At 71.7% G+C, this 226102-nt stretch carries 205 protein-coding genes, 1 tRNA gene and 5 pseudogenes (1 of these 211 cut by a window edge); 84 read left to right on the top strand and 127 right to left on the bottom strand.

The genetic code is table 11. The annotated features are described in order from the left end of the window. The 3 genes from AB0P41_RS10960 to AB0P41_RS10950 all read right to left on the bottom strand — a co-directional run. Window positions 1-600: the beginning of an OPT/YSL family transporter gene (locus AB0P41_RS10960; RefSeq protein ID WP_365931393.1), read on the bottom strand. Its footprint begins 1080 nt before the window's first position; the window shows 600 of its 1680 coding nt (coding positions 1-600); the start codon lies at window positions 598-600; its stop codon lies beyond the left edge, outside the window. A 124-nt stretch (window positions 601-724) separates the two neighbouring features. Next, entirely contained in the window at window positions 725-1522 is a 798-nt protein-coding gene (locus AB0P41_RS10955) for an IclR family transcriptional regulator (RefSeq protein WP_365931392.1), read from the bottom strand. Window positions 1523-1917: 395 nt separating this feature from the next. Continuing rightward, a complete protein-coding gene (locus AB0P41_RS10950) occupies window positions 1918-2163 on the bottom strand; it encodes a hypothetical protein (RefSeq protein ID WP_356712402.1) in 246 nt (81 codons plus the stop codon). Between the two features lie 205 nt (window positions 2164-2368). On the opposite strand from AB0P41_RS10950, the gene AB0P41_RS10945 reads away from it, so the two are divergent. Next, a complete protein-coding gene (locus tag AB0P41_RS10945) occupies window positions 2369-3736 on the top strand; it encodes a serine/threonine-protein kinase (RefSeq protein WP_365931390.1) in 1368 nt (455 codons plus the stop codon). Here the strand turns inward: AB0P41_RS10945 and AB0P41_RS10940 are convergent. The 8 genes from AB0P41_RS10940 to AB0P41_RS10905 form a co-directional block, all read right to left on the bottom strand. Then, entirely contained in the window at window positions 3709-4533 is an 825-nt protein-coding gene (locus tag AB0P41_RS10940; protein ID WP_365931388.1) for an RNA methyltransferase, read from the bottom strand. The genes AB0P41_RS10945 and AB0P41_RS10940 overlap by 28 nt on opposite strands. A 4-nt stretch (window positions 4534-4537) precedes the next feature. Continuing rightward, the gene (gene cobA, locus AB0P41_RS10935; protein ID WP_356712396.1) at window positions 4538-5785 is read right to left on the bottom strand and encodes a uroporphyrinogen-III C-methyltransferase; all 1248 of its coding nucleotides are present in this window, start codon (window positions 5783-5785) and stop codon (window positions 4538-4540) included. A 252-nt stretch (window positions 5786-6037) separates the two neighbouring features. Beyond that, on the bottom strand, window positions 6038-9274 hold the full coding sequence (gene cobT / locus AB0P41_RS10930; RefSeq protein ID WP_365931385.1) for a nicotinate-nucleotide--dimethylbenzimidazole phosphoribosyltransferase: 3237 nt from the start codon (window positions 9272-9274) through the stop codon (window positions 6038-6040). A gap of 332 nt (window positions 9275-9606) precedes the next feature. Further along, the gene (gene cbiE / locus AB0P41_RS10925; protein ID WP_356712392.1) at window positions 9607-10821 is read right to left on the bottom strand and encodes a precorrin-6y C5,15-methyltransferase (decarboxylating) subunit CbiE; all 1215 of its coding nucleotides are present in this window, start codon (window positions 10819-10821) and stop codon (window positions 9607-9609) included. Between the two features lie 117 nt (window positions 10822-10938). Continuing rightward, window positions 10939-11577, bottom strand: coding sequence for a GNAT family N-acetyltransferase (locus AB0P41_RS10920; protein WP_356712390.1), 639 nt, complete (start codon window positions 11575-11577; stop codon window positions 10939-10941). A 142-nt stretch (window positions 11578-11719) separates the two neighbouring features. After that, window positions 11720-12586, bottom strand: coding sequence for a MetQ/NlpA family ABC transporter substrate-binding protein (locus AB0P41_RS10915; protein WP_356712726.1), 867 nt, complete (start codon window positions 12584-12586; stop codon window positions 11720-11722). Between the two features lie 66 nt (window positions 12587-12652). Next, window positions 12653-13324: a methionine ABC transporter permease gene (locus AB0P41_RS10910; RefSeq protein ID WP_356712388.1), complete on the bottom strand. Its 672-nt coding sequence runs from the start codon at window positions 13322-13324 to the stop codon at window positions 12653-12655. Then, window positions 13321-14391: an ATP-binding cassette domain-containing protein gene (locus AB0P41_RS10905; protein WP_365931384.1), complete on the bottom strand. Its 1071-nt coding sequence runs from the start codon at window positions 14389-14391 to the stop codon at window positions 13321-13323. The genes AB0P41_RS10910 and AB0P41_RS10905 overlap by 4 nt, the downstream gene beginning before the upstream one ends. 575 nt (window positions 14392-14966) lie before the next feature. On the opposite strand from AB0P41_RS10905, the gene AB0P41_RS10900 reads away from it, so the two are divergent. Both AB0P41_RS10900 and AB0P41_RS10895 read left to right on the top strand, forming a co-directional pair. Continuing rightward, entirely contained in the window at window positions 14967-15326 is a 360-nt protein-coding gene (locus AB0P41_RS10900; protein WP_103516013.1) for a hypothetical protein, read from the top strand. A gap of 2 nt (window positions 15327-15328) precedes the next feature. Continuing rightward, on the top strand, window positions 15329-15805 hold the full coding sequence (locus AB0P41_RS10895; RefSeq protein WP_356712384.1) for a hypothetical protein: 477 nt from the start codon (window positions 15329-15331) through the stop codon (window positions 15803-15805). A 32-nt stretch (window positions 15806-15837) separates the two neighbouring features. Here AB0P41_RS10895 and AB0P41_RS10890 read toward each other — a convergent pair whose 3' ends face one another. The 3 genes from AB0P41_RS10890 to AB0P41_RS10880 all read right to left on the bottom strand — a co-directional run bounded on the left by AB0P41_RS10890 (window position 15838) and on the right by AB0P41_RS10880 (window position 18213). Further along, a complete protein-coding gene (locus tag AB0P41_RS10890) occupies window positions 15838-16341 on the bottom strand; it encodes a GNAT family N-acetyltransferase (RefSeq protein ID WP_356712383.1) in 504 nt (167 codons plus the stop codon). A 36-nt stretch (window positions 16342-16377) separates the two neighbouring features. Beyond that, window positions 16378-16947 carry a sigma-70 family RNA polymerase sigma factor gene (locus AB0P41_RS10885; RefSeq protein WP_356712381.1) on the bottom strand — a complete coding sequence of 190 codons (570 nt, stop codon included), beginning with the start codon at window positions 16945-16947 and terminating at the stop codon, window positions 16378-16380. Window positions 16948-17049: 102 nt separating this feature from the next. Continuing rightward, window positions 17050-18213, bottom strand: a complete 1164-nt coding sequence (locus AB0P41_RS10880; RefSeq protein WP_365931380.1) for a glycerophosphodiester phosphodiesterase — start codon at window positions 18211-18213, stop codon at window positions 17050-17052. A 234-nt stretch (window positions 18214-18447) separates the two neighbouring features. On the opposite strand from AB0P41_RS10880, the gene AB0P41_RS10875 reads away from it, so the two are divergent. Further along, window positions 18448-19119: a lysophospholipid acyltransferase family protein gene (locus AB0P41_RS10875; protein ID WP_356712377.1), complete on the top strand. Its 672-nt coding sequence runs from the start codon at window positions 18448-18450 to the stop codon at window positions 19117-19119. Between the two features lie 47 nt (window positions 19120-19166). Here AB0P41_RS10875 and AB0P41_RS10870 read toward each other — a convergent pair whose 3' ends face one another. Together AB0P41_RS10870 and AB0P41_RS10865 are read right to left on the bottom strand one after the other, a co-directional pair. Continuing rightward, window positions 19167-20714: an MFS transporter gene (locus tag AB0P41_RS10870; RefSeq protein WP_365931378.1), complete on the bottom strand. Its 1548-nt coding sequence runs from the start codon at window positions 20712-20714 to the stop codon at window positions 19167-19169. Beyond that, window positions 20711-21262 (bottom strand): TetR/AcrR family transcriptional regulator, encoded by a 552-nt coding sequence (locus tag AB0P41_RS10865; protein ID WP_356712373.1) that lies wholly within the window; start codon window positions 21260-21262, stop codon window positions 20711-20713. The genes AB0P41_RS10870 and AB0P41_RS10865 overlap by 4 nt, the downstream gene beginning before the upstream one ends. A gap of 109 nt (window positions 21263-21371) precedes the next feature. Here AB0P41_RS10865 and AB0P41_RS10860 point away from each other — a divergent pair, with 109 nt between their 5' ends. After that, window positions 21372-21872, top strand: coding sequence for a hypothetical protein (locus tag AB0P41_RS10860; protein WP_365931376.1), 501 nt, complete (start codon window positions 21372-21374; stop codon window positions 21870-21872). Window positions 21873-21934: 62 nt separating this feature from the next. Here AB0P41_RS10860 and AB0P41_RS10855 read toward each other — a convergent pair whose 3' ends face one another. Both AB0P41_RS10855 and argH read right to left on the bottom strand, forming a co-directional pair. Further along, window positions 21935-22906, bottom strand: coding sequence for an aldo/keto reductase (locus tag AB0P41_RS10855; RefSeq protein WP_365931374.1), 972 nt, complete (start codon window positions 22904-22906; stop codon window positions 21935-21937). 63 nt (window positions 22907-22969) lie between these two features. Continuing rightward, window positions 22970-24403 (bottom strand): argininosuccinate lyase, encoded by a 1434-nt coding sequence (argH, locus tag AB0P41_RS10850; protein ID WP_365931372.1) that lies wholly within the window; start codon window positions 24401-24403, stop codon window positions 22970-22972. A gap of 252 nt (window positions 24404-24655) precedes the next feature. Here argH and AB0P41_RS10845 point away from each other — a divergent pair, with 252 nt between their 5' ends. Next, window positions 24656-25357, top strand: a complete 702-nt coding sequence (locus tag AB0P41_RS10845) for a L,D-transpeptidase family protein (RefSeq protein ID WP_365931371.1) — start codon at window positions 24656-24658, stop codon at window positions 25355-25357. Window positions 25358-25361: 4 nt separating this feature from the next. On the opposite strand, the gene AB0P41_RS10840 is transcribed toward AB0P41_RS10845, so the two are convergent. Genes AB0P41_RS10840 through argC form a run of 5 tightly spaced genes read right to left on the bottom strand, consistent with a single transcriptional unit; the run spans window position 25362 to window position 30231 of the window. Then, on the bottom strand, window positions 25362-25907 hold the full coding sequence (locus tag AB0P41_RS10840) for an arginine repressor (protein ID WP_356712363.1): 546 nt from the start codon (window positions 25905-25907) through the stop codon (window positions 25362-25364). Between the two features lie 25 nt (window positions 25908-25932). Beyond that, window positions 25933-27132: an acetylornithine transaminase gene (locus AB0P41_RS10835; RefSeq protein WP_365931370.1), complete on the bottom strand. Its 1200-nt coding sequence runs from the start codon at window positions 27130-27132 to the stop codon at window positions 25933-25935. Next, window positions 27129-28055, bottom strand: a complete 927-nt coding sequence (argB, locus tag AB0P41_RS10830) for an acetylglutamate kinase (protein ID WP_365931369.1) — start codon at window positions 28053-28055, stop codon at window positions 27129-27131. Before argB ends, AB0P41_RS10835 begins: the two co-directional genes overlap by 4 nt. Then, on the bottom strand, window positions 28052-29206 hold the full coding sequence (gene argJ, locus AB0P41_RS10825; protein ID WP_356716394.1) for a bifunctional glutamate N-acetyltransferase/amino-acid acetyltransferase ArgJ: 1155 nt from the start codon (window positions 29204-29206) through the stop codon (window positions 28052-28054). The genes argB and argJ overlap by 4 nt, the downstream gene beginning before the upstream one ends. Next, window positions 29203-30231: an N-acetyl-gamma-glutamyl-phosphate reductase gene (gene argC, locus AB0P41_RS10820; protein ID WP_365931366.1), complete on the bottom strand. Its 1029-nt coding sequence runs from the start codon at window positions 30229-30231 to the stop codon at window positions 29203-29205. The genes argJ and argC overlap by 4 nt, the downstream gene beginning before the upstream one ends. A 149-nt stretch (window positions 30232-30380) precedes the next feature. Between argC and AB0P41_RS10815 the strand changes: the two genes are divergently transcribed. Further along, complete coding sequence (locus AB0P41_RS10815) at window positions 30381-31013, top strand: SRPBCC family protein (RefSeq protein ID WP_365931364.1); 633 nt, start codon at window positions 30381-30383, stop codon at window positions 31011-31013. Window positions 31014-31021: 8 nt separating this feature from the next. Here the strand turns inward: AB0P41_RS10815 and AB0P41_RS10810 are convergent, their stop codons facing one another. Both AB0P41_RS10810 and AB0P41_RS10805 read right to left on the bottom strand, forming a co-directional pair. After that, window positions 31022-32269 (bottom strand): HEAT repeat domain-containing protein, encoded by a 1248-nt coding sequence (locus AB0P41_RS10810; protein ID WP_365931362.1) that lies wholly within the window; start codon window positions 32267-32269, stop codon window positions 31022-31024. A 1-nt stretch (window position 32270) separates the two neighbouring features. After that, on the bottom strand, window positions 32271-32669 hold the full coding sequence (locus AB0P41_RS10805) for a DUF5997 family protein (protein ID WP_356716387.1): 399 nt from the start codon (window positions 32667-32669) through the stop codon (window positions 32271-32273). Between the two features lie 58 nt (window positions 32670-32727). Between AB0P41_RS10805 and AB0P41_RS10800 the strand changes: the two genes are divergently transcribed. The 5 genes from AB0P41_RS10800 (at window position 32728) to AB0P41_RS10780 (ending at window position 37718) form a co-directional block, all read left to right on the top strand. Further along, the gene (locus tag AB0P41_RS10800) at window positions 32728-33516 is read left to right on the top strand and encodes a LysR family substrate-binding domain-containing protein (protein WP_365931361.1); all 789 of its coding nucleotides are present in this window, start codon (window positions 32728-32730) and stop codon (window positions 33514-33516) included. 133 nt (window positions 33517-33649) lie between these two features. Beyond that, entirely contained in the window at window positions 33650-34609 is a 960-nt protein-coding gene (locus AB0P41_RS10795; protein ID WP_365931359.1) for an alpha/beta hydrolase, read from the top strand. Next, the gene (locus AB0P41_RS10790; protein WP_365931358.1) at window positions 34602-35762 is read left to right on the top strand and encodes an acyltransferase; all 1161 of its coding nucleotides are present in this window, start codon (window positions 34602-34604) and stop codon (window positions 35760-35762) included. The genes AB0P41_RS10795 and AB0P41_RS10790 overlap by 8 nt, the downstream gene beginning before the upstream one ends. Next, window positions 35755-37053 (top strand): sensor histidine kinase, encoded by a 1299-nt coding sequence (locus tag AB0P41_RS10785; RefSeq protein ID WP_365931356.1) that lies wholly within the window; start codon window positions 35755-35757, stop codon window positions 37051-37053. Before AB0P41_RS10790 ends, AB0P41_RS10785 begins: the two co-directional genes overlap by 8 nt. Then, entirely contained in the window at window positions 37050-37718 is a 669-nt protein-coding gene (locus AB0P41_RS10780; RefSeq protein WP_356716378.1) for a response regulator transcription factor, read from the top strand. The genes AB0P41_RS10785 and AB0P41_RS10780 overlap by 4 nt, the downstream gene beginning before the upstream one ends. 7 nt (window positions 37719-37725) lie before the next feature. Here the strand turns inward: AB0P41_RS10780 and AB0P41_RS10775 are convergent, their stop codons facing one another. The 4 genes from AB0P41_RS10775 to AB0P41_RS10760 all read right to left on the bottom strand — a co-directional run bounded on the left by AB0P41_RS10775 (window position 37726) and on the right by AB0P41_RS10760 (window position 41516). Beyond that, window positions 37726-38877, bottom strand: a complete 1152-nt coding sequence (locus AB0P41_RS10775; protein ID WP_365931354.1) for a serine hydrolase domain-containing protein — start codon at window positions 38875-38877, stop codon at window positions 37726-37728. Between the two features lie 101 nt (window positions 38878-38978). Next, window positions 38979-39554, bottom strand: coding sequence for a histidine phosphatase family protein (locus AB0P41_RS10770; RefSeq protein ID WP_365931352.1), 576 nt, complete (start codon window positions 39552-39554; stop codon window positions 38979-38981). A gap of 70 nt (window positions 39555-39624) precedes the next feature. After that, window positions 39625-40059, bottom strand: a complete 435-nt coding sequence (locus tag AB0P41_RS10765; RefSeq protein ID WP_356716372.1) for a GNAT family N-acetyltransferase — start codon at window positions 40057-40059, stop codon at window positions 39625-39627. Next, on the bottom strand, window positions 40056-41516 hold the full coding sequence (locus AB0P41_RS10760) for a PLP-dependent aminotransferase family protein (protein ID WP_365931350.1): 1461 nt from the start codon (window positions 41514-41516) through the stop codon (window positions 40056-40058). Before AB0P41_RS10760 ends, AB0P41_RS10765 begins: the two co-directional genes overlap by 4 nt. Between AB0P41_RS10760 and AB0P41_RS10755 the strand changes: the two genes are divergently transcribed. After that, a complete protein-coding gene (locus AB0P41_RS10755) occupies window positions 41515-42486 on the top strand; it encodes a DMT family transporter (protein ID WP_365931348.1) in 972 nt (323 codons plus the stop codon). The genes AB0P41_RS10760 and AB0P41_RS10755 overlap by 2 nt on opposite strands. Before the next feature lie 42 nt (window positions 42487-42528). Beyond that, window positions 42529-42732 (top strand): DUF1918 domain-containing protein, encoded by a 204-nt coding sequence (locus tag AB0P41_RS10750; RefSeq protein WP_356716366.1) that lies wholly within the window; start codon window positions 42529-42531, stop codon window positions 42730-42732. A 195-nt stretch (window positions 42733-42927) separates the two neighbouring features. Here AB0P41_RS10750 and AB0P41_RS10745 read toward each other — a convergent pair whose 3' ends face one another. After that, complete coding sequence (locus AB0P41_RS10745) at window positions 42928-44196, bottom strand: family 10 glycosylhydrolase (protein ID WP_356716364.1); 1269 nt, start codon at window positions 44194-44196, stop codon at window positions 42928-42930. Between the two features lie 190 nt (window positions 44197-44386). On the opposite strand from AB0P41_RS10745, the gene AB0P41_RS10740 reads away from it, so the two are divergent. Next, on the top strand, window positions 44387-45247 hold the full coding sequence (locus tag AB0P41_RS10740) for a 3-hydroxybutyryl-CoA dehydrogenase (RefSeq protein WP_356716362.1): 861 nt from the start codon (window positions 44387-44389) through the stop codon (window positions 45245-45247). A 418-nt stretch (window positions 45248-45665) separates the two neighbouring features. On the opposite strand, the gene AB0P41_RS10735 is transcribed toward AB0P41_RS10740, so the two are convergent. After that, complete coding sequence (locus AB0P41_RS10735) at window positions 45666-46523, bottom strand: AraC family transcriptional regulator (RefSeq protein ID WP_365931344.1); 858 nt, start codon at window positions 46521-46523, stop codon at window positions 45666-45668. Window positions 46524-46584: 61 nt separating this feature from the next. Between AB0P41_RS10735 and AB0P41_RS10730 the strand changes: the two genes are divergently transcribed. Then, on the top strand, window positions 46585-47559 hold the full coding sequence (locus AB0P41_RS10730) for a DMT family transporter (protein ID WP_356716358.1): 975 nt from the start codon (window positions 46585-46587) through the stop codon (window positions 47557-47559). A gap of 564 nt (window positions 47560-48123) precedes the next feature. After that, entirely contained in the window at window positions 48124-48948 is an 825-nt protein-coding gene (locus AB0P41_RS10725) for a DUF1963 domain-containing protein (RefSeq protein WP_356716356.1), read from the top strand. 445 nt (window positions 48949-49393) lie between these two features. Here the strand turns inward: AB0P41_RS10725 and AB0P41_RS10720 are convergent, their stop codons facing one another. The 9 genes from AB0P41_RS10720 to infC all read right to left on the bottom strand — a co-directional run bounded on the left by AB0P41_RS10720 (window position 49394) and on the right by infC (window position 59342). After that, window positions 49394-49924 carry an NUDIX domain-containing protein gene (locus tag AB0P41_RS10720; RefSeq protein ID WP_356716354.1) on the bottom strand — a complete coding sequence of 177 codons (531 nt, stop codon included), beginning with the start codon at window positions 49922-49924 and terminating at the stop codon, window positions 49394-49396. 87 nt (window positions 49925-50011) lie between these two features. Next, entirely contained in the window at window positions 50012-51352 is a 1341-nt protein-coding gene (locus tag AB0P41_RS10715) for a transcriptional regulator (RefSeq protein WP_365931342.1), read from the bottom strand. Window positions 51353-51711: 359 nt separating this feature from the next. Beyond that, window positions 51712-54222, bottom strand: a complete 2511-nt coding sequence (pheT, locus tag AB0P41_RS10710) for a phenylalanine--tRNA ligase subunit beta (protein ID WP_365931341.1) — start codon at window positions 54220-54222, stop codon at window positions 51712-51714. Further along, complete coding sequence (pheS, locus tag AB0P41_RS10705) at window positions 54222-55349, bottom strand: phenylalanine--tRNA ligase subunit alpha (RefSeq protein WP_033304472.1); 1128 nt, start codon at window positions 55347-55349, stop codon at window positions 54222-54224. Before pheS ends, pheT begins: the two co-directional genes overlap by 1 nt. Window positions 55350-55516: 167 nt before the next feature. Further along, window positions 55517-56671 carry an ATP-binding protein gene (locus AB0P41_RS10700; RefSeq protein WP_365931339.1) on the bottom strand — a complete coding sequence of 385 codons (1155 nt, stop codon included), beginning with the start codon at window positions 56669-56671 and terminating at the stop codon, window positions 55517-55519. Window positions 56672-56810: 139 nt separating this feature from the next. Beyond that, window positions 56811-57647, bottom strand: coding sequence for an RNA methyltransferase (locus tag AB0P41_RS10695; protein WP_365931337.1), 837 nt, complete (start codon window positions 57645-57647; stop codon window positions 56811-56813). Between the two features lie 162 nt (window positions 57648-57809). After that, a complete protein-coding gene (gene rplT / locus AB0P41_RS10690; protein ID WP_003970214.1) occupies window positions 57810-58193 on the bottom strand; it encodes a 50S ribosomal protein L20 in 384 nt (127 codons plus the stop codon). A gap of 114 nt (window positions 58194-58307) precedes the next feature. Beyond that, window positions 58308-58502 carry a 50S ribosomal protein L35 gene (gene rpmI / locus AB0P41_RS10685; RefSeq protein ID WP_099176763.1) on the bottom strand — a complete coding sequence of 65 codons (195 nt, stop codon included), beginning with the start codon at window positions 58500-58502 and terminating at the stop codon, window positions 58308-58310. A gap of 120 nt (window positions 58503-58622) precedes the next feature. Then, window positions 58623-59342 (bottom strand): translation initiation factor IF-3, encoded by a 720-nt coding sequence (infC, locus tag AB0P41_RS10680; protein ID WP_329238475.1) that lies wholly within the window; start codon window positions 59340-59342, stop codon window positions 58623-58625. A 328-nt stretch (window positions 59343-59670) separates the two neighbouring features. Here infC and AB0P41_RS10675 point away from each other — a divergent pair, with 328 nt between their 5' ends. After that, window positions 59671-60036 (top strand): DUF1844 domain-containing protein, encoded by a 366-nt coding sequence (locus AB0P41_RS10675; RefSeq protein ID WP_031097477.1) that lies wholly within the window; start codon window positions 59671-59673, stop codon window positions 60034-60036. Between the two features lie 55 nt (window positions 60037-60091). Here AB0P41_RS10675 and AB0P41_RS10670 read toward each other — a convergent pair whose 3' ends face one another. Continuing rightward, complete coding sequence (locus AB0P41_RS10670) at window positions 60092-60820, bottom strand: SseB family protein (protein WP_365931335.1); 729 nt, start codon at window positions 60818-60820, stop codon at window positions 60092-60094. Between the two features lie 86 nt (window positions 60821-60906). Between AB0P41_RS10670 and AB0P41_RS10665 the strand changes: the two genes are divergently transcribed. Next, complete coding sequence (locus tag AB0P41_RS10665) at window positions 60907-61812, top strand: serine hydrolase (RefSeq protein ID WP_365931334.1); 906 nt, start codon at window positions 60907-60909, stop codon at window positions 61810-61812. Window positions 61813-61830: 18 nt separating this feature from the next. Here AB0P41_RS10665 and mycP read toward each other — a convergent pair whose 3' ends face one another. Together mycP and AB0P41_RS10655 are read right to left on the bottom strand one after the other, a co-directional pair. Further along, window positions 61831-63057: a type VII secretion-associated serine protease mycosin gene (mycP, locus tag AB0P41_RS10660; protein ID WP_365931332.1), complete on the bottom strand. Its 1227-nt coding sequence runs from the start codon at window positions 63055-63057 to the stop codon at window positions 61831-61833. Continuing rightward, window positions 63054-63917 carry a hypothetical protein gene (locus AB0P41_RS10655; RefSeq protein ID WP_356716402.1) on the bottom strand — a complete coding sequence of 288 codons (864 nt, stop codon included), beginning with the start codon at window positions 63915-63917 and terminating at the stop codon, window positions 63054-63056. The genes mycP and AB0P41_RS10655 overlap by 4 nt, the downstream gene beginning before the upstream one ends. Window positions 63918-64413: 496 nt before the next feature. Between AB0P41_RS10655 and AB0P41_RS10650 the strand changes: the two genes are divergently transcribed. Further along, window positions 64414-65616 carry an amino acid deaminase/aldolase gene (locus AB0P41_RS10650; protein ID WP_365931330.1) on the top strand — a complete coding sequence of 401 codons (1203 nt, stop codon included), beginning with the start codon at window positions 64414-64416 and terminating at the stop codon, window positions 65614-65616. Window positions 65617-65734: 118 nt separating this feature from the next. Here the strand turns inward: AB0P41_RS10650 and AB0P41_RS10645 are convergent, their stop codons facing one another. The 3 genes from AB0P41_RS10645 to AB0P41_RS10635 are packed head-to-tail and all read right to left on the bottom strand — an operon-like array spanning window position 65735 to window position 69273. Further along, entirely contained in the window at window positions 65735-66526 is a 792-nt protein-coding gene (locus AB0P41_RS10645) for a 3-oxoacyl-ACP reductase (protein ID WP_356716335.1), read from the bottom strand. A gap of 6 nt (window positions 66527-66532) precedes the next feature. Next, window positions 66533-67903 (bottom strand): aldehyde dehydrogenase family protein, encoded by a 1371-nt coding sequence (locus AB0P41_RS10640; RefSeq protein ID WP_365931328.1) that lies wholly within the window; start codon window positions 67901-67903, stop codon window positions 66533-66535. Between the two features lie 8 nt (window positions 67904-67911). After that, complete coding sequence (locus AB0P41_RS10635) at window positions 67912-69273, bottom strand: glutamine synthetase family protein (RefSeq protein WP_365931327.1); 1362 nt, start codon at window positions 69271-69273, stop codon at window positions 67912-67914. A 74-nt stretch (window positions 69274-69347) separates the two neighbouring features. On the opposite strand from AB0P41_RS10635, the gene AB0P41_RS10630 reads away from it, so the two are divergent. Continuing rightward, window positions 69348-70085, top strand: a complete 738-nt coding sequence (locus tag AB0P41_RS10630; RefSeq protein ID WP_365931325.1) for an FCD domain-containing protein — start codon at window positions 69348-69350, stop codon at window positions 70083-70085. Between the two features lie 112 nt (window positions 70086-70197). Beyond that, window positions 70198-70911 carry a gamma-glutamyl-gamma-aminobutyrate hydrolase family protein gene (locus AB0P41_RS10625; RefSeq protein ID WP_356716327.1) on the top strand — a complete coding sequence of 238 codons (714 nt, stop codon included), beginning with the start codon at window positions 70198-70200 and terminating at the stop codon, window positions 70909-70911. 40 nt (window positions 70912-70951) lie between these two features. On the opposite strand, the gene AB0P41_RS10620 is transcribed toward AB0P41_RS10625, so the two are convergent. After that, the gene (locus AB0P41_RS10620; protein ID WP_356716325.1) at window positions 70952-71887 is read right to left on the bottom strand and encodes a LysR family transcriptional regulator; all 936 of its coding nucleotides are present in this window, start codon (window positions 71885-71887) and stop codon (window positions 70952-70954) included. Window positions 71888-71957: 70 nt separating this feature from the next. Here AB0P41_RS10620 and AB0P41_RS10615 point away from each other — a divergent pair, with 70 nt between their 5' ends. After that, the gene (locus AB0P41_RS10615) at window positions 71958-73103 is read left to right on the top strand and encodes a TDT family transporter (protein ID WP_365931323.1); all 1146 of its coding nucleotides are present in this window, start codon (window positions 71958-71960) and stop codon (window positions 73101-73103) included. Between the two features lie 112 nt (window positions 73104-73215). Here the strand turns inward: AB0P41_RS10615 and AB0P41_RS10610 are convergent, their stop codons facing one another. The 3 genes from AB0P41_RS10610 to AB0P41_RS10600 form a co-directional block, all read right to left on the bottom strand. Then, window positions 73216-73761, bottom strand: coding sequence for an XRE family transcriptional regulator (locus AB0P41_RS10610; protein ID WP_356716321.1), 546 nt, complete (start codon window positions 73759-73761; stop codon window positions 73216-73218). Between the two features lie 186 nt (window positions 73762-73947). Beyond that, window positions 73948-76572 carry an ABC transporter permease/substrate binding protein gene (locus AB0P41_RS10605; RefSeq protein WP_365931321.1) on the bottom strand — a complete coding sequence of 875 codons (2625 nt, stop codon included), beginning with the start codon at window positions 76570-76572 and terminating at the stop codon, window positions 73948-73950. Further along, window positions 76565-77668 (bottom strand): glycine betaine/L-proline ABC transporter ATP-binding protein, encoded by a 1104-nt coding sequence (locus tag AB0P41_RS10600; RefSeq protein ID WP_356716318.1) that lies wholly within the window; start codon window positions 77666-77668, stop codon window positions 76565-76567. Before AB0P41_RS10600 ends, AB0P41_RS10605 begins: the two co-directional genes overlap by 8 nt. A gap of 264 nt (window positions 77669-77932) precedes the next feature. Between AB0P41_RS10600 and AB0P41_RS10595 the strand changes: the two genes are divergently transcribed. Then, window positions 77933-78841 (top strand): 5'-3' exonuclease, encoded by a 909-nt coding sequence (locus AB0P41_RS10595; protein WP_365931582.1) that lies wholly within the window; start codon window positions 77933-77935, stop codon window positions 78839-78841. Window positions 78842-78906: 65 nt separating this feature from the next. Then, window positions 78907-79749, top strand: coding sequence for a siderophore-interacting protein (locus AB0P41_RS10590; RefSeq protein WP_365931320.1), 843 nt, complete (start codon window positions 78907-78909; stop codon window positions 79747-79749). A gap of 62 nt (window positions 79750-79811) precedes the next feature. Here AB0P41_RS10590 and AB0P41_RS10585 read toward each other — a convergent pair whose 3' ends face one another. Next, the gene (locus AB0P41_RS10585; RefSeq protein WP_356716314.1) at window positions 79812-80489 is read right to left on the bottom strand and encodes a MerR family transcriptional regulator; all 678 of its coding nucleotides are present in this window, start codon (window positions 80487-80489) and stop codon (window positions 79812-79814) included. Between the two features lie 288 nt (window positions 80490-80777). On the opposite strand from AB0P41_RS10585, the gene AB0P41_RS10580 reads away from it, so the two are divergent. Together AB0P41_RS10580 and AB0P41_RS10575 are read left to right on the top strand one after the other, a co-directional pair. Next, window positions 80778-81362: a sigma-70 family RNA polymerase sigma factor gene (locus AB0P41_RS10580; protein ID WP_365931318.1), complete on the top strand. Its 585-nt coding sequence runs from the start codon at window positions 80778-80780 to the stop codon at window positions 81360-81362. Next, window positions 81359-82114, top strand: coding sequence for an anti-sigma factor (locus AB0P41_RS10575; RefSeq protein ID WP_365931316.1), 756 nt, complete (start codon window positions 81359-81361; stop codon window positions 82112-82114). The genes AB0P41_RS10580 and AB0P41_RS10575 overlap by 4 nt, the downstream gene beginning before the upstream one ends. Before the next feature lie 165 nt (window positions 82115-82279). On the opposite strand, the pseudogene AB0P41_RS10570 reads toward AB0P41_RS10575, so the two are convergent. Continuing rightward, window positions 82280-82516 (bottom strand): annotated as a pseudogene (locus AB0P41_RS10570) (FAD-dependent oxidoreductase); the annotation flags it as partial. A gap of 251 nt (window positions 82517-82767) precedes the next feature. Between AB0P41_RS10570 and AB0P41_RS10565 the strand changes: the two are divergent. The 4 genes from AB0P41_RS10565 to AB0P41_RS10550 all read left to right on the top strand — a co-directional run bounded on the left by AB0P41_RS10565 (window position 82768) and on the right by AB0P41_RS10550 (window position 86617). Continuing rightward, a complete protein-coding gene (locus AB0P41_RS10565; RefSeq protein ID WP_365931580.1) occupies window positions 82768-84306 on the top strand; it encodes a molybdopterin-dependent oxidoreductase in 1539 nt (512 codons plus the stop codon). 57 nt (window positions 84307-84363) lie between these two features. Continuing rightward, complete coding sequence (locus AB0P41_RS10560) at window positions 84364-84999, top strand: fasciclin domain-containing protein (RefSeq protein WP_356716309.1); 636 nt, start codon at window positions 84364-84366, stop codon at window positions 84997-84999. Window positions 85000-85027: 28 nt separating this feature from the next. Beyond that, the gene (locus tag AB0P41_RS10555; protein ID WP_365931314.1) at window positions 85028-86032 is read left to right on the top strand and encodes an ADP-ribosylglycohydrolase family protein; all 1005 of its coding nucleotides are present in this window, start codon (window positions 85028-85030) and stop codon (window positions 86030-86032) included. 192 nt (window positions 86033-86224) lie between these two features. Further along, window positions 86225-86617 carry an SPW repeat protein gene (locus AB0P41_RS10550; protein WP_356716968.1) on the top strand — a complete coding sequence of 131 codons (393 nt, stop codon included), beginning with the start codon at window positions 86225-86227 and terminating at the stop codon, window positions 86615-86617. Between the two features lie 73 nt (window positions 86618-86690). On the opposite strand, the gene AB0P41_RS10545 is transcribed toward AB0P41_RS10550, so the two are convergent. The 12 genes from AB0P41_RS10545 to AB0P41_RS10490 form a co-directional block, all read right to left on the bottom strand. Beyond that, window positions 86691-89519: a DEAD/DEAH box helicase gene (locus tag AB0P41_RS10545; RefSeq protein ID WP_356716967.1), complete on the bottom strand. Its 2829-nt coding sequence runs from the start codon at window positions 89517-89519 to the stop codon at window positions 86691-86693. A gap of 50 nt (window positions 89520-89569) precedes the next feature. Beyond that, a complete protein-coding gene (locus AB0P41_RS10540) occupies window positions 89570-90460 on the bottom strand; it encodes a diacylglycerol kinase (RefSeq protein ID WP_356716965.1) in 891 nt (296 codons plus the stop codon). An 18-nt stretch (window positions 90461-90478) separates the two neighbouring features. Beyond that, entirely contained in the window at window positions 90479-91441 is a 963-nt protein-coding gene (gene tatC, locus AB0P41_RS10535; RefSeq protein ID WP_356716963.1) for a twin-arginine translocase subunit TatC, read from the bottom strand. A 49-nt stretch (window positions 91442-91490) separates the two neighbouring features. Beyond that, on the bottom strand, window positions 91491-91784 hold the full coding sequence (gene tatA, locus AB0P41_RS10530; protein ID WP_356716962.1) for a Sec-independent protein translocase subunit TatA: 294 nt from the start codon (window positions 91782-91784) through the stop codon (window positions 91491-91493). A 216-nt stretch (window positions 91785-92000) separates the two neighbouring features. Continuing rightward, a complete protein-coding gene (locus tag AB0P41_RS10525; protein ID WP_145806520.1) occupies window positions 92001-92198 on the bottom strand; it encodes a hypothetical protein in 198 nt (65 codons plus the stop codon). Window positions 92199-92221: 23 nt separating this feature from the next. Next, a complete protein-coding gene (locus AB0P41_RS10520) occupies window positions 92222-92497 on the bottom strand; it encodes a hypothetical protein (RefSeq protein ID WP_356716960.1) in 276 nt (91 codons plus the stop codon). Window positions 92498-92534: 37 nt separating this feature from the next. Then, on the bottom strand, window positions 92535-93491 hold the full coding sequence (locus AB0P41_RS10515) for a WYL domain-containing protein (protein WP_356716958.1): 957 nt from the start codon (window positions 93489-93491) through the stop codon (window positions 92535-92537). A 15-nt stretch (window positions 93492-93506) separates the two neighbouring features. Next, entirely contained in the window at window positions 93507-94460 is a 954-nt protein-coding gene (locus AB0P41_RS10510) for a WYL domain-containing protein (protein ID WP_356716957.1), read from the bottom strand. Window positions 94461-94575: 115 nt separating this feature from the next. Further along, window positions 94576-94950 (bottom strand): FKBP-type peptidyl-prolyl cis-trans isomerase, encoded by a 375-nt coding sequence (locus AB0P41_RS10505; protein WP_014157205.1) that lies wholly within the window; start codon window positions 94948-94950, stop codon window positions 94576-94578. A gap of 43 nt (window positions 94951-94993) precedes the next feature. Then, entirely contained in the window at window positions 94994-95929 is a 936-nt protein-coding gene (locus AB0P41_RS10500) for an FKBP-type peptidyl-prolyl cis-trans isomerase (protein WP_356716955.1), read from the bottom strand. 121 nt (window positions 95930-96050) lie between these two features. Then, window positions 96051-97412: a Pup--protein ligase gene (gene pafA, locus AB0P41_RS10495; RefSeq protein WP_356716953.1), complete on the bottom strand. Its 1362-nt coding sequence runs from the start codon at window positions 97410-97412 to the stop codon at window positions 96051-96053. Window positions 97413-97421: 9 nt separating this feature from the next. After that, on the bottom strand, window positions 97422-98681 hold the full coding sequence (locus AB0P41_RS10490) for an MFS transporter (protein ID WP_356716951.1): 1260 nt from the start codon (window positions 98679-98681) through the stop codon (window positions 97422-97424). Window positions 98682-98812: 131 nt separating this feature from the next. Between AB0P41_RS10490 and AB0P41_RS10485 the strand changes: the two genes are divergently transcribed. Further along, window positions 98813-99841, top strand: coding sequence for a LacI family DNA-binding transcriptional regulator (locus tag AB0P41_RS10485; protein WP_365931309.1), 1029 nt, complete (start codon window positions 98813-98815; stop codon window positions 99839-99841). Window positions 99842-99903: 62 nt separating this feature from the next. Here the strand turns inward: AB0P41_RS10485 and prcA are convergent, their stop codons facing one another. The 6 genes from prcA to arc form a co-directional block, all read right to left on the bottom strand. Next, window positions 99904-100743 (bottom strand): proteasome subunit alpha, encoded by an 840-nt coding sequence (gene prcA / locus AB0P41_RS10480; RefSeq protein WP_356716947.1) that lies wholly within the window; start codon window positions 100741-100743, stop codon window positions 99904-99906. A 55-nt stretch (window positions 100744-100798) separates the two neighbouring features. After that, entirely contained in the window at window positions 100799-101644 is an 846-nt protein-coding gene (gene prcB / locus AB0P41_RS10475; RefSeq protein ID WP_329226989.1) for a proteasome subunit beta, read from the bottom strand. Continuing rightward, window positions 101596-101934, bottom strand: a complete 339-nt coding sequence (locus AB0P41_RS10470; RefSeq protein WP_356716945.1) for an endonuclease domain-containing protein — start codon at window positions 101932-101934, stop codon at window positions 101596-101598. The genes prcB and AB0P41_RS10470 overlap by 49 nt, the downstream gene beginning before the upstream one ends. Next, on the bottom strand, window positions 101888-102106 hold the full coding sequence (locus AB0P41_RS10465) for a ubiquitin-like protein Pup (RefSeq protein ID WP_356716943.1): 219 nt from the start codon (window positions 102104-102106) through the stop codon (window positions 101888-101890). Before AB0P41_RS10465 ends, AB0P41_RS10470 begins: the two co-directional genes overlap by 47 nt. A 120-nt stretch (window positions 102107-102226) precedes the next feature. Next, window positions 102227-103738, bottom strand: coding sequence for a depupylase/deamidase Dop (gene dop, locus AB0P41_RS10460; protein ID WP_356716941.1), 1512 nt, complete (start codon window positions 103736-103738; stop codon window positions 102227-102229). Window positions 103739-103965: 227 nt separating this feature from the next. After that, a complete protein-coding gene (arc, locus tag AB0P41_RS10455; RefSeq protein WP_365931306.1) occupies window positions 103966-105732 on the bottom strand; it encodes a proteasome ATPase in 1767 nt (588 codons plus the stop codon). Window positions 105733-105973: 241 nt separating this feature from the next. Here arc and AB0P41_RS10450 point away from each other — a divergent pair, with 241 nt between their 5' ends. Continuing rightward, window positions 105974-106285, top strand: coding sequence for a ferredoxin (locus tag AB0P41_RS10450; protein WP_104790263.1), 312 nt, complete (start codon window positions 105974-105976; stop codon window positions 106283-106285). A 4-nt stretch (window positions 106286-106289) separates the two neighbouring features. On the opposite strand, the gene AB0P41_RS10445 is transcribed toward AB0P41_RS10450, so the two are convergent. The 3 genes from AB0P41_RS10445 to AB0P41_RS10435 form a co-directional block, all read right to left on the bottom strand. Next, window positions 106290-106886: a hypothetical protein gene (locus tag AB0P41_RS10445; protein WP_365931304.1), complete on the bottom strand. Its 597-nt coding sequence runs from the start codon at window positions 106884-106886 to the stop codon at window positions 106290-106292. Between the two features lie 197 nt (window positions 106887-107083). Further along, window positions 107084-107995, bottom strand: coding sequence for a tRNA (adenine-N1)-methyltransferase (locus AB0P41_RS10440; RefSeq protein WP_356716936.1), 912 nt, complete (start codon window positions 107993-107995; stop codon window positions 107084-107086). Between the two features lie 42 nt (window positions 107996-108037). Beyond that, on the bottom strand, window positions 108038-109288 hold the full coding sequence (locus AB0P41_RS10435; RefSeq protein WP_365931578.1) for a site-2 protease family protein: 1251 nt from the start codon (window positions 109286-109288) through the stop codon (window positions 108038-108040). A gap of 170 nt (window positions 109289-109458) precedes the next feature. Here AB0P41_RS10435 and AB0P41_RS10430 point away from each other — a divergent pair, with 170 nt between their 5' ends. Beyond that, window positions 109459-110304 carry a PD-(D/E)XK nuclease family protein gene (locus tag AB0P41_RS10430; protein WP_356716972.1) on the top strand — a complete coding sequence of 282 codons (846 nt, stop codon included), beginning with the start codon at window positions 109459-109461 and terminating at the stop codon, window positions 110302-110304. A gap of 9 nt (window positions 110305-110313) precedes the next feature. Then, complete coding sequence (locus AB0P41_RS10425) at window positions 110314-110985, top strand: response regulator transcription factor (protein ID WP_356716934.1); 672 nt, start codon at window positions 110314-110316, stop codon at window positions 110983-110985. Window positions 110986-111062: 77 nt separating this feature from the next. Here the strand turns inward: AB0P41_RS10425 and AB0P41_RS10420 are convergent, their stop codons facing one another. The 3 genes from AB0P41_RS10420 to metH form a co-directional block, all read right to left on the bottom strand. Continuing rightward, window positions 111063-112655, bottom strand: a complete 1593-nt coding sequence (locus AB0P41_RS10420; protein WP_365931302.1) for an ABC transporter substrate-binding protein — start codon at window positions 112653-112655, stop codon at window positions 111063-111065. Window positions 112656-113021: 366 nt separating this feature from the next. Then, window positions 113022-113720: an HAD family phosphatase gene (locus tag AB0P41_RS10415; protein WP_356714619.1), complete on the bottom strand. Its 699-nt coding sequence runs from the start codon at window positions 113718-113720 to the stop codon at window positions 113022-113024. Window positions 113721-113860: 140 nt separating this feature from the next. Further along, entirely contained in the window at window positions 113861-117373 is a 3513-nt protein-coding gene (gene metH, locus AB0P41_RS10410; protein ID WP_365931300.1) for a methionine synthase, read from the bottom strand. A gap of 238 nt (window positions 117374-117611) precedes the next feature. On the opposite strand from metH, the gene AB0P41_RS10405 reads away from it, so the two are divergent. The 5 genes from AB0P41_RS10405 to AB0P41_RS10385 all read left to right on the top strand — a co-directional run bounded on the left by AB0P41_RS10405 (window position 117612) and on the right by AB0P41_RS10385 (window position 123442). Continuing rightward, window positions 117612-118376 carry an IclR family transcriptional regulator gene (locus tag AB0P41_RS10405; RefSeq protein ID WP_356714621.1) on the top strand — a complete coding sequence of 255 codons (765 nt, stop codon included), beginning with the start codon at window positions 117612-117614 and terminating at the stop codon, window positions 118374-118376. Between the two features lie 263 nt (window positions 118377-118639). Continuing rightward, window positions 118640-119431: an MIP/aquaporin family protein gene (locus tag AB0P41_RS10400; protein ID WP_356714622.1), complete on the top strand. Its 792-nt coding sequence runs from the start codon at window positions 118640-118642 to the stop codon at window positions 119429-119431. 40 nt (window positions 119432-119471) lie between these two features. Beyond that, window positions 119472-121001: a glycerol kinase GlpK gene (glpK, locus tag AB0P41_RS10395; RefSeq protein WP_356714623.1), complete on the top strand. Its 1530-nt coding sequence runs from the start codon at window positions 119472-119474 to the stop codon at window positions 120999-121001. A 12-nt stretch (window positions 121002-121013) separates the two neighbouring features. Then, the gene (locus AB0P41_RS10390; protein ID WP_356714624.1) at window positions 121014-122624 is read left to right on the top strand and encodes a glycerol-3-phosphate dehydrogenase/oxidase; all 1611 of its coding nucleotides are present in this window, start codon (window positions 121014-121016) and stop codon (window positions 122622-122624) included. A 146-nt stretch (window positions 122625-122770) separates the two neighbouring features. After that, window positions 122771-123442, top strand: coding sequence for a FadR/GntR family transcriptional regulator (locus AB0P41_RS10385; RefSeq protein ID WP_365931297.1), 672 nt, complete (start codon window positions 122771-122773; stop codon window positions 123440-123442). On the opposite strand, the gene AB0P41_RS10380 is transcribed toward AB0P41_RS10385, so the two are convergent. Together AB0P41_RS10380 and AB0P41_RS10375 are read right to left on the bottom strand one after the other, a co-directional pair. Beyond that, a complete protein-coding gene (locus AB0P41_RS10380) occupies window positions 123431-124219 on the bottom strand; it encodes an SDR family oxidoreductase (RefSeq protein WP_356714626.1) in 789 nt (262 codons plus the stop codon). The genes AB0P41_RS10385 and AB0P41_RS10380 overlap by 12 nt on opposite strands. Further along, window positions 124216-125538: an L-fuconate dehydratase gene (locus AB0P41_RS10375; protein ID WP_365931577.1), complete on the bottom strand. Its 1323-nt coding sequence runs from the start codon at window positions 125536-125538 to the stop codon at window positions 124216-124218. Before AB0P41_RS10375 ends, AB0P41_RS10380 begins: the two co-directional genes overlap by 4 nt. A 229-nt stretch (window positions 125539-125767) precedes the next feature. On the opposite strand from AB0P41_RS10375, the gene AB0P41_RS10370 reads away from it, so the two are divergent. Beyond that, entirely contained in the window at window positions 125768-126838 is a 1071-nt protein-coding gene (locus AB0P41_RS10370) for a PAC2 family protein (RefSeq protein ID WP_365931295.1), read from the top strand. Between the two features lie 82 nt (window positions 126839-126920). Here the strand turns inward: AB0P41_RS10370 and mshC are convergent, their stop codons facing one another. From mshC to AB0P41_RS10350, 4 genes are all read right to left on the bottom strand, one after another. Further along, window positions 126921-128150, bottom strand: coding sequence for a cysteine--1-D-myo-inosityl 2-amino-2-deoxy-alpha-D-glucopyranoside ligase (gene mshC / locus AB0P41_RS10365; RefSeq protein ID WP_104790243.1), 1230 nt, complete (start codon window positions 128148-128150; stop codon window positions 126921-126923). A gap of 144 nt (window positions 128151-128294) precedes the next feature. Beyond that, entirely contained in the window at window positions 128295-129155 is an 861-nt protein-coding gene (locus tag AB0P41_RS10360; RefSeq protein WP_365931293.1) for an SCO1664 family protein, read from the bottom strand. Continuing rightward, window positions 129119-129709 carry a DUF3090 domain-containing protein gene (locus tag AB0P41_RS10355; RefSeq protein WP_104790241.1) on the bottom strand — a complete coding sequence of 197 codons (591 nt, stop codon included), beginning with the start codon at window positions 129707-129709 and terminating at the stop codon, window positions 129119-129121. The genes AB0P41_RS10360 and AB0P41_RS10355 overlap by 37 nt, the downstream gene beginning before the upstream one ends. Before the next feature lie 104 nt (window positions 129710-129813). Continuing rightward, window positions 129814-130524, bottom strand: coding sequence for a histidine phosphatase family protein (locus AB0P41_RS10350; protein WP_356714629.1), 711 nt, complete (start codon window positions 130522-130524; stop codon window positions 129814-129816). Between the two features lie 52 nt (window positions 130525-130576). Between AB0P41_RS10350 and corA the strand changes: the two genes are divergently transcribed. Beyond that, a complete protein-coding gene (corA, locus tag AB0P41_RS10345; RefSeq protein WP_365931290.1) occupies window positions 130577-131563 on the top strand; it encodes a magnesium/cobalt transporter CorA in 987 nt (328 codons plus the stop codon). 6 nt (window positions 131564-131569) lie between these two features. On the opposite strand, the gene AB0P41_RS10340 is transcribed toward corA, so the two are convergent. Both AB0P41_RS10340 and AB0P41_RS10335 read right to left on the bottom strand, forming a co-directional pair. After that, window positions 131570-132358 carry a ferritin-like domain-containing protein gene (locus AB0P41_RS10340; RefSeq protein WP_365931289.1) on the bottom strand — a complete coding sequence of 263 codons (789 nt, stop codon included), beginning with the start codon at window positions 132356-132358 and terminating at the stop codon, window positions 131570-131572. Window positions 132359-132598: 240 nt separating this feature from the next. Next, window positions 132599-133651 carry an LLM class F420-dependent oxidoreductase gene (locus AB0P41_RS10335; RefSeq protein WP_356714632.1) on the bottom strand — a complete coding sequence of 351 codons (1053 nt, stop codon included), beginning with the start codon at window positions 133649-133651 and terminating at the stop codon, window positions 132599-132601. Window positions 133652-133794: 143 nt separating this feature from the next. Between AB0P41_RS10335 and AB0P41_RS10330 the strand changes: the two genes are divergently transcribed. Both AB0P41_RS10330 and AB0P41_RS10325 read left to right on the top strand, forming a co-directional pair. Continuing rightward, window positions 133795-134778 carry an aldo/keto reductase gene (locus AB0P41_RS10330; protein ID WP_356714633.1) on the top strand — a complete coding sequence of 328 codons (984 nt, stop codon included), beginning with the start codon at window positions 133795-133797 and terminating at the stop codon, window positions 134776-134778. Further along, window positions 134775-137030 (top strand): helix-hairpin-helix domain-containing protein, encoded by a 2256-nt coding sequence (locus AB0P41_RS10325; RefSeq protein WP_365931287.1) that lies wholly within the window; start codon window positions 134775-134777, stop codon window positions 137028-137030. Before AB0P41_RS10330 ends, AB0P41_RS10325 begins: the two co-directional genes overlap by 4 nt. A 108-nt stretch (window positions 137031-137138) precedes the next feature. Here AB0P41_RS10325 and AB0P41_RS10320 read toward each other — a convergent pair whose 3' ends face one another. Then, the gene (locus AB0P41_RS10320; protein WP_356714635.1) at window positions 137139-137807 is read right to left on the bottom strand and encodes a hypothetical protein; all 669 of its coding nucleotides are present in this window, start codon (window positions 137805-137807) and stop codon (window positions 137139-137141) included. Window positions 137808-137854: 47 nt separating this feature from the next. Here AB0P41_RS10320 and AB0P41_RS10315 point away from each other — a divergent pair, with 47 nt between their 5' ends. Then, window positions 137855-138043, top strand: a complete 189-nt coding sequence (locus AB0P41_RS10315) for a DUF5703 family protein (protein WP_053930948.1) — start codon at window positions 137855-137857, stop codon at window positions 138041-138043. A 51-nt stretch (window positions 138044-138094) separates the two neighbouring features. Here AB0P41_RS10315 and AB0P41_RS10310 read toward each other — a convergent pair whose 3' ends face one another. The 3 genes from AB0P41_RS10310 to AB0P41_RS10300 form a co-directional block, all read right to left on the bottom strand. Then, window positions 138095-138847: a chaplin gene (locus AB0P41_RS10310; protein ID WP_356714636.1), complete on the bottom strand. Its 753-nt coding sequence runs from the start codon at window positions 138845-138847 to the stop codon at window positions 138095-138097. A gap of 138 nt (window positions 138848-138985) precedes the next feature. Continuing rightward, window positions 138986-139219, bottom strand: coding sequence for a chaplin ChpH (gene chpH / locus AB0P41_RS10305; RefSeq protein WP_356714637.1), 234 nt, complete (start codon window positions 139217-139219; stop codon window positions 138986-138988). Window positions 139220-139365: 146 nt separating this feature from the next. Further along, window positions 139366-140700 carry a M20/M25/M40 family metallo-hydrolase gene (locus AB0P41_RS10300; RefSeq protein ID WP_356714638.1) on the bottom strand — a complete coding sequence of 445 codons (1335 nt, stop codon included), beginning with the start codon at window positions 140698-140700 and terminating at the stop codon, window positions 139366-139368. Between the two features lie 184 nt (window positions 140701-140884). Here AB0P41_RS10300 and AB0P41_RS10295 point away from each other — a divergent pair. Beyond that, a tRNA-Leu gene (locus AB0P41_RS10295) sits at window positions 140885-140972 on the top strand. Window positions 140973-141017: 45 nt separating this feature from the next. Here the strand turns inward: AB0P41_RS10295 and AB0P41_RS10290 are convergent. The 3 genes from AB0P41_RS10290 to AB0P41_RS10280 all read right to left on the bottom strand — a co-directional run bounded on the left by AB0P41_RS10290 (window position 141018) and on the right by AB0P41_RS10280 (window position 145804). Next, window positions 141018-143570 carry an alpha-L-arabinofuranosidase C-terminal domain-containing protein gene (locus AB0P41_RS10290; protein ID WP_365931285.1) on the bottom strand — a complete coding sequence of 851 codons (2553 nt, stop codon included), beginning with the start codon at window positions 143568-143570 and terminating at the stop codon, window positions 141018-141020. 115 nt (window positions 143571-143685) lie between these two features. Further along, window positions 143686-144723: a glycoside hydrolase family 43 protein gene (locus tag AB0P41_RS10285; RefSeq protein WP_365931283.1), complete on the bottom strand. Its 1038-nt coding sequence runs from the start codon at window positions 144721-144723 to the stop codon at window positions 143686-143688. 28 nt (window positions 144724-144751) lie between these two features. Further along, a complete protein-coding gene (locus AB0P41_RS10280) occupies window positions 144752-145804 on the bottom strand; it encodes a rhamnogalacturonan acetylesterase (protein WP_365931282.1) in 1053 nt (350 codons plus the stop codon). A gap of 302 nt (window positions 145805-146106) precedes the next feature. Between AB0P41_RS10280 and AB0P41_RS10275 the strand changes: the two are divergent. Next, window positions 146107-147309, top strand: a pseudogene (locus AB0P41_RS10275) (glycoside hydrolase family 43 protein); the annotation flags it as partial. Window positions 147310-147383: 74 nt separating this feature from the next. Then, entirely contained in the window at window positions 147384-148322 is a 939-nt protein-coding gene (locus AB0P41_RS10270; protein ID WP_365931280.1) for a pseudouridine synthase, read from the top strand. A 12-nt stretch (window positions 148323-148334) separates the two neighbouring features. Here the strand turns inward: AB0P41_RS10270 and AB0P41_RS10265 are convergent, their stop codons facing one another. From AB0P41_RS10265 to AB0P41_RS10255, 3 genes are all read right to left on the bottom strand, one after another. Next, window positions 148335-148964: an MBL fold metallo-hydrolase gene (locus AB0P41_RS10265; RefSeq protein ID WP_365931278.1), complete on the bottom strand. Its 630-nt coding sequence runs from the start codon at window positions 148962-148964 to the stop codon at window positions 148335-148337. Beyond that, window positions 148964-150049: an S-(hydroxymethyl)mycothiol dehydrogenase gene (locus AB0P41_RS10260; RefSeq protein WP_365931277.1), complete on the bottom strand. Its 1086-nt coding sequence runs from the start codon at window positions 150047-150049 to the stop codon at window positions 148964-148966. The genes AB0P41_RS10265 and AB0P41_RS10260 overlap by 1 nt, the downstream gene beginning before the upstream one ends. Window positions 150050-150124: 75 nt before the next feature. Beyond that, window positions 150125-150826 (bottom strand): FCD domain-containing protein, encoded by a 702-nt coding sequence (locus AB0P41_RS10255; RefSeq protein ID WP_356714649.1) that lies wholly within the window; start codon window positions 150824-150826, stop codon window positions 150125-150127. A gap of 144 nt (window positions 150827-150970) precedes the next feature. On the opposite strand from AB0P41_RS10255, the gene AB0P41_RS10250 reads away from it, so the two are divergent. Beyond that, window positions 150971-151480 (top strand): gluconokinase, encoded by a 510-nt coding sequence (locus tag AB0P41_RS10250; RefSeq protein ID WP_356714650.1) that lies wholly within the window; start codon window positions 150971-150973, stop codon window positions 151478-151480. Between the two features lie 11 nt (window positions 151481-151491). Further along, window positions 151492-152889, top strand: a complete 1398-nt coding sequence (locus tag AB0P41_RS10245; RefSeq protein ID WP_356714651.1) for a gluconate:H+ symporter — start codon at window positions 151492-151494, stop codon at window positions 152887-152889. Window positions 152890-152895: 6 nt separating this feature from the next. Here the strand turns inward: AB0P41_RS10245 and AB0P41_RS10240 are convergent, their stop codons facing one another. The 4 genes from AB0P41_RS10240 to AB0P41_RS10225 form a co-directional block, all read right to left on the bottom strand. Then, window positions 152896-153561 (bottom strand): cytochrome b/b6 domain-containing protein, encoded by a 666-nt coding sequence (locus AB0P41_RS10240; protein WP_365931275.1) that lies wholly within the window; start codon window positions 153559-153561, stop codon window positions 152896-152898. Beyond that, window positions 153503-154231 (bottom strand): molybdopterin-dependent oxidoreductase, encoded by a 729-nt coding sequence (locus AB0P41_RS10235; protein WP_356714653.1) that lies wholly within the window; start codon window positions 154229-154231, stop codon window positions 153503-153505. Before AB0P41_RS10235 ends, AB0P41_RS10240 begins: the two co-directional genes overlap by 59 nt. Window positions 154232-154308: 77 nt before the next feature. Further along, window positions 154309-155877 (bottom strand): APC family permease, encoded by a 1569-nt coding sequence (locus AB0P41_RS10230; protein WP_356714654.1) that lies wholly within the window; start codon window positions 155875-155877, stop codon window positions 154309-154311. A gap of 49 nt (window positions 155878-155926) precedes the next feature. Next, window positions 155927-156889: a hypothetical protein gene (locus AB0P41_RS10225; RefSeq protein WP_365931273.1), complete on the bottom strand. Its 963-nt coding sequence runs from the start codon at window positions 156887-156889 to the stop codon at window positions 155927-155929. A 241-nt stretch (window positions 156890-157130) separates the two neighbouring features. Between AB0P41_RS10225 and AB0P41_RS10220 the strand changes: the two genes are divergently transcribed. Further along, window positions 157131-157556: an ASCH domain-containing protein gene (locus AB0P41_RS10220; protein ID WP_365931271.1), complete on the top strand. Its 426-nt coding sequence runs from the start codon at window positions 157131-157133 to the stop codon at window positions 157554-157556. A 37-nt stretch (window positions 157557-157593) separates the two neighbouring features. Here the strand turns inward: AB0P41_RS10220 and AB0P41_RS10215 are convergent, their stop codons facing one another. After that, window positions 157594-159249 (bottom strand): FAD-binding dehydrogenase, encoded by a 1656-nt coding sequence (locus AB0P41_RS10215; RefSeq protein WP_356714657.1) that lies wholly within the window; start codon window positions 159247-159249, stop codon window positions 157594-157596. 154 nt (window positions 159250-159403) lie between these two features. Here AB0P41_RS10215 and AB0P41_RS10210 point away from each other — a divergent pair, with 154 nt between their 5' ends. From AB0P41_RS10210 to AB0P41_RS10195, 4 genes are read left to right on the top strand one after another with little or no spacing between them, the layout of a single operon-like run. After that, window positions 159404-160321, top strand: a complete 918-nt coding sequence (locus tag AB0P41_RS10210; RefSeq protein WP_365931575.1) for a DMT family transporter — start codon at window positions 159404-159406, stop codon at window positions 160319-160321. Next, window positions 160308-160838, top strand: a complete 531-nt coding sequence (locus tag AB0P41_RS10205) for an NUDIX domain-containing protein (protein ID WP_356714659.1) — start codon at window positions 160308-160310, stop codon at window positions 160836-160838. The genes AB0P41_RS10210 and AB0P41_RS10205 overlap by 14 nt, the downstream gene beginning before the upstream one ends. Beyond that, entirely contained in the window at window positions 160835-161230 is a 396-nt protein-coding gene (locus tag AB0P41_RS10200) for a DUF202 domain-containing protein (protein ID WP_356714660.1), read from the top strand. The genes AB0P41_RS10205 and AB0P41_RS10200 overlap by 4 nt, the downstream gene beginning before the upstream one ends. Next, entirely contained in the window at window positions 161227-161541 is a 315-nt protein-coding gene (locus AB0P41_RS10195; RefSeq protein WP_365931269.1) for a DUF202 domain-containing protein, read from the top strand. The genes AB0P41_RS10200 and AB0P41_RS10195 overlap by 4 nt, the downstream gene beginning before the upstream one ends. Window positions 161542-161581: 40 nt before the next feature. Here the strand turns inward: AB0P41_RS10195 and AB0P41_RS10190 are convergent, their stop codons facing one another. After that, a complete protein-coding gene (locus tag AB0P41_RS10190; RefSeq protein ID WP_356714662.1) occupies window positions 161582-162517 on the bottom strand; it encodes an NADP-dependent oxidoreductase in 936 nt (311 codons plus the stop codon). A 193-nt stretch (window positions 162518-162710) separates the two neighbouring features. Here AB0P41_RS10190 and AB0P41_RS10185 point away from each other — a divergent pair. The 3 genes and pseudogenes from AB0P41_RS10185 to AB0P41_RS10175 all read left to right on the top strand — a co-directional run. Further along, a pseudogene (locus AB0P41_RS10185) lies at window positions 162711-163079 on the top strand (helix-turn-helix domain-containing protein); the annotation flags it as partial. Beyond that, entirely contained in the window at window positions 163076-164098 is a 1023-nt protein-coding gene (locus AB0P41_RS10180) for a phosphotransferase family protein (protein WP_365931268.1), read from the top strand. The pseudogene AB0P41_RS10185 and the gene AB0P41_RS10180, both read left to right, overlap by 4 nt. Window positions 164099-164105: 7 nt before the next feature. Beyond that, window positions 164106-165320, top strand: coding sequence for an acyl-CoA dehydrogenase family protein (locus tag AB0P41_RS10175; protein WP_356714665.1), 1215 nt, complete (start codon window positions 164106-164108; stop codon window positions 165318-165320). Between the two features lie 43 nt (window positions 165321-165363). On the opposite strand, the gene AB0P41_RS10170 is transcribed toward AB0P41_RS10175, so the two are convergent. Then, window positions 165364-166671, bottom strand: coding sequence for a M28 family metallopeptidase (locus AB0P41_RS10170; RefSeq protein ID WP_365931267.1), 1308 nt, complete (start codon window positions 166669-166671; stop codon window positions 165364-165366). A 423-nt stretch (window positions 166672-167094) separates the two neighbouring features. Here AB0P41_RS10170 and AB0P41_RS10165 point away from each other — a divergent pair, with 423 nt between their 5' ends. The 3 genes from AB0P41_RS10165 (at window position 167095) to AB0P41_RS10155 (ending at window position 169400) form a co-directional block, all read left to right on the top strand. After that, on the top strand, window positions 167095-167718 hold the full coding sequence (locus AB0P41_RS10165) for a DUF642 domain-containing protein (protein ID WP_365931266.1): 624 nt from the start codon (window positions 167095-167097) through the stop codon (window positions 167716-167718). Between the two features lie 106 nt (window positions 167719-167824). After that, window positions 167825-168241 (top strand): hypothetical protein, encoded by a 417-nt coding sequence (locus tag AB0P41_RS10160; RefSeq protein ID WP_365931264.1) that lies wholly within the window; start codon window positions 167825-167827, stop codon window positions 168239-168241. Window positions 168242-168461: 220 nt separating this feature from the next. Further along, window positions 168462-169400: a LysR substrate-binding domain-containing protein gene (locus AB0P41_RS10155; protein ID WP_356714669.1), complete on the top strand. Its 939-nt coding sequence runs from the start codon at window positions 168462-168464 to the stop codon at window positions 169398-169400. On the opposite strand, the gene AB0P41_RS10150 is transcribed toward AB0P41_RS10155, so the two are convergent. Genes AB0P41_RS10150 through AB0P41_RS10140 form a run of 3 tightly spaced genes read right to left on the bottom strand, consistent with a single transcriptional unit; the run spans window position 169339 to window position 172399 of the window. Next, entirely contained in the window at window positions 169339-169932 is a 594-nt protein-coding gene (locus tag AB0P41_RS10150) for a TetR/AcrR family transcriptional regulator (RefSeq protein WP_365931261.1), read from the bottom strand. The two genes, AB0P41_RS10155 and AB0P41_RS10150, sit on opposite strands and share 62 nt — an antisense overlap. 38 nt (window positions 169933-169970) lie before the next feature. After that, a complete protein-coding gene (locus AB0P41_RS10145) occupies window positions 169971-171638 on the bottom strand; it encodes an AMP-binding protein (RefSeq protein ID WP_365931259.1) in 1668 nt (555 codons plus the stop codon). Then, entirely contained in the window at window positions 171635-172399 is a 765-nt protein-coding gene (locus AB0P41_RS10140) for an SDR family oxidoreductase (protein WP_356714672.1), read from the bottom strand. Before AB0P41_RS10140 ends, AB0P41_RS10145 begins: the two co-directional genes overlap by 4 nt. A gap of 172 nt (window positions 172400-172571) precedes the next feature. On the opposite strand from AB0P41_RS10140, the gene AB0P41_RS10135 reads away from it, so the two are divergent. Beyond that, on the top strand, window positions 172572-173840 hold the full coding sequence (locus AB0P41_RS10135; protein WP_356714673.1) for a DUF1343 domain-containing protein: 1269 nt from the start codon (window positions 172572-172574) through the stop codon (window positions 173838-173840). Window positions 173841-173895: 55 nt separating this feature from the next. Here the strand turns inward: AB0P41_RS10135 and AB0P41_RS10130 are convergent, their stop codons facing one another. Both AB0P41_RS10130 and AB0P41_RS10125 read right to left on the bottom strand, forming a co-directional pair. Beyond that, window positions 173896-176532: a peptidoglycan recognition protein gene (locus tag AB0P41_RS10130; protein WP_356714674.1), complete on the bottom strand. Its 2637-nt coding sequence runs from the start codon at window positions 176530-176532 to the stop codon at window positions 173896-173898. A 186-nt stretch (window positions 176533-176718) separates the two neighbouring features. Next, window positions 176719-179547 carry a penicillin acylase family protein gene (locus AB0P41_RS10125; protein WP_365931256.1) on the bottom strand — a complete coding sequence of 943 codons (2829 nt, stop codon included), beginning with the start codon at window positions 179545-179547 and terminating at the stop codon, window positions 176719-176721. A gap of 221 nt (window positions 179548-179768) precedes the next feature. Here AB0P41_RS10125 and AB0P41_RS10120 point away from each other — a divergent pair, with 221 nt between their 5' ends. After that, entirely contained in the window at window positions 179769-180380 is a 612-nt protein-coding gene (locus AB0P41_RS10120; RefSeq protein ID WP_356714676.1) for a hypothetical protein, read from the top strand. Between the two features lie 30 nt (window positions 180381-180410). Here the strand turns inward: AB0P41_RS10120 and soxR are convergent, their stop codons facing one another. Further along, window positions 180411-180884 (bottom strand): redox-sensitive transcriptional activator SoxR, encoded by a 474-nt coding sequence (gene soxR, locus AB0P41_RS10115; RefSeq protein WP_356714677.1) that lies wholly within the window; start codon window positions 180882-180884, stop codon window positions 180411-180413. Window positions 180885-181039: 155 nt separating this feature from the next. On the opposite strand from soxR, the gene AB0P41_RS10110 reads away from it, so the two are divergent. Further along, entirely contained in the window at window positions 181040-181501 is a 462-nt protein-coding gene (locus tag AB0P41_RS10110) for a MaoC family dehydratase (RefSeq protein ID WP_356714678.1), read from the top strand. Window positions 181502-181580: 79 nt separating this feature from the next. Here AB0P41_RS10110 and AB0P41_RS10105 read toward each other — a convergent pair whose 3' ends face one another. The 4 genes from AB0P41_RS10105 to AB0P41_RS10090 all read right to left on the bottom strand — a co-directional run bounded on the left by AB0P41_RS10105 (window position 181581) and on the right by AB0P41_RS10090 (window position 184260). Further along, window positions 181581-182204, bottom strand: coding sequence for a TetR/AcrR family transcriptional regulator (locus AB0P41_RS10105; RefSeq protein WP_356714679.1), 624 nt, complete (start codon window positions 182202-182204; stop codon window positions 181581-181583). Window positions 182205-182289: 85 nt separating this feature from the next. Next, a complete protein-coding gene (locus tag AB0P41_RS10100) occupies window positions 182290-182580 on the bottom strand; it encodes a YiaA/YiaB family inner membrane protein (RefSeq protein WP_031099588.1) in 291 nt (96 codons plus the stop codon). Window positions 182581-182711: 131 nt separating this feature from the next. Further along, window positions 182712-183095 carry a VOC family protein gene (locus AB0P41_RS10095; RefSeq protein ID WP_365931254.1) on the bottom strand — a complete coding sequence of 128 codons (384 nt, stop codon included), beginning with the start codon at window positions 183093-183095 and terminating at the stop codon, window positions 182712-182714. A gap of 13 nt (window positions 183096-183108) precedes the next feature. After that, window positions 183109-184260: an acyl-CoA dehydrogenase family protein gene (locus AB0P41_RS10090; RefSeq protein ID WP_365931252.1), complete on the bottom strand. Its 1152-nt coding sequence runs from the start codon at window positions 184258-184260 to the stop codon at window positions 183109-183111. Between the two features lie 65 nt (window positions 184261-184325). Here AB0P41_RS10090 and AB0P41_RS10085 point away from each other — a divergent pair, with 65 nt between their 5' ends. The 4 genes from AB0P41_RS10085 to AB0P41_RS10070 all read left to right on the top strand — a co-directional run bounded on the left by AB0P41_RS10085 (window position 184326) and on the right by AB0P41_RS10070 (window position 187833). After that, entirely contained in the window at window positions 184326-185000 is a 675-nt protein-coding gene (locus tag AB0P41_RS10085; protein ID WP_365931250.1) for a TetR/AcrR family transcriptional regulator, read from the top strand. A 14-nt stretch (window positions 185001-185014) separates the two neighbouring features. Then, window positions 185015-185740 (top strand): winged helix-turn-helix domain-containing protein, encoded by a 726-nt coding sequence (locus AB0P41_RS10080; protein ID WP_365931248.1) that lies wholly within the window; start codon window positions 185015-185017, stop codon window positions 185738-185740. Window positions 185741-185784: 44 nt separating this feature from the next. Continuing rightward, complete coding sequence (locus AB0P41_RS10075) at window positions 185785-186735, top strand: DMT family transporter (protein ID WP_356714684.1); 951 nt, start codon at window positions 185785-185787, stop codon at window positions 186733-186735. A 108-nt stretch (window positions 186736-186843) separates the two neighbouring features. After that, the gene (locus AB0P41_RS10070) at window positions 186844-187833 is read left to right on the top strand and encodes a hypothetical protein (protein WP_356714685.1); all 990 of its coding nucleotides are present in this window, start codon (window positions 186844-186846) and stop codon (window positions 187831-187833) included. Between the two features lie 48 nt (window positions 187834-187881). Here AB0P41_RS10070 and AB0P41_RS10065 read toward each other — a convergent pair whose 3' ends face one another. From AB0P41_RS10065 to AB0P41_RS10040, 6 genes are all read right to left on the bottom strand, one after another. Next, window positions 187882-188961: a Zn-dependent alcohol dehydrogenase gene (locus tag AB0P41_RS10065; RefSeq protein WP_365931245.1), complete on the bottom strand. Its 1080-nt coding sequence runs from the start codon at window positions 188959-188961 to the stop codon at window positions 187882-187884. A gap of 29 nt (window positions 188962-188990) precedes the next feature. Further along, window positions 188991-190385 (bottom strand): aldehyde dehydrogenase family protein, encoded by a 1395-nt coding sequence (locus AB0P41_RS10060; protein WP_365931243.1) that lies wholly within the window; start codon window positions 190383-190385, stop codon window positions 188991-188993. Between the two features lie 207 nt (window positions 190386-190592). Beyond that, window positions 190593-191840 (bottom strand): MFS transporter, encoded by a 1248-nt coding sequence (locus AB0P41_RS10055; protein ID WP_365931241.1) that lies wholly within the window; start codon window positions 191838-191840, stop codon window positions 190593-190595. Continuing rightward, on the bottom strand, window positions 191840-193243 hold the full coding sequence (locus AB0P41_RS10050) for a citrate:proton symporter (RefSeq protein ID WP_365931238.1): 1404 nt from the start codon (window positions 193241-193243) through the stop codon (window positions 191840-191842). The genes AB0P41_RS10055 and AB0P41_RS10050 overlap by 1 nt, the downstream gene beginning before the upstream one ends. 121 nt (window positions 193244-193364) lie before the next feature. Then, a complete protein-coding gene (locus AB0P41_RS10045; protein ID WP_365931235.1) occupies window positions 193365-195545 on the bottom strand; it encodes a molybdopterin oxidoreductase family protein in 2181 nt (726 codons plus the stop codon). 155 nt (window positions 195546-195700) lie between these two features. Continuing rightward, entirely contained in the window at window positions 195701-196330 is a 630-nt protein-coding gene (locus AB0P41_RS10040; protein ID WP_365931234.1) for a TetR/AcrR family transcriptional regulator, read from the bottom strand. A gap of 111 nt (window positions 196331-196441) precedes the next feature. Between AB0P41_RS10040 and hmgA the strand changes: the two genes are divergently transcribed. The 3 genes from hmgA (at window position 196442) to AB0P41_RS10025 (ending at window position 199874) form a co-directional block, all read left to right on the top strand. After that, window positions 196442-197761: a homogentisate 1,2-dioxygenase gene (gene hmgA, locus AB0P41_RS10035; protein WP_365931232.1), complete on the top strand. Its 1320-nt coding sequence runs from the start codon at window positions 196442-196444 to the stop codon at window positions 197759-197761. A gap of 31 nt (window positions 197762-197792) precedes the next feature. After that, window positions 197793-198566, top strand: coding sequence for a GntR family transcriptional regulator (locus AB0P41_RS10030; protein WP_356714718.1), 774 nt, complete (start codon window positions 197793-197795; stop codon window positions 198564-198566). A gap of 84 nt (window positions 198567-198650) precedes the next feature. Then, a complete protein-coding gene (locus AB0P41_RS10025) occupies window positions 198651-199874 on the top strand; it encodes a type ISP restriction/modification enzyme (RefSeq protein WP_365931230.1) in 1224 nt (407 codons plus the stop codon). A 226-nt stretch (window positions 199875-200100) separates the two neighbouring features. Here the strand turns inward: AB0P41_RS10025 and AB0P41_RS10020 are convergent, their stop codons facing one another. Further along, entirely contained in the window at window positions 200101-200364 is a 264-nt protein-coding gene (locus tag AB0P41_RS10020) for a hypothetical protein (protein WP_356714695.1), read from the bottom strand. Window positions 200365-200572: 208 nt separating this feature from the next. Here AB0P41_RS10020 and AB0P41_RS10015 point away from each other — a divergent pair. After that, window positions 200573-201397, top strand: a pseudogene (locus AB0P41_RS10015) (serine/threonine-protein kinase); the annotation flags it as partial. Window positions 201398-201778: 381 nt separating this feature from the next. Here AB0P41_RS10015 and AB0P41_RS10010 read toward each other — a convergent pair. Beyond that, a complete protein-coding gene (locus AB0P41_RS10010) occupies window positions 201779-202588 on the bottom strand; it encodes an SGNH/GDSL hydrolase family protein (protein WP_365931228.1) in 810 nt (269 codons plus the stop codon). 795 nt (window positions 202589-203383) lie between these two features. On the opposite strand from AB0P41_RS10010, the gene AB0P41_RS10005 reads away from it, so the two are divergent. The 4 genes from AB0P41_RS10005 to AB0P41_RS09990 all read left to right on the top strand — a co-directional run bounded on the left by AB0P41_RS10005 (window position 203384) and on the right by AB0P41_RS09990 (window position 207176). Further along, window positions 203384-204154 (top strand): glycosyltransferase family 2 protein, encoded by a 771-nt coding sequence (locus AB0P41_RS10005; protein WP_356714719.1) that lies wholly within the window; start codon window positions 203384-203386, stop codon window positions 204152-204154. Further along, a complete protein-coding gene (locus tag AB0P41_RS10000) occupies window positions 204151-205155 on the top strand; it encodes a glycosyltransferase family 2 protein (RefSeq protein WP_365931226.1) in 1005 nt (334 codons plus the stop codon). Before AB0P41_RS10005 ends, AB0P41_RS10000 begins: the two co-directional genes overlap by 4 nt. A gap of 38 nt (window positions 205156-205193) precedes the next feature. After that, window positions 205194-205982 (top strand): polysaccharide deacetylase family protein, encoded by a 789-nt coding sequence (locus AB0P41_RS09995; RefSeq protein WP_365931571.1) that lies wholly within the window; start codon window positions 205194-205196, stop codon window positions 205980-205982. Between the two features lie 99 nt (window positions 205983-206081). Next, entirely contained in the window at window positions 206082-207176 is a 1095-nt protein-coding gene (locus AB0P41_RS09990; protein WP_365931224.1) for a DUF5925 domain-containing protein, read from the top strand. A gap of 7 nt (window positions 207177-207183) precedes the next feature. Here AB0P41_RS09990 and AB0P41_RS09985 read toward each other — a convergent pair whose 3' ends face one another. Then, complete coding sequence (locus AB0P41_RS09985; protein WP_362931778.1) at window positions 207184-207558, bottom strand: GntR family transcriptional regulator; 375 nt, start codon at window positions 207556-207558, stop codon at window positions 207184-207186. Between the two features lie 69 nt (window positions 207559-207627). Here AB0P41_RS09985 and AB0P41_RS09980 point away from each other — a divergent pair, with 69 nt between their 5' ends. The 3 genes and pseudogenes from AB0P41_RS09980 to AB0P41_RS09970 form a co-directional block, all read left to right on the top strand. After that, complete coding sequence (locus tag AB0P41_RS09980) at window positions 207628-208548, top strand: GNAT family N-acetyltransferase (RefSeq protein WP_365931222.1); 921 nt, start codon at window positions 207628-207630, stop codon at window positions 208546-208548. Further along, entirely contained in the window at window positions 208529-209023 is a 495-nt protein-coding gene (locus AB0P41_RS09975; RefSeq protein WP_356714703.1) for a DUF402 domain-containing protein, read from the top strand. Before AB0P41_RS09980 ends, AB0P41_RS09975 begins: the two co-directional genes overlap by 20 nt. Before the next feature lie 60 nt (window positions 209024-209083). Continuing rightward, a pseudogene (locus AB0P41_RS09970) lies at window positions 209084-209239 on the top strand (SDR family oxidoreductase); the annotation flags it as partial. A 17-nt stretch (window positions 209240-209256) separates the two neighbouring features. On the opposite strand, the gene AB0P41_RS09965 reads toward AB0P41_RS09970, so the two are convergent. Genes AB0P41_RS09965 through AB0P41_RS09950 form a run of 4 tightly spaced genes read right to left on the bottom strand, consistent with a single transcriptional unit; the run spans window position 209257 to window position 213771 of the window. Next, complete coding sequence (locus tag AB0P41_RS09965) at window positions 209257-210735, bottom strand: methyltransferase domain-containing protein (protein WP_365931220.1); 1479 nt, start codon at window positions 210733-210735, stop codon at window positions 209257-209259. Window positions 210736-210769: 34 nt separating this feature from the next. Then, window positions 210770-212257 (bottom strand): tripartite tricarboxylate transporter permease, encoded by a 1488-nt coding sequence (locus tag AB0P41_RS09960; RefSeq protein WP_356714705.1) that lies wholly within the window; start codon window positions 212255-212257, stop codon window positions 210770-210772. 3 nt (window positions 212258-212260) lie between these two features. Next, on the bottom strand, window positions 212261-212791 hold the full coding sequence (locus tag AB0P41_RS09955; protein ID WP_356714706.1) for a tripartite tricarboxylate transporter TctB family protein: 531 nt from the start codon (window positions 212789-212791) through the stop codon (window positions 212261-212263). After that, window positions 212788-213771, bottom strand: a complete 984-nt coding sequence (locus AB0P41_RS09950) for a tripartite tricarboxylate transporter substrate binding protein (protein ID WP_365931217.1) — start codon at window positions 213769-213771, stop codon at window positions 212788-212790. Before AB0P41_RS09950 ends, AB0P41_RS09955 begins: the two co-directional genes overlap by 4 nt. A 90-nt stretch (window positions 213772-213861) precedes the next feature. Between AB0P41_RS09950 and AB0P41_RS09945 the strand changes: the two genes are divergently transcribed. From AB0P41_RS09945 to AB0P41_RS09935, 3 genes are all read left to right on the top strand, one after another. Further along, entirely contained in the window at window positions 213862-214602 is a 741-nt protein-coding gene (locus AB0P41_RS09945; protein ID WP_356714708.1) for a response regulator, read from the top strand. Window positions 214603-214739: 137 nt separating this feature from the next. After that, a complete protein-coding gene (locus tag AB0P41_RS09940; protein WP_365931215.1) occupies window positions 214740-216314 on the top strand; it encodes an alkaline phosphatase D family protein in 1575 nt (524 codons plus the stop codon). A 199-nt stretch (window positions 216315-216513) separates the two neighbouring features. Next, window positions 216514-217569 carry a lytic polysaccharide monooxygenase gene (locus tag AB0P41_RS09935; RefSeq protein WP_365931214.1) on the top strand — a complete coding sequence of 352 codons (1056 nt, stop codon included), beginning with the start codon at window positions 216514-216516 and terminating at the stop codon, window positions 217567-217569. Between the two features lie 56 nt (window positions 217570-217625). Here AB0P41_RS09935 and AB0P41_RS09930 read toward each other — a convergent pair whose 3' ends face one another. The 3 genes from AB0P41_RS09930 to AB0P41_RS09920 form a co-directional block, all read right to left on the bottom strand. Then, complete coding sequence (locus tag AB0P41_RS09930) at window positions 217626-218510, bottom strand: alpha/beta fold hydrolase (RefSeq protein WP_356714711.1); 885 nt, start codon at window positions 218508-218510, stop codon at window positions 217626-217628. Window positions 218511-218669: 159 nt separating this feature from the next. Beyond that, on the bottom strand, window positions 218670-219668 hold the full coding sequence (locus AB0P41_RS09925) for a hypothetical protein (RefSeq protein WP_356714712.1): 999 nt from the start codon (window positions 219666-219668) through the stop codon (window positions 218670-218672). After that, the gene (locus AB0P41_RS09920) at window positions 219665-223123 is read right to left on the bottom strand and encodes a DNA polymerase III subunit alpha (RefSeq protein WP_365931212.1); all 3459 of its coding nucleotides are present in this window, start codon (window positions 223121-223123) and stop codon (window positions 219665-219667) included. The genes AB0P41_RS09925 and AB0P41_RS09920 overlap by 4 nt, the downstream gene beginning before the upstream one ends. A 156-nt stretch (window positions 223124-223279) precedes the next feature. On the opposite strand from AB0P41_RS09920, the gene AB0P41_RS09915 reads away from it, so the two are divergent. Together AB0P41_RS09915 and AB0P41_RS09910 are read left to right on the top strand one after the other, a co-directional pair. Next, complete coding sequence (locus tag AB0P41_RS09915; RefSeq protein ID WP_365931210.1) at window positions 223280-224323, top strand: DUF3533 domain-containing protein; 1044 nt, start codon at window positions 223280-223282, stop codon at window positions 224321-224323. Between the two features lie 353 nt (window positions 224324-224676). After that, complete coding sequence (locus AB0P41_RS09910; protein ID WP_365931208.1) at window positions 224677-226008, top strand: serine hydrolase domain-containing protein; 1332 nt, start codon at window positions 224677-224679, stop codon at window positions 226006-226008. Window positions 226009-226102 lie beyond the last annotated feature (94 nt).

Raw genomic sequence — 226102 nt, 5'->3', positions numbered from 1 at the left:
ACCGGCGGCGGACAGCGGCAGGCTGAGGAGTGTTCCGGCCAGGCCGACGGCGGTGCCGCCGGCGAGGATCAGCGCCCGGCGGCCTCCCCGGTCGCCGGCCTTGATGGTCTCGGCGGCGGCCGTTCCGGGCGGCCACGCGGCATCGGCGGGCAGCAGCCGGGACCCGAACGCCCGGTAGAGCACCCAGGCGTCCACGAGCAGACCGATGAACGATCCGGCGAGCATCGGCCAGACCAGGTCCTGGCGTCCGAAGACGTACGGGATGGCCACGGACGTCAGCAGCGCGTTGGCCGACGCGAAGGTGGCGGCGGAGATGGCACTCTGGGCGAGGTTCTGCCGGTGCACGGAGCGCATCCGGCGCAGGAAGCCGAGCGGGATGCGGCCGATCAGCATGGCGACCAGCGCGCCCACGACGGAGGTGTTGGCTGAGATGCCCAGCTTGGACACCAGGTCGATGCCGATCACGGCGCCGACTGCGGCGAGGACGACCAGGATGACGAGCAGTACGGGTTCGAAGACCCGGGGGTGGGCCCCGGTGTCGTCGGGGAGGGAGCGGGACGGCGGCGGTTCGCGGTGCGGGGCGGAGGCTTGGTGCGCCACGGGGCACCCCCTTCGGTGAGCAGGGCTGGGGAGACGCCGTCCCTCGCCGGTGCGCGCGGGCAGGGCGGGGCGCACCGGCGGCGCGGGGCGTCGCGGGGTCGGGCGGTATGCGGTTGAGGCCGGTTCAGCCGCCGAGCGCCGCGGAGATCTCCGCGGCTCCGGCACGCACCAGCGGTACGAGGGTGCCGACGGCCCGGTCCACACGGTGGGACGGGCCGATCACGGTGAGGGAGGCCGCGACGGCTCCGCCCTGGAACACGGGGGCGGAGACGGCGGTGACGGCCTCGTCGTACTCGCCGTAACTGACGCAGTGCCCGTTGGCACGGACCCGGGCGTAGCAGGTGAGCAACGCGTCCAGGTCGGTGATGGTGCGGTCGTTGAAGCGGACGAGTCCCGTGGGACCGAACATCTGCTGGATCTCGCGTTCGGGGTGGTACGCGAAGAGGGTGTGGCCGGACGCTCCGGCGTGGCCGGGCATGACCGCACCGATGATGGCCGTGTAGCGGACGGGCCCGGTGCCGTCGACGGCGGCGGCGCAGCGGTAGCTGGAGCCGTGCGGCACGTTGAGCACGACGCTCTCACCCGTCTCACGCAGGAGCCGGGCGAGTATCGGGCGGGCGAGCGACGGCAGCACACCGCTGTGTTCGCCGACCCGCGCGAGCCGGGACAGGGCCGGACCGGGACGGTAGCGGCGGCTGGTGTCGTCGCAGATCAGGAACGCGCGGGCGGTCAGGGTGGTCAGCAGCCGCTGGACCACGGCCTTGTCCCAGCCGTGATGGCGGGAGAGCTCGCTGACTCCCCACTCGGGACGCTGCTCGGTGAAGGTGAGCAGGACGGCCAGGGCCCGGTCCACGGTCTGCAGGACGCCGGGCGCCTGGGGTGCGGCTTCGACCGGGGTGGTGTCGGCGCCGTGGTCCGCCATGGGCCGGCCTCCTTCGTTCCGTGCGGGTGGTTCGTGCGCCGACCGTGTGGTCCTCCGGGGCGGCCCCGGGGATGTCGTCGGTGCGGAAATCGCAACGGCGTTGCGTTTTCTGGCGAAAGAATGCGGGTGCCCGGACCAGGTGTCAAGGGTGTCCCGGAGTTTCGTTCCGGCAGCACGAAGACCTCCGCCGGGCGGTGGTGTCCGGGGTCACCGCACGACGGAGGTCTTGGGGTCCCGCGGCGCCGCCCGGGTGGTGGGCAGCGCCGCGGTCGGTGCACAGAGGATCTTCGGTCCGGATCGGTCCGGACCGGTCAGGATCGGTCCGGGCCGGTCAGGATCGGTCCGGGCCGGTCCGGAGGGCGGGAGGCCGGCCGGAACGACGCGGAGGAGGCGCGCTAGGAGTCCGGGGTGCGCTCGGAGGCGTCCTCGCGCGGGACCGGCTGTTCGACCAGGGCGAGCACCCTGGTCGCCATGAAGCGGGCGGTACGGACAACTGATCCACTTCGGGTGACTTCACTCACTTCCACCACCCCCCGGCGGACCGCTGTCTCCACCCTCCGGCCTGCTCTGGAGGCCACCACTTCGTACGTCCTGGTCGTGTCACCCGCGTCCACGACTATTTCCACACGATCGCCCTTCATTGATCCAATCCCCCTTATGCGACGGTCCTTTGAGATCTCGCACGGGTCACGGAACCTGGATCCCCGGCTCCCTGACCACTCCTCAATTCTCCCACCGGGCACTGACAATCGATGGGCCGGTGAGGGCGCGGCCTCTGAGCGCGCCGCGCCACGGGTACGTAAGCTGTGCCTCGTCAGGCGGACCGGCAGCGGGGATGGGCAGACGATGGCGATGATGCGGCTCCGGCGCGAGGACCCGCGTGTCGTCGGCTCGTTCAGGCTGCACCGGCGGCTGGGCGCGGGCGGCATGGGCGTCGTCTATCTGGGTTCCGACCGCCGGGGCCAGCGGGTGGCGCTCAAGGTGATCCGGCCCGATCTGGCGGAGGACCAGGAGTTCCGCTCGCGTTTCGCGCGCGAGGTGTCCGCCGCCAGGAGGATCCGCGGCGGCTGTACGGCCCGGCTGGTGGCCGCCGATCTGGAGGCGGACCGTCCGTGGTTCGCGACGCAGTACGTACCGGGTCCCTCGCTGCACGACAAGGTCGTCGAGGAGGGCCCTCTGCCGGCGGCCGAGGTGGCCTCGATCGGGGCGGCGCTCTCGGAGGGCCTGGTGGCGGTGCACGAGGCGGGGGTCGTCCACCGTGACCTGAAGCCGTCCAACATCCTCCTCTCCCCCAAGGGCCCCCGGATCATCGACTTCGGCATCGCCTGGGCGACCGGGGCCAGCACGCTCACCCATGTGGGGACGGCCGTCGGTTCGCCGGGCTTCCTGGCGCCCGAGCAGGTGCGCGGTGCGGCGGTGACCCCCGCGACGGACGTGTTCTCGCTGGGCGCCACCCTCGCCTACGCGGCGATGGCGGACTCACCCTTCGGGCACGGGAGTTCCGAGGTGATGCTCTACCGCGTGGTGCACGAGGAACCGCATCTGTTCGATGTGCACGACGCGCTCGCCCCCCTCGTACGGGCCTGCCTGGCGAAGGACCCGGAGGAGCGGCCGAGCACCCTGCAGCTCTCCATGCGGCTCAAGGAGATCGCCGCGCGCGAGGCGCAGGGGCTGCAGGAGCGCCGTCCGCCCGCCCAGCGGAGCGCGCAGGAGCTGGACCGGCCCACCGGGCGCATGGAGGGCCCGTACACCGAACAGGCGACCCGGCGCACGGCCGGCGGGCCCGCCCAGGAGTCACGCGCGCCAGGAGGCCGGCGCCCCGCGTCGTCGCGTCAGGCGGCCCCCCGTACGGGCGGTTCGCAGTCGCGGACGACGCGGGGTGGCCCACGCTCCGGTCAGCAGCCTCACGGGCCCAAGGGTACGAACGGCAGGCAGGCGTCGAGGCCCGGCGTCCGGACGACCTCGGCGGGCAAGGGCGGGAAGCGGAGGCCGGCCAACCCGCGGCTGCTGCGTCAGCGGCTCGTCGTCTTCGTCGTGGTGACGTTGCTCGTCGCCCTGGGCATCGCGGCCGCCCAGGGCTGCCAGGGCCCTGCGCGCGGGCTGGGGGACCCGTCGTCACAGACGTACGACGGGGCCTCCGTCCGCCCCGCGCAGGGGCACGGGGCGGATCGGACTCAGGCTCAGGCTCAGGCGGACGGCACCCGGGTCGCGTAGAAGGCGACGGCGGAGGCCGCGGCGACGTTGAGCGAGTCGACTCCGGCGTCCATCGGGATGCGTACGTGCGCGTCGGCCGCGACGAGCGCCCCGGGCGTGAGGCCGTCACCCTCGGTGCCGAAGACGAGCGCCAGCTTCTCGTGGTGCTGTGCGACGAGTTCGTCCAGGGTGATCGACGTGTCGCTGAGGCAGAGCGCGGCGGTGGTGAATCCCGCCTCGCGCAGCAGGCCGACGTCCTCGGGCCACGACGTCAGACGGGTCCAGGGAACGTGGAAGACGGACCCCATGGAAACCTTGACCGCCCGCCGGTAGAACGGGTCGGCGCAGCGCGGGGTGAGCAGGACGGCGTCCACGCCGAGCGCGGCGGCGTTGCGGAAGGCCGCTCCGACATTGGCGTGGTCGACGATGTCCTCGAACACGGCGACCCGCCGTACGTCCCCCCGCTCCGGGGACAGCAGCGTGCGGACGTCCGGAAGCGGCTTGCGCTGCATGGAGGCGAGGGCCCCGCGGTGCACGTGGTAGCCGGTGACGCGTTCGGCGAGAGCCGGTGTGACCGCGTAGACCGGTGCCGTGGCCTCGTCGATCACATCGCGCATGACGTCGGTCCACTTGGCGGAGAGCATCATGGACCGCATCTCGTACCCGGCGTTCCCGGCACGCCGGATCACCTTCTCGCCCTCGGCGATGAAGAGGCCCTCGGCGGGTTCACGCCGTCGCCGGAGCTCGACGTCGGTCAGTCCTGTGTAGTCGGCCAGGCGCGGGTCGTCCGGGTCGTCGACGGTGATGAGTTCGGCCACGGGTCTACTGCTTCCGGTCCTGGTCCGTGCCGACGGCGACGACGTCACCGATGACGATGACGGCCGGAGGGCGGACCTCCTCCGCGACGGCCCTCTCCCCGACGTCCGCGAGGGTCGCGTCGACCCTGCGCTGGGCTGCCGTGGTGCCCTCCTGGACCAGGGCCACCGGTGTGCCGGGGGCCTTGCCGTGGGCGATGAGGGCCTGCGCGATGGCGCCGATCTTGTCGACGGCCATCAGGAGGACCAGGGTGCCACGCAGCTGCGCGAGCGCCTTCCAGTCGACCAGGGACCTCGGGTCGTCGGGCGCCACATGGCCGCTGACCACAGTGAACTCGTGCGCGACGCCCCGGTGGGTGACGGGGATGCCCGCCGCTCCCGGCACGGAGATCGAGCTGGAGATGCCGGGGACGACCGTGCAGGCGATCCCCTCGGCGGCCAGGGCCTGTGCCTCCTCCATGCCACGGCCGAAGACGAACGGGTCGCCGCCCTTGAGGCGGACCACGGACCGGCCGGCCTTGGCGTGGTCGATCAGCGCCTGGTTGATCGCCTCCTGCGCCATGTACCGGCCGTACGGGATCTTCGCGGCGTCGATCACCTCGACGTGCGGCGGGAGTTCGTCGAGCAGGTCGCGGGGGCCGAGGCGGTCGGCGATGACCACGTCGGCCTCGGCGAGGAGCCGGCGGCCGCGGACGGTGATCAGGTCGGGGTCGCCGGGGCCGCCGCCCACCAGCGAGACGCCGGGGGCGCGGGTGCGGTGGTGCGGGGCGGCGAGGGTGCCGTCGCGCAGGCCCTCCACGATCGCGTCGCGGACGGCGGCGGAGTGCCGGGGGTCGCGGCCCTGCGAGGTGGTCGTGAGGACGGCGACCGTGATGCCCTCGCTGCGGCCGGTGGCCGGGGTCCAGGCGGTGGCCGCCTCCGCGTCGTCGCTCCGGACGCACCAGGTGCGGGTGCGCTCGGCCTCGGCGGACGCGGCGTCGTTGGCGGCGGCGTCGGACGAGGCGACGAGGGCGTACCAGGTGTCGGCGAGGTCGCCGTCCTGATACCTGCGGCGCTCCCAGCGGATCTCGCCGGTGTCGGCCATCGCCTCGACGGACGCCGTCGCCGACGGGGACACCAGGGTGATGTCGGCCCCGGCCGCGATGAGGGCGGGCAGCCGGCGTTGCGCGACCTGGCCGCCGCCGACGACGACGACGCGGCGCCCGTTCAGGCGCAGTCCGACGGGGTAGGCAGGGTGATCGTCATGCTCGGCCATGGTCGTGCGGGCTCCTCGTGCAGGGTGCGGTGTGCTGCGGGCCGCTGCGGCGGTGGAGCGGCGGTGACGTGGGCTGGGTGAGGCGGTGACGCGTGGGACCACGATACGGGGTGGCGGGCACGGCACCAGGGCCGCACGACGGGCCGTCCCCGGGCCCGGAGGCCCGGGGACGGCCGGCCGCACCAGGGCGTGCCGGCACGGGGCCGCGTGGTGCCCGGACGGGCCGGTCGGGCGCGTCCGGGCACGTGGCGGCTACTTCTCCGTGACGCCCGCGGAGTCGAACGTCGCCACCTCGTGCATGGCGCGGGCGGCGCTCTGCACGATGGGGAGCGCGAGCAGCGCGCCCGTGCCCTCACCGAGGCGGAGGTCCAGGTCGACCAGCGGGCGCAGGCCCAGCTTGTTGAGCGCGGCGACATGGCCGGGTTCAGCGCTGCGGTGTCCCGCGATGCACGCGGCGAGCGCCTCGGGGGCGATCGCCCGGGCGACCAGCGCGGCGGCGCCGGCACTCACACCGTCCAGGATCACCGGCGTACGGAGCGATGCTCCGCCGAGCAGGAACCCCGCCATGGCGGCGTGCTCCAGGCCGCCGACCGCTGCCAGTACGCCGATGGGGTCCGTCGGGTCGGGCTGGTGGAGGTCCAGGGCGCGCCGCACCACATCGACCTTGCGGGCGTGCATCTCGTCGTTGATCCCGGTGCCGCGCCCGGTCACCTCCGACGGGTCCAGGCCGCTGTAGACGCAGATCAGCGCGGCCGACGCGGTGGTGTTGGCGATGCCCATCTCGCCGGTGAGCAGGCCCTTGTTCCCTGCTGCCACCAGGTCGCGGGCGGTCTCGATGCCCACCTCGATGGCCGCGAGGACCTCTTCGCGGGTGAGGGCCGGGCCCGTGGTGAAGTCGGCCGTGCCGGCGCGGACCTTCCTGGGCAGCAGGCCGGGTGTCGCGGGGAGTTCGGACGCCACACCGACGTCGACGACACAGACCTCGGCGCCGACCTGGGCGGCGAAGGCGTTGCAGACGGCTCCGCCACCGAGGAAGTTGGCGACCATCTGGCCGGTGACCTCCTGGGGCCACGCCGTGACGCCCTGGGCGTGCACCCCGTGGTCACCGGCGAAGATCGCGACGGCGGCGGGCTCCGGGATCGGCGGCGGGCAGAGCCGGGAGAGCCCGGAGAGCTGCGCGGAGATGATCTCCAGCATCCCCAGCGCGCCGGCGGGCTTCGTCATCCGCTTCTGGCGTTCCCACGCCTCACCGAGCGCCTTGGCGTCCAGCGGGCGGATGCCGGCGATGGTCTCCTGGAGGAGGTTGTGCGGCTCCTCGCCCGGCAGGGCGCGGCGGCCGTACGTCTCCTCGTGGACGACCCAGGAGAGCGGGCGGCGCTTGGCCCAGCCCGCCTGCATCAGTTCGGGCTCATCGGGGAATTCGTCGACGTATCCGACGCAGAGGTAGGCGACGACTTCGAGGTGTTCGGGCAGGCCGAGCGCCCGGACCATCTCCCGCTCGTCGAAGAAGCTGACCCAGCCGACACCGAGCCCTTCCGCGCGGGCGGCCAGCCACAGGTTCTCCACGGCGAGCGCCGAGGAGTAGGGGGCCATCTGCGGCTGGGTGTGCCGGCCCAGGGTGTGGCGGCCGCCGCGGGTGGGATCGGCGGTGACGACGATGTTCACGGGCGTGTCGAGGATGGCCTCGATCTTCAGTTCCTTGAACTGCTTGGCCCGGGCCTTGGGCAGCGACTTGGCGTACGCCTCACGCTGACGCTGGGCCAGTTCGTGCATGGAACGGCGCGTCTCCGCGGAGCGGATGACGACGAAGTCCCAGGGCTGCGAGTGTCCGACGCTCGGCGCGGTGTGCGCGGCCTCCAGGACGCGGAGGAGTACCTCGTGGGGGATGGGGTCGCTGCGGAAGCCGTTGCGGATGTCGCGGCGTTCACGCATGACCCGCAGGACGGCTTCGCGCTCGGCGTCGTCGTAGCCGGGGGCGGGGAGGGAGGGGGGAACCTCGGCCTCGGCGGCCTCGGTGGGAGCTGCTTCGGCCACGGCTTCGGCTGCTTCGGTCTCCTCCGGCGCCTCGGCGGGGGCAGGGGCCTCCTGGGGAGCTTCCTCGGCAGGGGCAGGTGCAGGGGCCTCGACCGCCGGGGCCTCAGCCACCAGCGGCTCGGCTTCTACTTCCGCGGTCTCCGGCTCCGGGGCCGCCTGGACCACGGCCTCGGGGGTCTCGATGATCTCGGGTCCTGTGCCGGGCTCCGGCTCCGGCAGGACCTGGGGTCCGGCCTGCGGTACGGCGATGGGCTCGGCAACCGGCTCGGGCTCCGCCACCGGCTCGGCGACGACGGCCGGCTCCGGGACCTCCACGGCCTCGGGCACGACCGGTGCGGGCTCCGTCGCAGGGGGCTCGACGACAGCGACAGGCTCGGGCTCGGCAACGGCGACGGGCTCGGCAACGGCCACCGGCTCGGGCTCGGCAACGGCCACCGGCTCGGCAACGGCCACCGGCTCGGCAATGGCCACCGGCTCGGGCTCGGCAACGGCGACAGGCTCGACGACAGCGACCGGCTCGGGCTCGGCAACGGCGGTTCCGCCGGCGGGGGTCGGGGCAAGGTGCGGGGCCGTCGGCACGGAGCCCTCCACGGGCACGAACTGCCCCACCGGCTCAGCCGGGGCGGCGGCCTCGACGGGCGGTTCGACGGGAGCGTCGACAGGCTCCTCGTCGGGAGCGTCGACCGGTACGGACGCCGGGACCTCGGCCGGGGCCTCGGCGGAACGCTCCTCCACCGGCTCGGCGGGCGCCTCCGGAAGTACGGCCGCGACCGGCTCCGGAGCGACCGTTTCTGCGGGAGCGACGGGAGCGACGGGCGGGGCGGGCGCGGCGGCCGCGACGGGCTCGACCGGCTCGGCGGGCGCGGCAGCCGTGACGGGCTCGACATGCTGCTCGGCGGGTGCCACAGGCTCCGCCGCAGGAGTCACCGCCCCGGGTGCCACGGCCGGCTCCGGCGCGCCCCACGCGGGCGCGCCCTGGGGCGGGATCTCGCCCAGCTGCGGGCCGGGCAGCGTCGACGCGTCGTCCGCCGGGACGTCGAAGTACTCGGGCCCCGTCGTCGGCGGTCCCGCGTGCCGCACGGGCACGGGGTGCTGCGGGCCGGCCGGTCCCCGGTCCGCGAGAGAGCGGACCACTCCGCCGGTCGGTGTCCCCCCGTAGGAGGGCGCCTCGGTGGACGTGGGACCGCGGTGCAGCGGGCGCCGGGCCGGCGCGGCCGCGACCGGGACCTGGACCGGTGCGTGCGCCGGGGTCTGCTCGGGCAGGCCCGCCGGTGCGGCCGGGGCGTCGCTCCAGGCCCCCTGGGAGGCGGGCATCAGAAGGAGGTCGTCGTCCTCTGGTGTGTGCTCGGAGGGTTCGAGGTAGGTGTAGGCGTCCGGGACGGGGACGCCCGGCTGCTCCACCATGCCTGCGTTCTCCGGCAGTCCCTCGCCCGGGATCTGGCCGGTGTCAGTCATGCGTACCCCTCGCCCATCGTCAGTGCTCCTTCGCCCTTCGCCCGGGATGCCCGAACCACGGCACGCCGGTGCTCGTCAACTAGAACGAGCGGGCTCCCCGCGCGGCACGAAACGCGCGCGGAGGTATACATTCTCGCGGCGGTTCGCCGCCGCGACAGACAGATCTGCCTCGGCTCGCTGTGGACTGCGCCACGTTGCGCGTCCCCCGGTTACGCCGTACCACATCGCGGACCAAAACGGTCCACGTTTCCGGACATTGACGAACGAACCGTCGAACAGCCGGGCGCGGTACAACAATCGGTCAGCCTACCTCGCGCTCCCCCGCGAACACTTCAGGGGGCGAGGTCGGAACGCACCGCGGAGAGCATGAACACCACGGACCGTTCACGTTCCGCCCAGACGGAGGTGTCCAGTTCGACGGACTGGAGCAGCGCGCACTCGACCGTGTATCCGTTCTCACCGAGCGCCGCGCCCAGCGCCTCCGCCTCGTCCCTGTTGGAGGCGTGGGTGACGATGCGTTCCGGCCTCCGGTCCGCGACCGCCGTGACCACGGGCACCCCGCCGCCGCCGATCCGTACGACATCGGGCTCGGGCAGGCTCTCCAGTACGTGCGGGGCGCTGCCCATGACGACCTGGACGCCGACCTGGAAGGCGCGGGCGGCGGCGGCCGTACGCGCGCAGGCGTCGGGATCGCTGTCCACGGCGAGCACCGCGGCGCCGAAACGGGCCGCCTCCACGGCGAGCGCGCCGCTGCCGGAGCCGATGTCCCAGACGAGATCGCCGGTGCGCGGTCCGAGACGGGCCAGCTGGGCCGCGCGCAGCCCCGGGAACTCCCCCTCGCCGGTCTCCCCCGCGCCGCCGTACACCGAGGGCGCGAGGGCCCAGCCGCGGGGGCCCTCGGGGCGGCGGCCGGCGATCCAGGCGCTGGTGGCGGTGGTCTCGGGACCACCGCCGATGGCGATGACGACGTTGGGGTCGCGCCAGGTGTGGTCGGCCGTCTTGTCGGAGGTGAGGACGGTGACCCGCTCGCGCGCCGTGCCGAGCTCCTCGCAGATCACGAAGGTGCGGTGGACGCCTTCGAGCAGCAGCGCGAGCTCGGCCGGGCCGGCGCCGGGGGACGTGAGTACGGCGACCTTGTGGTGGGCGCGGATGACGTTGACCGCGCGGCGCAGGGTGCGGGGGTGGGCGACGACCGTCTGCGCGTCGTCCCACGGCATTCCGGCGCGGGCGAAAGCGGTGGCGACGGACGAGACGGCGGGGACGACCTCGACCTCCAGCCCGTGTTCGGGCTTGCGCAGGGTGCGTACGACGCCGAAGAAGCCGGGGTCACCGTCGGCGAGGACCACGGCGCTCCCCCGGTGCCCGGCGATCCTGCGGGCGGCCAGGTCGACGCTGCCGAGGCGGATCCGTTCCGCGCGCCCGGGCACTTCGGGGAGCGCGAGGTGGTGCGCGGCGCCGGCGACGAGCGTGGCGGCCGACAGCGCGGCGGTGGCCGCGTCGGTCAGTGGCGAGCCGTCCCAGCCGATCACCGTGACCCGGTCGGCCATCGTCGTCAGTCTCCTGGAGTGTGAGCAGGCGGGGATGTCCCCGCGGGGTGCGCGGAGCAAGGGTGAGCGTAGCCGGTCCGTACCAACGCCCCGCCGGGGGCTCCCGGAGCCGGGAGGTCAGTTCCAGTCGTTGTACGTGCCGTAGCCGCCCGCGTCGGCCAGCTGCTCGGCGACGCCCTCCAGGTCCTCGGGCAGGAGTCCCCACACGATGAGGTCGGTCCTGATGTCGGCCCAGCCTCCGTCCTCGGTGGCGGTCCTGGCTATGCGGGCGTTCCGCAGGACTCCCTCGCTGATGCACCCCAGCTTCTGGGCGACCTGCTGGGAGGCCGTGTTCCCGGCGGGCGTGCGCAGTTCGATCCGTTCGAAGCCCTGGTCGCGGAAGAGCCATTCGGCGAGGGCCAGCACGGACTCGGTGGCGTAGCCCTCACCGCGCGCCCAGGGGGCGGTGATGTAGCGGACCTCGGTGGCCAGGGTGCGCCGGTCGGTGTTGAGGAGCCGCACGGAACCGACGAGGCGCTGGGTGAGGAACTCGGTGACGGCGAAGACGATGCCGTTGCCCTGGGAGCGTTCGGCCGGGGCGATCCTGCGGACCCAGCGTTCGGCGTCGACCTGGGTGTAGGGGTACGGGGCCTCGGTCCAGGCGGTGACGAGCTCGTCGTTCATCATCTCGATGTACGCCGGGACGTCGGCCATGTCGAAGGGGCGCAGCACCAACCTGTCCGTGCTGATGGAGATGGACGGGAAGGTGGTAGTCATGCGCAGCTCCATGCAGAAGACCGTGTAAAGCCACCAGCATGCAGCATCGGGGCGTGGATGCGCATGGCCGGGTCCGCACGGCGGAGCCCCGCACACCCTGGTGCGGGCGTGCGGGGCTCGTGGGGCAAGTGGAGCCCGGGTGTCAGGACTTGGCGGGCTCGCCGAAGGCGGGGACGATGGCGCCCTCGTAGGTGTCCTCGATGAACTTCTTGACCTCGTCGGAGTTCAGGAGCTTCACCAGCTTCTGGACCCGGGGGTCGTCCTCGTTGCCGTCCTTGACCGCGAGGAAGTTGGCGTACGGGTTGCCGTCGGCCTTCTCCAGCACCAGGGAGTCCTGACCCGGCTTCAGGTCGGCCTCGATGGCGTAGTTGCCGTTGATGACGGCGGCGTCGACGTCGTCCAGGGCACGGGGCACGGTCGCGGCCTCGATCTCCTTGAACTCCAGGCCCTTCTTGTCCGTGATGTCGCTGAGCTTGGCGTTGGTGCCCACGCCGTCCTTGAGGCTGATCAGCCCGTTCTCGGCGAGCAGCTGGAGCGCGCGGCCCTCGTTGGTGGTGTCGTTCGGGACGGCGACGGTCTGGCCGGCCTTGATGTCCTTCACGTCCTTGACCTTCTTGGAGTAGAGGCCGAGGGGCTCCAGGTGGACGTCGGCCACCGGGACGATGTGGGTCTTGTTCTTCTTGTTGAAGTCGTCCAGGTAGGGCTTGTGCTGGAAGAAGTTGGCGTCGACCTGGCCGTTCTCGGTGGCGGTGTTCGGCAGGACGTAGTCCGTGAACTCCTTCACCTCCAGCTTGAGACCGGCCTTGTCCGCCAGGTTCTTCTTGACGTAGTTCAGGATGTCGGCGTGCGGCGTCGGGGACGCGGCGACGACGAGGGCCTTGGAGGTGTCGGCGTTCGCACCGGTCTCGCCCTTGGCGGCCGGGTCGGAGTCCGTACCGCAGGCGCTGAGGCCGAGGGCGAGGGCGGCGGCCGCGGCGGCGGCAGCGGTGATCTTGATGTTCTTACGCACGAAGAGTGCCTCTTTCTGGTGGTGGTGCGCCCGGACAAGGAGTTCGGGCTTCATGGGGGAGAGAAGTCAGGAGGAGGTGCGGCCCCGGCGGGCCAGCAGGCGTACGGCTCCGTCGCCGATCAGCTGGACCACGGTCACGATGACGATCAGCAGCACGACGGTGATGAGCATGAACTGGTTGTCGAACCGCTGGAATCCGTAGGTGACGGCCTTGGAACCGAGTCCTTCGCCGCCCACCGCGCCCGCCATCGCGGAGTAGCCGATGAGCACGATCACGGTCGTGGTGACGCCCGAGACGAGCGAGGGCAGCGCCTGCGGCAGCAGGACCTTGCGGACGATCGTCGGGACGGACCCGCCCATGGACTGGACGGCCTCGACGAGTCCGTGGTCGACCTCGCGCACCGCCGTCTCGACGAGCCGCGCGAAGAAGGGGATGGCGCCGATGGCGAGCGGCACGATCATCGCGGACGGGCCGATGAAGGTACCGACGACCCAGGTGGTGAAGGGGATCAGGGCGATCAGCAGGATGATGAACGGCAGCGAGCGGCCGATGTTCACGATCACGCCGATGACCTTGTTCACCACCATGTTCTGCAGCAGTCCGCCCTTGTCGGTGAGGACCAGCAGGATGCCGAGCGGCAGTCCGCCGACGACGGTGACGAGCGTGGACCAGAGCACCATGTAGAGGGTGTCGATGGTTCCCTGCGAGAGCAGTGGCTGCATTTCGGACCAGGTCACTTCGCCACCTCCTTGGTGATCGCGGCGGGGGTCTGGGAGGGGATGTCGGTGGCGCCGGCGGGAGCGCCGTCCACGACCTCGGCCTGGAGGCCCTGCTCGCGCAGGAAGCCGATCGGTACGACGTTCTCCTCGAAGCGGCCGGGCAGCTCGATGCGCATGCGGCCGATCTGCTTGCCGCCGACGGTGTCCATCGCGGCACCGAGGATCGAGATGTCGATGTTGTACGTCCGGGAGAGCTGCGAGATCACCGGCTGGGCCGCGGCCTCGCCGTGGAAGGTGACGTCCACGACGGTGGAGCCGGGGCCGGAGGCGGTGCCCCCGACGGGGAACAGTTCGTGGGCCAGCTCGGAGCCGGGGGTGGACAGCAGCTCACCGACGGTGCCCGACTCGACGATGCGGCCCTTCCTCATCAGTGCGGCGGAGTCGCAGACGGTCTTGACGACGTCCATCTCGTGCGTGATGAGCAGGACGGTGAGGCCGAGCTCCTGGTTGAGGTCGCGCAGCAGCTGGAGGATGGAGCGGGTGGTCTCGGGGTCGAGCGCGGAGGTCGCCTCGTCGGAGAGGAGCACCTTCGGTTCGCCCGCGAGGGCGCGGGCGATGCCGACACGCTGCTTCTGGCCTCCGGACAGCTGACCGGGGTAGGTCTTCGCCTTGTCGGCGAGACCGACGAGGTCGAGGAGTTCGAGCGCCTTGCGGGTGCGTTCCTGTCCGGAGATCCCGAGGATCTCCAGGGGGAGCTCGACGTTGTCGCGGACGGTGCGCGAGTCCAGCAGGTTGAAGTGCTGGAAGACCATGCCGATGCGGCTGCGCGCCCGGCGGAGTTCCTTGCCGGCGCGGCGTCCACGGCCGGCGAGGGCGGTGAGGTCCTGTCCGGCGACCGTCACGGTGCCCGAGGTGGGGCGTTCGAGGAGGTTGACGCAGCGGATGAGGGAGGACTTGCCGGCGCCGCTCTGTCCGATGACGCCGTAGACCTCGCCCTCGCGGACGTGCAGGTCCACGCCGTCCAGGGCGGTGACCTCTCGGCCGCGTGACTGGTAGACCTTCGTGAGGCCCGAAGTGGTGATCACAGGGTTTCCGTCACTGTCGAGTGCACGGCGCGGTGTCCGCCGGGCACGGGGCATTCGTCTGATGAGACTGTTCTCAGTGGTCGACCGGTGGGAGTCTCCGCACGACCCGGCCGCGGCGGGGCCGCTGGGCGCGGGACATGGGCGGGCCGGCTCGGTCCGTCGGTTGCGGACAGCACGGACCCGGTCTCGCTTCGGGGCGCGAGGCTCAGGCGGGGGCCCTCAGAAGGCGCGCATTCGACACATACAACGAGCACCGGGCGTCGGGATCGCCTCGGTCGCAGGGCTGCGGTAGCTCGTCGTGGTCATGGGCCCAAGTAAAACAGACGTAACGTTCCGCAGACCCCCCGTGTCCGCATAGCGGACAGTGGTGGATACGCACCCCCTGCGGCAGGGATCTCCTCACACACCGGCCTGACCTGCAGAAACGCGAGCAGGCCCACCCGTCACACCACCGGCGGGCCGATCGCGCTGTGCGCACCCTGTGGCAAAGGCCACGCTTCCCGGGTACCGCCCGCGTCCGCCGGGGGTCCGGGCCCGCACGCGGTGGCTCCGCCCGGCCGTAATACCCTCGCTTCATGCTTGACGCCCTGACGGTCGCGGTCGCCGTGACCGCGCTCGCCCTCGCCGCCTGGTGCGGATTCGCCGCCTACCGGGACCAGCCCACGAAGGACTGGCACTTCATCGGCATGGCGGTCGTGTCCGTGCTGGCGCTGGCGCAGCTGCTCGTGGGGATCGTGCAACTGGCGCGCGGTGAGCGGCCCGACCAGGGCATGACGATCTTCATCGCCTATCTGATCGGCGCGTTCGCGGCCGTGCCCGCGGCGGGTTTCCTGTCGCTGTCGGAGCGGACCCGCTGGGGTTCGGTGACGGTGGCGGCCGGTGCCGTCGTGCTCGCCGTCCTCGAAGTACGGCTCTACGACATCTGGGGAAACTGACCTTGAGCGACACCGACCGCACGGGGAAGCCCGCGTCCCCGGCCCGACAGACCGACACCCCGCAGCAGAACACCCCGCAGCAGAAGCAGCAGTTCGACCTCGGCACCGGGCCGGGACGGGTGCTGGTCTGGTTCTACGGGGTGTTCACCGTGGCCGCCGCTTCCCGCTCGATCGTCGAGATGATCCTGGACTTCGGCAAGGCCCCGCTCGCCTACGTCCTCTCGGCCGTCGCCGCCGTCGTGTACGGCTTCATCACGTACTCGCTGGTGAGGGGCGGGGAGAAGGCGCGCAGGGCGGCGCTGGTGTGCTGCGCCGCCGAGCTCGCCGGCGTGCTGATCGTCGGGACCTGGACGCTCCTGGAGCCGTCCGCCTTCCCCGACAGCACGGTGTGGTCGGGATTCGGCATGGGCTACCTGCTCATCCCGGTGATCCTGCCGGTCACCGGGATGATCTGGCTGCGCCGCGCGCGTACCGCCTGACGCGGGGCGTACGGGAGCCGTCAGGCATCGGTTCAGGCGCTGGTCACATAGGCGGGGGCGGTGGCGTCCTTCTCCAGCAGGACCAGCCGGACGCCGTCACCTCCGGTGGCGTTGCCCACCCGGGCGTAGCCCGCCTTGCGGTAGAGCCGCAGATTGCCTTCGCTGCGCTCCCCCGTGTGCAGACGGAAGCGGGTGGCCGAACGCCCGTCGGCCAGGCCGGATTCCGCGGCCCGCAGGAGCCGGGTGCCGAGGCCGTGGTTACGGAGCCGGGGGTGGACGCAGAGCTTGCCGATCCGGCCCGCGCCGTCGGCGTCGGTGAAGCCGCGTACCGAGCCGACGACTTCGTCGCCGAGCCGGGCCACGAACACCAGGTCGGTGGCGACTTCGTCCCGCACCGATTCGAGGGTCTGGACGAGTGGATCGATCCGGTAGTTGCCGTAGAGCTCCGCCTCGCTCTGGAAGCAGAGGTACTGGAGTCTGAAGATCTGCTCGACGTCCTGTGCTGTCGCCGCCGAGATGGTCACGCTCATGCCCATGTGTGCATGCCTCCCGCTCACCTGTCCGCCGGTTGTCTACCGCTCCATTCCCCGCAGTTCAGGAGCTACAACCTCCGCCGCCAGCATTCTGCGCAGACATCCAAGGCATCGGGAACGCATCGGGCCCAAACTCCCCTGTGACATACCCAACTCCCCTGCGATTTCCCGGTACGTCGGATCGTGGGGGGCCAGCATCGCCTCGAGTAACCGGGGACACCTGCCGGGCAGCCGGCCCACCGCGGTGCGCAGCGCACGGCGTTCGTCGGCTCCCACCGCGATCCGTTCGGGGCAGCCCGTCCAGTCGTCCGGGGGTTCGCCGGCGGTGTAGGCGCGCTCGCGCCGGCTCCTGCGGCGGGCGACGCGCGCCTCGGCCCGCACGGCGGCGCGGACCCAGCGGGCGGGGTCGGCGGGCACGCCCGGGCCGGGCCGGCGTTCCAGCAGCTTCAGCCAGACCGACTGCTCCAGGTCCGCGGCCTCGACGCCGGCGGCCTGGGCCTCGGCTCCCGCCTCGGCGCGCACCAGGGCGTGCAGGGCGCGCACGAGGGCCCGTCCGCCGTCGCCGGGCGCCTCGGCCGGGACCGCCGGAGCATGATCAGGAAGTGTCATGCCCCGTCAACGCTCCCCGCGCGTAACGGTTGCCGCGCTCGGGGAGCTCCACCCGACCGGGGCACGAGGGCCGGGCGGCTGACGCGCCCCCGGCCCCGTGGCTCAGCCCTCGGCGAAGTCGGCTGCCGCGAGCAGGGCGGTGTCCGGGTTGTCGGAGAAGATCCCGTCGATCCCCGTCTCGAAGTACGCCCGGGCAGCGCCGAACACGTCGCCGTACGCGTTCGGGTCGGCGCCCCGCCGGAAGTCCGCCGGCAGGAAGGTGTTCTCGTTGCGCAGCGTGTACGGGTGCAGGACCAGGCCCCGCGCGTGCGCGTCCGCCACCAGGGAGGTGGGGGATGTCAGCCGTCCTTCGCCGTCCCTGGGGATGACGAGGTCAAGGGTGGGGCCGATGCCCTGGGCGAAGGAGGCGATCCACTTCAGTCCGGCGGGCTTCACCAGGTCGGCGACCGTACGGGGGTCGCCGGCTTCCACGAAGTCCCACGGCCTCTCCTTCGGGCCGGACAGCAGGACGACGCGCGGGGTGGCGACGAGTTCGGACAGCCGCCGCATCGAGCCGGGCTCGAAGGACTGGAGGATCAGCGCGGAGTCCGCCCGGTGCCGGCCGTGGCGGCGCAGCAGCTTGGCGAGGGGCTCCTCCAGGCTCAGGCCGAGGCCCCTGAAGTAAGAGGGGTGCTTGGTTTCCACGTAGAGCCAGACGGGCTCGCCCCGCCTGCGGCCCTCCTTGTCCGCCCAGCGCAGGACCTCTTCGAAGGTGGGGATCTCCCAGCGGCCGTCGTACAGGGTGTTCTCCTGGCGGTTGCCGGGGATGCGCTCCTTGGCCCGCAGGGTCTTCAGCTCGGCGAGGGTGAAGTCCTCGGTGAACCAGCCGGTGAGCGACACCCCGTCGACCCGCTTGGTGGCCTTGCGGCTCGCGAACTCGGGGTGCTCGGCGACGTCCGTGGTGCCGGTGATGTCGTTCTCGTGGCGGCAGACCAGATGGCCGTCCTTGGTCGGCACGAGGTCCTGCTCGACGATGTGCGCGCCCATGTCCAGGGCCAGCTGGTAGGAGCCGAGGGTGTGCTCGGGGCGGTAGCCGCTGGCGCCGCGGTGGCCCACGACGGTGGGCACGGGCAGGTTCCGGTAGCCGCCTCGGCCGCCGCCTCGACCGTCCGTGGCGCCACGCCCGGCGGCGTTCGCCGTTCCGGTGGCTCCGAGGGCCGTCGCGCCGAGGACCGCCGCCCCCAGGAGTGTCCGCCGGCCGGGCCCGTTCTGCGCGCGCTCTGTCATAAAATGCTCCTCGCATGTGATGTCCGGCACCTTCGGGGCGAGGCCTGATCGTAGGCAGCTACGCCATCGGCGGGGCGGACCGTGGACGAACATGGCGGAAACACACGTCAACACTGCGTATCCGCCGGGTGAACCCGATGTGCGCGGAGGCAGTACCCGCGAGTATCGTCCTCACCTGCACAGACCCTCGCGAATTCCCGCCCCGGCCGCCCGGCCACGACACCGGAGGATGCGTTGTCCCGACTCACGGTCATCAAGGCAGTGCTCGGACCGATCCTGCGGCTGCTCTTCCGGCCACAGGTGGAGGGCGTCGAGAACATCCCGGGTGACGGACCGGTGATCCTCGCGGGGAACCATCTGACGTTCATCGACTCGATGATCATGCCGATCTGCTGCGACCGGCCGGTTTTCTACATCGGCAAGGACGAGTACGTCACGGGCAAGGGCTTCAAGGGCCGGCTGATGGCCTGGTTCTTCACCGGCTGCGGCATGATCCCGGTGGACCGGGACGGCGGCCGCGGCGGTGTCGCGGCGCTGATGACGGGCCGCCGGGTGCTGGAGGAGGGTCATGCCTTCGCCATCTACCCCGAGGGCACCCGCTCCCCCGACGGCCGGCTGTACAGGGGCCGTACGGGTATCGCGCGGCTGACCCTGATGACCGGCGCGCCGGTCGTGCCGTTCGCCATGATCGGCACGGACAAGCTGCAGCCGGGCGGCGCGGGCCTGCCCCGCCCGGGCAAGGTCACGGTCCGCTTCGGTGAGCCGTTGGAGTTCTCGCGCTACGAGGGCATGGACCGCGACCGTTACGTCCTGCGGGCGGTGACGGACTCCGTCATGGCCGAGGTGATGCGTCTGTCCGGCCAGGAGTACGTCGACATGTACGCCACGAAGGCCAAGGCCGCCTGAGCCGGACGGGTGCTCCCAGGTGACCCGGCGCGACCGCGCCGGGTCACTCACTCGTCGGGGACGATCCCCTCTTCCAGCGCCTGGCCGCGCAGCAGGAACCACGCGGCGACCGCGGTCGCCAGCAGTACGACGGCACCGACCGCCGCCGACACCCGCAGCCCGTTGACGAAGGCCTCCTGAGCCGCCAGGACGAGCTCGCTCCCCTGCTGTGCGGGGAGGTGCTCCGCCGTCTCCACGGCTCCGCCCAGCGACTCGTGTGCCGCCGTCTCGGCGGCGGCCGGGACACCCTCGGGGGTCCCGAAGCCCTTGTAGACGCCCGTGACGATGGACCCGAGCAGCGCGATGCCGAGGGCCGCCCCGAGCTCGTACGCCGTCTCCGACACCGCGGACGCTGAGCCCGCCTGTTCCTTCGGGACGCTGGAGAGGATCACGTCGGAGGTGACGGTGAAGGCGAATCCCGCGCCGACGCCCACCACCAGGAGCAGGACCCCGATCAGGGGGTAGCCGGTCTCCTTGTGGATCACCGTGACCACGGCGAGCGACACGCCGATGGCGCCGAGCCCGACGGCGACCACGGAGCGCACGGAGTAGCGGCGCGCCACCCTCCCCGCCAGCAGGCCGGCGGTCACCGCGCCGACGGCCGCGGGCAGTTCGGCGAGGCCGGCCTCCAGCGGGCCCCGCCCCTGGACCAGCTGGAGGAACTGGGAGAGGAAGAAGACGATCCCGGACAGGCCGAGGATGGTCAGCAGGTCCGCGAGGACCGCTCCGGAGAACCCCCGGTGGTGGAAGAGCCGCATGTCCAGCAGCGGGGCGGGGAGCTTCAGCTGACGGCGCACGAACCAGGTGAGCGTCAGCACACCGGCCACGGCCGCCACGACGTTCTGCCCGCTCACTCCGTGCGCGGCGGCCTCCTTGATGGCGTACACGACGCCGATCATGCCGACCAGGGAGAGTCCCACACTGAGCAGGTCCCAGGGCCCCGGTGCCGGATTCTTCGACTCCGGGATCATCCTGATGCCCACGACGACGAGGACGGCCATCACGGGCAGGTTGATCAAGAAGACCGAGCCCCACCAGAAGTGCTCCAGCAGGAGTCCGCCCACGACGGGCCCGACGGCGGCGCCCGCCGAGGCCATCGCGCCCCAGATGCCGACGGCGAGGCTGCGTTCGCGCGGGTCGTGGAAGAGGTTGCGGATCAGGGCGAGCGTGGACGGCATCAGCGTGGCACCGGCGACACCGAGCAGTGCCCGGGCCAGGATCATCATCTCGGGGCTCGACGCGTAGGCGTTCAGGACGGAGACGGCGCCGAAGGCGGCGGCGCCGGTCAGCAGCAGCTTCTTCCGGCCGATGCGGTCGCCGAGGCTGCCCATGGAGACCAGGAGTCCGGCGATGACGAAGGAGTACACGTCGCCGATCCACAGCAGCTGGGTGCCGGTCGGTTCGAGGTCCTCGCTGAGGAACGGTGTCGCCAGCCCGAGGACGGTGGCGTCGACGGCGACGAGCAGCACGGCCAGGACGAGGACGGTGAGGGCGATCCACCGGCCCGGGTGGTGCGTGTCGCCCGTGACGCCCGCCTTCGCATGGGTGCTGCTCATTTCTCCACGCTCCGACGTGCTCCGCCCAGGAGCAACTCGACGATCATGTACGGGAAGTCCCGCGCGGCCACGCGGCCGGTCTGCACGGACCACGCGCAGCTCCCGATCAGGCCGTACAGTGCCTCGGTCAGCCAGGCGGGGGTGAGGTCGATCCTGAGTTCGCCGCGTTCCTGGCCGCGCCGGAAGAAGGCGGAGACCCGTGCGTCCAGACGGCTCCACCCCTCGTTGACGTCGTCGCCCTCGAAGAGCTGGTTCTCGGTGACGAGGAACGACAGCAGCCCGGCGCTCGGCTCGACGGCCGCGATCAGTCGCCGGAGTCCGTCCTCGGCGGTGCCCTCGTCGAGCGCGGCGGAGTCCAGGGCCGCCTCGAACTCCCGGATCCCGAGGTCCTCCAGCGCTCCGACCAGGGCGTCCCGCCCGGCGAAGTGCCGGTGCAGGGTGGCCCGGCCGATGCCCGCGGCCCGGGCGACCTCGTCCATGGTCGCGGTGGACTTACGGGTCAACAGGGCGGCAGCGCTCCGCAGAACCTGCTCGCGGTCGAGAGTCATGAGACAACGTTAACTCATATGAGACATCGCCGTCCCACCGCCTCGTCCCGGTCGGACGGAGCCGGAAACGGTCCTCCGGTGCCGGGCGGTCCGGGGGCACGATGGCGCCATGAAGCCGCTGCTGATGATCGACATCGACGGTCCGCTCAACCCCTACGCGGCGCTGTCCCGCCCCACCGTCCCGGAGGGCTATACCCTCCATCGGATGCGGCCGACGGGGTGGCGGACGGGAACACCGCTGCCCGTCCTGCTCGACCCCGGCCACGGCCACGAACTGCTGGCCCTCGCCGACCGGTACGAACTCGTCTGGGCGACCACCTGGAAGGACGAGGCGAACGAGTGGGTCGGCCCGCGCATCGGGCTGCCCCCGCTGCCGTACATCGACTGGCCGGCGATGCACACGGCCACGGCCGACGGGACGTACTGGAAGACGCGCCACGTCGTCGACTACGCGGACGGCAGGCCGTTCGCCTGGATCGACGACGAGATCTCCGTCCTCGACACGGACTGGGTCGCCGCGCACCACCCGGGGCGGGCCCTGCTGCGGCGGGTCGACCCCTGGGTGGGGCTGGTGCGGGCGGACTTCGAAGCGCTCGCCGACTGGGCGTGACCGGGCTCCGGCCGGTGCCGGCACGGACCGGCCGCCGGGGCCGCCCGCCGCGGAACGGCCGTTCAGCTCCAGGGCAGCGAGGCCCGGTGGCGCCAGTACGCCTCCGGCTCCTCCACCAGGGCGGCCAGCCGGTCCAGCCGGTCGGGGTCCAGGTCGAGAAGCGGCGCGTGCAGGTTCGCCGCCAGCTGGGTGACGGTGGCCGCGCCGGACAGCACGACTCCCGCCCACGGCTGGTGGAGCACCAGCGCCAGGGCGACGGCGTCCGCGCCGAGCCCGGCCTCGGTGCCGATCTCCTGGACGACGGCGGGCGCTCCGGCCCCGGCGAGCCGGCCGTTGGCCATGGCTTCCTTGACGATGACCGTGAGCCCCGCGTCGTGCGCGTCGGCGAGAGCGGGTCCGGCGGAGGTGTCGAGGGCGTTGTAGGTGGCCTGGACGGTACGGAAGAGGGGTTCGCCGTCCACGGTCACGGCTGCGGCGGCCCGGATGGCGTCGCTCTGACCGGGACCGCTCGTGGAGAAGCCGACCGTGGTCCCTCCGGCGGCCAGCTCGGCCAGACGCGCGTGCAGGTCCTTGTCACTCAGCGCGGGGCTGTCGGCGGTCACCGAGTGGATCTGGTAGAGGTCGAGCCGGTCACCGAGCAGCCCGGCCGTCTCGGCGCGCTGACGCTCGAAGGTGGCGAGTGAGTGATCCTTCACCTCGTGCGTCTCGGCGTCGACGCGCCAGTCACCGGTGTAGGTGTAGCCCCATTTGCTGCCGATGACCACGTCCGTCACGTCGGGGCGGGCGGTCAGCCACTCGGCGAGGAACTCCTCGGCGCGGCCGTAGGAGCGGGCGGCGTCGAAATAGCGCACGCCCTGGGCGTAGGCCGCGTCCAGAAGCTCGTGGGTGCGGGCGCGCAGCGCGTCCACACCGCGGCCGCCCGGCAGATCGCGGTCACGGTGCGGGGTGATGTAGCCGGGCCTGCCGACGGCGGCCAGGCCGAGCCCGATGTGTGAGGTCGGGGTGGTCGCTCGGTTCAGGCGGGCGAAGGGCATCGCGGGCTCCTCTGGGTCGGTTCCGAACGCCTTCCCGTCAAGGTAGCCCGCGATGCCTGCGAATCATCCGCGCGCGGTCGCCCAGGCGTGCTGCGTCACCAGGTCGGCCTTCACCTCGGCCAGCTGGACGGCGACGGCCGAGGGGGCGGTCCCGCCGCGGCCGTCGCGGGAGGCGAGCGCGCCGGGCACGTTCAGGACGGTGCGCACCTCCGGGGTGAGGTGCTCGGAGATCTTCGCGAACTGTTCGTCCGTCAGCTCGTCGAGCTCGATCCCCTGCTGCTCGCACACCTTCACGCACTCACCCGCGACCTCGTGCGCCACCCGGAACGGGACGCCCTGCTTGACCAGCCACTCGGCGATGTCCGTGGCGAGCGAGAAACCGGCCGGTGCCAGCTCCTCCATGCGCTCCCGGTTGACGGTGAGCGTGGCCATCATGCCGGTGAAGGCGGGGAGCAGGACCTCCAGCTGGTCGCAGGAGTCGAAGACCGGCTCCTTGTCCTCCTGGAGGTCACGGTTGTACGCGAGCGGGAGGGCCTTCAGGGTCGCCATCAGACCGGTCAGATTGCCGATGAGGCGGCCGGACTTGCCGCGTGCCAGCTCGGCGATGTCCGGGTTCTTCTTCTGCGGCATGATCGACGAGCCGGTGGAGAAGGCGTCGTGGAGGGTGACGAAGGAGAACTCCTTCGTGTTCCAGATGATGATCTCCTCGGCGATGCGGGAGAGGTTGACGCCGATCATCGCGGTGACGAAGGCGAACTCGGCGACGAAGTCCCGCGAGGCCGTGCCGTCGATGGAGTTGCCCACCGACCCGCGCTCGAAGCCGAGGTCCGCCGCGACCGCCTCCGGGTCGAGCCCGAGGGACGACCCGGCCAGCGCGCCGGAGCCGTACGGCGACACCGCGGTCCGCTCGTCCCACTGCCGCAGCCGCTCCGCGTCCCGCGACAGGGACTGCGCGTGCGCCAGGACGTGGTGGGCGAAGAGGACGGGCTGCGCGTGCTGGAGGTGCGTACGGCCGGGCATGGCCACGTCCGGGTGCGCCTCGGCCAGCCCGACCAGGGCGTCCTGGAGCTCGGCGACCAGTCCGCCGATGATCCGGGCGTGGTCACGCAGGTACATGCGGAAGAGCGTGGCCACCTGGTCGTTGCGGGACCGGCCGGCGCGCAGCTTCCCGCCGAGGTCCGGGCCGAGACGCTCCAGGAGTCCCCGCTCCAGCGCGGTGTGGACGTCCTCGTCGGCGATGGTGCCGGTGAACGACCCGTCGGCGACCGCGGCTTCGAGCGAGTCCAGACCCTCGGCCATGCGGGCCAGCTCGTCCTCGGTGAGCAGCCCGGCCTTGTTCAGGACGCGCGCGTGGGCGCGGGAGCCCGCGATGTCGTACGGCGCGAGCCGCCAGTCGAAGTGGACGGAGGCGGACAGCTTGGCCAGCGCCTCGGCGGGGCCGTCGGCGAAACGGCCGCCCCAGAGGCGTACGTCGCTGTTGCCGGTGCCGTTGCTCACTGCGTGCTCCTCGGAAGTGCAAGGGTGTGCGTCCGCCTCATGGCGCGCGATCACGAATGGCATAACTATGCAATGGCCCGTATGCTTTGTCAAAGCTGCTGGTCAGAGCCCTCCGACGTCGCCACCGGCACCGACGGGCTGCCGGGGCCCTGCCGCTGCCCGCGATGCCCGCACCCGTCACGGAGTGAGCCACTGGGCCGTACGGAGCAGGCGCGGTGGGGGCGGGAGGCCGCGCGCCGTACGGTCCGGAGCATGCGCAGATTCCTGGTGACCGCCTCGGTCCTGCTGGCCCTGGCCGGTTCACTCGCGGCGCGGCCCACCGGGCCGCCGCCCCTTCCCGAGCGGCTGGCCGACACGGGCGGCGGTACCCAGCTGATCACCGCCGAGGCCCCCGCCACGGACTCCGTCGCGGGCACGGTCACCTGGTGGGACCGGCGCGGGGACGGCTGGGTGGCGGCGGGTTCGGCGCCCGCGCGCTTCGGGGCGAACGGACTGGCCGACGGCGCCACCCGCACCCAGGGCACGAACACCACGCCCACCGGGCTGTACGGCCTGCCGTACGCCTTCGGGACCGAGGCCGCCCCGCCCGGGACCCGCTACCCGTACCGCAGGGCCGGCGAGAACGCGTGGTGGTGTCAGGACAACGCGTCCCGGGCCTACAACCGCTGGGTGGAGCCGCGGCCCGCCGACTGCCGTGCTGACGAGGCGGAACACCTCGTCAGCTATGCCGCCCAGTACGCCCGCGCGCTCGTCATCGGCTTCAACTACGACCGGCCGGTGCGCGGCAGGGGTGCCGGGATCTTCCTCCATGTGAACGGCAGGGGCGCGACCGCCGGCTGTGTGTCCGTGCCGGCGGCCGCCATGGACCTGATCCTCGCCTGGGCCGACCCGGCCCGCCGGCCGCACATCGCGGTCGGGACGGAGTCCGGCCCGACCGCGATCACCCGCTACTGAGGACCTACTGGGGCCCGCGGTCGTTCTGGGCCAGCCGCAGCAGATGGTCCGCCAGTGCCTGGCCGCCGTTCGGGTCACGGCTGATCAGCATCAGCGTGTCGTCCCCCGCGATCGTGCCGAGGATCGCCTGGAGTTCGGCCTGGTCGATGGCCGAGGCGAGGAACTGGGCGGCGCCCGGAGGCGTACGCAGCACCACCAGGTTGGCCGAGGCCTCCGCGGAGATGAGCAGCTCGGCGGAGAGCCTGCGCATCCGCTCCTCCTTGGCCGACCCGCCCAGCGGCGCCTGCGGGGTGCGGAAACCGCCCTCGCTCGGCACCGCGTAGATCAGCTCGCCGCCGGTGTTGCGGATCTTCACCGCGCCGAGCTCGTCCAGGTCGCGCGAGAGCGTCGCCTGGGTGACGCTCAGCCCGTCGTCGGAGAGCAGCCTGGCCAGCTGGCTCTGCGAGCGCACCGGCCGGCGGTTCAGGATGTCCACGATCCTGCGGTGGCGGGCCGTGCGGGTCTGTGGCACCGACGGCCCGCCGTGGTCGGGTTCCTGCGCCTCGGTCATCGTCGTCGCCTCATTCTCCGGATGGTCACTCTCCGGATCGTCCGTCCCCGTAAGCCGCGTCGAGAGCTCCCGGCAGAATCCGCAGGAACGCGTCCACCTCGGCGTCACCGATGATCAGCGGCGGCATGAGCCGTACGACGTCGGGGGCGGGCGCGTTCACCAGGAGTCCGGCTCCCTGAGCCGCCTGCTGCACCTTCGGTGCGAGGGGCCCGGTGAGCACGATACCCAGCAGCAGTCCGGAGCCGCGGACGTGGGAGACCAGCGGGTGCCCGAGGCCCTCGACACCGTCCCTGATCTTCTCGCCGAGCCGCTTCACCGTGTCCAGCGTTCCGTCGGCCGCGAGCGTGTCCAGCACGGCGAGACCGGCGGCGCAGGCGACGGGATTGCCGCCGAACGTCGTGCCGTGCTGACCGGGCTTCAGCAGGTCGGCTGCGGCGCCGAACGCCACGGTGGCGCCGATCGGCAGCCCGCCGCCCAGGCCCTTGGCCAGGGTGACCAGGTCGGGCTCGACGCCCTGGTGGGCCTGGTGCTCGAACCAGTGGCCGCAGCGGCCGATGCCGGTCTGCACCTCGTCCAGGACGAGCAGGGTGCCGGTGGACCGCGTGATCTCCCGGGCCGCCTCCAGGTAGCCCTTGGGCGGTACGACGACGCCGTTCTCGCCCTGCATGGGCTCGATGACCAGCAGCGCGGTGTCGGTCGTCACCACCTCGCGGAGCGCCTCGATGTCGCCGTACGGCACGTGCGTGACGTCGCCGGGCAGCGGCAGGAACGGGTCGCGCTTCGCGGGCTGTCCGGTCAGCGCGAGGCTGCCCATGGTCCGGCCGTGGAAGCCGCCGTCGGTGGCGACCATGTGCGTACGCCCGGTCAGCCGGCCGATCTTGAAGGCCGCCTCGTTGGCCTCCGCGCCGGAGTTGGAGAAGAAGACCCTGCCCTTCCGTCCGAAGAGCGTCAGGAGCCGCTCGGCGAGCGCGATGGGGGGCTCGGCGGTGTAGAGGTTGGAGACATGGCCGAGGGAGGCGATCTGCGTGGAGACGGCCTCGACCACGGCGGGGTGCGCGTGGCCGAGCGCGTTGACCGCGATGCCGCCGACGAAGTCGAGGTACTCGGCGCCCTCCGCGTCCCAGACACGGGCGCCCGCGCCGCGCACCAGCGGCAGCTGCGGAGTGCCGTAGTTGTCCATCAGCGCGCTCTGCCAGCGCTGTGCGAACTCCTCGTTGCCGGTCATGACTCCCCCTCTGCGTCGTGCCCCGTGACGGGTGTTGCGTCGGGAACGACCATCGTGCCGATTCCCTCGTCGGTGAAGATCTCCAGCAGGATCGAGTGCTGGACCCGGCCGTCGATGACACGGGCGGTCTCGACACCGTTGCGTACGGCGTGGAGGCACCCGCGCATCTTCGGCACCATGCCGCTGGAGAGGTCGGGCAGCAGCTTCTCCAGCTCGGTGGCCGTGAGCCGGCTGATGACGTCGTCGCTGTTCGGCCAGTCCTCGTAGAGGCCCTCGACGTCGGTGAGGACCATCAGCGTCTCGGCGTTCAGTGCGGCGGCCAGTGCGGCGGCCGCGGTGTCGGCGTTGACGTTGTAGACGTGGTTGTCCTCGGCGGAGCGGGCGATGGAGGAGATGACCGGGATACGGCCGTCGTCCAGCAGCGCCTGGATCGCTCCGGTGTCGATGGAGGTGATCTCACCGACCCGGCCGATGTCCACGGCCTCGCCGTCGATCATCGGGCGGTGCTGGGTGGCGGTGATCGTGTGGGCGTCCTCGCCGGTTATGCCGACGGCCAGCGGGCCGTGCTGGTTGAGCAGCCCGACGAGCTCTCGCTGGACCTGTCCGGCCAGCACCATCCGTACCACGTCCATCGCCTCGGGCGTGGTGACACGGAGACCGGCCTTGAACTCGCTGACCAGGCCCTGCTTGTCGAGCTGGGCGCTGATCTGCGGGCCGCCGCCGTGCACGACGACGGGCTTGAGGCCGGCGTGCCGCAGGAAGACGACGTCCTGGGCGAAGGCGGCCTTCAGCTCCTCGTCGATCATGGCGTTGCCGCCGAACTTGATGACGACGGTCCTGCCGTTGTGCCGGGTGAGCCAGGGCAGTGCCTCGATGAGGATCTGCGCCTTCGGCAGCGCGGTGTGCTTCCTCGCGGCGCTCATGAGCTGTACGCGCTGTTCTCGTGGACGTACTCGGCGGTCAGGTCGTTGGCCCAGATGACGGCGGACTCGTCCCCCGCCGCGAGGTCCGCGGTGATCCTGACCTCCCGGTAGCGCATGTCGACCAGGTCGCGGTCCGCGCCGACGCTGCCGTTCTTGCAGACCCAGACGTCGTTGATGGCGACGTTCAGCCGGTCGGGTTCGAAGGCGGCCTTCGTGGTGCCGATCGCGGAGAGGACCCGGCCCCAGTTGGGGTCCTCGCCGTGGATGGCGCACTTGAGGAGGTTGTTGCGGGCGATGGACCGGCCGACCTCGACGGCGTCGTCCTCGGTGGCCGCGTTGATCACCTCGATCCTGATGTCCTTGGAGGCTCCCTCGGCGTCACCGATCAGCTGCCGGGCGAGGTCGGCGCAGACGCTCTGCACGGCCTGCTCGAACTCGGCCTGGGCGGGGGCGATTCCGCTCGCCCCGGAGGCGAGCAGCAGCACGGTGTCGTTGGTCGACATGCAGCCGTCGGAGTCGACCCGGTCGAAGGTGGTGCGGGTGGCGGCGCGGAGCGCGGAGTCGAGCGCGGGCGCTTCGACGTCGGCGTCGGTGGTGAGGACGACCAGCATGGTGGCGAGGCCGGGGGCGAGCATGCCCGCGCCCTTGGCCATGCCGCCGACGGTCCAGCCCTCGCCGCCCGCGACGGCGGTCTTGTGGACCGTGTCCGTGGTCTTGATGGCGATGGCGGCCTTCTCGCCGCCGTGCTCGCTCAGGGCGGCGGCGGCCGACTCGATGCCGGGCAGCAGCTTGTCCATGGGCAGGAGCAGGCCGATCAGCCCGGTCGACGCGACCGCGATCTCCCCGGCGCTGTGGCCGCCGAGCACCTCGGCGGCCTTCTCCGCGGTGGCGTGGGTGTCCTGGAAGCCCTGAGGACCCGTACAGGCGTTGGCGCCACCGGAGTTGAGGACGACGGCGGTCACCTCGCCGCCCTTGAGGACCTGTTCCGACCAGAGGACGGGTGCGGCCTTGACGCGGTTGGAGGTGAAGACGCCCGCGGCGGCGCGGCGGGGCCCGTTGTTGACCACCAGGGCCAGGTCGGGACTACCGCTGTCCTTGATCCCGGCGGCGATGCCCGCCGCCGTGAACCCCTTGGCTGCCGTGACGCTCACGGTGCGACTCCGATCGTGGAAAGACCCGTGTCCTCGGGAAGTCCGAGGGCGATGTTCATGCTCTGCAGGGCACCTCCGGCGGTGCCCTTGGCGAGGTTGTCGATGGCGCTGATCACGATGATCCGTCCGGCTGCCTCGTCGTGGGCGACCTGGATCTGCACGGCGTTCGATCCGTACACGGCCGCGGTCGCGGGCCACTGCCCCTCGGGCAGCAGGTCGACGAAGGGCTCGTCGGCGAAGGCCTTCTCGTACGCCGCGCGGAGCGACTCGGCGCCGACCCCGGGCTTCGCCCTGGCGCTGCACGTGGCGAGGATGCCGCGGGGCATGGGCGCGAGGGTCGGCGTGAAGGAGACGGAGACGGGCTCACCGGCGGCGGCACCGAGGTTCTGGATCATCTCGGGGGTGTGCCGGTGGACCCCGCCGACGCCGTACGGGGACATGCTGCCCATGACTTCGGAGCCGAGCAGGTGCGGCTTGGCCGCCTTGCCCGCGCCGGAGGTGCCGGACGCGGCGACGACGACGACCTCGGGTTCGGCGAGGCCCGCCGCGTACGCCGGGAAGAGCGCGAGGGAGACGGCGGTCGGGTAGCAGCCGGGCACGGCGATACGCTTGGTGCCTTCCAGCGCCGCCCGGACCCCGGGCAGCTCGGGCAGGCCGTAGGGCCAGGTGCCGGCGTGCGGCGATCCGTAGAACTTCTCCCAGTCGGCGGCGTTCCGGAGCCGGAAGTCGGCGCCCATGTCCACCACGAGCACCTCGTCACCGAGCTGTTCGGCCACGGCGGCGGACTGCCCGTGGGGCAGGGCCAGGAAGACGACGTCGTGCCCGCCGAGGACCTCCGCGGTGGTCGGCCGGAGAACACGGTCCGCGAGTGGCCTCAGGTGCGGCTGGAGTGCGCCGAGCCGCTCGCCGGCGTTGGAGTGGCCGGTGAGGGCCCCGATCTCGACCTGTGGGTGGGTGAGGAGCAGACGGAGCAGTTCCCCGCCGGCGTATCCACTCGCCCCTGCCACTGCCGCACGTACCACCATCGGACATTCCTCCTCATCGATGGCATGACTATACGCAGCTATGCAGTTTTATGCAAAGAGTGGAGGGGTGCCCGCACGCGCGGTGACGGAGAATGCGGCAGATGATCGGTCAGGGAACCAGTGGCGAAGCGAGAAAGGGAGTGAGCGGCATGGGCGAGATCCTCGACGAGATCGGCCGCGTGCACCGGAAGGTCGGGACACGACGTGTGGGGTCGGAGGAGGCGGGCACGGTGCTGCTGCGGCGCACCTTCGACGCCGGCCGCGACGAGGTCTGGGACGCGGTGACCTCGCCGGAGCGGATCGCCCGGTGGTTCCTGCCGGTGACCGGGGACTTCCGCGTCGGCGGGGGTTACCAGCTGGAGGGGAACGCCGGCGGCGAGATCCTGGAATGCGCCCGCCCGGAGCGGCTGCGGGTGTCCTGGCTGTCCGGTCCCGACCCGGCCTTCAGCGAGGTCGAGGTACGCCTGGCACCGGAGGGCTCCGGCCGGACCGTGTTCGAGCTGGAGCACGTGTCCGTCGTTCCCGAGGAGTTCCGGAGCGAGTACGGGCCGGGCGCGGTCGGGATCGGCTGGGACCTGGCTCTTCTGGGGCTCGGCTGGCACCTCACGGGTGACGGGATCAGTCCGGAGGACGCCGTGGAGTGGGAGAACTCTCCCGAGGCGAAGCGCTTCGTGACCCGCTCCGGCGAGGAGTGGGGACGCGCGTTCGCCGCTTCGGGCGCGGACCCGGAGACCGTGACCGCGACGACGGTGGCGACGATCGCGTTCTACACGGGCGAATAGGACGGCCGTCACAGCTTCCGTGCGCTCCCGTCGCGCAGGCGCTCCTCGTACCGCCGGACGCCGTCCAGCATCCAGGTGTCCGGCCATTCCTCCCGCTCCAGGGGCCCCACCAGGCGCTCCCCCGCCACACACCGGGGGTCGTCGCGCTGGGCCAGCCCGTGCACGGCCCAGACGCGTGCCATCTGGTCCTCGTGGCCGAGCAGGCTCGCCAGGGCGTCAGCGATCTCCGGGGTGTTGTCCGGATACTCGGACAGCCAGGCGCCGGCCACCCTGCGCACATCGGCGTCCTCGTCCCGTACCAGCGTGAGCACCGCGTCCAGCGCCACGGGCGTGGTCAGGAGCCTGTCCGACAACATGAGGGTGTAGGGCACCATGCAGCGCACATCCGGGTCCGGGTGCGCGAGGAAGGAGAGGCCCACCGCTTCGGCCTCCGGGGTGTCGTGGTCGGTCAGGCCGTTCAGCACGGCGCAGAGGACCGCCGGGTCCTTCTCCTCGACCGCCCAGGGAAGGAAGATCTCCAGCGCCCGCCGCTCGTACGGCCCGGTCTCGGCGACGGCCTTGAGTAGCTGGGCGGCGAAGATCCGGCGCAGCGGATCCGGGTGGCTCCGAAGTGCCGCCGCTGACCCCCAGGTCTCGTCGTCCCCCCTGCGGCACAGGACGATGAACGATCCCCACCAGTCGGCGTGCTCGGGGCCGGGGGACGCCAGGGCGCGGCCGAGCAGCTCCTCGAACGGGGTACGTATACCGAACCGTGCCTCCAGCTCACCGAGGATCTCGGAGTGGCCCTCGCGGACCGTGACGCCCCCGAGCGTGAACTGCTCATAGTCGGTGAAGGCGTTCGCGTCCCGGACCCGGACCCGCACTACGGGTCCCGGCGCCCCGGTCCTGCGCCGGAGCTCCGCCAGGGTTCCCGTGGCGTGCCACTGCCGCGCACGGTCGAGGAGTTCCGCCCGTACGGCGGCCTCCGTGACGGGACCCGTTCCGTCGAGCAGCGCGGTGACCCCTGCGACAAGGCCGCAGTCGACGGCCCGCAGCAGGGGGGTGGAGCCGTCCGGCAGCCTGCGGTAAGGGTCGGCCCCCGCTGCCACAAGGACTTCGGCCACGGGTACGTCGTACGAGGCGACGGCCGCACAGAGCAACGGCAGGCCGTCCTCGCCGAGGGCGTCCGGGTCGGAGCCGGCGGCCAGGAGCTCCCCCACCGCTGCGGCGTCCCGCCCGCGCACGGCGGCGGCGAGCCGGGAGTCCGCGGCGGACACGTCAGTCGCGGTCGGTCTGCTCGGCCCTGGCCTCGTCGCGCTCCTTGATGCGGGCCGCTTCCTTGCGGACGTCGGCCTGGATGGCGCGCTCCTTCTGCAGCCACTCGGGGCTTTCCTGCTTCAGGGCGTCGATCTGCTCGGTGGTGAGGGGCTCGGTGACACCGCCGCGCGCCAGGCCCGCGATGGAGACGCCCAGCTTCGAGGCGACCACCGGCCGGGGGTGCGGGCCGGTGCGGCGCAGCTCCTGCAGCCACTGGGGCGGGTCGGTCTGCAGCGCGTTCAGCTCGGCGCGCGAGACGACGCCCTCCTGGAACTCGGCGGGGGTGGCTTCGAGGTACACACCCAGCTTCTTCGCCGCGGTGGCGGGCTTCATAGTCTGGGTGGTCTGGTGCGACGTCATGGTGTCCAGGGTATCGAGCATGTGCGCCGCCTCCGACCACGGCCGGTAACCTGGCGGGGTGACAGGCTCGGAAGTACCCCCTGCGTTCCGGCTCGCCTACGTCCCGGGCGTGACCCCGACCAAGTGGGTGCGGATCTGGAACGAGCGGCTGCCCGGCACCCCGCTGACCCTTGTCGGCGTGTCCGCCGCCGAGGCCGCCGCTCTGCTGCGCGACGGCGGCGCGGACGCCGGTTTCGTGCGGTTGCCCGTCGACCGTACGGACCTCAGCGCGATCCCCCTCTACACCGAGACGACCGTGGTCGTGATCCCGAAGGACCACGCCGCGGCGGCCGTCGAGGAGATGACGGCCGAGGATCTCGCCGAGGAGATCGTGCTGCACCCCCTCGACGACCCGCTCGACTGGGAGCGTCCGCCCGGCAGGCCCGCGTTCGAGCGGCCCGCCACGACCGAGGACGCGGTGGAGCTGGTGGCGGCGGGGGTGGGCCTGCTGGTCGTCCCCCAGTCGCTGGCCCGGCTGCACCACCGCAAGGACCTCACCTACCGGCCGCTGACGGGCGCCCCCGAGTCACGGATCGCCCTCTCGTGGCCTGAGGAGAAGACGACCGACCTGGTGGAGGAGTTCATCGGGATCGTGCGGGGGCGGACCGTCAACAGCACGCGGGGCCGGGCGCCGACGCCGCCGCAGCCCAAGGCCAAGCGGGCGGAGAAGAAGAGCGGCGCCGCGCGCAAGCCGGCGGCGGGCAGGACCTCCCGGGGCGGCTCCGGAGGCGGCTCCGGGGGCGGCTCCGGGGGCGCGAAGACCTCCAAGGGCGGCACCAAGCGCGGAAAACCCCGCCGCCGGCCGTAGGCGGCCCACCCCTTACCCGTAGTACTTCGGAGCTACGCGCCAGGTGCGCTCCCCAGCGGGACGCCGGCCACACCGGTCGGTCCATAACTTCGGTACCGGATTCAACGACCCACCCGGTACGGAAGGACTCCCCATGGCGCCCCGCCCACGGAACAGTCGCGCCCGGCGCGCCCTGCTCGCCGCACTCGTCACCGCGTCCGTGGCGCTGCCGGTGTCGGGCGCGGCCCGCCCCGCCGCCGTTCCGGCGCCCGCCCCGGCCGCCCTGGCCCCGCTGAGCACGGCGCGGCCCTCCGTGCTGGAGGCCAGGTACGCGGCCGTCCGGGAGGAGATCCGGGCGGCAAGGGACATGGCGGCGCGCCACGGCGACCGGCGGCGGTCCGCCGCGCTCGCCGCGATGGCGGGCCGGGGGCGCACCTTCCTGAGGTTCGACGGGCGCGACGGCGGCCGGAGCGCGGAGGTCCTCGGGGATCTGTCCCGGGCCCGGCGCATCGCCGTACTGGTACCGGGTGCGGGCGTCGACCTCGATCATTACGCGCGTTTCCGGCGTGGCGCCGGGGCGCTCCTGGACGAACTGGGCGGCGGGTCGGCCGTCGTCGCCTGGCTCGGCTACCGGACGCCCACCACACTGGGCCCCTCCTCCCTGACCCCCGCCCTGGCCGATGAGGCGGCCCCCGGACTGCGCTCCTTCGCGAGGGAGTTGGGTGCGGCCAGGCCTGCCGCCCGGATCTCCGTCCTCTGCCACTCCTACGGTTCCGTGGTCTGCGCCCGGACCGCGTCGGAGCTCGACGTCGCGGACATCGTGCTGTACGGGAGTCCCGGCACCGGTGCCGGGAGCGCCGCCGCCCTGCACACCCGGGCGACGGTGCGGGCGGGCCTCGGCGGGGACGACTGGATCGCTCGGGTCCCCCACGTCGAGATCCCGTTGCCGTTCGCCACCGTCGGGTTCGGGACGGACCCGGTGTCACCGGAGTTCGGCGCCGAGCTCTTCGACGCGGGCGACGCCGGCCACAGCGACTACCTGGAGCGCGGGTCCGTCTCCCTGCGCAGCATCGCCGGGATCGTCGCGGGCACGGCCGGGGGCCGTCATGCGTGACCTCGTGCGGCGGACCGACGCGGCGACGCCCCGCGATCGTGACCGAGCGGTCGACGCCCTGCGCGCGTTCGCCATCCTCGGCGTGGTGTGCGGCCACTGGCTGGTGACCGCACTGGTCCCGGACAGTGGCACCGTGCACGGCGCGAGCCCGCTCCAGCACATGCCGGAACTCGCCCCGGTCTCCTGGGTGTTCCAGACGCTCGCCGTCTTCTTCCTGGTGGGCGGGCAGGTCGCCGCGAAGGGATACGCGTCCGCACGCACCAGGGGCGAGTCGTACGGCGGGTGGCTGCGGGCCCGGCTGGCCCGTCTGTTCCGGCCGGTCGCCGTGGTGACCGGCGTGTGGGCGGTGGCGGCCGGCGTGATGCTGGCCTCAGGGGTGGACGACGGCACGGTACGCGCGCTCGGCAAGCTCGTCTGGTCTCCCCTGTGGTTCCTGCTGGTGTTCGCGGCCCTGACCGCGGCGACCCCGCTGGTGGCGCGCCTGCACCCGCTGTGGCCGCTCACCGTCGTCCTGTACGTCGACCTGTTCCGGCTGGGCTTCGACGGCCCCGCCGCCCTGGGCTGGATCAACGTGGCCGCGGGCTGGCTGGTCCCCTACTGCCTGGGGGCGGCGTGGGCACGGGGCGGGCTGAACGACCGCCGGACCGGATGGGTGCTGCTGGTGGGCGGTGCGGGGACCACGGCGGGGCTGGTGCTCTTCGCCGGGTACCCCGCCTCCATGGTCGGGGTGCCGGGCTCCGCCCTCTCCAACCTCGACCCGCCGACGCTCGCGGCCGTCACCTTCGGCCTCGCACAGTGCGGCGCGGCGCTGCTGCTGCTCGGGCGCCTGCGTCGGGCTCTGGCACGGCCGGCTCTGTGGGCGGTGGTGGCTCTGCTGAACCTGTCCGCGATGACCGTGTTCCTGTGGCACCAGACCGCGTTGATCGTGGTCACCTCGACCGCCCTGTTCCTGGCCGGCCCGCTGCCCGGTCTCCACACGGTCCCCGACGGGCCCGGCTGGGTGTTCGCCCGGCTGGGCTGGCTGCCGGTCTTCGCCTCGGTGCTGCTGGTGTGCCGGTCCGCGTTCGGGGCGTACGAGCAGCGGGGCGGCGGCGGTTCGACGGTCGTACGGTCCGGCTCCCCTGCCCGGGCCCAGGAGTCGCACCATGCCTAAGCTGAGCGCCATGACGGGGGTCGGGGCACGGATGCGGGGGGCGCTGCGCGGGCTGCCGCGGATGCTGCGCGAGGACCTGTGGACCACTCCCGTCGATCCCGTACCGCCCATGGGCACGCCCGGATCGCCGGTCTGGCGGCCGGTGTTCGGGATGCTGCTGACGCTCGGTTCTGCGGCCCTCGCGCTGGCGCACGTGTCCGACCTGATCCCGCACGGTGCGGCTGTCGCCGAATACGCGGTGCTGCTCGTGGTGCTCCAGTCGCTGGCACTGGTCGCCGGTATGTGGCGGCCCCTGTACGCCTGGTGGGCGTCGCTGGTACTCATGGTCGTCAGCGTGCGGATCGCGGAGCCCGTGATGACGCCGGGCGAGCTGTTTCCGTGGACCGGTCCTGAGATCGCTCTGCAGAGCGGGGCACTGTTCCTGCTGACGCTGCGGGTCCATCCGCGCCGGGCGGTCCTCGCGCTCGCGCTGACTCTTCTGACCGGGCTGGCGAGCAGTTCCTTCACCACCCAGGCCCACAACTACTCCCTGGACGTCGGCGCGCTGACCGTCGTCACGGCCGTGGTGATCGCCGCCGCGCTGCGCGCCCTGCGGGTGGCCCGCACGGAGCTGGTCGAGCAGTCCGAGCTGACGGAGGAGGAGCGGTCCCGGCGCACCCTCCTGGAGGAACGCAACAGGATCGCGCGAGAGTTGCACGACGTGGTCGCCCATCACATGTCCGTGATCTCCATCCAGGCACAGGTCGCCCCGCATCTGGTCGAGAACCCGTCGGACGAGCTCAGGGAGAACCTCGCCGGCATACGTGAGAACGCCGTCGAGGCGCTGGCCGAGCTGCGCCGGGTGCTCGGGGTGCTGCGCTCGGAGGACGCGGTGGCGGACGGGCTGCGGCACGCCCCGCAGCCCACCCTGGACCGCTTGGACGAACTGATCGGCAAGGTCCGGAGCGCGGGCGCCACCGTCGTGACGGAGACCAGCGGCAGGCGCCGGCCGCTCCCGCCGGGGGTCGAGCTGTCGGCCTTCCGCATCGTGCAGGAGGCGCTGAGCAACGTGCTGCGGCACGCTCCCGGGGCGCGGGCCCGGGTGGAGGTCGGCTACCATTCCGCCGCCGTCACGGTCCGGGTGACCAACACCGCCCCCGCATCCCCCGGCAGGCCGGCGGAAGGCGTCGGACACGGACTGCTCGGCATGCGCGAACGCGCCGCGATGCTGGGCGGCGAACTCACCCACGGCCGCGCCCCCGGCGGGGGTTACGAGGTACTGGCGACGCTTCCCCTGGAGGACCCCGCATGACCATCCGCGTGCTGATCGCCGACGACCAGATGATGGTCAGGCAGGGCTTCACGGTGCTGCTGAACGCCGAGCCCGGCATCGAGGTCGTCGGCCAGGCGGTGGACGGCCTGGACGCGGTGGAGAAGACGGCCGGGCTCACCCCCGACGTCGTGCTGATGGACATACGGATGCCCCGCCTCGGTGGCATCGACGCGACCCGCCGCATCACCGGGACGCCCGGCGCGACCCCCAAAGTCCTCGTCCTGACCACCTTCGATCTCGACGAGTACGTGTACGAGGCGCTGCGCGCCGGCGCCTCCGGGTTCCTCCTCAAGGACGCCTCGGCCGACGAACTCGCCCAGGCGGTGCGGGTGGTGGCGGCCGGTGACGCCCTGCTCGCGCCGAACATCACCAAGCGTCTGATCGCCGAGTTCTCCCGGGTGAGCGCCGGCCCGCGCCCTCCCGGCAGGGAGCGCGTCGGCGATCTCACGGAGCGCGAGACGGAGGTGCTGTCGCTCATCGCGCAGGGCCTGTCGAACGCGGAGATCGCGGTGCGCCTGGTGGTGGCGGAGCAGACCGTGAAGACCCATGTGAGCCGCATCCTGGTGAAGCTGGGCCTGCGCGACCGGACCCAGGCCGCGGTGTTCGCGTACGAGTCGGGGCTGGTGCGCCCGGCAGGCTACTGACCCCTGCTCACAGGGCCCCGTACACCGCCTCGATCAGCGCCGTCTTGCGCGGGTCGTCGGCGATGTGGGGGCCCATGCGGTTCATGACGTAACCGAGCGCGATCCCGGCCTCGGGGTCGGCGAGACCGCAGGAGCCGCCCGCCCCGTCGTGGCCGACGGCCCGCGGGTTGGGGCCGTACGACGCGTTCGGGCCGCTCAGCCAGAGGCCGAGGCCGAGCTCCGTCTCGTGGGCGAAGCCCGCTCCCAGCACCAGGTCCCGGCAGGCGCCCTGGCCCTCGCGGACCCGCTCGGCCGCCTCCTCGGAGAGGATCCGCCGGCCGTCGAGGCTTCCCCGCCCGGCGAGGATTCCGTAGAGGGAGGCGACGGCGCGGGCGGTGCCGTGGCCGTTGGCGGCGGGGATCTCGGCGGCGCGCCACTCGGGGGTGTTGGCGGCGACGATGCCCGTGCCGGGGTTGAGGAGGGAGGCGATGGCGAGCGGCTCCATCGTGGCGAACAGGGCGGCCTGTTCACGGGCGACGGTCTTCGGCTGGACGAGTTCCGCGACCCGGCCGGCGTCCTTCTCCGGGAGGCCGACGCCGAAGTCGATGGAGAGCGGGCCGGTGATCTCCTTCCGCAGGAACTCCCCGGGCAGCAGCCCGGTGATCCGGCGGACGACCTCGCCGACGAGGAATCCGTACGAGATCGCGTGGTAGCCGGAGCGGGTGCCCGGTTCCCACCAGGGCTCGGTGGCCGCGAGGCGGGCCGTCGTCAGCTCCCAGTCGTAGAGCTCGGCCAGGGTGTGCGGGTCGCGCAGTCCGGCGACCCCGGAGCGGTGCGAGAGGAGGTGGCGTACGCGCACGGACTCCTTGCCCGCGGCGGCGAATTCGGGCCAGTACCTGGCCACCGGGGCGTCCAGGTCCAGGAGACCGCGGTCGGCGAGGACATGGGCGCAGAGCGCGGTCGGGCCCTTCGTCGTGGACCAGACGTTGACCACGGTGTCCCGCTCCCACCGGCGGGTCCTTTCCCCGTCGGCCCAGCCGCCCCAGAGGTCCACCACCCGGTGGCCGTCGAGCAGGACGGTGACCGCCGCGCCCAGCTCGTCACGCTCGGAGAAGTTCGCCGCGAACGCGTCGCGCACCGCGGTGAACCGGTTGTCACAGTGGCCTTCGATCTGCGGCACGGGTCTCTCTCTCCTCGTCCGGTCCAGGACCCGCACCATACCGACCGGTCGGACCGGCGGGAAGGTGCTGTACGCGCCGTTCCTTCGACCGGGTGATCCGGTCAGCGTGAAAGGGCTTCGAAGCTGAGGCTCCAGCGGCCGGGCAGCCCCGTGATCGTGACGGTGGAGAGCGGCCGGACGTCGACGTTCCAGTACGTCGACGGCGGGGCCTTGAGGGCGTACACCAGGGCCGCGCGGATCACGGCGGGTTCGGCGACGGCGACGACGGCTCCTTCCTGGACCGGGCGGGTGTCGAGCCAGCTTCCCACCCTGGTGATGAAGCCCAGCAGGGATTCCCCGCCGTGCGGGGCGGAGCGCGGGTCGGCCAGCCAGGCATCGACGCCGGCCGGCTCCCGGGCCGCCACTTCGGGCAGGGTGAACCCCCGCCAGCGGCCCATGTCGCAGTCGCGCAGCGCGAGCTGGACGAGCGGGGCGAAGCCCAGTGCGTCGCCGGTGGCTCGGCTGCGCGGGGTGGGTGAGCAGTAGCGCAGCTCGGCGGCGCCGAGCCGTACCAGCGTGTGGGAGGCGAGCTGGACCTCGCGCCAGCCGGCGTGGTCGAGGGGCCGGTCGTCGTCGAAACGCTCGGCGAGGAGGGTGGAGCTGCGTGCTGCGGCGACCAGGGACACCCGAACACTCATGCGCGAGATCGTGGGGCCCGGCGCCGCGTCGGTCAAGAGGGCGGTGCGGCGCCGGGCGGACGTCCGTGCCTCAGCCCGTCTGGAGGCACATCCACATGTCCGGTTCGGCGAGCGGGGTGAAGCCGAGTTTCGCGTACACCCCGTGGGCGTCCTTGGTGGCGAGGAGGAACCTGCGCACACCCAGCGGCGCCAGCTCGTCCCGGACGGCGGTGACGAGCCGGGTGCCGAGACCGTGGCCGCGGGCCGCGGGGTCGACGTACACGTCGCAGAGCCACGCGAAGGAGGCGCGGTCGGTGACCACGCGCGCGTAGGCGATCTGTTCGCCCGTATCCGTGTCGTAGGCACCGAAGTTGAGTGAGCCCGCTATCGCCCGGTCCTGCTGTTCACGGGTACGCCCCAGGGCCCAGTAGGCGTCCGTGGACAGCCAGTGGTGGATGCGGGCCGCGTCCAGCCGCGTGGGGTCGTCGGAGATCTCGTGGCGCTCCGCGCCGTCCTGGTCATTCATGCCGGGAGGTTATCGCCCGCCGTCCGCAGCTCGTCGGCGGCCGTACGCAGCCTGCGCACCCCCTCGGTGATCTCGGCGGGTCCCGAGACGGCCGCGAAACTCAGCCTGATGTGGCCGGCGGGCGGTTCGGCGCAGTGGTAGGGGCGACCGGGCGCGACGGCGACGCCGGCCCGCAGCGCGGCGGAGACCAGGGCGGGCTCCTCGGCGCCCGGCCCGGGGAGCCGGAGCCAGATGCTGCCGCCGCCCGACGGCACGTGCGCCAGGGTGAGTTCGGGCAGCGTGCCGCGTACGGCGGCGGTCATCGCGGTGCGGCGGCTGCCGAGTTCGGCGGCCACGGTACGCAGATGGCGTTCCCAGGCCGGCGAGCCCACGAGTTCGAGCGCGGCCTCCTGGAGCGGGCGCGGCACGAAGAAGCTGTCGACGACCTGGATCGCGCGCAGCCGTTCCCGGACGGGGCCGCGTGCGGCGAGCGCCCCCACGCGGAGACTGGGCGACGTGATCTTGGTGAGGGAGCGCACATGGATCACGACGCCGTCCGGGTCGTCGGCGGCCAGCGGCTCGGGCAGCGGGCCCGCGTCGTGGTGGACGAGGCGGCGGGCGAAGTCGTCCTCGACGACGAAGGCGCCCGCCTGCCGGGCGGCGCGCACGACGCGCTCACGCCGCTCGGGGGCGAGGATCACGCCCGTCGGGTTGTGGAAGAGCGGCTGGCAGACGAAGACCTTGGACCCGGTGGCACGGAAGGCGGCTTCCAGCAGATCGGGCCGGACCCCGTCGGCGTCCATGGGCACGGGCACCGGTCGCAGACCGGTCGCGCGGGCGGCGGCCAGCATGCCCGGGTAGGTGGGCGATTCGACGAGGACGGGCGCGCCGGGCGGGGCGAGCGCCCGCAGCGCGGTGGCCAGGGCGCTCTGCCCTCCTGCCGTGATCAGGATGTCGGCTCCGGTGAGCGTGGAGCCGATCTCGCGGGCGAACCAGGCGCGCAGCTCGGGCAGTCCGCAGGTGGGCGGCCGGCCCCACGCGCCGGGCCGGCGGCCGGCCCGGGCCAGGGCGGCGGCGAGTGCCCGCTCGGGCTGGAGGCCGGGGTGGAGGTAGCCCCCGTTGAACTCGATGACGCCGGACGGGGGTTCGGCCAGCGTGACGAGGACGCCCGAGGCGTCCACGGTGCGCGGTACGACCTCGGGCCCGCCGCTTCCGCTGAGCGACACCTCCTGCCAGGAGGTGTCGCCCGGGGCGGGGGCGGGGGTCCGGACCTCGGCGCGGAAGGCTCCGGCCCCGGGGCGGGTGACGACCAGACCTTCGGCGGCCAGTTGCGCGACGGCCCGGGAGACGGTCACCGGACTGACCTTGAAGCGGTCGACGAGTGCACGACTGGACGGCAGCTTCCCACCTGGCGAGTAGCGGTTCAGCTCGCTTCTCAGGGAAGTCACCAGCTCAGTCACACTGCTACGCTCATACATGAGAGCAGAGAGTAGCACTACTGATCAGGCAGCGATAGCGGTCGAGGTCGCCCGGCCTGCGGTGCGACGCGGCCCGGGAGGCGGCGTCGCACTCGCCGGTCTCGGCGTCCTCGCCTTCTCGCTGACCTTCCCCTCCACGGTGTGGGGCCTGGAGAGTTTCGGCCCCTGGTCCCTGGTCGCGCTGCGCAGCGTGCTCGCGGCGCTGATCGCGGGATGCGCGCTGCTCGTCGGCCGGGTCCCGGTGCCCGCGCGACGCCACTGGCCGGGTCTCGCGGTCGTCGCGGGCGGCGTGGTGGTGGGTTTCCCCCTGCTGACCACGCTCGCCCTGCAGACATCGACGAGCTCGCACGCGGCCGTGGTGGTGGGGCTGCTGCCGCTGACGACGGCGCTCCTCTCGGCGGTGCGCACCGGCTCCCGACCGCCGCGCGCCTTCTGGGCCGCGGCGCTGGCCGGGGCGGCGGTGGTGATCGCCTTCACGGTCCAGCAGAGCGGCGGAAAGCTCTCCGTGAGCGATCTGTACCTGTTCGGCGCGCTGCTTGTCTGCGCGGCGGGGTACGCCGAGGGCGGCAGGCTGGCCGGGGCGATGGCGGGCTGGCAGGTGGTCGGCTGGGCCCTCGTCCTCGCACTGCCGCTCGCCGTGGCCGGAGCGGCCGTGGCGCTGCCCTTCGAACCGGTGCGGCTCACGGCGCACGGGGTGATCGGGCTTGTCTGGGTGGCCGCCGGGTCGACCTTCTTCGGGCTGTACGTCTGGTACCGGGGGATGGCTGAGATCGGGGTCCCGCGCGCCAGCCAGCTGCAACTGGCGCAGCCCCTGCTCACCTTGGTCTGGTCGTTCCTCGCCCTCGGCGAGCGGGTCTCCGCTGCCGCCCCGGTGGCGGCGGTGGCCGTCCTGGTCTGCATCGCCGTGACGCAGCGCGCGGGAAGTCGCCGCGGTGCCCGCCCGAGAGCCGACGCGCCCATGGAGACATAGACTTGTCGACATGGACCGCCACCCGTGAGGAGGTCACTCCCGATGGAGGCACACACGGGCGACCGGCTGCTGACGCACGGCAGGACCGTGGGACAGCACGACCGGGTCGCAGAGATCGTCGAGGTGCTCGGCGACGGGGGCAGTCCCCCGTACCGCCTGCGCTTCGAGGACGGGCACGAATCGATCAGGTCCCCGGGCCCCGACAGCGTCGTCCAGCACACCGCCCCGGAGGACCGGGACCGCTAGAGCCTCTCGTTCGGATCATGCTGGGCTCGCGGGGTCCGGCACCGCACCACGATGCGGCCTGACCCGGACGAAGGACCCTGGAGCGCGCGTGGGCCGGGGCACGAGTGGTCCGCGGCCCACGCGTCCGGGCCGTGCGGGGCGGGGGCCCGGCGGTTCCGGCCGGGCCCCCGGGGCATGCGGGTCGGGACGACCGGGTCAACGGGGCGTGCGGGCCCGTACCTGGTAGTGGTCGGCCACCACCCGGGCCATGGCCCCGATGGGGTCGGACTTCACCTGCCGGGCCGAGAAGTAGACATGGCCGCCCACCTCCGGATGGTCCGCGGCGAGGTCGAGGTGCCGGGAGAGTTCGGCGGGGTCCTGCCAGGCCGCGGGCTGGGCGGGGTCCCCGGCCTTGTAGAGCGCCTCCCCGACGTACAGGCCGACGCCGGTGCCGCGGACCGTCTCGGCCCACCACGGCAGCAGCTTCGCGTAGTCGGCGGCGGAGAAGCCGATGTTCCAGTAGATCTGCGGGCAGATGTAGTCGATCCAGCCCTCCTTCACCCACTTCCGGGTGTCGGCGTGAAGGTCGTCGTACGTCTGGACGCCGGCCGCGGTGTCGGAGCCGAGCGGGTCGGTCGCGGCGTTGCGCCACACGGCGAAGGGGCTGATCCCGAACCGGACGCCGCTCCTGACCTCCTTGATCCGCTCGGACGTCTCGCGCACCAGCCGGTCGGTGTTGTCGCGGCGCCAGGCCGCCTTGTCCGCGAAGTCCTCGCCGTACCGCTCGTACGCGGCGTCGTCGTCGAAGACCTGGCCGGCCACCGGGTAGGGGTAGAAGTAGTCGTCCCAGTGCACCGCGTCGACGGCGTAGCGACTCACCGCGTCGAGCATCGCGTCCTGGACGAACTTCCTGACCTCGGGCAGCCCCGGGTTGTAGTAGAGCTTCCCGCCGTACGGCAGGACCCAGTCCGGGTGCAGCCGCGCGGGGTGGGAGGCGACGAGGCGTGACGGGTCCGTGTGGTTCGCGACCCGGTACGGGTTGAACCACGCGTGCAGCTCCAGACCGCGGGCGTGCGCCTCACGCACCGCCGTGCCGAGCGGGTCCCAGCCGGGGTCCTTGCCCTGGACACCGGTGAGGCACTGGGCCCACGGCTCGTACGACGAGGGCCACAGGGCGTCGGCGCTCGGCCGGACCTGGAGGACGACGGCGTTCAGCCGCAGGGCGACCGCCCGGTCCAGGTGGGCGATCAGCTCCGCCTCCTGGGCCGCGGCGCTCAGGCCCGGCTTCGACGGCCAGTCCAGATTGGCCACCGTGGCGATCCACACACCCCGCAGCTCGCCCTGGCCCGCTCTGCGCCCCCGGCCTCCGTGCCGGGGCGATCCGGGTCCGCGCACGGCGGCGGCATCACCCGCCGTCGTCAGCGCGGCCACCGTGCCGATCGCTCCCATCACCAGTGACCTCCGGCCCATACCAGGCATCTGCATACCTTTCGTCTCTCTGTTCCCGTGCGTCACGTCGGCAGTCCGTGACACAGATCATGCCCGCTCACGGACCGCAGGACCCGCAGCTCGCCGGAGCCGGATCGCGGAGTAACGTCGTGGGGTCGAGGCGGGCACCGGTATCGGACGGGACTGCCGCACGGAGATCAGCGAAAGGCACGAGGTGACGGACTCTATGGCCGACATTGCACGCGTCGGAGTGGTGGGCTGTGGCCAGATGGGCGCGGGCATCGCGGAGGTGTGCGCTCGTAGCGGCCTCGAGGTCAAGGTGGCGGAGACCACCGGTGAGGCCCTGGAGATAGGGCGTACCCGGCTCCACAACTCCCTGTCCAAGGCCGCCGAACGCGGCAAGATCACCGCGGAGGAGCGCGACGAGACCCTCGCCCGCCTCAGCTTCACCACGGACCTCGGCGAATTCGCGGACCGCGATCTCGTGATCGAAGCAGTCGTGGAGAACGAGCAGGTCAAGACGGAGATCTTCCAGGTGCTCGACCAGGTGGTGACGCGGCCCGACGCGATCCTCGCCTCGAACACCTCCTCCATCCCGCTGGTGAAGCTGGCCGTGGCGACCTCCCGGCCCGACCAGGTCATCGGCATCCACTTCTTCAACCCGGCACCCGTGCAGCGGCTCGTCGAGCTGATCCCCGCGCTGACGACGTCCGACGAGACCATAAAGCGCGCGGAAGCCGTCGTGCAGACCGTGCTGGACAAGCACGCGATCCGCGCCCAGGACCGCTCGGGCTTCGTCGTCAACGCCCTGCTGATCCCGTATCTGCTCTCGGCGATCCGGATGTTCGAGTCGGGCATCGCCAGCCGCGAGGACATCGACAACGGCATGGAGATGGGCTGCGCCCACCCCATGGGCCCGCTCAAGCTCGCCGACCTGATCGGCCTGGACACCGTGGCCTCGGTCGCCGACTCGATGTACGCGGAGTACAAGGAGCCCCTGTACGCCGCTCCCCCGCTGCTCCAGCGGATGGTGGACGCGGGCCGGCTCGGCCGCAAGACGGGCTCGGGCTTCTACCCGTACGACTGACCGTCCTACCGGCGGGCCCGGCGCTCACGCCGCCGGGCCCGCCGGGGCACGTTCCCCGAGGCAGGACCGTGTGCGGCCCCGAACAGGCTCATCTGCTTCTGCCGACCCGACGCCGTGCCGGAGCGCGCACTCCGCGCGGATGACGCGGATCGGGCGAGCTGGTCGAAGACACGGCGGACGGGCGGGATGCAGAAGCGGGCAGGGCACCCCAAGATCACAGAGCGTGCAGAACTCCATGATCACGGGCACTCGTTTCCTGCCTCGTACCCGGCCCCCACCAACCCGGCGTTCCCTCACCAGCCGGACGCCCAACGCACTACGCCGAAGCCCGGGGCAAGACCTGCTGCGCGTTTCTCGCATGCCAGGACTCCGGGGGGTGGCGCAAACCGGATGAACAACAGCCCTGTATCAGAACGGGTTACAGGCCGGCACTGCTGAAGATTCCCGGCGTGACGCCGTAGGTGCGCTTGAACCAGCGGTTGAAATGCGCCTGGTCCGAGAAGCCGACGGAGGCGGCGGCGTCCGCCGGTGGCAGGCCCCTGATGAGCAGCCCGCGGGCGTGGCGCAGGCGGAGCAGCCGCTGATACGCGCTGGGGGGCATGCCGTACTCCTCGCGGAACGCGCGGTAGAGCGCAAACCGGCTGCAGCCCGCGGCCGCGGCCAGGTCCTCCGCCGCGAGCGGTTCAAGAAACGACTCGTCGAGCAGGGTACGGGCACGGCGCGCGGCACGGAACCGGGTCCGACCCGCCAGGGTCCGCACCCGCGGAGCACGCGTGGACCCGCGGGTCGCCATGGCGAGAACCGTTGCGGTCAGGTACTCCTCGCGGACCAGAGGGTTCGCCCGCTCGGCCAGGGCGCCGTGCAGTCTGGACAGCGTGCCGCTCAGTACCGGATCGAACAGGACAGGCTGCATGAACAGCGGCAGGGCGCCGGTGGGCCGGTCTGTGGCGTCGGCGAGTATCCCGCCCACCACCGAAGGGCCGATATGCACGATGCGGTACTGGTAGCCCAGGTCGGCCGCCGCGCGGCCGTCGTGGACATCGTCGGGGTTGAAGGCCATGATCATGCCGGCCCCGCTGGTGTGGTCCGCCCCGCGGCAGCGGAACGTCTGGGCGCCCACCTCCGTGATGCCGAACGAGTAGGTGTCGTGGCTGTGCGGGGTGTAGACGTGTTCGAAGAAGTGCGCGTGCATGGCCTCCAGCGGGCGGGAGCGGTCGCGCCAGTAACGGGCCCAGCTGCTCGGCGGGCCACCTGCTGCGCCGTTCGTCGTCCCCATGGCCCCATGGTGCCGCACCAGCGTTCAAGCCGGCCTACTGCCCTGCCGGTTGGATCAGGGCATGAGAGCAAAGACCAGCCTGAGCAATCCCTATCTGCACCTGTTGGTGACCATGGTGCTGTGGGGCAGTGCCTTCTCCAGCTCCAAGTCGGTGGTCGACCATGTGCCGCCCGCGGTGGGAGCGGTCCTGCGCTTCGGCGGTGGCGCGGTGGCGCTGCTCATCGCCGTTCTGCTGTTCGGTGACCGCAGCTCGGCGGTGTCGGCCCGCGACGGGTGGCGCGCCGCGTCCGTCGGCGTGCTGGGCGTCTTCGCCTACAACGGGTTCTTCTTCTGGGGTCTGTCCCTGGCTCCTTCCCTCGACGCCGGCATCCTCGTGCCCGTCATGAGCCCCATCCTGACCAGTGCCGCCCTGCTGCTCGCCGGTAAGGAGCGGGCGGGCGCCGCCCGGGTGGCCGGTCTCGTCGTCGGTCTGGTCGGTGCCGTCATCTTCTTCATCGGCATCGGCGGCAGCACGGAAGGCGGCTCGTCCAGGCTGTGGGGAGATGTACTGTTCCTGCTCAGCGCCGTGTGCTGGGCCGGCTACACCCTCCTGGGGCCCCGGGTCCTGGCCGGCGTCGATCCGCTGCGGGCCACGACGTACGCCACGTGTGCGGGCGCCTTTCTGCTGTCTCTGCTCGCCGCCCCGGACCTGGCGGACGTCGAGTGGAGCACGCTGCCTGCCGGAGTGTGGCTGAACACCGTGTATCTCGCCGTCGGCGCCGCAGCCGTCGCGAACCTTCTGTACTACCGCGGGGTCGGCGCGGTGGGACCGGCCAACGCCTCCTTGATGATGTTCACCGTTCCCGTGGTCAACACGCTGTGCTCCACCCTGCTCCTGGGCGAGTCCTTCGGTTGGCTGCAGGGCACGGGCGCGGTGGTGCTGCTCATCGGAGCCGCCATCGCCGCCACCCAGGGCAAGATCCAGGCGCGCAGGGCCGTCCTGGCCGAGCAGCTCTCCGGCGACGGCGAGTTGCTGTCGCGTCGGAGAGCGACGTGAGGCCCCTCGCCAGGCCGGACGGCCGTCCGGCCCGGTGCTCTCAGACCCTTGTCATCAGGGGGCGTGCACCTGCACCGATCCGCCACGTCCGCTGTCTTCCGGCGGCGAACCATCTTGCCCCTCCCGGCTGCCGATGTGGAACCGGCCCAGCGAGCGCTCGTGCTCGGACTCGTGCGCTTGCGGACGGGTTCGAAGTCGAGCTGCGGCCGGGTGTGCCGATGCTGCCCAACCCGCGGGCGTACAGCGGCAGGGCGGTCGCCGCCAGTTGCTCCCAGTCCGGGACGGCGGACGAGGCGCCAGGGTCGCAGCCTGCAGTAGTCGGCCGACTAGTTGTAGGCGGAGTACAAGGAGCTCCCGTACGCCGTTCCCCCGCTGCTCCAGCGCATGGTGGACGCGGGCCGGCTCGCCGGAGGACGGGCTCGGGCTTCTACCCGTACGACTGACCGCCGGGGGGCGTTACTTGCGGTCAGGGCCGTGTACGGCCCGAAGGGTCTCGTCTCCCACTGCCGGCCCGGCACCGCGCCGGAGCGCCCACGTGTCAGTACCCGCCACTATGTTCACCGCATGAAACCCGAGATGCTCGACAAGGCGAACCGGTTCCGCGAGAAGGCACTCGCGGGCGGCGTCCCGTCCGCCGAGGTGGAGAGGTGGCTCGAGGCCGCCCGCCCCTGCGCCACCCTGGCGTCCACCGTGGAGGGGCCGGTCGTGGGCCACTTCGGCGGGCCCGATCTGCTTCCCGCCGGCACTCCCCAACTCCCGGCAGGGCTGAACCTGATAGCGATGCTGGACCTCGCCGCGCTGCCCGACGACGCGACGACTCTGGTACTGCCCCCCGACGGCCGGCTCCTCTTCTTCGCCCGGCTCCATCCCGACGACCTCGACGCTTCCGGCCGGGTGATGTACGTCCCCGCCGGCACGCCTCTCGAGGAACGTCCTGGGGGCGACGGTTATGACCGTGCAGAGCTACGGCTGAAGTACGACCTCTCCCTGCCGGACAACGAGGTGCTCATCGACCCCGTCGAGCATCCGCATGCCAAGGAACTGCGCCGGGCCTGGTCAGACGTGCTGTACGAGGACAGGCAGCATCGCGACGAGACTCACCTGCAGATCGACGGATACTCCAGGGACTCCTACGGCGAGGACGACCCCATCACCGCGTCCGCCGCCATGGCGGCCCAGGCGGCAGGCAAGCCGGAGGGCAGGCGGGCCAGCCCATGGGCACGGCCTCGTTCCGACGACTGGGCGCTTCTCGCTCAGTGGTACGGCGGCGTCCTGGACTTCGGCGGCCTCCACATCGGCGGTGACGTCTTCTGGACGATCGCGAGGAAGGACGCGGAGGCGCGGCGCTTCGACCAGGTGACCGTCCTGGGGTGCTTCGAAGGCCCGTGAGTTGATGTCCGATTCCGGCTGATGCTTGTGGCGGGGATGCGGGTCGCGGGCTTCGGCTGCCCGTACATCCCGTACATGACGGATCGCCACGCTCGGGGCGGTCTGCTGGGCAGCGTGCGACGGGTTGCCGGAGCTCGGCGTGCCGGCCTCCGCCGCGGCGGGCCTGGGCGGCGAGGAGGACGAGGCCGTCTTCTCCACCAGTCGTTCCCGAGCTGGGCGGATACCTCGGCCGGCGGCTTCGTAGCGCCGGCGAACGCCCCGATCAGAGGATGCGTCGTTCCGCCGTACGGCACTCCGTCCGGTACCGGACGACTGTCGAGAGGTACTCGTGCGGCCTCGGAGGCACTCCGGCCGGGTTTCCGGCCCTACGGGTGAACCGTACGCGTGGGAGCGGCGGTCGCCCCCGTCGGCCCTTCCGGACCACCCGCCGCTCCGTCGTGGGGCGTCAGCCCAGCCGCATGTGATGGAGCATCAGCAGTCCGGCCGCCATGTTGGCCGCCGGTATCTCTCCACGCGCGACCATGTCCGGCACAAGCTTGAGCGGGACCCACTCACGGCGCGAGGACTCGAAGGCGTCCGCCGGATGGCCGGTGTACGTCGCCTCCCGGGACCAGAAGAGGTGGTGCCGGGCGTCGACGAGGCCGTTGGCCGGTTCCACGGTCATCAGCGGTCGCAGCTCGCCGGGGCGCCATCCGGTCTCCTCCTCCATCTCGCGCGCCGCCGCGGCGGCGATGTCCTCGCCGTCCTCGACCACACCCGCGGCGAGCTCCCAGCCCCAGCTGTCGGTGATGAACCGGTGCCGCCACAGGAGCAGGACCTCGTTGGCCTCGTTGACGACGGTCGCCGCGGCCACGGGCCTGAGGCGGATGAGGAAGTGGTCGAGATGGCGGCCGTCGGGGAGGACGACATCCGCCAGATTGACCCGGAACCAGCGGTTCTCGTACACAGTTCGTTCATTCAAGTTCGTCCACTGCACAGTTCTGCCACCTTCCGACTGGTCGATGGCAATATCGGAGCAGGGTCCGCCCCGCAGGGGAACGCGCGGACGCTCCCCCGACGAGGCTCACAGAGGCACGCGCAGCGCCCCGTCGATGAGGCCGGCCGCCGCCGCGGCGTCGGCGCTGCCGCTCGCGGCCAGATGTTCCCGTACGGAGCGGAGCCGGTCCCGGAGCCGCTGGGACTCCGTACCCCGAGCGCGTTCGGCCATTTCCGAGGCGGTGCGGGCCGCCTTGTCCGCCTCGCCCTGGAGCAGTTCGAGATGTGTCAGCATGGCGAGCCGGTGCACGGTCCCCCGGTCGTGCGCCGGGGAGCGTACCGCGACGGCCGCGTGCTCCCGGGCACCGGGGAGGTCCCCCAGACACAGCAGCGCCTCCGCCACCTGGACGTTGACGAGACCCGGCTGGACATATCCGGTCTCGTCCGGCTCGCCCCCGCTCCGGATGCGGACGGCCTCGGCCTCGGCGCGGCCGATGCACTCCAGGGCGCTGCGGTGGTCGCCGAGCTGGGCGTAGGCCTTGGCCTGCATCGCGTGCAGATCGGTGGCGAGCGCGGGCGTGATGTGCGGGCCCGCCGCGCGCAGTGCGGCCTCGGCGAAGGCCACGGACCGGCGGAATTCGGCGAGGTGCAGCGACTGGTTGACGAGCAGCGCGATCACATAGCCGCCGAGCCCCCGGTCCCCGCTGGCCTTGGCCAGGCGGAGCGCCTGGTGGAAGTAGCGCTGGGCGAGACCGTGGGCGTCGGAGTCGTAGGCGCAGATACCGGCGACGGCCACCAGTCCGGCGGTCGCCCGGTGGAGGCGGCGGCCCATGGCGTCGCTGTACCCGCCGCGCAGCAGCGGCGCGGTCTCGGCGTTGAGGAAGCCGACGATGCGGGGCCTGGTCGCGATGCCCCCCGCCTTTCTGTACATCTGTTCGTAGTGCGCCCGGGCCGCGCGCAGCGTCTCTATGTCCGCCATGCTCACGCGGGACGGCCCGGGGCGTGAGACGTCGGTGTCCTCGGGCGGGTTCTCCCACTCCCAGACCGGCATCACGGCTGTCGTGCCCGTGACGGCGGGGGCGGTGGCGAGGTGGGGACGCTGCTGTTCGTCCGAGCGCCACAGGGCCGTCGCGTGCTCGACGAACCCGCACAGGCCCGCGCTCCGGGCCGCCGTGTGGACACCGGAGATCCCCATGCCGATGTCGTCGAGCGTGACGGGACGGCCCAGCCGGCCGGCCAGCACCTCGCAGATCAGGTCGGGGACCTGCCCGCGCGGGCGCTGGCCCCTGAGCCAGCGGGCGACCGCCGTGTGCTCGTACCGCAGGCACAGCCCGCGGGCGCGGCCGGCCTGGTTGACGTGACCGGCGAGCCCGGCGCGGGACACACCCGCCTCGCCGATCAGGGATTCGAGCAGGACATTGGGCTCCATCGCCCCCCCATGTGCGCGTCGCGATGAGCCTAGTGGAGCACGATTCACACGGGGTGTGAACGGAATGCCCGAACCGTCCTCCTGTGCGCTCTGCCGCGCCGGGGCGCCGCTCGGTTGAATGAGCTCCTCGCAAGAGGCGGCCGGGTCGTCGGCTCCCCCTCGTAACAGTTCGACGACCCGCCCCCGCGCCGTTCGTCCTGCCGGCCTGCCCGACACTCCGTGGCAGGGCGGGCGGCGCCGGACCGCACAGCCCACTGCCCCGATGACAGGAGGCCCGTGTGCGGCCCCAGGGCCGCCCCGCGAGAACAGAAGGGGCGTATCCGGTGGCCGGATACGCCCCTTCTCGACTCCGTTACGCCCTACGCGCCGCGCAGTACCGCGCCGGTGCGCTCGGCGGCCAGCGCGACCGCGGTGTCGCGGGCCGCGGTGGCCTCCTCCACGGTCAGCGTGCGGTCCGGGGCACGGAACCGCAGCGCGTACGCCAGGGACTTGTTGCCCTCACCGATCTGCTCGCCGGTGAAGACGTCGAAGAGCCGCAGCGATTCGAGCAGACCGCCGGCGCCTTCGCGCAGGGCCTTCTCCACCGCGTCTGCGGGCACGTCCGAGGCGACGACGAGCGCGACGTCCTGGGTCGCCACCGGGAAGGTGGAGATCCGGGGCGCCTGGAGCGTGCCGTCGACCGCCTGCTCCAGGACGTCGAGCTCGACCTCCATGGCGCAGGTCCGCTCGGGCAGGTGGAGCTCCTTGATGACGCGCGGGTGCAGCTCGCCCGCGTGTCCGAAGAGGGTCTCCTCGCCGTCGACCGTGACGTACAGCGCGGCGCAGCGGCCGGGGTGCCACGGTGCGTGCCGGTCGGCGCGGACCGTCACCTCGACGCCCGCCTCACGGGCGATGGTGCGCGCCGCCTCGACGGAGTCCGCCCAGTCGGCGGGGCGGCCCCTGCCCCACCAGCCGGCCTGCTCGCGGGCGCCCGCGAGGACGACGGCGGCCCGGCGAGGCTGACGCGGGAGCGCCGCGTCCAGTCCGGCGATCTCCTCGTCCGTGGGACGGCGGTCGACGGGCAGCCGGACGGCCTTGGTCTCCTCGCCGGTCGGCCTGAAGACCAGACCGGTCTCGAAGAGCGCCAGGTCGTGGCTGCCCCGGCCGTCGTTGCGCCGCAGGGCGCCGAGCAGGCCCGGCAGCAGCGTCGTGCGCAGCGCGGGCTCCTCGTCGGAGAGCGGATTGACGAGGGTGACCGTACGGCGGCGGGCGTCGTCCTTCTCCAGGCCGAGCTGGTCGAGGACGGCGTCGCCGATGAACGGGTAGCTCAGCGCCTCGACGTAACCGGCGCCCGCGAGGGCACGGCCGACGCGGCGGTGCAGCCGCTGGCGGTCGGTGAGCCCGCGTCCGGAGGGCGGGGTCGGCAGGGTCGAGGGGAGGTTCTCGTACCCCTCCAGCCGGATGACCTCTTCGGCCAGGTCGTTCGGCTCGGCGAGGTCGGGGCGCCAGGACGGCACCGTGACGATCAGCTCGTCCTGGCCGTAGACGTCGCAGCCGACCTGCTGGAGACGGCGTACGACGGTCTCGCGGCCGTACTCCACTCCGGCCACCCGGTCGGGGTGGTTCGCCGGCATGGCGATGGTGCGGGGTGCGGACGGGGCGGTGATCTCCGTGACGCCGGCCTCGGCCGTGCCGCCCGCGAGGAGGACCAGCAGGTCGACCGTGCGCTGCGCGGCAGCGGCGGCGGCCTGCGGGTCGACACCGCGCTCGAAGCGCTTGGACGCCTCGGAGCTCAGCTTGTGGCGGCGCGCGGTCCGGGCGATGGCGATCGCGTCGAAGTGAGCCGCCTCGATGACGACCTCGGTGGTCCCGGAGTCCTCGGCGTGGTCGGCGATCTCCGTGTCGGCACCGCCCATGACGCCCGCGAGGCCGATCGGCCCGCGGTCGTCGGTGATGACCAGGTCCTGGGCGTCCAGGACACGCTTGGCACCGTCGAGCGTGGTGAGCTTCTCGCCCTGCTGGGCACGGCGCACCCCGATCGTCCCCGCGACACGGGTGCGGTCGTAGGCGTGCAGCGGCTGGCCGAGCTCCAGCATCACGTAGTTGGTGATGTCGACGGCCAGCGAGACGGTGCGCATGCCGGCCTTCTGCAGCCTGCGCTGCATCCAGATCGGGGAGCGCGCCTCGGGCCGCAGGCCGGTGACCGTACGCGCGGTGAAGTTGCTGCATCCGAACGGGTCGGAGACCTTCACCGGGTAGCCGTGCGCGTTGGGCGGGGGCACGTCCAGGAGCGCGGGGTCGCGCAGCGGCAGCCCGTACGCGATGGCGGTCTCGCGGGCGACGCCGCGCATCGAGAGGCAGTAGCCCCGGTCCGGCGTGACGGCGATGTCCAGGACCTCGTCGACGAGCTCGAGGAGCTCGATCGCGTCGGTGCCGGGCTCGAACTCCGGCGGCAGCACGATGATGCCGTGCGTGCCGTCGTCGCCCATGCCGAGCTCGTCGGTGGAGCAGATCATGCCGTGCGAGGTCTTGCCGTACGTCTTGCGCGCGGCGATGGCGAAGTCACCGGGCAGGACGGCGCCCGGGAGGACCACGACGACCTTGTCGCCGACGGAGAAGTTGCGGGCGCCGCAGACGATCTCCTGCGGCTCGCCGGTGCCGTTGGCGGTGCCGACGTCGACGGTGCAGAAACGGATGGGCTTCTTGAAGCCCTCCAGCTCCTCGATGGTCAGGACCTGTCCGACGACCAGCGGGCCCTTGAGGCCGGCGCCGGTCTGCTCGACGGTCTCGACCTCGAGGCCGACGGAGACGAGCTTGGCCTGTACGTCACGGCCGGTCTCCGTCGCCGGCAGGTCGACGTATTCCCGCAGCCAGGAAAGCGGGACGCGCATCAGATCTCCATCCCGAACGGCCGGGTGAACCGGACGTCGCCCTCGACCATGTCTCGCATGTCCTCGACGTTGTGGCGGAACATCAGCATCCGCTCGATGCCGAACCCGAAGGCGAATCCGCTGTACTTCTCGGGGTCGACGCCACAGGCGACGAGCACCTTGGGGTTGACCATGCCGCAGCCGCCGAGCTCGATCCAGCCCTCGCTGCCGCAGGTGCGGCAGGGGCGGTCCGGGTTGCCGACGGACTCGCCGCGGCAGACGTAGCAGACCATGTCCATCTCGGCGGACGGCTCGGTGAACGGGAAGAAGTTCGGCCGCAGCCGGGTCTTCATGTCCGGGCCGAAGAGCGCCTGGACCATGTGGTCCAGGGTGCCCTTGAGGTCGGCCATGGTGAGGCCCTCGTCGACGGCGAGCAGCTCGATCTGGTGGAAGACCGGGGTGTGCGTGGCGTCGAGCTCGTCGGTGCGGTAGACCCGGCCGGGGCAGACCACGTAGACGGGGGGCTTACGGCTGAGCAGCGAACGGGCCTGCACGGGTGAGGTGTGCGTCCGCAGCACGACACCGGACTCGTCGCCCTTGGCGCCGTCGGCGCCCTGCACGAAGAAGGTGTCCTGCATCTGCCGCGCCGGGTGGTCGGGCACGAAGTTCAGGGCGTCGAAGTTGAACCACTCCGCCTCGACCTCGGGGCCCTCGGCGATCTCGTAGCCCATGGCGACGAAGACGTCGGCGACGCGCTCCATGATGGTCGTCAGGGGGTGGCGCGCACCGGCCGGGGTGCGGTCGTAGGGCAGGGTGACGTCCACCGCCTCCTCGACCAGCACCCGGGCGTCACGCTCGGCCTCCAGCTCGGCCTGGCGGGCTGCCAGCGCCTTGGAGACGGCGCCGCGGGCCTGGCCCACGCGCTTGCCCGCCTCGGCCTTGGCCTGCGGCGGCAGGGCGCCGATCTCGCGGTTGGCGAGCGACAGGGGCGAGGTACCACCGGTGTGCGCGGTCTTCGCCTGGGCGAGCGCGTCGAGGTCGCCCGCGGCGGCGAAGGCGGCGAACGCCTCGTCCCGCATGCGCTCGATCTCTTCCGGTTTCAGTGCCTCGACCTCGACTGGGTCGTACGACTTGTTCGGTGCCGACATCTCTTCCCGTGCTTCCGATTGGCTGGTGGCGACCTGGCTCGACGACTGAGGACGCAAAGGTGCCAAAAGTCGAGTCTACGGGCCGCCGGGAGGCGAAGAAGCCCGTGGGCCGCCCAGGCCCTCCCGTCGCCCACCGCCGCCCCGTCCGATTCGCTGCGCGAAACCCCTTATTTCATGTAGGCCGGCATGCTCACGGGCAGGAGAAATCGGAACTGGGCGCCGCCGCCGGGTGCCCGGGCGACGGTGATCGTCCCGCCGTGCGCCTCGACGATGCCCTTGACGATGTACAGGCCCAGGCCGGTCCCGCCGCGCTTGCTCCCCCGCCAGAAGCGGGTGAAGACGCGGGCCATCGACTCCTCGGGGATGCCGGGCCCTTCGTCGCTCACGGTGACCGCCGTTCCACTCTCGTCGTCCTGGCCCGGTGCGGATGCGGGGGCGATATCGATAGTGACGGTTCCCTCGCCGTGCCGCACCGCGTTTTCCAGCAGGTTGCCCAGGACCTGGTCGACCTTGTCGGGGTCCGCCCAGAGCGCGGGCAGCGGCTGCCGGGTGTGGACGAGGAAGCGGTCGGGCGCCTGGCCGTTCGCCGTGTGCGCCTGGATGTGGCGTTCTACGGCCGCGGCGATGTCGACGGGCTGGCGGCGCAGCTCGAGCCGGCCGGAGTCGATACGGGAGATGTCGAGCAGCTCGGCGATGAGCCGGGTGACCCGGTTGGCATCGGCGTCGACGGTCTCCAGCATCAGCCGCTTCTGGTCGTCGGTGAACCGCTCCCACTTGGCCAGCAGCGTGGCGGTGAACCCCTTGACCGAGGTCAGCGGGGAGCGCAGCTCATGGGCGACGGTGGCGATCAGCTCGGCGTGACTGAGCTCGGTGCGCCGGCGCGCCTCGGTGCCGCGCAGCGACACGACGAGCCGGCGGACCGGGCCGGTCGGGGTCTCTCGGACGTACCGGGCGGAGACCAGGACCTCCCGGCCACCGGGAAGCAGCAGATTCCGCTCGGGCTGGCCGACCCGGGTGGCGAGGCCGCCGTACGGGTCGGTCAGGGCCCACCAGCGGCGTCCCTTGAGGTCTTCGAGGGGCAGTGCCTGGTCAAGGGGGTGGCCGAGCGCCTCGGCCACGGGGGTGGCGGTGATCCGGGCCGCGGCCGCGTTGAAGCAGACGACCGTGCCTGTCTCGTCGGCGACGACGAGCCCGTCCGGCAGATCGTCCGGGTCGATGCCCGTCGCGAGGGCCCCGACGGCCTGGCTTTCGCCGGCCCCGTCGGAGAGGGCGCGCACGGCGGCCGTGTGTGTCGCTCGCGGCCTGCTCATGCCGACAGCCATCCTCCCGTACCCCACCTCTCGAACCGGTGCAGTGGGCCCCCGAGTTCGTCACCCTACTAGGGCTTGGCGGGCGGGCGACACCCTTGGGGGCGGGCCCGGCGGGGAGTGACGCGTATCGATCGGTGGGGACGGGCCGGGGTCAGCGTGCCCGCCGCGGGCGCTGGGCCCGTGCGGAGGCGTAGAGGCAGACGGCGGCGGCGGTGGCGAGGTTGAGGCTTTCGGCCTTTCCGTGGATCGGGACCCGGACCACGGCGTCGGCCAGGGCGCGGGTCTCCTCGGGGAGGCCCCACGCCTCGTTGCCGAACACCCAGGCGGTGGGCCCGCCCATGGTGCCCGCGTCGAGCTCGTCGTCGAGGTCGTCGCCCGCGCCGTCGGCCGCCAGGATGCGCACCCCGGCGTCCCGGAGCCCTTGCACGGCCTGCTCCACGGGCACCCCGACGGCCACCGGCAGATGGAAGAGGGAGCCGACGGAGGCACGGACGGACTTGGGGTTGTAGAGGTCCACGGAGGCGTCGGTGAGCACCACCGCGTCCGCGCCGGCGGCGTCCGCGCAGCGCAGCACCGTGCCGGCGTTGCCGGGGTCGCGTACGTGGGCGAGGACGGCGACCAGGGTGGGCTTCGCGGCGAGGATGTCCTCGAAGGGCGAGTCGAGGAACCGGCAGACTCCGATCAGCCCCTGCGGGGTGACGGTCTGCGAGACCTCGGCGAGCACGTCACCGTCCGCGAGGTGGACGCGGGCGCCGGCTCCGCGGGCTGCGTCGATGATGTCGGCGTACCGGTCTGCCGCCTCGACGGTGGCGAAGAGCTCGGTCAGCGTGGGCTCGCCGTCGGTACCCCGGTGCGCGGCGGCCTCCCGCACCGCCTGCGGCCCCTCGGCGATGAACCTGCGCTCCTTGCCGCGGAAGTTGCGCCTGACCAGCCGGCGTGCGGCGGCGATTCGCGGTGACCGCGCGGAGATCAGTTCGGGGGTGCCCATGGTCGGCGGCGAGCCTCTCTGCGTAGGTCAGCTTCTCTGCGTACGTTTCTCTGCGTACGGCTGACTACGTACGCGACACGTGCTGCAACGCACCGGACCCGCAGACGGCGCGCGCCTGCGGGTCCGGCTCGAAACGCTGGAACGACGGAAGTACTGCCTGGATCAGGCGGCCTTCGGGGCGTTGACGTCGCTCGGGAGGGCCTTCTGGGCGACCTCGACGAGGGCGGCGAACGCGTTGGCGTCGTTGACCGCGAGCTCGGCCAGGATCTTGCGGTCCACCTCGATGTTGGCGGCCTTCAGACCCTGGATGAGGCGGTTGTACGTCATGCCGTTCTGGCGGGCGGCCGCGTTGATGCGCTGGATCCAGAGCTGACGGAAGTCGCCCTTGCGCTTCTTGCGGTCGTTGTAGTTGTAGACCAGGGAGTGGGTGACCTGCTCCTTGGCCTTGCGGTACAGGCGCGAACGCTGACCGCGGTAACCGCTGGCGGCCTCGAGGATCGCCCGGCGCTTCTTGTGGGCGTTTACCGCCCGCTTGACGCGTGCCACTTTTAACTCCTTGCAGCGGGGTCAGGTGGTCGAAGTGAGGACTCACCGGACCCGGAAACGAATTGGTCCCGGTCGGATCGAGGTCGCGCCTCCGGGTTCACCGGAGGCGGCGCCTCACTTGCCGAGAAGCTTCTTGACCTTCTTGGCGTCGGCCGGAGCCACGACGACCGTGCCGGTCAGCGAGCGGGTCTTCTTCGAGGACTTGTGCTCGAGCAGGTGGCGCTTGCCGGCCTTCTCGCGCAGCACCTTGCCGGAGCCCGTGATCTTGAAGCGCTTGCTGGCACCGCTGTGCGTCTTGTTCTTCGGCATCGCGCCGTTATCTCCTCGTCAGTGGCGCCCCTCTCGGTGCGGGCACCGGACTGCAGGGGCGTCAGATCTTTGGGTGGTTTCCGAGGGACCCGGGGGCGCCTGGGTGGCGGCCCCCGGAGGTCACGCCTCGGAAGGTGTCTCGGCCGGAGCCTCGGCCGCTGCGGCCGGGGCCTCAGCGGTGTCACCCTCGGACTCGGCGTCGGGGGTGGTCCCCTGGCGCTCCGCCTTGCGGGCGGCCTGGGCCTCGCGGGCTTCGGCCATGGCTTCGGTCTTCTTCTTGTGCGGGCCCAGAACCATGATCATGTTCCGGCCGTCCTGCTTCGGGTTGGACTCGATGAACCCGAGGTCCTCGACGTCCGAAGCGAGACGCTGGAGCAGCCGGAAGCCCAGCTCGGGGCGGGACTGCTCACGACCACGGAACATGATCGTGATCTTGACCTTGTCCCCCTGCTTGAGGAACCGGACGACGTGACCCTTCTTGGTGTCGTAGTCGTGCGGGTCGATCTTCGGCCGGAGCTTCATTTCCTTGATGACCGTGTGCGCCTGGTTCTTGCGCGCCTCACGGGCCTTCATGGCCGACTCGTACTTGAACTTCCCGTAGTCCATGAGCTTGCACACGGGGGGACGGGCTGTCGCCGCCACCTCGACCAGGTCGAGGTCGTACTCCTGTGCGAGCTCCAGGGCCTTGGCAAGCGGAACAATCCCGACCTGCTCGCCGCTGGGACCGACAAGTCGCACCTCGGGAACGCGAATCCGGTCGTTGATGCGGGGCTCGGCGCTGATGGATCCTCCTCGGTAGCACCACGCGACCGCCTGGCGGACAGCCGCGTAACGTCTTATGTATGACCAACCGAGCCGGGAAACAGAAACGCCCCGGACGGGACACAGGCGGGGCTCCTGGAACTACCGGAACACCGCCGCGTGCAACCGCGGGGCGCAATCGGGCGGCCCCATCGTCCGTACGGAACGATGGCTGCCACCTGACCGGTGACCCGCCGTCCCTGAGGACGGTCAGGTGGGAGATCGGAGCCTCCACTTGTGGGCCGAGCACATAGGTGTCCGGCCGGTCGTTACACAAGGTTAGCAGCTCCCCCGGGGTACGGCGAACCGGCTGCCGGGACGGCTCCCGCAGGAGGAGCCGCGTGGGCGTGGCCTTATCGTGTGGGGCATGAGCGACGCGACCACCCCCAGCACCGAGAACCCCGGCTTCGACGACATGGCCCGCGACATCGCGGAGGTTCCCGCGGTCGAGGTGATCGTGACCGTCGCCGTCAATCTGATGAGCGCGGCAGCCGTGAAGCTCGGCCTGACCGAGGAGGGCGAGCAGCACAAGGACCTGGACGAGGCGCGCAAGCTGGTCCAGGCGCTGGCCGGGCTGCTCGACGCGAGCGCCACCGAGATCAGCACCTTCCACGCCTCGCCGCTGCGCGACGGCCTGAAGTCGCTCCAGCTGGCCTTCCGTGAGGCCTCGCTCGTGCCGGACGAGCCGGGCCAGGGCCCGGGCGAGAAGTACACCGGTCCCGTCTACGGCTAGTTCCTCCGCACGCACGCGAGCCCGCCGCCCGTACCGGGCGGCGGGCTCGCGTGCGTCAGCGGCTGAACAGCGGCTCGCCCGGGGCCACGGCGTCGGCCGGCAGCAGCGCCAGGTCGATTCCGCGCACCAGCCGGGCGCGCAGCACCTCGCTGGCGGACAGCGCGTCCGCGACCCGTCGGGCGGCGTCGCCGACCACGGCGTCCGGGGAGAGGACCAGGGCCAGCGTGCCATCGGCCTGCCCGGGGCCCAGGTGGGCACGGATCACCGCGGGCTCGGCGGCGACCGCGTCCCGCACCGCGGCGACGACCGCCGGGTCGTCGAGCGGGTCCGTGCTGGTGCGGTTCTCCGCCAGGGCGAGCAGCGCCGGGCCGGTCAGCTCGAAGGCGATGGGCCCCGCGAGGTCGAGCACCACCGTGTCCGCCTTCTCGTGCGCGGCCGCCTGCAGCGCCTGGTGCAGGGGTACGGCGACGGGGCGCGCCTGCGGGTCCCAGCGGGCCAGCGAGGCGGTGGAGGTGAAGGCGGGCAGGGCGCGCCGGTCCCCGGCCTGCAGGGTCGGCACGGCCATGTCGCTGGTCTTCTCGCGGCGCAGGCCGTTCTCGTCCTCCTCGACCTCGCCGAGCACGGCGACGACCGGTACCAGCAGCCGGGCGTCGCGGAGCGCCGCGAGGACCGGGCCGACCGCCGTCCTGTCGTCGGCCCACGCCGCGAGGGCCGCCGTCAGTTCGGGCGAGGCAGTGCCGTCGTCGTCGGAGAAGCCGGGGTCCGGGATGTTCTTGAGCGCCACAGGACGAGCGTAGTGGGTGGGGTCTCTCACCTGGGCGACAGGTCGGGCACAGGCCGCTGCCAGCCGGGCTGCCTAGCGTCCGGGCCATGCCCCGTCACAGAACGCGCAGGCCCGCGCTGTCCGGCCTCGTGACCGCCGCCGTCCTGCTGCTGGCCGGTTCCGCCGCGGGAGGCGCGTACCTCGTGGCCCGCTCGCCGGATGACGCGCACGCGGCCGTGACCGCCGTATCGTCCGCCTCGAGCCCGTCGGCCACGGCGGGCCGGAGCGAGGAGCCCGAGGTGGATCTCGACGCGGAGCTGGCCGAGGCGCTGGCGTCCTCGGCGGACGGCGCCGATGTGTCGGTGGCCGTGCTGGACACGGAGAGCGGCGCCCGTGCCGCGTACGGGGACGGGGCGTACGACGCCGCGAGCATCGTGAAGGTCGACATCCTGGCGGCGCTGCTCCTGAAGGCGCAGGACGAGGACCGGGAGCTGAACGGCGCCGAACAGGCGTACGCGGAAGCCATGATCAGGCGCAGCGACAACACCTCGGCCACCGAGCTGCTCAAGGTGCTCGGCGGGGAGGAGGCCCTCGACGCGGCCAACGGGCGGCTGGGACTGACCGGGACACGGGCGGCCCACGCATGGGGTCTGACCCAGACGACGGCGGCCGACCAGGTGCGGCTGCTGGAGGCGGTCTCCGGGACGGATTCGGAGCTGTCGGCGGCCTCGCGGGCGTACATCACGGAGCTGATGGGGCAGGTCGAGGCGGACCAGCGGTGGGGGGTCTCCGCTGCGGGCACGGACGCGGTGCTGAAGAACGGCTGGATGCCCAGGACGACGACCGGGCTGTGGGACGTCAACAGCATCGGACGGGTGACGAGCGGCGGGCACACCCTGCTGGTGGCGGTGCTGTCGCGCGGGCACGCCACGAAGGAGGGGGGCATCGATCTGGTGGAGTCCGTCGCGAGGACGGCGGTGGGCGTGGCCGGTGCGGCGAGCGGATCCGGGTGAGGCAGATTCGCTGTTCGCTCAGCGGACGGGGTGGGTGGGGAACGGGTTGTGTCCGGGCGGGGCGGCCCCGCCGCCGGCCCCCCTGCCGCGCCACAGCACGACGGCCAGGGCGAGGAGCACGGCTCCGAGACCGCCCGCCGCCGGGGCCAGCCAGCCGGCGGGGTCCCGGTCACCTCCCTGCGGGGCGGGCCCGGAGCCGAAGTACTCCTTGCGGTAGCCGGCCTTCGCGGACCGGGCGCCCAGCCCGTCGGGGCGCAGCTTCGCCCCCGCCTTGATCGCCGCGGCGGGATCGACCATGCCGTAGCCCCTGGCGTCGTCGCGGCCCCCGGAGGGCGCGTTGCCCGCGGTGTCGGTGATCAGGGTCTTGATCTGTGCCGGCGAGAGGCCCGGGTGCGCGGCGCGTACGAGGGCCACGGCCCCGGAGACGAACGCGGACGCGGCGGACGTGCCCCACTCGATGTAGTAGTGCCGGTCGGGGTTGGCCACGACGATGTCGACGCCGGGCGCGCTGACGGTGGCGTACCAGCGGCGGGTGGAGAACGCGGCGTGCGTGCCGTACTCGTCCACGGCCGCTGCGGCGATCACACCGGGATAGGCGGCGGGGTAGGAGATCCGGTCGCCCTTCTCCCCGCTGTTGCCCGCGGAGGCGACGATGGCGACGCCCTTGCCGAGGGCGTACTGCACGGCGGCGTCCTCGCCGGGCTCGGGGTGGGCCGACTCGCTGTCGTCGCCGAGGGAGAGGTTGATGACGTCGGCGCCGTGGTCGGCCGCCCAGCGGATGCCGTCGGCGAGCGCGGTCCCGCGCGACTCGCGGGCCTTGGCGCGCGACGGGTCGCCGGACTCGAGGATCACGCGTACGGGAAGGATCTTCGCCTCCGGGGCGATGCCGAGGACGCCGTCCTCCCGGCCGGGGCCGTTTCCGCGGCCCGCGATGATGCCGGCCATGGCGGTGCCGTGCAGAGCCCAGGAGCGGTCGCCCCGTCCGGCCCCGAAGCCGATGAGGTCCTTGCCCGGGAGTACCTGCCCGGCGAGGTCGGGGTGGTCCTCGTCGACCCCGGTGTCCAGGACCGCAACCGTGACGCCCTCGCCCTTGGTGGTCTCCCAGGCCGTCCGGGCGTGGAGGGCTTCCAGGCCCCACTGCTGGTCGCGGATGGCGTCCGCCTGGGCGGGTACGGCGGGCAGCAGCGCGAAGGCGGTGGCGGTGGCCACGGCGGCGAGCGCCCGCAGCCGGCGGGGGCGGGTCATTCCGGCTGCTCCGTGAGGTCGGTGACGGTCCTGCGCAGGGTGCGCTCGACCCGGTCGGCGACGCCCTTCGCCTCGTGGCCGAGCCCTGCCTGGGCCGGGGCGGTCGTGGCGTCGGCGGCCATGGCCGCCTCGGCGGGCTGCGGCTCGGCGACCGCCCGGCCGTCGGCGAAGCCGGAGACGGCGAACACCACGACGGGCAGCTCAGTCAGGACATGGACGGTCCAGCTGGCACGCTGCCGGTCACCGAAGCCCGCGGCGACGGTGCCCTTGACCGGGTAGGTACGGGGCATCAGGTCGGCGCGGTCGGCGAGGCGCTGTGTGGTGAACCGGATGTCGAGCGCGCCCATGGCGTCGGCGTCGCCCTCGGTGAAGACCATGCCGACGGTGGTGACGCTGCTGCGCGTGGCGTCGGTGTAGGTGGCGCGCACCAGGCGTTCGCAGCCGACGGGGCGGAGCGTCGTGAGCAGCAGCGGGTCCAGGCCCGCCCCGCAGCCGCTGTCGCTCGCGACGGCGACCCTCGTCCAGACGCGGTCGGTCGCTCCGGGGCCCGCGCCGTCGCCCTTGAGGGTGGCCGGGAAGAGGGTTTCGACGGGCACACTGTGCCAGACCGAGCGGCCCACGGAGTACGCGCTCGCGACGCCGGGCTCGGCGGCGGAGTCGCCGGTGAGCCAACTGCCGGTGATGGCGCCGCCGATGAGCCCGAGGCCGAGCACGGCGCAGATCGCGGCGGCCGCGGTCCTGACGCGGCTCCTGGCCTTGACAGGGCGGAGCCGGGTGGTGGTCTCGGCGGGCGTCTCGGCGTACGCGTAGTAGGCGCCGGGCGGGGCCGGGGCGGCGCCGGGGCGCGGCGTGAGGTCCACGGCGCCGACGGGCCTGCGCCTGGTGGCGGGGGGCGGTGGCGGTGGGCCGGGCGGGGCGGGCGGCACGGGGCGGAGCCGGGCGGTGGTCTCCACCGGCGGCACGGGCGCGGGCGGCACGGGTCCGGCGGGCGGGGCCGGGCGCACCGGCTCGGCACGCGGGGCCGGGGGTGCGGGGGGCGCAGGCGTGCTGCTGCCGGGAGCCGGCGGTGCGGGCTCCGGAGGGACCGGCGGCACGGCCGCGGTGCCGGGTATGGGCGGAGGGGTGGCCGGGCGGGGCGGCACTGGAGCGCGCTGCGCCTCGGTACTCATCCGTCCCCCTGGTCCACGTCCCCGCACCGCCCACGGACCGCCGTTGCGCACGGGCCCGTCGGTCGATCGTGTGACGGTCACTCTACGGGGTGGGCGCCACCCCGTGGGAACGGGACAGGGGCGTGCGGGACGATCTGCACCGAACGTCCCCTACCCAGTGGTACGGCCGTCTGGCAAGCTGCGGGCCATGACTGCCCGCACCGCTGACCGGAGCCGTTACAACCGTGCCACCGCCCATCTCGACGCCCCGGTGGCCGTCGTCGACCTCGACGCCTTCGACGCCAACGCCGACGACCTGGTGCGCCGGGCGGCCGGGAAGCCCATCAGGGTGGCGAGCAAGTCGGTACGCTGCCGGGCCCTTCTGGAGCGGGTGCTCGCGCGTCCCGGCTTCGCGGGGATCATGTCGTTCACGCTCGCGGAGTCGCTGTGGCTGGCCCGCGCCGGCTTCGACGACGTACTGCTGGCCTACCCGTCGGCCGACCGGTCCGCGTACGCCGGACTGGCGGCCGACCCGAAGCTCGCGGCGGCCGTGACGGTGATGGTGGACGACCCCGCGCAGCTGGAGCTGATCGACGCGGCGCGGGCGGGCGGCACCGAGGAGATCAGGGTCTGCCTGGAGCTGGACACCTCGCTGCGGCTGCTCGGTGGCCGGGTCAGGATCGGCGCTCTGCGTTCCCCTCTCCGCTCCCCCGCCCAACTCGCCGAGCTGGCCCGCTCGGTGGACCGCAGGCCGGGCTTCCGGCTGGTGGGCCTGATGGCGTACGAGGGTCATGTCGCCGGGGTGGGCGACTCGATCGCCGGCCGGCCGCTGCGTTCGCGCGCGGTCCGGCTGATGCAGGCGGCGGCCCGCAGGGAACTGGCGGCCCGCCGCGCGGAGGTCGTGCGGGCGGTCCGCGCGGTGGCACCCGGCCTGGAGTTCGTGAACGGCGGCGGCACCGGCAGCGTGCAGCACACCGCCGCCGAGTCGGCGGTGACGGAGATCGCGGCGGGTTCCGGTCTCTACGTACCGAGGCTGTTCGACAACTACACGTCGTTCAGGGGGCGTCCGGCGGCCCTGTTCGCGCAGCCCGTGGTGCGGCGGCCCGGCGTGGGCGTGGTGACGGTGCTCGGCGGCGGCTACCCGGCGTCCGGGGCGGCGGGCGCGGACCGGCTGCCGGTGCCGTATCTGCCCGAGGGTCTGCGCTACGACCCGCAGGAGGGCCCGGGCGAGGTCCAGACCCCGCTGCTCGGCGCACCGGCGGACGACCTGCTGATCGGTGACAAGGTGTGGTTCCGGCACGCCAAGGCGGGCGAGCTGTGCGAGCGCTTCGACGAACTGCGGCTGATCGAGGGCGACCGGATCACGGCCACCGTGCCGACGTACCGCGGTGAGGGCCGCACGTTCCTGTAGCCGTCGCAGCAGAAGCTCCCGGTCCAGGCCGTGCGGTCCCACCGTCGCCCGGTGCCGGGCACGTTCGTGTCCGGGTAGCCGGGCGGATCGCCTTGCTCGTGCCGCCGCCCTGGAGACGTCAGTCGAGCGGGGTCACGTACGCCCCCGAGATCCCGCCGTCGACGAGGAAGTCGGTGGCGTTGACGAACGAGGAGTCGTCGCTCGCCAGGAAGGCGACGGCCGCCGCGATCTCCGTGGCCTCGGCGAACCGGCCGAGCGGGATGTGGACGAGCCTGCGGGCGGCACGCTCCGGGTCGGTGGCGAACAGCTCCTGGAGCAGGGGGGTGTTGACCGGGCCGGGGCACAGGGCGTTGACCCGGATCCCCTCGCGGGCGAACTGCACCCCGAGTTCGCGGGACAGGGCGAGGACGCCGCCCTTGGACGCGGTGTACGAGATCTGGGAGGTCGCCGCCCCCATCCGGGCCACGAAGGACGCGGTGTTGATGATGGAGCCGCGGCCCTGGCGCCTCATGTAGGGGAGGGCGGCCTTGCAGCAGAGGTAGACGGAGGTGAGGTTGACGTCCTGGACGCGTTTCCAGGCCTCCAGACCTGTGGTGAGGATGGAGTCGTCCTCGGGCGGCGAGATGCCCGCGTTGTTGAAGGCGATGTCGACGGAGCCGTAGGTGTCGTCCGCCGCGGCGAAGAGCGCCTCGACCTGGCCGGGGTCGGTGACGTCGACACGTACGAAGGTGCCTCCCGCCTCCTTCGCGGCGGCCTTGCCCGCGCTCTCGTCGATGTCTCCGCAGACGACGTGCGCCCCTTCCGAGGCCAGCCGGCGGGCGGTGGCGAGGCCGATGCCGCTGCCCGCCCCGGTGATGACGGCGGTGCGGCCGGTCAGGCGGCGGCAGATGTTCCCCTGGTCGGTGCTCATGTGTGGTCAGCCCTCCGTGCCGATGAAGACGTTCTTGGTCTCGGTGAAGGCCGCGAGAGCGTCGGGCCCCAGTTCGCGGCCGAGTCCGGACTGCTTGTAGCCGCCGAACGGGGTCCAGTAGCGGACGGCGGAGTGGGAGTTGACGGACAGGTTCCCGGCCCGGACGGCCTGGGAGACCCGCAGGGCGCGGCCCACGTCGCGGGTCCAGATGGAGCCGGCCAGACCGTGTTCGGTGGCGTTCGCCAGCCGGACCGCGTCGTCCTCGTCCTCGTCCTCGAAGGGCAGGACGACGGCGACCGGGCCGAAGACCTCCTCGGTGGCCACGGGGGCGCCGGGGGCGATCTTGGTGAGGACGGTCGGGGGGAACCAGAAGCCGGGGCCGGTGGGCGCGCTGCCCCGGATGCCGTCCGCGTCCCGGGGTACGTAGGCGCGGACGCGCTCCAGTTGGGTCCGGGAGATCAGCGGGCCCATCTGTGTCTTCTCGTCCGACGGGTCCCCCACGACGACGGACGCGACGGCCGGGCCGAGGACCTCCAGGAAGCGGTCGTACGCGGACCGCTGGACCAGGATGCGGGTGCGGGCGCAGCAGTCCTGTCCCGCGTTGTCCAGGAAGGACATGGGCGCGGCGGCCGCTGCGGCCTCGATGTCGGCGTCGGCGAAGACGATGTTGGGGCTCTTGCCGCCGAGTTCGAGGGTCAGCCGCTTCACCCGGGCCGCGCATCGGGCCATGATCTGCTTGCCGACGCGGGCCGACCCGGTGAAGACGATCTTGGACACCCCCGGGTGTTCGACGAGGGCGTCGCCCGCCACGTCCCCCGCGCCGGGCAGCACCTGGAAGAGGTGTTCGGGGAGGCCGGCGTCGAGAGCGATCCGGGCCAGCCGGAGAGCGGTGAGCGGGGTGGTCTCGGCCGGCTTGAGGAGGACGGCGTTGCCGGCGGCGAGGGCGGGAGCGGTGCCCCAGGCGGCGATCGGCATGGGGAAGTTCCAGGGTGCGATCACCCCGACGACGCCCAGTGGTTCGAGGAACGTGAGGTCGATGCCGCCGGGTACGGGGATCTGGCGGCCCGTCAGGCGTTCCACTCCCCCGGCGGCGTAGTCCAGCAGGTCCCGGACGTTGGCGGCCTCCCAGCGCGCGTTGCCCAGGGTGTGGCCGGCTTCGGTGACCTCCAGGCGGGCCAGTTCCTCGGCGTGTTCGTCGACGAGGACGGCGAAGCGGCGCAGCAGCCTGGCGCGGTCGGCGGGCGCCAGGGCGGCCCAGGTGCGCTGGGCGGTCGCGGCGCGGGTGACGGCGGTGTCCACCTCGGCGACGGTGGTGGCGGGGACGGTGGCGACGAGTTCCTCGGTCGCCGGGTTCAGGACGCGGTGTTCGTGGTTCACGGGCTGCCTCACAGACGTTCGAAGGAGCGGCGGAGCTCCCAGTCGGTCACCGCTGCGTCGAAGGCCTCCAGTTCGACGCGCGCCATGTTGCGGTAGTGCGCGACGACGTCGTCGCCGAAGGCCTCGCGGGCCACCTCGCTGTCCTCCCAGAGGGCTGCGGCCTCGCGGAGCGTGGCCGGGACCTGGTCGTATCCGGCGGTGTAGGCGTTTCCCTCGCAGGCGTCGGGGAGCTCCAGTCCGCTCTCGATGCCGTGGAGCCCTGCGGCGACGAGGCCTGCGACGGCGAGGTACGGGTTGACGTCACCGCCGGGCAGCCGGTTCTCGAAGCGCATCGAGCGGCCGTGGCCGACGACGCGCAGGGCGCAGGTGCGGTTGTCGTGGCCCCAGGCGACGGCGGTCGGGGCGAAGGAACCGGGCTGGAACCGTTTGTAGGAGTTGATGTTCGGCGCGTACAGCAGGGAGAAGTCGCGCAGGGCGGCGAGCTGACCGGCGAGGAAGTGCCGCATCACGGGCGACATCGTGCCGTCCTCACCCGCCATGACGCTCTGTCCCGCGGTGTTCTGGAGCGAGAGGTGGATGTGGCAGGAGTTGCCCTCGCGCTCGTTGAACTTGGCCATGAAGGTGAGCGAGACGCCTTCCTGGGCGGCGATCTCCTTGGAGCCCGTCTTGTAGACGGCGTGCTGGTCGCAGGTGACGAGGGCCTCGTCGTAGCGGAAGACGATCTCGTGCTGGCCGGGGTTGCACTCGCCCTTGGCGGACTCGACGCTCAGTCCGGCGGCCGCCATCTCGTTGCGGATGCGGCGCAGCAGCGGTTCGACGCGGCCGGTGCCGAGGACCGAGTAGTCGATGTTGTACTGGTTCGCCGGGGTGAGGCCGCGGTAGTCGCGGTCCCACGCCTCCTCGTAGGTGTCCTTGAAGACGATGAACTCGAGTTCCGTGCCGACGTGGGCGGTCAGTCCGTGTGCGGCGAGCCGCTCCAGCTGCCGCCGGAGGATCTGACGGGGGGCGGCGGCGACCGGCGAGCCGTCGTCCCAGGCGAGGTCGGCCATGACCAGGGCGGTCCCCTCGTGCCAGGGGATCAGGCGCAGGGTCGTGAGGTCGGGGCGCATCGCGAAGTCGCCGTAGCCGTTGGACCAGGAGGACATGGCGAACCCGTCGACGGTGTTCATGTCCGTGTCGACGGCGAGCAGGTAGTTGCAGCCCTCCGTGCCGTGCTCCAGCACCTCGTCGAGGAAGAACGACGCCGCGAACCGTTTGCCCTGCAGCCTGCCCTGCATGTCGGTGAAGGCGAGGACCACGGTGTCGATCTCACCGCGCTCGACGAGCACGCGCAGCTCGTCGGTCCCCAGCGGGGGTGTTCGGTCTGCCACGGGATACTCCTCGTTCGGTCAGCCGGAAGGCTTAAGGTATGGGAGAAAACCATTGGGGGGAAGGGAATCAGGACGTGGCGGAAGAGTCAGGGCAGCCCGCGTCCTCCGGCGGGCCGCTGCCCGCACTGCGGCCGGTCCGCGCGGGCAACGGGTTCGAGGAGGCGCTGGAGCAGATCCTCCAGGTGGTCCGGCTCGGCCTGGTGCCCGGCGGCGGGCGGCTGCCGGCCGAGCGCGAGCTGGCCGGACTTCTCGGAATCAGCCGCGTCACCCTGCGCGAGGTCCTGAGGGTCCTTCAGGACCAGGGTCTGGTCGAGGCCCGGCGCGGCCGGTACGGCGGTACGTTCGTGCTCCCCCGCACCGGCCCGGCCGACGGCGACGAGCTGCGCCGCCGGGTGGCGGACGTCGACCTCGAGGACGTCCTGCTCTTCCGCGAGGTCCTGGAGTCGGGGGCGGCCGGGCTCTGCGCGGCGCGCGGCCTCGACGAGGAGGGGGCGGGCCGGCTGCGTACGGCTCTGGCGGCGACACACGAGGCACCTCTGCCCGACTACCGCAGGATCGACACCCTTTTCCATCTGACGCTGGCCGAGCTCTCCGGCTCCCCCTCCCTGGCCGCCCGGTACGCGGCCGTGAGGGCGAGCGTCAACGGCCTGCTGGGCTGCATCCCCCTCCTGGTACGGAATCTCGAACATTCGCAGCATCAGCACACGGCCCTCGTCGCCGCGGTGCTCGACGGTGACGAGGCGGGCGCGCGGGCGGTGATGCGTGAGCACTGCGCGGGGACCGCCGCACTGCTCCGCGGCTTCCTGGCTTGAACCCGCCCTTCCGGATCACTGCTCTTGCGTGACGGCCCCGTACGAACAAAGGTATGACGCGACACCATTGCACCGGGCCGGCCGGCAGACCGGCCGCCGGAGGGACCGCACCATGCACGAACCGCTCATCGGCGTCACGACCTATCTGGAGCCGGCGGCTCGCTGGGGCGTCTGGGAACTCCCCGCGGCGGTGCTTCCCGCCGCCTACCCCGCGCTGGTCCAGCGTTCCGGCGGACTCGCCGCACTGCTGCCGCCGGACGACCCGGCGAAGGCGGCGGCCGTGCTTTCCCGGGTGGACGGCCTCGTGATCGCGGGCGGCGCCGACGTCGACCCCGGACTGTACGGCGCGGAGCGCGACTTCAGGACGGGCCCGCCGGCCCATGAGCGCGACACCTGGGAGGTGGCCCTGTTCCGCGCGGCGCGGGAGGCCGGCACTCCGGTGCTCGGGATCTGCCGGGGCATGCAGCTGCTCAACGTGGCACTCGGCGGCACACTGACCCAGCATCTGGACGGCCACGCGGGCCCGTTCGGCAAGGCCGGCGTCCTCGGCGAGCACACGGTGACCCCGGTCCCCGGCACCCTGTACGCCTCACTCGTGTCCGAGGAGGCGTCCGTACCCACGTACCACCACCAGGCCGTGGACCGGCTCGCACCGGGTCTGGTGGCCTCCGCGCACGCGGCGGACGGCACGGTCGAGGCGGTCGAACTTCCGGGCGCGCAGTGGGTGCTGGGCGTGCAGTGGCACCCGGAGATGGGTGACGACCTGCGGATCATGCGGGCCCTGGTCGCGGCGGCCCGGGCGGGGGCGGCCGTACCCTCCGCCTGAGGCACGGCACCCGGCGAGCGGGATCCCGTGCCCGGGGGCGTCAGCGCCCCCGCGCCTCACGGGCGGTCAGGGAGAGCAGATCGCGGGCCGGTCCGGTGGGCCGGTGGCCGGCGGGCCAGACCGCGCGCAGCTGGCGGCGCAGCCGGACGCCCTCGACCGGGACCTTGACCAGGCGCCGTGCCGAGAGCTCCTCGCCCAGGGCCAGCTCGCTCAGCACGCAGGGGCCCGCCCCGCTCTCCGCCGCCCCCTTCACGGCGGTGGTGGAGGAGAGTTCGAGCAGGGGGCGCGCCAGCCCGCCGTGCACGGCGAGGGCGGCGTCCAGGACCTGGCGGGTGCCGGACCCGTGTTCACGCAGGATCAGGGGCGTCGCGGCGAGCTCCCCCGGCGTCAGCCGCTCGCGGCCCGCCCACGGGTGGGAGGGTGCGACCACGACGACGAGCCGGTCGTGCGCGATGACGGTGCCGTCGAGCCCTTCCGGTATCGAGAGCCCCTCGACGAAGCCCAGATCCGCCTCACCGGCCAGCAGCCGCAGGGCGACCGCGGCGGAGTTGCCCGCGAGGAGGGACACCGCGGTGTCCGGCCGTTCGGCCCGCAGCGCGATCAGCCAGCCGGGCAGCAGGTACTCCGCGATGGTCATGCTCGCCGCGACCCGCAGCCGGGAGTCGCGCCGGTCCCGCAGCGCCTGGGCTCCCGCGTCGAACGCCTCGGCCGCCTCGACGACCCTGCGCGCCCAGTCGGTGACGAGGGCGCCCGCGTCGGTCAGCCGGGAGCCGCGCGGCGAGCGGTCCAGGAGCGCGACGCCGAGTTGCCGCTCCATCGACCGGATGCGGCCGGAGGCGGCGGGCTGGCTGATGCCGACGTCCCGTGCCGCCCTGCCCAGGCTCCCGTGCCGGGCGACGGCGAGCAGCAGCACCATGGCTCCCAGGTCGGGGACCCGGTGGGGCAGGGAGGAGGGCGTGGGCGGAGCACTGGACATAAGCCCAGCCTATGACCTCATAGCCCCGGGCTCCCTGGTGGGCCGGGGTCCGCCCGGCGAGAATCGTGGCATGGCCATCTTTCCGCAGACCACGACGGGGACTCCCGTCTCCCGCCCCCTCGCCCCCCGGCTCCCGGCCCTGCGGCACCTCGGCCCCAACTGGTACGCGACGGTGATGGGAACCGCCATCGTCTCGACGGCGGGCGCCTCGCTGCCCGTGGACGTGCCGGGTCTGCGGACCGCCTGCGTCGTGGCGTGGGCCCTGTCCGCCGTGGCGCTGGTCTCCGTGCTGGCCGCCCGTGCCGGGCACTGGATCCTGCACCGGGACCAGGCCCGCGCCCATCTCCTGGATCCCGCCGTCGCCCCGTTCCACGGCTGTATGTCCATGGCGCTGCTCGCCGTCGGCGCGGGCACCCTCGTGGTGGGCCAGGACGTCATCGGGCATCCCGCCGCCCTCGCCGTGGACGTGCTGCTGTTCACGGCGGGCACGGTCGCGGGCCTCGTCGCCGCCGTGGTGATTCCGTACCTCATGGTCGTACGCCACCGTCCCGCTCCGGGCACCGCGTCGCCGGTCTGGCTGCTGCCTCTGGTGGCCCCGATGGTCTCGGCCGCGGTCGGGCCGCTGCTGGTGCCCGAGCTGGCCCCCGGCCAGGCGCGGGAGGCGCTCCTGCTGGCCTGCTACGCGATGTTCGGGCTGTCCCTGCTGGCTACCCTGGTGGTCCTTCCCCTGGTCTTCGCGCGACTGGTCCACCAGGGCCCGCCCGCGCTCGCCCTGACACCGACGCTGTTCCTGGTGCTCGGGCCGCTCGGCCAGTCCACGACCGCCGTCAACCAGCTGGCCGATGTCGCGCCGGGCGCGATCGCCGCGCCGTACGCCTCGGCCTTCGGCGCGTTCGCGGTCCTGTACGGGGTGCCCGTCATGGGGTTCGCCCTGCTGTGGCTGGCCCTGTCCGTCGCGCTGGTGGTGCGCGCGATGCGGCGCGGCATGGGCTTCACGATGACGTGGTGGGGGTTCACCTTCCCGGTCGGCACGTGTGTCACCGGCGCGGCGGGGCTGGCCCGGCACACCGGGCTGGACGCGTTCACCTGGCTCTCCGTGGCGCTCTACGTGCTGCTGGTGACCGCGTGGGCGGTCGCCGGCGCCCGGACGCTGGGCGGGCTGTTCAGCGGAGCGCTGCTCGCAGCGCCCCGGCCGGTGACGGTCCCTGCCACGTGATGTGACGCCCGTCGGGCGTACGACCGGCACCCGAGGTGTGCAGCGACGGCGGTGGCGGCGACGCCCCCGGTGCGTGACGGGACCGGGAACGACGCGCGCCCGTCCCACCCGGTCAGCGGCGCGAGTCGTACGTCGCGTCGATGTGCTCGGCGACCGAGACGACCAGCAGCCGGGTGCCCGGCACGGTCGCCCGCCACCGGTGCCGCACCCCGCCGGAGAGGAAGAGGGTGTCGCCCCGGCCCAGCCGGTGGGCCCGGCCCTCGGCCTCGACGTCGACGGCGCCCTCCACCACGTACATCACCTCGTCGTTACGGTGCTGGAACTCGCGCCCGAGGTCCTGCTCGCCGATGAACTCCAGCGCGCTGAGCTGGTGCCTTCCGCGCACCAGCCTGCGTACGCCGTCCTCGTCGTCCGCCCGTACGACGTCCACGGCGCGTGCCGAGTCCGCCGCGGCCCGCAGCCGCTCGGTCGTGGTCTCCAGCGCCTCCGCCACCCGGTTCAGGGAGCGGGGGCTGGGTCTGGCCCGTTCGTTCTCGATCTGGCTGAGGAACGGTACGGACAGGCCGCTGCGCCCGGCCACCGCGGCCAGGGTGAGTCCGAGGCTCCTGCGGCGTCGGCGGACCGCCGCGCCCACTCGAAGGGCTTCCTTGTCGTCCATGTCCGGCTCCCTCCCCGGATCGCCATCCTCCCGGTTGCCAGCACCCTACGCATGTCGTTTGCGCGACGAAGTGGGGACCGACGGCCAGGGAACCCCGGGAACCCCCTCCGACCAGCCTGAAGGGGACGGCCCCGGTTCGCGACCGGGACCGTCCCCTTCAGGGTGGCGCGTGTGTGTTCCGGCGGATCAGCTACCGACGGGCGCCAGCTTCTCCACGACGTCCGGGTTGGCGTCCATCCAGCGGCGGGCGGACTCCTTCTCCTTGCCGGCGCCGCCCTTCTGGAGCTCCACCTCGAGCGAGGCGAGCTGCGCCTCGCTGAGCTTGAAGTCCTTCAGCCAGCCGGTCAGCTCCGGGAAGTCCTTGGCGAAGTCCTTCTTGGCGACCGTGTGGATCTGCTCGCCCTTGCCCCAGGCACCCTTCGGGTCCTTGAGCTTCTTGAGGTCGTGCTTGCCGTAGGCCCAGTGCGGGGACCACAGGGTCACCACGACCGGCTCCTTCTTCTTGATCGACCGGTTCAGCTCGGCCAGCATCGACGAGGTGCTGGAGGAGACCACCTCGTACTCGCCCTCCAGGCCGTACTCCTTGAGCACCTTCTTGTTCAGCGTGCCCATCATCCCGGCGCTCGACTCGATGCCGATGATCTTGCCGTTGAACTTCTTGCCCTGGCCCTTGAGGTCATCGAGCGAGTCGATGCCCTTGACGTACGACGGAACCGTCAGCTCCAGCGAGGTCGGCCCGTACCAGGAGCCGAGATCGACGAGGTTCTCCTTGTACCGGTCCCAGTAGTCCTTGTGCGTCGTGGGCAGCCAGGAGTCGAACTGGACGTCGAGCTGGCCCTGTGCGAGACCGGTGTAGAGCGGTCCCGGGTCGAGCTGCTTGACCGTGGTCTTGTATCCCCGGTCCTCCAGCATGTTCTGCCAGAGGTAGGTGGAGGCGATGGCCTCGTCCCACGGGAAGTACCCCATGTTGACGGTCTTGCCCGCGTCCTTGCCCTGCTGCGAGCCGCCGCCCGGGACCGGGGCCAGCTCGTCGACCAGGCCGGGGTTCTTCTTCAGCCAGGCGCGGACGCCGTCCTGCTCCTTGCCCTGGCCGGCGGTCTGGATCTCGTTCTCCAGGCTCGTGAGCTGCTTCTCGGTGAGCTTGAAGTCCTTGAGCCACTTGGAGACGGCGGGAGCCTTCTTCGCGAAGCCCTTGTGCGCGACGGTGTGGACCTCTTCGCCCTTGCCCCAGGCACCCTTCGGGTCCTTGAGCTTCTTGAGGTCGTGCTTGCCGTAGGCCCAGTGCGGGGACCACAGGGTCACCACGACCGGCTCCTTCTTCTTGATGGAGGCGTTCAGCTCGGCCAGCATCGAGGAGGTGCTGGAGGAGACCACCTCGTACTCACCCTCCAGGCCGTACTCCTTGAGCACCTTCTTGTTGAGCGTGCCCATCATCCCGGCGCTGGCCTCGATGCCGATGATCTTGCCGTCGAACTTCTTGCCCTGGCCCTTGAGGTCATCGAGCGAGTCGATGCCCTTGACGTACGACGGAACCGTCAGCTCCAGCGAGGTCGGCCCGTACCAGGAGCCCAGGTCGTCCAGCTTGTCGCTGTACTTGTCCCAGTAGTCCTTGTGCGTGGTCGGCAGCCAGGAGTCCGTCTGGAAGTCGATGTCGCCGCGGGCGACGCCGGAGTAGAGCGGGCCGGCGTCGAGCTGGGTGATCCCGGTCTCGTAACCGCGCTGCTCCAGGATCTCCTTCCACAGGAAGGTGGAGGCGATGCCCTCGTCCCAGGGGATGTACCCCATGTTGATCTTCTGGCCCTGGCCGACGTTCCCGCTGCCGGCCTGATCGGCCTTCGAGTCGCTGGAACCGGCGATGTTGAGGCCGCCCGCGACCAGCGCGAGGACGACGACACCGGTCATGGCGACGGCCGTTCCCGGCTTGTAGTGCGTGAACTTGAGCCGCCGCGCACCGGCGGCGACCTTGGCGGCGGCACGGCGGCCGAGCGGGGAGACCCGCTCGTTGAGCGCGCCGGTCATCCGGTCCAGGTACATGGCGAGGATGACGACGGCGATCCCGCTCTCGGCGGCGAGGCCGACCTGGAGCTGGGTGATGGCCGCGTACACCTTCTCGCCGAGGCCGCCCGCGCCTGCCATGCCGCCGATGACGACCATCGACAGGGACAGCATGATGACCTGGTTGATCCCGGCCATGATCGTCGGGAGGGCGAGCGGCAGCTGCACCCGGGTGAGGGTGTGCTTCGGCGTGGTGCCGAAGGCCGCGGCGGCCTCGACCAGCTCGCCGTCGACCTGACGGATGCCGAGCTCGGTCATCCGGACGCCGGGCGGCATCGCGAAGACGATGGTGGCGATCACGCCGGGGGTGACGCCGACGCCGAAGAACATGACGCCGGGGATCAGGTAGACGAAGGCGGGCATCGTCTGCATGACGTCGAGCACCGGCCGCAGCGTCGCGCTGACCCGGTTGTTGCGCGCCGCCCAGATGCCCATGGGCACCGCGATGACGATCGTGATGACCGCTGCCACGACGACCAGCGAGAGGGTGGCCATCGCCTCGTCCCAGAGGGCGAGGGAGTCGATGAGCGCGAAGCCCACGAAGGTGAGCACGGCGGGTACGACCCCGCGCAGCCAGAACGCGAGGACGGCGAAGATCCCGGCCATCAGCAGCGGCTCACCGCCGCTGAGCACGGCGTTGACGCCGTCGTACATCCCGCCGAGGACGGTCTTGATGGCGTCGAAGATCCAGGTGAGGTTCGACTGGAGCCAGTCGACCACGTCCTCGACCCACGCCCCGAAGGTGAACCTAGGCACCGGCGATCACCTTCTTGACCTCCCGCGGGGCCGGAACCTGGCCGTCGGCCCGGTTGTCGACCTGCGGCTCCTCGCCGAGCGCGGCGAGCAGCCTGGCGCGCGGGACCATGCCCACGACCTTGCCGTCCTCACCGGTGACGGCGACGGCCGCCCCACTGGTGGAGCAGGGGGTGAACAGCTCGGCGATGGGCGTCTCCGCGGACACCGTCGCGGGTGCCTCGGCCTTCAGCTCGGCGTCGGAGCGGCCCGCTGCGGGCGCCTCCATGATCGAGCCGGCGGTGAGCACCCGGGAGCGGTCGACGTCCTGGATGAAGGACGCGACGTAGTCGTTGGACGGCCGGACGAGGATGTCCTCGGCGGTGCCCTGCTGGACGATCTCGCCGTCCCGCATCACGGCGATGCGGTCGCCGAGGCGCATGGCCTCGTTGAGGTCGTGGGTGATGAAGACGATGGTCTTCTTCAGACGCTTCTGCAGTTCGAGGAGCTGGTCCTGCATGTCGCGCCGGATCAGCGGGTCGAGCGCGCTGAAGGACTCGTCCATCAGGAGCAGGTCGGCGTCGGTGGCGAGCGCGCGGGCCAGACCCACGCGCTGCTGCATGCCGCCGGACAGCTCGTCGGGCCAGGACTTCTCCCAGCCGGCGAGACCGGTCATCTCCAGCGCCTCGGCGGCGCGCGCCTCGCGCTCGGCACGCGGGACGCCCTGGACCTCCAGGCCGTACGCGGCGTTGTCGAGCACGCTCCTGTGGGGGAAGAGCGCGAAGTGCTGGAAGACCATGCTGATCTTCCGGGAGCGGACGGTGCGCAGGTCACGGGCGCTCAGGGCGGTCAGGTCCTGCCCGTCGAACAGCACACGGCCGGCGGTCGGCTCCAGCAGACCGTTGAGCATCCGCAGCAATGTGGACTTCCCTGAACCGGAGAGTCCCATGACGACGAAGATCTGGCCAGGTTCCACGGTGAACGAGGCGTCGATCACCGCTGCGGTCGTTCCGTCGGCGCGCAGCTCGTCGCGGTGTGTACCGCCCTCGAGCTTCTGCACGGCTTGATCGGGTCGTCTGCCGAACACTTTGTACAAGTGCTCAGCTTGCAGCCTTGACACATACACCTCACGCGTTGAACCGAAAACGGTCTGCCACCCCCTTCGGCAGACCGTGGAGCGGTGCGGATTCGGTCCGCAGAGCACGCGCATTCGTTGAAAAATGGACGTGGTCCGCTCCGATGCCGCGCCTGCCCCCGCTTACGCAACCCAAACACGTGTGTGATTCAGATCACTGACAAGAAATCGCCGTCACGGGAACCGCGCGCCGCACCTGCGACCGCTGTCGGTGGGGTGCGGCATCATCGGGGTGTGACGCGACGCCTGATGCTCCTCGACACCGCCTCCCTCTACTTCCGCGCCTATTTCGGCGTCCCGGACTCGGTGCGCGCACCGGACGGGACCCCGGTCAACGCCGTGCGCGGACTGCTCGACTTCATCGCCAGGCTGGTCCAGGACCACCGGCCGGACGACCTGGTCGCCTGCATGGACGCGGACTGGCGCCCGCAGTGGAGGGTCGACCTGATCCCGACCTACAAGGCGCACCGGGTGGCCGTCGAGACCACCGAGGGCGTCCCCGACGAGGAGGAGGTCCCCGACACCCTCTCCCCGCAGGTCCCGGTGATCGAGGCCGTGCTGGACGCGCTCGGGATCGCCCGGGTGGGTGTCGCGCCGTACGAGGCGGACGACGTGATCGGGACCCTGGCCGGGCGGGCCACCGGCCCCGTGGACATCGTGACCGGGGACCGCGACCTCTATCAGCTGGTCGACGACGCCCGCCGGGTGCGGGTCCTCTACCCGCTGAAGGGCGTGGGGACGCTCCAGGTGACGGACGAGGCCTGGCTGCGCGAAAAGTACGGCGTGGACGGCAGTGGTTACGTCGACCTGGCCCTGCTGCGCGGCGATCCGAGCGACGGGCTGCCCGGGGTCCCCGGTATCGGCGAGAAGACGGCGGCGAAGCTGCTGGACGCCTTCGGCGACCTGGCCGGCATCATGGCCGCGGTGGACGATCCCGCGGCCCGGCTGACCCCGTCGCAGCGCAAGCGGCTCGACGAGGCCCGGGACTACGTGGCGGTCGCCCCGAAGGTCGTCCGCGTCGCCGACGACGTGCCGCTGCCCGCTTTCACCCCCGCGCTCCCCCGCGAACCGCGCGATCCCGCGGCCCTGGAGGCCCTCGCGACCCGGTGGGGCCTGGGGAACGCACTGCAGCGCCTGCTCCTCACACTCCAGGCGTGAAGGTGTTAGCTTAGGTAAGCCTAAGTGAGCAGGGCCCCATGTACGTCCAGAGCAGGGAGAACCTCGTGGCAGAGCGGCCGCAACGCCGGACACCGAAGGCGCAGGGGGCGCAGGTCCTGCGCACCGAGCAGATCACCCCGCACATGGTGCGCGTGATCCTCGGCGGCGACGGCCTGGCCGGCTTCACCCTCGCCGGGTACACCGACCACTACATCAAGCTGTGCTTCGCCCCCGAGGGCGCGGACTACAGCCATCCCTTCGACATGGCCGCCATCCGCGAGGAGTACCCACGCGAGCTGTGGCCCACCACCCGGACGTACACCGTGCGCTCCTGGGACGCCGAAGCCCGTGAGCTCGCCGTCGATTTCGTCGTGCACGGCGACGAGGGCCTGGCGGGCCCCTGGGCGGCACGCGCCCGGCGCGGCGACCAGGTGACGTTCCTGGGCCCCGGCGGCGGTTACGCCCCGGATGCCTCGGCCGACTGGCACCTGCTGGTGGGCGACGAGAGTGCCCTGCCCGCGATCGCCGCGTCCCTGGAACACCTGCCCGAGGGCGCGGTGGCGCACGCCTTCGTGGAGGTGCCCGACGCCTCGGAGGAGCAGAAGCTCGTGGAGCCGGACGGCGTCTCGGTGACCTGGCTGCACCGCGGCGACCGCCCGGTCGGCGAGGCCCTCGTCGCCGCGGTGAGGGAGCTGGCGTTCCCCGAGGGCGAGGTGCAGGCCTTCGTCCACGGCGAGGCGGGCTTCGTGAAGGAGATCCGGCGCCACCTCCGCCTGGAGCGCGGCATCCCGCTCCAGCAGCTGTCGATCTCGGGCTACTGGCGCCTCGGGCAGAACGACGACGCGTGGCGCGAGGTCAAGCGCGAGTGGAACGAGCAGGTGGAGCGCGAGCAGGAGAGCGCCGCGTAATCAGCCCCGCTCCTCCCGGAACCCGGTCGCCGTCCTGGACGGCGACCGGGTTGCGCATGCTCTCATTCCCCGGCCTCCCGCTGCGCTCCGCCCTCGTAGGCCCGGGCTGAGGCGTCCACATGGGCGAGCCGCCTGAGGGCGCCGAACATGGCCTCTCCGAGCACGGTGCCCACCACCACGCTCTCCACCAGGTCCTCGCGCGCCACCCGTCGCCGGACGTAGTCGAGGTCCGCGTGGGCGATGGGCTCGGCCGCGTCCGCGTAGACGTCGAGCAGCTCGACGAATCCGCCGTGTCCCGCCCGGTGCAGAGCCGCCAGCACGCCCGCCAGCGACCGTCCCGCCGGGCTGTCCGCGCGCACGAACCAGCCGCGCCGCGCCAGCAGCGCGGCGACCTCCTGGCGGGCCGCAGCCGACTCGGGCCCTTCCTCCTCGGACTCCTCCGACTCCTCGGGTCCCTCGGAACCCTCGGGTGTGAGGTGCCCGGCCGCCGCGCCGAGGACCTTGTGCACGGGCTGTCCTGGGTCGTCGACGGCCTCCAGGACCTCCGCGATGGCGGAGAGCGACAGCCCTCCGACGTCCAGGAGGGCGCGGATCAGCCGTAGCCTGCGCTCGTGTCCGTCGTCGTAGCGCGCCTGGTTGGGGCTGGTCAGAACGCCGGCGGGCAGCAGCCCTTCACGGACGTAGTACTTGATCGTCGGCACCGGGACCCCGGACCTGCGACTCAGTTCACCGATGCGCACTGCGCGTCCACCCTCCAGGAGGTTGCCGATCCGGCCTCCATCATAGATAGCGCCCCTATCGGATAGCGGCTTGTGCCACTACCGGCGAAATCGTGCCTTCACCGTCCGGGCCGTGGACCTCCTCGTCCTCGCCGTCCGCGCGACGGGGCGGACCCGGCCGCGGGCGACCGGACGTGCGTACGAGAAGGTGGGCGGACCGGCCGATTCCTGAAGCGTCCGACCAATCCTCCGGGCCGCCGGCTCCGAACCACCCAGGAAACCGTTGCGTGCTCCGGGAGGACCGTCCGCGTGAGAGAAGCCGTACACATCAGTGGGGTCCCTTCGTCGGGCCCCGGCCTGCAGGAGCTGCTCGGCCAGGTCGCCCGTGGCGACCAGGCCGCCTTCACCCAGGTGTACGACCAGGTCAGCGGGCCGGTCCTCGGCCTGGTGCGGAGCGTGCTCCGCGACCCGGCCCAGTCGGAGGAGGTGGCCCAGGAGGTCCTGGTCGAGGTGTGGCGCACCGCTCCCCGCTACCAGGCGGCCCGCGGCAGCGCCATGAACTGGGTGCTGACGCTCGCCCACCACCGCGCGGTGGACCGGGTCAGGTCGGCCGAGGCGACCGCCGCACGGGAGCACAAGGCGGCGCTGCTCGACCGCACCCCGGACTTCGACGAGGTGTCCGAGCAGGTCGAGAGCCGGCTGGAGAGGGAGCAGGTCCGGCGCTGCCTGCGGACGCTCTCCGAGCTCCAGCGGGAGTCGGTGACGCTGGCGTACTACCGCGGACTGACCTATCGCGAGGTCGGCGAGCTGCTGTCCGTACCACTGGGAACCATCAAGACACGACTGCGCGACGGGCTCATCCGGCTGCGCGACTGCCTGGGGGTGAACGCATGAGCACGGCCGAGCTGCACACACTGACCGGGGCCTATGCCCTGCACGCACTGCCGGACGAGGAGCGCGTCGCGTTCGAACGGCACCTGGGTGCCTGCGAGGCGTGCGCCCAGGAGGTACGGGAGCTGTCCGCGACGGCCGCCCGGCTGGGGCTCGCGGTGTCCGCCACCCCGCCCCCGGGCCTCCGGGACCGGGTGCTGCGCGACATCACGACCGTACGGCAGGAGCCGCCGCCCCGGGGCCGGAGTGCCGGCTCCGGGGTTTCCGCCGGCCGGGCCCGCCGCTGGTCGACGTACGCGCTCGCCGCCTGCGTCGCCGCCGCTGCCGCCCTCGGCGGGGCCGCGGTGTGGCAGAACCAGCTCGCTCAGGACGCGCGGCGGGAGACCGCCCGGGCCGAACAGCACAACGAGCAGGTGGCACGGGTGCTGACCGCACCGGACGCCACGACCAGCGCCGCCGATCTCGGGAACGGGGCCCGGGGCACGGTGGTGGTCTCGCAGAGCGTGAACCGGGCGGTGTTCCTCGCGTCGGACCTGGCACGCCCACCGGGCGGCAAGGTGTACCAGCTGTGGTTCGACGACGGCGGCACCATGCGTGCGGCCGGTCTGATGAACCCCTCCGCCACGGATGACGCCGTTCTGCTGGACGGTCCGGTGGACCGCGCGTCCGGCATGGGCATCACCGTCGAACCGGCGGGCGGATCCGAACAGCCGACCTCCGACCCGGTGGCCCTGATGGAGTTCCGGGACGCGTGAGCCCCTGTGGGCGCGCCCCCTTCGCGACGAGGGGCGCGCCCGGTTCCCGTGTCAGGGCCGGCGGGGCGGGCGCGGGAAGAAGCCGCTGGTGCGGGCCCGGTACTCCGCGTACCCCGGGCGTCCGGCCATGTGCCGCTCCAGCAGGGCCTTTCCGCTGCCTCTGGGTTCGTCGAAGAGCCGTAGGAGATGCGGGTAGGTCCGCCGGTTGTGCACGATGAACCCCGAGTCGACGCGGTGTGTACGGCCGTCCGACGAGCTCAGCTCATGGGTGTGGGCGTGCCCGCCGACGCGCTCGTCCGCCTCCAGGAGCGTCACGTCGTGCGCCCTCCCCAGGACGTGCGCGGCGGTCAGCCCCGCCACCCCGCTGCCCACTACGGCTGTGCGCCGCCGCTCCCCTGCCATTCGGGTTCCCTCCGGTGTCTCATGTCTGGCCGGAGTGCTGTCCCAGCGCCCCTCAGAGGTCATTCGGGGCAGCGGGCACCACGGATTGGCCGATGATCGGAATTACTTCGATCGGGTGAACGACCAATCCGCCGGGCGGTCCGCACCGAACCCCTGGTGTGAGAACAGACCGAGATGATTCGCAGAAGCAGGGGGCCTCAGGGTCCCGGCGGTCCCGCTGGGCGCGCGCCGCGTTCGCCGCGCTCAGCGGTCTGATCGCCGGGTTCACCGCCCTGTGCGTCGCCGAACTCGTCGCCGCTGCCGTGCGTCCTGAGGCGGGTCCGGTCACGGCCGTGGGCGGGGCGGTCATCGATCGCACTCCCCCGGCCGTCAAGGACTTCGCCGTACGGAACTTCGGCACCGACGACAAGCTGGTGCTGCAGCTCGGGATCCTCGTCCTCCTGGCGGTCTTCGCCATGGCGGTGGGGGTCCTCGCGCTGCGGCACCGGTGGACCGGCGCTGCGGCCGTCCTGGTCTTCGGCGTGGTCGGGGCGGTGTCCGCGGCCGGCCGGCCGGAGGGCCGGCCGTCCGACGCACTGCCCTCGGTCGTGGGCGCGCTGGTGGCCGCAGGAGTGCTGTATCTCCTGGCCGGACGGCTGCGCGTCCCGGAAGCCGTGCCGTCTCCCGCGGCTGGGGAGACGGACGGCGGGACGCACGGCGCCTTCGACCGCCGCGGATTCGTGATCGCGGCGACCGCCGCCGCGGCGGCCTCGGCCGGTGCGGGGCTCCTGGGCCGACAGCTCCAGGCGTCCCAGCTGGCCGGGGTCTCCGCCTCACGCGGCGACATCGCCCTCCCGGCACCTGCCTCGGCGGCGCCCCCGATACCCGAGGGAGCCGATCTCGGCATCCGGGGCCTGAGCTCCTTCACCACCCCGAACAAGGACTTCTACCGGGTGGACACCGCTCTGGTGGTTCCGCGCGTCGACGCCGGCGCGTGGCGGCTGCGGATCCACGGCAAGGGGGTGGCGCGACCCGTCACCCTGAGCTTCCAGGACCTTCTGGGCCGCGAGCTCGTGGAACGGGACATCACGCTGACCTGCGTCTCCAACCAGGTGGGCGGTCCCTATGTGGGCACGGCCCGGTGGATCGGCGTGCGCCTGGCCGACCTGCTGCGCGAGGCCGGGGTGAAGCCCCCGTCGAAGGGCGGGCCCGCGGACCAGATCGTGGCCCGCTCCGTGGACGGGATGACGATCGGGACTCCGGTCGAGGAGGTCATGGACGGCCGCGACGCACTGCTCGCGGTCGGCATGAACGGCGAACCGCTGCCGTTCGACCACGGCTTCCCCGTCCGGATGGTCGTCCCCGGCCTCTACGGCTACGTCTCGGCGTGCAAGTGGATCCAGGACATCGAGCTCACGACGTTCGACGCGTACGACGCCTACTGGGTCAAGCGCGAATGGTCCCGCGAGGCTCCCGTCAAGACCCAGTCCCGCATCGACACTCCGCGCCCCTTCGCCGCACCCAAGGCGGGGGCCGTGCCGGTCGCCGGTGTCGCCTGGGCCCAGCACCGGGGCATCGCCCGGGTCGAGGTCCGGGTCGACGGCGGGGAGTGGCACACCGCGCGGCTGGCGGCGGAGGCCGGCCGTGACACCTGGCGCCAGTGGGTGTGGGAGTGGCCCGCCACGACCGGCCACCACACCCTCGAGGTCCGCGCGACGGACCGCACCGGCGCCACTCAGACCGACAAGCGGGTCGGCACCGTGCCCGACGGTGCGACCGGGTGGCACTCGGTGGTGGTCGATGTGACCTGACGACCGAACACGTCCCCTCTTTCCCCCTTTGATCAACGATTCACCAAGGAGAGCACCATGAACAACCGTCACCTTCGCCGCATCGCCGTCACCGTCTCCGCCGCTGCCATGCTGCCGCTCGCGCTGACCGCCTGCTCCGGCGACGACTCCTCCTCGTCCGACTCCGCTGCGGACAAGGCCGCGTCGAGCGCGCCGGCCAAGGAGACCAAGCCCCTGGACGAGCCGTTCGGTCCGGGCTGTGCGACGGTCCCGAAGGAGGGCGCGGGCTCGTTCGACGGCATGGCGCAGGACCCGGTCGCCACGGCCGCGTCGAACAACCCGGCGCTGTCCACCCTGGTGACGGCGGTCAAGCAGGCCGGTCTCGTCGACACCCTGAACAGCGCCGAGAACATCACGGTGTTCGCCCCGACCAACGACGCCTTCGCCAAGATCCCGAAGGCGGACCTGGACAAGCTGCTCGCGGACAAGGCCGGGCTGACCAAGGTGCTCACCTCGCACGTGGTCGGCGAGAAGCTGACGCCGAAGCAGCTGGAGAAGGGCTCCTTCGACACCCTGGCGAAGACGAAGCTCACCACGTCGGGCTCGGAGATGTCCTACACGGTGAACGACTCCTCGAAGGTCGTCTGCGGCAACGTCCCGACCGCCAACGCGACGGTCTACATCGTGGACACCGTCCTGATGCCGGCCAGCTGACCCGACGGACCGTCAGTACGCTGACGGCATGACACAGAGCCCCGAGGCCCGCGCCGTCCGCCCCGACCGGAGCGGCGCGGGCCGCGGGGCTCGCGCCGTCGGGGCCGTGGTGGGCTCGGCGGTGGGTGACGCCCTGGGAGCCCCCTTCGAGTTCGGCCTCCCAGGTGTGTACTCCGCCCGGTTTCCGGACGGGGTCGGTGTGATGTGCGGGGGCGGCGGCTGGGACCCGGGGGAGGCTACGGACGATACGCAGATGGCCGTGCTCGTCGGTGAATCACTGCTGGAGAACGGGGGCCTGGACCTCCCCGACATCTTCGGCCGGTTCCGTCGGTGGGCGGCCGGTGAGCCGAAGGACATCGGCCTGCAGACGGAGGACGTCCTCACGAGCGGTGATCCGTGGGACCTGGCCGCCGCGCTCCATTTCCAGGTCAACGCGCGTGCTGCGGGCAACGGTTCACTGATGCGCGCCACCACCTCGGCTGTGCGCTTCGCCCGGGCGGGGCGGACCGCCACCATGGACGCCGCCCGGCGGATCGCCGCCCTGACCCACGGCGACAGGGCGGCGTGGGAAGGCACCGCGGTCTTCCATGAACTCGTACGGGTGGCGTTGGAGGGCGGCGACCCGCTCGCGGCTGTGGAGGACACGCTTGCCCTGGTCCACGCCGGTCACCGGGCCCGCTGGGCGACCGTTCTGGCCCCGGACTGGCATCCGGACGACGCCACCGAATTCAACGGCGCGGTCTGGCCCTGCCTCGGGACGGCGCTCTGGGCCCTGCGCACCACCGACGACTTCGAGCGCGCCCTGGGAGCGGCCGTCGACGTGGGCGGGGACACCGACACGGTGGCCGCGGTCACGGGCGGCCTGGCCGGCGCGATGTACGGGATCGACGCCGTCCCGGAACGCTGGACCCGCCCCCTGCACGTACCGCTGCCGGGATACGGGGCCCGTGTGCTGCGGACGGCGGACCTGGTGTCACTGGCACTCGGCCTCGACGGAACCGCAGAATTCGACCGCCAGGAAAACTACACATAAGGGGCATATAAGAGCACACTGGGTCTGGAAGGCTGATGACCGCACCCTCGGACCGCGGTCGCTCCAGCAAGTGCGAAGGAGACCATCCTCATGAGTAACATCTCGCACACCGGAAGGGATGTTTCCGGGCAGACCCGAGACACTTCCGGACACACCGGAAGGGATATCTCCGGGCACCCCGACGCCGAAGAAATGCGGGCGCGCCACGACCGGGTGATGGGCGGCGGCGCCCGTCGGACCACGGCCGGTGCGGACGCACCGGTGTTCCTGCTCGGTCTGTACTGCGCCGTCTCGCCGTGGGTGCTTCACTTCACCGCGAACCAGCCCTCCCTGGTGACGCACAACCTCGTCATCGGTATCGCGATAGCCGTGCTGGCACTCTGCTTCACCGCCATGCCGGAGCGGATGACAGGGATGAGCATCGCCATCGTCGCGCTGGGCGCCTGGCTCATCGTGTCGACCTGGGTCGTGGGCCAGAGCCCTGACATGGGGGTCGTCCTCAACAACGTGATCGTCGGTGGTCTGGCGATTGTGCTGGGGGCAGCCTGCGCGGGACTCTCGATGAAGAACAGGAAGAAGACCTGACGGGAGAACGCACAGGAGTGGCCACAGGCGTGCACAACCGCCTGTGGCCACTCGTCCGCCCGCGGGGTTCCGCTCACCCCACCGAGCTGTACGCCACCACACCCCGCAGCACCGCGTCGACGGCCTTGTGGGCGTTCTTCGCGACCGAACTGCCGTCCCGGGGTGCGGCGGCCGCGATCTGGCCGAGCACGTCGATGACCTGCTTGCACCACCGTACGAAGTCACCGGCAGGCATCTCCGCCTCGCGGAGGACCTCGTCCAGCGTCCGCCCGGAGGCCCACATGTAGACCGACCAGGCGAAGCCGAGATCGGGTTCGCGCTGGCCGACCCCTTCCGTCTGGCTGATCCTGAAGTCCTCCTCCAGGGCGTCGAGCCGGCCCCAGATACGGATCATCTCGCCCATCGCGGCCTTCGCGGGTCCCGAGGGCAGCTTGGGTGCGACAGCGTCGTCCGCCTGGCGTGCCTCGTAGACGAGCGCCGAGACGCAGGCGGCGAGCTCGGCGGGGTTGAGCCCCTCCCAGACACCGTCCCGCAGGCATTCGCTGGCCAGCAGGTCGAGCTCTCCGTACAGCCGGGCCAGCCGTCGGCCGTTGTCGGTGACCTCGTTGCCCCGCAGATAGTCCAGCTCGGTCAGGAGCGCCACGATGCGGTCGAAGGTCCGGGCGATGGTGTTCGTCCGGCCCTCGATGCGGTGTTCCAGCTGGCGGGTGTCCCGCTGCAGCCGGTGGTACCGCTCGGCCCAGCGCGCGTGGTCCTCACGCTCGTCGCACCCGTGGCAGGGGTGCGCACGCAGTTCCGTGCGCAGCCGGGCGATCTCGTGGTCGTCGGCCGCGGCGGCCCGCTGCTTGCGGTGCCGGCCCGGGTCGATGTGGCCCGCCTTGCTCCTCAGCGCGGACGCCAGGTCGCGGCGGGACTGCGGTGAGCGCGGGTTGAACGACTTGGGCACCCGCATCCGCTCCAGCGCCTCGACCGGCACCGGGAAGTCGATGTGGGCCAGCCGCTTGACCTGCCGCTCGGCGGTCAGCACCAGGGGACGCGGCCCGTCGTGGTACTCGAGCCCGCGATGGCCGTTGGTCCGCCCGGCGGGCAGGCCCGGGTCGAGGACCAGGGCGAGTCCGGCGAACTTGCCGGTGGGGACGTGGATGACGTCGCCGGGCTTCAGCTTCTCCAGGGACGACGCGGCCGCCGCCCGCCGCTGGACCGCGCCCTGTCTGGCGAGCTCCGTCTCGCGGTCCTTGAGGTCGCGGCGCAGCCGCGCGTACTCCTCGAAGTCCCCGAGGTGGCAGGTCATGCCCTCCTTGTAGCCCGCGAGTCCCTCCTCGTTGCGCTGGACCTGCCGGGAGATCCCCACGACGGACCGGTCGGCCTGGAACTGCGCGAAGGAGGTCTCGAGCAGCTCACGCGAGCGGTGCCGCCCGAACTGCTGCACGAGGTTGACGGCCATGTTGTACGAGGGCCGGAAGCTGGAGCGCAGCGGATACGTACGCGTCCCCGCCAGTCCGGCGAGCGCCCCCGGGTCCATCCCCCGCTGCCAGAGGACGACCGCGTGGCCCTCGACGTCGATGCCACGGCGCCCGGCCCGCCCGGTCAGCTGGGTGTACTCGCCGGGCGTGATGTCGGCGTGCTGCTCGCCGTTCCACTTGACGAGCTTCTCCAGCACCACGGAACGCGCGGGCATGTTGATGCCGAGCGCGAGCGTCTCGGTGGCGAAGACCGCCTTGACCAGGCCACGGACGAACAGCTCCTCCACGACCTCCTTGAAGGTCGGCAGCATCCCGGCGTGGTGCGCCGCGATGCCGCGCTCCAGGCCTTCGAGGAACTCGTAGTACCCGAGGACATGGAGGTCCTCGGGGGGGATGGAGGCCGTCCGCTCCTCCACGATCTCCCGCACCAGCCCGCGCTTGCTCTCGTCGTTCAGCCGGAGACCGGCTTGCAGGCACTGCTGGACGGCCGCCTGGCAGCCGGCCCGGCTGAAGATGAAGGTGATGGCGGGCAGCAGACCCTCGGCGTCGAGCCGGTCGATGACCTCGGGCCTGGACGGGGTCCAGATCCGGCTGCGCTGACGCCGCTCACGCTCGCGGTCCGCCTCGCGCACCATCTTCCCGCGCCTGCGGTCGCGCGGGTTGTACCCGCGCTGGTTCTCCATGCGGGCGAGCCGGACGAGGTCGGGACTGACCTCGCGGCGGCCGGTGCCCCGGCCGCCGTGGTCGGTCTCCTCCTCGAAGAGGTCGTACATCCGGCGCCCGGCCATGACGTGCTGCCACAGCGGCACGGGCCGGTGCTCGGAGACGATGACCTGGGTGTCTCCGCGGACGGTGTCCAGCCAGTCGCCGAACTCCTCGGCGTTGGAGACGGTCGCCGACAGCGACACCAGGGTCACGGACTCCGGGAGGTGGATGATCACTTCCTCCCACACCGCGCCGCGGAAACGGTCGGAGAGGTAGTGGACCTCGTCCATGACCACGTAACCGAGGCCGGTGAGGGCCTGGGAGCCCGCGTACAGCATGTTGCGCAGGACCTCGGTCGTCATGACGACCACGGGTGCGTCCGCGTTGACGCTGTTGTCACCGGTCAGCAGACCGACCTTGTCCGCGCCGTAGCGCCGGACGAGATCGGAGAACTTCTGGTTGGACAGCGCCTTGATGGGCGTGGTGTAGAAGCACTTGCGGCCCTGCTGCAGGGCCAGGTGCACGGCGAATTCACCGACGATCGTCTTGCCCGACCCGGTCGGGGCCGCGACCAGTACCCCCTTGCCGGCCTCAAGGGCCTGGCAGGCCTCGATCTGGAACGGGTCCAGTCCGAATTCGTACATCTCGCGGAAGGGCCCGAGGGCGGTGGCCTGCTCGGCCGCACGGACCCGGGACGCCTGGTATCGCTCAGCTGGTGAGAGGTCCTCTGTCATCTTGATACGAGCCTACCCGCCCCGTATGACAGTCAGCCCGATCTTTGTTTTCACGGTGCGAGGACCCGGACAGCACCGGGCACACACCTGGCGCTGAGCGGCAGCGCGCCCAGCGGCTCACCGTCCGCGTACGCCGTGACACCACCCGCGGCCAGCTCTATCGAGGACACCCGGTGCACGGTGACCTTCGGATGTCCGAGGTGAGTGCCCCGGTAGACCCTCGGGAAGACCTTGAGCAGGGTGGTCCGGCTGCAGTCACCCACCACGGTCACATCGAAGAGCCCGTCGTCCATGACCGCGTCAGCACAGATCCGCATGCCCCCGCCGTACGTCGTCCCGTTGCCCACGGCGATCAGCGTCGCCTCGATCTCGGTCACCGGTCCGCCGTCCAGCCTGACGCGGTACGGGATCGGCCTGAGGGAGGCCAGCTCGGCCAGGATCGCCAGGTCGTACTTGAAGCGCCCGCCGACCCGGCGCATCCGGTTCCCCCGGTCGTTGACCCGCGAGTCGAAGCCCGAGGCCAGCACGGAGCCGAACCACCGCTCCCCCACCCGCCCCAGGTCGATCGCGCGCGCCGTCCCGGCCTTGAGCATCCCGGCGGCCAGCCGTCCGGCGGCGGCGGGCGCCCGGACCGGCAGCCCCAGGGCGCGGGCGAAGTCGTTCCCGGTGCCCACGGCCACGGCGCCGAGCGGTGTCGAGGTGCCGGCGACGGCCTGCAGGGCGAGGGACATCATGCCGTCCCCGCCCACGGCTATCAGTGCCCCGGTCCCGTGCGCCACCGCCTCGCGGGCCCGTCGCAGGGCGTCGTCGGCGTCCTCGCCGAGAACGGTCCGTACGGAGAAACCGGCGTCCCGCAGCGCGGAAGCGGCCGGCTGCGCGGCACGCGCGCCCCGGCCGCTCCCCGCGGTGGGATTGACGAAGAGGGTGATCTCGCTGGTCACCCGCGGGACCCTACAAGGTCAGGTGATGTCGTCGTAACCGTTGAGCCGGGTCGACCGGCCGCCGTCCGCCTCGCCGCCCGCCTGCTCGGGCAGGGCAGGCCGGGTGGAGACCGGTTCGACGGCGCCGACCGCCTGGGGGGTGAGGTCCAGGCTCGACGCCTCGTCGTCGTCCAGCTCTGCGTCGGGGTCGGCCCGCCTTCTGCGCTTGTCGTTGAGCAGCGAGAAGCCGACGGCGATGAAGTAGAGCACCGCGAGCGGACCGGCGAGCAGCAGCATCGAGACGGGCTCGCCGCCCGGCGTGGCGATGGCCGCGAACGCGGTCAGCCCGACGAGCATGGCCCGCCACCAGCTCAGCATGCGGGCGCCGGTCAGCACACCGGTCATGTTGAGCAGGATGAGCAGCAGCGGCAGCTCGAAGGCCAGCCCGAAGACGATCACCATGCGGGTGATCAGGTCCAGGAAGTCGTCCAGCGGCAGCAGGTTCTTCACGTTGTCGGGTGTGAAGCCCAGCATGATCTCCGCGGTCTGCGGCAGGATCGCGTACGCCAGGTAGGCTCCGCCGGCGAAGAGCGGGACGCCTGCCGCGGCGAAGGCGACCGAGTAACGCTTCTCCTGCTTGTGCAGGCCGGGGGCGACGAACGCCCACAGCTGGTACAGCCACACCGGGGTGGCCACCAGGACGCCTGCCATCAGGGACACCTTCAGCGCGATGGTGAACGGCGACAGCAGACCGTTGGTGGTCATCTCCGCGCACGGCCGACCGTTGATCATGGTCACGGCGCCGTTCTTGCAGCCGACCGAGTCCAGGATCGGCTTCATCAGGAACTCGAAGATTTCCTTCTGGAAGAACGCTGCCACGATCACGGCGACGATGATCGCGAGGACCGACTTCAGCAGTCGGTTGCGCAGCTCACGCAGGTGATCGAGGAGGGGCATCCGCCCCTCGTCGTCCTTCTCCTGCTTGCGGGCAGACTTGAGCAACCCACTTCCCTCGTCTCGTGCGGCAGCTTCAGATGGTGCGGATCAGCTGTCAGCTCTGGGTGGTGGGCTTGGCCTCGCTGACCGGGCGGGAGCTGGTGACATCTCCCGGAGCGGCCTGGATCGTGCGCGCGGTGGCCGCGGGCGGGGTGGTGTCCGCGACGTTCTCCGTGGTGGGCGCCGCGGGCTCCGCGTCGTCCTTCTTCATGGCCTTGGCCTCGCTCTTGAGGATGCGGGCCGACTTGCCGAGCGAACGCGCCATGTCGGGGAGCTTCTTGGCACCGAAGAGCAGCAGGACGACAGCGATGATCAGAACGATCTCGAGGGGCTTCAGATTGCCGATCATGTGCGACTTCCTTCTCACTGAGGCGTCTGGAGGGTGGGCTCGCTACCCGTTCTCGACCGGACAGTTGTCCGACCTTCGCGCTGGCAGCGATCGTAACCCGCAGGGGTAAACGCGAGGCAATGCCTGTGCGTACTCCTGCTTGCGGCCCACACCTCCCTGCCTGGGCCGCTCCAGCAGCGTACCCCCCGAACCGGTGAATCAGGAGGCCGCGCACTGCTATCGCAGGGCCTCTCCCGTGTCGGCGAGGGTGGTGGCCGCTCGTTCGAGATCCTCGGCCGCTCGGTTGATCCGCCGCGTCGTCTCGGCGACCTGCCCGGCGAGCCGCTGTGCCTCGACGAAGACCTTGACGGCCAGGACGCCGAGCACGGCAAGGCCGGCGAATCCCAGAGCGATGGCGAGCATGGGCCAGAACATGGGCGGATCCTCGGTGTTTCTCGTTACCGCAGGGCGGTGTGCAGGCGCAGTGTCCGTACCCCGCCGCCGCTGAGGAGTTCGATGATGCGCTCCCCTGCCGGCTTGCGGACCGCGGACCCGCAGGCGGGACACGTGAAGGAGTAGAAGGTCGTACGGCGGCTGGCGCCTATGGCCAGCCGCAGTGCACCCGCAGCGAGTTCGAACCGCTCGCGGCAGTCGGGGCAGGCCGCCCGGAAGCGCACGGTGTCGGGCACCGTGACCGGAACCGGTCCGGCCTGTGTGCTCGATATGGCGGTCATGTGGCCTTTGTCTCCTCGGTGCACCGCCGGCCGCCTCTCAGAGCGCGCCGTCGTAGGCGGCCAGTGCCTCACGCGCCGCCAGCCGGGCGCTTTCGGCCAGCTCCGGGGGTGATGTGATGCGTCCCTCACCGCCCAGCCGCAGGGCGAGTCTGCGCAGGGAGGCCGGGTCGGGCGTACGGAGCGTGATCCGCAGACCGCCGTCGGGCAGTTCCTCCGCGCTGTCGTGGGGGTAGTACTCGGCGACCCACCGGCCGCCGGGGCCGACCTCGATCACGACCTCCGGGTCCTCGGCGGCGGGCTGCACCAGGCCCTCGGAGAGATCGCGCAGTTCCAGCTCGGGCGGGGCGGACGGGGCGTCGAGGAGCCTGATCTCGGCGACCCGGTCGAGCCGGAACGTACGCCGCGCCTCGGAGAGACGGCACCAGCCCTCCATATAGGTGTGGCCGACGGCGAACAGCCGGATCGGGTCCACCTCGCGCTCGGTCAGCTCGTCGCGCGCGGGTGAGTAGTAGCGCAGCCAGAGGCGGCGCCGCTCGGAGATCGCCCGGTCGACGTCGGCGAAGACACCTCCCTCGGACTCGAAGGTGACCGAGAGCCGCGAGCTGGCGGCCCCCACCTCACCGGCCGCCGTCTCCAGCTTCGCGGTCGCCCGCACCAGCGCCTGCCGGTCGCTCTCCCGCAGACCGGGGAGTGTGGCGACGGCACGGGCGGCGACGAGCAGGGCCGTCGCCTCGTCGGCGGCCAGCCGCAGCGGCTCCGCGACGTCGTCGGGGTTGTGCCACCAGATCCGGTCGCCGTCGGTGTCGATGTCCAGCAGGTCACCACCGCGGAAGCTGGTCCCGCACATGGGCAGCACATCGAGGTCGGAGATCAGCTCGTCCTCGGTGATCCCGAAGGCCCGGGCCACGTCCTGGACGTGCGCGCCGGGGCGCTCACGCAGATACGTGACGAGGGAGAGCATCCGCCGGGTCTGGTCGATCGCGTTCGTGGCCACGAGTACGGGTCCCCCTCAGTCCTTGGCCACGGCGCGCAGCCGGTCCATCACGTCGGCCCGCAGATCGGCGGGTTCGCTCACGATCACGTCGGGCCCGAACTCCACGAGCCAGGCGTCCAGCCCGTGCCCGTACGGGATCTCCAACTCGTCCCAGCCGTCGCCCAGTTCCCGTACGGATATGGCGCGGGAGCGCAGCGGGTAGCCGGAGCCGGTACGCAGCCTGATGCGGGCGGTCCTGGTCGCGGTCTCCCCCGCCCAGCTCTCCACCGTCTCCCGGACGGTGACGGCGTCGGGCACGGAGGCCGTGAAGGCTCCCGCCCGGGAGCGGACCCGGCCGGAGATCCGGGAGAGCCGGAAGACCCGCTCGGCACCCCGCTCGCGGTCCCAGCCGGCCAGGTACCAGTGGCCGCGCCAGCACTCCAGCGTCCACGGCTCCACCTGGCGCTGCTCAGGGCGGGCGGCGTTGCCCTTGCGGTAGTCGAAGGTGACCGGGCGGCGGTCCCGGCAGGCGAGCATCAGCGGCTCGAACGCTGCCTCGTGGACCGGGATACGGGGTTCGAGGGCGCTGTGCACCTCGTAGGCGTCCTCGGCCTCCGGCATGCCGGCGGCCCGGAGCTTCTGCAGGGCGCCGCTGGCGGCGCCGGCGAGCCGGGCCTGCTGCCAGACCTTCGCGGCGAGGCCGAGGGCCGCGGCCTCCTCGGCGTCCAGGGTGATGGGGGGCAGCCGGTTGCTGTCGCGGCGCGCGAGGTATCCGGTGTCGCCGTCCAGATTCTCCACGGTCTCGATGATCAGGCCGAGTTCACGCAGGTCGTCCTTGTCGCGCTCGAACATCCGGTTGAAGGATTCGTCGGAGCCCGCCTCCAGGTAGGCCTCGATGGACCCACGGAGCTCACGCTTGCTGAGCGGACGCCGGGTACCCAGCAGACACAGTGCCAGGTTCATCAGCCGTTCGGCCTTGGCAATCGCCATCGACGCCCTTTCTCGACGTGCTCTCCGACCGTCGACCGTACCGCCCCGGGGTGTCCGGACCAAAGCGAGGGCCCGTGCCTTGCGGCACGGGCCCTGGCTGCTGTAGACGGACGGATCAGACGCCGACGAGGTCGCAGACGAAGATCAGCGTCTCGCCGGGGGCGATCGCGCCGCCGCCCGCGCCACGGTCACCGTAGGCGAGGTGCGCGGGGATGGTCAGCTGGCGACGGCCGCCGACCTTCATGCCCTGGACACCCTTGTCCCAGCCGGCGATGACCTGGCCCGCACCGAGCTGGAACTGCAGCGGGGTGCCACGGTTCCAGGAGGCGTCGAACTCCTCGCCGGTGGAGAAGGCCACACCGACGTAGTGCACGGAGACGGTCTGACCCGCCTGGGCCACCGGTCCGTCGCCCTCCCAGATTTCCTTGATCTCCAGGTCGGCCGGCGGCTCGCCACCCGGGAAGTCGATCTCGGGCTTGTCGATGCTCACTGAACTGCTCCTCTTACTGATGAACTGGGCAACCGGGACAGTCTTACATCTTTGTCAGGATGTCCACGGCGAAGACGAGCGTGGACTTCCCGGGGATGGACTGCTGCGCCTCGTCGCCGAAGCCCTGGTCCGGCGGAACGACGAGCAGCACACGGCTGCCGACCTTCTTGCCGACCAGACCGTTCTTGAGACCCTTGAGGGTGACCTGGGCGAGCGGGAATGTCTGCGTCTTCCCGGTCTGGTAGGTGCTGTCGAAGGTCTTGCTGCCCTTCCAGATCAGACCCACGTAGTTCACGACGACGCTGTCGGTCTCCTTGATGACGTCGCCCTCGGACTCCAGCACGTAGTTGGAGACCAGCTTCTTCGGCGGGTCGCTCTTGGGGATCGTGACCGTCGGCGCCTTGCCGTCGGTCTTGGTCCCGACCTTGGGCAGGTCGATGTTGTCCTGGGCCACCGCCGTGCCCTCGGCGGACTTCGGGATCTGCGTGGCCTTCACGATGTCGACGACGAAGACGAGGGTGGCGTTGGGCTTGATGTCGCCCTGGCCCTGCTCGCCGTAGCCGAGACTCGGCGGGATGACCAACTCGACGCGGCTTCCGACCTTCTGGCCGACGAGTCCCTTGTCCCAGCCCTGGATGACCATGCCCGCGCCGAGCGTCAGGTCGAAGGGCTGCTTGCGGTCGAAGCTGTTGTCGAACGGCTTGGTGGAGTCCCACGCCTGCCCGAGGTAGTTGACCTGGATCGCGTCGCCGTTCTTGAGCTTCGCGCCGTCACCCTCACTGATGACGTCGGTCTTCAGGTCCTTGGGAGGATCCCCCTCACCCTTCGCCAGGGTGGGCTTCTCGCCGAACTTCGCGCCCGCGGTGATCGCGGGAACGCCCTTCTCGGTCGAGGCGGAGTCGGAAGCCTTGTCGTCGCCGCATGCCGCCGTGGACAGCAGCAGTAGGGGGACGACGAGAAGGCCGGCAAGTCGGCGCACTGGTTCCTCAGATCTCAGACGGCACGTGAATGGTCCCCCGACACTCTAGGCGGACGGAAGGGCCCCGTACGAGGAACGTACGGGGCCCGGTCGCTCACGGGGCGGGACTCTCCGGTCCGGGTCACATGCCCGCGATCAGCTTCTCCACCCGGTCGTCGACGGAACGGAAGGGGTCCTTGCACAGCACGGTGCGCTGCGCCTGGTCGTTGAGCTTGAGGTGGACCCAGTCGACGGTGAAGTCCCGCCGCTGCTCCTGGGCCCGCCGGATGAAGTCGCCGCGCAGCCGCGCCCTGGTCGTCTGCGGGGGCACCGACTTGCCCTCGAAGATCTTCAGGTCGTTGCAGATGCGGGCGGCCTGGCCCTTGCGCTCCAGGAGGTAGTAGAGCCCGCGGCGCCGGTGGATGTCGTGGTAGGCGAGGTCTATCTGGGCGACCCGCGGGTTCGACATGGTCATGTTGTGCTTGGCCCGGTACCGCTCGAGGAGCTTGTACTTCATGACCCAGTCGATCTCGGTGCCGATCCGGTCGAGGTCCTCGGCCTCGATGGCGTCCAGCGTGCGGCCCCACAGCTCGAGGACCTGGTCGACGGTGCCGGTGCGGATGCCACGGCGTTCGACGAAGTCGACGGCCTTCTCGTAGTACTCGCGCTGGACCTCGATGGCGGACGCCTCCCGGCCGCTGGCCAGGCGCACCTTGCGCTGTCCCGTGATGTCGTGGCTGACCTCACGGATGGCCCGGATCGGGTTCTCCAGGGTCAGGTCGCGCATCACGGTGCCCGCCTCGATCATGCGCAGCACGAGATCGGTGGCGCCGACCTTGAGCAGCATGGTCGTCTCGGACATGTTGGAGTCACCGACGATGACGTGGAGGCGGCGGTACCGCTCCGCGTCGGCGTGCGGTTCGTCCCGGGTGTTGATGATGGGACGGGAGCGCGTCGTCGCGGAGCTGACGCCCTCCCAGATGTGCTCGGCCCGCTGGCTCACGCAGTAGACGGCTCCGCGCGGCGTCTGCAGCACCTTGCCAGCACCACAGATCAGCTGACGGGTGACGAGGAACGGAATGAGGATGTCCGCGAGCCGGGAGAATTCTCCGTGCCGGGCCACGAGGTAGTTCTCGTGACACCCGTAGGAGTTTCCAGCCGAGTCGGTGTTGTTCTTGAAGAGATAGACGTCGCCCGCGATTCCCTCCTCGTGCAGGCGGCGTTCGGCGTCGACGAGCAGGCCTTCGAGAATGCGCTCGCCCGCCTTGTCGTGCGTGACCAGTTCGGTCACGTTGTCGCATTCGGGTGTCGCGTATTCCGGATGCGATCCCACGTCGAGGTACAGGCGGGCGCCGTTCCGCAGGAAGACATTGCTGCTGCGGCCCCATGACACAACACGGCGGAAGAGGTAGCGCGCCACTTCGTCAGGTGACAGTCGGCGCTGTCCCCTGAACGTGCACGTGACGCCGTACTCGTTCTCCAGCCCGAAAATGCGGCGGTCCATGACTGAACATTACGCCTTATGGCCTGAGCTGAAACCGGGTTCGGCAGCACCGTTTCGATCATTTTCCGAACCGGCCACGACCGCGGGCGTACGCCCGGGAGCTGCGAGGACCCTTCCGGTGGCCAGGAGGACCAGCAGCGCCGCCACTCCACCGGCCCCTGCGACGGCGAAACTCCACGCCGTCCCGCCGAGCTCGACGGCCGGGCCCGCCACCGCCGTTCCGGCCGCCGCGCCCACGCCGAAGGTCGTCACGAGCCAGGAGAACGCCTCGGTCACCGTGCCCTGCGGCGCGTGCCGGTCCACGACGATGAACGAGCACGCGATCGCCGGGGCGAGGAACACTCCGGCGAGCGCCGCCAGTGCCGTCATGGCGGGCACGCCGGGCGTCAGCGTCAGCGGCAGATAGCCCAGCGCCAGCAGCGCGACGATCACGCGCAGCCTGCGCTCGGGCGCCCCGGCCCACTGCCGGGCCCCGTAGACCGCTCCGCCGATCAGCGCGCCGAGACCGAGCGCGGCCATCAGCCAGCCGTACACGGACTCCCGGCCGTGGTCGTCGGCGTAGGCGACACCGGCCACCGTGATGGAGCCGAGCGCGAGCCCGACGAAGAAGAAGGCGCCGAGCAGGGCGAGCAGTCCCGGCGAGCGCAGAGCACCGAGCCAGTGCGCCTCGCGGGGCGCCGAGCGCCACGTCCTGGAGGGCTCGGACAGGACGACGGACAGCGCACCCAGTACGCCGATGGCGTTGATGACCAGGAGTGCGGCGGCGGGCGACCAGAGCGACACCAGGACCGTCACGAGGAGCGGCCCCACGGTGAACATGATCTCCTGGGCCACCGCGTCCATGGCGTACGCACGGTGCACCCGGTCCTCCCGGCCCAGGACCGTCGGCCACAGGGCGCGCAGGCCGCCCTCCAGCGGGGGCGTGAACAAGCCGGCCACGACGACCGCCGCATAGGCGGCCGGGAGCGGGCCGAGGCCGGTCAGGGCGAGCACGGCCATGCCGAGCGCGGAGACGACCGCCGCGGGCAGCTGGACACGCGGCTGGCCGTAGAGGTCCACGGCCCGGCCCAGCAGGGGCTGGCCCACCGCGGTGGCGAGTCCGTACGCCGCCGCGAGTGCGCCGGCCAGCGTGTAGCTGCCGCCCTCCGCACGGGTGAAGAGGACGATCGCGATGTGGGCGGTGCCGTTCGGCAGCCGGCCCACCAGTGTTCCCGTCAGCAGCCGGGCGGCGTGCCGCGCCCGGAGGATGTCCATGTACCCCGCGGCCATGTCCCGCCCCTCTCCCCCACCGGTGCCGCACACCCTGGGGTTTTACGTATAACGTCGATGCCCATACGTACCATGTGGGCACCCGGGAGTCCATCCCGCCACGATCCGACCGGTCCAGCACGGAGGCACGAGTGAGCAGCACCCAGCAGCCCTCCCCACCACGGCCCACCAGCCGTGACGTGGCACGGGCGGCGGGCGTCTCGCAGGCGACGGTCTCGCTCGTACTCGGCGACAAATGGCGGGGCCGGGTGTCCGCCGCGACGGCCGAACGGGTCCGGGACAGCGCCAGGGACCTCGGCTACCGGCCGAATCTCGCTGCCCGCAGCCTCCGGCTGGGCCGCACCCGCACCGCTCTCCTCGTCGTCCCGGCGCTCACCAACGAGTTCTTCGCCCGGGTGTACACGGGGGCCGCCGCCGTCGCCGCCGAGCACGACTTCGGCGTGGTCCTCTACCCGTCCCCCGACGGCACCGGTCCCGCCAGGGACCCGTTCGCCTCGGCCCGCGCGGCACTCGACGGGGTGATCGCCTCGTCGATGGCGGCGGACGCCCTGGGGGCGCTGCGGGGCGCGGACCTGCCGCTGGTGATGCTGGACAGCGACCCCTCCGACCATGGCGCCGCGGCGCGCGTGAACCTCGACATCGCGGACGGCATGCGCCAGGTGACGGGCCATCTGCTGGGCCTCGGTCACCGGCGGATCACGCACCTCGCCTCCGCCGTGGACACCTGGACCTTCGCGGTGCGTGCCCGGGCACTGCGGGAGGCCGTGCGTGACGTCCCCGGGGCCGTGCTGCGTACCGTCACCGCCCCGCTGGACGTACGGTCCGGGCGCGAGGCCACCGAGGCGGTCCTGGCCTCCCCCGGCCCGCTGCCGACGGCCATCGTCTGTGACGACGACATCCTGGCCGCCGGCGCCTGCAAGGCGGTGCGCCGACGGGGGCTGCGGGTGCCCGACGACATCTCGGTGACCGGTTTCGACGACCTGGCGCTCGCCACGGCGGTGGAACCGGAGCTCACCACCGTGCGCCTCCCGGCCGAGCAGGTGGGTGAGCGCGGCATGACGGCTCTGCTGGCCGTCCTGGAGGGCCGCCCCGCGGTCCACCACGACCTCCCCGTCCATCTGGTGGTACGGGGCTCCACCGCGCCCCCGGCCACCGCGTGACGGAGCCCCCGGCCACCGCGTACGGCGGCCGGGGGCTCCGTCCGGAGATCTTCCGTGACCGGCTACTCCTTCGGGGCCTCGCCCGTGCCCTTCTCGGGGCCGTCGGCACCCTTCCCGGGAGCGTCCGTCCCGGCAGCCGGGGTGGAGCCGCCCTCGGGCTCCTCCGTGTCGGACGGGGCGTCCGTCGGGGTCGCCCCCGCGCCGTCCGCGTCCAGCAGCCTGGTCAGCTGCCGGCCGACGATCCGCTTGAACTTGCGCTGCTGCGGCCTCGTGCGGTCCAGGACCGCGACCTCGAGCCGCTCTGCGGGGATCTCCCGCTCGTTGCCGTTGGCCTCGCGGGACAGCGCCTGCACGGCCAGCTTCAGCGCCTCGGCGAGCGACATCCCGTCGCGGTGGCGCTGGTCCAGGAAGGTGCTGATCTGCTCGGCGTTCCCGCCGACCGCGACGGAACCGTGCTCGTCCACGATCGAGCCGTCGTGGGGCAGCCGGTAGATCTGGTCGCCCTCGGGGCCTGAGCCGACCTCGGCGACCACCAGCTCCACCTCGTACGGCTTCTCGGCGGCGCTGGAGAAGATGGTGCCGAGCGTCTGCGCGTAGACGTTGGCCAGCCCACGGGCCGTCACGTCGTCACGGTCGTAGGTGTATCCCCGCAGATCGGCGTAGCGCACCCCGCCGATGCGGAGGTTCTCGTACTCGTTGTACTTGCCGGCGGCCGCGAAGCCGATCCGGTCGTAGATCTCGCTGAACTTGTGCAGCGCGCGGGACGGGTTCTCGCCGACGAACACAATGCCGTCGGCGTACTGCAGCACAACCAGGCTGCGACCACGGGCGATGCCCTTCCGGGCGTATTCCGCCCGGTCGGCCATGGCCTGCTGAGGTGAGACATAGAACGGCGTCGACACCGGCTATCCGTCCCTTTCTGTCAGTGACGAGTGCATCGGAGAAGCATCGGGCCGGTCAGAGCAGCGCGGCGCGCGGGCCGTCGGGCTGTTCGAGACGGCGCTCCAGGATCGCGCGCGCGATCTCCGAGGATTCCGCGTCGTCCAGCCTGCGGAAGCCCTCGTCGGTGATGACGGTGACGATCGGATAGATCCGGCGGGCCACGTCCGGGCCACCGGTCGCCGAGTCGTCGTCGGCCGCGTCGTACAGCGCCTGCACGACCAGGGTGAGTGTCTGCTCCTCCGTCAGGTCGTCGCGGAACAGCTTCTTCATCGACCCGCGGGCGAAGACGGAGCCGGAGCCGGTGGCCGCGTAGCCGCGCTCCTCGGAACGGCCGCCGGTGACGTCGTACGAGAAGATCCGGCCCTTCTCGCGGTCGACGTCGTATCCGGCGAACAACGGGACGACCGCCAGGCCCTGCATGGCCATCGCGAGATTGCTGCGGATCATCGTGGAGAGCCGGTTGGCCTTGCCCTCCAGGGAGAGCGTGGCGCCCTCGACCTTCTCGAAGTGTTCCAGCTCCAGCTGGAACAGCTTGACCATCTCCACGGCGAGACCCGCCGTGCCGGCGATCCCCACCGCGGAATACTCGTCGGCCGGGAACACCTTCTCGATGTCGCGCTGCGCGATCATGTTCCCCATGGTCGCCCGCCGGTCACCGGCCAGGACCACGCCGCCGGGGAACGAGGCCGCGACGATGGTCGTGCCGTGGGGCGCCTCGATCGCGCCCTGCAACGGCGGCAGGCTGCGGTTGCCGGGAAGGATCTCGGGTGAGTGGTCGGACAGGAAATCCATGAACGAGGACGAACCCGGCGTCAGGAAGGCAGCTGGTAGACGCCCGGTGCTACGAGTGTTGGCTTCCACGCGTTTCCCTCCAGGTATGCGATGGCCCTGCGCAAGGAGTCAGGATCATCCCCAACTTGCCGATGGCCGAATTGCAGTTGAAGCAGTACGCCACGGACCCTACCCGTCCTGTGACGGTGATCAACATGATCCCGGGTGCGGAAGCACTTCCGTGGGATGCCCCGGTGGCGCCCGGTGCGGGCGAGGGCATCCCACGGAAAACGCCTGCCGGCGGCGCGAGCCCGCCGTCGAGCGGTCCGGCTGTTACTGACCGCCCTTTTGGACGAACGATCGAACGAAATCCTCGGCATTGGACTCGAGTACGTCGTCGATCTCGTCCAGGACGTCGTCCACGTCCTCGCTGAGCTTCTCCTGTCGCTCCGCAAGGTCCTCGGACGCCTGCGCGTCCTGCGCCTGCTCCTCGGTCTCCTCGGTGGAACGTGTCGCCTTCTGCTGTCCGCCGCCGGTGTCCTTGGTCGCCATGTAGCTCACCCCGCTCGGTTCGAAGCACTTGATCAGACCCTACCTACGGGGTCCGACATTGGCCCGGTACTTTCCTCAACGTCCGGAGGTCATCTGATTGATTCCCAGCCGGGACGCCTTTCAGCCCCCCGTCAGCGTCCGGACCAGCTCGTCCGCCGTACGGCAGCGGTCCAGGAGCTCCTTGACGTGGGCGCGTGTACCCCGCAGCGGCTCCATGGTGGGAACCCGCTGCAGCGAGTCACGGTCGGGCAGGTCGAAGATGACCGAGTCCCAGGAGGCCGCCGCGACGTCGTCCGCGTACTGCTCCAGACAGCGCCCCCGGAAATAGGCCCTGGTGTCCTCGGGCGGCTTCGTGCGGGCCCTCTCGACGTCGCTCTCGTCGAGGAGCCGCTTGATCTTCCCCCGGGCCGCCAGGCGGTTGTACAGGCCCTTGTCGGCCCGCACGTCGGCGTACTGGAGGTCCACCAGGTGCAGGCGCGGGGCGTCCCAGTCCAGGCTGTCACGGCGCCGGTAGCCCTCCATGAGCTCACGCTTGGCGATCCAGTCCAGCTCGCCCGAGAGACTCATCGGGTCGTTCTCCAGCCGGTTCAGGGTGTCCTCCCAGCGGGCCAGGACATCCTTGGTCTGCTCGTCCGCGTCCGCGCCGTACCGCTCCTCGACGTACTTGCGGCCCAGCTCGAAGTACTCCATCTGCAGCTGCACCGCGGTGAGCGTCCGGCCGCTACGGAGCGTGACCAGCTGCTTCAGTGTCGGGTCGTGCGAGACCTGGTGCAGCGTGCGGACCGGCTGGTCCACCGCCAGGTCGACATTGATGAAGCCGTCCTCGATCATGGCCAGCACCAGCGAGGTGGTGCCGAGCTTCAGATAGGTCGAGATCTCGGAGAGGTTCGCGTCGCCGATGATCACGTGGAGCCTGCGGTACTTCTCGGCGTCGGAGTGCGGTTCGTCGCGGGTGTTGATGATGGGGCGCTTGAGCGTCGTCTCCAGGCCGACCTCGACCTCGAAGTAGTCGGCGCGCTGGCTGATCTGGAATCCGTGCTCATGGCCGTCCTGGCCGATGCCGACCCGGCCCGCACCGGTGACGACCTGGCGGGAGACGAAGAACGGGGTCAGATGGCGCACGATGTCCGAGAAGGGGGTCTCCCTCTTCATCAGGTAGTTCTCGTGCGTGCCGTAGGACGCGCCCTTGTTGTCGGTGTTGTTCTTGTACAGATGGATCGGCTGGGCGCCCGGGATCGCGGCCGCCCGTTCGGCCGCCTCCGCCATCACCCGCTCGCCGGCCTTGTCCCAGAGCACCGCGTCCAGCGGATTGGTGATCTCGGGTGAGCTGTATTCGGGGTGCGCGTGGTCGACGTACAGCCGCGCACCGTTGGTGAGGATGACATTGGCCAGGCCGATGTCCTCGTCGGTGAGCTGGCTGGAGTCCGCGGTCTCACGGGCGAGGTCGAAGCCTCGCGCGTCACGCAGCGGGTTCTCCTCCTCGAAGTCCCAGCGGGCGCGGCGCGCCCGGTGCATCGCCGCCGCGTAGGCGTTGACGATCTGGGACGAGGTGAGCATGGCATTGGCGTTGGGTTGACCGGGGACGGAGATCCCGTACTCCGTCTCGATGCCCATCACTCGCCGTACGGTCATGCGGCCCTCCTTGCCCGGCGTCGCTCCCGTCCGGGAGCGGCGCTCAAGTACCGCTGCTGGTCCGCGGTGCCCGTCCCCGCACTGCGCGACTCGGCGGTACGGCAGAGCCTAGAGCGCCTCTGCGCCGGTGGGGAGATCAATTGCGTCTTTGTTCGGGTGTGGCCGGAGCTGCCGGGAAAACGGCCGGCTGCGGATGCCCTGCCGGGCATCCGCAGCCGGTCTGCGTTTTACAGGTACTGTCCGGTATTTGCCACCGTGTCGATGGAGCGACCGGTGTCTGCGCCCTGCTTTCCGGTGACGAGTGTGCGGATGAACACGATCCGCTCGCCCTTCTTTCCGGAAATCCTGGCCCAGTCGTCCGGGTTGGTCGTGTTGGGCAGGTCCTCGTTCTCCTTGAACTCGTCCACGCATGCCTGGAGGAGATGGGAGACGCGCAGGCCCTTCTGGCCCTGCTCGAGGAATGCCTTGATGGCCATTTTCTTTGCCCGGTCCACGATGTTCTGAATCATCGCTCCGGAGTTGAAGTCCTTGAAGTACAGGACTTCCTTGTCGCCGTTGGCGTAGGTGACCTCGAGGAAGCGGTTCTCCTCGGATTCCGTGTACATCCGCTCCACGACGGACTGGATCATCGCGTGGGCGGCGGCCTCCCGCGAGCCGGTGTGCTCGGCCAGGTCGTCCGAGTGCAGCGGCAGCGAGGGGGTGAGGTACTTCGCGAAGATGTCCTTCGCCGCCTCCGCGTCCGGACGCTCGATCTTGATCTTCACATCGAGCCGGCCGGGCCGCAGGATCGCGGGGTCGATCATGTCCTCGCGGTTGGAGGCACCGATGACGATGACGTTCTCCAGGCCCTCCACACCGTCGATCTCGGCGAGCAGCTGGGGGACGATGGTGTTCTCCACGTCCGAGCTGACACCGGAACCACGGGTGCGGAAGAGGGATTCCATCTCGTCGAAGAAGACGATGACGGGGGTGCCCTCGCTCGCCTTCTCCCGGGCACGCTGGAAGACGAGGCGGATGTGCCGCTCGGTCTCACCGACGTACTTGTTGAGGAGCTCGGGGCCCTTGATATTGAGGAAGTAGCTCTTCCCCGCGGGCTGTCCCGTGACCTCCGCGACCTTCTTGGCCAGCGAGTTGGCGACGGCCTTGGCGATGAGTGTCTTGCCGCAGCCAGGAGGGCCGTAGAGCAGGATGCCCTTCGGCGGGCGGAGCTCGTGCTCCTTGAAGAGGTCCGGGTGGAGGTACGGGAGCTCGACCGCGTCGCGGATCAGTTCGATCTGGTCGCCCAGACCGCCGATCTTGTTGTAGTCGATGTCCGGGACCTCTTCGAGAACGAGCTCCTCGACCTCGCTCTTGGGGACCACCTCGTAGACGTAGCCGGACCTGGGTTCGAGCAGGAGGGCGTCGCCGGGGCGGATGGTGATGTCCAGCAGAGGCTCGGCGAGCCTCACCACCCGTTCCTCGTCGGTGTGCCCGATGACCAGGGCGCGCTCGCCGTCCTCGAGGATCTCCTTGAGGGTGACGATGTCCCCGGCCCGCTCGAATTCCATGGCCTCGACCACGTTGAGCGCCTCGTTGAGCATGACTTCCTGGCCTCGCCGGAGGCCCTCGAGCTCGACGCTGGGACTGACGTTCACCCGGAGCTTGCGGCCCCCGGTGAAGATGTCGCAGGTGTCGTCCTCGTTGGCCTGCAGGAAGACACCGAAGCCGGCCGGCGGCTGCGCGAGCCGGTCGACCTCCTCCTTGAGGGCCACGATCTGGTCGCGGGCCTCCCGGAGCGTGTTGGCGAGCCGCTCGTTCTGCGCGGACACGCCTGCCAGGTTGGTCTGCAACTCGACGATCCGCTCTTCGAGAATCCTCGTATGACGCGGAGAGTCGGCGAGCTTACGTCGCAGGACGGCGATTTCCTGCTCGAGATAGGCGACCTGGCCGGCTGGGTCCTCTGACCCTCGCCCGGGCCGGTTGCCGCGGTTGATGTCGTCGTCGTGGGCTGCCACGGTCCTCACCTCCTCCAAGGGGAGCTGGACGCTTCCTGACCCTACCTGGGTGGGTGATGATTGAAACCCCTAGATCACAAAGACCCGGGAGTCTGTCCGATCTTCACCCTTGCGCTCTCCCTCACGCCAAGGGAATACCCACCCTTCGGCACCGGAAAGCAGCCGGTTGTATCGTCGAAGCGTTCAACACCCGTCAGGGCTGGCTTCAATTGGTGCAGATACGCAGGGAACGGCAGGACACATGACCGTGCAGCAGGACGCTCCGGGCGACAGCGACACGCAGGATCTCGAGGTCTGGATCGACCAGGATCTCTGTACGGGCGACGGCATCTGCGTGCAGTACGCACCCGAGGTGTTCGAGCTGGACATCGACGGTCTGGCGTACGTCAAGAGCGACGAGGACGAGCTCCTCCAGGACAAGGGCGCCACCACTCCGGTGCCGCTGCCCCTCCTCCAGGACGTCGTGGACTCGGCCAAGGAATGCCCGGGCGACTGTATTCACGTACGTCGCGTTTCGGACAACGTAGAGGTCTTCGGGCCCGACGCGGAGTAGCGGTTCAGACGCCTCGCGCGGTGGAGCCCGCGGGGCCGGCGGACTTGATGAACGCGTTGCCCTTCCACTGCCAGGAGGCGCTCTCCAGCTCGTCGGGGCAGCAGCGGGGCACGTCGGCCGAGGAGTAGCCGAGCAGGGTCGCCGACACCCGGCCGTCACGGACGGTGAAGTCGGTGACGTTGAGTTTCTGAGCGGGGTCCACCAGGGTCGCCACGACCCGGGGTGCGGCCCCGCTCGGCTGGGTCACGACGTAGATGCCGCTGGGCGGGGTGCCCGACCCCGCGGCGCAGCGCACGACGGCCACGGTCTCGGGCCCGCCGTCCCCGTCGAGGTCCCCGGGGGCGCTTTCGGCCACGGTGTGTCCGGCGGAGCCGCAGTCGAGCGGGAAGGTGACCCGGGCCGGGTCGGGCGCCTTCGCGGCGGGCGCGCTCCCGTGCTGCGTGGTGACGCGGTGCTCGGACGCGGACGCCGTCGCGGTGGCCGCGTCCGGCTGGAGCAGGCCCGCGCCGGCGACGACCGCGGCCATCGCGGTCGCCGTGGCGAGCCAGTGCACCGGCTTGGCGTCGGTGTGCGCGAGGTCCGGGAGCGCGGAGGTCTGCACGCGGTATGTCTCCTGTGGTTCCTGGTGCCTGGATAGGCGGTGCCGAACGGATGTCGGCGGGCGGGGGTGGCCAGCATCGTGCCACACCTCACACCCGAGGGGAACGGCGGGGTCGGCGCGACCGACGGAGAAGGCGCCGCCGCCGGGCTCCCGGGTCGGTCCGGGAACTCGGCGGCGGCGCCTTCGCGTCGTCCGGGTCAGTCGCTGGAGTCGGCGGAGCCGCTGCGGCTGCCGGGACCCTTGTAGTCCTCGCCGTAGGCGCCCTTCGACGGCCGGCGGCGGCGCACCGGCGGCTCGACGCCGTCCGCGAGACGGCGGGCGGTGACGAGGAAGCCGGTGTGGCCGATCATCCGGTGGTCGGGGCGGACGGCCAGTCCTTCGACGTGCCAGTTGCGGATCATCGACTCCCAGGGCTGCGGTTCCGCGAAGCAGCCGATCTCACGGATGGACTCGACGGTCCGCGAGAGCTGGGTGGTGGTCGCGACGTACGCGCAGAGGATGCCGCCGGGGACCAGGGCCTTGGAGACGGCCTCGAGGCACTCCCACGGGGCGAGCATGTCGAGGACGACACGGTCGACGTCGGTGTCCGAGAGGTTGTCCTGGAGGTCGCCGACGGTGAGCTGCCAGGCGGGGTGCGGCGAGCCGAAGTAGCGCTCGACGTTCTGCTGGGCGATCTCGGCGAAGTCCTCGCGGCGCTCGTAGGAGTGCAGCATGCCCTGCTCGCCGATGGCGCGCAGCAGGAAGGTGCTCAGCGCACCCGAGCCGACGCCGGCTTCGACGACTCGCGCGCCGGGGAAGATGTCACCGAAGGCGAGGATCTGGCCCGCGTCCTTCGGGTAGACCACGGCGGCTCCGCGGGGCATGGACAGGACGTAGTCGGGGAGCAGGGGACGCAGCGCGAGATAGGCGACGTTTCCCGTGGTACGGACAACACTGCCCTCGGGAGCACCGATCAGCTCGTCGTGCGGGAAAGAACCCTTGTGGGTGTGGAAGTTCTTTCCGGCCTCGAGCGTGAAGGTGTAGTGGCGTCCCTTGGGGTCGGTGAGCTGGACCTGGTCCCCGACTTTGAATGGGCCGCGACGGCGGGCGGCACCGGTCGGTTCGGACATGTGACCAGCCTACCGGTATTTCGGGGGCCGCTTCCCGGGGTGTCAGGCCGACGGACGGGCCATGGCCTTGATGAAGGCGCGCTCGACGTCGGCGGTGGAGAGGACGCCGTAGATCTCGCCGGTCTCCTCCACCACCAGGTACTCGGTGGCGGGTGTGGCCTTCAGCCGGTCCAGCAGGGCCTCGCCCGCGAGTTCGGCCGGGACCTTCATGCCGTCGGTGAGGTCCTGGGCGAGGCCGCTGACGGCCACCCAGGGCCGGCGGTGTTCGGGGACGCCGGCGATGGCCGCCTCCCGGACGACGCCCTTGGGGCTCCCCTGCCCGTCGACGACGACCAGGGCGCGGGCGCCCGCTTCGTTGGCGCGGCGGAGTGCCTCGGAGAGCGGGGTCGCGGACTCCACGGGCACGGCGCGCCGGGTGAGGGTACGGGCGCGGAGTTCGGGGAGGTGTTCACGGAGCCGTGCCGTCCGCAGGCTGTTCCCGGCGCCTGTCCAGATGATCGCCGCGAGGATCGCCGCGAGGAGGGCGTCGGTGACGGTCTCGAACCCGCTGATCTCACCGGTGGCGTTGCCGAGGGCGCCTGTGTGGGTGAGCAGCGGGAGGCCGACGAAGACGGTGATGGCCAGGCCCCGGCCGACCCACGCGGCGGCGATGGTGCCGCTCATCGGCTTGCCCGTGATCTTCCAGACGACGGCGCGGAGCATGCGCCCGCCGTCCAGAGGAAGGCCGGGCAGCAGGTTGAAGGCGGCGACGATGAGGTTGGAGACCATCAGCCCGGCGAGGAGCACGCCGGGAACGGTGCCCGCTTCGACGAACTGGAGCGGGATGTAGAAGACACCGCCGAGGACGAGGGAGAGCAGCGGGCCCACGAAGGCGAGGACGAACTCGCGGCCGGGGGTCTCGGTCTCCTTCTCGATCTCGGAGACGCCGCCGAAGAACTGGAGCTGGATGCGGCGCACCGGCAGCTTGTAGCGCAGGGCGGCGACGGTGTGGGCGAGCTCGTGGACGAGCACGGACGCGTAGAAGGCGATCGCGAAGAAGAGCGCGACGAGGTAGCGGGCACCGCCGAGTTCCGGCAGGACGCGGTCGAGCTGTCCGCCGAAGACCCAGGTGATCAGAGCCGCGACGACGAACCAGCTGGGTGCGACGTACACGGGCACGCCGAAGGGGCGCCCCATGAGGAGGCCGCCTCCCGGGTCTGCCGGGCGTCGCGGTTTGCCCTTCTCCGGTCCGGAGCCGGGGTCCTTGTCCCCTGCGCCGGGCTGCGGGCGCCCGCTGTCGCCGCTCTCGTCCACGGGGTCCCTTCGGTCGGTGGCTTCTGCCACGATCATGCTGTGTGCGAGCTCTGTCGTCGATGGTATGCCGCTGGGTGTCAGTGGCGGGCCGTAGGGTCTGCGACATGACGTCCGTACCGCGCCCGCCTCAGCCACCCTCGTCCCTGTCGCCGTCGCGCGCGAACGATTTCATGCAGTGCCCCCTGCTGTACCGCTTCCGGGTCATCGACAAGCTCCCGGAGAAGCCCAGTGAGGCTGCTACCCGGGGCACGCTGGTGCATGCGGTGCTTGAGCGCCTGTTCGACGCTCCGGCGGCGGACCGTACGGCGCCGAGGGCCAAGGCGCTGATCCCGGGCCAGTGGGACCGGCTGCTGGAGTCGAAGCCCGAGCTGACGGAGCTTTTCGAGGGGGATCCGGGGGGAGAGCGGCTCGCGGGGTGGCTGGGCGAGGCGGAGCGGCTCGTGGAGCGGTGGTTCTCGCTGGAGGACCCGACGCGCCTGGAGCCGGCCGAGCGGGAGCTGTTCGTCGAGACGGAGCTGGATTCGGGACTGAAGCTGCGCGGCGTGATCGACCGCGTGGACGTGACCCCGACGGGTGACGTCCGCATCGTGGACTACAAGACGGGCAAGGCCCCGCGGCCGGAGTACGCGGAGGGGGCGCTGTTCCAGATGAAGTTCTACGCCCTGGTGGTGTGGCGTCTGAAGAACGTGGTCCCGCGCCGGCTCCAGCTGGTCTATCTCGGCAGCGGTGACGTGCTGACGTACGACCCCGTTCCGGCGGACCTCGAGCGGGTGGAGCGCAAGCTGCTGGCGCTGTGGGAGGCGATCCGGCTGGCCACCGAGACGGGTGAGTGGCGGCCGAGGCCGACGAAGCTGTGCGGCTGGTGCGACCACCGGGCGGTCTGCCCGGAATTCGGCGGGACTCCCCCGGTCTATCCGCTGTCCGTGCGCCCGCCCGAACCGGTGGAGGCTGTGCAGGGCAGAATGGAGCCGGTCCGGTCCGAGGCCGGCCGCCCCGTGGCCCTCGAAGGCCCTTAAGGAGATTACGTGGCTATCCGCGTCCTGCTCGTCGATGATCAACCACTGCTGCGCACCGGTTTCCGGATGATCCTGGAGGCGGAGGGCGATCTGGCGGTGGTCGGTGAGGCCGGGGACGGCCTGCAGGCCATCGACCAGGTGCGGGCACTGCAGCCCGATGTCGTGCTCATGGACATCCGGATGCCGCGGATGGACGGGGTGGAGGCGACCCGTCAGATCACGGGCCCCGGGCGGGACGGCCCGGCGAAGGTCCTGGTGCTGACCACGTTCGATCTCGACGAGTACGTGGTGGAGGCGCTGCGCGCGGGCGCCAGCGGTTTCCTGCTGAAGGACGCCCCGGCCGACGAACTGGTGCAGGCCATCAGGGTGGTGGCCGCGGGCGAGGCGATGCTGGCCCCGAGCATCACGCGCCGGCTGCTCGACAAGTACGCCGACCATCTGCCCTCGGGCGAGGACCCCGTCCCGGACGCCCTGCACACCCTGACCGATCGCGAGGTCGAGGTGCTGAAGCTGGTGGCGCGCGGGCTGTCCAACGCGGAGATCGCGGCGGACCTGTTCGTGAGTGAGACGACGGTCAAGACGCATGTGGGCCATGTGCTGACGAAGCTGGGCCTGCGCGACCGTGTGCAGGCCGCCGTGTACGCCTACGAGAGCGGTCTGGTGCGTCCCGGCGCCCAGTGACGGGACGCCGACGCCGACGGGCGCGGTCCGGAGTCGGTGACTCCGGACCGCGCCCGTCCGTGTGAGCGGATGCCGCGTCAGGACTCCCCGCGGCCCAGCTCCCAGAGCTGGAGGTCGGCCGAGGAGTTGACGGCCCACTCCACGCCGGTCAGCTCGTCGAGCGAGGCGACGTACTGCTTGCCCTGCCAGACCGGCAGGATGGGGACGTCGTTGGCAACGATGTCCTGGAGCTTCTCGAAGGCCGGGCCCGCGGCGCTGCGGTCGGCCTCGCGGCGGGACTGAGGGATCAGTTCCTTCTGCGCCTCGGTGGACTTGTACGGCGAGTTGAGGAAGTTGTTCTCGTCGAGGAACGGCGCGATGTAGGTGTCCGGGTCCGGGAAGTCGGGGAACCAGCCCATGCCGTAGACCGCGTACTCGCCCTTCTTCTGGGCGGGGCGGTACTTGTCCCAGGGCGTGCCCTTGACGTCGACCTCGAACAGCTGGGTGTCGTTGAGCTGCTTCGCCAGCGCCTCGAACTCCGCCTTGGTGGCGGGCCCGTAGTAGTCCGTCGTGTAGTGCAGCGTGAACTTCACCGGTGTGCTGACGCCGGCCTTGTCCAGGAGCTCGGCGGCCGCCTCCACATCGGGCTCACCGTATTTGGTGTAGAAGGAGTTGGTGTGGCTGGTGATGCCGGAAGGGATCAGCGAGTAGAGCGGCTCGGCGGTGCTGCCGTACACCTTGCTGGCGATGGACCCGCGGTCGATGACCTGGGCCATTGCCTGGCGTACGGCCTTGTTCGACACCGCGGGGTCCTCGGTGTCGAACGCGAGGTAGCGGATGGCGAAGCCGGGCATCTCGGTGAGCTTCACGCCCTCCTTCGGCTCCTCCAGCATCTCCTGGGCCTGCTCGGGCGACATGGTGCGCGTCATCATGTCGATCTTCTCGTCGTCGAGCGCCTTGCCCATCGCAGCGGCGTCGGGGAAGAGGTCCAGCTCGACCTTCTCGTTCCTGATCTTCAGGTCACCCTTGTACTTCGGGTTCCTGGTGAAGACCACCTTGACGACCTTGCTGCCCTCGACCTCGGGCTTCATCGTGTACGGGCCGGATCCGTCGACCTGGAAGCCCTCACGGGCCGACTTCGCCGGGTACTTGTCCTTCTGCACGATGCCGGTGGTCGGCGTGGCGAGCTTGTAGGGGAAGGTGGCGTCCGACGTCTTCAGGTGAAAGACGATCTCCTTCTCACCCTTGGTCTCGATCGCGTCGATGTTGTCGAGGAGGCCGACCGGGCCGCTCTCGTACTTGATGTCGATCACGCGCTGGAGGGAGTACTTCACGTCCTCCGGGGTGACGGGGGTGCCGTCCGCGAACGTCAGTCCGTCGCGCAGCGTGCAGCGGTAGCTCTCGTTGGCCGTGTCCGTGAAGGTGCAGCTCTTCGCCGCCTCGGGCACCGGCTCGCCGCCGCCGCGGGGTATGTGGGTCAGGGTCTGCACGGTCTGGCGCAGCACGTTCCACACGCCCGCTTCGTAGCCGATGGCGGGGTCGAGGGGGGCCGGGTTGTCCTTCGAGGCGATGAACTGGTCCGTTGTCCCGACAACGATGGCATCGCCCCCGTCGTCCGACCCGCCACAGGCGGCGAGCACGGGTGCGAGCAGGCCCACTACGGCCGGCAGCACCAGCGTCTTGCGGTTCATCTGGACGTTCTCCCTCATTCCGGCATGTGAGAAAACCGAGATTAGTAGGCGCCGCAGGGGGACTTGACCGGTGCGGATCGGGCGCGTATTCACTCGGTGATCGCCGATGACGGGTTGTCCATGTCACGCTCGGGAATGTTTCGTACACGCCTTCATCAATACGGACGTATGGGGGCCCCGAATCGGACAGCCTGGCTGATCCGCAGGCCCCACGAACATTACGCCGAGTGACGAACGTCACGCTCCCGCACCACCGACCGTATTGACATGGACCTGATTTAAGCGGTGCACGAAAGCGGGGAACGAACAGATTTCCGGGCTGCATTCTTGTCGCCTGTGCACGAATCACCCTCGGTGCACCGGCTCTCACTCGTCGGCGATCAGCTCCCGCAGGAAGGCGAGGTCCACCTGCTCCAGGGAGGGCACGACCACCCGGCCGGGGGCTGGGGCGATCGGCGCCACGGACGGGACGGCGACGACCCGGCAGCCCGCCGCCTCGGCCGCCGCGACCCCGGTGGCGGTGTCCTCGATGACCGCGCAGCGCCAGGGATCGGCCCCGAAACCCGCCGCCGCGGCGAGATAGGGGTCGGGGTGGGGCTTCGTACGGGACACCTCGTCGCCCGCGACCGTGAGCGCGAAGTGGTGCCGGCCCACCGAGTCCAGGACCCGGTCGATGATGCGCCGGTGCGAGGCCGAGACCAGGGCGGTGGGCACCTCGTGCGCGGCGAGCTCGGCGAGCAGCCGTGCGGCACCCGGCATCAGCGGGACACCGCGTCCGATGCGCTTCTCGAAGCGGTCGTTGAGCAGCACGGTGAGTTCCTCGATGGCGATACCGGCCCCGGTGACCTCGATGAGGTAGCCGGCGCTGCGGGTCATGGGCCCGCCGACCACCACCTCCCGCCAGGCCGGCTCGAGCCGGTGACCGAGGTCGGCGAAGACCTCGACCTCCACGTCCCACCAGAAGCCTTCGGTGTCGACCAGTGTGCCGTCCATGTCGAGAAGGACGGCTTGCAGCGCCGACCCTTCGGCCGTACGGGTCAGGGACGCGGGGACCGTACTGGTCATCCGGCACACCTCCATGAGGGACGAGAAGGCCGGCCGCCTTCCCGGTGGGAACGGCGACCGGCCTGCACTGGACCGACCAGTCTACGACTCGCGCACGCCCGGCGCGCGGAGCAGCACCTTACCGCGCGTCGAACAGTGGCTTACCGCGCGTTGAAGTACTTCGCCTCCGGGTGGTGGATGACGATCGCGTCGGTGGACTGCTCGGGGTGGAGCTGGAACTCCTCGGAGAGCTTCACACCGATCCGCTCGGGCTCCAGGAGCTCGGCGATCTTCGCCCGGTCCTCCAGGTCGGGGCAGGCCCCGTAGCCCAGGGAGAAGCGGGCACCGCGGTACTTCAGCGCGAACATGTCCTCGACGTCGGAGGGGTCCTCACCGGCGAAGCCCAGCTCGCTGCGGACCCGTGCGTGCCAGTACTCGGCGAGCGCCTCGGCCAGCTGCACGGACAGCCCGTGGAGCTCCAGGTAGTCGCGGTAGGAGTTCGACTCGAAGAGTTCGGCCGTGGCCCCGCCGATCTTCGAGCCGACGGTGACGACCTGGAGGCCGATCACGTCCGTCTCCCCCGACTCCTCGGGGCGGAAGAAGTCCGCCAGGCAGAGACGGCGGCCGCGGCGCTGGCGCGGGAAGGTGAAGCGGGTGCGCTCCGAGCCGTCCTCGTGCAGCAGGATCAGGTCGTCGCCCTTGGAGACGCAGGGGAAGTAGCCGTAGACGACGGCGGCTTCCAGCAGGTTCTCGGTGTGCAGCTTGTCGAGCCAGCCGCGCAGGTGCGGCCGGCCCTCGCGCTCCACGAGCTCCTCGTACGTCGGCCCGTCACCGGCGCGGGCCTGCTTGAGTCCCCACTGGCCCTTGAAGAGCGCGCCCTCGTCCAGCCAGGAGGCGTACTCCTTGAGCTGGATGCCCTTGACGACCCTGGTGCCCCAGAACGGCGGCTCGGGGACCGGGTTGGTGACGGAGACGTCGGACCGTACACCCTCCTCGGGCTCCACGACCTCGGCCACGGGGGTGTCCCGCTTGGGCACCCTGCGCTGCTTCAGCTCGGGGAGGCTGGCGCCGGGCACACCGCGCTTGACCGCGATGAGGGCGTCCATGAGGCGCAGGCCCTCGAAGGCGTCGCGGGCGTAGCGGACCTCGCCCTCGTAGATCTCGTGCAGGTCCTGTTCGACGTAGGCCCTGGTCAGGGCGGCGCCACCGAGGATGACCGGGTAGTCGGCGGCCATCTTGCGCTGGTTCAGCTCCTCCAGGTTCTCCTTCATGATCACGGTGGACTTCACCAGGAGGCCCGACATTCCGATGACGTCGGCGCGGTGCTCCTCGGCGGCGTCCAGGATCGCGGAGACGGGCTGCTTGATGCCCAGGTTGACCACGTTGAAGCCGTTGTTGGACAGGATGATGTCGACGAGGTTCTTGCCGATGTCGTGGACGTCGCCCCGGACGGTGGCCAGCACGATGGTGCCCTTGCCGTCGTCGTCGGTCTTCTCCATGTGCGGTTCGAGGTGGGCGACCGCGCTCTTCATGACCTCGGCGGACTGGAGCACGAAGGGCAGCTGCATCTGGCCGGAGCCGAAGAGCTCACCCACGACCTTCATGCCGGCCAGCAGGGTGTCGTTGACGATCTCGAGCGCGGGCCGGGTCTGCAGCGCCTCGTCGAGGTCGGCCTCCAGACCGTTCTTCTCGCCGTCGATGATGCGACGCTGGAGCCGCTCGTCCAGCGGCAGGGCGAGGAGCTCCTCGGCCTTGCCCTGCTTCATCGACTTCATGTTGACGCCCTCGAAGAGCTCCATGAGCCGCTGCAGCGGGTCGTAGCCCTCCTCCCGGCGGTCGTGGATCAGGTCGAGGGCGACCTTGACCTGCTCCTCCTCCAGCCGGGCGATCGGCAGGATCTTGGAGGCGTGCACGATCGCGGAGTCCAGACCCGCCTTCACGCACTCGTCCAGGAAGACGGAGTTCAGGACGACGCGTGCGGCCGGGTTCAGACCGAAGGAGATGTTGGACAGGCCCAGCGTGGTCTGCACGTCGGGGTGGCGGCGCTTCAGCTCGCGGATGGCGCCGATCGTGGCGATCCCGTCCTTGCGGGACTCCTCCTGGCCCGTGCAGATGGTGAAGGTCAGGCAGTCGATGAGGATGTCCGACTCGTGGATGCCCCAGTTGGTGGTGAGGTCCTCGATGAGCCGCTCGGCGATGGCGACCTTGTGCTCGACGGTGCGGGCCTGGCCCTCCTCGTCGATGGTCAGCGCGATCAGCGCGGCGCCGTGCTCGGCGGCGAGCGCGCTGACCTTGGCAAAGCGGGACTCGGGACCGTCGCCGTCCTCGTAGTTGACGGAGTTCAGCACGGCCCGGCCGCCCAGCTTCTCCAGTCCGGCGCGCAGGACGGGCACCTCGGTGGAGTCGAGCACGATCGGCAGGGTGGAGGCGGTGGCGAACCGGCCGGCCAGCTCCTCCATGTCGGCGACCCCGTCGCGTCCCACGTAGTCGACGCAGAGGTCGAGCATGTGGGCACCCTCGCGGATCTGGTCGCGCGCCATCTCCACGCAGTCGTCCCAGCGGGCGTCGAGCATGGCCTCGCGGAACTTCTTGGATCCGTTGGCGTTCGTACGCTCGCCGATCGCGAGGTACGAGGTGTCCTGGCGGAACGGGACGGTCTGGTAGAGCGAGGCCGCGCCGGGCTCGGGGCGCGGGGCGCGGGCGGTGAGCCCGGAGCCGCGGACGCGGTCCACGAGCTTGCGCAGGTGCTCCGGGGTCGTGCCGCAGCAGCCGCCGACGAGCGAGAGACCGTACTCCTGGACGAAGGTCTCCTGGGCGTCGGCCAGGCCGTCGGGGTCGAGCGGGAAGTGGGCCCCGTCCTTGGTGAGGACCGGCAGCCCGGCGTTCGGCATGCAGAGCAGCGGGATGCGGGAGTGGCGGGTGAGGTAGCGCAGGTGCTCGCTCATCTCCGCGGGGCCGGTCGAGCAGTTCAGGCCGATCATGTCGACGCCGAGCGGTTCGAGCGCGGTCAGCGCGGCGCCGATCTCGGAGCCGAGCAGCATGGTGCCGGTGGTCTCGAAGGCCAGTGAGCACAGCACCAGGAGGTCGCTGCCCATCGCCTCCAGGGCGCGCCGGGCACCGAGCACGGCGGCCTTGGTCTGCAGGAGGTCCTGCGTGGTCTCGATGATGAGCGCGTCGGCTCCGCCGGCGATCAGCCCTTCGGCGTTCTGCTGGAAGCCGTCGCGCAGGACCGTGTAGGGCGCGTGGCCCAGGGTCGGCAGCTTGGTGCCGGGGCCGATGGAGCCGAGCACCCAGCGCTGCTGTCCGGTGGACTCGGTGAACCGGTCGGCGACCTCGCGGGCGATGGCCGCGCCGGACTCGGAGAGCTCGTGGATCCGGCCGGGGATGTCGTACTCGCCCAGGGCGGAGGCGTTGGCCCCGAAGGTGTTCGTCTCGACACAGTCCACGCCGACCGCGAAGTACTCCTCGTGGACCGAACGGACGATGTCGGGGCGGGTGACGTTCAGGATCTCGTTGCAGCCTTCGAGGTTCTCGAAGTCCTCGAGGGTGGGGTCCTGGGCCTGGAGCATGGTGCCCATGGCACCGTCGGCCACCACGACCCGGGTGGCGAGCGCCTCACGGAGCGCTGCGGCTCGGGTCCGGCTGTCAGCTGCGGGGGTCGGCAACGAGGCCATGGATGTTCTCCCTGGGATGCGACGGCTGTCGGCTTTGCGCCCTTCTGCCGAAGGGGCACGCGGCCAGCGTAGCGGGGAGGCGCCCGGGGCGGGCATCGCGTCCCACGGGACGGACTGCATGCTGTCCCGTGACGGGCCCGCTCACGGGGTGACGCATAATCTTCGCGCCACCGGACAGAGGTCGGCATCGACCGATAGTGTTCAGCATTGTCGAACCGAGGTGGAGGAGTACGGCGCGATGGCGAAGAACATCCAGTCGCTCGAGCGGGCAGCCGCGATGCTGCGTCTGCTGGCGGGCGGCGAGCGTCGGCTCGGCCTGTCCGACATCTCGTCGTCCCTGGGTCTGGCCAAGGGCACCGCGCACGGCATCCTGCGTACCCTCCAGCACGAGGGCTTCGTCGAGCAGGACGCCGCGTCGGGCCGCTACCAGCTGGGCGCCGAGCTGCTGCGCCTGGGCAACAGCTATCTCGACGTGCACGAGCTGCGCGCCCGCGCGCTGGTGTGGACCGACGACCTGGCCCGCTCCAGCGGCGAGAGCGTCCACCTGGGCGTGCTGCACCAGCACGGGGTGCTGATCGTCCACCACGTCTTCCGGCCCGACGACAGCCGTCAGGTGCTCGAGGTCGGCGCCATGCAGCCGCTGCACTCCACCGCCCTGGGCAAGGTCCTGGCCGCCTACGACCCGGTCGCGCACAGCGAGGCCACGGAGGTGGAGCGGCGGTCCTTCACACCGCGCACCGTCACGGGCGACGAGGAGTTCGAGTCGCTGCTCGACCTGATCCGGGCGCAGGGCTGGGCGGCCGACGTCGAGGAGACCTGGGAGGGGGTGGCGGCAGCGGCAGCCCCCATCCACGACCGCCGCAGGATGCCGGTAGGCGCCGTGGCCGTGACCGGGGCGGTGGAGCGCGTCTGCACCGGCGGCGAGCTGCGGCCCGAGCTCGTCGCGGCCGTACGGGACTGCGCCCGTGCCGTGTCCCGGGATCTGGGCGCCGGGCGCTTCTGAGCCCCCCGCGCGAGGTCGGTAACGATCGAGTCGCGCGTCACACACCTCTTGACGCACCCTCCATCGGGGAGAAACATTGCCGTTCACCGGTCGGCATTGTCGAACGCTTAACGGCAATACGCGTTAGAGTGTGACAGTGCCGAGGGCCGGTCAAGCCCTACAGGTGAAGTGCCCGTCCCCGACGAGTACCCACCTGGGGGTGCGATCCACCGGAGGGACCCGGTGTTTCGCCTTCCCCTGGACGAAGGACAAAGGAGTCACGGGTGTCCAGCTCCGACATCTTCATCGGCGAGACCATCGGTACCGCCGTACTCGTACTGCTCGGCGGCGGTGTCTGTGCCGCCGTCACGCTCAAGCGCTCCAAGGCGCAGAACGCCGGCTGGCTGGCCGTCACCTTCGGGTGGGGCTTCGCCGTGCTGACCGGCGCCTACATAGCCTCGGGCGTGTCAGGCGCCCACCTCAACCCGGCGGTCACGATCGGTCTCGCGATCCAGGGCGGCACCGCGTGGAGCGACGTGCCCCTGTACCTCGCCTCCGAGCTGCTCGGCGCGATCATCGGCGCCGTGCTCGTCTGGGCCGTGTACTACGGCCAGTTCCACGCGCACCTCACGGACCCCGAGATCGTGAAGGCCCAGCCGGCCGAGGAAGGCATGGTCGACCAGGCGTCGGCCCCCAAGGCGGGCCCCGTGCTCGGCATCTTCACCACGGGTCCGGAGATCCGGAACGCGGTGCAGAACGTCGTCACGGAGATCATCGCCACCTTCGTACTGATCCTGGCGATCCTCACCCAGGGCCTCAACGACGAGGGCAACGGCCTGGGCGCGCTCGGCGCCCTGATCACCGCCCTGGTGGTCGTCGGTATCGGTCTGTCGCTCGGCGGCCCGACCGGTTACGCGATCAACCCGGTGCGTGACCTCGGCCCGCGCATCGTGCACGCGCTGCTGCCGCTGCCCAACAAGGGCGGGTCGGACTGGGGCTACGCCTGGGTACCGGTGGTAGGACCGCTCATCGGGGGCGCACTCGCCGGAGGGCTCTACAACATCGCCTTCGCCTGAGCCCTCATCTCCACACCACACAGACTTCCGGGAGCCAACCGTGACCGACGCACACACCACCGGCCCGTTCATCGCGGCCATCGACCAGGGCACCACGTCCAGCCGCTGCATCGTCTTCGACAAGGACGGCCGGATCGTCTCGGTCGACCAGAAGGAGCACGAGCAGATCTTCCCCAAGCCGGGCTGGGTCGAACACGACGCGAAAGAGATCTGGGAGAACGTCCAGGAAGTCGTCGCCGGGGCGGTCGTCAAGGCGGGCATCACCTCCGCCGACGTGAAGGCGATCGGCATCACCAACCAGCGCGAGACCACCCTGCTCTGGGACAAGAACACCGGTGAGCCCGTCCACAACGCCCTCGTCTGGCAGGACACCCGCACCGACGCGCTCTGCAAGGAGCTCGGCCGCAATGTCGGCCAGGACCGCTTCCGCCGTGAGACGGGTCTGCCGCTCGCCTCGTACTTCGCCGGCCCGAAGGTGCGCTGGCTGCTCGACAACGTCGAGGGGCTGCGCGAGCGCGCCGAGCGGGGCGACATCCTCTTCGGGACGATGGACTCCTGGGTCATCTGGAACCTGACCGGGGGCACGGACGGCGGCGTCCACGTCACCGACGTGACCAACGCCTCGCGCACCCTGCTGATGAACCTCCACACGATGCAGTGGGACGACAAGATCGTCACGTCGCTGGACATCCCCGCCGCCGTACTGCCGGAGATCCGGTCCTCCGCCGAGGTGTACGGAAACGCCAAGGGCGGCGTCCTCGACGGCGTCCCGGTGGCCTCCGCGCTGGGCGACCAGCAGGCCGCGCTGTTCGGCCAGACGTGCTTCGCCCAGGGCGAGGCCAAGTCCACGTACGGCACCGGCACCTTCATGCTGATGAACACCGGCCACACCCCGGTGAACTCGTACAACGGACTGCTGACGACCGTCGGATACAGGATCGGCGACCAGAAGCCGGTCTACGCCCTCGAAGGGTCCATCGCCGTCACCGGTTCGCTGGTGCAGTGGATGCGCGACCAGATGGGCCTGATCAAGTCCGCGGCCGAGATCGAGACGCTGGCCTCCTCCGTCGAGGACAACGGCGGCGCGTACTTCGTGCCCGCGTTCTCCGGTCTGTTCGCCCCCTACTGGCGCCCCGACGCCCGCGGCGTCATCGCGGGTCTCACCCGCTACGTGACCAAGGCGCACATCGCCCGCGCCGTGCTCGAGGCCACCGCCTGGCAGACCCGCGAGATCAGCGACGCCATGACCAAGGACTCCGGCGTCGAGCTGACCGCGCTCAAGGTCGACGGCGGCATGACCTCCAACAACCTGCTGATGCAGACGCTCTCCGACTTCCTGGACGCGCCCGTGGTGCGCCCCATGGTCGCCGAGACCACCTGCCTCGGCGCCGCCTATGCCGCCGGCCTGGCCGTCGGCTTCTGGCCGGACACCGACGCACTGCGCGCCAACTGGCGCCGTGCCGCCGAGTGGACACCCCGCATGGACGCGGCCACCCGTGACCGCGAGTACAAGAGCTGGCTCAAGGCCGTCGAACGGACCATGAGCTGGATCGAGGACGAAGAGAGCTGAGGAGCAATCGACATGACCACCCTGCAGAGCGTCCCCGCCCTCGGGACGCATCCGGCCTCCGGCTCCCTCCCGAGCCGTGCCGAGACCCGGGAGCAGCTTTCCAAGGCGACGTACGACCTCCTGGTGATCGGCGGCGGCATCCTGGGCATCTCCACCGCCTGGCATGCCGCGCAGTCCGGACTGCGGGTGGCCCTGGTGGACGCCGGCGACTTCGCCGGCGCCACCTCCTCGGCCTCCTCCAAGCTGCTCCACGGCGGTCTGCGCTACCTCCAGACCGGCGCGGTGAAGCTGGTCGCCGAGAACCACTTCGAGCGGCGCGCGGTGTCCCGTCAGGTCGCCCCGCACCTGGCCAACCCGCTCACCTTCTACCTGCCCGTCTACAAGGGCGGGCCGCACGGCGCGGCCAAGCTCGGCGCCGGTGTCTTCGCCTACTCGGCGCTGTCCGCGTTCGGTGACGGCGTCGGCCATGTGATCAGCCCGTCCCGGGCCGCTCGCGACGTGCCGGAGCTGCGTACGGACAACCTGAGGGCCGTCGCGGTCTACGGCGACGACCAGATGAACGACGCCCGGATGGCGCTGATGACGGTCCGCGCGGCCGTCGACGCGGGCGCCGTCGTCCTCAACCACGCCGCGGTGACCGGGCTCCGCTTCACCAGGGGCCGCGTCACGGGGGCCGAGCTGGAGGACCGGCAGGACGGCTCGGAGTTCGGCGTGAACGCCCGGCTGGTGCTGAACGCCACCGGCCCGTGGGTCGACCACCTGCGGAAGCTGGAGGACCCGGCCTCCGCGCCGTCCATCCGTCTGTCCAAGGGCGCCCACCTCGTCCTCAAGCGCACCCGCCCGTGGAAGGCGGCGCTGGCGACGCCGATCGACAAGTACCGCATCACGTTCGCCCTGCCGTGGGAGGACATGCTGCTGCTCGGTACGACCGACGAGGAGTACGAGGGCGACCCGGCCGATGTCGCGGTCACCGAGAAGGACACGGCGCAGATCCTCGACGAGGCGGCGTTCTCCGTCCGGGACCAGCAGTTGTCCCGCGATCTGATCACGTACTCCTTCGCGGGGCTGCGGGTCCTGCCCGGCGGTCCGGGCGACACGTCCAAGGCCAAGCGCGAGACGGTCGTGACGGAGGGCCGCGGCGGAATGCTGTCGGTCGCGGGAGGCAAGTGGACGACGTTCCGCCACATCGGCCGTACGGTGATGAACAAGCTGGCCGAGCTGCCGGGTCACCCCCTGGGCGAGGACATGGAGCCGATGGCACGGCTGCCGAAGAAGGTCCCGCTGCCCGGTATCGCCAACCCGAACGCGGTCGCGCACCGGCTGCTTGTCGACGGCGGAACGCCCGGTCCGCGGATGCCCGCCGACACGGCCCGGCACCTGGCGACCCACTACGGCTCGCTCTCCTTCGACATCGCACGGCTCGCGAACGAGAACCCGGCCCTGGCCGAGCGCATCCACCCCGACGCCCCGGAGATCTGGGCGCAGGTGGCGTACGCGCGCGACCGCGAGTGGGCCGAGACGGCGGACGACGTGCTGCGCCGCCGGACGACGCTGACGATCCGGGGCCTGGCGACGGACGGCATCCGGGCCAAGGTCGAGGACATGCTGGCCGACGGGCGCTGACCGGCGCCGGCACGCAGGAGCAGGGGCGGTCTCCCGGTCTGGGAGGCCGCCCCTGCGGTCTCCCCGACCGGGTGCGGGACACCGCGACCCCCCGGGGCCGCATAATGAGTCCATACATCGGATGTCTTGTGCGCGAGGAGGCCTGGATGGCCGTCACCGACGAAGCGATCGAGAAGATCAAGGCAATGATCGTCTCGGGCGCGCTGGCCCCGGGGGACCGTCTCCCCAAGGAGAGCGAACTCGCGGCCGAGCTGGGCCTGTCGCGCAACTCGCTGCGGGAGGCGGTGCGCGCGCTGTCGCTGATCCGGATCCTCGACGTCCGGCAGGGGGACGGCACCTACGTCACCAGCCTGGACCCGCAACTGCTCCTGGAGGCGCTCAGCTTCGTGGTGGACTTCCACCGCGACGACACGGTGCTGGAGTTCTTCGCGGTCCGCCGGATCCTGGAGCCGGCGGCCACGGCGATGGCGGCCCTGCGCATGACCGAGGACCAACTGGACGCGCTCGGTGACCAGTTGGACGCGCTGGGCCCGGAGCCCTCGGTGGAGGCGCTGGTCGCCGGCGACCTGGAGTTCCACCGCTCCATCGTCCAGCACTCCGGCAATTCGGTGCTGTGCTCCCTGCTGGACGGCCTGTCCGGCCCGACCACCCGGGCCAGGGTGTGGCGCGGGCTGACCCAGGAGGACGCGGTCGGCCGCACGCTGCGCGAACACCGGGCGATCCTGGCAGCGCTGCGGGACCGGGACGCCGAGGCGGCCCGGTCCTGGGCGACGGTGCATGTGGCGAGCGTGGAGCAGTGGCTGCGGTCAACCCTGTGAGGGGGCGGCGGGACGCAGCCGCAGCCCCTGCATCCCCCCGTCGACGGCGAGCGCGGTGCCGGTGACGGACGCCGCCGCCGGACTCGCCAGGTAGACGATGGCCGCGGCCACCTCGTCGGCGGAGACCAGCCGCCCCAGAGGCTGGCGGGCGGCGAGCGCGGCGCGCTCGGCCGCCGGGTCCTCGGCCTGGTCGAGCAGCCGCCCGATCCAGGGGGTGTCCGCGGTCCCCGGATTGACGCAGTTGACCCTGATCCCCTCGCGGACGTGGTCGGCGGCCATCGCGAGGGTGAGGGAGAGCACGGCTCCCTTGCCGGCGCTGTAGAGCGCGCGCTGCGGCAGACCGGCGGTCGCGGCGATGGAGCAGGTCTGGGTGATCGACACGGCCCCGGGCCGCCCTGCGGCGGCACGGCGCAGATGGGGCAGCGCGTGGCGGGCCGTGCGGACCATGCCGAGCACGTTGACGTCCAGTACGTGGGTCCATTCCGCGTCCGTGTTGTCCTCGACGGTGCCGATCGAGCCGATCCCGGCGTTGGACACCAGGGTGTGCAGCCCGTCCAGCTCCGCGGCGGCCCGGTCGACGGCATGGCGTACGGCGTCGTCGTCGGTGACGTCGGCCTCCAGGGCGAGTGCCCCCTCGGGAGCGCTTCCGGGATCGCGGTCGAGCACCGCGACCCGCGCCCCACGGGCGAGCAGCAGCGTCGCCACCGCGGCCCCGATGCCGGACGCGCCCCCCGTCACCAGGGCGGACAGTCCGTCGAAATCCTGCGTACCGGTCATCGGTGGGTCTCCTCGGGTATGCGAGGTGCCTGCCACGCGAGGCCCCCCGGGTATCGGTGTGCGGCGACGGAGGCGGGGAGCATCCGGGCCGAGAAGCCCGGCCGGCGCGGGGTGACGTAGCGGCCGTTCTCGACGACGGCCGGATCGGCGAAGTGTTCGTGGAGGTGGTCGACGTACTCGATCACGCGGTCCTCCTGGCTGCCCGACACCGCGACGTAGTCGAACATCGAGAGGTGCTGGACGAGTTCGCACAGTCCGACGCCTCCGGCGTGGGGACAGACCGGGACGCCGAACTTGGCGGCGAGCAGCAGGACCGCGAGGTTCTCGTTGACCCCGGCCACGCGTGCGGCGTCGATCTGGACGAAGTCGACCGCGCCGGCCTGGAGCAGCTGCTTGAACACGACCCGGTTGGCGATGTGCTCGCCGGTGGCGACCTTGACGGGCTGCCCGGCGCGCACGGCGGCGTGGCCGAGCACGTCGTCGGGGCTGGTCGGCTCCTCGATCCAGTACGGGTCGTACGGGGCGAGCGCGTTCATCCACTCCAGCGCCTCGGGGACGTCCCAGCGCTGGTTGGCGTCGACGGCGATCCGGATGCCGGGGCCGACGGCCCGGCGGGCGAGCGCGAGTCTGCGGATGTCGTCGTCCAGATCGGCGCCGACCTTCAGCTTGATCTGGGTGAAACCGTCCGCGACGGCCTCCTCGGCCAGCCGTACGAGCTTGGCGTCGTCGTATCCCAGCCAGCCGGGCGACGTGGTGTACGCCGGATAGCCCTCGGCCAGCAGGCGCTCGGTGCGCCCGGCTCGGCCCGGCTCGGCGGCGCGGAGGATGCCGAGCGCCTCCTGCGGGGTGAGGGCGTCGCTGAGGTAGCGGAAGTCGACGAGGGAGACGAGCTCCTCCGGGGTCATCTCCGCGAGGAACCGCCAGACGGGCTTTTTGGCCAGCCGCGCCGCGAGGTCCCAGGCCGCGTTGACGACGGCACCGGCCGCCATGTGCATCACGCCCTTCTCGGGGCCGAGCCAGCGCAGCTGGGAGTCGTGCGTGAGCCCCCGGTACAGGGCGGCGAGGTCCGCGGCCGTCCGGGGGGCGGGGCGTCCCACCACATGGGGGCGGAGCGCCTCGATGGCCGCGGCCATGACATCGTTGCCGCGGCCGATGGTGAAGCAGAAGCCGTGCCCCTCCGCGCCCTCGCCGTCCGTGCGCAGGACGACATAGGCGGCGGAGTAGTCGGGGTCGGGGTTCATGGCGTCCGAGCCGTCCAGCTGCCGCGAGGTGGGAAAGCGGATGTCGTCGACCTCGAAGTCCATGACGGTCAGACTCATGTGCGCCCCCAGGGGAATAACATCGGATCTCTCAGTGGTCATCCGATGTATAACCCTTTACAGCCCTCCCGGTCCAGGGTCCTCACCAAGTTTGATCAGTTTCCCTCGGCACAGCTCGGATGAATCAAGAGGTGGCACGCTTCACCGCCGCGTGCAAACGGCTGCGGCGGAACAGGGCGGAAGCCGTAAGGTTGGTCCGTACACAAGGGAACTTCGGAAGGAGGCCTGGGTGATCGAGCTCGAGGGGGTACCCGAGCTGATCGACCCGGTCATGGTGGCCGCGTTCGAGGGCTGGAACGACGCCGGTGACGCCGCCTCCACAGCGGTCGGGCATCTGGACCGGGAGTGGAAGGGCGAGGTCTTCGCGGCGCTCGACGCCGAGGACTACTACGACTTCCAGGTCAACCGGCCCACGGTGTTCCTGGAGGGTGGCACACGCAAGATCACGTGGCCCACCACCCGGCTCTCCGTGGTGCGGGTCGGTGGTGAGAAGCCCCGTGACCTGGTGCTGATCCGCGGCATCGAACCGTCCATGCGCTGGCGTTCGTACTGCAACGAGATCCTGGGCTTCGCCCACGAGCTCGGTGTCGAGATGGTCGTCATCCTGGGGGCGCTGCTCGGCGACACCCCGCACACCAGGCCGGTGCCCGTCAGCGGGGTCACCTCGGATCCGGACCTGGCGAGGACCATGGACCTGGAGGAGACCCGGTACGAGGGGCCCACCGGCATCGTGGGCATCCTCCAGGAGGCGTGCGCGCACGCGGGAGTGCCCGCGGTGAGCCTGTGGGCGGCGGTGCCGCACTATGTGTCGCAGCCGCCGAACCCGAAGGCGACACTGGCGCTCCTGAACCGCCTGGAGGATCTGCTCGGGCTGCGGATCCCACTGGGCGAGCTGCCCGAGGACGCGCGCGCCTGGCAGCTCGGGGTCGACCAGCTGGCCGCCGAGGACAGCGAGGTCGCGGAGTACGTGCAGACGCTGGAGGAGGCGCGGGACACCGCCGAGCTGCCCGAGGCGTCGGGAGAGGCCATCGCCCGCGAGTTCGAGCGCTATCTGCGGCGCAGGGACATCGGCGGCCCCGGCCAGGCGCCGGGCGGTCACGCCACGGAGAGCGGCGACGTGCCCTACCTGCGGGACACCTCCGGCGGTCGTACGAGGCCGCCGAAGCCGCAGCGCCCGGAGCGGCCTGAGCGTTCTGAGCGTCCTGAGAAGGACAAGGGCCGGCCGGAGGACTCCGACGGGGGCACAACGCCCGAGGATCCGCCGCCCGCAGGGCCGGGCGAGGACGCCTCGGACGACTGACCACCCGCCTCCCGCAAGGGAACGGCCCCGGACCTCGACGATCTCTCGCGAAGTCCGGGGCCGTTCGGCGGTCTGCGTCAGGTCAGAGCGCGACGCCCAGCAGGGCGTCGACGGTGCGTGAGACGAGCCCGGGCGCGCCCTCGTCCGTGCCTCCGCCGGAGCTCTGCTCCGCGGCCCAGCGGTCCACGGCGGCGAGGGCGGCGGGGGCGTCCAGGTCGTCGGCCAGTGCCTCCCGCACCTCCTCGACCAGCGCGTCGGCGGGGAGTCCGTCGGGCCGGGAGACGGCGGCACGCCACCTGGCGAGACGCTCGACCGCGTCGGCGAGTACCTGGTCGGTCCACTCCCAGTCGGCCCTGTAGTGGTGAGCGAGCAGGGCGAGCCTGATCGCCGCGGGGTCCACGTCGTCCCGGCGCAGCGCCGACACGAAGACGAGGTTGCCCTTGGACTTGGACATCTTCTCGCCGTTCAGGGCGACCATGCCGGCGTGCACGTAGGCGCGGGCGAAGGGGTGCTCGCCCGTCAGCACCTGGGCGTGCGAGGCGCCCATCTCGTGGTGCGGGAAGGCGAGGTCGGAGCCGCCCCCCTGTACGTCGAAGCTCATCCCGAGGTGGTCGAGCGCGATGGCGACGCACTCGATGTGCCAGCCGGGCCTGCCGCGGCCGAGGGAGCCGCCGTCCCAGCTCGGCTCGCCCTCACGGGCGGCCATCCAGAGCATCGGGTCGAGCGGGTTCTTCTTGCCGGGGCGCTCCGGGTCACCGCCGCGCTCGGCGGAGAGCAGCCGCATGGCCTCGGCGTCCAGGCCGGAGACCTCGCCGAAGTGCGGGTCGCACTCGACGGAGAAGTACACGTCGCCGTCGAGTTCGTAGGCGGCGCCCGCGTCACGGAGGCGTTCCACGAGCGGGACGATGCCGGGTATCGCCTCGACGGCCCCGATGTAGTGCTTCGGGGGGAGCATGCGCAGGGCGGTCATGTCCTCCCGGAAGAGAGCCGTCTCGCGCTCGGCGAGCTCGGTCCAGTCCTCGCCGTCGCGCACGGCCCGCTCCAGCAGCGGATCATCCACGTCCGTCACGTTCTGGACGTAGTGAACCTGCCGCTTGGTGTCGAGCCACACGCGCTGAACGAGGTCGAACGCGTTGTAGGTCGCCGCATGACCCATATGGGTCGCGTCGTACGGCGTGATGCCGCAGACGTAGATGCGGGCGACGGGACCGGGGTCAAGGGTGATCCGTCCGCCGGTCGCGGTGTCGTGGATCCGAAGGTCGCGGCCCTTGCCAGGCAGGGCGGGGACCTCAGAAGCGGGCCAGGCATGCATGTCATGAGCGTAACCGGATGATGCTTCCGGATACGAACCGGATGGCAGATCGAGGCCGAAGAGGCGCTCTTGCGGGCGGGGAGGTTCTCCCCTAAGCACCGGGGCCCGGAGCGACTCACCGCTCCGGGCCCCGACGGGGCGGTGTCACACGGGCGGCCAGGGGATCGGCGGCCAGTCACCGCTCGGCAGGGGGTGGCGGCCGGACTTGCGGAGGCTCTCCACCCGGCCGCGCAGGGCCTCGGTCTCCGCCGCGGTGATGAGTTCCCCCAACCGGGTGGCGAGCGCCGTGCCCGGTTCCAGGCCGGCCGAGAGCCGGTCGAGCACCTCGGCCGCCTCCGCCGTCAGCGGTTCGCCGGCCCACCCCCAGAGGAGCGTGCGCAGCTTGTCGTCGGCGTGGAAGGTGACGCCGTGGTCGATGCCGTACAGCCGCCCGCCGGGAGCGGACAGCAGGTGCCCTCCCTTGCGGTCACCGTTGTTGATCACAGCGTCCAGGATCGCGAGCCTGCGCAGCCGGGGATCGTCGGCGTGCACCAGCAGGGCGGTCCTCCCCTCCCCCACCTCGGCGAAGCCGACCGCCTTCCAGCCGTCCTCCGGCTCCTCGCCCTCGACGAGCGCGAGCAGGGGCGGCAGCCCGTGCGAGGACGCCGGGGCGCCCTCGCCGCCGGCCTCCGCCTCGATCCACAGCTGGCACATCCCCTCGCCGTAGGGACCCTCCCGCAGCACCGTGGGCGGGACGAGTCCCCAGCCGGTGGCCTCGGAGATCTCGTACGCGGCCACCTCGCGCCGGGCGAGCGTGCCGTCGGGGAAGTCCCACAGCGGCTGCTCGCCGGCGACCGGCTTGTAGACGCAGAGGCGTTCCTCGCCCTCGTACGCGACCGTGCAGTGGAGCACCGCGTTGGACGCGCCCCTGACCCGGCCGAGGACCGTGAGCTCCCCCTCGGCGAGGAGAGTGCGCAGCCCCTCCTCCGTCAGGCCCCGCGACGGTATCCGTTCTGGCGCGGGCATACGTGTCCTTCCGGGTCGAGGGGGAGGCTGCAGAGCGGGCAGGGCGGGCGCCCCGCGTTCACGACGTCCAGCGCGCGCTTGGCGAACGCCCGCGCCTGGGCGCCGCTCAGCCGGACGCGCAGCATCGGCGGGCCGTTCTCCTCGTCCTGCAGAAGCCTTTCCTCGGCCTCGGCGAGGTCGTCCTCGGAGTCGGCGTCCAGTTCGACGAGGGCCTGCGCCTCGACGATCATGCGCTGCTCCTCGCCGTCCCAGGCGAGTGCCATCGTGCCGACCCTGAACTCCTCCTCGACGGGGGCGTCGAGGGGAGCGCTGTCGGTGACGTCCATGGGTGCCACGGCGGGCACCGGTGAGTTGCCGCCGGTCCGCCGCACGACCTCGTCGAGGAGTTCGTCGATCCGTTCGGCCAACGCGGCGACCTGCGTCTTCTCCAGGGCCACGCTGGTGACCCGTCCGCGCGAGGATGCCTGAAGGAAAAACGTACGGCGGCCAGGCAGCCCGACCGTACCGGCCACGAAACGGTCCGGAGGGTCGTAGAGGAACACCTGACGGGACACGTCCTGTCTCCCTTGAGAATGTGATGGCGGATAGGGGCGGCCCCGGGGCCTGCGAGATGTCCCGCAGGGCCTCTACGGCGCGTCCACCCTACTGCGCGGAGCGATCACGGTGCCCCAGCGCCGCCCCCGACGGCCGCATCCGTTGCCTCCTCCCCCGCCGCGTCGGCCCCGATGGCCTGTTCACGTGGTGCCAGGGACGCGAAGTCGCCGGTGTCGCCGAGGCGGAGGAGGAAGGGGCGCAGCGAGGTGTAGCGGATCGCGGTGACGGAGCACGGGTCGGCGTGCAGGCGCTGGAAGAGGTCGAGATGCATGCCGAGCGCGTCGGCGACGAGTGCCTTGATGATGTCGCCGTGCGAGCACATCACGTACGTGGCGTCCTCGCCGTGCTCCGCCTCCACGCGGGAGTTCCAGTCCCGCACGGCGTCGACGGCACGGGCCTGCATCGCCCTCATCGACTCACCGCCGGGGAAGGCGGCGGCCGAGGGGTGCTGCTGGACGACCCTCATCAGCGGTTCGTCGGAGAGTTCGGCGAGTTTGCGCCCCGACCAGTCCCCGTAGTCGCACTCGCTGATCCGGTCCTCGGTGTGCAGCGGGAGGTCCGGGCGGGCGTCGAGCAGCGGCTGGAGCGTCTGGCGGCAGCGCTGCAGCGGGCTGCTGACGGCCGCGACGAGGGTGAGGGCGGCCAGGCGGCCGGGCAGCGCGGCGGCCTGTTCCTCACCGCGTCCGTCGAGGGAGACGCCGGGGGTCCGGCCGGCGAGCACTCCGGATGTGTTGGCGGTCGAGCGTCCGTGGCGTACAAGGATGAGCGTGGGCATACCTGCCAGCGTAGAGGTGCGTGAACCCTCCGCGGCAGGGAAGAATGCGCGGGTGATCGTCGACTGCGGAATTTACCGGGACGGGCGCAGGACCGAAGGTCCCGCCGACTTCTCCGATGCCCTCGACGAGGCACGCGCCACCGGTGACGCCTTCGTCTGGATCGGGCTGCACGAGCCGACGGAGAAGGAGTTCGACCTGGTCAGCAGCGAGTTCGCGCTGCATCCGCTGGCGGTGGAGGACGCCCTGCGCGCCCATCAGCGGCCGAAGCTGGAGATCTACGACGACTCCCTGTTCGTCGTCATCAAGCCGGTGGTCTACGAGCCGAAGAGCGACACCGTGAGCGCCGGTGAGCTGATGCTCTTCATAGGGGACTCCTTCGTGGTGACGGTGCGCCACGGCGAGGGTGCGCCCCTCGCGGCCGTACGACGCCGGCTGGAGGCCGAACCCGAGGTCCTGAGGCACGGGCCCACGTCGGTGCTCTACGCGGTCAGCGACGCGGTGGTGGACCACTACATCGAGGTCGCGGCCGAGCTCCAGGTCGACCTGGAGGAGCTGGAGGCCGAGGTCTTCGCCCCCTCCGGGACCGGGGACTCCAAGAACACGGCGGCGGGCATCTACACCTTCAAGCGGCAGGTGCTCGAATTCCGCCGGGCGACCAATCCGCTGAGCGCGCCGATGGCACGCCTGTCGAGCGCGGGAGTACCGTTCGTCGACGCGGACTCGCAGCCGTTCTTCCGGGACGTGAACGACCACCTGACGCGCGCCGTCGAGCACGTGGAAGGGCTCGACCGGCTGCTCTCGGACATTCTGTCGGCGCATCTGGCGCAGGTGGGTGTCCGGCAGAACGACGACATGCGGAAGATCTCGGCGTGGGCCGCCATGGCCGCCGTACCCACCATGGTGGCCGGGATCTACGGCATGAACTTCGAGCACATGCCCGAACTCGGCTGGGTCTGGACCTACCCGGCCGTGATCGTGCTGATGGCCGTCGCGGTCGCCGGGCTGTACCGCCTGTTCAAACGCCGCGGCTGGCTGTAGGACCTCTCAGGCGTACTCGTTCTCGGGAACGGCAGGGCCGCTCAGGGCGTCACGCAGGGCGGGCTGTTCGAGGCTCACCATGCGCCGCCAGCCCACCAGCCGCTCGTAGGCGTGCATCGCGTGGATCCCCGCGGCGAGTACGGCCGACTTGGCGCGGGGCCAGCCCAGCACGGCGCCCATGTGGCTCATCACGGCCAGGCTGACGTCGCGGTACACGCGGATCTCGGCCTGGGCGCACTGCCGCAGGACGGACTGGATCGTCCGTCCGTGTCCGGCCCGGGCGAAGCGGAGGAGTTCCTCGTGGCAGTACGCGAGATGGCTGTCCTCGTCCCGCGAGATCATCTTCACCGCGCGGCCGAGGACGGGGTGCCCGGCGAAGTGTCTGAGCAGGAGCCGCATCTGCTCGGACGCCCGCTGCTCGGTGACCCTGCTGTGGGCGAGGTAGACGATGATGTCCCGTTCGGTGAGCGGCTCCTCACGGCTGAGCCGGTCGTGCGCCAGGCCGATGCCCCGGCGCTCCAGCAGGAGGGTGTAGTCGGTCTCGTACGGCACCGTCACCGGCTGGAGTCCGCGCTGCTTCAGCAGGGCGTTGAAGATCCGGCCGTGCTTGTCCTCGTCGGCACCGTGCCGGGCGACCTTGGGCGCCAGCTCGTGCAGTCCAGGGGGGACGAGTGCGGCGATACGACCGTTCTCCCAGCCGCCCTGGGTCTCCCCGCCGGCGGCGATCGAGCAGAACAGACGGAACGACTCGTCGTTGTCGAGGATCTCCTGGAACAGACTCTTTGCCGACAGCATCACTGCCACCTTTCGCACCGGTGTCCGCAGAGACACAGTCAAATTCGGTACGCGTCGGTAGGCAACACGGGGCGGGCCCGGCAGGGCCGAACGGGCGCGCGGCGGCGGCCGGACCTGCCCGGGCGTCCCGGGAGGAGTACGGGGCGTAACCCGGGAGCCCTGCGGGGCGTTGTTCCGTGTGACGGCCGTGGCGGGGAGGACCCCCGAGCCCCCACCACGGCCGTAGTGCTGCGCCGGTGCCTACGCGGCGAGCCCGGAGCGCTCCAGGGCGTCGGTTCCGGCGCGCAGGGCCGCGAGCCGCTCGTCGAGCGTGAAGCCCGCCGGGGCGAGGGTCAGCGTCGTCACACCGGCGGCCGCGTAGGCCTGCATCCGGTCGGCGATCCGGTCCACCGAGCCGAGCAGCGTGGTCTGGTCGATCAGCTGGTGCGGTACGGCTGCCGCCGCGCCGGCCTTGTCGCCGGAGAGGTACTTGTCCTGGATCTCGGCGGCTTCCTTCTCGTAGCCCATGCGCTGGGCGAGCTGGTTGTAGAAGTTCTGCTTGCGGCTGCCCATGCCGCCGACGTAGAGCGCGGTGTACGGGCGGAACATGTCGGCGAGACCGTTGACGTCGTCGCCGACGGCGAGCGGCACGGTGGGACAGACGTCGAAGCCGTCCATCGTCTTCCCGGCCTTCTCGCGCCCGGCCCGCAGGTGCTTCACCGCGGTCTCCTCCAGGTGGTCGGCGGAGGGGAAGATCAGCAGGGCGCCGTCGGCGATCTCGCCGGTCTGCTCGAGGTTCTTCGGGCCGATCGCGGCGATGTAGAGCGGGATGTGCTCGCGCTGCGGGTGGACGGTCAGCTTGATGGGCTTGCCCGGGCCGTCGGGCAGCGGCAGCGTCCAGTGCTCGCCCTCGTAGGACAGGCGCTCCCGGGACATCGCCCTGCGCACGATCTCGACGTACTCGCGGGTGCGGGCCAGCGGCTTGTCGAACTTGACGCCGTACCAGCCCTCGGAGACCTGCGGTCCGGAGACGCCGAGGCCGAGGCGGAAACGGCCCCCGGAGAGCGAGTCGAGGGTGGCCGCGGTCATGGCCGTCATGGCGGGCTGGCGGGCCGGGATCTGCATGATGGCGGAGCCCACGTCGATGGACTCGGTGCGGGCGGCGACCCAGGCGAGCACCGTGGGCACGTCGGAGCCGTACGCCTCGGCCGCCCAGCAGACGTCGTAGCCGAGCCGGTCGGCCTCCTGGGCGACGGCGAGGTTGTCGCCGTCCATCCCCGCACCCCAGTAACCGAGATTGATGCCGAGCCGCATACCCACGCTCCCTCTACTGATCAGTAACGTTCCTGTGTCCCGGACTCTAGCGCGGGGCACGGGAATCCGGCAGGCTCGCCCGGGGACGACGGTCGTCCACAGGCCTCCACCCCGTGGGGCCTCGGCCAGTAATCTCAGCGCCCATGGAGCAGAGGCATCTCGGCCGTACCGGCCTTCGTGTGTCCCGGATCGGGCTGGGCACCCTCACCTGGGGCCGGGACACCGACGAACACGACGCCGCGGACCAGCTCAAGGCCTTCTGGGACGCGGGCGGCACCCTCGTCGACACCGCCGACGTCTACGGCGGCGGGGAGGCCGAGCACCTGCTGGGCCGCCTTCTGGACAGTCTGGTGCCACGGCAGGACCTGGTCGTCGCGACCAAGGCGGGCAGCGTGCCCGACCCCTACCGCCGCTTCGACGGATCGCGCGGCCATCTCCTCGCCGCGCTCGACGCGTCCCTGCGGCGGCTCGGGACGGACTACGTCGACCTGTGGCAGATCCACGCCTTCGACCCCGTGACTCCGCTGGACGAGACCTTGCAGGCACTGGACCTGGCGGTGTCCTCGGGGCGCGTCCGGTACGCCGGGGTGTCCAACTTCAGCGGCTGGCAGCTGGCCAAGGCGGCGACCTGGCAGCTCGCCGCGCCGGGGCTGCGCACCCGGCTGGCGTGTACGCAGATGGAGTACTCGCTGCTCCAACGGGGCGTGGAGCGGGAGGTGCTGCCCGCGGCGCTGGACCTCGGGGTGGGGCTGCTGCCGTCGTCCCCGCTGGGCCGGGGCGTGCTGACCGGCAAGTACCGCACCGGCACGCCGTCCGGCTCGCGCGGGGCCTCCGAGCAGCTGGCCCCCTTCGTCGAGCCGTATCTCGACGAGGCGGCGGGCAGGATCGTGGACGCGGTGGCCACGGCCGCCGACGGCCTCGCCACGACGCCTCTCCAGGTCGCGCTCGCCTGGGTCCGGGACCGCCCGGGGGTGGTGGCTCCCGTCGTCGGCGCGCGCAACGCGCAGCAGCTGACCGAGGCGTTGTCAGTGGAGGCGCTTAGTCTTCCTGACGAGATCTGCCAGGCGCTCGACGATGTGTCGGCGCCCGTGCACCGCTATCCCGACCAGGACTGGAGCACGCTGTGACTGCGCATCCCCGGGGAGAATCCCCGGACCCCGCGGCCGAGGACCACGAGGCCGTCGAGGACGCCGTTACCCAGGCCGCCGACGCGCCCGGCACGCCCGACGCGCGCGGCGCCGGGAGCGCGGAGGTGGCGGACGACGGCACTGACGGCGCGGACGGCACGGAGGGCGCACAGGACCTGGAGCAGGCTCCCGAGGCGTCCGCTTCCCCCGCGCCCGCCCTCTCGGAGGCGGAGGCGGAGCTGGCCGCACAGCGCGAGCTGCGCGAACGGATCGAGCGGCGCAAGGCCGAGAAGGAGGCGCCGATCACGGCGGGCGCCAAGCTGAGCGGGCCGGCGGCGGATCTGCTCGCCGCGGTGCGCGCGGTGGAGAGCGGCGAGAAGCCGGGCACCGCCTTCTTCGACTCACCCGCGTCGGCGCCCGCACCCCGCCGGGCGGCCCCCGCCCCGGCCGCGCCCGTACGGCCCTCCCCCGCCCCGGAGCGGCAGGCTCACCGGGCCGCGTCCCCCGAGGCCGCCGCCTCGGTCGGTGAGGTGCTCGCCGAGGGCGGGGCCCCCGGGGCCCTGGCAGGGCCTGCCGCCGCCACGCTCGGCGAAGGGGCCGCGGGTCACCTCCGCGAGGACCCGTGGCAGCTGCTCTCCGTGCCCGGCGTGCGGCCCGAGCAGGCGGACGGCTTCGCGCGGGCGCTTCTGGGTGCCGGGTGCGGGCCCGACGACGAGCGGCGCACGGCGGCCCTGGTGGGCTGGCTGCTGGAGCGGGCGGCACTGCGGGGCCACACCGCGATGGACGCCGACGAGGTGCGGACGGCGCTCGCCGGATTCGCGGTGACCGATCCGGCGGAGGCCGTCCAGCGGGCCGCCGCCGAGGGCGTCGTGCTGGTCTTCCAGGACGGCGAGGCCGACGACGAGGCCACGGAGCCCACGGACACCGAGGAGACCGGGGAGACACCCGGGGACGGAGCGCCGGAGGACGGGGAGCCGGTCAGGGTGCTGCTGGGCCTCGACCGGTACGCCCTGGCCGAGGAGAGCCTCGCCGACGGGCTGGCACGGCTCGTCAACACCTGTGAGAAGGGCGCCGACTGGGCGGATGCCGCTGCCGCCGCCCCGTCCCCTTCGGCGGGCGAGCTGATCCGGGCCGCCGCGACCGCCGGACTGGTCGCCCACAGCGGGGGCGAGACCGCCCGGGCCGAGCCCGCCGCCCTCCTCGCCGCCGCGCACGGCCTGGGGCTGCGGGCCCTGGGCACCACCCACAGCGAGGACGGCAGGCGCAGGCTGGCGGCCGCGGCCGGTGACCCGGGCTCCGCCGTCACACTCTCCTCGCTGCTCTCCGGCGAGGGCGGGCCCGGCCGGGACGCGGACGGCGCGTTCGCCCTCGACGTGCTGGTGGTGCTGGACGCCCCTCAGCTCGACGTGGAGACGGCCGCGATGCTGGTGGAGTCCCTCGCCGACGGAACGCGGCTGATCCTGAGCGGCGACCCGGGCGTGCTCGGGTCGGCCGGTGCGGGCCGGGTCTTCGCCGATGTCATCGCGGCCCGGGCCTGTCCGCTCGTGGTCTCGCGCACGCCCGACCCCGGGCCGATCGGCGAGCTGGTCTCCGGCATCGGGGCCGGGGAGCTCGCCGCGGTCGAGGCGCCCGGCAAGGAAGTGGTGATCGTTCCCGTGCGGGACGCGGGCGAGGCCGTCCACCGCACGGTGCAGCTGGTGGCCGACTCGGTGCCGCGCGCCATCGGCGTGCCCTCCTCCGACACCCAGGTGATCACCGTGGGACACGGCGGCTCGGCGGGCACGACCGCACTGAACGCCGCGCTCAAGCAGCGGCTGAACCCCGGGCCCGGCCGGTTCGGCGGCTTCGACCCCGGCGACCGCGTGGTCCACGTCCCTTCGCCCGGCAGGGCGGTGCCCGGCTCGGTCGTCTCGGCCGACGCCGAGGGCCTGCACCTGGACTGCGGGGGTACGCCCGTCGTCGTGCCGCAGGGCCGGGTGGAGACGTCCGTACGCCACGGCTGGGCGCTCAGCGCCCACCAGGCGGCCGGGATGCGCTGGCCCGCCGCTGTCGTCGTTCTGCCCGGCGACGCAGCGAAGGGGCTCAGCAGGCCCTGGGTGTACACGGCGTTCAGCCGTGGGGAGCGGCACCTGTCCGTGGTGCACGGCGTGGACCAGGCCCTGCCGCGCGCGGTGGCCGAGGTGCCCGCCCAGGAGCGGACGACCCGGCTGCGGCCCCTGCTGGAGGCACTGCCCACTCCGGACGCCTCGTAGGCCCGTCCCCGGGCCCCGGGACGGTCTGCGCGGTTTTCCCGGACGCCACGCAGTGCGCCCGGCCGCCGGCCCCGGTGCGCTGCGCGCCGGGGCCGGCGGTGGGTGAGGTCAGGCGCGGTCCGGGACGATGTCGTCCGGGTCCCCGTCCAGCTCGTCCTCCTCGTCGAAGACCGAGCTGACGTCGAAGCGGCAGACCACCATCGCGGGATCGGCCTCGTCGAAGGGCGCCCCGAGCCACTCCCCCGGCTCGGAAAGCTCCTCCACGGCGGAGACCCAGAGGGTGGAGTCCCCCTCTTCCAGGCCGAACTCCTTGTGCCGGGAGGCGATTTCGTCCGCCTCGTACTCGCCGAACACCACTCCCAGCGCGGCATGCACACCGGCGCCGGCGGCCGCCACGGCGTCGGCGCCCCCGTCCTGTCCCTCCGGATCGAGGTCGGCGAGCCGCTGGGCCTGGGCGAGCAGCCGCGCGGGCTCCGCCACCGCGTAGTCGCGCCTGATCAGCACGCTGACGGCGTGCGGCTCCTCCGGGCCCGCATAGGGCGGGAGGGAGTCCTGCGCGGCGGGGATCTCGAAGGGGGTGACCTCGTCGTGGCGGTCGTAGAGCAGTTCGTCGTAGACCTCGGCCGCGGCGGCCAGTGCGTTGAACGCGTCGTAGACGGCGGGGTCGTCGTCCCCGGTACGGCGTTCGACTGCCTGGAGGTGGCGGTCGAGCGCGGTTTTGACGGCATCGGCGGCGGCGCGTACCTCGGCAGCGGTGGGCTGCGCAGCATCAGACATAGGACAGACGCTATCCGTACCGGGGGTCTGCCCGCACAATAGATGCGATGCCGGAATACGAATTCATCGACGTGTACGTGCCGCGCGGGGTCTCCCGCAAGGAGGCGGCCCGACTGCTGACCGACCATGCCGAGTACGGGCACTGGGAATTGGACCGGCTGACGCTGCGCCGTGACGGCAGCCGACGGGTGCGGCTGCGCCGCCGCATCATCCGCCAGCTCCGGCCCACCTGGTAGGACGGAGCGGGTCCCGCGTGCGCGGAACCCGCTCGTCGGACCGCTGTCTCGCTACCGCTGCGCGGCACCGCGCGAACGCCGGTACAGGACCGTGCCCGCACCTGCGAGCAGCATGCCCGCGCTCGCCGGGATGAGCAGGTCGAGCCCGCCCCCGCCGGTCTGTGCGAGCTGCTCGCCCGCCACCAGCTGGGTCTCGGGGGCCGGAGGGGCGTCCGGCGTGACCGGCTTCTCCGGGGTGTGCGGAGTCTGCGGCACGACGGGAGGCGGGACCGTCTCCGTGTCGTTCTCGCAGCCGTTGCCGAAGACCGGGTTGAGCAGTCCGCCGACGGTGACGCTGTTGCCGCAGACGTTCAGCGGGATCTCCACCGGGGCCTGCACCTGGTTGCCGGAGAGGATCCCGGGGGATCCCTCCGTCACCGCCTCGGCAGAGGTGCCGGAGGCCCGGTGCCTGCCCGTCCCCGCCCCGCTGTCGCTCGCCTCTTCGTGCCCGGACGCCCGGCTCCCGGAGCCGTGACCGGACGAGGCACCGTCCTCGGAGGTGTGCGCGTGGCCGGACCGGGACGTCCCGTTTCCACAGTCGTTTCCGCTCGTGGGATTGAGCAGACCGCCGACGTCCACGGAGTTTCCGCACACGTTGACGGGTACATCGATCGGGACCTGGATCGAGTTCCCCGAGAGCACTCCCGGTGAATTCGACGCGGCGCCGGCCGCTCCCGCGTCGGCGTGCGCGTAACCGCCGCCGAGCGCGAGCACTCCGCCCGCCGCTGCCATGGTGATCAGGCCTTTACGTGTGACCTGTCGCATAGGTTGTCTTCCTGCCTTCTGCCTACCGAAATGCCCCGACACAGCCGTGCTGGGGGCCGAATGCCCAGCGGCCCCGGAGTGCATGGCACGCACCCCGAGGCCGACCGGACTCACACCCTTACGGGTTGACGCGCATCGTCACGCGTTGACGCAGGTGTTGCCGAAGGCGGGGTTCAGCAGCCCGATCACGTTGATCGTGTTGCCGCACACGTTCACCGGAACGTGGACCGGCACCTGAACGACGTTGCCCGAGAGCACGCCGGGGCTGCCGATGGCGGCAGCCTGGGCGCCGGCGTCGGCGGAAGCCATACCCGCACCCGCGAGCACGAGACCACCGGTAGCAGCCGCGATTGCGACGACCTTCTTGATCATTATTCCTCCTGATTGACAAGTGCGGTCCCAGCCGCGGACCGCATCACTTGTAACGAGGAGGAAGTGAGGGGGCTACGAGCACACGAACCCTTTCACCCTTTCCGGTGAGGTGCGTACAGGCAGGCGAATTCAGTCGTCCGGCGGGTTCAGGAGTGGTCGATGAAGCGGTCGAGCACCCGCGCGCCGAACTTCAGGCCGTCCACGGGCACCCGCTCGTCCACCCCGTGGAACATGCCGGCGAAGTCCAGCTCCGGCGGCAGCTTCAACGGGGCGAAGCCGAAGCAGCGGATGCCGAGGTCGTCGAAGGACTTCGCGTCGGTGCCGCCGGACAGCATGTAGGGCACGGCACGGGCGATCGGGTCCTCGGCCTTGAGGGCGAGCTGGATCGCGTCCACCAGGGACCCGTCGAAGCTCGTCTCCAGCGCCTTGTCGCCGTGCACGTCCTCGCGCCTGACCCGGGGCCCGAGGATCCGGTCGAGGTCGGCCAGGAACTCCTCCTCGTAACCGGGCAGGAAGCGGCCGTCCACATGGGCGGTGGCCTGTCCGGGGATCACGTTCACCTTGTAGCCGGCGCCGAGCATGGTGGGGGCCGCCGAGTTCCGCAGGGTGGCGCCGACCATCTTGGCGATCCCGCCGAGCTTGGCCAGCGTCGCCTCCATGTCCTCCGGGTCGAGCGGGGTGCCCAGCGCGTCGGACAGCTCGTCGAGGAAGGACCGTACGGTCTTGGTCACCCGGACCGGCCACTTGTGCCGGCCCAAGCGGCCCACGGCCTCGCAGAGCTCGGTGATGGCGTTGTCGTCGTTGGTCATGGAGCCGTGGCCGGCGGTGCCGTCCACGGTGAGCCGCATCCAGTGCATGCCCTTCTGCGCCGTCTCCACCAGATAGAGGCGCAGGTTCTCGTTGACGGTGAAGGAGAAGCCGCCGACCTCACCGATCGCCTCGGTGACGCCGTCGAAGAGGTCCCGGTGGTTGTCGACGAGATGGCGCGCCCCGTACGTGCCGCCCGCCTCCTCGTCGGCCAGGAAGGCCAGCACGATGTCGCGCGGGGGCTTGCGCCCGCTGCGCATGCGGTCGCGCACGACCGCGAGGGTCATCGCGTCCATGTCCTTCATGTCGACCGCACCGCGTCCCCACACGCAGCCGTCCGCGATCTCACCGGAGAACGGGTCGTGCGTCCAGTCCGCCGCGTTGGCCGGCACGACGTCGGTGTGCCCGTGGATCAGCAGTGCCGGCCTGGACGGGTCCTCGCCCTCGATCCGGGCCACGGTGGAGGCACGGCCCTTGTGGGACTCGAAGATCTTCGGCTCCAGCCCGACCTCGGCGAGCTTCTCGGCGACGTACTCGGCGGCCAGCCGTTCTCCGGGGCCCGAATGGTCGCCGTAATTGCTGGTGTCGATCCGGATCAGGTCACGACAGAGGTCCACGACCTCGTTCTCGGCCCTCTCGCCGATGCCGGCCCGGGCCGTGTTGGTCTCGCTCACGCTGCTTCCTTCCACTGTCGCGGTGGTGCTCCCCCTCATCCTCGCGCGCCTGCCCCGCCTGCCCAAGACCACCCCGCCCCCGTCATGCGCCTTTCACAGGACAGGGGCGTGATCGAGCACCCTCGAATGTTTGCTATGGTTTTCCACGTCGGAACGGGCCGGGAGCCCGCGAGACAGACACCTTGTCCGGGTGGCGGAATGGCAGACGCGCTAGCTTGAGGTGCTAGTGCCCTTTATCGGGCGTGGGGGTTCAAGTCCCCCCTCGGACACCAGCGGAAAACCCCCAGGTCATCCTGGGGGTTTTCGCTTTTCCCGCCCTACTCCCTGATACGCAGGAAGGTCACGGAATGCGCCGGGAAGGTGTGGGTGAGTACACGTCCGTCGACCCGCAGGGCCGATTTCCGTGGAGCCACCTGCCGGTCGTCGGCGGTGTTCACCGCGTCCGGGGCGGCCTGGAGCGTGGTGAGCCGGGCGGTCCGTGAGGCCGGCTCCGCCCCCAGGTCGATCCGGGTCCTTGCATCCGCCGCCTGGGCGTTGACCACCTTGACCACGAGCTCGCCGGTGGCGTCGTCGCGGGTGACCACCTGCCGGAAGGGCTCGGCGGGCTTGTCGTCGGTGAAGGTGCCCCACTGCTCGCCGTCGAGGAAGAGGGTGACCTGCCGGCCGCGGACCTGGATGCGGATGTCGTACGCACGCCCCGTCTCGATCGTGGTGCTGTCCTCGGTCATCGTCTGTCTGGCGCCGTCCACCGCCTTCTCCACGGCGGATCGGGTGTTGCCCCAGCCGCCGAGGTTCCACCAGTAGGTGTTGCCGGTGTCCTTGACCCCGAAGGCGACGAGGAAGCCCTCCTTGCCGGACTTTTTGGTGGCCCTGACCTTCATGTCGTAGTTCTGCCAACCGGTGTCCCCCGCCGTGACCAGGGTGTCCTCGGCGCTCTCGTCGGACTGGACGTACGCCCCGTCCTCGACGGCCCAGGAGCCGCGTCCGGCGGACTTCGTCCACTGGGTGTCGCCGTCGGAGAAGTCGTCACCCATCAGCCGGGTGCCGTCCTCCGCGGTGACCTCGACGTCGTCGTACGCGGCGCTGGTGGCCCAGGTCGACAGGCCGACGGCGCCGGTGATCGGTTCCGTGGTGGCGGGTGTCGAGGAGGCGGTGCTCGGCACGACGCGGTCACCGACGTTGTTCATGAAGAGCTTCTGCACCTCGTAGTTGGCCGACCCCCACGACTTCTCGTTGTCGAACCAGATCATGTCGGGCCGCCACTGCGCGTCGTCCGTGTCGGCGAGCAGCGGAGCGTAGGAGGCGAGCTCCACGACGTCGGCGTTGCGTTCCAGGCCCGTCATGTAGGCCGCCTCGGCGAGGGCGTTGGAGAAGCGGTTGTCGAGGGAGGCGTACTCGCCGAGGAACACCTTCGGCCCCTGGCGGTCGTAGGTGTCGTAACGCGCGTTGTTCTCGAGGAACCACTGCGGGCTGTTGTAGTAGTGCTCGTCGACCATGGCGACGTCCGCGTCCCGGTTGAGCTGCCATGCCCGGTCGAAGGTTGCGCCGCTGTCGTCGGGGCCGGAGTTGCTGATCACGGTGATGTCGGGGTACCTGGCCTCGATCGCCTCACGGAACTGGGTGAAGCGGGCGAAGAACTCGTCGGGCAGGTTCTCCTCGTTGCCGACCTCGAGGTGGGTGAGGCCGAACGGCGCGGGGTGGCCCATCGCGGCACGCTTGGCGCCCCAGGTGGAGCGCGCCGGGCCGTTGGCGAACTCGATCAGGTCGAGGGTGTCCTGGATGTGCCGTTCCAGCAGTTCGGGGTCGTCGGTCGCCTTGTTCTGGCCACAGCCGGTGACGAGGGCGGGCACGACGGGCAGAGCCATCGCCCCGATGTCCTCGGCGAACTGGAAGTACTCGTAGTACCCCAGGCCGTAGGTCTGGTTGTAGCCCCAGAAGTTGGCGTTGACGGGGCGCTGCTCGACCGGGCCGATGGTCTCCTTCCACTGGTAGGAGCGCTTGCGCTCCCAGCCGGGCGCCTCGTAGGCCTGGTGGCTCCCGGTGTTGACGAGGCAGCCTCCGGGGAAGCGCAGGAAGCCGGGGTCCAGCGCGGCGGTCTTCTCCGCGAGGTCCTTGCGCAGGCCGTTCGCCCGGCCCTTGTAGGTGTCGCGGGGGAAGAGCGAGATCATGTCGAGCCGTACGGTGCCGCTGCCGCCCGCCGTGACGGTGAGCCTGCCGTCCGCCGCGGAGGTGCGGGCGGTGAGGGTCCCGGTGTATTTCGTCCAGCGGTCACCGCGCGCCGTGATGCGCAGGGGCGAGGCGAGGGCGGTGCCGTCCGCCGTGGTCGCCCCGATCGTCAGGGAGGTGCCCTTCGGACGGTCGGTGCGGGCCCACAGGGAGAAGTCGTAACGCTCCCCCTCGCGCAGGGTCAGGCCCTGGTTGTAGCCGGAGTTGGTGACTCCGAAGCCTGCTCCGCGGCCTCCCGCGCCGTCCAGGTCGAGACGGAGATAGCGCCGGTTGCGTTCGTCGAGCCGCCCGCCGTCGTCCGCGGTCGTGGCGGTTCCCGTGCCGCCGGCGACCGAGGTCTCGCTCCACGCGGTCATGGGTGAGTACGCGGCGTTGTCGGCCCGGTCGTACTCGAAGGACCGGTTCTGGACGAGTTCGGCGTAGAGACCGCCGTCCGCCGCGTGGTTGATGTCCTCGTAGAAGACGCCGTACATCGACTCGCTGATGGCGGGGCCGGTGCGGTCGGGGTGGACGGTCAGGGAGTAGTCGGTCGCCACCGCCCGGGACGGACCGTCGTCGGCGCGGGCCGGTGCTGCCACCAGCGTGCCGAGCAGGAGGGCGATGACCGGGACGGTGAGTCTCGGCCACAGGTGCGGGTGCGGCATGGACGCTCCAGGGATCATGTTCGAGATATCGGACATTGACCAGAACTTCGAACGCAAGATAGGCAGAGCGCAGCAGTGGGTCAACGCCTCCGCCCGAACTGGCCGGTACGCACCCTCACGACCGCACGGGGACCCCGAAGTCCGGGGTGCCGTCCGCACGCCAGCCGAAGCGCTGGACACGGGTGTGCCGGTTGGGGTCGTGCAGCGGGTCTCCGGTGATCTCCCTGTACGGCCGGGCGTGGTAGACGAGCACGTCCGTGCGGCCGTCCTCGGCGACGGTGAAGGAGTTGTGGCCGGGCCCGTACTGGCCCGTCTCCTCGTTGCTCGCGAAGACAGGCTCCGGGGACTTGACCCAGGACGCCGGGTCCATCAGGTCACTGCGGGCGTCCGCGGTGAGCAGTCCCATGCAGTAGTTCGCGTCCGTCGCGCTCGCGGAGTACGTCATGAAGACGCGGCCGTTGCGCTTGATGACCGCGGCCCCTTCGTTGACCTTGAAGCCGACGCACTCCCAGTCGTACTCGGGGGTGCTGAGCCGGATCTGAGGCCCATTCAGCGTCCACGGGTCGGCCATCCGTGAGAGGAAGAGCCCGGTGTTGTTGTCCAGTCCGGGCTCGTGCTGGGCCCAGGCGAGGTAGCGGTCGCCGCGGTGGGTGAAGGTGTGGGCGTCGAGGGAGAAGGTGTCCCAGGCGGTGGTGAGCTGACCCTTCTCGGTCCATGTGCCGCGGGACGGGTCGGGGTTCGCGTTCTCCAGCACCCAGATCCGTATCTTCCACACGTCGTCGGCCGGGGCCGCGGCGAAGTAGACGTACCACTTGCCGTCGATGCGGTGGAGCTCCGGCGCCCAGATGTGGGCGGCCATGTCCCCGGTGGTGTGCTTCGTCCAGATCACCGACTCCTCGGCGGTGCTGAGACCACGCAGCGTCCGGGAGGAGCGCAGGATGATCCGGTCGTACTCGGGGGCGCTGGCCGTGAAGTGGTAACGGCCGTCGGTGTGCCGCGTGATGTGCGGGTCGGCGCGCTGCTCGACCAGCGGATTGCGGTACGGGGCGCGCGCTTCGGCGGCGTGTGCGACGCCGGGCGCGGCAGTGAGGGCCCCCGCTGCGAGGGCTCCCCGCAGCACGGCCCTGCGGCTGGGTACTTCGGCTCGGCTCATGACTGTCACCTCTCGTGTGGGGACCGGTTCACCGGATCGTGTGCGGCGGGAGCAGCTTCTGCGCCCGCAGTTCGCCGAGGACGAGCTCGGCGTACTCGGTGGCTCCGCGCACCGAGGTATGGGTGTTGTCGCGCTTCTCGTCGTAGAGGTAGAGGGCCTTGGATCCCTCGGGGCCGAGTTCCTCGACCCGCGCCTTGGTGAGGGCGGTGAGGTCGACGAGCGGGGTGCCCTGCTCGGCGGCGAGGGCCCGCACCTCGGCGGGCAGGTCGACGCCCAGACCGTTGACGAGCAGGGCGGTGCCGTTGTCGAGGGTGCCGTCGGTGTTGAACCAGCGGCGGACGACCGGAGTGACGAGCACGGGCCGGCCTCCCTCGGCGCGCACGTCCTCGACCATGGCGGCGAGGTTGGCCCGGTAGGTCTCGCGGTCGGTCTGTTTGTCGTTGTGGGCGAGCTGGATGAGGACCAGGTCGCCGTGGTGGATACGGGCCCGGAGGGCGGGGAAGAGCGCCGGGTTGTCCCGGAAGGACTGCGAACCCTCGCCGGAGTCAGCGTAGTTGGCGACGGTCATCCGCTCGGTGAGGTACTGCGGGAGCTGCTGCCCCCAGCCCGTGTAGGGCGCTTCGTCCTGGTCGCAGACGGTGGAGTCGCCCGCGAGCAGGAGCTGCGGCGTCCGGACGCGTTCGACGTGGAGCGAGGCGAGCTGCGGCGCCGCGCCGCCGAAGATGAGGTCGAGCCCCGGGCTGCCCGTGGCGCCGGTGGGCTCGCCCTCGGGGTCGCGCACGTCCACGGTGAAGGTGCGGCGGACGGTCTCACCGGGGGCGTTCGGGGTCTCGGCGAGCACGGATCTGCGGGACTCCGCCGTGACCGCCGTGGAGCCGGCCTCCGCACCGCCCCCGAGGACGGCCCGGACGCGGTAGGTGCCGGGGGCGACGTCGAAGTGGCAGACGACGGGGGCGGTACCGGTGCAGTGGTCACGACCGGCCGCGCCGCGGTCCTCGGCTCCGGCGGGAGCGGCTGCCAGGGTGGTCAGGGCCGCGGCGGCCGTGCAGGCGGCCAGCAGTACGGATCCGGATCGGCGCATGGCGGTCTCCTGGGTTGAATGGATTCAGCGGGGCCAGACCATACGCGGTCCCACAAGCGCTTTCTACGGTGCGAACAGCTTTCCCCGCACCCCTTGACGGGGGCCGTCGACGGCCCTAGCGTCGGTCCGATTTCACGAACGCTAACCGGTATTTCGAACGAGCCGTCGGGAGAGTCATGCGTCCGCACCTCACCGGAAGAGCCTTCGGCCCCCTCCTGCCCGTCCTGTCCCTCGTCGTCGGCCTGCTCGCGCTCCCCGCCGGAGCGGCTCAGGCAGGGCCCGCCCCGACGGGCGACCGGGCCGCCACCGCGCGGGCCGCCGCCTCGCTCACGGTCCACGGGCTCGGCGACGTGCGCGGCAATCTGACGCTGCCCGTCGCCGGCGCGCACGGCACCACCGTCAGCTGGCGGTCCCACAAGCCCCGCGTCATCGACGCGACGGGGATCGTGCACCGTCCGGCACCCGGCGCGGGGCCGGAGCGGGTGAAGCTCACCGCGGTCGTCACACGCGGGAGGGCCGCCGCGCGCCGCACATTCACCGCCTCCGTGCCCGAACTACCCCGGAAGCAGGCGTACACCGGCTACGCCATGAGCTACTTCACCGGTGAGGGCACCGCCGACGGCGAGCAGATACGCATGGCGCTCAGCCGGGGCGACGACGCCCTGCACTGGCAGGAGCTCAACGGCGGCGAACCGGTGCTCACCTCGGATCTCGGCACCGAGGGGCTCCGCGACCCGTTCATCATCCGCTCCCCGGAGGGCGACACGTTCTACCAGATCGCCACCGACCTCCGGATGTACGGGGGCACCGGCGGCAGCTGGGACCAGGTGCAGCGCAGCGGCAGCAGGTCGATCATGGTCTGGGAGTCCGAGGACCTGGTGAACTGGACGGACCGACGGCTGGTCGAGGTGGCGCCGGAGACCGCGGGCAACACCTGGGCACCCGAGGCCTATTACGACGAGGAGCTCGGCTCGTACGTCGTCTTCTGGGCCTCGAAGATCTACGCGGCGGACGACCCGGAACACACCGGCAGCACCTACAACAGGATGATGTACGCGACGACGCGGGACTTCCGCACCTTCAGCGAGCCCGCCGTATGGCACGACCCCGGGTACTCGGTGATCGACTCGACGGTGGTCCGCCACGACGGCGGCTACTACCGCTTCACCAAGGACGAGCGGAACCCGTCGTCGGACACCCCCTGCTCCAAGTTCATCACCGTGGAGAAGTCCCGGGAGCTGACCTCCGGCGCCTACGATTTCGTCGCTGACTGCGTCGGCAAGGGTGCGGTCGAGCGCGGCGAGGGCCCTGCCGTCTTCAAGTCCAACACCGAGGAGAAGTGGTACCTCCTCATCGACGAATTCGGCGGCCGGGGCTACGTCCCGTTCGAGAGCACCGATCTCGATTCGGGGCGCTGGTCGGTGTCCACCGGCTACGCCCTTCCGGCGGGTGCCCGGCACGGCACTGTGCTGCCGGTCACGCAGGAGGAGTACGAGCGTCTGCTGGGGGCCTACGCGGTGGGATGATGGAGGGCCCTGCCCGTCCTTTCCGGGCCCCTCCGGCGACAAGGACCGACGCGATGAGAGGACGGGCGAAGCCTCCCGCCGCCCCGCTCCCCCAGCGCGCGGGCGTCGACCCGGTGCGGGTACGGCTCCCGGTGGACCCTGAGGGGCTCTGGGCGACCGTCGGGGCCCACCTGCGGGACCGGTTCGCCGGGGCGGTCGGCGCCGGGCGGGTGGACACCATGCTGGCGGAGGGCAGGTTCGTCGGGGCGGACGGCGGTGCGGTGCGGGCGGACGAGCCGTACACGGCCGGGCGCCACCTATGGTTCCACCGGGATTTCGCACCGGAGGAGCCGGTGCCGTTCCCGGTCGGGGTGGTGCACCGGGACGAACACCTCGTGATCGCGGACAAGCCGCACTTCCTCGCCACGACGCCGCGCGGCCGGCATGTCACCGAGACCCTGACCGCCCGGCTGCGCAGGGAACTGGGCCTGCCGGAGCTGCAGCCCGCGCACCGGCTGGACCGGCTGACGGCGGGTCTGGTGGTCTGTGTCGTGAGGGCCGGGGACCGGGGCGCGTACCAGACGCTGTTCCGGGACCGGCTGGTGCGCAAGGAGTACGAGGCGGTGGCTCCGTACGATCCGGAGCTCGCGCTCCCGCGCACCGTGCGGAGCCGGATCGTGAAGGAGCGCGGGGTCATCGCCGCGCGCGAGGAGCCGGGGCCCGCGAACAGCGAGAGCAGGATCGAACTCGTCGCGCACCGGGGCGCCTTCGGCCGCTACCGGCTGGTGCCGGCGACCGGCCGCACCCATCAGCTGCGGGTCCATATGAACGCGCTGCGGCTGCCGTTGGTGAATGATCCTGTCTATCCGGTGGTGGAGCCCGAGCCGGAGCACGCGGACTACACGCGTCCACTGCAACTGCTCGCGAAAGTCTTGGCGTTCACCGACCCGGTCACGGGTGAGCCGCACCGCTTCGAGAGCGGGCTGCGGCTCTCCGCGTGGCCGGACCGGTGAGCCCCGCCACGCTCAGTGGCCGCGGTTGATCCAGTCCTCCAGCTGCGGGGACTCCGCGCCGATGGTGGTGGAGTCCCCGTGTCCGGTGCGGACCGCGGTCTCCGCCGGGAGGGCGAACAGCCGGTCCCTGATCGAGTCGATGATCGTCGGGAAGTGCGAGAAGGACCGTCCGGTGGCGCCGGGTCCGCTCTGGAAGAGGGTGTCGCCGGTGAAGACGGTGCCCAGCTCCGGGGCGTACAGGCAGACCGCTCCCGGGGCGTGGCCCGGGGTGTGCAGGACCTTCAGGTGGGTCCCGGCGATCTCCAGCTCCTGGCCGTCGGTCAGTTCGGCGTCGGGGCTCCGGTCCGGGTGAGTCTGCCGCCACAGCTCGAGGTCGTCGGGGTGCAGCAGGATCGGCGCGCCGGTCGCGTCGGCGAGGGCGGGGGCCGCGTCGATGTGGTCGTTGTGCGCGTGGGTGCAGATGATCGCGCGCAGCGTACGGCCGCCGAGTGCCGCCTCGATCGCCGCGGCGTCGTGCGCCGCGTCGATGACGACGGCCTCGGTGTCGTCGCCGACGATCCAGACGTTGTTGTCGACGTCCCACTCGCCGCCGTCGAGGGCGAAGGTGCCGGAGGTGACCAGGTGGTCGATGCGGGCGGTCATCAGAACACCACCACCGAGCGCAGGACGTCTCCGTCGTGCATCCGGGCGAAGGCCTGCTCGATCTCGCCGAGCTGGATGGTCTCGGTGACGAAGGCGCCCAGGTCCAGGCGGCCCTGCTGGTGCAGGTCGATCAGCATGGGGAAGTCGCGCGAGGGCAGGCAGTCGCCGTACCAGGAGGACTTGAGCGAACCGCCGCGGCCGAACACGTCGAGGAGCGGGAGTTCGAGCTGCATCTCCGGCGTGGGCACGCCCACGAGGACGAGGGTGCCGGCGAGGTCGCGGGCGTAGAAGGCCTGCTTGTACGTCTCCGGGCGGCCGACCGCCTCGATCACGACGTCGGCGCCGTTGCCGCCGGTCAGTGCGCGGATGGCCTCGACGGGGTCGTCGGAGCGGGAGTTGACGGTGTGGGTGGCGCCCATCTTCTTGGCCGTCTCCAGCTTGCGGTCGTCGATGTCGACCGCGATGATCTTCGCCGCTCCCGCGAGACGGGCACCGGCGATCGCTGCGTCGCCGACGCCGCCGCAGCCGATGACGGCGACGGAGTCGCCTCGGCCGACCTGGCCGGTGTTGATGGCGGCGCCGATGCCCGCCATGACTCCGCAGCCGAGCAGTCCGGCGACGGCCGGGGAGACCTCGGGGTCGACCTTGGTGCACTGGCCTGCGGCGACGAGGGTCTTCTCCGCGAACGCGCCGATGCCGAGCGCGGGCGAGAGCTCGGTGCCGTCCAGGAGGGTCATCTTCTGCTTGGCGTTGTGGGTGTCGAAGCAGTACCAGGGGCGGCCGCGCAGACAGGCGCGGCACTGTCCGCAGACCGCACGCCAGTTGAGGACGACGAAGTCGCCCGGCTCGACGTCGGTGACGCCGTCACCGACGGACTCCACGACGCCCGCGGCCTCGTGGCCGAGCAGGAAGGGGAAGTCGTCGTTGATGCCGCCCTGCTTGTAGTGCAGGTCGGTGTGGCAGACGCCGCACGCCTGGATCTTGACCACGGCCTCGCCGGGGCCGGGGTCCGGCACCAGGATCGTCTCGACGCGCACCGGCTCGTTCTTCCCCGGTGCGACGACCCCTCGTACCTGCTGCGCCATGCCGTGGTCTCCCATCCCGACTGCCCCGTCATTCCGAAGATCGAACCCGCCCACCGTACCCGGGCGGGAGGCCGCTCACGGTGCCAGTACGTCCAGTTCGTGGAGTGCGCCGACCGCGATCTCCTTGGTCAGCCGTTCGGCGCCCTCGGCGTCACCCTCGCGTACGGCTTCGGCGAGCCGGACGTGGAGCGTAACGGCGGCGGGGTCCGGGTCCTCGAACATGACCTGGTGGTGGGTCCGGCCTGCCAGGACCTCGGCGACGACGTCGCCGAGCCGCGCGAACATCTCGTTGCCGGAGGCGTTGAGGATGATGCGGTGGAAGGCGGTGTCGTGCCGGAGGTAGCCCTCCAGCTGCTGACCGCGCGAGGTCGCGACCATGCCGAGGGCGCACTCCGTGAGCGCGGCGCACTGCTCGGCGGTGGCGTTACGGGCCGCCAGGCCCGCGGCGACGGGTTCGACGGCGGACCGCAGCACGGTGAGGGAGCGCAGCTGCCGGGGCCGGTCGGATCCGGCGAGCCGCCAGCGGATGACCTGGGGGTCGTAGACGTTCCACTCCTCGGTGGGCCGCACGGTCACCCCGACCCGGCGCCGGGACTCGACCAGGTGCATGGATTCCAGGACGCGGACCACTTCGCGGACGACCGTGCGTGACACGTCGAAGCGCCGGGCCAGCTCGTCGGTGCGCAGGACCTGGCCGGGCGGACAGTCCCCCGCCGCGATCTCCAGGCCCAGGGTGTCCAGCACATGCGTATGGAGCCCCTGGGCAGGTGTGGTCATGCCCACAACCCTACGGGGCGGCTTGGGGGAACAAAAAGTACGACGTTTATGTCACAGCCACTTGAATAAGTCGTATGTAATGGGTTTCAGTAGCGCGACGGACCGATGTCGCGGACCGATGTCGAAGAAGACAGCGAGGCACCAATGAGCACCCCCCACGTCGTTGTGGTGATGGGCGTAGCAGGGACCGGCAAGACCACGATCGGCCCCCTGCTCGCGGACGCACTGGGCGTTCCCTACGCCGAGGGCGACGACTTCCACCCGCCGGCCAACATCGCCAAGATGTCCGCCGGCACGCCCCTGGACGACGACGACCGCTGGCCGTGGCTGGACGCGATCGGGCAGTGGGCGCACAGCCGGGCGGAGCTCGGTGGCGTCGTCAGCAGCTCCGCGCTCAAGCGCTCCTACCGCGACCGGCTGCGGGCCGAGGCTCCCGGTGCGGTCTTCCTGCATCTGACCGGCGACCGGTCCCTCATCGAACACCGCATGGCGGACCGCAAGGGCCACTTCATGCCGACCGCGCTGCTCGACTCCCAGTTCGCCACCCTGCAGCCACTGCAGGAGGACGAGGCGGGCGTCGCCGTCGACGTGTCCGGCACCCCCGAGGAAATCACCGACCGGGCCGTCGCCGCGCTGCGCCGGCTCGCGAACTAAGGATCACCACCGTGACCAGTCTCAGCGTCGAGATGCTGGCAGCGGATGCCGTCGAACCGATCACTTCGGCCGGTAACGCACAGCTGGGCATTGCCGTACTGGCGGGCATCGCCGTCATCGTCCTGCTCATCACCAAGTTCAAGATGCACGCGTTCCTCGCGTTGACCATCGGCTCACTGGCGCTCGGCTCCTTCGCCGGGGCCAACCCCGCTAAGACCATCGCCAGCTTCACCGCGGGTCTCGGTTCGACCGTCGCGGGTGTCGGTGTCCTCATCGCCCTGGGCGCCATCCTGGGCAAGCTGCTCGCCGATTCGGGCGGCGCCGACCAGATCGTCGACACGATCCTCGCGAAGGCGAGCGGACGTGCGATGCCGTGGGCGATGGTGCTGATCGCCTCGATCATCGGGCTTCCGCTCTTCTTCGAGGTCGGAATCGTGCTGATGATTCCGGTGGTGCTCCTGGTCGCCAAGCGCGGCAACTACTCGCTGATGCGGATCGGTATCCCCGCGCTCGCCGGCCTCTCCGTGATGCACGGGCTGATCCCCCCGCACCCCGGCCCGCTGGTCGCGATCGACGCGCTGGGCGCCAACCTGGGCGTCACGCTGGCCCTCGGTGTGCTGGTGGCCATCCCCACCGTGATCATCGCGGGTCCGGTCTTCTCCCGCTACGCCGCCCGCTGGGTGGACATCGAGGCGCCGGAGAAGATGATCCCGCAGCGCCCGTCCGAGGACCTGGACCGTCGGCCCAGCTTCGGTGCGACGCTGGCGACGATCCTGCTGCCCGTCGTGCTGATGCTGATCAAGGCGCTCGTCGACATCGTGGTGGACGACCCGGAGAACCACGTCCAGCGGGTCACCGACGTCATCGGCTCGCCGCTGATCGCGCTGCTCGCCGCCGTGATCGTCGGCATGTTCACCCTGGGCCGTGCGGCCGGGTTCACCAAGGGCCGTCTGTCCAGCACGGTCGAGAAGTCGCTCGCCCCGATCGCCGGCATCCTGCTGATCGTGGGCGCCGGCGGTGGGTTCAAGCAGACCCTCATCGACGCCGGTGTGGGTCAGATGATCCTGGAGTTCTCCGAGAACTGGTCGATCCCCGCCCTGCTCCTCGGCTGGCTGATCGCCGTCGCGATCCGGCTGGCGACGGGCTCGGCGACCGTGGCCACGATCTCCGCGGCCGGTCTGGTCGCCCCCCTCGCAGCCGACCTGTCGACCTCGCACGTCGCGCTGCTCGTCCTCGCGGTCGGCGCGGGTTCGCTCTTCTTCAGCCACGTCAACGACGCGGGGTTCTGGCTGGTGAAGGAGTACTTCGGCATGGACGTGCCGCAGACGATCAAGACCTGGTCGGTGATGGAGACGATCATCTCCGTCGTCTCGCTGGGCTTCATCCTGCTGCTGTCGCTCGTGTTGTAGCCGGCCTCACTTCTCCGGTTCCCGCCACAGCGGGTGCTCGGAACGGGCCCAGAGGCGCTCGACCGACCCGGTGCGCATGCCACGGCGTGCCTCCGGGTCGGCGAGCGCCTTCGCCATGTGCCCGGCGAGGACGATGCCGGTCGCCAGGGCCAGCCAGTCGTGGACGAAGGTCGCGCCCGTACGCCACACCAGCGGGGCGAGGCCGGTGAACCACATCAGCAGCCCGGTGCCCAGCATCACGAGCACGGCGCCCGCGATCCACCCGGCGTAGAGCTTCTGGCCCGCGTTGAACTTCCCGGCCGGACGTGAGCCGGGGGTGCGGTCGCGGCGCAGGGCGGCCCGCAGCCACTGCCGGTCGTGCGGCCCGAACCGGTTGAGCCGGGAGAGGTCGGCGCGCAGCGCCCGGGAGACGAGCCCGGCCAGCAGCGGTACGGGCACGAGCAGCCCGGACCATTCGTGCACGGTGACCACGAGGTGACGGCGGCCGACGAGTTCGGCGAGCTGGGGGACGTACAGACAGGCGGCCGTGGCGACGCAGAGCAGGGTCAGCCAGGCCGTGGTGCGGTGCACCCAGCGCTCGGCGGGGGTGAAACGCCGGATCCTCGGGGCGGGTTCAGACGGTGGGCGCGTCGTCGCGGCCGTTGGACCGGCCGACCCAGGCGTCGACGTCATAGCCGAGCTCCTCCCAGTATCCGGGGCGTACGGAGTCGGTGACGGTGATCCCGGAAAGCCATTTCGCCGACTTGTAGAAGTACATCGGGGCCACGTAGAGCCGGACCGGTCCGCCGTGGGAGTGGGCCAGCGGCTTGTCCTGCATGCGCGTGGCGACCAGGACGTCCGGGCGGCGGGCCTGTCCGAGCGTGAGGCTCTCGCTGTAGGCGCCGTCGAAGCAGGTGAAGCGGATCGCCTTCGCCCCGGGCCGGACCCCTGCCGCGTCCAGCAGTGCCGAGAGCCTGACGCCCTCGAACGGGGTCTCGGGCACCCGCCAGCCGGTGACGCACTGGACGTCGCGGACCATGCGGGTCTGCGGCAGCTCCTTCAGGGTGTCCAGCGTGTACGTCGCCGGGCGGTCGACCATGCCGTCCACGGTGAGGCGGTAGTCGGCGGCGGTCTTCTCGGGCACGGAGGTGGCGACCGAGTAGTAGCGGAAGCCGCCGCCGTTGGGCAGCAGGCCGGTGAGGCCGGTGGGGTCCTTGTCGGCGACGGCGCCCAGCCCGTTCTCCAGCGTGCGCTGGAGGACCGGTGCGGCGACCACGCCGGCGGCGCCGAGGCCGAGCATCGTCAGGACCAGACGGCGGCCGACGGGCGTGCCGCCGTCGTCGCCGGGAGGGGGACTGTTCACCCGCCCATTCGAACACCCGCGGCCGCCTGTCACCAGGGGCCGCGGGTGTGCGTCACTCTTCCGTAAGGAGCGCGGGATCAGCGTGGGTCCGTACCCACCTCCGCCGCCTTCTCCAGCTGGAACGCCTCGTTGCCGAGACCGATCCTGGCGTGCACCTCGGGCCTGGTGCGACGCAGCACCGCGCCGTAGACCAGACCTCCGGCGAGGGCCAGGAGGATGACGCCGGGCAGCAGCCAGTTCAGCACCGAGCCGGGGCCGGAGCCGACCAGGACGTCGAAGTCCCGGACGGTGAAGACGGCGATGGCGAGCAGGGCGAGGCCCGCGAGTCCGGAGGCGACGAGCCGGGGCGCCTGGGCCCGGCCGGCGCCGCGCCGTACGAAGAACGCGATGACGGCGAAGGAGGCCGCGGCCATCAGCACGATGACGCCGAGGGCTCCGACGTTGCCCATCCAGGTGAACAGGTGCAGGACGGGCGCGGTGGGGTCGCCGGCCGGGTTGTCGTCGGTGAGGGCGAAGGCGAGCACGATCACGACGGAGAGCGCGGACTGGAGCATGGAGCCGGTGGCGGGCGCTCCGCTCGCCTTGTTGGTGCGGCCGAAGCCGGCCGGCAGCAGCCCCTCACGGCCCATGGCGAAGGCGTAGCGGGCCACCACGTTGTGGAAGCTGAGCAGCGCGGCGAACATGCCGGTGACGAACAGGACGTGCAGGACGTCGGTGAAGGTGGCGCCGAGCCGCTCCTCGGTGAGGCCGAAGAGCATCCCCGGGCCCTGCTCGAGGGACATGGCCCCGATGGACGAAGGGCCGGCGGCGACGGTCAGGGCCCAGGAGCTGACGGCGAGGAACAGGGCGGCGTAGCCGACGGCCAGGAACATCACGCGGGAGACGACGATCTGCGGGCGGCTGGTCTCCTCGGCGTACACCGGGGCCTGTTCGAAGCCGACGAACGCGGCGATGCAGAAGCAGAGCGCGGTGCCCAGGCCGGCGCCGGTGAGCGTCTCGGGGTCGAACGCGTGCAGGGACAGTCCCTCGGGGCCCGGCTCGGCGACTGCGGCGATGTCGAAGATCACCACGAGGGCGCACTCGATGACGAGCAGCACCCCGAGCACCTTGGCGTTCAGGTCGATCTTCAGCCAGCCCAGTACGCCGACGACGGCCACGGCCACCAGGGCGGGGATCCACCACCGGAGGTCGATGTCGAGGTACGTGGCGAAGAGGCCCGAGACCTCGAAGCCGAGGATTCCGTAGATGCCGACCTGCATGGCGCTGTAGGCGACCAGCGCGACGAGCGAGGCGCCGGCGCCGGCCGTGGGGCCGAGGCCCCGGGCGATGTACGCGTAGAAGGCGCCGGCGTTGTGGACGTGCCGGCTCATCTCCGCGTAGCCGACGCCGAACAGCATCAGGACGATGCCGAGGATGACGTAGAGCAAGGGCTGTCCGACGATGCCCATCACCCCGAAGACGGTGGGCATCACCCCGGCGACCACCATCAGGGGGGCGCTGGCGGCGAGGACGGACAGGAGGAGCCCGGGGGTGCCGAGCCGGTCGGCGCGCAGCGCGCGTTCCTCACCCTTGTAGGTGTTGATCCCGCCGGTGCCGGCGGTCCCGGTCGTGCCGGTCTCGCTCGTATCTGTTCTGCCCGTCGACATGGCGGGGGTGGTCCCTTCCTCGATAGCGGACGTGCGTGGCGGACGTGCCTCAGGGGGCACCGAGCGCGAGGGTGCGCGCGGCGACGAATGCGGGGTACGGGTCGCGGCCCCCGTACGACCAGGGAGCCTCGGTCGCGTGGAGGCCGATGCGGTGGAAGATCGCGGCGGCCTCGGCGGGGCGGCCCTCGCAGAGCTTGGCGTGGGCGAGGAAGTTGAGGTCGGCGGTGTGGCGGGGGTGGTCCTCGCGCTCCCATTCGAGCCACCAGTCGAAGGCGGCCTTCATCACCTGTCTGGCCCGGCGACCCGACCAGTGGCCCGAGGCCGCCGGGTCGCCGGCCACGGCGCCGGCCGCGGCCAGGACGCGGTAGCGCTCGGCATGGGCGACGACGGGGAGTACGGCGAGCGGCGAGTCGGCCGGGGCCTGTTCGGCGGCCCAGGCGGCGAAGTCGTACACCTCGTGGAGCGGGTCGCTCTCCGGGTGCGCCTCGGCGAGGCCCGCGGTCATGAGGTGGTGGGCGTGGTGGTGTTCGGGATGCCGGGCGCGGATCTCCTCGAAGTGCCGGGCGGCCGCACCGTGGGTGCCGTGGGTGCGCTCCAGCGTCATCAGGGCGAGCCAGGGGGTGGGGTCGGCCGGGTCCAGGGCGGCCGCGGCCAGGCACGCCTCGCGCGCCCGGGTCCCCTCACCGGCGCCGGCCTTGGGCCGCTGGGCACGGGCGACGGTGGCGCAGGCGAGGAGAGTCGTGGCGTCGCGGCTGTCCGGCTCGGCGAGCAGCCAGTCGCGCGCCCATCCGGCGGCGGACGGGACGGCGGCGAGGGCGAGGATCCGGTGGCCGCGGAGGTCCCAGTCGGTGCCGGTCGCGACGAGCAGCGAGCGGGCCCGGGTCCAGCGGCCCTGGGTGAACTGTCCTCGTACGTCGATGAGTGCACTGTCGTCGAGCGCGAGGTCGAAGGCGTGGTCCGGGCGTCCGCCCTTGCGGCGGGAGCGGCCCAGGGGCGGCGGAGGCGGAGACATCCGCAGATTTCCTTTTCCACTTCGACATGACGCGAGCACATATCGATGCTGTGTGCGAGCAAACGATCGCGGACAGCAAAGCGGTAGGCAATGCTCCTCGTCAAGGCCGACCCCGCTCCAACTGCTTGCATTACACAGGCAGTTGACCGCGCCATGAGGGTGGACTGGACCATTCGCGCAGTTCGCGAGCACGTGCGGAGGTGACGGGTGGGACGGGGGTGACGCGTGCCACACTGCCGCCATGGAGAACCGTGAACCGCTCAAGCCCTTCCTTCTCGCATTCCCCGGGCCGCTGCGCGATCGACTGGTCGCGGCCGTGCTCTCGGGCGAGAAGGTCTCCACCTCCGGGCTGCTCGCGGAGTACGAGGCGGAGCGGGAGGAGCTGCCACCGGTGGGCGAGCGGTCCGCGCTCATCGACTCCGCGGGGCGGGAGGTCGCCGTGGTCGAGCTGACGGAGGTGGAGGTGCTGCCGCTGGGGTCGGTCGGGCTGCGGCACGCGCTGGACGAGGGAGAGGGCTACACCTCGGTCGCCGGATGGCGGGCGGGGCACGAGGCGTTCTGGCACAGCGAGGAGATGCGGGAGGCGCTCGGGGACCCAAGGTTCACCGTGGACGACGACACGATGATCGTGGCGGAGCGCTTCCGGGTGGTGGAACTGCTGGAGTGACCGGCCGCCCCCGCCTCAGCCGGTCGCCCCCACCGCCTCAGCCGGTCGCCGCCGCCGCCGCGCGGCCCGCCGTCCGGCCCGAGAAGACGCAGCCGCCGAGGAAGGTGCCCTCCAGGGAGCGGTAGCCGTGCACCCCACCGCCGCCGAAGCCCGCCGCCTCCCCCGCCGCGTACACCCCGGGCAGCGGGGCGCCGCCCTCGGTCAGGACACGGGAGGACAGGTCCGTCTCCAGCCCTCCGAGGGACTTGCGGGTCAGGATGTTCAGCCGTACGGCGATCAGCGGGCCCGCGGCCGGGTCGAGGATGCGGTGCGGCTTCGCCGTGCGGATCAGCTTGTCGCCCAGGTAGGAGCGTGCGCCGTTGATCGCCGTGATCTGGAGGTCCTTGGTGAAGGGGTTGGCGATCTCACGGTCCCGGGCGGTGATCTCGCGGCGCAGGGCGTCCTCGTCGATGAGGGCTTCGCCGGTGAGCGCGTTCATCCCGCGTACGAGCGCGCCGAGGTCCTTCTCGACGACGAAGTCCACGCCCCTGTCCATGAACGCCTGCACGGGCCCGGGAACGTCGGCGCGCGCCCTGCCGATCACGTCGCGCACGGACTTCCCGGTCAGGTCCGGGTTCTGCTCGGAGCCGGAGAGCGCGAACTCCTTGCCGATGATCTTCCGGTCGAGGACGAACCAGGTGTAGCCGTGGCCGGACCGCATGATGTGTTCGAGGGTGCCCAGCGTGTCGAAGCCCGGGAAGAGCGGCACCGGCAGCCGCTTGCCGCGGGCGTCCAGCCAGAGGGAGGACGGGCCGGGCAGGATCCGGATGCCGTGCTTGTCCCAGATCGGGTTCCAGTTCTCGATGCCCTCGGTGTAGTGCCACATCCGGTCGCGGTTGATGTGGTGGGCGCCCGCCTTCTCGGTGATGCCGAGCATCAGTCCGTCGACGTGGGCGGGGACGCCGGAGAGCATCTTCTCCGGCGGGGTGCCGAGACGCTCGGGCCACTGGGAGCGCACCAGGTCGTGGTTGCCCCCGATGCCGCCGGAGGTGACGATCACGGCCTGGGCCCTGAGCTCGAAGGCACCCGTGACCTCGCGGCTGCTCGCGGTGCCCCGCTCGGCCGCGCTCTCCTCCAGGATCTCGCCGGTGACCGTGTCGACGGCTCCGGCCGAGCGCCCGAGGCCGGTCACCCGGTGGCGGAAGCACAGCTGGACGAGGCCCTTCGCGACGCCCTCGCGGACGCGCCGCTCGAAGGGGGCGACGACGCCGGGCCCGGTGCCCCAGGTGATGTGGAACCGGGGGACGGAGTTGCCGTGGCCGTTCGCGTCGTAGCCGCCGCGTTCGGCCCAGCCGACGACGGGGAAGAACCGCACCCCCTGGGCGTGCAGCCAGGACCGCTTCTCCCCGGCCGCGAAGTCGACGTACGCCTCGGCCCACTTCCGTGGCCAGTGGTCCTCGTCCCGGTCGAAGCCGGCCGTGCCGTACCAGTCCTGAAGGGCCAGGTCGTGGCTGTCCTTGATCCGCATCCGGCGCTGCTCGGGCGAGTCGACGAGGAAGAGCCCCCCGAAGGACCAGTGCGCCTGGCCGCCGACGGACTGCTCGGGCTCCTGGTCGAGCAGGATCACCGTGCGGCCCGCGTCGACCAGCTCGGCGGTGGCCGCCAGCCCTGCGAGTCCTGCCCCGATCACGATCACATCAGCGTCGTACGCCATGGGTTCCATCCTTCGGGGCGGTGCGGGGCAGCGGCGGGCGGGGCAGGCGAAGTTACTTGTGGGTCAGATCTTCGGTACCGGCCGCTCCCACGTCAACCGTCCGGTCGGCGGCGCCCTCACCGATCCGGTACGTCCACCGGGCTATCGTCGGACCGTGTCGGTGCTGGTACTCCTGCTGTCCGTGGGCGCCGCCTGCTGCCTGGGCTTCGGATATGTCCTCCAGCAGGACGCGGCCCGCCGTGCGCCCCTGAGCGATTTCCTCTCCCCCCGCCTGCTGTTCGACCTGATGCGGGTGCCGAGCTGGCTGGCCGGGCTCGGTCTGATGGTCTGCGGGATGGTCCTCGGGGCGCTGGCGCTCGGCCAGGGCGAGGTGTCGGTCGTGGAGCCGCTGCTGGCGACCAATCTGCTCTTCGCGATGGCCCTGTCGCGCCATCGCACGGGCCAGTCGCTGGGCCGCCAGGGCTGGGGAGGCCTCTGCCTGCTCGCGGGCGGCGTCACCGCGTTCCTGCTGGCCGGTGAGCCTCGCGGCGGTGAGGCGGTGACGGCTCCCCTGCGGCTCTGGCTGGTGATCGGGGGTGTGGCGGGACTCGCGGTGGTCCTGACCGCCTGTGCCCGGCATCCGCGGACCCGTGGGACCCCTGTCCTGCTGGGCCTGGCGGCGGGACTGCTCTACGGGCTTCAGGACGCGCTGACCAGGCTCAGCGGGGAGCGCCTGGCCGACGACGGGTGGACGGCACTGCTGACGGGCTGGCAGCCGTACACGGTGCTCGTGCTGGGGGTGACCGGGCTGCTCCTGGTCCAGAGCGCCTTCGAGGCGGGGCCGCTGCGGATGTCCCTCCCGGCGCTGACCGCCGCGCAGCCGCTGGCGGGAATCGTCTGCGGGATCGGGTTCCTCGGCGACCATGTCCGTACCGACACCGGCGCGCTGGCCTGGCAGGCCGTGGGGATGGCGGCGATCGTGGCCGGGATCGTGCTCCTGGGGCTGCACCCGGCGATGCCGGAGGGCAAGGACCGGCACGGATCCACGGCCGCCGACCGGTTGATGTTGGATGGACCCCATGAATCCGGCTGACGAGATCCTGGACATTGTCGACGAGAACGACGAGGTGGTCGGACAGGCGCCACGCGGCGAGGCCACCGCGCGCGGCCTGCGCCACCGCTGCGTCTTCATCGAGGCCCGGGACCCGGCGGGACGGCTGTTCGTGCACCGCAGGACGGCCACGAAGCTGGTCTTCCCCTCGCACTACGACATGTTCGTCGGCGGGGTCGTGGGCGCGGGCGAGTCGTACGAGGAGGCGGCGCTGCGGGAGGCCGGGGAGGAGTTGGGGGTGCCGGGTCTCCCCCGCCCCGCACCGCTCTTCAAGTACCTCTACGAGAGCCCTCGGCACAGCTGGTGGTCGTACGTGTACGAGGTGCGCTGCGAGCTGCCCGTGCGCCCGCAGGCGGAGGAGGTCGACTGGCACACCTTCCTGACCGACGCGGAGCTGGAGGCGCGTCTCGGCGAGTGGACGTGGGTGCCGGACGGGCTGGAGACGTACCACCGGCTGCGGGCCCACCGGGCGAGCGGTGCGGCGGGGGGCGCCGCGTGAGCGACTTCGTGCGCGGACTGCGGCTGTGGTTCGCCCCTGAGCGGATCCGCGCCGAGGGTGACACCCCGGACTACCGCTTCTCCCTGGCCAACGAGCGCACCTTCCTCGCCTGGATCCGGACGGCTCTCGCACTCATCGGCGGCGGTTTCGCCGTGGACCAGTTCCTCCCGGAACTGGCGTGGGGTGTCCGCGCCGGTCTGGCCCTGGGCCTGCTGGCGGCGGGGGTGCTCTGCGCGCTGCGCGCCGTCAACCACTGGGTGCGGTGCGAGCGTGCGATGCGGCGCGGGGAGGATCTTCCGGTGTCGCGCTTCCCCACGCTGCTCAGCCTCGTGGTCGCCGTGGTGGCGGTCGCGATGGTGGTGGTGGTCCTGTTCGGCTGGGAGGGCCGGTGACGTCGGCGGAGCGCGATCCCGGCCTCCAGCCCGAGCGGACGCGGCTCGCCTGGCGCCGCACCACCCTGTCGTGCACGGTGGTGGCCCTCCTCGCGTTCCGGCAGGCGCTGCACCACGGGGCGACCGCCGCCGGGGTGATCGCGTCGGCGCTGAGCCTGCTGGCCCTGCTGGGGTTCCTCGTGGTGGCGCACCGGCGGGTGACGGGCATGGGGGCCGCCGGGCCGCCCGCCGCGCTCCCGCCGCGCCATGCGCTGACGGCGGCCGCGTGCACGGTGGCGCTCGCGGTGTTCGCCGCGGTGTCGCTGTTCTGACCGGCCGTCCCTTCCCGGTACTGGTGTTCCCGGGCCGAGGTCAGTCCTCCCAGGCCACCGCGACGACGATCTTGCCCCGGGTGCGCCCCTCCTGGTTGAGCCGGTAGGCCTCGGCGGCCTGCTCCAGGGGGAAGACCCGGTCGACGTGGACGGAGACGATGCCCTGCTCGGCGAGTCCGGCGAGGTGGGCGAGGTCTGCGGCGTCGGGCCGGACGAAGGCGTAGCGCCCGCCGTAGGAGAAGACCTCCGCGTCGGCGATGGACGCGAGCCGGCCGTCGGGCGCCAGGGTCTCGGCGGAGATCCGGAGGGCTTCCCCGCCGACCGTGTCGAACGCCGCGTCGAATCCGTCGGGGACCAGGTCTCGGAGGCGGGCGGCCAGCCCGTCGCCGTACTCCACGGGCTCGCCGCCCAGTTGGCGTACGTAGTCGTGGTTGTGGGGCCCGGCCGTGCCGATCACCCGGCAGCCCGCGTGCCGGGCAAGCTGGACGGCGAGCGAACCGACGCCCCCGGCGGCCGCGTGGACGAGGACGGTGTCGCCCTCCTGGACCTTGAGCACACGGTGCAGCACCTGGTGTGCGGTGAGGCCGCACAGCGGCAGGCCGGCCGCCTCCTCGAAGCCGACGCTCAGGGGCTTGCGGGCGAGGGTGCGCACGGGTGCGGCGACGTACTCGGCGAAGGTGCCGCGCGAGAGGAAGTCCTCGCGCACATAGCCGATGACCTCGTCCCCCACCGCGAACTCGTCCACGGCGGCACCGGGCTGGACCACGACGCCGGAGACGTCCCAGCCGGGGATGACGGGGAACACGGCCTCAAGACCCGCCTGGAGGTAGCCCTCGCGGGCCTTCCAGTCGACGGGGTTGACGGCCGCCGCCCGCACCTTGACCAGGACCGAGTCGGGCCCGACCTTCGGATCGGGCCGCTCGCCGTACTCCAGTACGTCGGCCGAGCCGTACCTGCTGTAGCTGATCGCCTTCATCCTCCGACGATCGGCGTGGTCCCCGGTGCCCGCAACTCAGGCCGTGACCGCCTCGAAGGGCGGCAGCAGTGTCCGGGGGTCGTGTCCGGATCGCCGGAGCCCGATCAGGAACGACGTGGCCGTCTCCAGATAGGCGGCCCGGTCGGGCCCGCCCACCGGCAGGGGGTCCGGTGGTCCTGTACGCCTGGACGCGGGTCCGCGCCGTCCCCGTGAGCTCCGTACGGAGATCGGCGGCATCAGTGCCAAGGCGCTGACCGAGACACTGCGCAGGCTGGAGGCGTACGCGCTGGTGGAACGCCGGGCGTACGCCGAGGCGCCACCGCGGGTGGAGTACGCCCTGACCGCGCTCGGCCGGACGCTGCTGGAACCGATCGAGGCGCTGGGCCGCTGGTCCGCCACGCACGGGGACGCGTTCGTGGAGGCCCAGGGCTGGGACGACTGCCCCGGGCCGGGACGTGGAGCCGGAGATCACTCCGCGGATTCCGGGAGGACACTGGACGACATACCGACTGGTCGGCATCATGGTCCCGACCGTTCAACGTCCCGGAGGTGCGCCCCATGAGCCCAGTCCACCCGCCAGGTCTCGACCTCGACCTGCTGCGCGGCCATCTCGACCGTGAACGGCCGGGGCTGGTGAACGGACCGCTCGACGCCCGGGTCGTCGAGGGCGGCCGTTCGAACCTCACCTACATCGTCACCGACGGCACCGGGCAGTGGGTCGTGCGCAGACCTCCCCTGGGCCATGTGCTCGCCACCGCGCACGACATGAAGCGCGAGCACCGGGTGATCAGCGCCCTGCACTCCACTGCGGTCCCGGTGCCGAAAACCCTCCTGCTCTGCGAGGACGACGCGGTGATCGGCTCGCCGTTCTACGTCATGGAGTACGTCGAGGGGACCCCGTACCGCACCGCCGAGCAGCTGTCCCCGCTGGGCGCCGAGCGCACCCGGGCCGTCGTCCTGGGGCTCGTGGACACCCTCGTGGATCTGCACGCCGTCGATCCGGCGGCCGTCGGCCTCGGTGACTTCGGGCGTCCGGAGGGCTTCCTGGACCGGCAGCTGCGGCGCTGGGGCAAGCAGCTGGACGCGTCCCGCAACCGTGAGCTCGCCGGCATCGACGAGCTGCACGCCGCGCTCGGCCGGGAGCTGCCCGCCTCCCCCGCACCCACCGTCGTGCACGGTGACTACCGGCTGGACAACGTCCTCATCGGTCAGGACGACCGGATCAAGGCGGTCCTGGACTGGGAGATGTCCACGCTCGGCGACCCGCTCACGGACCTCGGCCTGCTCGTGATGTACAGCTCCGACCTGGGCCTGCCCGAGTCGCCCGTCTCGACCACCAGCGGCGCCCCGGGCCACCCCGGCCCCGCCGAGCTGATCGAGCGCTACGCCGCACGGTCCGGCCGCGACACCTCCGCCATCTCCTGGTACACGGCCTTCGCGTGGTTCAAGCTCGCCGTGATCCTCGAGGGCATCCACTACCGCTACACCCTGGGCCAGACCGTCGGCGCCGGCTTCGACCGCATCGGCGACCTGGTCCCGGTCTTCATCTCGCACGGCCTCACCACCCTCCAGGAAGGCTGATCACCCCGTGGACTTCGCATTCGACGCCCGTACCGAAGAGCTGCGCACCAGGCTGCTCACGTTCATGGACGAGCACGTCCACCCCGCCGAGGAGGTCGCCGAGGAGCAGCGCGCGCGGCTGGCGTCGCCCTGGGACACCCCGCAGGTCGTGGAGGACCTGAAGGCGGAGGCGCGCAGGCAGGGCCTGTGGAACCTCTTCCTCCCCGACGCGGAGTACGGCGCCGGGCTGACGAACCTCCAGTACGCCCCGCTGGCCGAGATCACCGGCCGCAGCCCGCACCTGGCACCGACGGCGCTGAACTGCGCGGCGCCGGACACCGGGAACATGGAGGTGCTCTTCCAGTTCGGCTCTCAGGCGCAGAAGAAGCAGTGGCTGGAGCCGCTGCTCGCCGGGGAGATCCGCTCGGCGTTCGCGATGACGGAGCCCGACGTGGCCTCGTCGGACGCGACGAACATCGAGACCCGGATCACTCGCGAGGGCGACGACTACGTCATCAACGGGCGCAAGTGGTACATCTCCGGGGCGATGAACCCGGACTGCGCGATCTTCATCGTGATGGGGAAGACGGACCCGGACAACGAGGACATCCGCCGCCAGCAGTCGATGATCCTGGTCCCGCGTGACACCCCTGGCCTGGAGGTGCGCCGTGCGATGCAGGTGTACGGCTACGAGGACCACTCGCACGGCGGCCACGCCGAGGTCGTGTTCACCGACGTACGCGTGCCCGCCGCCAGTCTGATCGGCGAGGAGGGCGGCGGCTTCGCCATCGCCCAGGCGCGGCTGGGGCCGGGCCGGATCCACCACTGCATGCGGCTGATCGGGATGGCCGAGCGGGCGATCGAGCTGATGTGCCGGCGGTCCGTGGCCCGTACGGCCTTCGGCAAGCCGCTGGCGCAGCAGGGTGTCGTCCAGAACTGGATCGCGGATGCCCGGGTGACGGTGGAGCAGCTGCGGCTGCTGGTGCTGAAGACGGCCTGGCTGATGGACACGGTGGGCAACCGCGGGGCGCACACCGAGATCCAGGCGATCAAGATCGCCACCCCGCGTGCGGTCTGCGACATCCTCGACCGGGCGGTGCAGCTGTACGGCGCCGGCGGCGTCAGCCAGGACTTCCCGCTGGCCGAACTCTGGTCGTCGGCACGGACGCTGCGGCTGGCGGACGGGCCGGACGAGGTGCACCAGCGGTCGCTGGCGCGGCGGGAGATCAAGAAGTACGTCTGAGCCCTGTGCGGGGAGGCGGCCGGCCGGCCGCCTCCCCGGCGGGTCAGAAGGTGAGCTGCCAGCTGTCGATGTAGCCGGTGTCCTGCGCGGCGACGTCCCGGACCTGGAGCTTCCAGGACCCGTTGGCCGCCTCGGCGGACGCGTTGACCGTGTACGTCGCGATCACGTTGTCGGCCGAGTCGCTGCCGCTGGAGTTCTTCAGCCGGTAAGCGGTCCCGTCGGGTGCGAGCAGGTCGACGACGAGGTCACCGCGGTAGGTGTGCTTGATGTCGACGGCCACCTTGAGGGCCGAAGGGGCGTTGCCCGTACGGCCGGTGACGGAGACCGGCGAGGTCACGGCGGCCCCGTTGTCGGGCACGGAGACGTTCGCGGCGTTGCTGAACACCGTGCCGGCCGGCGGGGTGACCGTGCCCGCCGACAGGGTCCAGACGGCGTGGGCGACCGCGTCGCTGTTGCGGTCGAGGGCCGTGTCGTCGATGTTGGCGGTCGTGTCGCACGAGGAGTGGTAGCAGCGGTCGAAGGACTGGCCCGCCGTGCCGCCCCACTTCTGGGCCTGGGCACTCGTCTTCGTGTAGTCCGCCCCGGAGAAGAGCCCGCCCACGGGGACGCCCGCGTTCTTGAACGGGGCGTGGTCGGAGCGGCCGTCGCCCTCGGTCTCGATCTCGGTGGGTATCGACAGACCCGCGTAGTAGTCCTTGAAGGTCTGCTCGATGACCGGGTCGTCGTCGTAGACGAAGTAGCCGGGGTTGGGCGATCCGATCATGTCGAAGTTGAGGTACCCGGCGAGCTTGGAACGCTCGGTGCCGGCCAGGTTGTTGACGTAGTACTTCGAGCCGACGAGTCCCAGCTCCTCGGCGCCCCACCAGGCGAAGCGCAGGTGTTTGTCCGGCGTGAGCTGAGCCCGGGAGACCGCGAGGGCGGTCTCCAGCACGGCGGCCGAGCCGGAGCCGTTGTCGTTGATGCCGGCGCCGGAGGTCACCGAGTCGAGGTGGGATCCGGCCATCAGGACCTGGTTCGGGTCGCCGCCCGGCCAGTCGGCGATCAGGTTGTACCCGGTGGCCCCGCCGGAGGTGAACTGCTGGAGCGCCGTGGTGTATCCGGCGGCGTCCAGCTTGGCCTTCACGTAGTCGACGGATGCCTTGTAACCGGCCCTCCCGTGGGCGCGGTTGCCGCCGTTGGCGGTGGCGATCGACTGGAGCTGGGTGAGGTGCGCCTTCACGCTGGCGAGCGGGATGTCGGGGGCCGCGGTGACGGCTCGGGGTGCGGCCTGGGCGGCCGGGGCGGCGGTGACCAGCAGGGCGGCGACCGCGAGCGCGGCGGCGGCGAGGGATCTGCGTCGGGCAGGTCTCATCAGGGGCTCCGGATTCCGTTCGGGGACTGACGGAACGTGCGGGGGGTCCCCGGGCGTGCACGACCGGGGCCTGGAGCGGTGGGGCTGGAAGCGCGCCCCCGATGCTCGGACAGATGACCGAGCACCGTCAAGAGTGGAATCCGGACAGGCGCGTTCGCTGAGCGGACACCGGAGAAGGGAGCCCGAAACCGCCCATCCTGCCGAGCGCGCGAGCCGGCATCCCCGGGCCGGCGCCCGCGTGTGCCGGATCGCAGGACCGCCGGCCCCGCGCCGGGGGCGCTCATTCCCTGCGTTCCTCCTGCTCAGCGCGCCTCACGCGCCGCCGTCCGGCCTCTTGGCGGGGTGGGCGGAGGCCCGCACACTCCGAGTGGGTCCCCGGCCGGGAGCCCCGCCCCTGGCGTCGCGTGAACCGAGAGGCCCTCCATGCACCCGCTCCGCCTGTCCGCCGCCGCCCTGTCCTCCGCCGCACTCCTGCTGACCGCCACCGCCGCCTCCGCTTCGGCCCATACGCACGACACCACGACACACACCACCGTCGTGGACTTCGACGGCGGATTCGAGACACCGGCCGTCCCGGCGCCGTCCCCCTTCACCACGTACCTCGGCGGACAGCCCCTCGGCCCCTGGACGGCCGGCGGTGGCAGCGTCGATCTGACGTCCGACCGCCTGTGGGACGCCGCCGAGGGCCACCAGTCGCTCGACCTCAACGGCAGCTCGACCGGCAGCGTCTCGCAGGAGATACGGGTCCTGCCCCTGACCTCGTACGTCGTCAGCTTCGAGCTGGCGGGCAACCCGGCCTGGGCTCCCGCCCTGAAGACAGGCGAACTCAGAGTCGACGGCACCCCGGTCAGGACGTTCAGCTTCGACGTCACCGGCCACGGGTTCCGCGACATGGGCTACACACGGCAGACCGCCGTGTTCACCAACCTGCTGAAGCACTCCGTCACCCTCACCTTCGCGAGCACCGGCCCCGGGGTCGGAGGCCCGGTCATCGACGACGTCCGGGTCCGGAGCTGCCTGCTGGTGCTCTGCCCGCCCGCCTCCTGACGCCGGGCGGCCGCACGGTGCTGTCATTGCCGTCCCGTACCTTCCGGAGCATGGGCATTCCGGTGGGACGCTGACGGTCCGGTCCACGGCCGACCTGCGCGGTCTCATGGAAGCGGCGGGCTTCGCCGAGGTCGAGGAGCCGGAGTCACCGGCGGAGGGCTGGCAGGTGTCGGGCTTCGCGGAATCAGGACCGCGGAGCCTGCCGGAGCTGGTCCGCAGCACCGGCGCCCCGGCGGTTCTGGTGTCCTTCCTGGACAGCGACGTCGGCTTCGTCGAGGCCGCCGGCCCCGGAGGCGGACAGTGGGAAGCCCTGCTCGACCGCGCCCTGGCCGACGACTACGGCATACCGCTGGACCGGTTCCCGGTGGAGCCCGCCGTGAAGGAGGCCCTGGCCTGGTCGGCCGCCGCCGGCCTGACGTCCGACGAAAATCTCCTCCGCCAGGCGCTCACCGGATCGGCGCCCTTCGCGGAGGAGCTCTCCTCGCTGCTGCTCGCCGCCCTCGGCGTACCGGGCGCGAGCTGACCGCCCCGGGTGACGTGCGTGCGGCGGCCGGTGCCGTGGCTCAGTAGCCCCCCGAGGGCTGGTGGTCCGTCAGAGCGAGTGCGCGGATGAACTTCCCGGCCCGCCGAAGCGGCCGGACCAGGATTCCGGTCAGCAGAGTTGTCATGTCCCCAGGTTCCGATGAGGCACATCGTTCGGTCCAACAGATGGTTTCGATGGCAGCCATCGCTATCGTGGATGCGTGGAAATACGCCAGCTCCGCCACTTCATGGCAGTGGTCGCGCACGGCAGCTTCACAGCGGCCGCCCGCGCCGAGCTGATCGTGCAGTCGGCCCTGAGCACATCCGTGAAGAACCTGGAACGCGAGCTGGGCGCCGAGCTGTTCGACCGCACGGGCCGGCGGGTCGTGCCCACCGAGGCCGGCCTGGCGCTGGTTCCGGCGGCCCGGGCGGTCCTGGCCGGCACGGAAGCGGCCCGGGACGCGGTGTCCTCCGTCTCCGGGCTGCACACCGGGCGGGTGCGCGTCGGCACCATACAGACGCTGACCTGCGTGGACCTGGCCGACGAACTCGCCGCGTTCCACCGGCTACGGCCGGGGGTACAGATCTCGCTGCGCGAGGCGACGACCCCCGACCTGATCGAGGCCGTCCGCGCGGGCGAACTGGACCTCGCCTACCTCGCGCCCGACGCCGCCGGACTGCCCGACGGCATCACCGCCTTCGCGACCTGGCACGAGGACCTCGTGCTGATCACCACGCCCGGCCACCCGCTGGCGAGCGCCGGCCGCACACTGATCAAGGATCTCGCCGACGAACCGTTCGTGGACTTCCGGGCGGGGACCGGCCTGGAGACCGCCGTGCGCCGACTGGCCGATCACTGCGGTCTGAAGCGCAGGATCACCTGTGACGTCACCCAGATCAGGCTGCTCGTCGATCTCGTCCGGGCCGGCATCGGGGTGGCGATCGTGCCCCGTCGCATCGGCGAGGACGCGGGGCTGCCGTGCATCACCATCCGCCAGCCGGATCCCGGCCGGACGGTGGTGCTGGTGGGCCGGGCCCCGGCACCGCGCAATCCGGCGGCCAGGGCACTCCTGGGCCAGCTGGCCGGCGGCGGCACCGTCAGGGGCGCAGTGCCCTCAGCAGCAGGTCGGCCAGGTGGTCCGCGACCTCCTGCCGGCTGAGCGGGCCGTCCGGGCTGTACCACGTGGACAGATGGTGGACCGAGCCGAAGTGGTAGTCGACGACCAGGTCGGCCGGGGTCGCGGCGGAGAAGACTCCGCTCTTCTGGCCCTCTTCGATCAGGGCGCGGAAGCGCTCGTGGTAGCGCCGCCGCTCCGTCCGGACCTGCTTGTTCTTCTCCGGGCTCAGATGGTGCATGGAGCGGAAGAAGATCGATGCGTCGTCGAGGTTGTCGATGGTGGTGACCACCACGTCGGCCGCCGCGTCACGCACCCGCTGCTCGATCGGCGCCTCGGCGTTCGCGTAGGCGTCGAGCCGCTCCTGCTGGAGCCGCAGCACCCGGGCGTAGACCTCCTGGAGGAGGTCCTCCTTGGAGCCGAAGTAGTGGTAGAGCGCCCCCTTGGTGACGCCCGCCGCCTCGACGATCTCCTGGACGGAGGTGCGGTCGTAGCCCTGTTCCGCGAAGAGCCGGGTGGCGGCGGCCAGCAGCCTCTGGGGGACGGGCGTACCGTTCCCCTCCGTCGCCTTGGCCATTGCCGCCACCTGTCCTCTCGTACCGTGCGTGAACTGTTCTAACGGGGGGAACGCAGTTCCCGCCTGAGGATCTTCCCACTCGCCGTCTTCGGGAGTTCGGTCAGGATCTCCACTTCGCGCGGGTACTTGTACGCGGCCAGCCGTTCCTTGCAGTACGCGCTGAGCTCGCCGGGCTCCGTCGCGGCGCCCGGCCGCAGGCTGACGTAGGCCCGGACGGTCTCCCCGCGATAGGCGTCGGGGACCCCCACGACGGCCGCCTCGCGGACCGCCGGGTGGGTGTAGAGGACGTCCTCGACCTCCCGGGGCCAGACCTTGAAGCCGGAGGCGTTGATCATGTCCTTCTTGCGGTCCACGACGTAGAGCCAGCCCGCCGTGTCCATGAAACCGATGTCCCCGGTGCGCAGCTCCCCGTCCGGGAAGGCGGCCTCGGTGGCCTCGGGCAGGTTCCAGTAGCCGGAGACGACCTGCGGCCCGCGTACGGCGATCTCGCCCTGTTCGCCGAAGGGGACGTCGTCGCCCTTCTCGTCGACGATCCTGACCACGGTGTCGGGCCCGGGGACACCGACGGACAGGGTCCCGGAGACGGGGTCGACGGGCGCCTCCCGCTCCGGTGGTACGGACGCGCAGGGCGCGGTGCACTCGGTGAGGCCGTAGCCGTTGCGGATGTACGGGCCGAAGCCGTCACGGAACTTCTCGACCAGGGCGGGTGGCAGCGGCGCGCCGCCCGAGGAGATCACCTTGAAGGAGGCGAAGTGCTCCCGGGTGACGTCCGGGTGCGCGGCGAGCGCCATGAAGGCGGTCGACGGGCCCACCGTGTAGGCGGGCCGGTGCTCGGCGAAGGCCTCCAGGACGACGCCCGCCTCGAAGCGGTACGCGAGGACCAGGGTGCCCGCGTTGGCGATGCACGCGGCGAGCTGGCAGACCATGCCGGTGATGTGGAAGAGCGGGGCGAGCGCGAAGTAGGACGAGCCCTCCTCGATGGGGTGGCCGGCCCGCTGGCGCTCCGCGTTGATCATGATGTTGCCCTGGGAGTTCATGGCCCCCTTGGGGGTGCCGCTCGTCCCGGAGGTGTAGCTGATCAGGGCGGTGTCCGAAGCGGTGAGCTCGCGGCCGTCGGGAGCCGCGAGACCGCGACGGGCCACCTCCACCAGATCGGAGGCCCGGTCGCCGGGGCCGGGCGCGGGGAGCCGCTCGAAGCCGAGCACCCGGGGGTCGTCGGCCGACTGGAGGTCGAGCTCGCAGGCCGTGAGGGCGATCGTCACGCTCGGTGCGGCCTCGGCGGTGGCCCGCAGATAGGAATCCCAGGCCCGGTCGGAGCAGATCAGCGCGGTCACCTCCGCGTCCTTCAGCACATGCCCGACCTCGCCGGACTTGTACATCGGGTTGAGCGGGACGACGGTGGCGCCGGCCTTCCAGGCCCCGAGCAGCGCGAGCACGAAGTGCGGGGTGTTCTGGAGCATGATCGCGACCCGGTCGCCCCGCCGCAGTCCCTCGGCCGCGAGGTGTCCCGCCACGGAGTCGGACAGCTCGTCCGTCTCGCGGTAGCTGAGCCGCCCGTCGAAGTAGGCGAGCGCGGTGTGGTCCGGGGCCCGGCCGACGGCCGCGCGGAAGGCGTGCACCATGGTCTCGGCGGGATGGACGGGGGCGAGCTGGGCCTCACTGAGCAGGGCGGTCCAGGGCTTCGCCGCGTAGATCGACTCGCTCATGCGCCGGCCTCCTCCCACTTCTGCTGCAGGTGGTTCATGTTGCCGATCCATTGGTCGGGGTCCTTGGCGCGGGCGCGGTAGTAGCCGGCCACCTCGGGGTGCGGCAGGACGAGGAAGCGGTCCTGCTCCATGGCGTCGAACAGGGCGTCGGCGACGGCCTCCGGCTCGATCGCGGTGGGCGCGAGCACGAGGTCGCCCGCGGATCCCGCGGCGGTGAGCATGTCCGTACGCACCCCCTGGGGGCAGATCGTGTGGACCTTGATCCCCCGGTGCCGGTAGGTCAGTGAGAGCCACTCGGCGAAGGCGACGGCGCCGTGCTTCGTCACGCTGTACGGGGCGGCGCCGATCATGGTCAGCAGGCCGGCCGCCGACGCGGTGGAGACGAAGCGGCCGCTGCCGCGCTCCAGCCACTGGGGCAGCAGTGCCTTGGCCGCGCGGACGTGCGCCATCACGTTGACGTCCCAGGCCCGGGCCCAGACGTCCTCCTCGGCGAAGGCGTCGCCGCCCGAGGCGAGGCCGGCGTTGGCGCAGTAGACGTCCACGGTGCCGCCGAGCGCGTCGCGCGCGGCGTCCACGATCCCGGAGGCGTCGCCGGCCACGACCGTGCCGCCGATCTCGTCGGCCAGCGCCTTGACCCGGTCTCCGTCGAGGTCGTTGACGACGACCCGCGCGCCCTCCGCCGCGAATCTCCGGGCGAGGGCGGCCCCGATGCCGCCCCCGGCTCCCGTCACCACTACGCCAGCGCCCTGCACCGTACTCATCGGTCCCGCCTCTCTCAGCCGTCTTCCCCGGCAGACTAACCAGTCGGTATGTGATCGGGGAAGGGGTTCGGGGCAGGACTGGGAATCTGCCCAGTCCGGGGCGTTCCGTGCGGCCCGCACCCGCGCTAGCGTGCGTGACCATGACAGTCGACGCGATCATGGAGGTAGCGGAATGACCCTGTCCAGGCGTGGTTTGCTGGCTGTCGGCGGTGCGATGGGAGCCCTCGCGACGACCGCCGCAGGGCCCGGGGCGGCCGTAGCGGCCGGCCGGGGGCACGGCGCCGGGGGTGCCGGGGTCCGTACCGGCTTCGAGCGGCTGGCCGCCGACGGTTACCGGCTGCTGGCCGGGCAGAAGGTGGGTGTCGTCACCAATCCCACCGGGATCACCGCCGACGTGCGCCACATCGTCGACGTGATGCACCCCGACGACCGGGTGGACCTGGCCGCCGTCTTCGGCCCCGAGCACGGCTTCCGGGGGACGGCTCAGGCGGGCGGCTCGGAGGGCCGGTACGACGACCCGGCGACCGGGCTGCCGGTCTACGACACGTATCTGAAGAGCGGGCAGGCGCTGGCCGACGTCTTCACCGCGTCGGGTGTCGACACGGTGGTCTTCGACATCCAGGACGCGGGCGCCCGCTTCTACACGTACATCTGGACCCTGTACGACTGCATGGAGGCGGCGGCGCTCGCGGGCAAGCGGTTCGTCGTCCTGGACCGGCCGAATCCGGTGACCGGCCGGGCGGCGCTCGGACCCGTGCTCGACCCGGCCTTCGCCACCTTCGTGGGACGCCGGGAGATCTCCCAGGCGCACGGGATGACGGTGGCGGAGCTCGCGCTGCTCTTCAACGCGGAGTTCCTGGCGGACCGTCCGGTGGAACTCGACGTGGTGAAGATGTCCGGATGGCGCCGCAAGGACTTCTTCGACACCACGGGCCTGCCGTGGGTGCCGCCGAGCCCCAACATGCCGACGCCGGAGACCGCGGTGGTCTACCCCGGGACATGCCTGTTCGAGGGGACGAACCTCTCCGAGGGCCGGGGGACGACACGGCCGTTCGAGCTGCTCGGCGCGGAGGGCATCGACCACCGGTGGGCGGCGGCGGCGAACGGCCTGGAGCTGCCCGGGGTCGCCTTCCGTGAGGCGTACTTCGCGCCGACGTTCTCCAAGTTCCAGGGGAAGACGGTGGGCGGGGTCCAGGTGCACGTCCAGGACCGGGACGCCTTCGACCCCGTACGCACGGGAATCGCCCTGCTGGTCACGGCGAAGCGCACCTGGAGCGGGTTCGCGTGGCGGGCGGACAACTGGATCGACAAGCTCACCGGCAACACCCGGGTCCGCACGATGATCGACGCGGGGGCGGACACCGACGAGGTGGTGGGTGCCTGGGCGGCCGACCTGGCCGCGTTCCGGAAGGTGCGGCGGGAACACCTGCTGTACCGGTGAACACGTCGGCGGGGTGGTACGGGCCCGGCCCGTACCACCCCGCCTCCGTCTCACCTCACTTGCGGAAGTAGCCGGTGATGTCCGCGATCAGGTCGAGGCTGCCCGACCGGTTGTAGAAACTCACCTTGCCGTTCACGACGGGCACGATCACCAGGTTCGGGGCCGTCTGCCCCTTCACCAGGTTCAGGTTCGAAGCGCTCGTGCGCGTCGTACCGTCCGGGTAGACCGACACGTAGCTCGTCGGCGCCGTGACGTTCGTCGCGGTCACGTTCAGCACGACCGCCGTGACTCCCTCGGCCGGCACGCCGTCGACGCCCGCCACCTGCAGCGTCACGACGCTGTCCGGGCCGACCGGCGCCTTGGCCACGCCCAGACCGGCACGGGTGTCCATCACACGCTTGGGGCCGAGGTTGATGTGGGACGCGCCTTCGTCACCGGAGGTGAAGTAGCCGGTGATGTCGGCGATCAGGTCCAGGGTCCCGGCACGGTTGTAGAAACTCACCTTGCCGTTCACCACGGGCACGATCACCAGGTTCGGAGCCGTCTGCCCCTTCACCAGGTTCAGATTCGACGCGGCCGTCCGCGTCGTACCGTCCGGGTAGACCGACACATAGCTGGTCGCCCCCGTGACGTTCGTCGCCGTCACGTTCAGCACGACCGCCGTGACACCCTCGGCCGGCACGCCGTCGACGCCCGCCACCTGCAGCGTCACGACACTGTCCGCGCCGACCGGCGCCTTCGCCACGCCCAGACCCTCGCGCGTGTCCATCACACGCTTCGGCCCGAGGTTGACGTGCGTGGAGCCCTCGCCGACGGAGGTGAAGTAGCCGGTGATGTCGGCGATCAGGTCCAGGGTCCCGGCACGGTTGTAGAAACTCACCTTGCCGTTCACCACGGGCACGATCACCAGGTTCGGAGCCGTCTGCCCCTTCACCAGGTTCAGATTCGACGCGGCCGTCCGCGTCGTGCCCTCCGGGTAGACCGACACATAGCTGGTCTCCCCCGTGACGTTCGTCGCCGTCACGTTCAGCACGACCGCGCCCACGCCGGTGGCCGGGACACCGTTCGTGCCGGTCACCTGGAGGTTGACCACACTGTCCGCGCCGACGGGCGCCTTGGGCGCACCCAGTCCCGTGCGCGTGTCCATCAGACGCTCAGGGGTGACGGGCACGAACTTCTTCGGGCTCGGCACGCTCACGTTCACCGCGGCGGTGGTCGTGGCCTTGCCAGACTGGTGGACGGCCTTTACCGCGACCTTGTGGCTGCCCGGGAGGAGCGTCGTGGAGGCGGTACGCGCCTTGCCCGCGACGGTGGTCACGCTCTTGCCGTCGACGAGGAGTTCGAACCCGCTGATCAGCGAGGACGGGGTGCTCGTCGACCAGTTCACCGAAACCGGGCCCGGCGTCTCGTAGCCGGAGTCCACGGCGAACGCCCCGCCGGCGACCGAGGTGACCTTGAGGCTCTGGACGGGGCCCGCGGCCAGCGTGCGGATGGTGGGGAGCTGCGGGTACAGCTTCATGCCGGGGCACTCGGTGTTGAAGCCGTCCCGGTGACCCGAGATCTGCTTGAACGAGTAGGACTGCCCGGCGACGAACTCCGTGCCGTGGTAGTTCTTCTGCGTGGCTCCGGCGACCAGCGTGGTGCTGCCGGCCGGGTCACCGCCGTACTGCCCGAGCTTGTACGCGGCCACCCGGGCGGTCGCCTCGAGAGCGACGTTCGAGGCACCGGCGTTCGTGTAGTCGCCGATGATCGCGACGCTGGTCGACTCGCTGTTGAAGCCGTACGTGTGTGCGCCCTGCACGGGCTGGTCGATGCCGCCCTGACGGCCCTCGAATATCTTCCCGCACTTGTCGACGAGGAAGTTGTAGCCGAGGTCGCGCCAGCCGTTCGTCTTCACGTGGAAGACGTGCAGGGCGCGCACGATCGCCGCGGATTCGGAGCAGTCGTAGCTGGCGTTGGTCGTGTGGTGCACGAAGGCGGCCTTGATGACGCCGCCTTCCAGGTAGATCGGGCCCTCGTCGTTGATGGATTCGTCGGCGCCCCACTCGGCGCGGCTGACGACCGGGGGCTGCGGAACCGTCGACGGCGGGCCCGGGTCGATCGCGGCGGACGTGAAGGCGGCGGCCTCGGCGTCCGTGGAGCCGCTCCGTGCCGCGCCGGATCCGGCGACCGGGTCGACCATGTCGAGCCGGAGGCCGGCCGGCAGGGTGCCGGCGGCGGCACCGTCGCTCACCCGCACCTCGGCACCGTCCGAGCGTCCCACCCAGACGGGCTCCGTGGAGCCGCGTTCCGTGGAGCGCTCGCCGTCGAGGCCGGGCAGATACGGCTCCAGCGTGATCCAGTCGGACCACGCGCCGGTCTCCGCGTCGCGGGTGCGGGCCTCGATCGTGCCCTCGACCTTCGCGTCGGCGTCGGGCCAGGAGACGCCCAGCATGCCGAACGGTTCGGTGGTACGCCGGGAGAGGGCGGCCTCGCCACGTCCCTCGGACTTCAGGGCGAGCTTGTGCACCTCGCTCCTGACCGGGCCGTCCTTCCCGGCCGCGGCACTGTAGGCCCCCGCCCCGGCGGCCGTGCGGCCCTCGTTCCGCGCGGCTCCCGCCTCGGCACCGCTCGCGGCGTTCTGGAACCCCAGAACGGCGACGACGCCGAGGGCGGCGGCCACAGCCGTACCGCGCACTCGTTTCGATCTCAAGTTGTCCCCACCCTTTTGTGAACATGCCATTGTTGAACGGCGAAATGCTACTGGGTGCCACTGACAGCCGACGGCCGGTACGGCCGAAACGCATGAGGCCGCCTCATGGAGAAGGCCTCCGCACCGCGAGTAACAGCGGTACGGAGGCCATCTTCTGAGTAGCTGTCAGCAATAATTGATGCAGCGTCAGCGGTGCGAGGGGAACTCCACGACCTGCTGGTAGGTCGGCCGGTTCTGCCAGTGGATCGACTTCTGCGAGATCCCGCCGAGCGGGCGGTGGACGATCGCGTCGGTGCACCACTGCTCACCGGCCTCGCAGCTGTCGTCACCCGGGTAGACCGTGGTCGCGGGTACGGCTGCCGCCTCCTTGAGGGTGCCGAGGAGGGCCGACCGGCAGGCGCTCAGATCACCGTTGCCGCAGTACGTCCTGGCCAGCGGGCCCTTGACGGGCTGTCCGAGGACCTGGCGCAGGTCCTTGTCGGCGAAGCCCCACCAGCCGTACTGGAAGGCGGAGCCGCTGTGCGCCCCGCTCGGCCCGTGGCTGGCCGCCGGGGACTCGTCCGTGGCCAGGTTCACGGTCAGTGCCGTGTAGAGGCCGTCGCCCAGCCCGGGACGGAACTCCGCCTCGATCAGTTTCGGCCACCACGCGTCCATGATCCGCACGGCGTCCGCGTGCGTGTACGTGTGCGAGCCCGGGCTGGTCTCCTTGCGCTGCGCCCCGGCCGCCCGCCAGGAATCCAGCTGCTGGACCACCGCGTCGAGCTCCGGGTCGGTGACCGGCTGGGAGCGGAGCACCTTCAGCAGCTCGGGCAGCAGCTGCTCGCCGCGCAGGTCGGTGAGCGCCGCTTCCTCCATGGCGCGGGTGAGGGAGGCGCGGGTCACCCCGCCCTCCTCGACCAGTGCGGACACCCGGTCGTCGAGCAGGTCACCGCGGTGCACGGCGCCGAAGCCGAACGCGGCGGTGGAGTAGTCCTCGGCCTGACGGTTGTTCCAGGAGATGTAGTAGTCCTGGCCGCTGGAGTGCGGGTGCTCGGCGAACGGCGTGTAGTCGGTGGTGTTGGCCGCCGGGTCGTAGCCCTGCCACTCGTACGCCTTCTCGGCCTTGACCGGCAGCGCCGCGTCCACTCCGGCCGCACGCACGGGGTTCATGCCGCTGTTGTAGTAGGCCGTGGTGCGGGAGTCCGCGTAGAACCAGTTGAAGGCGTAGTCGATATGGCTCGCCGCCTGCTGGAAGGAGGCGGCATCCGTCACGTACGCCGGGTCGTTGAGCAGCTGGAAGCCGATGATCGAGTCGGCCTCGTGGCGGTAGGTGGTGCGCAGCGAGGTGTACGCGACGGGCTTGCCGTCCACCGTGGCGCGGTGGGTGACGATGCCGTAGTCGCTGCGCCACACCTGCATGCGGTACGAGCCCTTGGCGGTTGAGTCGGCGACGGTGGGCTTCCAGGAGTTGGTTCGCTCCAGCTTCTCCATGGCCGTGCAGACGCCGTCGTTCCGGTAGTGCGTGGATTCCTTGGTGGGGGCGGAGCCGTCGGGTTCGCAGAGCTCGACGGCGTACGTGTCGGTGATGTCCTGGGCCGCCGAGGTGGCGCTCCAGGCGTAGTCCTGGCCACGGCCCATCTGGATGTACATGCCGACCCCCGCGAAGGAGACGCCGCGGGCGCTGATGCCGGGTCCCTGGAGCTCCTGGAGCATCATCAGCTGCGGGGCGAAGTAGCCGGTCTGCGGGCCCATGACGGCGATCGGGTTGCCGCTCGCGGTGTGCTCGCCCGATACCAGGAGGGCGTTGGACATGCCCCGCTTCTGGGCGGTGTCGCCGGAGCCGGGCAGCGAGCCCTCCGGGATGACGCCGTCGTCGTACATCCCCTGGGCCGGTGCGAGGCGGTCGGGCGCGTCGACGGGGTCCTTCCTGTCGGTGCCCGCCGAGCCGGTCCGGTCGTGGATCAGCGGTTCCGGGGTGACGGAGCCCGCGTCGGGAAGGGCGGTGCCCCGGGCCTTGTCGGGCTTGCCGGCGTACGGGAACGAGGTGCCGTCGTGGACGGTGAGCACCGCCTCGGGGTCGTTGCGCTGGCGGAAGGACTCCCAGACGCGGGTGCCCTCCTCGACGCCGTACTTCTGCTGGGCGGCGAGCAGCGAGAGCGCGGCCTGGACCTCACCGCCGCCCCCGCCGCCGAACTGTCCTCCGACGACCGAGGCGATCGAGATCAGGTCGGTCAGCTTGAACGGCTGGATCTCGCCGATGTTCGTGATGGCGTCGATCTTCCCGGTGAGGACGTACTCGCCCGGGAAGTAGCGGCCCTTCTTGGACTTCTCGCGGTAGGAGTTGATGCCGTCCACATAGGCCTGCGCGTCGGCCATCGCCTGCTCGCCGCGGGCGCCCTCGGTGGTCCGGATGCGTTGGACCTGCGCTTCGAGGTCCGCCTCGGTGTACGGGGCCTGCGGCCAGAACTGCTGCTCGAGGCCCTGGTTGGCGAGCGCTCCTCCGGCGAAGGACGTCAGCTGCCCGCGTCCGATGTGCCGGAACAGGTCCATCAGCCACAGCCGGTCCTGCCCGGCGGCGAACCCCGCGCCGAATTCGGTTCCGTAGCGGGTGGTGCCCTTGATGTGGGGCACTCCGCTCTTCTTGTCCCGTGTGATCGTGACGTCCTCGCGCGGCTTGGTCACGGACTCGACCTGGTCGGCGGCGACTCCGAAGGAGGCGTCGTTGAAGAAGTCGGTCAGCTTCCGGTCGGTGAGGCCCGTGTGCCCCTCGACCAGGCCGTTGTAGCGGTCGAGCTGGTCGTCGCTGTGCGCGGGGTGGGTGCCGAACGCCTTGTTGCCGAGGATCTCGACGAGCGTGGCGTTGCCGTTCTCGCCCGGCGGCAGGATGTCCGCGCACCGGTTGCCGCAGTGGTCGGTGACGGCGAGGGGTTCCGGCTCCGCCGCTCCGGCGCCGGGCGCCGAGGCGAGCAGGGACGTACCGAGAGCGAGGACGGCCGCGACTGTGGCGGCTCTGAGCGTGCGGGTGCGTGGGGGCATGCGTGCTCCTCCGGGTGGCCGATGCGCCGGAGGTTACTGGCGGTACGCCCCGCCGGTAAGATGAACATCAGTCACTTTTTCTGAATCGCCACACCCCCGCACCCGGCCTCACATGGACCGTCTCAGTCCGTGGACGCGTTTCACCTTTGGATGGAGCCGAATCGGGCAGTCGTACGTCCATCCCTTGACGCCGAAGTACGAGCGACGGAGGTGGCAGTGCCATGGCCGGTTTCCGGAGTCTTGCGAGACAGGTCCGCGATCCGCGGGGCGATCTGGCTTTGCGGCGGTACTCGCTGCGCAAATGCCTGGAGCGATTCGCCCCCTACGGTCACCGGGCGACCTGGGACCACCTGTGCGCCCGGCACGGGATGGAGCCCGAGGACCGGGCCCCCGACCCGGTGCGCCTGATCCGCGCGCTGGAGGAACTGGAGGAGGCGCGGGCCGTCTGGCTCGCGTACGAGGCGGGCTTCGCCGAGCGGCGGCGCCGCGAGAAGCACGACGGGCTGCGGCGGCCCGGCACGTTCGACGACTGGCACCGGCGGACCTGGGGCGGCAACGGGATCGCGCACTGCGAGGATCCGGGGGTCCACCCCGGCGCGCCTCTGGCCGAGGTCCTGGGGCGGCTGATCGCGGCCCTGGGCGCGAAGCCCGGGGCCGCGTGCCCGGTCTGCACGGGAACCGGCATCGTCTGGCGGCAGGACCTGGACCGCGAACCATGGGCCGGACCGGTCTGTACGGGCTGCGGCATCGTCGTACCCCGGCCCGTCCTCACGGCGAAGGCGCTGGCCGAGGCCAGGAGGGCGAGGAGCCGGGCCCTGGCGTCGGCGGCCTGACCACCGCGGTCACGGAGTGACCGGGCGCGCTCAGGAGCGGTCGGCCGAGCGCCGCTCGGGCATCAGCCGCGAGCCGGCGATCCGGTCACCGATCACGTCGTCGGGGTTGGACAGGACGCAGGTCTCCAGCGACAGGCACCCGCAGCCGATGCAGTCGGTGAGGTGGTCGCGCAGCCGGCCCAGCTGCTTGATGCGCTCGTCCAGCTCCGAGCGCCATGCCTGGGAGAGCCGGGCCCAGTCCTCCCGGTTCGGCGTGCGCTCCTCCGGCAGTTCGGCCAGCGCCTCCCTGATGGTGGCGAGCGGGATGCCCACCCGCTGCGCCGCCCGGACGAACGCCACCCGGCGCAGGGCGTCCCTGGTGTAGCGGCGCTGGTTGCCGCTGGTGCGACTGCTGCTGATCAGGCCCTTGGACTCGTAGAAGTGCAGGGCGGACACCGCGGCGCCGCTGCGCGCGGAGAGCTGACCGACGGTGAGTTCATGGAGTGAATGCGGGATCTGAGGCACTCCCCCAACCCTAGTGGCCGCCTTCCGGCCTGCGCGCCCGCCCGGAAAACCGCCCGTCCGTCGTTGACAGGACCGCACGGCCGAACCATGCTGAGCAAGCGCTTAGACACCGCCCCTGGAGGGCGACCGACAGCCGGAAGGCAGGGACCAGGAACATGGCAGAGCCGAAGATCTTCACGTCCGCACAGGAGCTGCGGGACGGGGTGGGCCAGGAACTCGGTCACAGCGATTGGCTGGAGATCGAGCAGAAGAGGATCGACCAGTTCGCCGAGGCCACGGGCGACCACCAGTGGATCCATGTGGACCCGGAACGCGCCGCGGCCGGGCCCTTCGGCACGACGATCGCGCACGGCTACCTGACGCTGTCGCTGCTGCCGGTGCTCGTCCCGCAGGTCCTGCGGGTCGAGGGCGCGAAGATGGGCATCAACTACGGGACCAACAAGGTCCGCTTCCCCTCGACCGTCCCGGTGGGCTCGCGGCTGCGTGCCACGGCTGTGCTCAAGGACGTCGAGGAGGCGGGCGGCGGCGTGCAGGTGACCGCCCTGGTCACCGTCGAGCGCGAGGGCGGCGACAAGCCGGCCTGCGTCGCGGAATCGGTCTCGCGCTACTACTTCTGATCCCGGGGCGGGCCCTCGGGAGCGCGCAGCCGTTTCCGGTCCGCACGGAGTGCGCCGGGCCCGCGGGGGGCGCCCGGCGTCACTTCTGGGCGCCCACCATGCGCAGGACGAGGTCCGCGTAGAGGGTGCCGACCTCCTCGGGCGTCCGGCTGCCCTGCGCGTTGAACCAGCGCGCCACGTCGATGCAGAGGGACAGCACGGCGAGCGTGGTGCCGGGGACGTCCGGTACGTCGAACTCGCCCGCCCGGACACCGTCGCCGATGATCCGGCGCACCACGGCGTCGGTCTGCCTGCGCAGGGCCACGATCTCGGTGCGGTGCTCCTCGCCCAGGGCCTCCAGCTCGTACTGCACGACCCGGGCCGTGGTGTGCCGCTCCGCGTGCCAGCTGACGAAGGACCGGACGGCCTCGGCGAGCCGCTCGGCCGCCGTGCCGTCCTTGCCGGCCGCGGTCTCCAGGAGGAGCAGGGCCCGGTCGTGGCCGATCCTGCTGATCCGGTGGAGCAGTTCTTCCTTGGTCTTGTAGTGGATGTAGAGCGCGGCCGGGCTCATGCCGGCCCGGCCGGCGATGTCACGGGTCGTGGTGGCGTGGTAGCCCCGCTCCGCGAAGGCCTCGACGGCGGCGACGAGCAGCCGCCGGGCCGCTTCGGGCGTCACCTCGCTCCACGGCGTGTCCTCGCCGTCGGTCTCCTCCGCCGTGCTCATCGCCACGTGCCCCTTTCCGCTGGCAGGACGAACACCATACCGCGAACCTGAGCAAGCGCTTAGAGCGCTCATGAGGTGAGACCGGTCAGAGCTTCTGGAAGGGGTCGTGCTCGGCGAGGATCTTCTCCAGCCTGGCCTGGTCGACCCGGCTGACGATCTGCCCCGCCTCCTGCCGGTCCCTGATGACCTTGGCGAGGGTGAAGCACGAGGTGACGAGATAGAGGACGCCGATGGCGAGGAAGGCCCGCACCCAGGCGTCGGCGTCGAGGAAGAAGATTCCGAGGGCCACAGCTCCCATGGCTACGCCGAAGGAGAGGACGGCCTGTCCGTAGAAGGCGGCGGTGCTCTGCTGCTTGACCGATGTTGTCTCACTCATGTGCACAGCATCCGGCCCGGTGGCACGCCCCGGTATCCGTCGGCGTACTCAGCCGGTACTCATGGTCAGCGGCGCGCGGGCCGGATCCAGCCGGAATCCGGCCGGACCCGGCCCCGGCCGGATTCCGGACCTCAGGAAGACATCGCGGCGCGGTCGGACGCGCTGCGCAGCACACAGAACTCGTTTCCCTCGGGGTCCGCGAGGACGGCCCAGCCCGCACCGCCGGGTTCCCGGCGATCGGCGACCAGGGTGGCGCCGAGGCCCAGCAGCCGCTCGATCTCCTCCTCGCGCGCGCTTTCGGGGCGCAGACACAGATGGATCCGGTTCTTGACCGTCTTCGGTTCCGGCACCTGGTTGAAGTACAGCGCCGGGCCCCCCGGCAGCGTCACCTGGACCTCGTGAGCGCCCGGCCCGTCCTCCGGGTCCGGCGCGCACCCGGTCACCTCGCCCCAGAACCGGGCCAGTTCATAGGCATCCGCACAGTCGATCGCCACGTTCTGCAGTACTGAGACCATGCGCGCAAGCCTGTCAGAAGGCCGACACCCCGGTCAGCGCCCGGCCGATGATCAGCTTCTGGATCTGGCTGGTGCCCTCGTACAGGGTCATCACACGGGCGTCCCTGACCAGTTTGCCGACGGGGTACTCGTCGATGTAGCCGTAGCCGCCGAACACCTGCAGGGCGTTGTTCGCCGCGCGGACCGCGGCTTCGGAGGCGAAGAGCTTCGCCGTGGACGCGGCGGTGGCGAACTCCTGGCCGCGGTCGATGAGGTCGGCGACCCGCCAGGTCAGCATGCGGGCGGCGTCGACGTCCACCGAGATGTCGCTGATGAGCTCCTGGACGAGCTGGTAGCTCGCGATGGACTTGCCGAACTGCTCACGCTCGCCCGCGTAGCGCACCGCGGCGTCCAGGGCGGCCTGTGCGATGCCGACACAGCCGGCCGCGACCGACATACGGCCCTTGGCCAGGGCGGACATGGCGATGGAGAAGCCCTTGCCCTCGGGACCGAGGAGCGTGGAGGCGGGCACCCGGACGTCCTCCAGCACCAGCTCGGCCGTGGCCTGGCCGCGCAGGCCGAGCTTGCCGTGTACGGTGCGCCGGGTCAGGCCGGGGCTGTCGGCCGGCACCAGGAAGGCGGAGACGCCCCGGTGGCCGGGGGTGTCGTTCGTACGCGCGAAGAGCAGGACGACATCGGCCCAGGTGCCGTTGGTGATGAACATCTTGGAGCCGTTGATCACATAGCTGTCGCCGTCGCGCACGGCCCTCGTGGTCAGGTTCCCCGCGTCGGAGCCGGTGCCCGGCTCGGTGAGGCCGAAGCAGCCGACGGCCTCGCCCGCGGTGAGCCCCGGCAGCCACTGCTGCTTCTGCTCCTCGCTGCCCCAGGACGCGATCGTCTTGGCGACCAGGCCGAGCGAGACGGAGACGATGCCGCGCACCGAGGAGTCACCGCGGCCGAGCTCCTCGGTCACCAGGCAGTACGCGAGGTGGTCGCCGCCCGAGCCGCCGTACTCCTCCGGGATCGTCAGCCCGAGGAAGCCGAGGGCTCCCAGCTTCTTCACGATCGACTTGTCGACACTCTCGGCGCGGTCCCACTCCACGACATGCGGGGCGATCTCCCGCGCGACGAAGTCCTCGGCGAGCTGCCGGACGGCATCCTGCTCCTCGCTCAGCTCCAGGTTCATCCTGCGACACCCCACTTTTAATTAGCACTGCTAGTTTTCTGCTTGCAGGCCCTACTATGTGCCGCATGGCCCGACCGCGCAAGCCCCTTCTCAGCAGAGACCGCATCGTCGAGGCGGCGAGCGCGCTCGTCGACGCCGAGGGACTGGACGCCGTCTCCACCCGCCGGCTCGCCGCGGAGCTCGGTGTGAGCGGGCCGTCGCTCTACAACCACTTCCGGAACAAGGACGAGATCCTCGACGCGGTCGCCGACGCCGTGTCCGCACAGGTCGACCTGTCGATGTTCGAGGAGGACGACCCGCGCGACTGGCCCGCCGCCCTGCACGACTGGGCCGTCTCCTACCGCGCGGCGCTCGCCGCGCACCCGCACATCGTCCCGGTGCTCGCCCAGGGACCGGGGCGCCGCCCGGCCGGTCTGCGGGTCGCGGACGCGGTCTTCGGGGCCATGGTCCGGGCCGGCTGGCCACCCGCCCAGGCCACCTACATCGGCGCGCTGATGCGCTACTTCATCACCGGGTCGGCGCTCGGCTCCTTCGCCCGTGGTTTCGTCGACGACGAGACGGCGTACGATCCCGCCGACTATCCGCACCTCGGCCAGGCCCATCTGCTGGCCGACCGCCGGCAGCAGGTCGACGAGGGCGCGTTCGAGACCGGGCTGCGCGCCCTGCTGGACGGTCTCGCGTTCCAGTACGAGCAGACCGCGCCCGGCCGCACGGTTCGGCCCGCGCCGAACGGTTCCTGACGCATCCTGGACCCATGGCCCGTACGACACCGCACGATCCGGCCGCGCCACGGCTCGCCGCACTGGCGGCCCTGCTCGCCGACGAGACCCGCGCCGCCTTCTGCCTGGCCCTGCTCGACGGCCGGGCCTGGACCGCCGGCGAGCTGGCCCGTGGCGCGGGCGTGGCCCCCTCGACGGCGAGTGAACACCTGTCCAGGCTGGTCGCGGGCGGGCTGCTGGCCGAGGAGCGCCAGGGCCGCCACCGCTATCTGCGGCTCGCCGACGGGCGGATCGCGCAGCTGGTCGAGGAGCTGGCCGCCCATGGCGCTCCCGGCCCCGCGACTCCCCCGCGCACCTTGCGCGAGGCGAGCCTCCAGCACGCGCTGGCCCGGGGCCGCACCTGTTACGACCATCTCGCCGGCCGGCTCGGCATCGGTATCACCGACGCGATGACCAGGCGCGGACTCCTGCGGCAGGACACCGGTTTCGCGCTGACCGAGGACGGCCTGGAATGGTTCGGCTCGCTCGGCATCCCCCTGGCCACCGCTTCGCGGAGGCCCCTGGCGCGGGGCTGCCTGGACTGGACCGAGCGGCGGCAGCACCTGGCGGGGACCGCGGGTGCCGCGCTGTGCCGCCATGTGCTGGACGCCGGGTGGTGCGAACGGGTGGGGACCGGACGGGCGGTCCGGGCGACGCCCGCCGGGCTGCGCGCCCTGTCGGAGCATCTGTCCGTCGAACCCGCGGCGATCGGGGCTGACTGACAATTCGGTGGGGCCCGAAGCGTTCCCGGCCTAACGTCGTGGCCATGAAGACGACACCGACAGCGCGCCCCGACGCCCCGGCCGCCTCCGGGCGCGACTGGCGGGCCCCGGCCGCCGCCTGCACCACGGTCATCCTCTGGGCCTCCGCGTTCGTCTCCATCCGCAGCGCGGGCGAGGCGTACTCACCGGGGGCACTGGCCCTGGGCCGGCTCCTCGCGGGCACGCTGACGCTCGGCGCGATCCTGCTGGTACGCCGCGAGGGGCTGCCGTCCCGGGCCGCCTGGCCGGGCGTCATCGGGTCCGGGCTGCTCTGGTTCGGCCTGTACATGGTGGTGCTCAACTGGGGTGAGCAGCAGGTCGACGCCGGCACGGCGGCCATGATCGTGAACGTAGGGCCCATCCTGATGGCCCTCCTGGGCGCCCGGCTGCTCGGGGAGGCGCTGCCGCGCCGGCTCCTCACGGGCATGGCGGTCTCGTTCGCGGGCGCCGTCGTCGTCGGCCTCTCCATGTCCGGCCACGGGAGCTCCTCCGTGCTCGGCGTACTCCTGTGCCTGCTGGCGGCGCTGTCGTACGCGGGAGGAGTGGTCATCCAGAAGCCCGCGCTGCGGCACGGATCGCCGCTCCAGATCACCACGTTCGGATGCCTCGTCGGGACGGTCGCCTGCCTGCCGTTCAGCGGCGTACTGGTCTCCGAGGCCGCCGGCGCCCCACTGTCCGCGACGCTGAACATGGTCTACCTCGGGGTGTTCCCGACGGCGCTGGCGTTCACGACCTGGGCCTACGCGCTGGCCCGGACCACCGCGGGCCGGATGGGCGCGACGACGTACGCGGTACCCGCCCTGGTGGTGCTGATGTCCTGGCTGCTGCTCGACGAGGTCCCCGCGCTGCTCACCGTGGCGGGCGGACTGCTCTGCCTGGCCGGGGTCGCGGTCTCGCGGACCCGTGGACGGGCCGGCCGCGCGGGAGCGGAGCCTGCGGTGCCGACGGAGACGTAGGGCCGGAGGTCCCGCCCGGGGGAAACCTAGGTCCCTTACACCGGCTCGTGTGACGTCGGACACTGGAGGACACGTACTGACCGGCCACCACCGCAGGAGGCGTGCCTCATGCAGTCCTTGCTCCGCTCCGCCCTCGACCTACCGGGGCAGGCCGCCGTCGCGGCAGCCGCGGCAGCGGCCCCTTCCGTGTTCAACACCCAGCCCTGGTCGTTCGCCGTGGGTCCGGAGGGACTCGACGTGTACGCGGAGCCGGGCCTGGCGTCGCTGCCGACGGCGTCGGCGGAGCGCGATGTCCATCTGTCGTGCGGGGCGGCGGTCCTCAACGCCCGGGCCGCACTCGCCCGCCTGGGTCACGGAGCACGGGTGTCGGTGCTGCCCGACGCCGGCGACCCGCTCCTGGTGGCGCGGATCTCGGTGACCGACGAGGCGCCGGACCACGTGCTGGGCCGGCTGTGCGGCTGGGTGCACCTGCGCCGCACCAACCGGTACCCGTTCGCCCCCGAGCCGCTTCCGTCGGAAGTGGTGGCACTCCTGCACGAGGCGGCGGGCCAGGAGGGGGCGAGCCTGCGGCTGCTGGACCGGGAGCCGGAGTACCAGCGCGTGCTGTCCCTGATCCGGCAGGCTACGTGCGACGAGGAGGCAGCCGTGCAGGAGGACAGGCTCGCCCGCCTCTCACCCGGCAGCGCCCCCTCCGTCATTCCGGTCGGCAGTCTCGGGCCCGTGCCGCACCGCGGCGGCTACGACGACCCGCCCGTACGGGACATGGCCGAGGGAGCCGACCTCCCCGGGCGTTCGCACGCGGACTTCGAACCGCACCCGGACCTGGCCGTCCTGGAGACCTCCGGTGACGACCCCGCCTCCTGGGTGGCGGCCGGTCAGGCCCTGCAGAGGCTGCTGCTCACAGCCGCGGAGCACGCGGTGGCCGCCTCCTTCGCCAACCAGCCGCTGGAGGACGCCGGCCTGCGTGACGACGTGTCGGCGAGTGCCGCGCACTACGGGCACCCGCAGATGGTGCTGCGCGTCGGCTATCCCCGGACGCAGCCGCCCCCCACCCCCCGCAGGCCGCTGACCGAGGCCCTCCGCCGCGCGGAGGGCTGACACCCGGCACCGACGGCGGGCCCGGGGGCGGAGTCGTGCGGCCGGCGTCTAGAAGACGACCAGCGCGCGGCCGCCCTTGCCGGCGATCATGTTGTCGAAGGCCGCCGGGATGCCGTCCAGCGAGATCCGCTCCGTCACCAGCATGGAGAGGTCGAACCGTCCGGCGCGGATGTGGTCGGCGAGCACCGGCAGGTCGCGCGCCGGGTCGCTGTTGCCGTAGACGCAGCCGGTGAGGGAGCGGCCCCAGTGGAAGATCTCCAGGGCGTTGAAGGTCACCTGCTGGTCCTTGCCGCCGATGCCGACGACCGTGGTGCGGCCTCCGCGCCGGGTCGACTCCCAGGCTCCGCGGATCGTGGCGGGCCGGCCCACGCACTCCACGGCGACGTCCGCGCCCTGGCCGCCGGTGAGCTTGCGGACGGCGCGCGGCGTGGTGTCGGACGCGACGACGTAGTCGGTGGCACCGGCCCTGCGGGCGAGTTCCTCCTTCTCCGGTGACACGTCCACGGCGATGATCTTCGACGCGCCGGCGATACGGGCGGCCTGGAGGACCGCGAGACCGACCCCGCCGATCCCGAGGACGACGACGCTCTCGCCCTCGCGCACCCGCGCCGAGTGGTGGACCGCTCCGTATCCGGTCAGGACCGCGCAGCCCAGCAGGGCGGCGTCGGTGAGCGGGATGCCGGCCGGGGCGGGCAGCACGCAGTTGCCGGCGACGACGGTCTCCTGGGCGAAGGCCGCGACGTTCAGGCCGGGGTGGAGCTCGGTGCCGTCGGCCGTACGGGCGTGGACATCGGCCGCGCCCTTGAGTGCGTCGGCGCAGAGCCAGACCTCGCCGATCCCGCAGTGGAAGCACGCCCCGCAGGACGGCGCCCAGTTGAGGACCACCGGGTCGCCCGCGGCGACGTGGGTGACGCCCTCGCCGACGGAGAGCACCGTCCCGGCGCCCTCGTGGCCGAGGACGGCGGGGACGGGCAGTCGCATGGTGCCGTTGGACAGGGACAGGTCGGAGTGGCAGACACCGGCGGCGGCGAGCGAGATGCTCACCTGGCCGGGGCCCGGCTCCGGGAGTTCGATGTCGGTGATCTCCAGGGGAGCTCCGACGGCGGGCAGTACAGCGGCGCGGACCACGAACAGACTCCTCGGTGGGTCGGAGAGGCTCAGAACTGGAGGGACTTGGTCTGGAGGTACTCGGAGAGGCCGTGCGGGCCGAGCTCGCGGCCGACGCCCGACTGCTTGTAACCCCCGAAGGGCGCGAGGGGGTTGAAGCGTCCGCCGTTGATGTCGACCTGCCCGGTGTCCATGCGGCGGGCGAAGGCCACGGCCTCGTCGTCGTCCGCGCCCCAGACGGCGCCGGCCAGCCCGTACACGGTGTCGTTGGCGATCCGCAGGGCGTCGTCCACGTCCTCGTACCGCAGGATCGAGAGGACCGGGCCGAAGATCTCCTCCTGCGCGATGGTCATCCCGGGCGTGACGTCGGCGAACACCGTGGGGCTGACGTAGTAGCCCTGGTCCTTCGGCGCCTCCGGGCCTCCCGCGACGAGGCGGGCGCCCTCCTCGATGCCCTTCTCGATGTAACCCCGCACCCGGGCCTGCTGCCTGGCGTTGACGACGGGCCCGACCCGCTCGCCGGGTACGTATTTGGCGACGGCCGTGGCAGCGAGGCTCACGGCCTCCTCGTACCGCTCGGAGTCGACGAGCATCCGGGTCCAGGCGCTGCACGTCTGACCGGAGTTGGACATCACGTTGGCCACGCCGACGTTGACGGCCTTCGCGAGGTCGGCGCCGGGCAGGATCACGTTGGCGGACTTGCCTCCGAGCTCCAGCGCGACCCGCTTGACGGCCGCGCCCGCGGTGGCGCCGATCTGCTTGCCGACGGCCGTGGACCCGGTGAACGAGACCAGGTCGACGTCCTCGTGCTCGGCGAGCGCCTGTCCGGCGACCGCCCCGATGCCGGTGACCAGGTTGAAGACGCCGGCCGGCAGGCCCGCCTCCTGAACGGCCTCGGCGAAGAGCTGCGCGGTGAGCGGGGTGTCCTCGGCGGGCTTCAGGACGACGGTGCAGCCCGCGGCGAGCGCCGGGGCGACCTTGGCGACGATCTGGTGGAGCGGGTAGTTCCAGGGCGTGATCGCGCCGACGACGCCGACGGGCTCCAGCAGGACGGTGGAGTTGCCGAGCTTCTCCTCGAAGGAGTACGTGGCGGCGAGTTCGGCGTACGAGCCGGCGACCAGCACCGGCACGCCCGCGTGCACCGTCTGTGACATCGGCAGCGGCGAGCCGAGCTCGGCGGTGACGGTCTCGGCGATCTCGTCCTTACGGGCGGCGAGCACGTCGCGCAGGGCACCGATCCTCGCGGCGCGCTCGGCGGGCGGGGTGGCCGCCCAGCCGGGGAACGCGGCGCGCGCGGCGCGTACCGCGGCGTCGACGTCCTCGGCGGTACCCGCCGGGACGTGTCCGATGACCTGCTCGTCCGCCGGGTTCACGACCGCGATCGTGTCCTGGCCCGAGGCGGGCCGCCACTCCCCGCCGATGTACATCCCGTCATGCGCCTTCATGGCTGTTCCTCCCGGGCTCGCTGTGCCTGCCGCCGAAGCCGTGCGTCGTACGGACGGATGCCGTCCCGGCCCCAAACTAGCGCTGTTAGTTTTTCGGCGCCAGGGAACGGCTGGAGACACAGGTCACGCACGGCCGACGGCCACACTCGCACGGCGGGCCCGGGGATGCCCCGGGGCCGGCGTGCCCCGGCCGGAGGAGGCAGCCCGTCAGGCCGGATCCCGCTCGGCGCGGGGGCGGCCGGTACGGGGAGCCGTGGCCGCTTCCGGGCCGGAGGGCGGGGCCCCGCCGCCCCGCAGCCCGAGCCCCGCCGCCCCGACGAGCAGGACGCCCAGCATCACGAACGGCGCGGCGGTGCCCGCGACCCCGGCGATCAGTCCGGCCGAGGCGGGGGTCGCGACCTGGCCGAGCCGGTTGCCGGTGAGTCTGAGGGCGAGCGCGGTGGAGCGGGCCGCCGCGGGGGCGGCCTGGACGACGGTGGTCATCGAGAGGGGCTGCCCGACCCCCAGGCAGAAGCCCAGGACGGCGAGCATCACGGCGAGGCCCCACACCGGGACGGGCAGGGCGACGGCGGCACAGAGGAGGCCGCCGAGCAGGCAGGTCGTGGAGAGCAGGGCGGTCCTGCCGACCCTGCGCAGCATGGGTGTCATGACGAGCCGGCAGGCGATGGTCGCGGCGGCCCGCAGGCTGAGCAGCAGGCCGACGGTGGCGGGCGCGATGCCACGGTGTTCGCCGACGACCGGCAGATAGGCGGTGAGGATGTCGGTGGCACTGAGCACGGCGAGGCTGATGAAGATGCCGGCCGGGACGCCCCTGGTACGCAGGATGCTGCCCACCGGCACCTTCTCGGCCGATCTCCGGGACGGTCCGGCGGCCCTTCGGTGCTCGATGCGCCACAGCGAGGTGAGGGAGACGGCGGCGACGGCCGCCGAGACCAGCAGGGCGAGGGCGCTCGTACGGGCCATCGCGCCGTCCCGCTCGGAGATGAGGTAGCCCGCGGCGATCGGTCCGACGAGCTGGCCGAGCGAGGCGCCGATGGTGAAGTGGCCGAAATTCCGGTCCTGGTCGGCGGGCGCCGACTGCCGGGCGACGAGCGACTGGGCGCCGATCACGAAGCAGAGGTGGCCGAGGCCCATGACCCCGCTCCAGGCGGCGAGCGCCGGGAGGGAGCCCGCGGTGCCGCTGAGGGCGCAGCCGCCGCCGATCAGGAGCACCCCGACGGGCAGCAGCGGGGCGCAGCGCCCGTGGTCGGTCCGCCGGCCGAGCGGTACGGCGGCGAAGAGCGGCAGGAGCGCGTACACACCGGCGATCACGCCGATCGCGCGCTCGTCGGCACCCAGCGAGAGGGCCCGGTAGGAGACGGCGGGCCGCGCCATCGACACCGCCCCCTGCGCGAAGGCGAAGGCGATGACGAGGCGCAGCAGCCAGCCCCTGCCGGGCCGTGGTTCCGGAGGCATCAGATGATCCCGAAGAGGATTCCCGCGCCGAGGACCACCAGCGAGGTGAGCACGGCCCACTTGACGGTGAAGCGGGTGTGGTCGCCGAACTCGACCTTGGCCATGCCGACCAGGACGTAGACGGCGGGCACGAGCGGGGACGACATGTGCAGCGGCTGTCCGACGATGGAGGCGCGGGCGACCTCCAGGGGGGAGACGCCGTGGGCGGCGCCGGCCTCGGCGAGCACGGGAAGAACTCCGAAGTAGAAGCCGTCGTTGGACATGAAGTAGGTGAGGGGGAGGCTCAGGGCACCGGTGACGATGGCCATGTGCGGGCCCATGCCGTCGGGGATCGCCCCGACGAGCCAGTCCGCCATGTGTTCGACCATACCGGTGCCGATCAGCACGCCGGTGAAGACGGCGGCGGCGAAGACCATGCCGGAGACGTTGAGCACGTTGTCGGCGTGGGCCGCGATCCTGGCCCGCTGGTCGGGCATGTGGGGGAAGTTGACGGTGAGGGCGAGGGCCGCGCCGAGCAGGAAGAGCACCGGGATCGGCATGAGTTCCAGGATCATCGCGGCCAGCAGGGCGACGGTGAGGCCGGCGTTGAACCAGTAGAGCTTGGGGCGCAGCGTGGACCTGTCGGGGTCGAGCCCCTTGAACTCCTCGTCCTCGTCGGCTTCTTCGGTGCCGCCCGCGGTGCCCGCACCGCCGCCGCCCGTCGGGGCCTTCGTGAGCCGGTCCCCGCCACCGCCCGCGCCGACGAGGACGGTCTCGGGCTCGGTCACCAGCGCCTCGTCGAGGGTGAGCATGCCGAGCCGCTTGCGCTCGCGACGGCCCAGGACACAGGCGAGGAGGATGACGGCGAGGAGACCGACGGCGAGGGCCGGGATCATCGGGACGAAGATGTCGGCCGCGTCCACCTTGAGCGCGGTGGCCGCGCGGGCGGTGGGACCGCCCCAGGGCAGGGTGTTCATGACCCCGTTCGCGGTGGCGGCGACGCCGGTCATCACGACCAGGCTCATCTTCAGCCGCTTGTAGAGCGGGTACATCGCCGAGACCGTGATCATGAAGGTGGTGGAGCCGTCGCCGTCCAGCGAGACGACCGCGGCGAGCAGGGCCGTCCCGATGACGATCCGCATCGGGTCGGCCTTGCAGAAGCGCAGGATGCCCCGGACGATCGGGTCGAAGAGACCGACGTCGATCATCACGCCGAAGTAGACGATGGCGAACATCAGCATCGCCGCGGTCGGCGCGAGGGTGCCGACCCCTTCGATGACGTAGTCACCGAGCTTCGCGCCCTGTCCGACGGCCACGCAGAACAGGGCGGGGATCAGGACCAGCGCCGCGATCGGCGACATCTTCTTCATCATGATCAGGACCAGGAAGGTCGCGATCATGGCAAAGCCGAGGATTGTCAACATATGGGATACCTAACGTTCACCTTTGAACTCTCACCGGTGCCGGCGGTCCGGATGACGTTAGGGGCCCTTAAGCAGCGTTAACAAGATGTTGACGTGTGAGCAATACGAGCAAAACCCCAGGTCAACGAGTTGGTGTTACGGAGACGGGGACGGCGTTGAGCACCGCGGTGCCGGACAGCGGGTCCAGGAGGGTGCCGTCCAGGAGCTGGTTCACATTGACGCCCGGATCCGCCCCGGCGACCGACATGCGGGTGCCCGGCCGGCCGTGGCCCCAGCCGTGCGGGAGGCTCACGACCCCGGCCCGCACCGAGTCGGTGATCTCGGCGGGCGCCTCGACCTCGCCGCCCGCCGCCGTGATCCGGGCGGTGTCGCCGTCCGCGAGTCCGATCCGGGCCGCGTCGTCCGGGTGGATCTGCAGGGTGCAGACGTTGGAGCCGCCGCGCAGGGCGGCGACGTTGTGCATCCAGCTGTTGTTGGACCGCAAATGGCGGCGGCCGACGAGGACGAGACCGGCGGGCCGCGCGCCGAGCGATGCGCGGAGCCGGGGCAGATCTGCGGCGATCGGCGCCGGGAACAGCTCGATGCGGCCACTGCGGGTCCTGAGGACCTGCGGCACGCGTGGCTCCAGCGGGCCCAGATCGATCCCGTGGGGCCGCGCGAGGAGCTGCTCCAGCGTGAGCCCGTACGGACCGAGGCGCAGCATCAGGTCGAGGCGCCGCTCGGCCCCGGTGGTGCCGGTCAGGTCGGCCGCGAGGGACTCGGGGAGCCCCGCCTTGGCGATCGTGGTGGCGATGACCAGGTCGTCGACGGTCTCGGGCGGCGCGCCGTGGTTGCCGCCGACGGCGAGGACGAGCCGCGCGAGGATCTCGCTCTCGTCCATCCGCCCCTCCTCCAGGGGCACGGCGGGGCCGCTGTAGCGGACCTGGTTGCGGACGGCCAGGGAGTTGAACGCGAAGTCGAAGTGGGCGCTCTGCGAGGGCGGCGGCGGGGGCAGCACGACATCCGCGTGGCGCGCGGTCTCGTTGAGGTACGGATCGACGCTGATCATGAAGTCGAGTCCGTCGGCGAGCGCCCGGTCCAGGCGGTCACCGTCCGGCGCGGAGAGCACCGGGTTGCCCGCGATGACGATCAGCGCCCGGATCCGGCCCTTTCCCGGTGTCTCGATCTCCTCGGCGAGTGCGGCCACGGGCAGTTCGCCCTTGGCCTCGGGGTGCCCGGAGACGCGGCTGCTCCAGCGGCCGAGGGCGAAGCCCTTCCCCGGCCCGGCGGCGCGCGGGGCGCGGCCGGTGGCGGAGAGCGGGAAGAGGGCGCCGCCGGGGCGGTCGAGGTTGCCGGTGAGGATGTTGAGCACGTCGACGAGCCAGCTGGCCAGGGTGCCGTGCTCGACTGTGCAGCTGCCGATGCGCCCGTAGACGGCCGCGGAGGGTGCGGCGGCCAGCTCGCGGGCGATCTCCCGGATGGTGTCCGCGTCCAGGCCGCAGGCCCCGGCCACCGCTTCGGGGGTGAAGTCCGCGACGGCTTCGGTCAGTTCGTCGTAACCGTCGAGGTGCTCGGCGAGCGCTCCGGGGTCGGCGAGCTTCTCCTCGACGACGACCTGGGTGAGCGCGGCGAGCAGCAGGGCGTCGGTGCCGGGCCTGATCGCGGCGTGCCGGTCGGCGAGGCGCGCGGTGCGGGTGCGGCGCGGGTCGATGACGGTGAGGGTGCCGCCGCGCTTGCGGAGCGCCTTGAGCTTGCCCGGGAAGTCGGGCGCCGTGCACAGACTGCCGTTGGACTCCAGCGGGTTGGCGCCGATCAGCAGCAGATGGGCGGTGCGGTCCAGGTCCGGTACGGGAATGGCGTTGGCGTCACCGAAGAGCAGTCCGCTGGAGACGTGCTTGGGCATCTGGTCCAGGGTGCTGGCGGTGAAGACGTTGCGGGTGCCGAGCGTGGACAGCAGCAGCGGCGGGTAGAGCCCGCCCGCCATCGTGTGCACGTTGGGGTTCCCGAGGAAGACTCCGACGGCCTGCTCGCCGTGCTCCCCGATCAGGGCCGGGACCTTCGCGGCGATCGCGTCGAAGGCCTCGTCCCAGGTCGCCTCGCGCAGGACGCCGTCCGTGCGGACGAGCGGGGTGCGCAGCCGGTCCGGGTCGGCGTCGAGCCCCCCGAAGGAGGCGCCCTTGGGGCAGATGAACCCCTTGCTGAACACGTCCTCACGGTCACCACGGGCACCGGTGACCTCGGTCCCCTCGATCGTGAGGGTGAGTCCGCAGGTCGCTTCGCAGAGCGGGCAGACACGCAGAGCGGTACGGGATTCGTGGGACATGGGCCCTCCCCGGGGCGGCGGCAGCGGTGCGCGCGGGCGTGATCCGGCATCCCGCGGCGCGCTCGGCGGGCGCGGGCTCCCGGCCCATCGAGCATACCGACCGGTACGGATGCTGGCGAGGTGTTGGAGCCGTCGGCTGTCCCGCCGCCCCTCCCCTATTCCAGTACGCCCGCGAGATAGGCCCGGAGCAGCGCACGCGTCTCCGCTATCAGGTCCGGGTCCCCCGCGGGGGCGGCGCGGAAGGCGAGTTGGAGCAACGCGTCGGCGGCCTGCACGCAGACCAGGACGGTGCGGAGCAGGCGGGTGTCGGAGGCGGCCCCGTCACGCTCCCGGCCGAGGTGCCCGGAGAGCAGCTCCGTCAGCCGCCCCGCGACGCGCTGGTTCACCTCCGCGTCGAGCGGTCCCGGGACGGGCACGGGAGGGCCGAAGTCGACGAGGGCGAAGCCGGCGACGGAGCGCTTCATCGCCAGGTACTCGTCGAGCACGGCGTCGATGGCCTCGCGCCACTCCCGCTCCGGGATCGCCTCCAGCCTGGCCACGACCCGGCCGGCGTAGACCTCCAGGTTCCGCTCGGCCAGGGCGTCGACCAGCGCCCTCTTGTTGGGGAAGAAGCGGTAGACGGAGCCGATGGGCACGCCGGCCCGGTCGGCGACCGCCCGGGTGGAGAACTGCTCGTAGCCGGTCTCGTCGAGCAGCGCGGCGCCGGCGTCGAGGATGCGGGCGAGGCGGTCGGCGCTGCGCTGCTGCACGGGGACGCGTCGGAGGTTCGTATGAGCGTGGGACACGGCTCCATGATGCCTGTATGCCGTTGACGGGCCACGTTTCGATTCCTACGGTGATCCATAGGATTCTTCGTCAGGGGATCCACGGGATTCCTCATCCAACGGGAGCGCATGATGAGCGGCATCGAGCAGGCGAGGAAAGCGGCGGAGAATCTCGGCCACCTGTCGGGCTTCGGCAACGAGCACAGTTCGGAGTCCGTCCCGGGCGCCCTGCCCCACGGCCGCAACTCGCCCCAGCGCGCTCCGCTCGGGCTGTACGCGGAACAGCTGAGCGGCTCGGCCTTCACCGAACCCCGCGCACGTAACCGCCGTTCCTGGCTCTACCGGATCCGCCCGTCGGCCGCCCACCCCGCCTTCGTCCGCATCGACAACGGCACCCTGCGCACCGCCCCCTTCACGGAGACGGTCCCCGACCCGAACCGGCTGCGCTGGGACCCGCTCCCCGATCCCGCGCCGGGCACGGACTTCCTGACCGGTCTGTGGACGCTGGGCGGCAACGGCGACGCCACGCAGCGCACCGGCATGGCCGTGCACCTCTACAGCGCGGACTCCTCCATGACGGACCGGGTGTTCAGCGACTCCGACGGGGAGCTCCTGATCGTCCCCGAGCGCGGCGGCCTGCTGCTCCGCACCGAACTGGGCCTGCTGCGGGCCGAGCCCGGTCATGTGGCGCTGATCCCGCGTGGCGTCCGCTTCCGTGTCGAGCTGCTGGACACGACCGCCCGGGGTTACGTCTGCGAGAACTACGGGCAGCCCTTCGTCCTGCCCGACCTGGGGCCCATCGGTGCCAACGGCCTGGCGAACGCCCGGGACTTCCTCGCGCCCGTCGCCGCGTTCGAGGACCGCGAGGGCCCGGTCGAGGTGATCAACAAGTTCTGCGGGAACCTCTGGTCGGCGACGTACGGCCACTCGCCGCTCGACGTCGTCGCCTGGCACGGCAACCACACTCCGTACGTCTACGACCTGCGCCGCTTCAATGTGATGGGCACGATCAGCTACGACCACCCGGATCCGTCGATCTTCACCGTGCTGACCTCGCCGTCCGACACCCCGGGGCTGGCCGGCGTCGACTTCGTGGTCTTCGCCCCGCGCTGGCTGGTCGGTGAGGACACCTTCCGTCCGCCGTACTTCCACCGCAACGTGATGAGCGAGTACATGGGCCTGATCGAGGGAGCGTACGACGCGAAGGCGGGCGGCTTCGTCCCGGGCGGTGGCTCGCTGCACAACATGATGTCCGCGCACGGCCCGGACCGGGAGACCTTCGACCGGGCGAGCGCGGCCGAGCTGAAGCCGCAGAAGATCGACGACGGCCTGGCGTTCATGTTCGAGACCCGCTGGCCGGTCACGGCGACCGCGCAGGCCGCGGGGACGGACCGTCTCCAGCGCGGGTACGACGACGTGTGGCAGGGTCTGAGCCGCAACTTCCGGCCGTGAGACCGCACCGCAGAGAGTTCGGGTGAACCAGATGGACCAGGTCAACGAGGCGAGCCCGCCCGGCTTCGCGCCCGACTCCCTGGTGCTGAACCGGAAGCTGCCCCTCTGGTACCAGGTCTCGCAGTCGCTGCGGGCCTCCATACTCGGCCGCCCCCAGGAGGCCTCGACGCGGCTGCCCACCGAGGAGCAGCTCGCCCTGCACTACGGCGTCAGCGTCCTCACCATGCGCCAGGCCCTCAAGGAGCTGGAGACCGAGGGGCTGATCAGCAGGCACCGGCGGCGCGGCACGTTCATCGAGCCGCGCGCCCGGCGGGTGTCGCCGGTCCGGCTGATGGGTTCGATCGACGCGATCGTGGCCCAGCAGTCGGGTGAGCGCACGACCGTGCTCGGCCACGGCCGGGCACCCGTCCCCGGCGATCTCGCCGAGTTCTTCCCGGACTGCTCCGAGGTGGTCAGCTACCGGCGGCTCCGCTGCGACGACGCGACGGGTGAGCCCACCAACTGGGCGGAGAACGCGGTGCGCCCGGAGATCGCCGGCCGGCTCGACGTGGCCGATCTGGAGCGGTGGCCGATGACGAAGGTGCTGCGCGACTCCCTCGGCGTACGCATCGCGCGGATCACGGACACCGTAGAGGCGCGCCTCGCCGATCCCGTCACGGCCGAGCTGCTCGGGGTCCCGCTGCTCAGCCCGATCCTGCACTACACGGGCGTGACGTACGACGAGGACGGCACGGTGGTGGACGTGGCTCGCATCCGCTACCGGGGCGACCGCTTCTCCTTCTCCGTGACCGTCGAGGCCCACTGACGGCGGGCCGCGCCCGGCGGTCGTCACGCGGCGGGCCGTTACGATGCCGGGGGCGGCGGACGTGGCGAGGGGGAGGACGACACGGTGGCAGCACGGGTGGCGGCCGGAGCCGGCGGGAGCGAGGCGCTCCCGCTGCTGGACGACCTCATGCCGTGGTCGGTGCGCCCCCTGAGACCGGGACGCCCCTGGGTGACGGCCCCCGACGCCTCCTCGCTCCGGGCCCGCTGGGACCTGCTGGCGCGGGCGGAGGGCGCCGAGCAGGAACGGCTGTTCCGCCCCAGCCGCTCCCGTACGCCGCTGACGCCGGCCGCGGCGCTGCCGGGCAGGTCCACCGGCACGAGCGCGTTCGCCCGGGACCCGGGACCGTATCCCGAACCCGTACGGATCGCGCACGGGCCCTTCGACGAACAGTGGCTGATCCCCGACCACCGGCTTCTCGACGCGGCCCGCCCCGAGCTGTGGCGGGTAGCCGACGCGCACCAGCTCTTCGCCGTCGAGCACGGATACGTGCCCCAGGACGGCGGCCCCGCCCTCTCCGCGACCGCGCTCCTGCCCGACGGGCACTCCCCCGCGGGGAGGCCCGGCCGGATACGGCCGCTCTACCGGCGGCCGGGCGGCCTGGAGCCCAATCTCGCGCCCGGCCTGACCGCCGAGCTGACCGCACGCCACGGGGTGCCGGTCACCGCCGGATCGTTCCTCGCCTGGGCCCTCGCCGCCGCCCGCCCCTCCCCCGCCGGGCCGCTCGTCCCGCTGCCCGTGGACGCCGCACTGTGGGAGCGGGGCGTGGAGCTCGGCCAGGAGCTGCTGCGGCTCCAGCTGCGCGGGGCACGCGGCGGTGGACGTCCGCGGCTGCCCGGCGGCCGGCGCCCGTACGTGCGGGCCGCGATCCCGCCCCGGCCCGAGGGGCTGCGCTACGACGCCGGGGAGGAGACGCTCGTCGTCGGCGAGGGACGCGTCTCCCCCGTTCCGGCCGGCGCCTGGGAGTTCCGGGTCAGCGGGGTACGGATGCTGGAGCTGTGGTTCGAGCGCCGTACGGCGGCGGGTGAGGGCCTGGCGGCGGTGGGGCCGAGCGGCTGGCCGCAGGAGCGGACCTCGGAGCTGCTGGAGCTGATCACCGTCCTGGCGCTGCTCGCCGGGCTGCGGCCCCGGCAACAGGCACTGCGGGAGCGGCTGGAGGAGGCGGAGGTCCTCACCAGGGACGGGCTGCGCACGGCCGGGGTGCTCCCCGTCCCGGCGTCGGCCCGGCTTCCCGCGTCCGTGCTGGACCACCAGGAGGAGGGCCCCGAGGGGCAGTTCGCACTGTTGTGAGAGAGCGGGAGCGGTCACCGCTCTCGGCCCGCCTCGGGCACGCTGTCGGCTTGGCGCGCCACGCTGCGGGGGCGCCGGCGGGGTGCCGTACCGGCGCGGGTGGAACACACCGACGCAACGCTGCCGGCCCTGGGGATGACGGGCGGGCGGAGCAGCACTGCGCCGGGACGGAGTGATCGTTGACGCGGCCCTGAGCGGAGGGCCGCACCGGTCGCGAAGCCGTCGGTCAGCGGCGGCTGCCGAAGAGCGAGCGCCGCAGTCGCCGCAGCGGGGCGAAGAGCGAGACACGCGCGCTCCTGCTCCTGCGGCTGTGCGCGGCGTCGCGCGAGGTGAGTTCGAGCATCAGCAGCGTCGCCTCCGCCGATTCCCGCTGCGGGACGACGGGGCCGCCCAGCACTGCGAGATGGCGGTCGAGGCGCGAACTGGTCGCACCGCTCCCACATGTGATGGCAGGCACACGCGGCCTGCTGCGCACCGTTATCTGTTCCATGTCACTCCCCACCCGTACGAGGGCACCCGGCCCGGGCAGGTTAACCCTATCGTCCCGCGGTGACACTCGTGTATCCCGGCCGCAGGATTGCACACCCGTACACGGGGGTTGACGGGCCGTTACCGGATCCTGTCGGTTCCGGGACGGGTTGCGTTAGCTTGGAGGGGATTCGTCCGTACCGCACACAGCTGCTGATGGAGGGTCACCGATGAGCGAAGTCCCGGGCACCGGACGCGTGATCGCGGATCGATACCGTCTTCTGGACCCGCTGGGCGAGGGCGGAGCGGGCGTCGTGTGGCGCGCCCGTGACGAGGTGCTGGGGCGCGAGGTGGCCGTGAAGGAGGTACGGGCCCCGGCGGCCCTGTCGGCCGGGGGCGCCGAGCTGCTGCACGACCGTCTGGAGCGGGAGGCCAGGGAGGCGGCGCGGGTCACGCACCGCAACGCGGTCGCCGTGCACGACGTCGTGAGGCAGGACTCCCGGCCCTGGATCGTGATGGAGCTGGTCCGGGGGCTCGCGCTCTCCGACGTGCTGGACGCCGACGGCCCGCTGTCCCCCCGGCGGGCGGCCCGGGTCGGCGCGGAGGTGCTCGCGGCCCTGCGCGGTGCCCATGAGGCCGGCGTGCTGCACCGCGACGTGAAGCCCGGCAACGTGCTGCTGGCCAACGACGGGCGGGTGATGGTGAAGGACTTCGGCATCACCCCGGCGGACGGCTCGTCCGGCCTCACGGGTGAGCCCATCGGCTCACCGGAATACCTCGCGCCCGAGCGCGCGCAGGGGCGCACGCCGGGGCCCGAATCCGACCTCTGGTCGCTCGGAGTGCTTCTGTACACCGCCACCGAGGGGCGGTCGCCGTTCGGCCGGGACGCCCCGCCGGACACCCTGCGCGCGGTCGGCGAGGAGGAGCCGCCTCCGCTGCGGCGGGCGGGCGCGCTCGCCCCTGTCATCGAGGGGCTGCTGCGCAAGGATCCGGCCGAGCGGCTCACGGCCGGGGAAGCGGAGCACCGGCTGCGGATCCTGGCCGCGGGCGGGACCGGAACTCCCGGCGGCGGGGCGGCCGGGCCGCCGCTTACGCCGCCGGCGGGCGGAACGGCCGTGACGTCAGGAGACCCGGGGGCCGCCACGGGCACACCGGAGCCCGGGGGCCTGACGAGGCGCACGGGCGTTCTGGTGGCCGTGGGGGCGGTTGTCGCGCTGCTCGTCGCCGGGGGCCTCGTCTGGGCGCTGGCGGGCGACGACGACACGGACGAGAGGGGTGGTGGGAGGGCCGCGGCGCTTTCCCGGACGGCTTCGGCGGAGGCCCTGGGAGACTGCGGGCCGTGGGGCTGTCCGTGACGAGCGGGAAGGAGACTCCGCTTGGCGGAGTCCCCTCCTCGGCGGACGGCTGAGCCGGCACGCTGCGCCGCGGTGGTGCGGTCAGGCCTTCGAGCTGAGGACGGGCAGATAGCCGCCCGACTGCCCGGCGGCTGTGGGGTGGTAGGACTCACCGATGTTGAGCCAGTTCACGCTGTGCAGCCAGGCGCTGCCCGAGCAGATCTCGTGCCCGGTGAAGGTCGAGGTGACGTCGCCGAAGGTGAAGCCGTGGTCCGCCGCCCGCTTCGCGGTGGCGGCGTTGAGGTGGTCTGCGGCGCCGTTGATGGCGGAGCGTTCCTTCTCGCTCAGGCCGGCGACGCAACTGCCGCCGAGCTTGTAGAAGCGGGGGTAGCCGAGGACGACCACGTGCGCCGCGGGCGCCTTGGCGCTGATCGCCGCGTACACGGAGTCCAGTTTGCCGGGGAGGGTCGAGTCGACGTAGGCACGGGCGGTGGCGATCCTGCTCAGGCAGGTGGCCTCGGACTGCAGCACACAGGTGGTCATGACGTCGGCGAAGCCCGCGTCGTTGCCGCCGACAGAGATCGAGACGAGGTCGGTCGCGGAGGTCAGGGGCCCGAGCTGACCGGCTGTCACGTCGCCCGTCCTGGCCCCTGAGCACGCGGTGAAGGCGAACGAGGCGGGGTCGTTGGCCGCCTCCCAGAGGACGGGGTACGCGCGGCTGCTGCGCTTGCAGCCGCCGCTCGCGCTGTCGTAGGCACCGGCTCCGACACCTGATGAGTACGAGTCACCCAGGGCCACGTAGTCGACGGACTGTGCGGATCCCTGGGCCTGGGCGACGCTCGCACCGGTCAGAGCAAGAACGGTGCCGAGCAGGAGAGAGGACGAGAACGCCACGAGTCTGGACATTTTCATGGAACCTCCTTGGGCAGGATCTCTGCCTACTCCGTGGTAGCAGCACCGCCCCGAATTCCGGAAGTGTCCATGCCAAGAAGCTTCGACAACGTCTTCTTGACGCCCCCCTGGCGGTACGTCACATTGAAATCCGGCATCCGGCGCACTGGGGGGCAAAGTCGCCAATGCGGATCATCAGCGATGAGACAGGGACAGCCGGGGCAGCTGTCCATCCGTGCCGACGGGCGGGGCGGGTGCGGAGGGCGGGGCGGGCGCCCCGTCGGCACCCGCCGACGGCAATTCACCACCGCGCCCCCTTGCGCGCCCTTTCACCTCTTCGCCACCCCGGCCGCGCACTTCACGCCCGGCCGCCGGGAAATGGGAAGCGTCAATTCCACGGCCATATGTGACAGTTCTGTCAAAGTCTGAAAAGTGCGAGACGCCCTTGCGTGTCTTGCCATACAGTTCCAATCGTTAATACCGTCGTAGATCAACCCGTAACGGCCCATCACACAAAGCGGCTCCAGGGGAGGGCTCAGGAAGCCGCGATGGATACCGGAGCGGGGCACGGTAGGGGGGTGCCGTGCCGGCGTCCGCACTCGACGAGTCGGTCGCCGCACGGCCAGTTGTGCCACCTCATCACGCCAGCTCGGAGCGCCGTACCGTCATGGCCGGGGTGAGAACCCCCCTTTCGAACCGGACCTTATCCGGACTGCCCGGGGGCGGGCCGTCCACCGGACGAGAGGGAAAAGAATCATGAGTTCAGTTCTGCCTTCCTCGATCAGACCTGCCGTCGAAGAGACCGAGACCGCTCGAATGGAGAGCGAATACCGTCCGATCTCTTCGCACCTCGCGATAGCGCCGCCGGTAAGTGTCGTGATACCCGCCATGAATGAGGCGGAGAATCTTCCCCATGTGTTCAAGACGCTGCCCGACTGGATTCATGAAGTCGTGCTCGTGGACGGGAATTCGACCGACGACACCGTCCGGGTCGCCCGTGAACTCCGGCCGGACGTCGTGGTCGTCAAACAGGTCGGCAAGGGCAAGGGCGACGCCCTGATCAGCGGCTTCGCCGCCTGCACGGGCGAGATCATCGTGATGGTCGACGCGGACGGCTCGGCGGACGGTGAGGAGATCGTCAGCTACGTCTCCGCCCTGGTCGGCGGCGCCGACTTCGCCAAGGGCTCCCGCTTCGCCAACGGCGGCGGCACGGACGACATGACACCCGTGCGCAAGCTCGGCAACCGGGCGCTGTGCACGGTGGTCAACCGCAAGTTCGGGGCCCGCTACACGGACCTCTGCTACGGCTACAACGCCTTCTGGAAGCACTGCCTGGACAGGATCACCCTGGACTGCACCGGCTTCGAGATAGAGACCCTGATGAACATCCGGGTGGTCAAGGCCGGCCTCAGAGTCCAGGAGGTGCCCAGCCACGAGTACAACCGCATCCACGGCGTCAGCAACCTCAGCGCCGTACGGGACGGGCTCCGGGTGCTCAGGGTGATCCTCAGGGAGAAGGGCGTCCGCCGCGGCGGGCGCCGGACGGCGGCCGCCCCCGCCGTGATCGGCCGGGGACAGACGCTGTGAGCCCACGCGACTTCTCCGTCGTCGTCTGCGTCTACACCGAGGAACGTTGGGAGGACATCCTCGAGGCCGTCGCGTCCGTCCGCGCGCAGTCCCTGCCGGCGCGGGAGATCCTCCTGGTGGTCGACCACAACCCGGCGCTGCTGCGCCGCCTCACCGGTGAGTACGGGGATCGCCACGAGGTGCGGGTGCTCGCGAACGCGGGCCCCCGCGGTCTCTCGGCGGGCCGGAACACCGGCATCGCCGCGGCCCGTGGCGCGATCGTCGCCTTCCTCGACGACGACGCGGTGGCCGGGCCGGACTGGCTGCGCCACTTAGACAAGGGCTACGACGATCCGCGGGTGATGGCCGTCGGCGGCCGGACCCTGCCGTCGTGGGCCTCGGGCCGCAGACCGCTGTGGTTCCCCGAGGAGTTCGACTGGGTCGTCGGGTGCACCTACCTGGGTCTGCCGCCCGGCAGGGTCCGGGTCCGCAACGTCCTCGGTGGCAACGCGTCGTTCCGCCGTACGGCCTTCGACGCGGCGGGCGGCTTCGCCACCGGCATCGGCCGGGACGGGGACAAACGGCCGCTGGGCGGTGAGGAGACCGAGCTGTGCATCCGGCTGGCCCGCGCACTCCCCCACGCCGTCCTGATCGTCGACGACCGCGCCGTGATCCGCCACAAGGTCCCCCGGGCGAGGGAGAGCTTCGGCTACTTCCGTACGCGTACGTACGCCGAGGGGCTCTCCAAGGCGCTCGTCGCCCGGAGCGTCGGTGCGGACAAGGGGCTGGAGTCCGAGCGCCGCTACACCACCCGGGTGCTCCCGGCCGGGGTGCTGCGGGGCGCCCGGGACTTCCTGCTCGGCCGTCCCGGCGGAGCGGGCCGCGCCGGGGCGGTCGTCGCGGGGGTGCTGACGGCGGCGGCCGGCTACGCGGTGGGGAGCGTGCGTGTCCGGCGCGACGGCGCGTCCTTCGACGTACCGGCGATCGCACGGGCGGACGCAGCCGTCGAGGAGGTGCGGTGAGCGGGGCGGCCGGCGGGGGCGGGGCCGTGCCGATCCTGATGTACCACGCCGTCGGTGACCGCCCGGCCGACGGCGTGTACGGCCTCTCGGTGTCGCCCGGCGCCTTCCGTACGCAGATGGAGATCCTGGCCCGGCGCGACGTCTCCCCGCTCACCACAGCCGCGCTGGCCGAGCACTGGCGCACGGGGAGGCCCCTGCCGCCCAGACCGGTGTTGATCACGTTCGACGACGGTTACGAAGGGGTGCACCGGCACGCCCTGCCGGTCCTCGCCGAGCACGGTTTCGCGGCCACCGTCTTCGTCACCACCGGCTGGCTTCGCGGGGCGTACGACGAGGGCGGCGCCCTGGACACCATGCTCGACTGGGACCAGGTGCGCGAACTCGCCGGGACGGGTGTGGAGATCGGCGGCCACAGCCACACCCATCCGCAGCTGGACCAGCTCGGCGGGACGGCGCTGCGGGAGGAGACCGTGCGGTGCCGGGAGATCGTCACCGCCGAACTCGGCGCTCCTCCGGCTTCCTTCGCCTACCCCTACGGCTACTCCACCCGCCGGGTGCGGCGGTCGGTGCGGGCGGCGGGCTTCGCCCAGGCCCTCGCCGTGGGCAACGGCCTGGCCCGCCGCCGCCAGGGGCCGTACGCCCTGGAGCGGGTGACCGTCCGCCGCGGCACGGGCGCCGCCGAGTTCGCCCGGCTGGTCGAAGGCCGGGCCGTCACGCGGACGTTCGCCGTGGACCGGGTGCTCACCAAGGGGTTCGCCGTGGTGCGCGGCACGCGCCGGGCGGGCCGCGCGTTCCGGGGCTCCGGGCCGGCCGGCGCTCCGGGCTGAGCTCCCCTCGGGGTCTTCCGTCCGGTTCCGGCGGGAGACCTCGGGGCAGCTCCTGAAACCTGGGTGCGCGGGGCCCCGCCTTACCGGATCATGGGCGCCATGTCTGCCAACCCCGAGTCCGCCCTGCCGATCCGGCTCAACGTCGACGACAGCGACTCGCCGTCCGACGTCGTGGACGCGCTGTTCCTGGGCCGCTTCGCGACGGGCGAGCAGCCGTACTCCCACAGCTCCTCCCTCGACCGCGTCAGGCCGGGGGCGACCCTGCTGCCCGCCGCCGCCGAGGTGCTGAGGTCGGCCCGTGACGACGACCGCAGCGCGACGCTCGCCGAGGGCGACGGATGGACGCTGCTGATCTCACGGTGGAACCGGGGCGCCGACGTCACGGTCACCGCCACCACCGCCGAGCTGGCCCAGAAGGTCCTGTCCGAGGCGACCGAGGGCGCCCAGGACGAGCCGGAGCCGCAGCCCGAGAACGTGCCCATGGGCTTCTGGTACGTGTCCCCGCGCCGCGGCCCGCACCGCACCACCCGGCAGATCGCCGCCGGTACGTGGGACGAGGTCCGGTCCAACTACACGGCCCCGGTGGCCGATGCGATGGACCGGCTGATGAAGGTCACCCCGGACGACATCTCCGGCCGGCTGCTCCTGCTGCACGGCCCTCCGGGCACCGGCAAGACCTCGGCGCTGCGCACCCTCGCCCGGTCCTGGCGCGACTGGTGCCAGGTCGACTGCGTCCTGGATCCGGAGCGGCTGTTCAACGACGTCGGCTATCTGATGGACATCGCCATCGGGGAGGACGACGGTTCGGCGAAGGGCCGTTGGCGGCTGCTGCTGCTGGAGGACTGCGACGAGCTGATCCGCGGCGAGGCGAAGCACACGGCGGGTCAGGCGCTGTCCCGGCTGCTGAACCTCACGGACGGCCTGCTGGGGCAGGGCCGCAACGTGCTGGTGGGGGTGACGACCAATGAGGACCTGGAGCGCCTGCACCCCGCCGTCGTACGGCCGGGCCGCTGCCTCGCCCGTATCGAGGTGGGTTCGCTGACCCGCGCGGAGTCGGTCTCCTGGCTGGGTACGGAGGAAGGACTCGGCCGCGAGGGCGCCACGCTCGCCGAGCTGTACGCCCTGCGGCGGGGCAGCGGTCCCGCGTCCGTACCGGCGCAGGACGCGGGGTCCGACGCGGGGCTGTACCTGTGAGCGGGCGTCAGCGCGTGTAGGCCGCCCGTACGGCGTCCTCGGCGAGGGCCAGCGCGTCGGCCCTGGAGAGGCCGAGGCGCCGGGCCTGCTCGGCGTACTCCTGCGCCGCCGTCGCCGCGTGGCGGGCCGCCGCGTCTCCCGCGGCGGCGATGAACGTCCCGTTGCGCCCCCGTGTCTCGATCACCCCGTCGCCCTCCAGCGCGCGGTAGGCCTTCGCCACGGTGTTGGCGGCGAGGCCCAGCTCCCCGGCGAGACCGCGCACGGTCGGGAGGCGGTAGCCGACGGGGAGGGCACCGGAGCGGGCCTGTTCGGACAGCTGGGCGCGCAGCTGTTCGTACGGGGCGGTGGCGGAGTCCGGGTCAACGGCGATCTTCAGGGTCACGCGCCGATTCTCCCCCACCGCCGGAAAATCGGAGGCGGACGGGCGGGGCGGCCGCGTACCGTCCGGCGCATGACGGTGATGGTGCGTGACTTCCGGCCCTCCGACGCGGAGGCCTGGGTACAGGTGCGGCGTGCCGCGCTGCCCTACATGGTGACGACTCCGGAGCAGGTCCTGAGCGACCTGGCCCAAGCCCACCCCGGCCGGCACTACCGGCTGCTGGTCGCCGAGGAGGACGGCGAGGTGATCGGGACGGCGCAGGTGGGCATCTCGCACGAGAGCCCGGAACCGGGCCAGGGGTTCTGCAATCCGTATGTGCGTCCGGACCGGAGGGGCCGGGGCGCGGGGGCGCTCCTGACGCGGGCCGGCGAGGAGCATCTGACGGACGTGGGCGCGAGCGCCGTCTACACCTGGGTGCTCGACGAACCGGGCAACCGCGCGTTCGCGGAGAGGCGCGGCTACGCGGCGCGCAGGCCGGCGCACTTCCTCCGTCTCGGTCTGGCGGAGGGCACCCTGCCCCCGCTCCCGGAGCTCCCCGCCGGGGTGGAGCTGCTCACGGCCGCCGACTTCGAGGACGATCCGCGTCCGATGTTCGAGGCCGACGCGGAGACGACCGCGGACGAGCCGAGTGACGTCCCGGTGGAGTTCTCCGACTACGAGGACTGGCTGGCCACGACCTGGCGGCGGCCCGGCTTCGACCACGCGCTCACCACCGTCGTGACGGTGGAGGGGCAGGTCGCGGCGTTCAGCGCGGCGATGACCGACGGTCTCACCCGCTACTCGTCGGCCATGACCGGCACCCTGCGCGCCTTCCGGGGCAGGGGGCTGGCGAAGCTCGCCAAGAGCGACTCGCTGCACCGGGCGCGGGCCGCCGGATACACGGACGCCTACACGGGCAACGACGCCGACAACGGTCCGATGCTGGCGGTCAACCGCTGGTTCGGCTACGAGATCTGCGCCACGGAGGTACGCCATGTCCGCCGTCTCCCCTGAGCACATCCTGTCCGTCCACCTGGTCAAGGCGGGCAGCACCAAGATCTGCTATCCGGCGGGCCTCGTCACCGACGACGGCACCCGCGTCACCGTCCGGGCCCCCTGGGCGGCGCCGCACGCCCGTGACTTCGGCTTCGTACGGTTCGAGCCGGGCGATGTCCTCACCGAGCACTACTGGCGTGACCGGTGGTACGCCGTGAAGGAGGTCCGCACCGGGGGCGGGCTGCTGAAGGGCTGGTACTGCGACATCACCCGGCCCGCCGTGCTGCGGGGCGCCGAGCTCCTGGTCGAGGACCTGGACCTGGACCTCTGGGTGTCGGCGGACGGCTCCTCCGTACTGCGCCTGGACGAGGACGAGTTCGAGGAGAGCGGCCTGGCCGCCGACGACCCGCCCGCGGCGGAGGCCGCTGTCCGGGCCCTGGACGAGCTGGAACACCTGGCCCGCACGGAGGGGCTCGCGGGACTGCTCGCCTGAGGCCGGAGCACCCAGCCGCAATGTGCGTCATACACACAATGCGCCGAGGCCAACCCGGAGCAGTACAGGATCTCCGCCGCCAAGGTTCCGCTCGGCCGCTTCGGTGACCTGATGAAGGACGTCGCGCCGGTCGTCGCATTCCTGGCGAGCGACGACGCCCGGTACATCACGGGCCGGACCCTGATGGCAGACGGCGGGGCGATCAAGCTCCGCTGAGCCGGCCGGGCGGCACCTCAGGGCGCTATCAGCTCCACCTCGTGCCCCGCCGTGTCCAGCAGGCCGGCCGCGTAGGGGCCGCTCCCGTCGGCGTACGGAGGGAGGCCGCTCGACAGCGGCCGCCAGCCGTGTCCCGGAGCCTCTGCGACCAGGGCGTCCAGCGTGGCGCGGTCCCGGACGTGGAACGCCAGGCGGCCGACGCAGGGGCGCTCCGTGTCGTGTCCACCGCCGGTCAGGCCGGGGGTGTGCCTGACCACCACGTAACTGTCACCACGCCGCCAGCTCCGGCCGTACGCCCAGCGCTGGTACGGGACATGGCCGAGGCGTCCGAGCAGCCAGCCCCACTCCGCGTCGGCCTCGGCCGGGTCGGGCACCCACAGCTCGACGTGGTGCAGCCGGCCGGTGGGGGCCGCCGCGACCGGCAGCGGGACGGCGCGCCGGGTGCCCAGCGGGGCGTACGCGACGGTGTCGTCGTCCTCGTGCCAGTGGATCAGGAAGCGCTGCTCCGCGCGGTACCCGTCGAGGCCCGCGCGGCAGTACGCCACCATGTCGTCGGGCAGCGCGTCCAGGGGGAACCAGTCCAGCTCGGAGCACTTGTCCGGCTCCGCGTTGCGGGGCGGGCGCGCGGGGTCGTGGTCCGCCTCGAAGAACCAGCCCATCCTGGGGTTGCCGCCCGGTCCCCTGTGCTGCATGACCAGGGCCACCCGGAGTTCGTCCGGGTCCAGCTCGACGCCGATCTCCTCCGCCGCCTCCCGGACCATCGCCGCCCGGACGTCCTCCCCGTCCTCCGCGTGACCTGAGGGGGCGTGCAGCAGCCCGTCGGCGTAGCCCGTGCCGGCCCGCCGGGCGAGCAGTACCTCGGAGCCCCTGCGCAGGATGAGGTGGACGTCGACGACCTCGGTGTGACGGTGCGGGGGCTCGGCGCGGGCCACCAGGGCGTACCTGTCGTCGTAGACCTCCTTCCCCCAGAGCCGGGAGTCCCCGGACAGCGGCTCGTGGTGGACTCGCTCCGTGTGCTCGGCGAGGAGCGCGGTGAGATCGGCCGCGGAGATCCCGGTGCCGTCCCACACGCCCTCGATCAGCACCAGCCGGCCGCCGGGCCGCAGCAGCGAGAACCAGTGCCGCAGGACGGCCGCCGGGTCGGGCAGCAGCCACACGATGTGCCGGGCGAGGACCACGTCGAACCGCTGCTTGCCGACCGGGGGGTGCGCCGCGTCGCCGACGAACACCTCGGTGCCCGTCCCGGCCAGCTTGGCCCGCGCCCGCTCCACCATCCGGACCGAGCGGTCGACGGCGGTGACGCGGTGCCCCTGGCCGGCGGCGAGCAGGGCCAGGCTGCCCGTACCGCATCCGAGGTCGAGGACCGCGGAGCGTGCGGTGGGCAGCCAGGTCTCCATCCGTCGCGCCCAGGCACTGCGGACCACCGGGTCGTGGAGGCCGTGGTCGGGTTCGTCGTCGAAGGAGTCGGCGGCGTCGTCCCAGTCGATCGTGGTCATGCCCCCGATCCTCTCAGCCGCCACCGACATTCCCTCAGCCCCGGTTCCGCCCCAGTGCCTTCCTCACCAGCGGCCAGGCCAGGATCAGCGCGACGACGACGTAGACCGTCACGGAGAACGGGGTGTTGACGAGTCCGGTCACGCTGCCGTCGCTGATCTGGAGGGCGCGCCGCAGCTGCTGTTCGGCGGACGGGCCGAGGATGACCGCAATGATCGCGGGCAGGACCGGCAGTCCGTACCGCCGCATCCCGAAGCCGATCAGCCCGATCACCAGCAGGATCACCAGGTCGACGGCCTCCCCGCCGACCGCGTACGCCCCGACCGCGGCGAAGAACAGGATGCCCGCGTAGAGGTAGGGGCGCGGGATCCGCAGCAGCTTCGCCCAGATCGGCGCGAGGGGCAGGTTCAGCGCGAGCAGCAGCACCATGCCGACGAAGAGGGAGGCGATCAGGCCCCAGACCAGGTCGGGTTCGCGTTCGAACAGGAGCGGGCCGGGCTGGATGCCGTACTGCTGGAAGGCGGCCAGCATGACGGCGGCGACGGCCGTGGTGGGCAGGCCGAGCGTGAGCATGGAGACCAGGGTGCCCGCGGCGGAGGCGGAGGCCGCCGCCTCCGGTCCGGCGACACCTTCGATGGCGCCCTTGCCGAATTCGTCGCGGTGCTTGGAGAGCCGCTTCTCGGTGACGTACGAGAGGAAGGTGGGGATCTCCGCGCCGCCCGCCGGGATCGCGCCGAACGGGAAGCCGATGAGGGGACCGCGCAGCCACGACTTCCAGGTGCGCCGGACGTCGGACTTCCCGAGCCAGGGGCGGCCGACCGGGATCGGCTTCCCGCTGGTGCGGCGCAGGTGGGCGGCGACCCAGAGGGCCTCCCCGATGGCGAAGAGTCCGACGGCCACGATCACCACGTCGATGCCGTCGGCCAGTTGGAGCGAGCCGAAGGTGAGGCGCTGCTGGCCCGTCATCTGGTCCAGGCCGACGAGGCCGATGGTGAGGCCGATGAGGAGCGACGCGAGACCGCGGATCCGGGAGGAGCCGAGGACGGAGGTGACGGCGATGAAGGCCAGCACCATGATGGCGAAGTAGTCGGGGGCGCCGATGTCGACGGCGAGCGAGGCGACGGTCGGGGCGAGGACGACCAGCAGGATCGTGCCGATCATGCCGCCGGCGAAGTGACCGATGGCCGCGGCGGCGAGCGCCTGTGCGCCTCGGCCGGCCTTCGCCATCGGGTTGCCCTCGATCGCGGCGACCACGGCCGCGCTCTCCCCCGGGGTGTTGAGGAGGATCGAGGTGGTGGAGCCGCCGAACATCGCGCCGTAGTAGATCCCGGCGAACATGATGAAGGCGCCGGTCGGTTCGAGTCCGTACGTCACCGGCAGCAGCAGTGCCACGGCCATGGCGGGGCCGATGCCGGGGAGCACCCCGATGGCCGTGCCGAGGAGGACGCCGAGCGCGGCCCAGAGCAGGTTGACCGGCGTGAGCGCCGTGCCGAAGCCGTCGATGAGGGAGTTGAGGGAATCCATCGGTCAGAGCACCCCCATCAGCGGGCCGCCCGGGAGGGGCACCCCGAGCAGGTTGTCGAAGACGAAGTAGGTCACCAGGGAGAGTCCGGCCGCGATGAGCGGATCGCGGTCGAAGTGGCGGCTGCCCAGTGCGTAGGCCGAGCCCCAGAAGAGCAGGGCGCCGGAGACGGGGAAGCCGAGCGGGCCGATGAGGACGGCGAAGGCGAGGAAGACGCCGGTGAGCAGGGCGACGGTGCGCCGGTCGGCGGGCTCGTCGAGGTCGACGTCCTCGCCGGCCTCCGCCTCACCGCGACCGCCGCGCAGGACGTCGACGGCCAGCAGGACGGCGACGGCCAGCAGCCCGATGCCGACGGCGACCGGGACGGTCCTTGGACCGACGGGTCCGCGCTGGGTGATGTCGACGCTCATCGTCAGGGCGTCGGTCAGGACCAGGACGCCGAGCACGAGCAGCAGGACGCAGACGCCGAGTTCGGAGTGTTCGCGCAGCCAGGCGCGCGCGGTGGCGGGGCGGGCGGGGGTGTTCTCGTCGCTCACAGTCCCAGCTCCTTGAGGACGGTGGCGACGCGGCGGTCCTGGGCGTCCAGGAAGTCGCCGAAGGCGTCACCGGTGAGGAAGGCGTCGTCCCAGCCGTTCTTCTTCATGGAGTCCCGCCACTGCTTCGAGTCATGCAGCTCGCTGACGAGCCCGATGAGCTTGTCGCGCTCGGCCTCGGAGAGTCCGGGCGGGGCGACGACGCCGCGCCAGTTGGTGAAGTCGGTGTCGAGACCGGCCTCGCGGAGGGTGGGCGCGTCGAGGCCCGGGACCCGCTTCGGGCCGGTGACGGCGAGCAGCCGCAGCTCACCGGCCTCGATCTGGTCCAGGTACTCGCCGACTCCGGAGACACCGAAGCCGACCTTGTTGCCGAGGATCGAGGCGAGCAGTTCGCCGCCGCCGTCGAACGGGATGTAGTTGACCTGCTTCGGGGCGATCCCGGCGGCCTTCGCCATCAGCATCGGCGCCAGGTGGTCGGGTCCGCCGGGTGAGGAGCCGCCGCCGACGGGGATCTTCCCCGGGTCCTTCTTCCAGGCGGTGAGCAGCTGGCCGATCGTCCTGTACGGGGAGTCCTTGGCGACGACGACGATGTCCTGCTCCTCGGTGAGCCGGGCGATCGGAGTCGTGTCACCCAGGGTCTTGGGCGACTTGTTGGTGTGCACGGCGCCCACGACACCGAGGCCCATGGACATGGCGAGCTTGCCGTTGCCGTGCTCGGCGGCGAGCCGGGTCACGCCGACGGTGCCGCCCGCGCCGGGCAGGTTGAACACCTCGATGCCGTGGGTGAGCCCCGCGTCCTCGGCGTTCTTCGCCGCGGTGCGCGCCGTGATGTCGTAACCGCCGCCGGGTGTGTTGGGGACCATGAAGCGCAGTCCGGGGATCTGCGTGCCGGTGTCGGAACCGCTGCCGGTGGACAGCAGCGGCGGCCCGACGAGCACCAGCAGCGCTGCCCCGAACAGGGCGAGTGGAGTGCGCAGTCGCACCGGATGCCGCCTTTCGAGCCGTACGTGCAAGCGTGTGAGGTGGCCCACATGTTGCCTGCGCGTTAACGACCTGTCGCCTTTCCGGAACCAATGGACGTTGTGGTCGTTGTGGTCGCGCCCTACCGTGGCCGCGTGACGAAAGTGCTGGTGGTGGACGACGACTTCATGGTCGCGAAGCTGCACAGCCGGTATGTGTCCGCATTGGACGGTTTTACGGTCGTCGGCGTGGCCCACACGGGCGCCGAGGCCCTGCGGACGGCCCGCAGAACACGCCCTGACCTGGTCCTGCTCGACGTCTACCTGCCCGACATGGACGGGATACAGGTCCTGCGGGAGCTGCGCGCGGCGGAGGAGCGGGACGGCGACGCCCACAGCGCGGACGCCCTCTTCATCACCGCCGCCCGCGATGCCGGAGTGGTCAGGGCGGCCCTGCGGGCGGGCGCCCTGCACTACCTGATCAAGCCGTTCCACCGCTCCGCCCTCCAGGAGCAGCTGCAGCACGTGGCCTCGCTGCGCAACCGCCTGGACGCGCTGGACGAGGCCCGCCAGGAAGCCCGCCAGGAGGATGTGGACCGTATCTTCGGCACCCGTCCGCCGGGCTCCCGCGAGCTCCCCAAGGGCCTGGCGGCCCACACCGCGGACCTGGTCGAACGTGTCCTGCGTGAGCATCCGGGCGGACTGTCCGCCTCGGAGTGCGCCGAGGCGGGCGCCCTCTCCCGGGTCAGCGCGCGACGCTACCTGGAGTACTTCGCGGAGACCGGCCGGGCCGAGGTGTCACTGCGCTACGGCGGGACGGGCCGGCCGGAGCGCCGCTACCGCGCGGTGTCCTGAGCCGCTCCCCTCCGAGGTGTTTCGCTGCCCTGTTCACGTAACGCTCGGCCCCCGGCCATTCGCTGCGTGTGAACATGACATCAATTCCCGGCAGCGTGTCCGAGGTTGGCGCAGATCAACCGAGGAGGGCGTAACCCGTGGTCGCGAATTCCGTGTCCCGCAGGCAGATGTTCGGATTCGGCGGGGCGGCAGCCGCCGCGCTGATGCTCGGGACGGGGGCGTGGGAGGCTCAGTCCGCGTTCGCCGCGCCCGCCCTGAAGGGTGACCCGTTCACCCTGGGTGTCGCCTCGGGCGATCCCACGTCGGACGGCGTCGTGCTCTGGACCCGCCTGGCTCCCGAACCCTTCGCCCAGGACGGCCTCGGCGGCATGCCGGCGAAGCCGGTCCGCGTGCACTACGAGGTGTCGCTCGACGAGCGGTTCCGCCGGGTCGTCCGCCGGGGCAGCGTCGTCGCGAGTCCCGAACTGGCGCACTCCGTCCACCCGGAGGTGCACGGCCTCGCCCCCGACCGCACGTACTGGTTCCGCTTCAAGGTCGGCTCGGCCATCTCCCCCGTGGGCCGCACACGCACCACTCCGGCTCCGGGGGACTCCCCCCGGCAGCTGAAGTTCGCCTTCGCCTCCTGCCAGGCCTGGCAGGACGGTTACTTCACGGCGTACCGCCACATGGCGCAGGAGGACCTCGACCTGGTGGTGCACCTCGGCGACTACCTCTACGAGTACGGCGTGAAGACGAACAAGCGCGGCGTGACGACCGATCCGAAGTTCCACACGGAGACCCTCGACCTCGCCCGCTACCGCCTCCAGTACGGCCTCTACAAGTCCGAGGCCCCGCTGCGCGAGGCGCACGCCGGCTTCCCGTGGATCATGACGTTCGACGACCACGAGGTGGAGAACAACTGGGCGGACGAGACCTCCGAGAACGACGAGGACCCGAAGACGTTCCTGCAGCGCAGGACCGACGCCTTCCAGGCCCTGTACGAGCACGCACCGCTGCGCCGGCCCCAGCTGCCCAAGGGCCCCGACGTACAGATGTACCGCAGGCTCCCGTACGGCCGGCTGGCCGACTTCACCATGCTCGACACCCGCCAGTACCGCGACGACCAGGCGTGCGGCGACGGTTCGTCGGCCGACTGCGTCGACCGCTTCGACACGGACCGGACCCTGCTCGGGGCCCGGCAGCGGGACTGGGTGCTCAAGGGCTTCAGCCGCTCGCAGGCGCGCTGGCAGATCCTCGGCAACCAGGCACCGATGGGCCAGACCGACCAGGACCCGGGTGAGGCGACGAACGTCTTCATGGACCCGTGGGACGGTTACGTCGCCGAGCGCAACCGGCTCCTCGCGGAGGCGGACACCCGCGGGGTGCGCAACCTGGTCGTGATCACGGGTGACCGCCACCAGAACTACGCCTGGGACCTCAAGCGCGACTACGCCGACCCGGAGTCGGCGACCGTCGGCTCGGAGTTCGTGGGCACCTCGATCACCAGCGGTGGTGACGGCGCGGACATGACGGCTCAGGGCGAGACCTTCCTCGCGGCGAACCCGCACATGAAGTTCTTCAACAGCCAGCGCGGCTACGTCCGCGTCACCGTGGACCGGAACCGCTGGACGAGCGACTTCCGCGTCCTCCCCTTCGTGACGAAGCCCGACGCCCCCATCACCACCCGCGCCAGCGTGGTGGTGGAGGACGGCACTCCGGGCGTCCAGGTCTGACCCAGGCCGGTGGGAAGTTACGGACGGCCTTGCGGGCGGAATGCCCGAATTCGGCGTCCGCACCTTCCCACCGACCTGTTTCCCTTATTAGGGGGAGGTTAAGGGGGGCATAAGGGGGAGGTGGGTGGGGCTTTTGTCCTTTTGGTGGCGGCTAGGTTGCTGAGCTCCAGCCAGTGCTGCCGAAGGGGAACCAACCACCATGGCCGTCATCACCACCGCCCGCCGTCGGACGAAGAGGGTCGCCGGAGCCGTCGTCGCGCTCGGCGTCGCACCGCTCGCGCTGACCGGTCTGTCCGCCGCCCCGGCCGCCGCCCACGGGTCGCTGAGCGATCCGGTCAGCCGGGTCTCGGCCTGTTTCGCGGAAGGGCCGGAGAACCCGCGGTCGGCGGCCTGCCAGGCGGCCGTCGCGGCGGGCGGGACCCAGGCGCTGTACGACTGGAACGGCGTGAACATCGCCAACGCGGCGGGCAAGCACCGTGAACTGATCCCGGACGGCAAGCTGTGCAGCGCGGGCAACGACAAGTTCAAGGGGCTCGACCTGCCGCGCGCCGACTGGCCGTCCACGCCCATGGAGGCGGGCAGCCACACCTTCCGGTTCCGTGCGACGGCTCCGCACAAGGGCTCGTTCGAGCTGTACCTGACCAAGGCGGGTTACGACCCGGCTCGGCCCCTGAAGTGGTCGGACCTGGAGGAGAAGCCGTTCGCCCAGGCCACCGACCCGAAGCTGGTGGACGGTTCGTACGTCTTCGACGGCACCGTGCCGGAGGCGTCCGGGCGCCAGTTGATCTACACGGTCTGGCAGCGGTCGGACTCCCCCGAGGCCTTCTACGCCTGCTCCGACGTGGTCTTCGGCGGCGAGGGGTCCGGCAGCGGTTCCGTCGCGGCCGTGCCGGCACCGGCCGCGTCCGCCCCGTCCGAGCAGGAGATCGAGAAGGGCGCGGAGCAGTCGTCCGTCGAGCACGGCGGTCATGGGGACGACGACGCCTCGACCGGCGCGGAGGTCACCGAGGCGGCCCCGGCCGGGGACACCGGGGCGAACGTGCCCGAGAGCACCGGGGCCAACGCGCCCGAGCCGAACAGCGTCGCCGCCTTCCCCGCGGCCACGGCCCCGGCGGACGAGGCCCTCGCCGAGACGGGTGGCAGCAGCAGCACCTCGTACCTGGCGATGGGCGGAGCCGCCGCGCTGGCCCTCGGGGCGAGCGCCCTGTTCGTCTCGGTCCGCCGCCGGTCCTCGGGCGGCGCGCACCGCGCCTGACCGGTGGTGACGGCGGGGCCTGCGGACCTCCGGGGCCCCGTCTCACGTCTCGCGTCTCAGCCGACGACCGAGGCGCAGGTGGTCGGGGTGGCGTGCGCCGGGTCGAGGGCGTTCACCACCTCGTGGAAGGCGATCCTGTCGATGGTCCCGATCGCGACGTGCTCGGACAGGTCGACCGGGCACAGGTCCTGGAGCAGGACGTTGCGCACGTTCGGCCCGTCCAGGTACTGCGTGCGGTACGGGGTCACGACTTCGTCGTACCGGGTCGCGATGACGGTGTAGCGGACCCCGGGCACGGTGTCGCCGCCCGCGTTGAGCTTCGTGATGAAGGCGGAGCCGGCGATCTGGTCGGCGAGGCCCGGGGTGTTCGCCGTGAGGAGGTCCTCGGCGCCCGGGAAGTACGGCAACAGCCGGGTGAGGCCGAGAAGGGTGGTGCCGTGGTTGTCGGGGGCGATCCCGACGAGGGCGTTCACCTTGTCGGCCCCGCCGAGGAACTTCAGGTAGTAGTTGGGCATCATGCCGCCCTGGGAGTGGCCGACGAGGTCGGCCTCGGGCGCGCCGGTGGCGCCGAGCACCTTGTCGACGAACACGTCGAGCTGCCCTGCCGACTTGTCGATCGGGCCGAGGCCGTTGAAGAACGGCACGCCCGGGAGCTGTCCGTAGTCCAGCGAGAAGACGCAGTAGCCCCGGTTGACGAGGTACGGCGCGAGGACCAGCCAGTTGTCGACCGAGTTCCCGAAGGTCCCGTGGACGAGGACGACCGGCCGGGGATGGGCCGCGGAGGGCTTGCAGGAGTAGTCGTTCCATCCACGGGACGGAGCGGCGGCCTCCGCCGCGGTCGCGGTCGCCGCGGGGGCGACGAGCGCGGCGACGGTGAGGAGCAGGGCGGCGAGGGTGCGGCGTGCGCGTGGGGAGCGCCGGGCACGGGTCCAGGGCAGCATCGGGTGGTCTCCTTGCGGCTCAAGGGAGTTGCGATGTCGGTGCGCCCTGCGGTCCGGACCACAGCGAATGACGTCTTTTCAACGTGCTCATGCCAAGTTACGCACGGGTAAGGTCATGGGGGAAGTTACGCGTCGGTAAAAGATTCCGGTGCCCTGGAGTCAGGCCGCGAGCCGCCCCGGTTTCACGGCCCCCGGACCGAACTTGGCCCGCAGCCTGTCGGACACCGCCTCGATCCGCCGCGCCCGCTCGTCCACCGGGTCGAAGGTGAGCTGGTGGGCGGCGCGTTCCGCGTCGTGGAGCCCTTCCGCCCGCAGCCCGATCCCCCGCACCCGCGCCCGCTGCAGGGCGAACGAGTCCTGGATCCGGTACGCGAGCGAGGTGAGCGCCGCCGAGTGGGCGGTGGGCTCCTGGAGCGTACGGCTGCGGGTCAGCGTCGCGTAACCGGTCCGGTCGGCGTAGCGCACGGAGACCGCGAGCGAGCGGCACACCTGGCCGTCGCCGCGCAGCCTGGCGCCCAGCTCCTCGGTGAGCGAGAGGAGCGCGCGGCGGTGCTGCTCCGGGTCCAGTTCGTCGCGGGGGAAGGAGCGTTCGGCGGCGATCGACCGGGCGGCGGCGTTCGGCACGACCCGCGTACGGTCGATGCCGTTGGCCCGCTCCCACAGCTCGCGCCCGGTCCGTACGCCGGTGATCCGCTGCAGGGTGGCGAGCGGTGCGGCGGCTATCCGGCCGATGGAGTCGAGCCCGTATCCGCACAGGGTGCGCGCGGTCGCCGCCCCGACGCCGTCCAGTGCGGCGGCGGGCCTGGACGCGAGGAAGCCGGCGTGCTCCCCGGGGGGCACCACGAAGGTCGTGCCGGGCGCCGCCTGCCGTGCGGCCATCCTGGCCAGCATGGGGTTGGCGGCCGCCCCGATCGCGCAGTCCACGCCGTGCAGGGCGAGGGCCCGCACCCGGATCACGGAGGCCAGGCCCGCCGCGTCCTGCCCGAAGTAGCGCAGCGCGCCGCTGACATCGGCGAGCGCGGCGCCGGGCGGGGCCGCCTCGACGACCGGGGTGAACGCCCCGAGGAGGGCGAGCAGTCCCTCGTAACCCGCGCTGTCCGGCAGTCCGCCGCCGATCCGGCGGAACCGCAGGCACAGGACGGCCGGCTGGTCGTTCATCCCGCGCTCCCCTGGCTCCGGTGCCACAGTTTCCTTCCGGTGGGCGTCCCTTCGCCGGCGGGCTGGAGATCGGACCACGGGTTCATCTCGTAGCCGGTCGGCAGCTGGATGCGGCGGCCGTCGTCGGGTGCTTCTTCCTCGCCGGAGGCGGGCTCCTCCGCCAGCCGTGCCGCGACCGCGTCGAGGCCGCCGGTGCGGCGGAGTTCGGCCAGCTCCGCCAGGTTCCAGGCCGCCGAGCCGACCACGCTCATGCTGCGCGCGCCGCGCCGCTGGACCACCCCGCGCACGAGCAGCAGCCAGGAGTGGAAGACGGTGTGCGCGCAGGCGGCGTGGCTGTCGTCGAAGAAGGCCAGGTCGACCAGGCCCGTCCCGTCGTCCAGGGTGGTGAAGATGACCCGGCGGCCGGAGCGGACCGGCGGAGTCTGGGTGGCGACCTTGGCCCCCGCGACCAGCACGGTCTCCCCGTGCCCCGCCTCCCGCAGCCGCTGGGCGGAGACCGCGCCGAGCTCCTTCAGGAAGGCGTGGTGATCGCCCATCAGATGGCGCGACACGTCCATGCTGAGGACGCCGAGCTCGGCGCTGAGACGTTCGGCGTCGTTGAGGTCCGGCAGTCCGACGGTGCCGGTCCGGTGCCCGCCGCCGAGCGGGAGCTGGGCGCCCGCCGTGCCGGACCCGGAGCTCCGCTGGGCGCGGTGGAGCTCGGACAGATGCAGCAGCAGGTCCCGGCGGTTGGCGCCGAAGGCGTCCAGCGCGCCGACCTGGGCCAGCCGTTCGGCGGCCGGTTTCCCGGGCCTGGCCCGCTGCCAGAAGTCCAGCAGCGAGGTGTAGGGCTGCCCGGCCTCGATCCGGGCGACCTCGGCCTCGCTGATGCCGTGGACGTCCGAGAGCGCCAGACGCAATCCCCATTTATCACCGTTGTCGCCAGACACCAGTTCGATCCTATGGGCGGCCGCCGACCGGTTCACGTCCAGCGGCAGCACCGGCACCCCGCGCCGCCGCGCGTCCGCGAGCAGCAGCCGCTTCGGGTACATCCCCGGATCGTGCGTGAGCAGCCCGGCGTAGAAGGCCGCCGGGTGGTGCGCCTTGAGCCAGGCCGACTGGTACGTCGGCACGGCGAAGGCGACCGCGTGCGCCTTGCAGAAGCCGTAGCTCCCGAACGCCTCGATGATCTCCCAGGCACGGGCGATCACCTCGGCGTCGTACTTCCTGCGCGCCGCCCGCTGTGCGAACCAGACCCTGATCCGGGCCTGCGACTCGGGGTCGGAGAGCCCGCGCCGCACCCGGTCGGCCTCGCCGCGTCCGCAGCCGGTCATGATGTTCACCATCTCGATGATCTGCTCGTGGAAGACGACCACCCCGTAGGTGTCGCGCAGCGCCTCCTCCAGGTCGGGGTGCGGATACCGGACGGGCGCGCGGCCGTGCCTGGCCTCGATGAACGGCCGCACCATGTCGGCGGCGACCGGCCCCGGCCGGAACAGCGATATGTCGACCACCAGGTCGTGGAAGGTGGCGGGCTGGAGCCGGCCGACCAGGTCGCGCTGGCCCGGCGACTCGATCTGGAAGCAGCCGAGCGTCTCGGCGCTCCTGATCAGCCGGTACGTCTCCGGGTCGCCCTGCTCCACGGCGTCCAGGTCGACCTCCTGTCCCGAGGCCCTCTTCACCTCGGTCACCGCGTGCGCCATCGCCGACTGCATCCGCACGCCGAGCACGTCGAGCTTGAGCAGCCCGAGGTGCTCCACGTCGTCCTTGTCGAACTGGGACATCGGGAAACCTTCGCCGCTGGTGGGCATGACCGGCGTACGCCGCAGCAGCGCGCCGTCCGAGAGCAGCACGCCGCACGGGTGCATGGCGATGCCGCGCGGCAGTGCGTCCAGTGATTCCACCAGATCCCAGAGCCGGCCGTACTTCTCCTTCCGCCCGGCCACGGCGCGCAGTTCGGGCAGCTCCTCCATCGCGGCGCGGGCGTCCCTGGCGCGGATGTGCGGGAATGCCTTGGCGAGCCGGTCGGTCTCGGCCGGGTCCATGGAGAGCGCAGCACCGACGTCGCGGATGGCGTGGCGCACCCGGTAGGTCTCGGGCATGGAGACGGTCGCGACCCGCTCGGCACCGAAGCGCCCGATGATCGCGCGGTAGACGTCCAGGCGGCGGGCCGACTCGACGTCGATGTCGATGTCGGGCAGCACGAAGCGCCGCTTGGACAGGAAGCGCTCCATGAGCAGCCCGTGTTCGACCGGGTCGGCGTGGGCGATCCCGAGCAGGTGGTTGACCAGGGAGCCGGCCCCGGAGCCGCGTGCGGCGACCCGTATGCCCATCCCCTTCACGTCGTCGACGACCTGGGAGACCGTCAGGAAGTAGGAGGCGAAACCGTGGTGGGCGATGATGTCCAGCTCGTGGTGCATCCGGTCCCAGTAGTCGCGCCTGCGGTCGTAGCCGTGCCGCACCATGCCGGCGGCGGCGCGGGAGGCCAGCACCCGCTGGGCGGTGCGCCGGCCGGCGCCGACGAGGTGCGGTTCGGGGAAGTGGACGCTGCCGAGACCCAGGTCGTCCGCCGGGTCGACGAGGCAGGCGTCGGCGGTGCGCCGGGTCTCCGCGAGCAGCCGCTGTCCCGCGTCCCGTCCGAGCCCCGCGGCGGAGGCGATCCGCTCGGCGGTCTCCCGCATCGCGCCGGCGTCCTTGAGCCAGCGCTCCCCGCTGTCGAGAGGGGAACGGCGCGGGTCGACGGGGACGAGCCGGCGGGCCGAGTCGAGCACGTCGGCGACGGGACCCTGCCCGGCGTCGGCGTACCGGACGGCGTTGGTCAGGACGGCCCGCACCCCCTGCTCGGCGGCGAAGCCGACGGTGCGCGCGGCGAGCCGCAGCGATCCCGGGCCGGTGCCCTCGCGGCCGTGGTGGACGGCTTCGAGGCGCAGGGCGTCGCCGTAGATCTCCCGCCAGGGGGCGAGCAGCGCGGCGGCCCGGTCGGGCCGGCCCGCGGCCAGCGCGGCGCCCACCTCGGAGGCGGGGCCGAGCAGCACGGTGAGCCCTTCGGCGGGCAGCGCGTCCCGGCCGACCAGGGGCTGCCCGGCGTCCGGGTCCCCTGCACCGGGGGCGTGGGCGGCGGTGACCAGCCGGCACAGCTCGGCCCAGCCTCGGGCGCCGTCCCGGGCGAGGAAGGTGACCCGGGGTGCGGATTCATCGACGAAGGCGCCTCCGCGGACCGGCGTGCGCGGTCGGTGCGTACGCCCTCCTCCGCCGGTCTGCGGCGCCACCGCGAGCTCCGCCCCGAAGAGCGGACGTATCCCGGCCTTCTCGCAGGCCCTGGCGAAGCGGACCGCACCCGCGAGACTGTCGCGGTCGGTCAGAGCGAGAGCGTCCATCCCCCGCTCGACGGCGCGCTCGGCCAGCCGCTCCGGGTGCGACGCCCCGTACCGCAGGGAGAACCCGGAAACGGTATGCAGATGCGTGAACCCGGGCATCCGCACCTCCTGGACCGATCCGTACTCACCACCCCCTCGCTCTCCACCATAGACCAAGTTTCGAACGTTCGTACGATAACCGGGCGCGGGGCCACCTCTCCGCCATTCGGCCCGCCCCCGCCTGCGCGAACGCCGGACTCCCAGGACCGTGGGGGCATGACTTTCACTGACGAGGTGAAGAGCGCCGTCACCGCACGGGCCGCGCTACTGGTTGTCGGTGTCCTGGCACTGCAGCTGCTGTTCATCGCCTCGTACGTCGGCGCGCTGCACCGGCCCGCCCCGACGGATGTCCCCTTCGGGGTCGTCGCACCGCAGCAGGTGTCCGGGCAGCTCGTCACCCAGCTGGGTGATCTGCCGGGCGGGCCACTCGATCCGCGCGCGGTCGCCGACGAGGGCGAGGCCCGCCGGCAGATCCAGAACCGCGAGATCGACGGCGCCCTGATCGTCAGCCCGGCCGGGACGACGGACACCGTGCTCGTCGCGTCCGGGGGCGGCACCGTGCTGGCCACCTCACTCACCAAGATCATCAAGGAGGCGGAGGCGCCCCGGCAGCGCACCGTACGGGCCGAGGACGTGGCACCCGCCTCCCCGGACGACTTCGACGGCCTCTCGTCGTTCTACCTGGTCGTGGGCTGGTGCGTGGGCGGTTACCTCTGCGCCTCGATCCTGGCGATCAGCGCGGGCACCAAGCCGGCCAACCGGCAGCGCGCGGTGATCCGCACCGCGGTCATGGCGCTGTACTCGATCGCGGGCGGCATCGGCGGCGCGGTGATCATCGGCCCGGTCCTCGGCGCGCTCCCGGGCAGCGTGTGGGCCCTGGCCGGTCTGGGCGCCCTGACCGTCTTCGCGGTCGGCACGATCACGCTCGCCCTGGAGGCGCTCACCGGCATCGTCGGCATCGGCCTGGCCGTCCTGCTCGTCGTGATCGCGGGCAACCCTAGCGCCGGCGGCGCCTTCCCCCTGCCGATGCTGCCGGACTTCTGGCGGGCGATCGGCCCCGCCCTGCCACCGGGAGCGGGCACCTGGGTGGCCCGCTCGATCGCGTACTTCAAGGGCAACGCGGTCACCGGCCCCCTGCTGGTGCTCTCCGCCTGGGCGGTCGTCGGCACGGCCCTGACCCTGCTGCTGTCGATGCGCGGCCGGGCCACGGACGGGACGCGGGCGTCGGCGGACGCCGCAGGCGGCTCGCACCCCGGCTGACCCCTGGGACGGCCGGCAGCGGCTGGACACCCTGCCGGCGCCGGTCACCACCGCATGGGTCAGCACACGCTCGCGCCGCCAGGAGTTCGACTCCAGCAGCGCTCCGAACGGACCAAGCGGCACATCGACGAACGCCCAGGCGAACCTGGAGCGCCGACGGGACATCTACGTCGCCCTCAACTCGGGTGCACGACGGTATCGGTTCCGGATGATCCCGCTCCGGACAGGCCGACACCTGACAAACGTCATCTCTTCCCGTGTACAAGGTCGTTCCCAGGGAGGATGGATGACCGGTGTGACGCGCAGAGGATGAGGAGCCCTGCCACGCACACCTGACGAGACGGGATCCGACCATGCCTGACGCCCGACCGCACTTCCGCCCCGGCCGCCGAGGACCGCGTCTGGCCGCCGTGGCATCGGCGGCGCTGCTGTCGCTCGCGGTCGGTGCGCTTCCGGCCGGGGCGGCTCCCCCACCGCAGGCCGCTGCCACCGGGTCCGCCCCGGTCGCGTCCGCCCTCGACCGGCAGGCACTCCGCGCCTCCCTGGAGGCGTTCCACCAGGCGGGGATGTACGGGGCCTACTCATCGGTCAGGGACGGCTCCGAGCAGTGGCGCGGAGCAGCGGGCGTCGCCGACATCGACAGCGGGCGGCCGATGCGCCCGGACTACGAGCACCGCATCGGCAGCATCACCAAGACCTTCACCTCGGTGGCCGTCCTCCAGCAGGTGGCCGAGGGCCGAATAGACCTGGACGCCCCGGTCGGCGACTACCTCCCGGAACTGGTGCCGGGCGAGCGGGGCCGGGAGGTGACGGTGCGGATGCTGCTCAACCACACGAGCGGCATCGCGGACTACATACTGCCCGCCTTCCCCAAGCTGGTGACGGACCCGGGACAGGCCCTGGAAGAAGGCCGGTTCCGCAGGATGGACCCCGAGGAGCTGGCCCGCCTCGGGCTGGCGGCCGAGCCGCAGGCGCCGCGTGGCACCCACTCGTACGCGAACACCAACTACATCATCGCCGGTCTGCTGCTGGAGAAGGTCACGGGCCAGGACGCGGAGTCGTACATCACCAGGAACGTCATCCGCAAGGCCGGGCTGCGGCACACGTACTTCCCGCGCTCCGCCCGCATTTCGGGGCCGCACGCCAAGATGTACGAGTCGTTCTACGGAACCATCGAGCCGGCACGGGACTACAGCGTCTACGACATGTCCTGGGCCGGGACGGCCGGCGCGATGGTCTCCACGATGAGCGACCTCAACGACTTCTACCGCCGGCTCCTGAGCGGGAAGCTGCTCGGCGCGGCGGAGCTGCGGGAGATGAAGACGACGGTTCCCGGCTACGAGCCGGCTCCCGGACAGGAGGCGGCGATGCGGTACGGCCTCGGCCTGTACGCGCTCAAGATGCCGAGCGGCGGCTGGTACTGGGGCCACGACGGTGGCGTGTTCGGGGCCGGGACCTGGGCGCTGTCCACGGAGGACGGACGCCACCAGGCCGCGATCGGCTACAACCTGATGAAGTACGAGCGGTTCGGCGAGGACGGCACGCCGTTGCCGGACCCGATCGGCGAGGCCCTGCTCGGATACATGGACGGTGCGCTGAGCGGCGCCCCCGCCGACCGGGCTCCCGGCGCGTCCCCTGTGCCCCCGCGTCTGGTCGCCCCCGAGCAGCTGCGGTCGGTGAGGTAGCGCCTCACCGCCTTCGAACGGGCGAGCCCGCCCCCTCGCGCGAGGGGGCGGGGGCGCCCGGTGAACCGGGCCCGAGGGTGGGGCGGGCGGAGGC

The sequence above is a fragment of the Streptomyces sp. NPDC079167 genome (assembly GCF_040686735.1).
Lineage (GTDB): Bacteria > Actinomycetota > Actinomycetes > Streptomycetales > Streptomycetaceae > Streptomyces.
The sequence above is the reverse complement of the archived record's forward strand: the minus strand, read 5'-3'. Positions and strand labels throughout refer to the sequence as shown.

Coding starts and splice junctions, on each gene's coding strand:
- AB0P41_RS10955 (WP_365931392.1), bottom strand. CDS start 1,522: ATGGCGGACCACGGCGCCGACACCACCCCGGTCGAAGCCGCACCCCAG.
- AB0P41_RS10950 (WP_356712402.1), bottom strand. CDS start 2,163: ATGAAGGGCGATCGTGTGGAAATAGTCGTGGACGCGGGTGACACGACC.
- AB0P41_RS10945 (WP_365931390.1), top strand. CDS start 2,369: ATGGCGATGATGCGGCTCCGGCGCGAGGACCCGCGTGTCGTCGGCTCG.
- cobA (WP_356712396.1), bottom strand. CDS start 5,785: ATGGCCGAGCATGACGATCACCCTGCCTACCCCGTCGGACTGCGCCTG.
- cobT (WP_365931385.1), bottom strand. CDS start 9,274: ATGACTGACACCGGCCAGATCCCGGGCGAGGGACTGCCGGAGAACGCA.
- cbiE (WP_356712392.1), bottom strand. CDS start 10,821: ATGGCCGACCGGGTCACGGTGATCGGCTGGGACGGCTCGCCACTGACC.
- AB0P41_RS10920 (WP_356712390.1), bottom strand. CDS start 11,577: ATGACTACCACCTTCCCGTCCATCTCCATCAGCACGGACAGGTTGGTG.
- AB0P41_RS10900 (WP_103516013.1), top strand. CDS start 14,967: ATGCTTGACGCCCTGACGGTCGCGGTCGCCGTGACCGCGCTCGCCCTC.
- AB0P41_RS10890 (WP_356712383.1), bottom strand. CDS start 16,341: ATGGGCATGAGCGTGACCATCTCGGCGGCGACAGCACAGGACGTCGAG.
- AB0P41_RS10885 (WP_356712381.1), bottom strand. CDS start 16,947: ATGACACTTCCTGATCATGCTCCGGCGGTCCCGGCCGAGGCGCCCGGC.
- AB0P41_RS10880 (WP_365931380.1), bottom strand. CDS start 18,213: ATGACAGAGCGCGCGCAGAACGGGCCCGGCCGGCGGACACTCCTGGGG.
- AB0P41_RS10870 (WP_365931378.1), bottom strand. CDS start 20,714: ATGAGCAGCACCCATGCGAAGGCGGGCGTCACGGGCGACACGCACCAC.
- AB0P41_RS10865 (WP_356712373.1), bottom strand. CDS start 21,262: ATGACTCTCGACCGCGAGCAGGTTCTGCGGAGCGCTGCCGCCCTGTTG.
- AB0P41_RS10860 (WP_365931376.1), top strand. CDS start 21,372: ATGAAGCCGCTGCTGATGATCGACATCGACGGTCCGCTCAACCCCTAC.
- AB0P41_RS10855 (WP_365931374.1), bottom strand. CDS start 22,906: ATGCCCTTCGCCCGCCTGAACCGAGCGACCACCCCGACCTCACACATC.
- AB0P41_RS10845 (WP_365931371.1), top strand. CDS start 24,656: ATGCGCAGATTCCTGGTGACCGCCTCGGTCCTGCTGGCCCTGGCCGGT.
- AB0P41_RS10840 (WP_356712363.1), bottom strand. CDS start 25,907: ATGACCGAGGCGCAGGAACCCGACCACGGCGGGCCGTCGGTGCCACAG.
- AB0P41_RS10835 (WP_365931370.1), bottom strand. CDS start 27,132: ATGACCGGCAACGAGGAGTTCGCACAGCGCTGGCAGAGCGCGCTGATG.
- argB (WP_365931369.1), bottom strand. CDS start 28,055: ATGAGCGCCGCGAGGAAGCACACCGCGCTGCCGAAGGCGCAGATCCTC.
- argC (WP_365931366.1), bottom strand. CDS start 30,231: ATGGTGGTACGTGCGGCAGTGGCAGGGGCGAGTGGATACGCCGGCGGG.
- AB0P41_RS10815 (WP_365931364.1), top strand. CDS start 30,381: ATGGGCGAGATCCTCGACGAGATCGGCCGCGTGCACCGGAAGGTCGGG.
- AB0P41_RS10805 (WP_356716387.1), bottom strand. CDS start 32,669: ATGACGTCGCACCAGACCACCCAGACTATGAAGCCCGCCACCGCGGCG.
- AB0P41_RS10795 (WP_365931359.1), top strand. CDS start 33,650: ATGGCGCCCCGCCCACGGAACAGTCGCGCCCGGCGCGCCCTGCTCGCC.
- AB0P41_RS10790 (WP_365931358.1), top strand. CDS start 34,602: ATGCGTGACCTCGTGCGGCGGACCGACGCGGCGACGCCCCGCGATCGT.
- AB0P41_RS10785 (WP_365931356.1), top strand. CDS start 35,755: ATGCCTAAGCTGAGCGCCATGACGGGGGTCGGGGCACGGATGCGGGGG.
- AB0P41_RS10780 (WP_356716378.1), top strand. CDS start 37,050: ATGACCATCCGCGTGCTGATCGCCGACGACCAGATGATGGTCAGGCAG.
- AB0P41_RS10770 (WP_365931352.1), bottom strand. CDS start 39,554: ATGAGTGTTCGGGTGTCCCTGGTCGCCGCAGCACGCAGCTCCACCCTC.
- AB0P41_RS10765 (WP_356716372.1), bottom strand. CDS start 40,059: ATGAATGACCAGGACGGCGCGGAGCGCCACGAGATCTCCGACGACCCC.
- AB0P41_RS10755 (WP_365931348.1), top strand. CDS start 41,515: ATGAGAGCAGAGAGTAGCACTACTGATCAGGCAGCGATAGCGGTCGAG.
- AB0P41_RS10760 (WP_365931350.1), bottom strand. CDS start 41,516: ATGTATGAGCGTAGCAGTGTGACTGAGCTGGTGACTTCCCTGAGAAGC.
- AB0P41_RS10750 (WP_356716366.1), top strand. CDS start 42,529: ATGGAGGCACACACGGGCGACCGGCTGCTGACGCACGGCAGGACCGTG.
- AB0P41_RS10745 (WP_356716364.1), bottom strand. CDS start 44,196: ATGCAGATGCCTGGTATGGGCCGGAGGTCACTGGTGATGGGAGCGATC.
- AB0P41_RS10740 (WP_356716362.1), top strand. CDS start 44,387: ATGGCCGACATTGCACGCGTCGGAGTGGTGGGCTGTGGCCAGATGGGC.
- AB0P41_RS10735 (WP_365931344.1), bottom strand. CDS start 46,523: ATGGGGACGACGAACGGCGCAGCAGGTGGCCCGCCGAGCAGCTGGGCC.
- AB0P41_RS10730 (WP_356716358.1), top strand. CDS start 46,585: ATGAGAGCAAAGACCAGCCTGAGCAATCCCTATCTGCACCTGTTGGTG.
- AB0P41_RS10725 (WP_356716356.1), top strand. CDS start 48,124: ATGAAACCCGAGATGCTCGACAAGGCGAACCGGTTCCGCGAGAAGGCA.
- AB0P41_RS10715 (WP_365931342.1), bottom strand. CDS start 51,352: ATGGAGCCCAATGTCCTGCTCGAATCCCTGATCGGCGAGGCGGGTGTG.
- pheT (WP_365931341.1), bottom strand. CDS start 54,222: ATGCGCGTCCCGCTTTCCTGGCTGCGGGAATACGTCGACCTGCCGGCG.
- pheS (WP_033304472.1), bottom strand. CDS start 55,349: ATGTCGGCACCGAACAAGTCGTACGACCCAGTCGAGGTCGAGGCACTG.
- AB0P41_RS10700 (WP_365931339.1), bottom strand. CDS start 56,671: ATGGCTGTCGGCATGAGCAGGCCGCGAGCGACACACACGGCCGCCGTG.
- AB0P41_RS10695 (WP_365931337.1), bottom strand. CDS start 57,647: ATGGGCACCCCCGAACTGATCTCCGCGCGGTCACCGCGAATCGCCGCC.
- rpmI (WP_099176763.1), bottom strand. CDS start 58,502: ATGCCGAAGAACAAGACGCACAGCGGTGCCAGCAAGCGCTTCAAGATC.
- AB0P41_RS10675 (WP_031097477.1), top strand. CDS start 59,671: ATGAGCGACGCGACCACCCCCAGCACCGAGAACCCCGGCTTCGACGAC.
- AB0P41_RS10665 (WP_365931334.1), top strand. CDS start 60,907: ATGCCCCGTCACAGAACGCGCAGGCCCGCGCTGTCCGGCCTCGTGACC.
- mycP (WP_365931332.1), bottom strand. CDS start 63,057: ATGACCCGCCCCCGCCGGCTGCGGGCGCTCGCCGCCGTGGCCACCGCC.
- AB0P41_RS10650 (WP_365931330.1), top strand. CDS start 64,414: ATGACTGCCCGCACCGCTGACCGGAGCCGTTACAACCGTGCCACCGCC.
- AB0P41_RS10645 (WP_356716335.1), bottom strand. CDS start 66,526: ATGAGCACCGACCAGGGGAACATCTGCCGCCGCCTGACCGGCCGCACC.
- AB0P41_RS10625 (WP_356716327.1), top strand. CDS start 70,198: ATGCACGAACCGCTCATCGGCGTCACGACCTATCTGGAGCCGGCGGCT.
- AB0P41_RS10620 (WP_356716325.1), bottom strand. CDS start 71,887: ATGTCCAGTGCTCCGCCCACGCCCTCCTCCCTGCCCCACCGGGTCCCC.
- AB0P41_RS10615 (WP_365931323.1), top strand. CDS start 71,958: ATGGCCATCTTTCCGCAGACCACGACGGGGACTCCCGTCTCCCGCCCC.
- AB0P41_RS10610 (WP_356716321.1), bottom strand. CDS start 73,761: ATGGACGACAAGGAAGCCCTTCGAGTGGGCGCGGCGGTCCGCCGACGC.
- AB0P41_RS10595 (WP_365931582.1), top strand. CDS start 77,933: ATGCTCCTCGACACCGCCTCCCTCTACTTCCGCGCCTATTTCGGCGTC.
- AB0P41_RS10575 (WP_365931316.1), top strand. CDS start 81,359: ATGAGCACGGCCGAGCTGCACACACTGACCGGGGCCTATGCCCTGCAC.
- AB0P41_RS10560 (WP_356716309.1), top strand. CDS start 84,364: ATGAACAACCGTCACCTTCGCCGCATCGCCGTCACCGTCTCCGCCGCT.
- AB0P41_RS10555 (WP_365931314.1), top strand. CDS start 85,028: ATGACACAGAGCCCCGAGGCCCGCGCCGTCCGCCCCGACCGGAGCGGC.
- AB0P41_RS10550 (WP_356716968.1), top strand. CDS start 86,225: ATGCGGGCGCGCCACGACCGGGTGATGGGCGGCGGCGCCCGTCGGACC.
- AB0P41_RS10545 (WP_356716967.1), bottom strand. CDS start 89,519: ATGACAGAGGACCTCTCACCAGCTGAGCGATACCAGGCGTCCCGGGTC.
- tatA (WP_356716962.1), bottom strand. CDS start 91,784: ATGATCGGCAATCTGAAGCCCCTCGAGATCGTTCTGATCATCGCTGTC.
- AB0P41_RS10525 (WP_145806520.1), bottom strand. CDS start 92,198: ATGTTCTGGCCCATGCTCGCCATCGCTCTGGGATTCGCCGGCCTTGCC.
- AB0P41_RS10520 (WP_356716960.1), bottom strand. CDS start 92,497: ATGACCGCCATATCGAGCACACAGGCCGGACCGGTTCCGGTCACGGTG.
- AB0P41_RS10510 (WP_356716957.1), bottom strand. CDS start 94,460: ATGGCGATTGCCAAGGCCGAACGGCTGATGAACCTGGCACTGTGTCTG.
- pafA (WP_356716953.1), bottom strand. CDS start 97,412: ATGGACCGCCGCATTTTCGGGCTGGAGAACGAGTACGGCGTCACGTGC.
- AB0P41_RS10490 (WP_356716951.1), bottom strand. CDS start 98,681: ATGGCCGCGGGGTACATGGACATCCTCCGGGCGCGGCACGCCGCCCGG.
- AB0P41_RS10470 (WP_356716945.1), bottom strand. CDS start 101,934: ATGCCGAGGATTTCGTTCGATCGTTCGTCCAAAAGGGCGGTCAGTAAC.
- AB0P41_RS10465 (WP_356716943.1), bottom strand. CDS start 102,106: ATGGCGACCAAGGACACCGGCGGCGGACAGCAGAAGGCGACACGTTCC.
- dop (WP_356716941.1), bottom strand. CDS start 103,738: ATGACCGTACGGCGAGTGATGGGCATCGAGACGGAGTACGGGATCTCC.
- AB0P41_RS10450 (WP_104790263.1), top strand. CDS start 105,974: ATGACCGTGCAGCAGGACGCTCCGGGCGACAGCGACACGCAGGATCTC.
- AB0P41_RS10440 (WP_356716936.1), bottom strand. CDS start 107,995: ATGTCCGAACCGACCGGTGCCGCCCGCCGTCGCGGCCCATTCAAAGTC.
- AB0P41_RS10430 (WP_356716972.1), top strand. CDS start 109,459: ATGCAGTGCCCCCTGCTGTACCGCTTCCGGGTCATCGACAAGCTCCCG.
- AB0P41_RS10420 (WP_365931302.1), bottom strand. CDS start 112,655: ATGAACCGCAAGACGCTGGTGCTGCCGGCCGTAGTGGGCCTGCTCGCA.
- AB0P41_RS10415 (WP_356714619.1), bottom strand. CDS start 113,720: ATGACCAGTACGGTCCCCGCGTCCCTGACCCGTACGGCCGAAGGGTCG.
- metH (WP_365931300.1), bottom strand. CDS start 117,373: ATGGCCTCGTTGCCGACCCCCGCAGCTGACAGCCGGACCCGAGCCGCA.
- AB0P41_RS10405 (WP_356714621.1), top strand. CDS start 117,612: ATGGCGAAGAACATCCAGTCGCTCGAGCGGGCAGCCGCGATGCTGCGT.
- AB0P41_RS10390 (WP_356714624.1), top strand. CDS start 121,014: ATGACCACCCTGCAGAGCGTCCCCGCCCTCGGGACGCATCCGGCCTCC.
- AB0P41_RS10385 (WP_365931297.1), top strand. CDS start 122,771: ATGGCCGTCACCGACGAAGCGATCGAGAAGATCAAGGCAATGATCGTC.
- AB0P41_RS10380 (WP_356714626.1), bottom strand. CDS start 124,219: ATGACCGGTACGCAGGATTTCGACGGACTGTCCGCCCTGGTGACGGGG.
- AB0P41_RS10375 (WP_365931577.1), bottom strand. CDS start 125,538: ATGAGTCTGACCGTCATGGACTTCGAGGTCGACGACATCCGCTTTCCC.
- mshC (WP_104790243.1), bottom strand. CDS start 128,150: ATGCATGCCTGGCCCGCTTCTGAGGTCCCCGCCCTGCCTGGCAAGGGC.
- AB0P41_RS10360 (WP_365931293.1), bottom strand. CDS start 129,155: ATGCCCGCGCCAGAACGGATACCGTCGCGGGGCCTGACGGAGGAGGGG.
- AB0P41_RS10350 (WP_356714629.1), bottom strand. CDS start 130,524: ATGCCCACGCTCATCCTTGTACGCCACGGACGCTCGACCGCCAACACA.
- AB0P41_RS10340 (WP_365931289.1), bottom strand. CDS start 132,358: ATGCTGTCGGCAAAGAGTCTGTTCCAGGAGATCCTCGACAACGACGAG.
- AB0P41_RS10335 (WP_356714632.1), bottom strand. CDS start 133,651: ATGCGGCTCGGCATCAATCTCGGTTACTGGGGTGCGGGGATGGACGGC.
- AB0P41_RS10330 (WP_356714633.1), top strand. CDS start 133,795: ATGGAGCAGAGGCATCTCGGCCGTACCGGCCTTCGTGTGTCCCGGATC.
- AB0P41_RS10320 (WP_356714635.1), bottom strand. CDS start 137,807: ATGTCTGATGCTGCGCAGCCCACCGCTGCCGAGGTACGCGCCGCCGCC.
- AB0P41_RS10315 (WP_053930948.1), top strand. CDS start 137,855: ATGCCGGAATACGAATTCATCGACGTGTACGTGCCGCGCGGGGTCTCC.
- AB0P41_RS10310 (WP_356714636.1), bottom strand. CDS start 138,847: ATGCGACAGGTCACACGTAAAGGCCTGATCACCATGGCAGCGGCGGGC.
- chpH (WP_356714637.1), bottom strand. CDS start 139,219: ATGATCAAGAAGGTCGTCGCAATCGCGGCTGCTACCGGTGGTCTCGTG.
- AB0P41_RS10290 (WP_365931285.1), bottom strand. CDS start 143,570: ATGCCGCACCCGCACCTGTGGCCGAGACTCACCGTCCCGGTCATCGCC.
- AB0P41_RS10285 (WP_365931283.1), bottom strand. CDS start 144,723: ATGAGCCGAGCCGAAGTACCCAGCCGCAGGGCCGTGCTGCGGGGAGCC.
- AB0P41_RS10280 (WP_365931282.1), bottom strand. CDS start 145,804: ATGCGCCGATCCGGATCCGTACTGCTGGCCGCCTGCACGGCCGCCGCG.
- AB0P41_RS10270 (WP_365931280.1), top strand. CDS start 147,384: ATGAGAGGACGGGCGAAGCCTCCCGCCGCCCCGCTCCCCCAGCGCGCG.
- AB0P41_RS10265 (WP_365931278.1), bottom strand. CDS start 148,964: ATGACCGCCCGCATCGACCACCTGGTCACCTCCGGCACCTTCGCCCTC.
- AB0P41_RS10260 (WP_365931277.1), bottom strand. CDS start 150,049: ATGGCGCAGCAGGTACGAGGGGTCGTCGCACCGGGGAAGAACGAGCCG.
- AB0P41_RS10255 (WP_356714649.1), bottom strand. CDS start 150,826: ATGACCACACCTGCCCAGGGGCTCCATACGCATGTGCTGGACACCCTG.
- AB0P41_RS10250 (WP_356714650.1), top strand. CDS start 150,971: ATGAGCACCCCCCACGTCGTTGTGGTGATGGGCGTAGCAGGGACCGGC.
- AB0P41_RS10240 (WP_365931275.1), bottom strand. CDS start 153,561: ATGACGTCGACGCCTGGGTCGGCCGGTCCAACGGCCGCGACGACGCGC.
- AB0P41_RS10230 (WP_356714654.1), bottom strand. CDS start 155,877: ATGTCGACGGGCAGAACAGATACGAGCGAGACCGGCACGACCGGGACC.
- AB0P41_RS10225 (WP_365931273.1), bottom strand. CDS start 156,889: ATGTCTCCGCCTCCGCCGCCCCTGGGCCGCTCCCGCCGCAAGGGCGGA.
- AB0P41_RS10220 (WP_365931271.1), top strand. CDS start 157,131: ATGGAGAACCGTGAACCGCTCAAGCCCTTCCTTCTCGCATTCCCCGGG.
- AB0P41_RS10215 (WP_356714657.1), bottom strand. CDS start 159,249: ATGGCGTACGACGCTGATGTGATCGTGATCGGGGCAGGACTCGCAGGG.
- AB0P41_RS10205 (WP_356714659.1), top strand. CDS start 160,308: ATGAATCCGGCTGACGAGATCCTGGACATTGTCGACGAGAACGACGAG.
- AB0P41_RS10190 (WP_356714662.1), bottom strand. CDS start 162,517: ATGAAGGCGATCAGCTACAGCAGGTACGGCTCGGCCGACGTACTGGAG.
- AB0P41_RS10180 (WP_365931268.1), top strand. CDS start 163,076: ATGAGCCCAGTCCACCCGCCAGGTCTCGACCTCGACCTGCTGCGCGGC.
- AB0P41_RS10170 (WP_365931267.1), bottom strand. CDS start 166,671: ATGAGACCTGCCCGACGCAGATCCCTCGCCGCCGCCGCGCTCGCGGTC.
- AB0P41_RS10165 (WP_365931266.1), top strand. CDS start 167,095: ATGCACCCGCTCCGCCTGTCCGCCGCCGCCCTGTCCTCCGCCGCACTC.
- AB0P41_RS10160 (WP_365931264.1), top strand. CDS start 167,825: ATGGAAGCGGCGGGCTTCGCCGAGGTCGAGGAGCCGGAGTCACCGGCG.
- AB0P41_RS10150 (WP_365931261.1), bottom strand. CDS start 169,932: ATGGCCAAGGCGACGGAGGGGAACGGTACGCCCGTCCCCCAGAGGCTG.
- AB0P41_RS10145 (WP_365931259.1), bottom strand. CDS start 171,638: ATGAGCGAGTCGATCTACGCGGCGAAGCCCTGGACCGCCCTGCTCAGT.
- AB0P41_RS10140 (WP_356714672.1), bottom strand. CDS start 172,399: ATGAGTACGGTGCAGGGCGCTGGCGTAGTGGTGACGGGAGCCGGGGGC.
- AB0P41_RS10135 (WP_356714673.1), top strand. CDS start 172,572: ATGACCCTGTCCAGGCGTGGTTTGCTGGCTGTCGGCGGTGCGATGGGA.
- AB0P41_RS10125 (WP_365931256.1), bottom strand. CDS start 179,547: ATGCCCCCACGCACCCGCACGCTCAGAGCCGCCACAGTCGCGGCCGTC.
- AB0P41_RS10120 (WP_356714676.1), top strand. CDS start 179,769: ATGGCCGGTTTCCGGAGTCTTGCGAGACAGGTCCGCGATCCGCGGGGC.
- AB0P41_RS10110 (WP_356714678.1), top strand. CDS start 181,040: ATGGCAGAGCCGAAGATCTTCACGTCCGCACAGGAGCTGCGGGACGGG.
- AB0P41_RS10105 (WP_356714679.1), bottom strand. CDS start 182,204: ATGAGCACGGCGGAGGAGACCGACGGCGAGGACACGCCGTGGAGCGAG.
- AB0P41_RS10100 (WP_031099588.1), bottom strand. CDS start 182,580: ATGAGTGAGACAACATCGGTCAAGCAGCAGAGCACCGCCGCCTTCTAC.
- AB0P41_RS10095 (WP_365931254.1), bottom strand. CDS start 183,095: ATGGTCTCAGTACTGCAGAACGTGGCGATCGACTGTGCGGATGCCTAT.
- AB0P41_RS10090 (WP_365931252.1), bottom strand. CDS start 184,260: ATGAACCTGGAGCTGAGCGAGGAGCAGGATGCCGTCCGGCAGCTCGCC.
- AB0P41_RS10085 (WP_365931250.1), top strand. CDS start 184,326: ATGGCCCGACCGCGCAAGCCCCTTCTCAGCAGAGACCGCATCGTCGAG.
- AB0P41_RS10080 (WP_365931248.1), top strand. CDS start 185,015: ATGGCCCGTACGACACCGCACGATCCGGCCGCGCCACGGCTCGCCGCA.
- AB0P41_RS10075 (WP_356714684.1), top strand. CDS start 185,785: ATGAAGACGACACCGACAGCGCGCCCCGACGCCCCGGCCGCCTCCGGG.
- AB0P41_RS10070 (WP_356714685.1), top strand. CDS start 186,844: ATGCAGTCCTTGCTCCGCTCCGCCCTCGACCTACCGGGGCAGGCCGCC.
- AB0P41_RS10060 (WP_365931243.1), bottom strand. CDS start 190,385: ATGAAGGCGCATGACGGGATGTACATCGGCGGGGAGTGGCGGCCCGCC.
- AB0P41_RS10055 (WP_365931241.1), bottom strand. CDS start 191,840: ATGCCTCCGGAACCACGGCCCGGCAGGGGCTGGCTGCTGCGCCTCGTC.
- AB0P41_RS10050 (WP_365931238.1), bottom strand. CDS start 193,243: ATGTTGACAATCCTCGGCTTTGCCATGATCGCGACCTTCCTGGTCCTG.
- AB0P41_RS10045 (WP_365931235.1), bottom strand. CDS start 195,545: ATGTCCCACGAATCCCGTACCGCTCTGCGTGTCTGCCCGCTCTGCGAA.
- hmgA (WP_365931232.1), top strand. CDS start 196,442: ATGAGCGGCATCGAGCAGGCGAGGAAAGCGGCGGAGAATCTCGGCCAC.
- AB0P41_RS10030 (WP_356714718.1), top strand. CDS start 197,793: ATGGACCAGGTCAACGAGGCGAGCCCGCCCGGCTTCGCGCCCGACTCC.
- AB0P41_RS10020 (WP_356714695.1), bottom strand. CDS start 200,364: ATGGAACAGATAACGGTGCGCAGCAGGCCGCGTGTGCCTGCCATCACA.
- AB0P41_RS10010 (WP_365931228.1), bottom strand. CDS start 202,588: ATGAAAATGTCCAGACTCGTGGCGTTCTCGTCCTCTCTCCTGCTCGGC.
- AB0P41_RS10005 (WP_356714719.1), top strand. CDS start 203,384: ATGGAGAGCGAATACCGTCCGATCTCTTCGCACCTCGCGATAGCGCCG.
- AB0P41_RS09995 (WP_365931571.1), top strand. CDS start 205,194: ATGTACCACGCCGTCGGTGACCGCCCGGCCGACGGCGTGTACGGCCTC.
- AB0P41_RS09990 (WP_365931224.1), top strand. CDS start 206,082: ATGTCTGCCAACCCCGAGTCCGCCCTGCCGATCCGGCTCAACGTCGAC.
- AB0P41_RS09980 (WP_365931222.1), top strand. CDS start 207,628: ATGACGGTGATGGTGCGTGACTTCCGGCCCTCCGACGCGGAGGCCTGG.
- AB0P41_RS09975 (WP_356714703.1), top strand. CDS start 208,529: ATGTCCGCCGTCTCCCCTGAGCACATCCTGTCCGTCCACCTGGTCAAG.
- AB0P41_RS09965 (WP_365931220.1), bottom strand. CDS start 210,735: ATGACCACGATCGACTGGGACGACGCCGCCGACTCCTTCGACGACGAA.
- AB0P41_RS09960 (WP_356714705.1), bottom strand. CDS start 212,257: ATGGATTCCCTCAACTCCCTCATCGACGGCTTCGGCACGGCGCTCACG.
- AB0P41_RS09945 (WP_356714708.1), top strand. CDS start 213,862: ATGGACGTTGTGGTCGTTGTGGTCGCGCCCTACCGTGGCCGCGTGACG.
- AB0P41_RS09935 (WP_365931214.1), top strand. CDS start 216,514: ATGGCCGTCATCACCACCGCCCGCCGTCGGACGAAGAGGGTCGCCGGA.
- AB0P41_RS09930 (WP_356714711.1), bottom strand. CDS start 218,510: ATGCTGCCCTGGACCCGTGCCCGGCGCTCCCCACGCGCACGCCGCACC.
- AB0P41_RS09925 (WP_356714712.1), bottom strand. CDS start 219,668: ATGAACGACCAGCCGGCCGTCCTGTGCCTGCGGTTCCGCCGGATCGGC.
- AB0P41_RS09920 (WP_365931212.1), bottom strand. CDS start 223,123: ATGCCCGGGTTCACGCATCTGCATACCGTTTCCGGGTTCTCCCTGCGG.
- AB0P41_RS09915 (WP_365931210.1), top strand. CDS start 223,280: ATGACTTTCACTGACGAGGTGAAGAGCGCCGTCACCGCACGGGCCGCG.
- AB0P41_RS09910 (WP_365931208.1), top strand. CDS start 224,677: ATGCCTGACGCCCGACCGCACTTCCGCCCCGGCCGCCGAGGACCGCGT.